Source organism: Qipengyuania gelatinilytica, from assembly GCF_019711315.1.
GTDB classification, from domain to species: Bacteria; Pseudomonadota; Alphaproteobacteria; order Sphingomonadales; family Sphingomonadaceae; genus Qipengyuania; species Qipengyuania gelatinilytica.
This window is the reverse complement of sequence record NZ_CP081294.1, coordinates 901,968-1,128,062: the sequence shown is the minus strand read 5'-3', so window position 1 is coordinate 1,128,062 and position 226,095 is coordinate 901,968. Positions and strand designations below refer to the sequence as shown.

Annotated in this window: 210 protein-coding genes, 7 tRNA genes and 3 rRNA genes (2 of these 220 running past the window's edge); 103 read left to right on the top strand and 117 right to left on the bottom strand. The window is 62.6% G+C overall.

Annotation, left to right across the window (positions count from 1 at the left end):
• The 3 genes in view from hslU to K3136_RS05580 are tightly spaced (at most 2 nt apart) and all read left to right on the top strand, a layout consistent with a single transcriptional unit that may run on beyond the window.
• Positions 1-363: the 3' end of an ATP-dependent protease ATPase subunit HslU gene (gene hslU / locus K3136_RS05590; RefSeq protein WP_221431889.1), read on the top strand. The gene continues 936 nt to the left of window position 1, outside the view; the window shows 363 of its 1,299 coding nt (coding positions 937-1,299); its start codon lies beyond the left edge, outside the window; its stop codon occupies positions 361-363.
• Positions 364-768, top strand: coding sequence for an ACT domain-containing protein (locus tag K3136_RS05585; RefSeq protein WP_221431888.1), 405 nt, complete (start codon positions 364-366; stop codon positions 766-768).
• Between the two features lie 2 nt (positions 769-770).
• Positions 771-1,109 carry a hypothetical protein gene (locus tag K3136_RS05580; protein WP_221431887.1) on the top strand — a complete coding sequence of 113 codons (339 nt, stop codon included), beginning with the start codon at positions 771-773 and terminating at the stop codon, positions 1,107-1,109.
• Here the strand turns inward: K3136_RS05580 and K3136_RS05575 are convergent, their stop codons facing one another.
• From K3136_RS05575 to K3136_RS05565, 3 genes are all read right to left on the bottom strand, one after another.
• Complete coding sequence (locus K3136_RS05575; RefSeq protein WP_221431886.1) at positions 1,110-2,615, bottom strand: SulP family inorganic anion transporter; 1,506 nt, start codon at positions 2,613-2,615, stop codon at positions 1,110-1,112.
• 103 nt (positions 2,616-2,718) lie between these two features.
• A complete protein-coding gene (locus K3136_RS05570) occupies positions 2,719-4,539 on the bottom strand; it encodes an ABCB family ABC transporter ATP-binding protein/permease (protein ID WP_221431885.1) in 1,821 nt (606 codons plus the stop codon).
• A gap of 38 nt (positions 4,540-4,577) precedes the next feature.
• Positions 4,578-5,570, bottom strand: coding sequence for an aspartyl protease family protein (locus K3136_RS05565; protein ID WP_221431884.1), 993 nt, complete (start codon positions 5,568-5,570; stop codon positions 4,578-4,580).
• A 768-nt stretch (positions 5,571-6,338) separates the two neighbouring features.
• On the opposite strand from K3136_RS05565, the gene K3136_RS05560 reads away from it, so the two are divergent.
• The 8 genes from K3136_RS05560 (at position 6,339) to K3136_RS05525 (ending at position 16,651) form a co-directional block, all read left to right on the top strand.
• A 16S ribosomal RNA gene (locus K3136_RS05560) occupies positions 6,339-7,827 on the top strand.
• 183 nt (positions 7,828-8,010) lie between these two features.
• Positions 8,011-8,087: transfer RNA gene (locus K3136_RS05555), tRNA-Ile, on the top strand.
• A gap of 15 nt (positions 8,088-8,102) precedes the next feature.
• Positions 8,103-8,178 (top strand) — tRNA-Ala (locus K3136_RS05550).
• 272 nt (positions 8,179-8,450) lie between these two features.
• Positions 8,451-11,242: ribosomal RNA gene (locus K3136_RS05545) — 23S ribosomal RNA — on the top strand.
• Between the two features lie 114 nt (positions 11,243-11,356).
• A 5S ribosomal RNA gene (rrf, locus tag K3136_RS05540) occupies positions 11,357-11,471 on the top strand.
• The 16S, 23S and 5S rRNA genes sit together here with 3 tRNA genes alongside, the layout of an rRNA operon.
• Positions 11,472-11,591: 120 nt before the next feature.
• A tRNA-Met gene (locus tag K3136_RS05535) sits at positions 11,592-11,668 on the top strand.
• A 1,039-nt stretch (positions 11,669-12,707) separates the two neighbouring features.
• A complete protein-coding gene (locus K3136_RS05530) occupies positions 12,708-14,669 on the top strand; it encodes a TIR domain-containing protein (RefSeq protein WP_221431883.1) in 1,962 nt (653 codons plus the stop codon).
• On the top strand, positions 14,669-16,651 hold the full coding sequence (locus K3136_RS05525) for a TIR domain-containing protein (protein WP_221431882.1): 1,983 nt from the start codon (positions 14,669-14,671) through the stop codon (positions 16,649-16,651). The genes K3136_RS05530 and K3136_RS05525 overlap by 1 nt, the downstream gene beginning before the upstream one ends.
• Before the next feature lie 137 nt (positions 16,652-16,788).
• Here K3136_RS05525 and fdhD read toward each other — a convergent pair whose 3' ends face one another.
• Positions 16,789-18,123 carry a formate dehydrogenase accessory sulfurtransferase FdhD gene (gene fdhD / locus K3136_RS14160; RefSeq protein WP_345725182.1) on the bottom strand — a complete coding sequence of 445 codons (1,335 nt, stop codon included), beginning with the start codon at positions 18,121-18,123 and terminating at the stop codon, positions 16,789-16,791.
• Positions 18,124-18,341: 218 nt separating this feature from the next.
• Here fdhD and K3136_RS05510 point away from each other — a divergent pair, with 218 nt between their 5' ends.
• The gene (locus tag K3136_RS05510; RefSeq protein ID WP_221431881.1) at positions 18,342-20,645 is read left to right on the top strand and encodes an FdhF/YdeP family oxidoreductase; all 2,304 of its coding nucleotides are present in this window, start codon (positions 18,342-18,344) and stop codon (positions 20,643-20,645) included.
• 17 nt (positions 20,646-20,662) lie between these two features.
• Positions 20,663-21,349 carry a DUF4396 domain-containing protein gene (locus tag K3136_RS05505; protein ID WP_221431880.1) on the top strand — a complete coding sequence of 229 codons (687 nt, stop codon included), beginning with the start codon at positions 20,663-20,665 and terminating at the stop codon, positions 21,347-21,349.
• A gap of 45 nt (positions 21,350-21,394) precedes the next feature.
• Here the strand turns inward: K3136_RS05505 and K3136_RS05500 are convergent, their stop codons facing one another.
• From K3136_RS05500 to K3136_RS05450, 11 genes are all read right to left on the bottom strand, one after another.
• On the bottom strand, positions 21,395-21,787 hold the full coding sequence (locus K3136_RS05500; RefSeq protein ID WP_221431879.1) for a tautomerase family protein: 393 nt from the start codon (positions 21,785-21,787) through the stop codon (positions 21,395-21,397).
• Positions 21,788-21,868: 81 nt separating this feature from the next.
• A complete protein-coding gene (locus tag K3136_RS05495; protein WP_221431878.1) occupies positions 21,869-22,558 on the bottom strand; it encodes a YoaK family protein in 690 nt (229 codons plus the stop codon).
• 13 nt (positions 22,559-22,571) lie between these two features.
• Positions 22,572-22,949: a cytochrome o ubiquinol oxidase subunit IV gene (locus K3136_RS05490; RefSeq protein ID WP_221431877.1), complete on the bottom strand. Its 378-nt coding sequence runs from the start codon at positions 22,947-22,949 to the stop codon at positions 22,572-22,574.
• Positions 22,946-23,572: a cytochrome c oxidase subunit 3 gene (locus tag K3136_RS05485; RefSeq protein ID WP_221431876.1), complete on the bottom strand. Its 627-nt coding sequence runs from the start codon at positions 23,570-23,572 to the stop codon at positions 22,946-22,948. The genes K3136_RS05490 and K3136_RS05485 overlap by 4 nt, the downstream gene beginning before the upstream one ends.
• Positions 23,569-25,674, bottom strand: coding sequence for a cbb3-type cytochrome c oxidase subunit I (locus K3136_RS05480; protein ID WP_221431875.1), 2,106 nt, complete (start codon positions 25,672-25,674; stop codon positions 23,569-23,571). Before K3136_RS05480 ends, K3136_RS05485 begins: the two co-directional genes overlap by 4 nt.
• Positions 25,671-26,588 carry a cytochrome c oxidase subunit II gene (locus tag K3136_RS05475; RefSeq protein WP_221431874.1) on the bottom strand — a complete coding sequence of 306 codons (918 nt, stop codon included), beginning with the start codon at positions 26,586-26,588 and terminating at the stop codon, positions 25,671-25,673. The genes K3136_RS05480 and K3136_RS05475 overlap by 4 nt, the downstream gene beginning before the upstream one ends.
• Before the next feature lie 95 nt (positions 26,589-26,683).
• Positions 26,684-27,208 (bottom strand): cytochrome b, encoded by a 525-nt coding sequence (locus K3136_RS05470; RefSeq protein WP_221431873.1) that lies wholly within the window; start codon positions 27,206-27,208, stop codon positions 26,684-26,686.
• A gap of 86 nt (positions 27,209-27,294) precedes the next feature.
• The gene (locus K3136_RS05465) at positions 27,295-27,714 is read right to left on the bottom strand and encodes a hypothetical protein (protein ID WP_221431872.1); all 420 of its coding nucleotides are present in this window, start codon (positions 27,712-27,714) and stop codon (positions 27,295-27,297) included.
• A 69-nt stretch (positions 27,715-27,783) separates the two neighbouring features.
• Positions 27,784-29,499, bottom strand: coding sequence for a thiamine pyrophosphate-dependent enzyme (locus K3136_RS05460; protein ID WP_221431871.1), 1,716 nt, complete (start codon positions 29,497-29,499; stop codon positions 27,784-27,786).
• 34 nt (positions 29,500-29,533) lie between these two features.
• Positions 29,534-30,847: an APC family permease gene (locus tag K3136_RS05455; protein WP_221431870.1), complete on the bottom strand. Its 1,314-nt coding sequence runs from the start codon at positions 30,845-30,847 to the stop codon at positions 29,534-29,536.
• 44 nt (positions 30,848-30,891) lie between these two features.
• A complete protein-coding gene (locus K3136_RS05450; RefSeq protein ID WP_221431869.1) occupies positions 30,892-31,698 on the bottom strand; it encodes a class II glutamine amidotransferase in 807 nt (268 codons plus the stop codon).
• Positions 31,699-31,880: 182 nt separating this feature from the next.
• Here K3136_RS05450 and K3136_RS05445 point away from each other — a divergent pair, with 182 nt between their 5' ends.
• Positions 31,881-33,728 (top strand): M61 family metallopeptidase, encoded by a 1,848-nt coding sequence (locus K3136_RS05445; RefSeq protein ID WP_221431868.1) that lies wholly within the window; start codon positions 31,881-31,883, stop codon positions 33,726-33,728.
• On the opposite strand, the gene K3136_RS05440 is transcribed toward K3136_RS05445, so the two are convergent.
• The 4 genes from K3136_RS05440 to K3136_RS05425 all read right to left on the bottom strand — a co-directional run bounded on the left by K3136_RS05440 (position 33,725) and on the right by K3136_RS05425 (position 37,806).
• On the bottom strand, positions 33,725-34,651 hold the full coding sequence (locus K3136_RS05440) for a mechanosensitive ion channel family protein (RefSeq protein ID WP_221432230.1): 927 nt from the start codon (positions 34,649-34,651) through the stop codon (positions 33,725-33,727). The genes K3136_RS05445 and K3136_RS05440 overlap by 4 nt on opposite strands.
• Positions 34,651-36,276, bottom strand: a complete 1,626-nt coding sequence (locus K3136_RS05435) for an FMN-binding glutamate synthase family protein (protein ID WP_221431867.1) — start codon at positions 36,274-36,276, stop codon at positions 34,651-34,653. Before K3136_RS05435 ends, K3136_RS05440 begins: the two co-directional genes overlap by 1 nt.
• Before the next feature lie 174 nt (positions 36,277-36,450).
• Entirely contained in the window at positions 36,451-37,002 is a 552-nt protein-coding gene (locus tag K3136_RS05430; protein WP_221431866.1) for a DedA family protein, read from the bottom strand.
• Positions 37,003-37,074: 72 nt separating this feature from the next.
• Positions 37,075-37,806 (bottom strand): VIT1/CCC1 transporter family protein, encoded by a 732-nt coding sequence (locus K3136_RS05425; RefSeq protein ID WP_345725181.1) that lies wholly within the window; start codon positions 37,804-37,806, stop codon positions 37,075-37,077.
• A gap of 271 nt (positions 37,807-38,077) precedes the next feature.
• Between K3136_RS05425 and K3136_RS05420 the strand changes: the two genes are divergently transcribed.
• Positions 38,078-38,437 carry a DUF2147 domain-containing protein gene (locus K3136_RS05420; RefSeq protein WP_221431865.1) on the top strand — a complete coding sequence of 120 codons (360 nt, stop codon included), beginning with the start codon at positions 38,078-38,080 and terminating at the stop codon, positions 38,435-38,437.
• A gap of 64 nt (positions 38,438-38,501) precedes the next feature.
• On the opposite strand, the gene K3136_RS05415 is transcribed toward K3136_RS05420, so the two are convergent.
• The 7 genes from K3136_RS05415 to K3136_RS05385 all read right to left on the bottom strand — a co-directional run bounded on the left by K3136_RS05415 (position 38,502) and on the right by K3136_RS05385 (position 48,117).
• Entirely contained in the window at positions 38,502-40,118 is a 1,617-nt protein-coding gene (locus K3136_RS05415; RefSeq protein ID WP_282100034.1) for an NAD-dependent malic enzyme, read from the bottom strand.
• 100 nt (positions 40,119-40,218) lie between these two features.
• Positions 40,219-41,724, bottom strand: coding sequence for a TRAP transporter large permease (locus tag K3136_RS05410; RefSeq protein WP_221431863.1), 1,506 nt, complete (start codon positions 41,722-41,724; stop codon positions 40,219-40,221).
• Entirely contained in the window at positions 41,717-42,379 is a 663-nt protein-coding gene (locus K3136_RS05405; protein WP_221431862.1) for a TRAP transporter small permease, read from the bottom strand. The genes K3136_RS05410 and K3136_RS05405 overlap by 8 nt, the downstream gene beginning before the upstream one ends.
• Before the next feature lie 87 nt (positions 42,380-42,466).
• On the bottom strand, positions 42,467-43,522 hold the full coding sequence (locus tag K3136_RS05400; protein WP_221431861.1) for a DctP family TRAP transporter solute-binding subunit: 1,056 nt from the start codon (positions 43,520-43,522) through the stop codon (positions 42,467-42,469).
• A 206-nt stretch (positions 43,523-43,728) separates the two neighbouring features.
• The gene (locus tag K3136_RS05395; RefSeq protein ID WP_221431860.1) at positions 43,729-45,087 is read right to left on the bottom strand and encodes a sigma-54-dependent transcriptional regulator; all 1,359 of its coding nucleotides are present in this window, start codon (positions 45,085-45,087) and stop codon (positions 43,729-43,731) included.
• Positions 45,084-46,829: a sensor histidine kinase gene (locus tag K3136_RS05390; RefSeq protein WP_221431859.1), complete on the bottom strand. Its 1,746-nt coding sequence runs from the start codon at positions 46,827-46,829 to the stop codon at positions 45,084-45,086. The genes K3136_RS05395 and K3136_RS05390 overlap by 4 nt, the downstream gene beginning before the upstream one ends.
• Before the next feature lie 175 nt (positions 46,830-47,004).
• The gene (locus tag K3136_RS05385; RefSeq protein ID WP_221431858.1) at positions 47,005-48,117 is read right to left on the bottom strand and encodes a porin; all 1,113 of its coding nucleotides are present in this window, start codon (positions 48,115-48,117) and stop codon (positions 47,005-47,007) included.
• A 610-nt stretch (positions 48,118-48,727) separates the two neighbouring features.
• Here K3136_RS05385 and K3136_RS05380 point away from each other — a divergent pair.
• Positions 48,728-49,198 (top strand): hypothetical protein, encoded by a 471-nt coding sequence (locus K3136_RS05380; protein ID WP_221431857.1) that lies wholly within the window; start codon positions 48,728-48,730, stop codon positions 49,196-49,198.
• 482 nt (positions 49,199-49,680) lie between these two features.
• On the top strand, positions 49,681-53,841 hold the full coding sequence (locus K3136_RS05375; RefSeq protein ID WP_221431856.1) for an endonuclease/exonuclease/phosphatase family protein: 4,161 nt from the start codon (positions 49,681-49,683) through the stop codon (positions 53,839-53,841).
• 58 nt (positions 53,842-53,899) lie between these two features.
• Here the strand turns inward: K3136_RS05375 and acs are convergent, their stop codons facing one another.
• Both acs and K3136_RS05365 read right to left on the bottom strand, forming a co-directional pair.
• Positions 53,900-55,786 carry an acetate--CoA ligase gene (gene acs / locus K3136_RS05370; protein ID WP_221431855.1) on the bottom strand — a complete coding sequence of 629 codons (1,887 nt, stop codon included), beginning with the start codon at positions 55,784-55,786 and terminating at the stop codon, positions 53,900-53,902.
• 67 nt (positions 55,787-55,853) lie between these two features.
• Complete coding sequence (locus K3136_RS05365; RefSeq protein ID WP_221431854.1) at positions 55,854-57,884, bottom strand: TonB-dependent receptor plug domain-containing protein; 2,031 nt, start codon at positions 57,882-57,884, stop codon at positions 55,854-55,856.
• Positions 57,885-58,003: 119 nt separating this feature from the next.
• On the opposite strand from K3136_RS05365, the gene K3136_RS05360 reads away from it, so the two are divergent.
• Positions 58,004-58,897, top strand: a complete 894-nt coding sequence (locus K3136_RS05360; RefSeq protein ID WP_282100032.1) for an HpcH/HpaI aldolase/citrate lyase family protein — start codon at positions 58,004-58,006, stop codon at positions 58,895-58,897.
• Here the strand turns inward: K3136_RS05360 and K3136_RS05355 are convergent.
• The 6 genes from K3136_RS05355 to K3136_RS05330 all read right to left on the bottom strand — a co-directional run bounded on the left by K3136_RS05355 (position 58,894) and on the right by K3136_RS05330 (position 69,262).
• Entirely contained in the window at positions 58,894-59,628 is a 735-nt protein-coding gene (locus K3136_RS05355) for a 3'(2'),5'-bisphosphate nucleotidase CysQ (RefSeq protein ID WP_221431853.1), read from the bottom strand. The genes K3136_RS05360 and K3136_RS05355 overlap by 4 nt on opposite strands.
• Before the next feature lie 91 nt (positions 59,629-59,719).
• Positions 59,720-61,141: a sugar MFS transporter gene (locus tag K3136_RS05350; protein ID WP_221431852.1), complete on the bottom strand. Its 1,422-nt coding sequence runs from the start codon at positions 61,139-61,141 to the stop codon at positions 59,720-59,722.
• A gap of 106 nt (positions 61,142-61,247) precedes the next feature.
• Positions 61,248-63,623: a glycoside hydrolase family 3 protein gene (locus tag K3136_RS05345; protein ID WP_221431851.1), complete on the bottom strand. Its 2,376-nt coding sequence runs from the start codon at positions 63,621-63,623 to the stop codon at positions 61,248-61,250.
• An 83-nt stretch (positions 63,624-63,706) separates the two neighbouring features.
• Entirely contained in the window at positions 63,707-64,906 is a 1,200-nt protein-coding gene (locus tag K3136_RS05340; RefSeq protein ID WP_221431850.1) for an MFS transporter, read from the bottom strand.
• Entirely contained in the window at positions 64,893-65,954 is a 1,062-nt protein-coding gene (locus tag K3136_RS05335; RefSeq protein WP_221431849.1) for a LacI family DNA-binding transcriptional regulator, read from the bottom strand. Before K3136_RS05335 ends, K3136_RS05340 begins: the two co-directional genes overlap by 14 nt.
• A gap of 152 nt (positions 65,955-66,106) precedes the next feature.
• On the bottom strand, positions 66,107-69,262 hold the full coding sequence (locus K3136_RS05330) for a TonB-dependent receptor (protein WP_221431848.1): 3,156 nt from the start codon (positions 69,260-69,262) through the stop codon (positions 66,107-66,109).
• Positions 69,263-69,417: 155 nt separating this feature from the next.
• Between K3136_RS05330 and K3136_RS05325 the strand changes: the two genes are divergently transcribed.
• From K3136_RS05325 to K3136_RS05295, 7 genes are all read left to right on the top strand, one after another.
• Positions 69,418-70,926, top strand: coding sequence for a tryptophan halogenase family protein (locus tag K3136_RS05325; protein WP_221431847.1), 1,509 nt, complete (start codon positions 69,418-69,420; stop codon positions 70,924-70,926).
• 41 nt (positions 70,927-70,967) lie between these two features.
• A complete protein-coding gene (locus K3136_RS05320; RefSeq protein WP_221431846.1) occupies positions 70,968-71,558 on the top strand; it encodes a flavin reductase family protein in 591 nt (196 codons plus the stop codon).
• Positions 71,559-71,618: 60 nt separating this feature from the next.
• Positions 71,619-72,596 (top strand): NAD(P)H-dependent flavin oxidoreductase, encoded by a 978-nt coding sequence (locus K3136_RS05315; RefSeq protein ID WP_221431845.1) that lies wholly within the window; start codon positions 71,619-71,621, stop codon positions 72,594-72,596.
• A gap of 13 nt (positions 72,597-72,609) precedes the next feature.
• The gene (locus K3136_RS05310) at positions 72,610-73,752 is read left to right on the top strand and encodes an acyl-CoA dehydrogenase family protein (protein WP_221431844.1); all 1,143 of its coding nucleotides are present in this window, start codon (positions 72,610-72,612) and stop codon (positions 73,750-73,752) included.
• 10 nt (positions 73,753-73,762) lie between these two features.
• Complete coding sequence (locus K3136_RS05305; protein ID WP_221431843.1) at positions 73,763-74,494, top strand: SDR family NAD(P)-dependent oxidoreductase; 732 nt, start codon at positions 73,763-73,765, stop codon at positions 74,492-74,494.
• Positions 74,495-74,680: 186 nt separating this feature from the next.
• Positions 74,681-75,703, top strand: coding sequence for an aldo/keto reductase (locus tag K3136_RS05300; protein ID WP_221431842.1), 1,023 nt, complete (start codon positions 74,681-74,683; stop codon positions 75,701-75,703).
• Positions 75,704-75,796: 93 nt separating this feature from the next.
• Positions 75,797-76,471, top strand: a complete 675-nt coding sequence (locus K3136_RS05295; RefSeq protein ID WP_247711444.1) for a response regulator transcription factor — start codon at positions 75,797-75,799, stop codon at positions 76,469-76,471.
• 76 nt (positions 76,472-76,547) lie between these two features.
• On the opposite strand, the gene K3136_RS05290 is transcribed toward K3136_RS05295, so the two are convergent.
• Positions 76,548-79,304, bottom strand: coding sequence for a TonB-dependent receptor domain-containing protein (locus K3136_RS05290; RefSeq protein ID WP_221431841.1), 2,757 nt, complete (start codon positions 79,302-79,304; stop codon positions 76,548-76,550).
• 95 nt (positions 79,305-79,399) lie between these two features.
• Positions 79,400-80,977 carry a hypothetical protein gene (locus K3136_RS05285; RefSeq protein ID WP_221431840.1) on the bottom strand — a complete coding sequence of 526 codons (1,578 nt, stop codon included), beginning with the start codon at positions 80,975-80,977 and terminating at the stop codon, positions 79,400-79,402.
• Positions 80,978-81,216: 239 nt separating this feature from the next.
• Here K3136_RS05285 and K3136_RS05280 point away from each other — a divergent pair, with 239 nt between their 5' ends.
• From K3136_RS05280 to K3136_RS05235, 10 genes are all read left to right on the top strand, one after another.
• A complete protein-coding gene (locus K3136_RS05280) occupies positions 81,217-81,600 on the top strand; it encodes a hypothetical protein (RefSeq protein ID WP_221431839.1) in 384 nt (127 codons plus the stop codon).
• A 160-nt stretch (positions 81,601-81,760) separates the two neighbouring features.
• Positions 81,761-82,393, top strand: a complete 633-nt coding sequence (locus K3136_RS05275) for a lytic transglycosylase domain-containing protein (protein ID WP_247711443.1) — start codon at positions 81,761-81,763, stop codon at positions 82,391-82,393.
• Positions 82,394-82,397: 4 nt separating this feature from the next.
• Positions 82,398-82,703, top strand: coding sequence for a TrbC/VirB2 family protein (locus K3136_RS05270; RefSeq protein WP_425594362.1), 306 nt, complete (start codon positions 82,398-82,400; stop codon positions 82,701-82,703).
• 1 nt (position 82,704) lies between these two features.
• Complete coding sequence (locus K3136_RS05265; protein WP_221429147.1) at positions 82,705-82,989, top strand: VirB3 family type IV secretion system protein; 285 nt, start codon at positions 82,705-82,707, stop codon at positions 82,987-82,989.
• Positions 82,979-85,408, top strand: coding sequence for a VirB4 family type IV secretion/conjugal transfer ATPase (locus K3136_RS05260; RefSeq protein WP_221431837.1), 2,430 nt, complete (start codon positions 82,979-82,981; stop codon positions 85,406-85,408). Before K3136_RS05265 ends, K3136_RS05260 begins: the two co-directional genes overlap by 11 nt.
• Positions 85,405-86,580, top strand: a complete 1,176-nt coding sequence (locus K3136_RS05255) for a TrbL/VirB6 family protein (protein WP_221431836.1) — start codon at positions 85,405-85,407, stop codon at positions 86,578-86,580. Before K3136_RS05260 ends, K3136_RS05255 begins: the two co-directional genes overlap by 4 nt.
• Entirely contained in the window at positions 86,577-87,341 is a 765-nt protein-coding gene (locus K3136_RS05250; RefSeq protein ID WP_221431835.1) for a TrbG/VirB9 family P-type conjugative transfer protein, read from the top strand. The genes K3136_RS05255 and K3136_RS05250 overlap by 4 nt, the downstream gene beginning before the upstream one ends.
• A complete protein-coding gene (locus tag K3136_RS05245; RefSeq protein WP_247711442.1) occupies positions 87,341-88,459 on the top strand; it encodes a TrbI/VirB10 family protein in 1,119 nt (372 codons plus the stop codon). The genes K3136_RS05250 and K3136_RS05245 overlap by 1 nt, the downstream gene beginning before the upstream one ends.
• A 16-nt stretch (positions 88,460-88,475) precedes the next feature.
• Positions 88,476-89,501: a P-type DNA transfer ATPase VirB11 gene (gene virB11 / locus K3136_RS05240; RefSeq protein WP_221431834.1), complete on the top strand. Its 1,026-nt coding sequence runs from the start codon at positions 88,476-88,478 to the stop codon at positions 89,499-89,501.
• A gap of 211 nt (positions 89,502-89,712) precedes the next feature.
• On the top strand, positions 89,713-92,637 hold the full coding sequence (locus tag K3136_RS05235; RefSeq protein WP_247711441.1) for a TonB-dependent receptor: 2,925 nt from the start codon (positions 89,713-89,715) through the stop codon (positions 92,635-92,637).
• A 57-nt stretch (positions 92,638-92,694) separates the two neighbouring features.
• Here the strand turns inward: K3136_RS05235 and K3136_RS05230 are convergent, their stop codons facing one another.
• The gene (locus K3136_RS05230; RefSeq protein WP_221431833.1) at positions 92,695-93,432 is read right to left on the bottom strand and encodes a queuosine precursor transporter; all 738 of its coding nucleotides are present in this window, start codon (positions 93,430-93,432) and stop codon (positions 92,695-92,697) included.
• 60 nt (positions 93,433-93,492) lie between these two features.
• On the opposite strand from K3136_RS05230, the gene K3136_RS05225 reads away from it, so the two are divergent.
• A tRNA-Arg gene (locus tag K3136_RS05225) sits at positions 93,493-93,569 on the top strand.
• 195 nt (positions 93,570-93,764) lie between these two features.
• Here the strand turns inward: K3136_RS05225 and K3136_RS05220 are convergent.
• The 8 genes from K3136_RS05220 to leuC form a co-directional block, all read right to left on the bottom strand.
• On the bottom strand, positions 93,765-94,547 hold the full coding sequence (locus K3136_RS05220) for an NUDIX hydrolase (protein WP_221431832.1): 783 nt from the start codon (positions 94,545-94,547) through the stop codon (positions 93,765-93,767).
• Between the two features lie 288 nt (positions 94,548-94,835).
• Positions 94,836-95,168, bottom strand: coding sequence for a Grx4 family monothiol glutaredoxin (gene grxD / locus K3136_RS05215; protein ID WP_221431831.1), 333 nt, complete (start codon positions 95,166-95,168; stop codon positions 94,836-94,838).
• 38 nt (positions 95,169-95,206) lie between these two features.
• Positions 95,207-95,440, bottom strand: a complete 234-nt coding sequence (locus tag K3136_RS05210; protein WP_221431830.1) for a BolA/IbaG family iron-sulfur metabolism protein — start codon at positions 95,438-95,440, stop codon at positions 95,207-95,209.
• A gap of 4 nt (positions 95,441-95,444) precedes the next feature.
• A complete protein-coding gene (locus K3136_RS05205; RefSeq protein WP_221431829.1) occupies positions 95,445-95,771 on the bottom strand; it encodes a DUF1476 domain-containing protein in 327 nt (108 codons plus the stop codon).
• Between the two features lie 74 nt (positions 95,772-95,845).
• On the bottom strand, positions 95,846-96,844 hold the full coding sequence (locus tag K3136_RS05200; RefSeq protein WP_221431828.1) for an NADPH:quinone oxidoreductase family protein: 999 nt from the start codon (positions 96,842-96,844) through the stop codon (positions 95,846-95,848).
• Positions 96,841-97,452, bottom strand: a complete 612-nt coding sequence (gene leuD / locus K3136_RS05195; protein WP_221431827.1) for a 3-isopropylmalate dehydratase small subunit — start codon at positions 97,450-97,452, stop codon at positions 96,841-96,843. Before leuD ends, K3136_RS05200 begins: the two co-directional genes overlap by 4 nt.
• Positions 97,452-97,610, bottom strand: a complete 159-nt coding sequence (locus K3136_RS05190) for an isopropylmalate isomerase (RefSeq protein ID WP_221431826.1) — start codon at positions 97,608-97,610, stop codon at positions 97,452-97,454. The genes leuD and K3136_RS05190 overlap by 1 nt, the downstream gene beginning before the upstream one ends.
• A 39-nt stretch (positions 97,611-97,649) precedes the next feature.
• Positions 97,650-99,086, bottom strand: coding sequence for a 3-isopropylmalate dehydratase large subunit (gene leuC, locus K3136_RS05185; RefSeq protein WP_221431825.1), 1,437 nt, complete (start codon positions 99,084-99,086; stop codon positions 97,650-97,652).
• A gap of 89 nt (positions 99,087-99,175) precedes the next feature.
• On the opposite strand from leuC, the gene K3136_RS05180 reads away from it, so the two are divergent.
• Together K3136_RS05180 and K3136_RS05175 are read left to right on the top strand one after the other, a co-directional pair.
• The gene (locus K3136_RS05180) at positions 99,176-99,598 is read left to right on the top strand and encodes an acyl-CoA thioesterase (protein ID WP_221431824.1); all 423 of its coding nucleotides are present in this window, start codon (positions 99,176-99,178) and stop codon (positions 99,596-99,598) included.
• A 42-nt stretch (positions 99,599-99,640) separates the two neighbouring features.
• Complete coding sequence (locus K3136_RS05175) at positions 99,641-100,159, top strand: sterol desaturase family protein (RefSeq protein WP_221431823.1); 519 nt, start codon at positions 99,641-99,643, stop codon at positions 100,157-100,159.
• A gap of 36 nt (positions 100,160-100,195) precedes the next feature.
• On the opposite strand, the gene K3136_RS05170 is transcribed toward K3136_RS05175, so the two are convergent.
• Positions 100,196-100,354: a YqaE/Pmp3 family membrane protein gene (locus tag K3136_RS05170; protein WP_221431822.1), complete on the bottom strand. Its 159-nt coding sequence runs from the start codon at positions 100,352-100,354 to the stop codon at positions 100,196-100,198.
• Positions 100,355-100,504: 150 nt separating this feature from the next.
• Between K3136_RS05170 and K3136_RS05165 the strand changes: the two genes are divergently transcribed.
• A complete protein-coding gene (locus K3136_RS05165; RefSeq protein WP_221431821.1) occupies positions 100,505-102,463 on the top strand; it encodes a TIR domain-containing protein in 1,959 nt (652 codons plus the stop codon).
• Between the two features lie 3 nt (positions 102,464-102,466).
• On the opposite strand, the gene K3136_RS05160 is transcribed toward K3136_RS05165, so the two are convergent.
• From K3136_RS05160 to K3136_RS05105, 12 genes are all read right to left on the bottom strand, one after another.
• Positions 102,467-102,814, bottom strand: coding sequence for a YbaN family protein (locus K3136_RS05160; RefSeq protein WP_221431820.1), 348 nt, complete (start codon positions 102,812-102,814; stop codon positions 102,467-102,469).
• 1 nt (position 102,815) lies between these two features.
• The gene (locus tag K3136_RS05155; protein WP_221431819.1) at positions 102,816-103,223 is read right to left on the bottom strand and encodes a SufE family protein; all 408 of its coding nucleotides are present in this window, start codon (positions 103,221-103,223) and stop codon (positions 102,816-102,818) included.
• 42 nt (positions 103,224-103,265) lie between these two features.
• Positions 103,266-103,442, bottom strand: coding sequence for a hypothetical protein (locus K3136_RS05150; protein ID WP_221431818.1), 177 nt, complete (start codon positions 103,440-103,442; stop codon positions 103,266-103,268).
• Positions 103,439-103,675, bottom strand: coding sequence for a hypothetical protein (locus tag K3136_RS05145; RefSeq protein WP_221431817.1), 237 nt, complete (start codon positions 103,673-103,675; stop codon positions 103,439-103,441). The genes K3136_RS05150 and K3136_RS05145 overlap by 4 nt, the downstream gene beginning before the upstream one ends.
• Before the next feature lie 33 nt (positions 103,676-103,708).
• On the bottom strand, positions 103,709-104,005 hold the full coding sequence (locus tag K3136_RS05140) for a hypothetical protein (RefSeq protein WP_221431816.1): 297 nt from the start codon (positions 104,003-104,005) through the stop codon (positions 103,709-103,711).
• Entirely contained in the window at positions 104,002-104,307 is a 306-nt protein-coding gene (locus K3136_RS05135; protein WP_221431815.1) for a hypothetical protein, read from the bottom strand. Before K3136_RS05135 ends, K3136_RS05140 begins: the two co-directional genes overlap by 4 nt.
• A complete protein-coding gene (locus K3136_RS05130; RefSeq protein WP_221432223.1) occupies positions 104,307-104,615 on the bottom strand; it encodes a hypothetical protein in 309 nt (102 codons plus the stop codon). The genes K3136_RS05135 and K3136_RS05130 overlap by 1 nt, the downstream gene beginning before the upstream one ends.
• A complete protein-coding gene (locus K3136_RS05125) occupies positions 104,615-104,929 on the bottom strand; it encodes a hypothetical protein (RefSeq protein ID WP_247711440.1) in 315 nt (104 codons plus the stop codon). Before K3136_RS05125 ends, K3136_RS05130 begins: the two co-directional genes overlap by 1 nt.
• Positions 104,930-104,953: 24 nt before the next feature.
• Positions 104,954-105,331: an envelope stress response membrane protein PspC gene (gene pspC / locus K3136_RS05120; RefSeq protein ID WP_221431814.1), complete on the bottom strand. Its 378-nt coding sequence runs from the start codon at positions 105,329-105,331 to the stop codon at positions 104,954-104,956.
• Positions 105,328-105,624, bottom strand: coding sequence for an envelope stress response membrane protein PspB (pspB, locus tag K3136_RS05115; protein WP_221431813.1), 297 nt, complete (start codon positions 105,622-105,624; stop codon positions 105,328-105,330). Before pspB ends, pspC begins: the two co-directional genes overlap by 4 nt.
• A gap of 3 nt (positions 105,625-105,627) precedes the next feature.
• Complete coding sequence (gene pspA, locus K3136_RS05110; RefSeq protein ID WP_221431812.1) at positions 105,628-106,422, bottom strand: phage shock protein PspA; 795 nt, start codon at positions 106,420-106,422, stop codon at positions 105,628-105,630.
• 98 nt (positions 106,423-106,520) lie between these two features.
• On the bottom strand, positions 106,521-106,673 hold the full coding sequence (locus K3136_RS05105; protein WP_221431811.1) for a hypothetical protein: 153 nt from the start codon (positions 106,671-106,673) through the stop codon (positions 106,521-106,523).
• Positions 106,674-106,829: 156 nt separating this feature from the next.
• Between K3136_RS05105 and pspF the strand changes: the two genes are divergently transcribed.
• From pspF to rbfA, 7 genes are all read left to right on the top strand, one after another.
• A complete protein-coding gene (pspF, locus tag K3136_RS05100) occupies positions 106,830-107,855 on the top strand; it encodes a phage shock protein operon transcriptional activator (RefSeq protein WP_221431810.1) in 1,026 nt (341 codons plus the stop codon).
• 137 nt (positions 107,856-107,992) lie between these two features.
• Positions 107,993-108,550, top strand: coding sequence for a ribosome maturation protein RimP (gene rimP / locus K3136_RS05095; RefSeq protein ID WP_221431809.1), 558 nt, complete (start codon positions 107,993-107,995; stop codon positions 108,548-108,550).
• On the top strand, positions 108,550-110,190 hold the full coding sequence (gene nusA / locus K3136_RS05090; RefSeq protein WP_221431808.1) for a transcription termination factor NusA: 1,641 nt from the start codon (positions 108,550-108,552) through the stop codon (positions 110,188-110,190). The genes rimP and nusA overlap by 1 nt, the downstream gene beginning before the upstream one ends.
• The gene (locus tag K3136_RS05085) at positions 110,171-110,899 is read left to right on the top strand and encodes a DUF448 domain-containing protein (RefSeq protein ID WP_221431807.1); all 729 of its coding nucleotides are present in this window, start codon (positions 110,171-110,173) and stop codon (positions 110,897-110,899) included. Before nusA ends, K3136_RS05085 begins: the two co-directional genes overlap by 20 nt.
• A 20-nt stretch (positions 110,900-110,919) precedes the next feature.
• Positions 110,920-113,436 carry a translation initiation factor IF-2 gene (gene infB, locus K3136_RS05080; RefSeq protein ID WP_221431806.1) on the top strand — a complete coding sequence of 839 codons (2,517 nt, stop codon included), beginning with the start codon at positions 110,920-110,922 and terminating at the stop codon, positions 113,434-113,436.
• A complete protein-coding gene (locus tag K3136_RS05075; protein ID WP_345725180.1) occupies positions 113,433-113,852 on the top strand; it encodes a PaaI family thioesterase in 420 nt (139 codons plus the stop codon). Before infB ends, K3136_RS05075 begins: the two co-directional genes overlap by 4 nt.
• The gene (gene rbfA, locus K3136_RS05070; protein ID WP_221431805.1) at positions 113,852-114,253 is read left to right on the top strand and encodes a 30S ribosome-binding factor RbfA; all 402 of its coding nucleotides are present in this window, start codon (positions 113,852-113,854) and stop codon (positions 114,251-114,253) included. Before K3136_RS05075 ends, rbfA begins: the two co-directional genes overlap by 1 nt.
• 3 nt (positions 114,254-114,256) lie before the next feature.
• Here rbfA and K3136_RS05065 read toward each other — a convergent pair whose 3' ends face one another.
• Positions 114,257-115,885: an AbgT family transporter gene (locus K3136_RS05065; protein WP_221431804.1), complete on the bottom strand. Its 1,629-nt coding sequence runs from the start codon at positions 115,883-115,885 to the stop codon at positions 114,257-114,259.
• Between the two features lie 102 nt (positions 115,886-115,987).
• On the opposite strand from K3136_RS05065, the gene K3136_RS05060 reads away from it, so the two are divergent.
• The 7 genes from K3136_RS05060 (at position 115,988) to K3136_RS05030 (ending at position 122,935) form a co-directional block, all read left to right on the top strand.
• Positions 115,988-116,566 (top strand): thymidine kinase, encoded by a 579-nt coding sequence (locus K3136_RS05060; protein WP_221431803.1) that lies wholly within the window; start codon positions 115,988-115,990, stop codon positions 116,564-116,566.
• Positions 116,567-116,604: 38 nt separating this feature from the next.
• Positions 116,605-117,294, top strand: coding sequence for a site-2 protease family protein (locus K3136_RS05055; protein ID WP_221431802.1), 690 nt, complete (start codon positions 116,605-116,607; stop codon positions 117,292-117,294).
• Positions 117,291-118,211 carry a tRNA pseudouridine(55) synthase TruB gene (gene truB / locus K3136_RS05050; RefSeq protein ID WP_221431801.1) on the top strand — a complete coding sequence of 307 codons (921 nt, stop codon included), beginning with the start codon at positions 117,291-117,293 and terminating at the stop codon, positions 118,209-118,211. Before K3136_RS05055 ends, truB begins: the two co-directional genes overlap by 4 nt.
• A 5-nt stretch (positions 118,212-118,216) precedes the next feature.
• Positions 118,217-118,486 (top strand): 30S ribosomal protein S15, encoded by a 270-nt coding sequence (gene rpsO / locus K3136_RS05045; RefSeq protein WP_221431800.1) that lies wholly within the window; start codon positions 118,217-118,219, stop codon positions 118,484-118,486.
• A gap of 176 nt (positions 118,487-118,662) precedes the next feature.
• The gene (pnp, locus tag K3136_RS05040; RefSeq protein ID WP_221431799.1) at positions 118,663-120,945 is read left to right on the top strand and encodes a polyribonucleotide nucleotidyltransferase; all 2,283 of its coding nucleotides are present in this window, start codon (positions 118,663-118,665) and stop codon (positions 120,943-120,945) included.
• A gap of 196 nt (positions 120,946-121,141) precedes the next feature.
• A complete protein-coding gene (locus K3136_RS05035) occupies positions 121,142-122,185 on the top strand; it encodes a class I SAM-dependent methyltransferase (RefSeq protein ID WP_247711438.1) in 1,044 nt (347 codons plus the stop codon).
• A gap of 69 nt (positions 122,186-122,254) precedes the next feature.
• On the top strand, positions 122,255-122,935 hold the full coding sequence (locus tag K3136_RS05030; protein WP_221431797.1) for a spermidine synthase family protein: 681 nt from the start codon (positions 122,255-122,257) through the stop codon (positions 122,933-122,935).
• 3 nt (positions 122,936-122,938) lie between these two features.
• Here the strand turns inward: K3136_RS05030 and K3136_RS05025 are convergent, their stop codons facing one another.
• Positions 122,939-124,120 (bottom strand): GGDEF domain-containing protein, encoded by a 1,182-nt coding sequence (locus K3136_RS05025; protein WP_221431796.1) that lies wholly within the window; start codon positions 124,118-124,120, stop codon positions 122,939-122,941.
• A 261-nt stretch (positions 124,121-124,381) separates the two neighbouring features.
• Complete coding sequence (locus tag K3136_RS05020; RefSeq protein WP_221431795.1) at positions 124,382-125,059, bottom strand: GcrA family cell cycle regulator; 678 nt, start codon at positions 125,057-125,059, stop codon at positions 124,382-124,384.
• 72 nt (positions 125,060-125,131) lie between these two features.
• Here K3136_RS05020 and K3136_RS05015 point away from each other — a divergent pair, with 72 nt between their 5' ends.
• On the top strand, positions 125,132-126,037 hold the full coding sequence (locus K3136_RS05015) for an ABC transporter permease (protein WP_425594361.1): 906 nt from the start codon (positions 125,132-125,134) through the stop codon (positions 126,035-126,037).
• 39 nt (positions 126,038-126,076) lie between these two features.
• Positions 126,077-126,532: a potassium channel family protein gene (locus K3136_RS05010; protein WP_221431794.1), complete on the top strand. Its 456-nt coding sequence runs from the start codon at positions 126,077-126,079 to the stop codon at positions 126,530-126,532.
• Between the two features lie 7 nt (positions 126,533-126,539).
• Here K3136_RS05010 and K3136_RS05005 read toward each other — a convergent pair whose 3' ends face one another.
• The 3 genes from K3136_RS05005 to queF form a co-directional block, all read right to left on the bottom strand.
• Positions 126,540-128,342, bottom strand: a complete 1,803-nt coding sequence (locus K3136_RS05005; RefSeq protein ID WP_221431793.1) for a hypothetical protein — start codon at positions 128,340-128,342, stop codon at positions 126,540-126,542.
• Between the two features lie 144 nt (positions 128,343-128,486).
• The gene (locus tag K3136_RS05000) at positions 128,487-129,356 is read right to left on the bottom strand and encodes a DUF1499 domain-containing protein (protein WP_221431792.1); all 870 of its coding nucleotides are present in this window, start codon (positions 129,354-129,356) and stop codon (positions 128,487-128,489) included.
• A gap of 1 nt (position 129,357) precedes the next feature.
• On the bottom strand, positions 129,358-129,825 hold the full coding sequence (queF, locus tag K3136_RS04995) for a preQ(1) synthase (RefSeq protein WP_425594360.1): 468 nt from the start codon (positions 129,823-129,825) through the stop codon (positions 129,358-129,360).
• Positions 129,826-129,921: 96 nt separating this feature from the next.
• Here queF and K3136_RS14120 point away from each other — a divergent pair, with 96 nt between their 5' ends.
• The 9 genes from K3136_RS14120 (at position 129,922) to K3136_RS04950 (ending at position 138,154) form a co-directional block, all read left to right on the top strand.
• On the top strand, positions 129,922-131,037 hold the full coding sequence (locus K3136_RS14120) for a hypothetical protein (RefSeq protein ID WP_221431790.1): 1,116 nt from the start codon (positions 129,922-129,924) through the stop codon (positions 131,035-131,037).
• Between the two features lie 40 nt (positions 131,038-131,077).
• On the top strand, positions 131,078-131,911 hold the full coding sequence (locus K3136_RS04985) for a sulfurtransferase (RefSeq protein WP_221431789.1): 834 nt from the start codon (positions 131,078-131,080) through the stop codon (positions 131,909-131,911).
• A 2-nt stretch (positions 131,912-131,913) separates the two neighbouring features.
• Entirely contained in the window at positions 131,914-133,125 is a 1,212-nt protein-coding gene (metC, locus tag K3136_RS04980; RefSeq protein WP_221431788.1) for a cystathionine beta-lyase, read from the top strand.
• A gap of 2 nt (positions 133,126-133,127) precedes the next feature.
• Complete coding sequence (locus K3136_RS04975; RefSeq protein ID WP_221431787.1) at positions 133,128-134,183, top strand: mechanosensitive ion channel family protein; 1,056 nt, start codon at positions 133,128-133,130, stop codon at positions 134,181-134,183.
• A gap of 97 nt (positions 134,184-134,280) precedes the next feature.
• Complete coding sequence (gene cobA, locus K3136_RS04970; protein WP_221431786.1) at positions 134,281-135,036, top strand: uroporphyrinogen-III C-methyltransferase; 756 nt, start codon at positions 134,281-134,283, stop codon at positions 135,034-135,036.
• Entirely contained in the window at positions 135,033-135,329 is a 297-nt protein-coding gene (locus K3136_RS04965; RefSeq protein ID WP_221431785.1) for a DUF2849 domain-containing protein, read from the top strand. The genes cobA and K3136_RS04965 overlap by 4 nt, the downstream gene beginning before the upstream one ends.
• Positions 135,329-136,963, top strand: coding sequence for a nitrite/sulfite reductase (locus tag K3136_RS04960; protein ID WP_221431784.1), 1,635 nt, complete (start codon positions 135,329-135,331; stop codon positions 136,961-136,963). Before K3136_RS04965 ends, K3136_RS04960 begins: the two co-directional genes overlap by 1 nt.
• On the top strand, positions 136,956-137,402 hold the full coding sequence (locus K3136_RS04955) for a DUF934 domain-containing protein (protein WP_221431783.1): 447 nt from the start codon (positions 136,956-136,958) through the stop codon (positions 137,400-137,402). Before K3136_RS04960 ends, K3136_RS04955 begins: the two co-directional genes overlap by 8 nt.
• On the top strand, positions 137,399-138,154 hold the full coding sequence (locus tag K3136_RS04950; RefSeq protein ID WP_221431782.1) for a phosphoadenylyl-sulfate reductase: 756 nt from the start codon (positions 137,399-137,401) through the stop codon (positions 138,152-138,154). The genes K3136_RS04955 and K3136_RS04950 overlap by 4 nt, the downstream gene beginning before the upstream one ends.
• 57 nt (positions 138,155-138,211) lie before the next feature.
• On the opposite strand, the gene K3136_RS04945 is transcribed toward K3136_RS04950, so the two are convergent.
• From K3136_RS04945 to K3136_RS04900, 10 genes are all read right to left on the bottom strand, one after another.
• Positions 138,212-138,634, bottom strand: coding sequence for a hypothetical protein (locus K3136_RS04945; protein ID WP_221431781.1), 423 nt, complete (start codon positions 138,632-138,634; stop codon positions 138,212-138,214).
• A gap of 111 nt (positions 138,635-138,745) precedes the next feature.
• Complete coding sequence (locus K3136_RS04940) at positions 138,746-139,843, bottom strand: 2OG-Fe(II) oxygenase (RefSeq protein WP_221431780.1); 1,098 nt, start codon at positions 139,841-139,843, stop codon at positions 138,746-138,748.
• Between the two features lie 43 nt (positions 139,844-139,886).
• Positions 139,887-140,792 carry an NAD-dependent epimerase/dehydratase family protein gene (locus tag K3136_RS04935; protein WP_221431779.1) on the bottom strand — a complete coding sequence of 302 codons (906 nt, stop codon included), beginning with the start codon at positions 140,790-140,792 and terminating at the stop codon, positions 139,887-139,889.
• Positions 140,789-141,910 carry a glutamate 5-kinase gene (proB, locus tag K3136_RS04930; RefSeq protein ID WP_221431778.1) on the bottom strand — a complete coding sequence of 374 codons (1,122 nt, stop codon included), beginning with the start codon at positions 141,908-141,910 and terminating at the stop codon, positions 140,789-140,791. The genes K3136_RS04935 and proB overlap by 4 nt, the downstream gene beginning before the upstream one ends.
• Before the next feature lie 5 nt (positions 141,911-141,915).
• Positions 141,916-142,977 carry a GTPase ObgE gene (gene obgE / locus K3136_RS04925; RefSeq protein ID WP_221431777.1) on the bottom strand — a complete coding sequence of 354 codons (1,062 nt, stop codon included), beginning with the start codon at positions 142,975-142,977 and terminating at the stop codon, positions 141,916-141,918.
• Positions 142,978-143,015: 38 nt separating this feature from the next.
• Positions 143,016-144,242 carry an MFS transporter gene (locus tag K3136_RS04920; RefSeq protein ID WP_221431776.1) on the bottom strand — a complete coding sequence of 409 codons (1,227 nt, stop codon included), beginning with the start codon at positions 144,240-144,242 and terminating at the stop codon, positions 143,016-143,018.
• Positions 144,243-144,309: 67 nt separating this feature from the next.
• Positions 144,310-146,277, bottom strand: a complete 1,968-nt coding sequence (locus K3136_RS04915) for a tetratricopeptide repeat-containing sulfotransferase family protein (protein WP_221431775.1) — start codon at positions 146,275-146,277, stop codon at positions 144,310-144,312.
• An 84-nt stretch (positions 146,278-146,361) separates the two neighbouring features.
• The gene (locus K3136_RS04910) at positions 146,362-149,016 is read right to left on the bottom strand and encodes a TonB-dependent receptor (RefSeq protein WP_221431774.1); all 2,655 of its coding nucleotides are present in this window, start codon (positions 149,014-149,016) and stop codon (positions 146,362-146,364) included.
• A gap of 371 nt (positions 149,017-149,387) precedes the next feature.
• On the bottom strand, positions 149,388-151,070 hold the full coding sequence (locus K3136_RS04905; RefSeq protein WP_221431773.1) for a BCCT family transporter: 1,683 nt from the start codon (positions 151,068-151,070) through the stop codon (positions 149,388-149,390).
• A 61-nt stretch (positions 151,071-151,131) separates the two neighbouring features.
• A tRNA-Thr gene (locus K3136_RS04900) sits at positions 151,132-151,207 on the bottom strand.
• Positions 151,208-151,300: 93 nt separating this feature from the next.
• Here K3136_RS04900 and K3136_RS04895 point away from each other — a divergent pair.
• Together K3136_RS04895 and K3136_RS04890 are read left to right on the top strand one after the other, a co-directional pair.
• Positions 151,301-152,242 carry a glutaminase gene (locus K3136_RS04895; protein ID WP_221431772.1) on the top strand — a complete coding sequence of 314 codons (942 nt, stop codon included), beginning with the start codon at positions 151,301-151,303 and terminating at the stop codon, positions 152,240-152,242.
• Positions 152,243-152,309: 67 nt separating this feature from the next.
• Entirely contained in the window at positions 152,310-152,609 is a 300-nt protein-coding gene (locus K3136_RS04890; RefSeq protein WP_247711437.1) for a TM2 domain-containing protein, read from the top strand.
• On the opposite strand, the gene K3136_RS04885 is transcribed toward K3136_RS04890, so the two are convergent.
• Both K3136_RS04885 and K3136_RS04880 read right to left on the bottom strand, forming a co-directional pair.
• Positions 152,606-153,487, bottom strand: coding sequence for a hypothetical protein (locus tag K3136_RS04885; RefSeq protein ID WP_221431770.1), 882 nt, complete (start codon positions 153,485-153,487; stop codon positions 152,606-152,608). The two genes, K3136_RS04890 and K3136_RS04885, sit on opposite strands and share 4 nt — an antisense overlap.
• Positions 153,480-154,796, bottom strand: coding sequence for a replication-associated recombination protein A (locus K3136_RS04880; RefSeq protein WP_221431769.1), 1,317 nt, complete (start codon positions 154,794-154,796; stop codon positions 153,480-153,482). The genes K3136_RS04885 and K3136_RS04880 overlap by 8 nt, the downstream gene beginning before the upstream one ends.
• A gap of 105 nt (positions 154,797-154,901) precedes the next feature.
• Between K3136_RS04880 and K3136_RS04875 the strand changes: the two genes are divergently transcribed.
• Together K3136_RS04875 and K3136_RS04870 are read left to right on the top strand one after the other, a co-directional pair.
• Complete coding sequence (locus K3136_RS04875; RefSeq protein ID WP_247711436.1) at positions 154,902-155,543, top strand: PadR family transcriptional regulator; 642 nt, start codon at positions 154,902-154,904, stop codon at positions 155,541-155,543.
• 72 nt (positions 155,544-155,615) lie between these two features.
• Positions 155,616-156,053, top strand: coding sequence for a hypothetical protein (locus tag K3136_RS04870; RefSeq protein ID WP_221431768.1), 438 nt, complete (start codon positions 155,616-155,618; stop codon positions 156,051-156,053).
• Between the two features lie 3 nt (positions 156,054-156,056).
• On the opposite strand, the gene K3136_RS04865 is transcribed toward K3136_RS04870, so the two are convergent.
• Positions 156,057-157,229, bottom strand: a complete 1,173-nt coding sequence (locus K3136_RS04865; RefSeq protein ID WP_221431767.1) for a glycosyltransferase family 4 protein — start codon at positions 157,227-157,229, stop codon at positions 156,057-156,059.
• A 255-nt stretch (positions 157,230-157,484) separates the two neighbouring features.
• Between K3136_RS04865 and K3136_RS04860 the strand changes: the two genes are divergently transcribed.
• The 3 genes from K3136_RS04860 to K3136_RS04850 all read left to right on the top strand — a co-directional run bounded on the left by K3136_RS04860 (position 157,485) and on the right by K3136_RS04850 (position 161,451).
• On the top strand, positions 157,485-158,639 hold the full coding sequence (locus tag K3136_RS04860) for a phosphoserine transaminase (RefSeq protein WP_221431766.1): 1,155 nt from the start codon (positions 157,485-157,487) through the stop codon (positions 158,637-158,639).
• A gap of 87 nt (positions 158,640-158,726) precedes the next feature.
• Positions 158,727-160,310 carry a phosphoglycerate dehydrogenase gene (gene serA, locus K3136_RS04855; RefSeq protein WP_221431765.1) on the top strand — a complete coding sequence of 528 codons (1,584 nt, stop codon included), beginning with the start codon at positions 158,727-158,729 and terminating at the stop codon, positions 160,308-160,310.
• A gap of 28 nt (positions 160,311-160,338) precedes the next feature.
• Positions 160,339-161,451, top strand: coding sequence for an ATP phosphoribosyltransferase regulatory subunit (locus K3136_RS04850; RefSeq protein ID WP_221431764.1), 1,113 nt, complete (start codon positions 160,339-160,341; stop codon positions 161,449-161,451).
• Here K3136_RS04850 and K3136_RS04845 read toward each other — a convergent pair.
• From K3136_RS04845 to K3136_RS04835, 3 genes are read right to left on the bottom strand one after another with little or no spacing between them, the layout of a single operon-like run.
• Positions 161,448-162,053 (bottom strand): glutathione S-transferase, encoded by a 606-nt coding sequence (locus K3136_RS04845; RefSeq protein ID WP_221431763.1) that lies wholly within the window; start codon positions 162,051-162,053, stop codon positions 161,448-161,450. The genes K3136_RS04850 and K3136_RS04845 overlap by 4 nt on opposite strands.
• Positions 162,046-162,987, bottom strand: a complete 942-nt coding sequence (trhO, locus tag K3136_RS04840; RefSeq protein ID WP_221431762.1) for an oxygen-dependent tRNA uridine(34) hydroxylase TrhO — start codon at positions 162,985-162,987, stop codon at positions 162,046-162,048. The genes K3136_RS04845 and trhO overlap by 8 nt, the downstream gene beginning before the upstream one ends.
• Positions 162,988-163,033: 46 nt before the next feature.
• Positions 163,034-163,852 (bottom strand): aldo/keto reductase, encoded by an 819-nt coding sequence (locus K3136_RS04835; protein WP_221431761.1) that lies wholly within the window; start codon positions 163,850-163,852, stop codon positions 163,034-163,036.
• Between the two features lie 125 nt (positions 163,853-163,977).
• On the opposite strand from K3136_RS04835, the gene K3136_RS04830 reads away from it, so the two are divergent.
• The gene (locus K3136_RS04830; protein ID WP_221431760.1) at positions 163,978-165,267 is read left to right on the top strand and encodes an adenylosuccinate synthase; all 1,290 of its coding nucleotides are present in this window, start codon (positions 163,978-163,980) and stop codon (positions 165,265-165,267) included.
• 7 nt (positions 165,268-165,274) lie between these two features.
• Here K3136_RS04830 and K3136_RS04825 read toward each other — a convergent pair whose 3' ends face one another.
• Both K3136_RS04825 and K3136_RS04820 read right to left on the bottom strand, forming a co-directional pair.
• Positions 165,275-165,643 carry a DUF6768 family protein gene (locus K3136_RS04825; protein ID WP_221431759.1) on the bottom strand — a complete coding sequence of 123 codons (369 nt, stop codon included), beginning with the start codon at positions 165,641-165,643 and terminating at the stop codon, positions 165,275-165,277.
• The gene (locus K3136_RS04820; protein ID WP_221431758.1) at positions 165,640-166,194 is read right to left on the bottom strand and encodes an RNA polymerase sigma factor; all 555 of its coding nucleotides are present in this window, start codon (positions 166,192-166,194) and stop codon (positions 165,640-165,642) included. The genes K3136_RS04825 and K3136_RS04820 overlap by 4 nt, the downstream gene beginning before the upstream one ends.
• Positions 166,195-166,317: 123 nt before the next feature.
• On the opposite strand from K3136_RS04820, the gene K3136_RS04815 reads away from it, so the two are divergent.
• Positions 166,318-167,298, top strand: coding sequence for a helix-turn-helix domain-containing protein (locus tag K3136_RS04815; RefSeq protein WP_221431757.1), 981 nt, complete (start codon positions 166,318-166,320; stop codon positions 167,296-167,298).
• Here K3136_RS04815 and K3136_RS04810 read toward each other — a convergent pair.
• The 4 genes from K3136_RS04810 to argH form a co-directional block, all read right to left on the bottom strand.
• Positions 167,295-168,068 carry a precorrin-2 dehydrogenase/sirohydrochlorin ferrochelatase family protein gene (locus tag K3136_RS04810; RefSeq protein ID WP_221431756.1) on the bottom strand — a complete coding sequence of 258 codons (774 nt, stop codon included), beginning with the start codon at positions 168,066-168,068 and terminating at the stop codon, positions 167,295-167,297. The genes K3136_RS04815 and K3136_RS04810 overlap by 4 nt on opposite strands.
• Complete coding sequence (gene lysA / locus K3136_RS04805) at positions 168,068-169,330, bottom strand: diaminopimelate decarboxylase (protein WP_221431755.1); 1,263 nt, start codon at positions 169,328-169,330, stop codon at positions 168,068-168,070. Before lysA ends, K3136_RS04810 begins: the two co-directional genes overlap by 1 nt.
• A 63-nt stretch (positions 169,331-169,393) precedes the next feature.
• Entirely contained in the window at positions 169,394-169,630 is a 237-nt protein-coding gene (locus K3136_RS04800) for a lipoprotein (protein ID WP_221431754.1), read from the bottom strand.
• 3 nt (positions 169,631-169,633) lie between these two features.
• On the bottom strand, positions 169,634-171,007 hold the full coding sequence (gene argH, locus K3136_RS04795) for an argininosuccinate lyase (protein ID WP_221431753.1): 1,374 nt from the start codon (positions 171,005-171,007) through the stop codon (positions 169,634-169,636).
• 16 nt (positions 171,008-171,023) lie between these two features.
• Here argH and K3136_RS04790 point away from each other — a divergent pair, with 16 nt between their 5' ends.
• The 3 genes from K3136_RS04790 to K3136_RS04780 all read left to right on the top strand — a co-directional run bounded on the left by K3136_RS04790 (position 171,024) and on the right by K3136_RS04780 (position 173,648).
• Positions 171,024-171,581, top strand: coding sequence for a TlpA family protein disulfide reductase (locus tag K3136_RS04790; RefSeq protein ID WP_247711435.1), 558 nt, complete (start codon positions 171,024-171,026; stop codon positions 171,579-171,581).
• Positions 171,582-171,648: 67 nt separating this feature from the next.
• Positions 171,649-172,875 (top strand): NAD(P)/FAD-dependent oxidoreductase, encoded by a 1,227-nt coding sequence (locus K3136_RS04785; protein ID WP_221431751.1) that lies wholly within the window; start codon positions 171,649-171,651, stop codon positions 172,873-172,875.
• Positions 172,875-173,648 (top strand): sulfite exporter TauE/SafE family protein, encoded by a 774-nt coding sequence (locus tag K3136_RS04780; protein ID WP_221432218.1) that lies wholly within the window; start codon positions 172,875-172,877, stop codon positions 173,646-173,648. The genes K3136_RS04785 and K3136_RS04780 overlap by 1 nt, the downstream gene beginning before the upstream one ends.
• A gap of 74 nt (positions 173,649-173,722) precedes the next feature.
• On the opposite strand, the gene K3136_RS04775 is transcribed toward K3136_RS04780, so the two are convergent.
• Positions 173,723-173,798: transfer RNA gene (locus K3136_RS04775), tRNA-Val, on the bottom strand.
• A gap of 135 nt (positions 173,799-173,933) precedes the next feature.
• Between K3136_RS04775 and K3136_RS04770 the strand changes: the two genes are divergently transcribed.
• Positions 173,934-175,007, top strand: coding sequence for an acyltransferase family protein (locus K3136_RS04770; protein ID WP_221431750.1), 1,074 nt, complete (start codon positions 173,934-173,936; stop codon positions 175,005-175,007).
• 61 nt (positions 175,008-175,068) lie between these two features.
• On the top strand, positions 175,069-176,046 hold the full coding sequence (locus K3136_RS04765) for an asparaginase (protein ID WP_221431749.1): 978 nt from the start codon (positions 175,069-175,071) through the stop codon (positions 176,044-176,046).
• 2 nt (positions 176,047-176,048) lie between these two features.
• Here the strand turns inward: K3136_RS04765 and K3136_RS04760 are convergent, their stop codons facing one another.
• The 3 genes from K3136_RS04760 to fmt form a co-directional block, all read right to left on the bottom strand.
• Positions 176,049-177,158, bottom strand: a complete 1,110-nt coding sequence (locus tag K3136_RS04760; RefSeq protein WP_221431748.1) for a zinc-binding dehydrogenase — start codon at positions 177,156-177,158, stop codon at positions 176,049-176,051.
• An 83-nt stretch (positions 177,159-177,241) separates the two neighbouring features.
• Entirely contained in the window at positions 177,242-177,991 is a 750-nt protein-coding gene (gene truA / locus K3136_RS04755; protein WP_221431747.1) for a tRNA pseudouridine(38-40) synthase TruA, read from the bottom strand.
• A complete protein-coding gene (gene fmt / locus K3136_RS04750; protein WP_221431746.1) occupies positions 177,988-178,896 on the bottom strand; it encodes a methionyl-tRNA formyltransferase in 909 nt (302 codons plus the stop codon). The genes truA and fmt overlap by 4 nt, the downstream gene beginning before the upstream one ends.
• Positions 178,897-178,948: 52 nt before the next feature.
• Between fmt and recR the strand changes: the two genes are divergently transcribed.
• The 4 genes from recR (at position 178,949) to rmuC (ending at position 182,089) form a co-directional block, all read left to right on the top strand.
• Positions 178,949-179,545 (top strand): recombination mediator RecR, encoded by a 597-nt coding sequence (recR, locus tag K3136_RS04745; RefSeq protein WP_221431745.1) that lies wholly within the window; start codon positions 178,949-178,951, stop codon positions 179,543-179,545.
• A 63-nt stretch (positions 179,546-179,608) separates the two neighbouring features.
• Positions 179,609-180,175, top strand: a complete 567-nt coding sequence (locus K3136_RS04740) for a peptide deformylase (RefSeq protein WP_221431744.1) — start codon at positions 179,609-179,611, stop codon at positions 180,173-180,175.
• A 305-nt stretch (positions 180,176-180,480) separates the two neighbouring features.
• Positions 180,481-180,636, top strand: a complete 156-nt coding sequence (locus tag K3136_RS04735) for a hypothetical protein (RefSeq protein ID WP_221431743.1) — start codon at positions 180,481-180,483, stop codon at positions 180,634-180,636.
• 61 nt (positions 180,637-180,697) lie between these two features.
• Entirely contained in the window at positions 180,698-182,089 is a 1,392-nt protein-coding gene (gene rmuC / locus K3136_RS04730; RefSeq protein WP_221431742.1) for a DNA recombination protein RmuC, read from the top strand.
• A gap of 62 nt (positions 182,090-182,151) precedes the next feature.
• Here the strand turns inward: rmuC and K3136_RS04725 are convergent, their stop codons facing one another.
• Positions 182,152-182,772 carry a hypothetical protein gene (locus K3136_RS04725; RefSeq protein ID WP_221431741.1) on the bottom strand — a complete coding sequence of 207 codons (621 nt, stop codon included), beginning with the start codon at positions 182,770-182,772 and terminating at the stop codon, positions 182,152-182,154.
• A 67-nt stretch (positions 182,773-182,839) separates the two neighbouring features.
• Here K3136_RS04725 and K3136_RS04720 point away from each other — a divergent pair, with 67 nt between their 5' ends.
• The gene (locus K3136_RS04720; protein ID WP_221431740.1) at positions 182,840-183,346 is read left to right on the top strand and encodes an RrF2 family transcriptional regulator; all 507 of its coding nucleotides are present in this window, start codon (positions 182,840-182,842) and stop codon (positions 183,344-183,346) included.
• Between the two features lie 169 nt (positions 183,347-183,515).
• Here the strand turns inward: K3136_RS04720 and K3136_RS04715 are convergent, their stop codons facing one another.
• From K3136_RS04715 to K3136_RS04685, 7 genes are all read right to left on the bottom strand, one after another.
• A complete protein-coding gene (locus K3136_RS04715; protein ID WP_221431739.1) occupies positions 183,516-184,325 on the bottom strand; it encodes a TrmH family RNA methyltransferase in 810 nt (269 codons plus the stop codon).
• A gap of 1 nt (position 184,326) precedes the next feature.
• The gene (locus tag K3136_RS04710) at positions 184,327-184,605 is read right to left on the bottom strand and encodes an HPr family phosphocarrier protein (protein ID WP_221431738.1); all 279 of its coding nucleotides are present in this window, start codon (positions 184,603-184,605) and stop codon (positions 184,327-184,329) included.
• Positions 184,602-185,027 (bottom strand): PTS sugar transporter subunit IIA, encoded by a 426-nt coding sequence (locus tag K3136_RS04705; RefSeq protein WP_221431737.1) that lies wholly within the window; start codon positions 185,025-185,027, stop codon positions 184,602-184,604. Before K3136_RS04705 ends, K3136_RS04710 begins: the two co-directional genes overlap by 4 nt.
• A 73-nt stretch (positions 185,028-185,100) precedes the next feature.
• Complete coding sequence (gene rapZ / locus K3136_RS04700; protein WP_221431736.1) at positions 185,101-185,997, bottom strand: RNase adapter RapZ; 897 nt, start codon at positions 185,995-185,997, stop codon at positions 185,101-185,103.
• A complete protein-coding gene (locus K3136_RS04695) occupies positions 185,994-186,425 on the bottom strand; it encodes an HPr kinase/phosphorylase (RefSeq protein WP_221431735.1) in 432 nt (143 codons plus the stop codon). Before K3136_RS04695 ends, rapZ begins: the two co-directional genes overlap by 4 nt.
• Positions 186,422-187,987 carry a sensor histidine kinase gene (locus tag K3136_RS04690; protein ID WP_221431734.1) on the bottom strand — a complete coding sequence of 522 codons (1,566 nt, stop codon included), beginning with the start codon at positions 187,985-187,987 and terminating at the stop codon, positions 186,422-186,424. Before K3136_RS04690 ends, K3136_RS04695 begins: the two co-directional genes overlap by 4 nt.
• Positions 187,980-188,726: a response regulator transcription factor gene (locus tag K3136_RS04685; RefSeq protein ID WP_221431733.1), complete on the bottom strand. Its 747-nt coding sequence runs from the start codon at positions 188,724-188,726 to the stop codon at positions 187,980-187,982. The genes K3136_RS04690 and K3136_RS04685 overlap by 8 nt, the downstream gene beginning before the upstream one ends.
• 187 nt (positions 188,727-188,913) lie before the next feature.
• Between K3136_RS04685 and K3136_RS04680 the strand changes: the two genes are divergently transcribed.
• Together K3136_RS04680 and K3136_RS04675 are read left to right on the top strand one after the other, a co-directional pair.
• Positions 188,914-190,503, top strand: coding sequence for a phosphoenolpyruvate carboxykinase (locus K3136_RS04680; protein ID WP_221431732.1), 1,590 nt, complete (start codon positions 188,914-188,916; stop codon positions 190,501-190,503).
• 187 nt (positions 190,504-190,690) lie between these two features.
• Positions 190,691-191,611 (top strand): glycoside hydrolase family 16 protein, encoded by a 921-nt coding sequence (locus K3136_RS04675; RefSeq protein ID WP_247711434.1) that lies wholly within the window; start codon positions 190,691-190,693, stop codon positions 191,609-191,611.
• Between the two features lie 18 nt (positions 191,612-191,629).
• Here the strand turns inward: K3136_RS04675 and K3136_RS04670 are convergent, their stop codons facing one another.
• Together K3136_RS04670 and K3136_RS04665 are read right to left on the bottom strand one after the other, a co-directional pair.
• Positions 191,630-193,483: a DUF885 domain-containing protein gene (locus K3136_RS04670; protein WP_221431731.1), complete on the bottom strand. Its 1,854-nt coding sequence runs from the start codon at positions 193,481-193,483 to the stop codon at positions 191,630-191,632.
• 37 nt (positions 193,484-193,520) lie between these two features.
• Positions 193,521-193,898, bottom strand: a complete 378-nt coding sequence (locus K3136_RS04665; RefSeq protein WP_221431730.1) for a DUF3597 domain-containing protein — start codon at positions 193,896-193,898, stop codon at positions 193,521-193,523.
• A 119-nt stretch (positions 193,899-194,017) separates the two neighbouring features.
• Between K3136_RS04665 and K3136_RS04660 the strand changes: the two genes are divergently transcribed.
• Complete coding sequence (locus tag K3136_RS04660) at positions 194,018-194,227, top strand: hypothetical protein (RefSeq protein ID WP_221431729.1); 210 nt, start codon at positions 194,018-194,020, stop codon at positions 194,225-194,227.
• Positions 194,228-194,245: 18 nt separating this feature from the next.
• On the opposite strand, the gene K3136_RS04655 is transcribed toward K3136_RS04660, so the two are convergent.
• The gene (locus K3136_RS04655) at positions 194,246-194,914 is read right to left on the bottom strand and encodes an energy transducer TonB (protein WP_221431728.1); all 669 of its coding nucleotides are present in this window, start codon (positions 194,912-194,914) and stop codon (positions 194,246-194,248) included.
• A gap of 159 nt (positions 194,915-195,073) precedes the next feature.
• Complete coding sequence (locus tag K3136_RS04650) at positions 195,074-195,730, bottom strand: alpha/beta hydrolase (RefSeq protein WP_221431727.1); 657 nt, start codon at positions 195,728-195,730, stop codon at positions 195,074-195,076.
• A 127-nt stretch (positions 195,731-195,857) separates the two neighbouring features.
• Between K3136_RS04650 and K3136_RS04645 the strand changes: the two genes are divergently transcribed.
• From K3136_RS04645 to K3136_RS04635, 3 genes are all read left to right on the top strand, one after another.
• Entirely contained in the window at positions 195,858-196,904 is a 1,047-nt protein-coding gene (locus K3136_RS04645) for a cysteine desulfurase family protein (RefSeq protein WP_221432216.1), read from the top strand.
• Between the two features lie 250 nt (positions 196,905-197,154).
• Positions 197,155-198,249 carry a cysteine desulfurase family protein gene (locus tag K3136_RS04640; RefSeq protein ID WP_221431726.1) on the top strand — a complete coding sequence of 365 codons (1,095 nt, stop codon included), beginning with the start codon at positions 197,155-197,157 and terminating at the stop codon, positions 198,247-198,249.
• The gene (locus K3136_RS04635; protein ID WP_221431725.1) at positions 198,246-198,572 is read left to right on the top strand and encodes a 2Fe-2S iron-sulfur cluster-binding protein; all 327 of its coding nucleotides are present in this window, start codon (positions 198,246-198,248) and stop codon (positions 198,570-198,572) included. The genes K3136_RS04640 and K3136_RS04635 overlap by 4 nt, the downstream gene beginning before the upstream one ends.
• Before the next feature lie 55 nt (positions 198,573-198,627).
• Here K3136_RS04635 and K3136_RS04630 read toward each other — a convergent pair whose 3' ends face one another.
• The 4 genes from K3136_RS04630 to K3136_RS04615 all read right to left on the bottom strand — a co-directional run bounded on the left by K3136_RS04630 (position 198,628) and on the right by K3136_RS04615 (position 202,801).
• The gene (locus tag K3136_RS04630; protein WP_221431724.1) at positions 198,628-199,209 is read right to left on the bottom strand and encodes a DUF4274 domain-containing protein; all 582 of its coding nucleotides are present in this window, start codon (positions 199,207-199,209) and stop codon (positions 198,628-198,630) included.
• Positions 199,210-199,281: 72 nt separating this feature from the next.
• Positions 199,282-200,313, bottom strand: a complete 1,032-nt coding sequence (locus tag K3136_RS04625) for a DUF4349 domain-containing protein (RefSeq protein WP_221431723.1) — start codon at positions 200,311-200,313, stop codon at positions 199,282-199,284.
• A gap of 123 nt (positions 200,314-200,436) precedes the next feature.
• On the bottom strand, positions 200,437-202,149 hold the full coding sequence (locus K3136_RS04620) for a mechanosensitive ion channel family protein (protein ID WP_221431722.1): 1,713 nt from the start codon (positions 202,147-202,149) through the stop codon (positions 200,437-200,439).
• 94 nt (positions 202,150-202,243) lie between these two features.
• Positions 202,244-202,801, bottom strand: a complete 558-nt coding sequence (locus K3136_RS04615) for a type 1 glutamine amidotransferase domain-containing protein (RefSeq protein ID WP_221431721.1) — start codon at positions 202,799-202,801, stop codon at positions 202,244-202,246.
• Between the two features lie 99 nt (positions 202,802-202,900).
• Between K3136_RS04615 and parC the strand changes: the two genes are divergently transcribed.
• The gene (gene parC / locus K3136_RS04610) at positions 202,901-205,198 is read left to right on the top strand and encodes a DNA topoisomerase IV subunit A (RefSeq protein ID WP_221431720.1); all 2,298 of its coding nucleotides are present in this window, start codon (positions 202,901-202,903) and stop codon (positions 205,196-205,198) included.
• A gap of 73 nt (positions 205,199-205,271) precedes the next feature.
• Here the strand turns inward: parC and K3136_RS04605 are convergent, their stop codons facing one another.
• The 6 genes from K3136_RS04605 to K3136_RS04580 form a co-directional block, all read right to left on the bottom strand.
• Positions 205,272-205,853, bottom strand: coding sequence for a hypothetical protein (locus tag K3136_RS04605; protein ID WP_221431719.1), 582 nt, complete (start codon positions 205,851-205,853; stop codon positions 205,272-205,274).
• A 254-nt stretch (positions 205,854-206,107) separates the two neighbouring features.
• Positions 206,108-207,277, bottom strand: coding sequence for a CCA tRNA nucleotidyltransferase (locus tag K3136_RS04600; RefSeq protein WP_221431718.1), 1,170 nt, complete (start codon positions 207,275-207,277; stop codon positions 206,108-206,110).
• 22 nt (positions 207,278-207,299) lie between these two features.
• Positions 207,300-207,893 carry a CoA pyrophosphatase gene (locus K3136_RS04595; RefSeq protein ID WP_221431717.1) on the bottom strand — a complete coding sequence of 198 codons (594 nt, stop codon included), beginning with the start codon at positions 207,891-207,893 and terminating at the stop codon, positions 207,300-207,302.
• Positions 207,890-208,438, bottom strand: a complete 549-nt coding sequence (locus K3136_RS04590) for a DUF1285 domain-containing protein (protein WP_221431716.1) — start codon at positions 208,436-208,438, stop codon at positions 207,890-207,892. Before K3136_RS04590 ends, K3136_RS04595 begins: the two co-directional genes overlap by 4 nt.
• Positions 208,439-208,474: 36 nt before the next feature.
• A complete protein-coding gene (locus K3136_RS04585) occupies positions 208,475-209,020 on the bottom strand; it encodes a GNAT family N-acetyltransferase (RefSeq protein WP_221431715.1) in 546 nt (181 codons plus the stop codon).
• Between the two features lie 50 nt (positions 209,021-209,070).
• On the bottom strand, positions 209,071-210,237 hold the full coding sequence (locus K3136_RS04580) for a PQQ-dependent sugar dehydrogenase (RefSeq protein ID WP_221431714.1): 1,167 nt from the start codon (positions 210,235-210,237) through the stop codon (positions 209,071-209,073).
• Here K3136_RS04580 and K3136_RS04575 point away from each other — a divergent pair.
• From K3136_RS04575 to K3136_RS04565, 3 genes are all read left to right on the top strand, one after another.
• Positions 210,236-210,859: a ribonuclease HII gene (locus K3136_RS04575; protein ID WP_221431713.1), complete on the top strand. Its 624-nt coding sequence runs from the start codon at positions 210,236-210,238 to the stop codon at positions 210,857-210,859. The genes K3136_RS04580 and K3136_RS04575 overlap by 2 nt on opposite strands.
• A 112-nt stretch (positions 210,860-210,971) precedes the next feature.
• Positions 210,972-212,090 carry a sensor histidine kinase gene (locus K3136_RS04570; protein ID WP_221431712.1) on the top strand — a complete coding sequence of 373 codons (1,119 nt, stop codon included), beginning with the start codon at positions 210,972-210,974 and terminating at the stop codon, positions 212,088-212,090.
• Between the two features lie 175 nt (positions 212,091-212,265).
• Entirely contained in the window at positions 212,266-213,420 is a 1,155-nt protein-coding gene (locus tag K3136_RS04565) for a site-specific DNA-methyltransferase (RefSeq protein ID WP_282100025.1), read from the top strand.
• 119 nt (positions 213,421-213,539) lie between these two features.
• On the opposite strand, the gene K3136_RS04560 is transcribed toward K3136_RS04565, so the two are convergent.
• Positions 213,540-213,656, bottom strand: a tRNA-OTHER gene (locus tag K3136_RS04560).
• A gap of 747 nt (positions 213,657-214,403) precedes the next feature.
• On the opposite strand from K3136_RS04560, the gene folP reads away from it, so the two are divergent.
• Positions 214,404-215,516: a dihydropteroate synthase gene (gene folP, locus K3136_RS04555; RefSeq protein WP_221431711.1), complete on the top strand. Its 1,113-nt coding sequence runs from the start codon at positions 214,404-214,406 to the stop codon at positions 215,514-215,516.
• Between the two features lie 12 nt (positions 215,517-215,528).
• Here folP and K3136_RS04550 read toward each other — a convergent pair whose 3' ends face one another.
• From K3136_RS04550 to K3136_RS04535, 4 genes are all read right to left on the bottom strand, one after another.
• Complete coding sequence (locus K3136_RS04550) at positions 215,529-216,044, bottom strand: hemerythrin domain-containing protein (RefSeq protein WP_221431710.1); 516 nt, start codon at positions 216,042-216,044, stop codon at positions 215,529-215,531.
• A gap of 54 nt (positions 216,045-216,098) precedes the next feature.
• Positions 216,099-216,878 carry an SDR family oxidoreductase gene (locus K3136_RS04545; RefSeq protein ID WP_221431709.1) on the bottom strand — a complete coding sequence of 260 codons (780 nt, stop codon included), beginning with the start codon at positions 216,876-216,878 and terminating at the stop codon, positions 216,099-216,101.
• Positions 216,879-217,035: 157 nt separating this feature from the next.
• Positions 217,036-217,437, bottom strand: a complete 402-nt coding sequence (locus K3136_RS04540; protein ID WP_221431708.1) for a hypothetical protein — start codon at positions 217,435-217,437, stop codon at positions 217,036-217,038.
• Between the two features lie 4 nt (positions 217,438-217,441).
• Complete coding sequence (locus K3136_RS04535; RefSeq protein WP_221432214.1) at positions 217,442-218,857, bottom strand: sigma-54-dependent transcriptional regulator; 1,416 nt, start codon at positions 218,855-218,857, stop codon at positions 217,442-217,444.
• A 191-nt stretch (positions 218,858-219,048) separates the two neighbouring features.
• On the opposite strand from K3136_RS04535, the gene K3136_RS04530 reads away from it, so the two are divergent.
• From K3136_RS04530 to K3136_RS04490, 9 genes are all read left to right on the top strand, one after another.
• Complete coding sequence (locus K3136_RS04530; protein WP_221431707.1) at positions 219,049-219,174, top strand: aa3-type cytochrome c oxidase subunit IV; 126 nt, start codon at positions 219,049-219,051, stop codon at positions 219,172-219,174.
• 11 nt (positions 219,175-219,185) lie between these two features.
• Entirely contained in the window at positions 219,186-220,307 is a 1,122-nt protein-coding gene (locus K3136_RS04525) for an NAD(P) transhydrogenase subunit alpha (RefSeq protein WP_221431706.1), read from the top strand.
• 74 nt (positions 220,308-220,381) lie between these two features.
• Entirely contained in the window at positions 220,382-220,687 is a 306-nt protein-coding gene (locus K3136_RS04520) for a hypothetical protein (protein ID WP_221431705.1), read from the top strand.
• A 1-nt stretch (position 220,688) separates the two neighbouring features.
• A complete protein-coding gene (locus K3136_RS04515; RefSeq protein WP_221431704.1) occupies positions 220,689-220,973 on the top strand; it encodes a proton-translocating transhydrogenase family protein in 285 nt (94 codons plus the stop codon).
• 143 nt (positions 220,974-221,116) lie between these two features.
• On the top strand, positions 221,117-222,631 hold the full coding sequence (locus K3136_RS04510; protein WP_221432213.1) for an NAD(P)(+) transhydrogenase (Re/Si-specific) subunit beta: 1,515 nt from the start codon (positions 221,117-221,119) through the stop codon (positions 222,629-222,631).
• A 4-nt stretch (positions 222,632-222,635) separates the two neighbouring features.
• Positions 222,636-222,977: a hypothetical protein gene (locus K3136_RS04505; RefSeq protein WP_221431703.1), complete on the top strand. Its 342-nt coding sequence runs from the start codon at positions 222,636-222,638 to the stop codon at positions 222,975-222,977.
• 58 nt (positions 222,978-223,035) lie between these two features.
• Positions 223,036-224,226 (top strand): parallel beta-helix domain-containing protein, encoded by a 1,191-nt coding sequence (locus K3136_RS04500; RefSeq protein ID WP_221431702.1) that lies wholly within the window; start codon positions 223,036-223,038, stop codon positions 224,224-224,226.
• The gene (locus K3136_RS04495; RefSeq protein ID WP_221431701.1) at positions 224,223-225,245 is read left to right on the top strand and encodes an SO2930 family diheme c-type cytochrome; all 1,023 of its coding nucleotides are present in this window, start codon (positions 224,223-224,225) and stop codon (positions 225,243-225,245) included. The genes K3136_RS04500 and K3136_RS04495 overlap by 4 nt, the downstream gene beginning before the upstream one ends.
• Positions 225,246-225,415: 170 nt before the next feature.
• On the top strand, positions 225,416-226,095 hold the 5' portion of the coding sequence (locus K3136_RS04490; protein ID WP_221431700.1) for an alpha/beta fold hydrolase. The gene runs 322 nt beyond the window's last position; 680 of the gene's 1,002 nt are visible here — the first part of the coding sequence; its start codon is at positions 225,416-225,418; its stop codon lies beyond the right edge, outside the window.

The following is a 226,095-nucleotide window of genomic DNA, read 5'->3' as shown; positions in this document are numbered from 1 at the left end:
GGCCGCCTTCCGATCCGTGTCGAGCTGCGTGCGCTGACCGAGGAAGACTTCGTGCGCATCCTCACCGAAACCCGCGCCAACCTCGTCCAGCAGTACAAGGCGCTGATCGGGACCGAGGAAGTCACGCTCGACATTACCGATGATGCGATCGCCGAAGTTGCGAAGATCGCCGCGCGGGTGAACGAGAGCGTCGAGAACATCGGCGCCCGCCGCCTGCAGACGGTGATGGAGCGCCTGCTCGAAGACATCAGTTTCGAGGCCGAGGAGCACAAGGGCGAGACCATCACGGTCGACGCCGCCTATGTGCGCGAGCGGCTCGACGATCTGTCGGGCGACACCGACCTCAGCAAGTACATCCTCTAGATGAGCGAGCCGGTGCGCGACCGTGAGGCGATGATAGCCGCCATGGAGCCCCGGCTCGATACGCAAGCGTGGCGCTTCGTCCTCGTCAGTCCCGACAATGCGCCGCAGCTATTGGGTGCAGCCATCGGGACTTTTCGCGAGGACGAGGGCGTCACGGCGATCGTCCCTTCGGACCTCGCCGATGAACTCGGCATAGTGGGGCCGGACTTCGCACGCATCACGCTGATGGTTCTCTCGGACCTCGAAGGCGCGGGCTTGACGGCCGCCGTCGCGAGCGCGCTCGCCGAGGCGGGGATCGCCTGCAACATGGTCGCGGCCTTTCATCACGACCATGCCTTCGTGCCAGCGGCGAAGTGCGACGAGGCTCTCCGGATCCTGCAAGAACTGCAGTCATCGCATCGCTGAGGATGGCAGGCGACTTTCAGAAGCTGCGGAAAAGGGTCGATCGCGACCTCACGAACAACAATCGTCCCTGGTCGATTTTCATTCCATTCCTGGCTGGAATTTTCACCGCGCTGATCTTGGGCTCGAACTCGGACGAGCGGATCTGGGCGATAGCAATCATCCAGCTCATGCTTTCGCCATGGTACCTTTTCGTCGGTTGGCGTGGCTATCGCCTGATGAAGGCTGCCAGCCTGCTGTCCGCAAGACAATACGAGCAGAAGTGGCGGCACAAGCTCCCGCCGGAGTATTCCGACAGCGAGAGTGCCGCCACCGCCAAATGGCGCAGGCGCAGGAAACGCTGATCAGGGGTGCGGTGCCAGTCCGATCTCCACGCCGGTCTTGTCGGTCAGCGCGAACTTGTCGACGAGGTCAGAGCTTGCCCGGTTCAATCCGCGCACCTGCACGCTGCGGCCGTTGCGGCGCATGCGTTCGACGACCTTGTCGAGTGCTCCGATCGCGCTGATGTCCCAGAAATGGGCCTTGCGCACGTCGATGATCACGTGGTCTGCCGGATCGGGCATGGTGCTTTCAGGGCCTAGTGCAGCCTCGAAACGCTCGACGCTGGCGTAGAAGATCTGGCCCTTGGCGCGGTAGATGGCGGTGTCGCCCTCTCGCTCGCGCACGACCTCGAACATGGTCATCACCTTGTGGGTGAAGAACACGCCCGACAGGATCACGCCTGCCAGCACGCCGAGTGCAAGGTTATGCGTCGCGACCACGACCACGACGGTGGTGACCATGACGACGGAGGACTGCCACGGGTGCTTGCCGATGTTGGGGATCGAGTTCCACGAGAAGGTCCCGATCGACACCATGATCATGATCGCCACCAGCGCCGGCATCGGCACCTGGCCGACGAGGTTGCCGAGAACCGCCAGAAGGATCAGGAGCGAGAGGCCTGCGGTAAAGGTCGAGAGCCTTCCGCGTCCGCCGCTGGTCACGTTGATGACCGACTGGCCGATCATTGCGCAGCCGCCCATGCCGCCGAACATGGCAGCGACGACATTCGCCACGCCCTGGCCCGCGCTTTCGCGGCGCTTGTTCGAGCCGGTGTGCGTCATGTCGTCGACGATCTGCGCGGTGAGCAGGGATTCCAGGAGGCCGACTGCCGCCATGGTCGCCGAATAGGGGGCGATGATGGCGAGCGTCTCCCACGTCAGCGGCACGTCGGGGAGCATGAAATAGGGCAGGCCCTCGGGCAGTTCGCCCATGTCGGACACGGTGTTCACCGGCGCATCGAGCCAGATGGTCAGCGCGGTGAGCACAATGATTGCGATCAGCGGGCTGGGCACGGCGGTGGTGAATTTCGGGATGATGTAGATCATCGCCAGCGCGGCAGCGACCATCGCATAAGTCATCCAGCCGATGCCTGCGGCAGTCGGGTCGAGCTGCGGCAGCTGCGCCATGAAGATGAGGATCGCGAGCGCGTTGACGAAGCCGGTGATGACCGAGCGTGACACGAACTGCATTAGCAGGTCGAGACGCAGCAGGGCGGCGATGCCCTGGAAGATACCCATCAGGATCGTTGCGGCGAAAAGGTATTCCACCCCGTGGTCGCGGACCAGTGGCACGACCACCACGGCCACCGCTGCGGTCGCAGCGCTGATCATGCCCGGACGCCCGCCCGTGAACGCGATGACCATGGCGATGGCGACCGAGGCATAGAGGCCTACACGCGGGTCAACGCCTGCGATGATCGAGAAGCCTATGGCCTCCGGGATCAGGGCGAGGGCGACGACGATCCCGGCAAGGATGTCTGCACGGATGTTGGAGAACCAGTCGCGTTTGATCGCGCCGAGGTTGGGCATGATATCTGTCCAGCTATATGATGAGGGCGCGCGTTAGCACCCGGAAGGTCTGGGCGCTACTTAACGATTGTGCAGTGCAACACAACCCGCAAGGGTGGAATTGCTACGCCCCGGCTTTCTCTGTCTCGCTGTCTTCCGACTGCTGCCGGGCCCACATCTCGGCATAGAGTTCGCCCTTGCGCAGCAATTCGGCATGCGTTCCGCTTTCCGCCAGCCGGCCGTGGTCAAGCACGAGGATGCGGTCGGCATCTGCGATGGTCGAAAGCCGGTGCGCGATAGCCAGCGTGGTCCGGTCCTCGCTCACCTTCTTCAGCGTGCGCAGGATGTCTTGCTCGGTCCGGCTGTCGAGCGCGCTGGTTGCCTCGTCGAGTACGAGGATCGGCGGGTCCTTCACCAGCGTGCGCGCGATGGCGACGCGCTGCTTCTCTCCACCCGAAAGCTTCAGGCCGCGTTCGCCGACCTCCGTCGCAAAGCCATCGGGCAGGCGTTCGATGAAGGGCATGATCGCGGCATCGTTTGCGGCCTTGGCGATGACCTCGTCGCTCGCATTCTCGCGGCCATAGGCGATGTTGTAGCCAATGGTGTCGTTGAACAGCACGCTGTCCTGCGGGACGATGCCGATATGTGCGCGCAGGCTCTCCTGCCGGACCTGGGCAATGTCCTGCCCGTCGATCAGTATGCGGCCAGATTGCGGATCGTAGAAACGGAATATCAGGCGCGCGATGGTGCTCTTGCCCGCGCCCGAGGGGCCGACGATGGCGACATGGCTGCCGGCGGGCACTTCGAAGGATAGATCGTGCAGGATCGTCCGCTCCGGTTCGTAGCCGAAAACGACATTCTCGAAAGAGAGCGACGGGCGCTTCACCACCAGTGCAGGGGCTCCGGGCATATCCTGCACTTCGACTTCCGTATCGATCAGCCGGAACATCTCGGCCATGTCGATCAGGCCTTGTCGCACCGTGCGATAGACCATCCCCAGCATGTCGAGCGGGCGGAAGAGCTGGGTGAGATAGGTGTTCACCAGCACCAGGTCGCCTGTGGTGAATTCGCCGCGGCTCCAGCCCCATACGGTGAAGGCCATAGCGCCGCCCATCAGCAGGTTCATGATTAGCGCCTGCGCGATATTGAGGAGACCGAGCGAGTTCTCGGACTTGATCGCCGCTTCGGCCCAGGCCCGCGCGGCTTCGCCATAGCGTTCCCGCTCACGCTCTTCGGCGCCGAAATATTTCACGGTCTCGTAATTGAGCAGGCTGTCGACGGAGCGGGAGAGTGTCTGCCCGTCCAATTCGTTCATCTTGCGCCGCAGATCGTTGCGCCATTCCGTGATGCGGCGCGTCACGACTATATAGGCGATGACGGTAAGGGCAGTGGCGGCAACCAGCTCCCAGCCGAAGTTCAGGTAGAAGATGACCCCCACGGCAATCAGCTCGATCGCGGTGGGGGCAATGTTGAACAGCAGGAAGTAGAGCATGACGTCGATGCTCTTGGTTCCGCGCTCGATCGTCTTCGTCATCTCGCCCGTGCGCCGCGACAGGTGGAAGCGCAGCGAGAGCTGGTGAAGGCGTGAGAACGTATCTTCGGCCAGCTGGCGTGTCGCATCCTGCCCGACGCGCTCGAAGGTGATGTTGCGCAGATTGTTGAAGATGACGCTGGCAAAGCGGCCTGCGGCGTATGCGACAACCAGCGCCAAAGCGACCATGACGCCCTCGTTGGCCGGCGTCGTCATGCTGTCGACCGCCTTCTTATAGGCAAAGGGCAGGGCGAGGATGGTCGCCTTTGCCATCAGCACGAATGCCATCGAACCGATGATGCGGCGTTTCAGCCGCGGATTGTCGCGCGGCCACATATAGGGAAGGAAGCGCCGGAGGGTGGCCCAGCCTTCGGGGTCGTGCTGGGCCTCAGCAGAAGATGTGTCAGGCGGCATGGGCCGCTATCTGGGGCGCGGGACCCGGCTAGGCAAGGTCAGGACTTTGTCCGCGTGGCCATGAAACCCGGTGCAACCAGGTCCTGGCGCCTCACCGTTCCAGGAAGGTCGAACAGGACTCGCCGCGAGGCGAAGTCGATCGCGACCCGTTCGAACATCCTCAGATTGCCCATGCCGAGGATTAGGGCAGGTCGGTCCGACAGGCCGAGCGCTTCGATGGCGGGACTGTCGGCAAATCCGATCGGGACATTGGTCAGTTCCATGTCCCCGATGACCAGCCTTCGCGCCATGGCAAGTTCGCTTTCGACAATGGCTCCATTTACGTCCGTTGCGGTGAGCGTCTCGCGCGCGCGCGCGCGCAGGCGATTGAGAAGGGCCAGGTTGCCGAGCGAATTCTGCGCTCCGGTATCGATAATGACTGCGGTGCGGACGCCATTGAGCCGGGCATCGGTGATGATCATCTGTCCGAGCCGTTGGCGCGCCCGCACCACGATCTCGTATCCCGTGCTCCCGCGAGAGCTGCGGGCATCGGCGATCGACATGCTGTCTTCGCGGAAATCGATCAGCACGCGCAGGTCCTGGAGGCTGTCGAGACCAAGGATGCCGTCTGCGCCTATATTCTTGCGTTCGAGCAGCGGGGCAGTGATTCCGCTGAAGCTGCGATCTGCGAATTCGAGCTGGTCGATGTCGATCGTGTCGACGATCTCGCTCGACCCCATTGCAACGAGGCGTGCCCGGCCGGTCGGCACGAGTTCGAGCTCATCGGTCACCTTGCGCGTCACCACGGTCGCCTGCGCGCCCGTGTCTATGAAGAAGCGATAGGGACCCTTGCCGGAAATCGTGACCGGGACCGTCATGCGCTCGTAGCGGTCCTGATCGAACCCTACGTCGATGATGTCGCTGTCGGTGCCCGCCTCGTCCTGTGATGCGATAGCCTGTTCCGCTTCGCCTTTATCCTGGACGGTGGGCGGGACCGGCGTGTTGCCGCACAACAGCAAACCCGCTGCAACGAGAAGGGAGCGCTCGATCATATTGTCTCTCCGCTGGGCCAGCTCGCAAAGGCCGGCCTCTATAGGGAGCCATACCACAAGGCCGCGCGCCTCCCGAATCCACCCGCAGAGTCGTCTCGGGCACTCATCAGACCCGAATCCTTGAGTCGGATTCGGCCCTGAATCGGTGAATCGGAGTGAATCGCGACCCCCCCGACCCGCGATTCATCTTTTTTTTCGAGTCACGAGGGGGCTGAATCGGCATTTTTGGGGCCTTCAAAGCCCGATTTGCCCCCCGAGGCTTGAAACCGCCCGGGATGGCCCCATCTAGAGGTCACCGGAAAATGGCGGTGAAACGGCGGAATTCTGCGGTTTTCGAAAAAAGTTCAAAAAACTTTCGAAAAGTGTGTTGACCGAATCCAACATCACCCCTAGATGGCCCTCACCGACGCGGCGCTGGCGGCTTCCACCGCCCACCGCAACGGTCGCCAACATAGAGAGACAGCCGGTCCCCCCGGTATCAATCGGGGGAACAAAAGCTGTCCCCTCTAACATTGTTGAGCGGTTCTTTGACATTGTTAGTTTTTGATGAAGGGACATGTGGGCGACGGCGCCCGGTCCGGGGACCTCAAGGCTCCGAGTACCGGTTATTTCAAGCCGATTGCCACATCCTTCCAGGCTCCACAGTCTGGTTGTGATGATGCATGTTCATTCGTATCCATTACGTTTGACAGTGCAGGTATCGGCTCCTTGAAGCTCATGCCTAGCGGGTCGGCGATCTTCGGATCGTGCCTGCTTAGTATGTGACACAAACTTGAGAGTTTGATCCTGGCTCAGAACGAACGCTGGCGGCATGCCTAACACATGCAAGTCGAACGAACCCTTCGGGGTTAGTGGCGCACGGGTGCGTAACGCGTGGGAACCTGCCTTTAGGTTCGGAATAACTCAGAGAAATTTGAGCTAATACCGGATAATGTCTTCGGACCAAAGATTTATCGCCTTTAGATGGGCCCGCGTTAGATTAGATAGTTGGTGGGGTAATGGCCTACCAAGTCGACGATCTATAGCTGGTCTGAGAGGATGATCAGCCACACTGGGACTGAGACACGGCCCAGACTCCTACGGGAGGCAGCAGTGGGGAATATTGGACAATGGGCGAAAGCCTGATCCAGCAATGCCGCGTGAGTGATGAAGGCCTTAGGGTTGTAAAGCTCTTTTACCAGGGATGATAATGACAGTACCTGGAGAATAAGCTCCGGCTAACTCCGTGCCAGCAGCCGCGGTAATACGGAGGGAGCTAGCGTTGTTCGGAATTACTGGGCGTAAAGCGCGCGTAGGCGGCGATCCAAGTCAGGGGTGAAATCCCGGGGCTCAACCCCGGAACTGCCCTTGAAACTAGGTTGCTAGAATACTGGAGAGGTGAGTGGAATTCCGAGTGTAGAGGTGAAATTCGTAGATATTCGGAAGAACACCAGTGGCGAAGGCGACTCACTGGACAGTTATTGACGCTGAGGTGCGAAAGCGTGGGGAGCAAACAGGATTAGATACCCTGGTAGTCCACGCCGTAAACGATGATAACTAGCTGTCCGGGCTCATAGAGCTTGGGTGGCGCAGCTAACGCATTAAGTTATCCGCCTGGGGAGTACGGTCGCAAGATTAAAACTCAAAGGAATTGACGGGGGCCTGCACAAGCGGTGGAGCATGTGGTTTAATTCGAAGCAACGCGCAGAACCTTACCAGCCTTTGACATCCTAGGACGGTTTCTGGAGACAGATTCCTTCCCTTCGGGGACCTAGTGACAGGTGCTGCATGGCTGTCGTCAGCTCGTGTCGTGAGATGTTGGGTTAAGTCCCGCAACGAGCGCAACCCTCATCCTTAGTTGCCATCATTTAGTTGGGCACTTTAAGGAAACTGCCGGTGATAAGCCGGAGGAAGGTGGGGATGACGTCAAGTCCTCATGGCCCTTACAGGCTGGGCTACACACGTGCTACAATGGTATCTACAGTGAGCAGCGATCCCGCGAGGGTTAGCTAATCTCCAAAAGATATCTCAGTTCGGATTGTTCTCTGCAACTCGAGAGCATGAAGGCGGAATCGCTAGTAATCGCGGATCAGCATGCCGCGGTGAATACGTTCCCAGGCCTTGTACACACCGCCCGTCACACCATGGGAGTTGGATTCACCCGAAGGTGGTGCGCTAACCAGTTTACTGGAGGCAGCCAACCACGGTGGGTTCAGCGACTGGGGTGAAGTCGTAACAAGGTAGCCGTAGGGGAACCTGCGGCTGGATCACCTCCTTTCTAAGGATTGTCACGAAAGCGTCCGGCCTCGCGCTGGAAAGTGCTTCGTGATTTCCAAAGAACACTGCCGTCGTCCTCATGTCCTTTCATCAATCGGATACAGCCTAACGGGCTTGCTCGTTAGATGCTGTTAGCCTGAGCTGGCTTCTGCCGCCTGCGGCCTTAGGGCCTGCGCTGGCGCATAGGCCCGTAGCTCAGTTGGTTAGAGCGCACCCCTGATAAGGGTGAGGTCGGTGGTTCAAATCCACTCGGGCCTACCATATACCTGGTCTTACGGGGCCTTAGCTCAGCTGGGAGAGCACCTGCTTTGCAAGCAGGGGGTCATCGGTTCGATCCCGATAGGCTCCACCAGGTAACTGGATGCGACATCAAATCCGATTGAATGAAACGAAAACAGATACCGCATTTGGCGGTTAGGTGGTTTCGACCACCGCTCTTTGACATTGTGAATGGGTTTTTAAATCGATGCCGTGGCGCATGGATTGTACGGTTTGCCTTCGGGCAGATCTTGCGAGCTATGCATCACAACAAGATCAATCAAAATGATTATCTGGCTGAGATATTCCTCCGCACCTATCCCAACGCAGCTTTTATGCAGGCTTGTCGTTGATGGTGTGGATTCTCAAGCGTGAGGTAAGAGCATTTGGTGGATGCCTTGGCATGTGCAGGCGATGAAGGACGTGGCACGCTGCGATAAGCGTCGGGGAGATGTGAGCAATCTTTGATCCGACGATTTCCGAATGGGGAAACCCACCCTCACCATTTCCTTTCGATCGACCCTCGGGTCGGCCGGAAAGAGGTGGATAGGGTATCACCGAACTGAATATATAGGTTTGGTGAAGCGAACCCGGGGAACTGAAACATCTCAGTACCCGGAGGAAAAGACATCAACAGAGATTCCCGTAGTAGTGGCGAGCGAACCGGGACCAGGCCAGTGCTTCTTCGTTAATTAGCAGAACACTTTGGAAAGAGTGGCCATAGCGGGTGACAGCCCCGTATGCGAAAATGATCGAAGAAGACTCGAGTAGGGCGGGACACGTGAAATCCTGTCTGAACATGGGGGGACCACCCTCCAAGCCTAAATACTCGCACATGACCGATAGCGAACACAGTACCGTGAGGGAAAGGTGAAAAGCACCCCGATTAGGGGAGTGAAACAGTACCTGAAACCGGATGCTTACAAGCAGTTGGAGCCCCATAGGGGGTGACAGCGTACCTCTTGCATAATGGGTCAGTGACTTAATCTACCATGCAAGCTTAAGCCGTTAGGTGTAGGCGCAGCGAAAGCGAGTCTGAATAGGGCGACTGAGTATGATGGATTAGACCCGAACCCCGGCGATCTAGGCATGGCCAGGTTGAAGGTGCGGTAACACGCACTGGAGGACCGAACCGGTGAATGTTGAAAAATTCTCGGATGAGCTGTGTTTAGGGGTGAAAGGCCAATCAAGCCGGGAAATAGCTGGTTCTCCGCGAAATCTATTGAGGTAGAGCGTTGGATGTATGCCGATGGGGGTAGAGCACTGGATGGGCTAGGGCTGCGCGAGCGGTACCAAACCTAACCAAACTCCGAATACCATCGAGTCTTGTCCAGCAGACAGACGGCGGGTGCTAAGGTCCGTCGTCAAAAGGGAAACAGCCCTAACCTACAGCTAAGGTCCCCAAGTCATATCTAAGTGGGAAAGCATGTGGGAATCCCAAAACAACCAGGAGGTTGGCTTAGAAGCAGCCATCCTTTAAAGAAAGCGTAACAGCTCACTGGTCTAAATAAGGGTTCCTGCGGCGAAGATGTAACGGGGCTAAAGATATGCACCGAAGCTTAGGGTTGCAGTTTACTGCAGCGGTAGCGGAGCGTTCCGTAAGCGAGTGAAGGAGAAGGGTAACCGACTCTGGACGTATCGGAAGTGCGAATGCTGACATGAGTAGCGACAAACAGGGTGAGATGCCCTGTCGCCGAAAGACCAAGGGTTCCTGCGCAACGCTAATCGGCGCAGGGTTAGCCGGCCCCTAAGACGAGCCCGAAGGGGGTAGTCGATGGGAACCACGTAAATATTCGTGGGCCTGAAGATGTGTGACGGATGGCGGAAGTTGTTCTCTCTTATTGGATTGAGAGGGCAGCCAAGTTGTTCCAGGAAATAGCCTCTTCACTATAGACCGTACCCGAAACCGACACAGGTGGTCAGGTAGAGTATACCAAGGCGCTTGAGAGAAGTATCCTGAAGGAACTCGGCAAATTGCCTCCGTACCTTCGGAAGAAGGAGGCCCTGGATCGAGGCAACTCTTTTCAGGGGGCACAGGCCAGGGGGTAGCGACTGTTTAGCAAAAACACAGCACTCTGCTAAGTCGGCTTCAAGACGACGTATAGGGTGTGACGCCTGCCCGGTGCTCGAAGGTTAAGAGGAGGAGTGCAAGCTCCGAATTGAAGCCCGAGTAAACGGCGGCCGTAACTATAACGGTCCTAAGGTAGCGAAATTCCTTGTCGGGTAAGTTCCGACCTGCACGAATGGCGTAACGACTTCCCCACTGTCTCCAGGATATGCTCAGCGAAATTGAATTCTCCGTGAAGATGCGGAGTACCCGCGGTTAGACGGAAAGACCCCGTGCACCTTTACTGCAGCTTTAGAGTGGCATTAGGAAAGAATTGTGTAGAATAGGTGGGAGGCTTTGAAACTTGGGCGCCAGTCCGAGTGGAGCCAACCTGTGAAATACCACCCTGTTGTTTTCTGATGTCTAACCTAGATCCGTTATCCGGATCAGGGACCCTCTATGGCGGGTAGTTTGACTGGGGCGGTCGCCTCCTAAAGAGTAACGGAGGCGCGCGATGGTAGGCTCAGGACGGTTGGAAACCGTCTGCAAGAGTGCAATGGCATAAGCCTGCCTGACTGCGAGACTGACGAGTCGAGCAGAGACGAAAGTCGGTCATAGTGATCCGGTGGTCCCTCGTGGAAGGGCCATCGCTCAACGGATAAAAGGTACGCCGGGGATAACAGGCTGATGATTCCCAAGAGCTCATATCGACGGAATCGTTTGGCACCTCGATGTCGGCTCATCACATCCTGGGGCTGGAGCAGGTCCCAAGGGTTTGGCTGTTCGCCAATTAAAGTGGTACGTGAGCTGGGTTCAGAACGTCGCGAGACAGTTTGGTCCCTATCTGCCGTGGGCGTCGATACTTGAAAGGAGTTGCCCCTAGTACGAGAGGACCGGGGTGAACGTACCTCTGGTGTACCTGTCATCCTGCCAAGGGTGCCGCAGGGTAGCTATGTACGGACGGGATAACCGCTGAAAGCATCTAAGCGGGAAGCCTCCCTTAAGATAAGGTATCTTCGAACCGTCGTAGACCACGACGTTGATAGGCCGGGTGTGGAAGCGCAGTAATGCGTGTAGCTAACCGGTCCTAATAGTTCTTTTCGCGCTTGTAGGATCCCACCATCAACGACAGCCCTGTGCTGTCTTGGTCGGAGGAAACTTCGAAGCCGGATAAGCCCAGAAAGCTCGAAGCATCGATTTAAACCCATGTCCGCCAGCTCTATTGCTTGGTGACCTTAGCGTCTGTGACCCACCCGATCCCATCTCGAACTCGGCCGTGAAACCGGACAGCGCCGATGGTACTAGTGCTCAAGCACTGGAAGAGTAGGTCGTCGCCAGGCATTAAAGCCGGCGGGCATGTGGTATAAACCCATTCACAGTTTCAAAAGCCGCTGCCGGTGCGAACCGAGCGGCGGCTTTTTCGTCTCTGGGCTAAATGTCCATGGCGAAACATACGGTGCCGCGGGGTGGAGCAGTCCGGTAGCTCGTCAGGCTCATAACCTGAAGGTCGTTGGTTCAAATCCAACCCCCGCAACCAAACACAAAAAAGCCCGCCAAAACGGCGGGCTTTTTTGTGCCTGCGATAAATCAACCACCCACCCGATGATCGAGGAGGCCGCACTTGTGGCGTGTCCTTGCTGTGTCCGTGCCAGAAACCCTTTTTCTGGCAATACAAGGCCGAGCATGCCGCTAGCGATACGCAAGCAACCGTCTCGCGTGCGCTTTCCATCGTGAGATTCGACGAAAAGGGAGGGTTCCGCCGCAAGGGGAAGCCCTCAAGTTCGTGAGCCTTGACCGATGCCGCAGCCCTTCGGGTCGCAATGCACGCACTAGCATTCGCAAATGACAGGCCCGTGAAACCCTGCTCAGCGGCTGACTTAGGGCCGTCGTTCCCCAAGAGCCTCTTCATTGCGCAGGATGGTCAGAATCCGGGAGCTGCACAGAACTTCAAATTCGTCAGACTGGACGAGATCGAGGCCTCGCTGGCGGACTGACCCAGCGGTGTTTGACGCTCGAGTGACTCTGACATGACAGCCGCGGTTTGCGACTTGAAATTCGGCCGATCAGCTTGTGAATAGCGCCGCATGTCTACAGTTCGAACCAGTCGTGACGAGATTGTTGCCGCCTTGCGAAGCGCATTGGACGGGACCAAAGCGTTACCCTGCGATCGATCACTAGACACAATTGATTGGCTAGCCGTCGACAAGGATGAGGAGAGCGCGTTGCTGCAAGTTCACAACTGGCAACAGGACGAGCCTTTGCGACGTGCGTTTCCGCGGCATGCGGAATATTCGCACAGGCGGTTGGAGCATCTGATCAGCATACTCGGCTGAGTTCACCGCGCACCGTTTTTTGCGCACTTGGTGCCTCTTCCGACCAGTTCGTAGCTTAGCTGCGGAGCGCGGATCATCCGGAACGGACGGGCATCTAACGACCCGATTGCGGACCTCCGGTTTCTGTTATGACGACTATGGTATTCGCTACCCGCCTGTAATATTCTCCCAAATTATTGCTAATTCCTATTTTTGATGCGCCTCGTGGGCAATTTGATAGCAATTTAGTGGGGGCTTCTTTCATTGGCCGATATTTTCCTCTCCTACGCCCGTGCCGACCAGCAGCGCGTCGAGAGGCTCGCAGCAGCGCTGGAGGAGGCCGGATATTCGGTCTGGTGGGACAAGCACCTGCGCAGCGGTCACCAGTTCAGCAAGGACATCGAAGCAGCCCTCACCCGCTCGAAAGCCGTACTGGTTGTCTGGTCTTCAGACGCAATCGAATCCGAGTGGGTGCGCGATGAAGCGGCGATCGGCCGCGACTTAAACAAGCTGGTGGCGGCACGACTTGGCGACATTCTTCCCCCAATCGGTTTTCGCCAGCGGCATGCGATCGACCTTGGCGAGCCCGATGCCATGGCCTCCCTAACAGGCGCTCTAGACGCACTCGTCGGTAGTTCGCACGATGCCGTCACTCTGCCGCCCGAAAACAGCCGAAAGAAGTCGAGCAAAACTCTCATTCTCGGTGCGGCGGCCGCTTTCGCGATAATATTGGCCGGTGGGACCTACCTGACCCGGGACTCCACCGACACGTTAGCGGAGAATGCTGAGGAGCTGGGCGACCGCAAGTCGATCGCAATCCTCCCTTTTCGCGACCTTTCGGGCGAGAACCAGTCTTGGTTCTCCGATGGTCTCGCACAGGAAATCAGCGCCGCACTGTCGCGTACTCCGGACCTTGAGGTCGCGCCCACCAGCGAAAGCTTCCGCTATCGCGATCGGCAAAAGTCCCTGGAGGTCATCGGCGCCGAGCTGGGGGTCGCTCATATCCTCGATGGCTCCGTACGCCGCAGCGATGACCGGATCGTTGTCGATATCGAATTGATCGAATCTGCTTCGGGAACGCGTCTTTACAGCCAACGATATGACCGCCCGATCGCGGACTCGATCACGGTCCAGGAAGATATCGCCACCCGGATCGCTACCGCGCTCGACACCGCGCTAGATCCTGAGGCGCTGGCAGCTCTGATCGATAGCGGCACCAACAACGTCGATGCTTGGGAAAACGTCCTGCGCGCGGCCGACCTGTCGCTGCAGGAGTACGAAGATTACGGATTGCGTCGTCTGAATTTCCAGCGACAGGCGATTAAGCTCGACCCTAATTGGTACCGGCCGTATTCGGCCGCCAGCCAAGGCATCGCCAATATGCTGTCCGTGGCCAGAACATCCTACGATCCGACCGCCGATCGCGCCGCACTCAGCGCCGAAGCCGACCGATATCTTGATCTGGCCGCAGAGCTCGCCAACAGCGACAAAGCGCGCTTGTCGGCCGATACGTCTCGCTACTTCTTCCGCGGCGAATTTCGCAAAATGGAAAGAGCAAGCAGGGAGTTCACGAGACAGCACCCGGACGACGAAATCGGATGGCGTTACCTGTATCAGGCCCAGATCCAACTGCTGGAAAAACGCAGCGCGCTGACAAGTCTCAAGAGGGGCCTGGCGCTATCGGAGCATGCAGCCGACATACCGCCGGAACGACTGACCTATTTTTACCGCCACGCCGGTGCGGATAAAGAAGCGCTCGAAATCTTCGAAACCGCGCTGAAGGAGAATCGCACCAATTCCGAGCTTTTGCTTGAAGGGCACACCCTGTTGCTCGCAAACGACCGCACGGACGATGCCAGAGCGATACTTCGCCAACTGGAGACGCTCGGGGTGAGCGATGAACGCCTTGCCGCACCCCGGTTCGTTCAGGCCTGTGCGGACGGTAATCGTGCAATGGCGGAACAACTGCTGCCCCTTCGCAAAAGACTCGTCTCGCGATGGAACGCATTGATGTATCTGGGTCGGACGAAAGAAGCTGAGGATTTGCTCAAACCCTATGATTTCGCCGAGCCGCCATTCGCCCTGCTCGATATGCTCATCTTTCCACAATTCGATCCTCGACCCTATCCCAATCTGATGAAGATCGTCGAGCGCGAGCGTATCCCAATCGATTACCCGCGGAAATTCCGCACGCCGGCGTGTCCTGCGGCGAACCGAGGAGCGTAATGGCCGACATCTTCCTTTCCTACGCCCGCGCCGACCAGCCGCGCATCGAGAGGCTTGCGGCAGCGCTGCAGGAGGCCGGCTTCACCTTGTGGTGGGACAGCCACCTGCGCTCGGGCGCAGAATTTGCCGACGATATCGAAGCTGCGCTGAATGAAGCAGGCCGCGTTATAGTGGCCTGGTCGGCCCACGCCGTGAAATCGCGTTGGGTGCGCGACGAGGCGTCGGAAGCCGCCGAGCAGAACAAGCTGGTCTCGCTCAGCCTCGACGGCACCGCACCGCCGATGGGCTTCCGCCAGTTTCACGCCACCGACATGACGAACTGGAACGGCGGCCCGCTACCGGCCGCATTGCTTGACGCATTGGGAGGCGGCGTGATCACGAAGCCCGCGCCCCGCTCTGCTGCCAAGCCGAAAAAGCCGCTTGTGCTGGCCGGTGCGGCGATCGCGCTTGTGCTGGCCGGTGGCGCCTATGTCGCCACGCAGGGTCTACCGGGCAGCGAGGCGGCCGTGCAGGAGCCAGTTAGCCTTGCAGTGCTCCCACTAACCAGCAGCGACGAGGAACTGGCTGCGAAGGGGTCGGGCCTGTCGAGCGCGCTCAGCAACGGTCTCGCCAGCGCCAGCGGCATGACAATGATTGCCAGCACTTCCACCGCTGCGGCGGCAGCACGCAATCTCTCGGCGCGCGAAATCGGAGTTGAACTGGGTGCCACCCACCTTCTCGAAGGCCAGATTCTTCCAGTGGGCGATGACGAAGTGCAGGTCATCCTCTCGCTTGTCGACACTGGCACGGGCCGACAGATCTGGAGCGACCGCATCGATGGCGATCGCCGCATCACCCCGCGCCTTACGCGCGAGCTTGTCTCCGCCGCGGGCCTCGCCATGAAGGCCCGCCTCGGCACGGGGACTGCCCAGCGCCTTGCCGGCAGCGACATTTCTTCCGAGGCTTACGAGGCCTACCTGAGCGCGCTGGAGAAAATCTCCCTGCGCTTTAACGACGACGACCGGATCGACGCGTACCGGCTGCTGCGTCGCGTCACCGAACTGGCCCCCGATTTCGCACCGGGCCACGCTGCCCTTGCCTACATCATCGCCAACAGTTCGCGTTCGATGCTGGGCGAGGAAGACACTGTCCGCCGCCAGTATCATTTGGCGATCGAACGGGCGCTATCGCTCGATCCCGGGAACGTCGAAGCGCGTGCGGCGCAGGCGATAGGAGCTTACCCCTGGGACGGGGACATCGAGGCTGCGATGGAACTTTCCACCGCGTTGATCAAGGATCATCCAGACGATCCATTGGCGCAGGAGGCCATGGCCCGTTCGCTCGACAACGTCGGCAGGCACTCCGAAGCGCATGATTACTATGAACGCGCTCTCGCGGCGGATCCGCTCAGCGAACAGAAGCGGGTCAACATGTATAAGAACTACTTCAAGTTCGGCACTTTCGACGGCCTTGAACGCTTACTCGCTCGCTGCGCGGACTGTGCGACCACGCCCGAGTGGCTTTTGTTCGGCTTCATCGCGCTGGACGGCGACATCGACGATTTCGAGCGGCTATGGCCCGACCTCGTGAAACGGCTGGAGGGGGGCAGCCTGCCACAGGAACAGATAGATGTGCTGGATGCCTATCTTCCGGCCTATATCAAGGGCAGCCCGGCGCCGGTGCCGCAGCTCTGGCTGGATGCCGCCAATCCCTTTACCGTCATCGCTGCCTACCGGACCGTCGGCGAGGATGAAGCGCTACGCCAGTTGAAACGACTTCTCGAACGCGACTGGCCGGCAGTAGGAGAGGATTTCCTGACCGACAAGCGCGGCCGCTTGTCCCCAAGGCTACGGGCGACACCGACCTATCATGCCTTGTTCGAAGGCTTCTACCAGCAGCAACTCGTCGACTATCGCCGCAAGCATGGAGTCATGGCCGGCCTGCCGCTCGATCCCGATGAAGTTGCTGCAGAAGAGCGCCGCCTTGCAAAGCTGGATCGCTGATCGCCTTCGATTAGACGGCCTTTGGTGCTTTCAGTCCGTCCGCTCTCCACCCATAATCCGACATCTATCGCCCACAATTGGGGGCTCGGAAGCGGTCGTAATGCTCGTTTCGCCCGCCCGTTTTTTTGCGAGCCCTCCTAGAAAAGGCGGTGCGGGTCGTTGACGATCAGCGCACTGTCGCTGCGCGCCAGTGCCAGCAGCGTAAGCTTTCCTTCGCGTGCCCGCGCTATGGCGAGGCTGGACGGTGCGCTGATGGTGACCAGCATCGGGATGCCTGCGCGCACCGTTTTCTCCACCAGTTCCTGGCTGCAGCGTGCCGACAGCAGCACAAAACCGTTCTGGCGGTCGATACCTTCCCTTCCCAGCGCCCCGACCAGCTTGTCGAGCGCGTTGTGCCGACCGACATCCTCGCGCAAGCGCACGATCTCTCCATCATGGGAACAGAAGGCGGCTGCATGGACCGCGCCGGTTGCGGATCCGACCTGCTGGTGGTCGCGCATCGCCGACAGCGCCTTGTGGATTGCGGCGGGATCGACCTGCGGCGGGACGGCGTCCACCGGATCGAGCGGCGCCAGCGCTGCCGCGACCGAGTCGATCCCGCAAATGCCGCAGCTGCTTTCCGACACCCGCGTCCGCGCCCGCTCGAGAATGCGCGGCATGCTGCGGGCAGGCAGGTTCGCCCGCGCTACCCAGCCGCCGCCTGCTTGGTGCAGCTGGACGCCCTCGATTTCGTCCGGCTGCGCCAGTCCTTCGGCCAGCGCAAAACCCGCTACGAAATCGTCGAGGTCGGTAGGGGTGGCCATCATCACGGCATAGCCGATCCCGTTGAATTCGATGGCTACCGGGGTTTCCAGCGGCACGATCCGCGCCTTGTCGGACGCCGTGCCGGTCGCGAAATCGAGCTCGCGCACGGCGTGGACTTCGACCGCATCCCCAAGCGCCGAAGCGCGGTCGAGAGCGGCAAGCATGTCCGGGGTATTGATGTTCAGGGGTGGAGGTCCCGCAAGGGCGACTTGCCGCGCGCTGCATGCCTCCACCCACGACATGACCGAGCGGTTTCCGCCAAGCAGGTGCGCTTCAAGCGCCGCGGCGAGATCGCTCGGCCAAAGGCCGAAAAGCCAATGACCGGCGAGGACGGCGGGCCCATCGCCAGACAGCGTATCAACCAGATTGGCTGGGACTGGCTGCGCGTCGACGGGTGCGGTCAGCACGAAATCGAATCCCGCCTCGCGCGCATGGAAAAGCGCGGCGCATAATCCGCCCAGCGGTCCGAGATCCGGCTCTGGGCAATCCGCAAGCACCGGCAGCGATGTCGCTATCGCCGCGTTTTCGCCCCCGCAGACGACGACCTCCCGGCATTGCGCAGCCAGCGCCTCGCGCGTGTGATCGAGCAGGCTGCGCCCCTGCCACAAGGCCATTCCCTTGTCCGAGCCGAACCGTCGGCTCTGCCCGCCGGCGAGGATCGCCCCCATTACCCTTTGCCCTTGTGTGTCCAACGATGATGTCCCGATTTCCAGCGATCCCACTCTCACACAGGCCATCGCTCTGAAGGCCGGCGATTGCAATGCTCGCCATGGCGCGAAGCTTCGATCTTGCCAATTGCAGCGCGGCGACGCATGTCTTTCGCGACGAAGGGAAATATTTGCGTGAATGCGCATTGAGAACGAGAAAAGCAGGGAAGGATTGCGCCATGGCTGATGAGACTGAAACCCGGAACGACGATCTTCCCCATGCGCCCGGCCCTGCCGGTGGCTGGGGCTCCATGAAGGGGATCGCCAGCATTTACGGCGAGACATGGGCCTCGCCCGGCGCGCTCGACAGCCTGCGCCGCCTCAACAAGCCCAAGGGCGTGATGTGCATGTCCTGCGCCTGGCCGAAGCCGGAAAACTACTCGGCTTTCGAATTTTGCGAGAACGGTGCCAAGGCCACGCTTTGGGAGCTCACCAAGGATCGCTGCACTCCGGCGTTTTTTCAGGCCGAAGACCACACGGTCACCAAGCTGCGCGAATGGAGCGACCACGAGCTGGAGAAGTCCGGCCGTTTGACCCATCCGATGAAATACGATGCCGCATCCGATCGATATGTCGCGATCGACTGGGACGATGCCTTTGCCGAGATCGGCGCGACCTTGCGCGACCTGCCGCGCGAGGATGTGGTCTTCTACGCGTCGGGCCACGCGGGGCTGGAGGCGAGCTATCTCTACGCGCTGCTGGCCCGCGCCTATGGCAACAACAACCTGCCGCAAAGCTCGAACATGTGCCACGAAACGACCTCGGTCGGCCTGACCAAGGTGATCGGATCGCCGGTCGGCACGGTGACGTTCGACGATCTGGCAGAGACCGAATGCTATTTCTATTTCGGGCAGAACCCCGGCACCAACAGCCCGCGCTTCCTGCATAACCTCAAGGACTGCAAGGATCGCGGCGGCAAGATCGTTACCTTCAATCCGGTGATTGAGCAGGGATTGGTGTCCTTCGTCGACCCGCAGAACCCGCTGGAAATGATGACGGGCAAGGAGACGATCATCTCCGACCAGTATCACCAGGTCCAGTCCGGCGGCGACGTGGCGGCGATCCTGGGGCTGTGCAAGGTCGTGGTGGAAGCCGACGACAAGGCACAGGCAGAAGGCACGCGCGAGGTCATCGACCATGCCTTCATCAAGGAGCACACGACCGGTTTCGACGAGTTCATCGCCTGCTGCCGCGATGCGAAATGGTCCGACATCGAAAAGGCCAGCGGGCTGACCGAGGCCGCTCTGCGCAAAGCGGCGCAGGTCTATATCGAGGCCGAAAAGGTCATCGGCGTCTACGGCATGGGCTTCACCCAGCACACGCATGGCGCGCTCAATATCGCGATGCTCGTCAACCTGTTGCTGCTCAAAGGGAATATCGGGCGGCCCGGTACGGGCTGTTGTCCGGTGCGCGGCCATTCCAACGTGCAGGGCCAGCGCACGGTCGGCATTGCCGAAAAGGCGCATCTGGTCCCGCTCGACAAGCTGAAGAAGCTGTTCGATTTCGATCCGCCGACCAAGGACGGCATGCATGTGGTGGACGCGGTACAAGGCCTGATCGAAGGCAAGGTTCGCGGGTTCATCTCGCTCGGCGGCAATCTGGTGCGCGCCGTGCCCGACCAGAAGCGAATGGAAGAGGGCTGGGCGGCGCAGGACCTCGTCGTGATGGTCTCGACCAAGCTCAACCGCAGCCATCTCTATCCGGGCAAGGCGAGCTATATCCTGCCGTGCCTCGGCCGTTCCGAAGTAGACGCTCAGGCTACCGGCAACCAGGCCGTGACCAGCGAAGACAGCTTTTCGATGATTAATGGATCGATCGGGCACCGCCCGCCGGCGTCCGAGCATTTGAAGAGCGAGCTGGCCATCGTGACCGGCATCGCCAAGGCGGCGCTCGACCCCAATCCCAAGCTGAAATGGGACGAATGGACGGGCGATTATTCGCTGGTGCGCGACCTGATCGAAGCGACCTATCCGGACGACTTCCACGATTTCAACAAGCGGATGTTTCAGGCCGGCGGCTTCTGGCGCGGCAATCCTGCAGCAGAGCGCGTCTGGAAGACCGATAGCGGCAAGGCCGTAATTACCACGCCGCCGCAGCTGACCTCGCTTGGCTTTGCGGACAAGCCGGGGCGCTACCGCCTGCTGACGATGCGGTCCAACGACCAGTTCAACACCACCATCTACGGCTATTCCGACCGCTTCCGCGGGATCGAGGGCACGCGCGATGTGGTGCTGATGAATCCCGACGATATCGCCGAGGCAGGCCTCAGCGATGGGGACACGGTTCGTCTCGTCACCGATTACGACGGCGACGATGTGGAGCGCGCGCTCGGCGGGCTGAAGCTCGTCGCTTACAAGCTGCCGCGCGGCACGATCGCGAGCTACTATCCGGAATGCAACGTCCTCGTCCCGATCACGCATCATGACGAGATTTCGAAGACGCCGGCGTCCAAATCGGTGCCGGTCAGGGTCGAGGCGGCCTGACCAAGCCGGGTCACCCTATGGTGATCCCGAACTGGGTGCAGCTGACCTACATCGGCCTGCTCCTGCTTGGTCTTGGCTCTGCGCTGTACATGGCGTGGCAGATGAAGCGAAACCCGCCGAAAATGGCGGTGATGCGCTTCGTCTGGCCGCTATGCGCGCTGTTTGCCGGGCCCCTGCTGATCTGGTTCTACAAGCGATACGCCGGACCGGACGCGGGCGATGTGCCGTTCGCTGCCAGCGTGGCCAAGGGGACCCTGCATTGCGGCGCGGGCTGTTCGCTGGCCGACCTCATATGCGAAAACGCGGCCCATTATATGCCGGGTGTGCTCGCCTTCTTCGGCTTGGGCAGGATTTTCCAGACGGAGATCTTCGCGCAATGGACGATGGATTACGTCTTTGCGCTGCTGATCGGCATCGTCTTCCAGTATTTCGCCATCGCACCCATGCGCGATCTGTCCGTCGGTGAAGGCGTCAAGGCTGCGACCAAGGCGGATGTGCTCTCGCTTACCAGCTGGCAGGTCGGCATGTATGGCTTCATGGGCCTTGCGCATTTCGTACTGTTTCCCGCATTCTTCGGCGGGAAAGTGGATGCGGGCAGCCCCGTTTTCTGGGCCGCGATGCAGATTGCCATGCTGGCCGGTTTCGCCACGGCCTATTTCCCGAACTGGTGGCTTATCCGGTCCGGGCTCAAGGAAGAAATGTAGGCCAGCGCCCCAGGCGGGGTGCGCTGGCCCACGTCGTTCAATTCCTCAGGGCAGCTTGCCGGTGACATACTGCGCCTCGCCGTCGGCGAAGCTCCAGTCTTCGTCGCGATTGGTGAAGACGGAGATGAAGAGGTCCTTCGGGTCCAGACCGCACTTCTCGCCGAGCTTGTCCGACAGCAATTTGAAGACTTCCATCTTCTCGACATGCGTGCGGGGACTGGTGAAGAACTGGATGGCGACCACGCCGTCGCTGCGTTCAAAGCCCATTCCGGTGTCGAGGAAGACCATCCGGCCCTTCTTGTGCTCGTGCACGATCTGGTAGCGGTCACGTTCCGGAACGCCGAAGGCTTCGACCACGCAGTCCTGAATGGTGTCGAGCATCAGCTTGAGTTCGTCGTCGGTCCGACCTTCAAGCATGTCGATGCGAATGAGGGGCATAAGTGTCTCCAGAAAATTCGATGTATATTTGCGTACCCGAACCTTCTGAACGACGCCGATAGAGGCGGGTTCCGGATGCGTTTAGCTTTGCATCTCGATCGACGTAGGATGCCCGTCATGCGGATCTGCAGCGGGTTGCAGCCAGCCAAACCCATTGGCGAGGGCAAGCCCCGTTACCGCGAGTGCCGGCACGAAAAGCGCTCCGACCAGGCCGAAATTGATCACCACCAGCGAACCGGCAGCTGCACCCGCGAGGACCGCGCCCCAGATGCTCAGCGGCAGGAGGACCTGGCTCCACGGACCTCGCCCGGAAATCGCGTCCGCAATGTCGGATCCGATCGCTACGACAGCACCACTAAGGAAGGTGTGCACCGTATAGCCGTTTCGCCCCTGCAAGGACCGGTTGATCATGCCCATGGTGAAGGCGAGGGCCAGCAGCAGCTTATCCTTGCTCCAACCGGCGCCTGCTCCTGCCGAAGCTATCCAGATACCAATGGCTACCGCCAGCAGCGCCGCCGTTTCGCGCCGCTTCGATCCATCGTTCAGCAGGCGAGCGACGATTGCGCCGAGGATGAAGGCCAGCACCACGCCTCCGATCGCGGCGGCCAGCCCGAACTTGCCCGAAACCGCATCCGTCACGATCTTGGTGGAATTGCCGCTCATGTAGGATGGAAAGGCCTGCACCGTGCCGACGAGGGCAAGGAAGCCGACCCCATCGATCCAGCCGGCTATGAGATTCAGAACAAAGACCGCTTGCCTGCGTGTGATCATTTGAAGAGGCGGGTCATGAGGCCGGCATGGAGTGCGACGCGTCGCCACCTGCCCCCTCATGCATGCGCCCGCCCAGGTCGGACATGATATACCACGTGCCGCCTGCCATGATGGCCAGCAGGCAGACGGAGAAAAGCACCAGCAGCAGGTCTTCGCGCGATTGTTCGCCCGAGAAGCTGAGATGCAGGAAATTGCGCAAGTGCACGATCACCTGCACCAGTGCGGCGACGCAGATCAGCACGATTTTCCATGTCGACGACAAATCCGAGAGCGCCGCTGCGAAAGCGCCGCCGGTCAGTAGCAAGCTGGCAATGAAGCCGACCGCGTAGCTGCGGATTTCCTCGCGCGCGGCGGCCTGGGGCTCGAGCTCTCCGGTGTTGGCTTTGGTCATGCAAGGGGTACCAGGAATACGAAGGAAAAGATGCCGACCCAGATCAGGTCGAGGAAGTGCCAGAACACGCCCAGCATGGACAGGCGGACCTTCACCACGTCATCCGTGCCGCGCACGATGAGCTGCCCGACCATGGTCAAGATCCACAGGATGCCGCAGAAAACATGGAAGCCATGCAGTCCGACGAGCGTCCAGTAGGAACTGAGCCAGCCGCTGGCCTGCGGGAAGCCACCCTTGCCGGCCTGCGTGATGAAATCCTTCACCTCGAAGATCAGGAAGCCGGCGCCCAGCGCGGCGCATAACAGCAACCAGACGATGACCTTGCCGCGCCCGTGTTCGTATTTCATCGCCAGCGACACGCCGCCATAAGCCACGCCGCCAACCAGCAGGAAGGCGGTCTGGATCGCCACGCTCTTCATATCGAACAGGTCCTGCGGACCGGGTCCCCCGGCCATGCCGATGGGGTCGAGATAGGAAGCGTAGGAGGCGAAGAGGATCCCGAAGATGATGAGATCGCTCATCAGGAACACCCAGAAACCGAAGACGGTCCGCTCTGCCCGTTCATGGGCATCGCCGTGCCCGCTTCCCAGGTTCAGGCCGGGGTAGAGATTGGTCTCGCTCATCCGGCAAACTCCGAACAGTCGGGAACGCCGCGGTTGCGCTCCGTTTCCTCATCGGCGCGCTTGGCGGGCGTGAGGCCGGCGACCAGCTTGCGGAACCGCTGGTCGGCCTCCTCGACCTCGGCGGCCTTGATTATTTTGGGTTCAACCACCCTGATTCCCCGTAAGACAAGTATCGCCGGTATGGCCAGCAGGCCGAGAATGGCCATCCACCAGATATGCCAGACCATACCGAAGCCGATGCCGAAAGCGGCCACGGCAATCATCAGGCCGTGCGCGGTGTTGGCAGGCATTTCGATGTCGCAATATTCGTCAGGCGCTTTCCACGCATCGCCAGAGCGTTTGCATTCGCCCCAGGCGTCGCGAGCCTGCACTTGCGGAATGCGCGGGAAAGTCCATTCGGGCACCGGCGCGGGCGAGGACCACTCGAGCGTCGAACCATTCCACGGGTCGCCGCCCGGGACCGCCAGCGCCAGCCGGTTGCGATAGCTGGTCCAGAAGGTCCAGAACAGCGCCGTCAAAGCGCACATCATCAGCACCGCGCCGAAGGCCGCAAGATACATCCACGGCATGAAATCGGGGTTCTGGAAGGTGGGCGAGCGGCGCGGCAGGCCCATCAGCCCCAGCACATACAGCGGCATGAAGGTGAAGATGAAGCCGCCGACGAACAGCAGCGCCGTGCGCCGTCCCCATGTCTCGTCCAGCCGGAAGCCGAAGGCCTTGGGGAACCAGTAATGGATGCCTGCCAGCATGCCGTAGAGCACGCCGGGGATGATCACGTTGTGGAAATGCGCCACCAGGAAGGTGGAATTGTGCACCTGGTAATCGATCGAGGGGTTGGCGAGGATGATGCCGGAAAGCCCGCCGATCACGAACAGCAGGAAGAACCCGGTCAGGTAGACGACCGGCGCGGTGATCCGCACGCGGCCCCGCCACATGGTCGCCATCCAGTCATAGATCTTCACGCCGGTCGGGATGCCGATGATCATCGTGGCGATGCCGAAGGCGATGTTGACGCCGGCGCTCTGCCCCATGGTGAAGAAGTGGTGCAGCCAGACCATGAAGCTGATCACCGCAATGCTCATGCTGGCGATGACCAGCGAGGTGTAGCCATAGAGCCGCTTGCCCGAATAGGTGGAGCTGATCTCGGAGAACACGCCGAAGGCGGGCAGGATCAGGATGTAGACTTCCGGGTGGCCGAACATCCAGAAGATGTTGGCGTAGTTCATCATGTTGCCGCCGGAATCGTTGGTGAAGAAGTGGAAGTCGAGATAGCGGTCCAGCGCCAGCATGGCGCTCGATACCGTCAGTGCCGGCATGGCGTAGATCAGCATGATGGCGACGCACAGGCTGGTCCAGCAGAACAGCGGCATGCGCATGAAATGCATTCCCGGCGCGCGTTCCTTGAAGATGGTCACGGCGAAATTCATGCCCGTCAGCGTCGAGCCGATACCCGATATGAGGATCGCCCAGAGCCAGTAGTCGACGCCCTCTCCGGGGCTGAAGTCGAGCCCCGTGTAGGGCGGATACATCGTCCAGCCGCCGGTTCCGAACTGGCCGACCAGCAGCGAAATCATCACCAGCGCCGCACCGACGGCCGTGAGGCCCAGGCTCACCTGGTTGAGCACCGGGAAGGCCATGTCGCGGGCGCCCAGCTGCTGTGGTAGGACGAAGTTTATCAGGCCGATCAGCAGCGGCATGGCGACGAAGAAAATCATGATCGTGCCATGCGTGCTGAACAGCTGGGAGAAGTGATCGGGCGCGACGAGGCCGCTTTCCTGCTGCGCCAGCGTGCCGAGGGCGGTTGCCTGGTGGGCGCGCATCACGAAGCCTTCGATGATCCCGCGCGCCAGCATGACCAGCGCGAGCGCGATATACATGATGCCGATCTTCTTGGCGTCGGGCGAGGTCAGCCAGCTGCGGTAGAGCGGTCCCCACCAGCGCATATAGGTCAGCAGCGCGACGCCTGCGATTGTGCCGAGAACGAGGACGCTCGCCGCACCGGCACCGATAATCGTGCTGCTATCCACGTGCTGGAGCAGGTCGGTGTAGGGCGTGACGTTCCAGTCGAGATTGCCGAAGATGGGGCTGGTTTCCTGTGTCATTTGCCGTCCCCCGTTTGATTGCCCGGCCTACCCGTTCCGCCCCAGTTTTGCTCGCGCGCGGGGTTGCCGTCGTCATCGCGATATTTGGCCACGATCTGGTCGAACGTATCCGGCTGGGCCAGCGTCATGACCAGGGGTTGCGCCGTCTTCTCCAAACCCAGATCCTTGCGCGCATCGGCGAGAACGGTCTGGCGGCGCAGGATTGCGTAGGTTGGTTCGTCCAGCGTCAGTCCGCCCGAACCGCTTGCTACCCAGTCCGCATAATCGGCTGGCTCGAGTGCGCGCACGATGAACTTCTGGCGTCCGAAGCCATCGCCGTTGAACTGGGTGTTCTCGCCTTCCGCCTCGCCTGTGCGCGTGGCGGAGAAATTGAGCTTCGTCGTCATGCCCGGCATGGCGTAGATCTGGCCGGTAAGCGACGAGATGAGCAGGCTCTGCATCACGGTGTCGGTCGTCAGTGTGAGTTCCACCGGCCGATCGACGGGAATGGCCAGTTCGTTGACCGTCGCGATGCCTTCTTCGGGATATATGAACACCCATTTCCAATCGAGCCCGATCGCCTGCACTTGCAAGGGCTCGGGACCCAAGGGCTGGTAGGGATCCAGTTTTTCGGTGGAATACCAGAGCCAGCTGGCCAGCACGATCACGACCAGAACCGGCACACCCCAAAGCGCCCACTCCAGCTTCTTCGAAAATTCCCATTCCGGCGTGTAGTCGCCTTTCGGCTTCGCATAGCGGTAACGCCAGAGAATATAGGGGACGCCAATCAGGACCGGCAGGATCACGATCATCGTGATCCCGATCACCCGCAGCAGGTGATTGAGCTGCTCGTCAGCCACCGGCCCCATCGGTTGGAGGAAGCTCTGCTCGAGCCCTGAATTGGCGTAGGCCACCGCGGGGAGGCCCAAGGCCACCGACGCGATCAAAGCGCACGCCGTTACTCTGGCAAAGCGGATACCGTTCCGTGTCAAAATGCTCGTCCCCCTGGTCGCTTACCGCAACAAAGACCTTATCGTCCTCGCCCCGGCATCATGTTGCGAAGCGCGTCGGTCTTGAACCAGAAGTGGTTCGCCAGTGCGCCAAGCACATGGAGCGCGATAACGTAAATCAGGACTTCCGCCGCAGTATGATGGGCCTCGGCGAAAAACTCGCTGTTCAGGAACCATCCAAGCAGGCCTCCGATCGGCATCGCGATAAGGAAGGTGTAAAGCAGGACGTGCGTAATCTTGGCAAGGAGATGAGCCCAGTTCGGCGCGCCGTCGGGATGCGGCGGCCGACCGTGAGCGAACCGGTCCCACAGACGAATAATGGCAGCGATGAGGACCAAGGAACCCACGGCAATATGGGCGTTGCCGAGAGTGAAGAGCCCGCCAGACCCGTTCGAGCCGGACTTCGCAGCGTCCCACATTTTTTCCATGCCCCCGGCAGTCACAAGGTACTGTACCGCGATCAACACGACGATAGTCCAGTGCAGCCAGATATTGAGGCTGGTCCAGCGGTCGTGCTGCCCTTCCTCGGAATACGCTTTACTCATCCTCATTTCCTCTCAGATCGTTGTTTTCGTTGTCATGATGTCGCACCGGCCTGAGCCTTGAGCGCAAGCCGGTACGACCGGTCTGTTTAATTGGTTTGCGGGTTCGTGTTTGCGGCCGATATCGTCTTCTCGATAGACACTGCTGCCTCCTGCAGACCTTGCATGTCCTCCGCCTTCAAAGCCGATCGAGCGGAAGTGATGTCTTCGGTCAATTTCGGGCGGATGGCTTCGGGAAATTCGACGATGTTGTCGTTCACCAACCGGTCGAGATCTTCGAGTGCGACCGCCGTCTCACCGCGGTCCATCTCGCCGGAAGTAAGGTGCGCGGCCAGGGTGCGTGCCTCGAACATGGCCTCTCCCGGTGTCACGGCGGTGCCGTCCACGCCAGGTCCTTCGGTCATGGCCCTTTCGGCATCGCCGTCCTGTTCGGCCTGCGGGCTTCCGCAAGCAGCGACGGCAAGGCTAAGCGCGAGCGACAGGGTGGCAGTGGCAAGTTTCGTTTTCATCTGAAGGGTCCTTGAGTTCGCGGCAGAGACCGCATCATCGGGATTTCGGGTTGGATAATCGCGGCGTCATCACCGCAGGAAATTGTTGCGCAGAAGGTCCACCACCTCGCGGGTGCGCCCGTCGAGCACGGCCCTTATGCCGAACAGGGCGGTGGCCGCAACTTGCGACGCCTCGACCTTGGGCGGCATGACCAGTTCCATCTGGTTGACCTTCACATCCAGCAGCGCCGGCCCGTCATGCCTCAGCCATGCGTCCATTGCCGGCTCCAGCGTATCGGCGTTTTCGACATGCCATCCCTCGATGCCGCATGCTTCGGCGAGTTTGGCGAAATCGGGATTGTGGAGCCCGGTGAAGTGATCGACCAGCCCTTCGACACGCTGTTCCATCTCGACGAAACCCAGCGTGTTGTTGTGAAATACCACGACCTTGAGCGGGATTTTTTCCTGCACCAGCGTCAGCAGGTCGCCCATCAGCATGGTCAGGCCACCATCGCCGCACATGGCGATGACCTGGCGTTCGGGATAGGCCAGCTTCGCGCCCATCGCGGAGGAAAACCCGTTTGCCATGGTGCCGTGCAGAAGGCTGTTGAGGAAGCGGCGCTTCCCGTTGGCTTTGAGGTGGCGGAGCATCCAGACCATCGACGTGCCAACATCCGAGATGAAGATCGCGTCGTCGTCGGCTTTCTTGTCCAGCATGTTGGCGACATACTGCGGATGGATCAGGTCCGGATCGCTTTCCTTGCCTTCGTCGATGTAACCCTGAAGATCCTTCTGCCACTGCTTCTGGTGCGCTTCGAGATGCGCATCGCTCGATTTGGCGGCGACCAGCGGCAGCAGCGCGGCCATGGTGGTCTTGGCATCGCCGACCAGACCCAGGTGAATGGCCGAACGCCGGCCCAAGTGGGTGGGGTCGATGTCGATCTGGGCGATCTTTTTCCCGTCGGGGTAAAACTGCGTGTAGGCGAAGTCGCAGCCCAGCGTGATGACGAGGTCGGCATCTTCGAGCGCCTCCACCCCGGCCTTGTTGCCGAGGATGCCGTTCACGCCGACATTATAGGGGTTGTCCGGTTCGAGGAATTCCTTGGCCCGCGTGGTGTGCACCATCGGCGCCTTCACCTTTTCGCAGAACGCCATGATTTCCTCGCGCGCGTCGCGGGCGCCGATCCCGGCATAGACCGAGACCTTGCCCGCCGCATCGACCAGCGCGGCAAGTTCCGCCATTTCCGCGTCGTTCGGGCGGCAGACCGGCTCTGGGCGATAGACCTGCCAGTCCATCTCATCGTCGTCCTTCTCGGTGAACATGTCGCCGTTCACGATGACGACCGCCACACCCTTCTTGGTGAGCGCGGTCTGTGCCGCCTTGGTCACGATGCGGCGCGCCTGCGAAGGGTGCGAGATGTATTCGCAGAAGTGCGAATGCTGCTCGTAGATCTTTTTCTGGTCGACTTCCTGCGGGAAGTTGAAGCCGCTTTCCGTGCGCGCCACGTCCGATGCGATCAGCAGCACCGGCGCGCCGTTGCGGTGGCTTTCATAGATGCCATTCACGAAGTGGAGGCTGCCGGGGCCGCAGGTTCCGGCGCACACGGACAGTTCGCCCGTCATGTAGGATTCCCCTCCCGCCGCAAAGGCGCCGGCCTCTTCGTGGCGCACGCCCACCCAGCGCAGATCGCTCTTCGCAACCGCGTTGGTGAAATGGTTGATCGTGTCGCCGGGGATCCCGTAGACGCGCTTCGCGCCTGCTTTTTCCAGCGCATCGACAACGATTTCAGCAACGGTCTTCGACATATAAATTCCTCAGTTAGTGGGGCGGCAGGGGGTATTACTTCTGGCTTGCGACCGGCTCGATTTCGGGAACGCCCAAAACCGCCCTGCTGATCCCGGTAAAAAGCACCGCGAAGGCAATTACTCCGGCGAACACATAGATCTCGGTCATGTCCTGCCCCTTCAGGTGCCAGAGGAAGAACAGCAGCAGCGCCCCATTGGCCAGCGTGGCCAGGCCCAGAAGGAAGCTGCGCAATCCGCCTTTGCGCTTCACGTAAAGCAGGGCGCCAAGCGGGATGAAGGTATGGACGAGGAGGAAGGTTGCGCTGGCAACATCGCCGATCTGCGAAAGGTCGAGGGTGACGATCATCAGGATGACGATGCCGACGGTCGCGAGCATGGCAATATTGCCCTGGCGCAGGAACAGCGGCTTGGCCAGGACCTGGCTGACCTGATTGTGGCGCGCCATGAAACCGACCGTGTTCGAACCGGAAAAGATGTTCGCGTTGATGTTGGTCATGGTGGAGACCATCGCTGTGATGCCGATAATTAGGAACCCGGCAGTCCCAAGCACCGGCTTGGCGGCTGCCGCCAGGGCATAATCCTTCGCGCTCTCTATGGTCGAAAGATCGATGCTGCCGAACACGGCCACGTCGAGGGCAACGTAAACTGCGCCCACAAGCAGGATCGCAATGAAGATCGCCCGCGCAATCGTCGCGTTACTCTGCACACTACCGCCGGCATTGGCGATCACTGCGAAGCCAGCGAAAGACAGGTTGGCCAGCGCGACCGCGTTGACGAAATTGCCGAAACCGAAGGAGACCGAACTGTCGTTGGCGGCGTAGGTGGCGCTGTCGAACTGGGAAAAGGCCAAGGCGGTGAAACCCACCAGCACCACCAGCTTGGCGATCACGAGGACCTTCTCGGCTACACCCATCAGCTTGATGCCGGCTGCGTTGATGACGAGGAAACACAGCATCACGCCGATGGCGAAATAGTCCACCAGCCCGGTTCCCATGGACAGGACCTTGGCGGTGTAATGGCCGAAGCTCTCTGCGACGAGGCCAAGGACGATGGCGATAGAGAGGAAATAGCAAAAGGCGATCGTGCTGCCCACGAGACTGCCGTTCCAGCCCCGGGTCAGATATTCGGCAACGCCGCCATTGGTGTTGGAGATCTTGGACAGGTCGTAATAGGCATAGCCTGCCAGCGCGGATACGATACCCGACACGAGGAAGGCGGCCCAGGCGAACCCGCCCGCGAGGGTGGAAATCTGGCCGAACAGCGCGAAGATGCCCGCGCCGATCATCGTGCCGACACCCAGGGATGTCACTTCGAGCAGCGACAGCCTGACCTTTCCGTTATTCCCCATCGCTCTCTCTCCCCGAGCTTAGATCAAAAACTTGCCACGCTGCGTCAGCCCTGCCGACGCGCCTCGATTGCGCCATCCTTGAGCACCAGTGCCTCCCCACGGGGCAACGGCTCCCACCCGTCCGGGTCGAGCGGAACGGAGGCGAACAGGTGCAAGGGGCCGGAAATTTCCGGAATGCTTGCGCCCGAGGACTGCCAGTGATGACCCTTGTGGCTTTCATCGAAGCTGCGGATATTCAGGCCCGGTTCGCGTCGTTCGGACAGCCCTTCCTCTGTCTCGAAGCGCCTGCGGTCGGCGTGGACGAACAGCCGCTGTCCGTCGAAAAACAGGAAATTGGCGCTGCCCAGTTCGCGCATTTCGTCTGCGAAGCGGCTGAACACTTCGAAGCGCGTTTCCGCATCGCTCGACCCGGACTTGCGCAGCCGGTCGAGCAGGAGGAGGAAGGCCAGCTCGGAATCGGTCTCTCCGACGCGGCTCGAAATCAGGTCTTGCGTATCGCCGCGATCTTCGATGCCCGGCAGCTCGCCATTGTGGGCAAAGGCGTGACGCCGGCCGTCCTCGACGCGGTCGAAAGGATGGGTGTTGGCCAGTTCTGGACCGCCTGCCGTGGCGCGGCGCACATGGGCCATGACATATTTGCAGGCGCGCTCGTTTCGCACCACCATGCTTGCCAGCTCGCTCGATGCGGCAGGATCGGGTTCGCGAAAGAGATAGGCGTCGCGCTCCTGCGCGAACAATATGCCCCAGCCATCCCTGTTGCGATGTTTCTCTCCGCCCTCCTTGGCGAAAAGATCGAGCTCATATCGCACGCGCTGCGGCTGCGATGCGCTCATCGCGAAAAGTTCACACATTTGCTTTTGCCCCGGGGTTTTCCGGCAGCGACCCGCGGCCTTTACTAACTTTCTCTTTCAATTTCGCAAGCTTGTTTGTCGAGCTTGGGGTCGACGGCACTTTGGAACTGCGCGCAAGGCCTATGTGTTTGGCAATCGGCTGCGGCAGTTTGCAGCCGGTTTGGAAAAGGTGGGAAGGCCGAATGGCGCAAGCGAACACGAAGGAAGTTACGCCGATCAAGCTGACCGTGGATGCGAGCGACACCGGGCGCGCCATCTTCTGGGCCAGCCAGACCTTTCCTGTCGATGGTCATGACGGACAGATCGCGCTGACCCTGGCGAAATGGCTCCCCGCCTACCACGCACCGCGCGGCGCCATCGACCGGCTCGCCGGCCTTGATTTCAGGGTCGCGGGCCAATCCTGCCGCTGGCGGCGCGATCCCGACAATCCCTATCGCATCCTGGTCGATCTGCCGGAAGGCGCCGTGCTGCTGGAGGCGGCCCACCAGTCGCTTTCCCCGACCCAGTCGAACCAGGGGCGGATCATGGTCAGCGACGAGATCCTGCGCTTCCACTGGGAGGAATGCCTGCTCTACCCGTCCGACCAGCCCATCGATAATATCCTCATCGAACCTGCCCTTCGACTGCCGGAAGGATGGAACTGGGCCTGCGCACTGGGCGAGGCGAACGAGCAGCAGGCTGCGGCGGAGACATCCCTGCTCCATTTCGCGCCGGTGGACGTGCGCACGCTGATCGATTGTCCGGTCTTGGCCGGCATCCATGCCCACCGCGAAACGCTGGACAAGGACGTCGGACTGCTGATCGTCGCCGATCGGGAAGACCAGCTTCCGCAAGGCACCGAGGAACTGGAATGCCACAGGCGGCTGATCGCGGAAGCCGATGCGCTGTTCGGCCATCGGCCCTTCGGCAAATATCATTTCCTCATGGCCTGTTCGGACCAGGTCGGCAGGATGGGGCTGGAGCACGAAAGTTGCAGCGAGGAAGGTGTCCGCGCGACCTATTTCAGCAACTGGCAAAGCTCCACGACCGAGCGCGACCTGCTGCCGCACGAATATGTCCATGCCTGGGTGGGCAAGTTTCGCGTGCCTTCGGGAAATTACCAGTCCGACTTCAGCCGCATGACGAACGAGCTCATGTGGGTCTATGAAGGGCTGACCCAGTATTACGGACATGTGCTGGCGGCACGCTGCGGCCTAATTTCACCCAAGCTGACGCGCGAAGCCTTCGCCCTGATTTTCGCGACTTACGATAATCGCCCGGGACGCAAATGGCGTCCGCTTGCCGACACGGACAACGATCCGATCTTCACGGCGCGCGAGGTGCAGCCGTGGCAAAGCTGGCAGCGATCGGAAGACTATTATTCCGAAGGCCTGCTGATCTGGCTCGAAGCGGACACGATCATCCGCCGCGGCACCGATGGCAAGCGGTCGCTCGACGACCTGATGCGTTCATTCTTCGCACCAGAAGCCTCGGGGGGAGACGAACGCCGGCGCAGGCCCGAGCCTTATGGACGCGAACAACTTATCGAAGCGCTCGAAACGCTATACGACCATGACTGGACCGGCTTCTTCGCCTCCCGCGTGGACGGCGTCGCCCCGCACGCACCCTATGCCGGGATCGAGAATTCCGGCTACCGCCTCATCTGGCAGGGCTCGCCGTCGGGCTGGCAGGCCGATGACCAGACCCATCATTCCTATTTCGACTTTTCCTATTCGCTCGGATTGAAGATGGGGCTGGGCGCAAAGGTCCTCGATGTCCTGTGGGATGGACCTGCCTTCAAGGCCGGCATGGTCAAGGGCATGGAGGTGCTGTCCGTCGGCGGTGTCAGCTATTCGCACGCAGCGATGCAGGATGCGCTCGACCTGCTGCCCGATGAAGGCGGCCAGGTCGAACTGGTGGTGAAGCGGCTCGACAGCGTGAAGACGCTGTCGCTCGAATGTCCCTGTGGCCAGCGCTACCCCGCGCTGGAAGAGCAGGGTGACGGACCGCGCCTCTTGGATGACATCCTGCGTTCGCGCGCCGGGACCTAGTCTTTCCCTGCGTCCAGCGCGCCGCTCAGCACGACGTTCTGATAGGCATAGGGAATCTCGATCCCCGCTTCGTCGAAGTGTTTCTTCACCTGCTCCAGCAAGTCGTGTTCCACGCCCTTGGCCGTTGCCGCATCGCTGCACCATGCGCGCAGCGACAAATCCACGCTCGACCCGCCCAGATTGACCACGGGACAGCCCACCACCTCGATCACGTCGGAGTGAGCCTTGGCAAGGTCGAGGACGATCGCCCGCGCCTTGTCGATATCGCTATCGTAGCCGATGGAAATCGTCGGCGAGATCATCACGCGAAGGTCGACCGACGAAAGGTTGATCATGATCTGGTTCGCAATCGTCCCGTTCGAGAGAACGATGCGCCGGTTATCAAAGGTCCTCAGCACGGTGTAGCCGAGCGAGAGGTCCTCGACGATGCCGGTTTCCAGCCCCGTCGGCGTGGACAATTGCAGGCGGTCGCCCCGGCGGAAGGGTTTGTAGATCACCAGGCTGATGCCGGACACGAGATTGCCCAGCGTCGATTGCGCGGCAAAGCCGATAACCACCGACATGATGCTGACTCCTGCCAGGAGCGAAGTCGTCAGCTTGTTGAGCGACGGGACGAGGTGGGAGAACAGCAGGGCCAGCACGATCCACATGATGAAAGTGCCGAGGTGCTGCATGAAGCTGATTGTCATCCGGTCGATCCGTTCGGACGGGTCGTGATCGACCAGCGTTTTTATGACGCGGCGGATCACCCAGCTCAGCATGAACCCGATGAGGATGAACACGACGCCCAGCCCCACCGCGCCCCAGAAGTGATTCGGGTCGAGATAGTTCGTCAGCCCGTCCAGCCAGGCGGGATTATGCGTGCCCGTCGAAGCGCCAGCCGTTGGTGAGGGCGATGGCGTGGCCGCGGCGGGGAGCAGCATCACTGGGCGGGTTTAAACGTGTCGGGATCGGCCATTCGCCAGTATTCGGCGAAGGCGGTGCCTTCCGGTTCGTGCAGCAGCTTGCCGGGTTCGACCTCATGGACGATCTTCGACCAGGGGATCATCTCGGCATTGTTCTTCCACTGGCGCAGATGTTGCGGAGTGAAATCGTCGGGCGTTTCGAGCCCGCAGGCAACGACGATATCGTGCAGGCTGTCGAGCGTCTTGGACTGGAAATTGGCCACCCGCTCCGCCTTTTCGGGGATCACAAGGCCGCGCTGGCGGGCTGGCGAACTGGTCGCAACGCCTGTCGGGCAGGTGCCGGTATGGCAAAGAAGGGACTGCACGCAGCCGAGCGAGAACATGAAACCGCGCGCCGCGTTGCACCAGTTGGCGCCCAGTGCGGCGTTCATGGCGATGGAGGAGCCGGAGAACACCTTTTCCGACGCGGCCAGCTTGATCTTGTCCTTGAGGCCGGTGCCGATCAGCGCGTTGTTGACGTAATAAAGCCCGATACGAAGCGGCAGGCCGACATGGTCCGACAGCTCCAGCGGCGCCGCACCGGTACCGCCGCCGCCGCCGTCGACCACGATGAAGTCGAGCGTGATCCCGCTGTCGAGCATCGCCTTGCAGATGGCGAACACCTCATGCGGCATGCCGACGCACAGTTTGATGCCGACCGGCTTTCCGCCCGAAAGATCGCGCATCTTGGCTGCAAATTCGAGCATCTCGCGCGGCGTGGAAAAGGCGGAGTGGCCCGGAGGCGAGAGGCAATCCTCATTAGCGGGCACTTGCCTTGTCTTGGCGATTTCCTCGGTCACCTTGGCGGCTGGCAGCAATCCGCCATGGCCGGGTTTGGCGCCCTGGCTCAGCTTGATCTCGGTCATCTTGACCTGTTCGTGCTGCGCCTTGTCGCGGAAGCTTTCGGGATCGAAATTGCCGTCCTTGTCGCGCGCGCCAAAATAGCCCGAACCGATTTCCCAGACGATATCGCCGCCATGCTTGAGGTGATAGGGCGACAGGCCGCCTTCGCCGGTGTCGTGATAGAAATCGCCCATCTTCGCGCCCATGTTGAGCGCCTCGATCGCGTGGTTGCCAAGGGCGCCAAAGCTCATTGCGCTGATGTTGAGGCGGGCCGCGTCATAGGGCTTGGTGCACTGGTCCGTCCCGACGTGCACGCGGGTGCGCTTGGGCGCCTTGGGGTTGGGATTGGTGGAGTGGCACAGCGCTTCGTATTCCTCGGAATAGACATCCAGTTCCGTTCCGAAGGGATGCGCGTCTTCCTGTTTCTTCGCCCGCGCATAAACCAGCGAGCGGGAGACGCGGTCGTAGGGCCGGCCTTCCAGCGGCCCCTCCACGATGTAGCTGCGCAAGAAGGGGCGCAGGTCTTCGAAAAACCAGCGGAAACGCGCGGTCAGCGGGTAATTACGCCTCAGCGAATGGGTCGACTGCACCATATCCCAGATGGCAGCCAGCAGGAGAGGCGCTGTAACGACGAGGCCCCAAAGAAAACCGGTGGACACGAGAATGCCGAGGGCGATGAGCAGGATCGAGAGGAAGAGCGGGACCCAAAAACCGATATTTCGTTGCAAGCCACCGTCCGCAAAAAGCGCGCGTCCAATCATCCTCATTCACTCCCACACCTGTTAGCAGCGGGGGCACTAACCACAAATTCTCAGGAATTGAAGCCCGTTTCATTTCTCAAGGAAGGGGCGGTCACTTTCAGAGAGATGCTCTGCCAATCGCGCTCGCACCTGCAAGGGACCGCGGTTCTTGGGACCGGTTGATCCCAGAACACACTAGCGCCGCACCAGCAGGGGCCGGACAAAATACGCAGCGACGAAAACAATCGCCAAGGTGCCGATGATCATTTCGATTAAACGCGCCTTGCCAAACACGACTTCGATCGCCTGCCCGAAGAAGTAACCAAGCGAAATGAAGATCACGGCCCATAGAAGAGCGGCAACTGCGTTGATGAGCATGAAACGGATTGCTGGAAAATCGGTGGTGCCTATTGCAATCGGGCTGACCGTTCGCAGCCCGTAAAGAAATCGGAACGCGAAAACAAAGCTGAGCGGATGACGATCGAAGAAGGCCCGCGCCCGTTTGAAGGTCGGCCTTTGCCGAAGTTTCCGGACCTGAGCGGTATCGCGAAAGCGACGCCCGAGGCCGAAGATAATCTGGTCGGCAAGAAACGAACCCAGCGCTGCCGCAAGAACCGCCGGCACGAAGGATAGCAGCCCGCGATGCACAAACACTCCGCCAAGCACGGCGACCGTTTCACCTTCGAGGCCGGTACCTATGCCAATACCCCAAAGGCCGTATTGCGAGAGAAACTGTTCCAACTGCATGAGCGCGCGTCATGCCCTAAACCGGGCGCTGGGCATAAGGCCATTTCGCGTGGAATTGCCCGAGACCGTTTTTCATCCAGTTGTTTGGGTAAAACCGCTGACCAGGTGCCCTGCCAGCCAGGTGACGCCCATCGCTATCACACCCCAGAGCACCACGCGGGCTATTCCGCGAAGCGTAACCTGCGAACCTGCCTTTCCGGCGAGGTATCCAAGCAAGATGAGGCCGAGGAGGGAGCTGGCCAGGATGGCCGGCTCGACCGCACCGGCGGGTGAAAGATATGTCGCTGCCAAGGGCAGGATTGCCCCGACGGTGAAGCTCGTGGCGGAAGCCAGGGCGGCGGAGAGCGGCCTTGCTTTGAGCTGCTCCGTAATGCCAAGTTCGTCGCGCGCATGGGCACCCAGTGGATCGGTTGCCGTCAATTGTCCGGCCACTTGCGCCGCGAGATCTTTCGATACTCCCCTTGCTTCATAGATCCGGGCCAGCTCCGCTTCCTCCGCCACGGGATCTTCAGCAAGTTCGCGCCGTTCGATGCCCAGTTCGGCCTGCTCGAGGTCTCGTTGCGCGCTCACCGAAATATATTCGCCCGCGGCCATCGACATCGCACCGCCGACCAGCGCCGCAATGCCGCCGATAAGGATATGCGTCCGATCGCCCGATGCCGCCGCGATCCCAAGCAACAGGCTGGATACCGAGACGATGCCATCATTCGCGCCCAGAGCCGCCGCTCTCAGCGATCCTCCGATCGCCAGTCTGTGTTGCTCTTTGTGGGATTGCCTGCTGCTCATTGGGTGATCATCAAGCAATCATTCCGCGTGTCGTCAACGTCCTTGGTCCGGCAAGCGAGATTGGAGCGAAGAAGGCTCCGGGCCGAACGATCAAACTTGTGAAAAGGCGCGCAATTGCTTTGTGTCACAATTTGACGCTAGGGCCTGGGGCAGGGACGCGTCGCCCTACTGACCCAGCAGGAACCGAGAGAAAAAGAAGACTATGAGAGCAAGCAATCTACGGCAGTTTCGCGTTCTTGCGCTGGCCTTTTGGGCAAGCGCGTTTGTGGCGCATGCATCCACCCCGGCCATGGCTCAGGCTAGCGGCGACGATAATCCAGTTCTGGGTATCTGGCAGAACCCGGATGGAACAGTCTCTGTCCGGACGGAATACTGCGGGAAGAACCTGTGCGGGGTTGTTGTAAGTGCTTCGGCCAAGGCACAGGCGGATGCCCGGCGTGCCGGCGTCGATAATCTGGTGGGGGAACACCTCCTGCAGAACTTCGTGCGCGTTGATACAACGGCCTGGTCCGGCACAGCTTTTGTGCCTGACATGAACACTCACGTCTCTGCCCATCTCACCTTGATCGATCCGGACCATCTCAAGATCTCGGGCTGCGAACTGGGCGGCCTGGTGTGCAAGTCGCAAGTCTGGACCAAAGCGAAATAGGCAGAGCGAGGCCCGGCACACAAGCGCCTGCCGCCTATCCGTTCAGCCCTTGGATAACTCGGTCTCAATCGGCGTAATTGCGGTAGACTGGAGACCAGCGGTACCTTTCGATGGCAGCCTGCCATCCGTCGGGCGGTGCGGGAATTCCGAGATCGCGTTCGGCGATGCGGCAAACGGCCAAAGCCACCACGCCGGCGATCTGCGGCAGGGTTTCTTCCCCGGGGAAGAGGGCCGCTGCATCCTGCTCGATGCCCAGCGAAGCGAGCGCATTTGCCGCTTCGATAAACATCTCGTCGGTAATTTGGCTCGTTCCCGACACGAGAGCGCCAAGGCCGATTCCGGGGAAGATGTAGACGTTGTTGACCTGCGTCGCAGCCCCGAGCGAGGGGCTTCCGGTTCCCACGACCGCGCGCCCGTCCGACCATTCCAGAATATCGGCCGCAGTCGCTTCGGAGCGGCTGACAGGATTGGATAGCGGTAGGATGATCGGCTGGCCCTGCTGCCGGGCCATGCTTCTCACAACCTGCTCGTCGAAAGCCCCGAACTGTCCGGAAGTGCCGATGAGTACGGCTGGCCCCACCTGTTCGACTGCTTCCAGCAATCCCGGTGCCTTGCCCGATGCACACCATCGCTGTTTCTCGCACGCTGGCCGCGCGACCAGCGCCTGCCCGGCTGTTTCGACGTTATGGTCTTCGATGAGGAGGCCATCGCGATCGATGGCATAGATGTTTCCGGCAGCCTGTTCGCGCGACACGCCGCGCTGCTCCAGCGCCTCGATCAGCAGGGCGGCGATACCGCACCCTGCCGCGCCGGCCCCGAACAGCATGATGGCGCTTTCGGCAAGGTCGATGCCGGCCTGCTTCTCAGCAGAGAGAATGGCTGCCAGCGCGGTTGCGGCGGTTCCCTGAATATCGTCGTTGAAAGAGGGGAGCCGGTTGCGATAGCGCTCCAGCAAGGCCACCGCATTTGGTCCGGCAAAGTCTTCCCATTGTAGAATCGCCTCTGGCCAGCGCTCGCGGATCGCCTCGACGAATTCGTCGACAAATGCATCATATTGTGCGCCGCGGACCCGTTCGTGCCGCCACCCGACATAAAGCGGATCATGCCGCAGCTCACTATTGTCGGTTCCCGTGTCGAGCAGGATCGGCAGGGTAGTGGCCGGGTCGATACCGGCGCAATCGGTATAGAGCGAAAGCTTGCCGATCGGGATGCCCATGCCTCCTGCGCCCTGATCGCCGAGGCCAAGGATCCGCTCGCCATCGGTGGCGCACACGACGCGAATGCCATCCGGCATCCCTGCGAGAATTTCGCGCAAGCGGCCTTTCATCGGATAGGACAGGAACAGGCCACGCGGCCTGCGGTAGATCTCGCTGAACCGCACGCAGGCTTCGCCAACGGTCGGCGTATAGATGAGGGGCAGCAGCTCTTTGCGGTGCTTGGCCAGGACCGCGTAGAAAAGCGTTTCGTTGGTTTCCTGCAGGTCGCGCAGGAAAGCGTATTTTTCGAACGGCGTCTTCAGCGACCTGAGGACTGCGATGCGCCGCACCGTCTGGTCCTCGATGGTTGAAACATGGTGCGGCAGGATACCGTGAAGGCCCAGCGCATCGCGCTCTTTTTCGGTGAAGGCGGTGCCTTTGTTCAGCAATGGGTCGGCCAGTATTGATCGGGCATTGCCTGGCATTCGTGGGCATCCTTGAAGGAATGTCGTCGCTTGGAAACGCAAGCGGAAAGGTTGGCCGGGAACGTAGAGAGAGGAGCGTTCCCGGCCCGATGGGACCCGATTACCGGATGACGGTTTCCGGCCCCATCATGAGAGTTGGCAGGAAGGTCGAAAGGATCGGGATGTAGGTCACCATGATCAGGAAGATCACGAGGATCCCGAGCCACGGCAGGGCTGCCTTGACCACCGCCAGCATCGACATGTTGGCGACCCCGGAGGTGACGAAGAGATTGAGCCCGACCGGCGGTGTGATCATTCCGATCTCCATGTTCACGACCATGATGATGCCGAGGTGGATCGGATCGATCCCCAGCTCCATCGCGATCGGGAAAACCAGCGGCGCCACGATCACGATCAGACCCGATGGCTCCATGAACTGGCCGCCGACGAGCAGGATCAGGTTCACCACGATGAGGAAGGTCACCGGGCCAAGGCCCCATCCGAGCATCGCCTGCGTGATATGCTGCGGCAGCTGCTCTTCGGTGAGGACGTGCTTGAGGATCAGCGCGTTGGCGATGATGAACATCAAGGTGATGGTGATCTTGCCGGCATCGTAGAGGACTTCTTGCGTGTCCTTGTGGAACCACGCGGTCAGCAGGGCCTGCGGCTTGCGCAGCAGGGAGATCGGCCGGGTGCGCGGATCGATGTCCTGGCTTGCCGCTGCCACCGGACCGGGGCCGCCGAGCACGGCAGTGCCGCCGTTCATGGCCAGCACGCCGGTGTCCGTCGTCTGTTCGGTGATCATCACCGGACTGCCTTCGGCCGCGGGTGCCTTGAGCGGACCCATGTCGCGATAGATGAAGTTCGCAACCACGAAGGCATAGACGGCGGCCATCGCTGCAGCTTCGGTCGGCGTGAAGACACCGCCCCAGATGCCGCCCAGGACCACCACGACCAGCATCAGGCCCCAGAACGCGTCTGCGCCCGACCGCCCGATCTCGCGCCAGCCAGCCCACTGACCGCGCGCCAGCTTCTTCCAGCGTGCGTAGCCGTAGATGGCGACCATCAGCATGCCGCCTGCGATCAGGCCGGGGATGACCCCTGCAAGGAACATGCGGCCGACCGAAACATCGACGGTCGCGGCGTAAACCACCATGACGATGGACGGCGGCAGGAGGATGCCGAGCGTACCGGCGTTACAAACCACGCCGGCGCCGAATTCCTTGGGGTAGCCGACCTGCGTCATGCCCGCGATCACGATCGATCCCACGGCAACCACGGTGGCGGGCGACGATCCCGAAAGGGCGGCGAACAGCATGCAGGCAAAGACGCCGGCAATGGCCAGTCCGCCGGGCAGATGGCCGACGCAGGCGATGGCGAAGCGGATGATCCGCTGCGCGACTCCGCCCGTCGACATGAAAGCCGCAGCCAGGATGAAGAAGGGAATGGCGAGCAGGGTGTAATGCCCCTGGAACGCATCGAAGAGCGTGTTCGCGACCGAAACCAGCGAGCCGTTGGCGTAAATCAGCAGGAAGATGATCGAGCTGAGACCGAGGGACACACCGACCGGTGCGCCGATCATCAGCAGGCCGATGACCATCAGGAAAAGTATTGTGACTTCAAACATCACGGGCCTCCTTGGCCGGATCGGACGGGGTGGACGCGGCGGCGGCATTCACATGCGCATCGCGATCCTCGATTTCGTCGACCACCTCATGGCTTGCGACGACGAGATCGCGTTTGCCGCGCAGGATTTCGACCGCGGAGATTGCGAAGCGGATAGTGAGCATCACCATCGACAGCGGCAGCACGAAATAGGGGATGAAGCGCGGCAGGTTCTCGTAGGGCTCGCCGCCGTTCATGAAGGCGAGGCCGTCCACGAAGGGGATCATCGGGATGTCTTCGGTCTCGAGGAACGAGAGGTCGGTGACAAAGGGATACCAGTACTGCCACGATCCGATCAGCAGCAGGATGGTATAGGCGAGGCAGGCCGTCACCGCGAAAAGCGCCGCGATCCGCTTGCCCGTGCGTCCCAGCAAGTTGACCGCAGCGTCAACGCCGAGATGGGCCGTGATGGCCACGCAATGCGCCGATCCGATCAGGACCAGCCAGGCGAACAGGTAGACCGTGCCTTCGACGGCCCACAGGACGTTGGAATTGAAAACATATCGGGCAACGACGTTCACGAAGGTGATGATGGTCATCAGCCCGAGTGTGATGGCAATGAAATGACGCTCCACGCGCCCTATCAGGCCGGGCTTTTCGCCCATCTCATAGAACATCGCTTATCCTCTCTCAGGGAATGTGCAGGCGCGGCAGAAGAACTCAGGTCAGCCGCGCCTGCGTTGTGCAGTTAATCGAGCGGTCGATTACTGCTTGTTGGCGTCCTGTGCGGCCTTGACCGTAGCAGCGCCTACGTCAGGCGTGAAACGCTCCCACACCGGGCGCAGGGCAGTAACCCACTGCTCGCGCTGTTCGGGGGTAAGCTCACGCACGACCGTGCCGGTTGCTTCGATCGCTGCACGCGCTTCGGCTTCCAGGTCGTTCACCGCCGCGTTCCGTTCCTGCGAGACTTCCTTCAGGATGCGGGTAAGGTCGGCACGATCCTGTTCATCGAGGCCGTCCCACCAACGCGAGCTGGTCACGACCATGTAGTCGAGCACGCCGTGATCGGTGTTGGTGATCCCGTCCTGCACCTCGAAGAACTTCTGGCCATAGATGTTCGACCAGCTGTTCTCCTGACCGTCGACGACGCCGGTCTGGAGCGCGCCGTAGACTTCCTTGAACGACATCTTCTGCGGGTTGGCGCCGAGCTGGTCGAACACGGCCACCAGCACGTCGGAGTTCTCGACACGGAATTTCAGGCCGCGCGCATCGGCGGGGACCAGCAACGGCTTGTCAGCCGAAAGCTGCTTCATGCCCGAATGCCAGAACGAAAGCCCCTTCAGGCCCTTGTCGCTCATCGAATTCAGGAGATCCTGACCGGCCGGCGAGGCCTGGAAACGATCGACCGCGTCGATGTTGTCGAACAGGAACGGGAAGTTGAAGATGCGCAGCTTCGTGGTGTAATTTTCGAACTTCGACAGCGAAGGGGCGGCCATCTGGACATCGCCCAGCAGCATGGCTTCAAGCACCTTGTCGTCATCGTAGAGCATGGAGTTGGGGTAGACCTCCATGCACATGCGGCCGTTCATTTCCTCGTTCACGCGTTCCTGGAGGAGGTTGGCCGCGATCCCCTTGGGGTGCTTGTCGGTATTGGTGACGTGGCTGAACTTGATGACCTGTTCGCCGGCATCGCAGCCGCTGTTTGCAGCAACATCGCCGCTGGTGCCTTCGCTGCCAGCCGCCGCATCGTCATTGCCTGCGCTGCATCCGGCAAGTGCCAGTGCGGCGATAGCCGTGGTGTAGGTGAAAACCTTCAACATCCTAATTCTCCCATATTCTCTTTGTCAGGCACCTTTGCAGTGCTCGCGATCCGGGGAAGAGGATTTGCAGGCTCCGGACAATCGCTGAACCAGCGCGTAGCGAAAGAAAACGTCCTCGTGTTTGCACTTCGTCTCGCTTCCGACACATTCGCCTCGTGGAAGGTATAACGGAAAGGTAACATCAACCCGATGACTTCGATCAACGCCTATTCGCCGGACGCAAAATCGACCCGGTTCAGTTCGTGGCGAATCATCTTTTCGTAGAGCGTCTTTCGCGAAATCCCGAGCTCTTCGTAGGTCGCTTTAAGATTGCCTTCGTGCCGGATCAGCGCATCGACAAGCGTCTCGCGCTCGGCTGTCTCCATGATCTGGTGCAGTGTCGGTCGTTCGGACCCGCCGGGCGTCGCGCCAGCGTCCTGCTCGTCATCTATCCCCATGAGGAAACGTTCGGCGAGATTGCGCAACTCCCGCACATTGCCCGGCCATTGCCGCTGCGAAAGCGAGGACAGGAACTGCGCCGAGGGGCGACGGTAATCGAAGACATTGTGGCGCGTTGCCGTCGCTGCCAGCAAATGCTGGAACAGCGCGGGCAAGTCCTCGAGCCGATCGCCCAGCGAAGGCATTGCGACAGTCGCGACCGCAAACCGATAGAGCAGGTCCTGACGAAAATCGCCATTCGCAACCATGTCTTCAAGCGAGCGGTTGGTTGATGTGATGATGCGCGCGTCGAGGTCGATCTGGTCGTATCCTCCGACCCGTTCGAAGGTCCGCGTTTCCACAAGCCGCAGCAATTTGGTCTGGAGCGAGGGAGGCAGCGAACCCACCTCGTCGAGGTACAGCGTTCCGCCGCGCGCGTGTTCCAGCCTGCCATAGCGCGCCCGGCTTGCCCCCGGGAAGGCATCGGCTTCGTGACCGAACAAGAGGTGTTCGATATTGTCCTGCGGCAGGACGGCGAGGTTGATCGCCACGAAGGGTTTTCCGGCGCGCGGCGAAAGATCGTGCAGCAGGCGTGCGGCCAGATCCTTGCCCGTGCCGGTTTCGCCGGTGATCAGCACGTCGAGATCGGTGGGCGCGAGCGAGCGCAGCCGCTCGCGGGTCCTTGTCATCACCGTCGAAGACCCGACCATCAACCGGTCCAGCGCATCTCCCGCCCCTTCGATATTGGCGCGCAGTTCCCGGTTCTCGAGCGAGAGTTTGCGAAACTGGAGCGCGCGGTCGACGCGCTCGCGAAGCGACTGGTTCGAGAACGGCTTTTCCAGGAAGTCGAAGGCGCCTTTTTGCATCGCATCGACGGCCAGCGGGACATCGCCATGCCCGGTAATCAGGATCACCGGCAGCGCTTCGTCGATTTCCTGCGCGGCAGCCAAGAATTTCAGCCCGTCCATGCCCGGCATGCGGATATCGGAGACGACGATGCCGGAAAAATCGCGAGACAAGCGTTCAAGCGCGCGTTCGGCCTTGGCGAAAGCCATGACCTGCCAGCCGGCGACGGTGAGGCTTTCCACGGTCGTATCCCGCACATCCTGATCGTCATCGATGAAGATGACATCGGTTTTCTCGCTCATGCTGCCTCGTCCCTTCTGGCAAGGAGGGGAAGCGCGACAACGAAGACCGCGCCTCCGTTTTCGCCGCGCCGGTATTGCAAGCTGCCGCCGAATTCCTCGATGATCTTCATCGACACGGACAGGCCGAGGCCCAGTCCCTCGCCGCGCTCCTTGGTCGAATAGAAGGCGTCGAAGATCCGTGCCATCCTGTCATCGGGTACGCCCGGACCATTGTCGGAGAAGGATATCTCGATCTGGCCATCCTTTTCGAACGACGCGATGTTTATCGCGCACGGGTCCGCGCCGGCCGAACAGGCGTCGAGCGCGTTGGCGATCAGGTTGATGAAGACCTGCGACAAGCGATTGCGTCCGGCGTTGACGAAAAGGTCCGGGAGCAAGTCCACTTCCACCACCGCCTCCTGCTTGACGATCCGCGGCTCCAGGATGCCGAGTGCATCGTCGAGCGGCAGGGCGAGGGCCACCGGGTAAACATCGCTACGCGGCTGGCGCGAGAAGTTGAGCAGGCGCTTGGTCAGCTTGGCAATGCGATCGGTCATGTCCAGGATCGCGCCGATCTTAGCGTTTGCCTGCTCGGTTGCCGATCGATCGAGATATTCGCGCGCGAGTTCCGCGTTGGACCGGATCGCGGTGAGCGGCTGGTTCAGTTCGTGGCTCACCACCGCCGACATCTGCCCCACCGATGCGAGCTTGGCGGCCTGGGTCAGTTCCAGATGGGTTTCGCGCAGGTCCTTTTCGATTACGTGCCGGCGGGCAATCTCGGCCTGGAGGTCGCGGTTCGCCTCGGTGAGCTCGGAGGTGCGACACTTTACCGTCTCTTCCAGCTCTCTTCGCATCGTGCGCTGCAGGTCCAATCGCTCCTGCAAGGCCGAGCGCCGTGACAGTACGAGCAAGCCGAGCAGGGCCACAGCCAACGTCGATATCGCTGCCAGCCATCCCACCAGCCTGACATATTCGAGCGCTTCCGCCCGCGATTTGGCGACGATCACGTGCCAGCTGCTGCGGGTATCCGTAACTTCGCGCACTTCGGCGCCGCGCGGATAGAGAGCCGCGAAACGATCATCCGCAAGCGCTTCTGCCACGGTTCTTCCCGTCGCTCCGCGCTGGTTCGCGACCGCAATCCCGCCCCTGCCATCGGTCACGAAAATCGTATCGACCTGCAGCTGCACGTATTTCTGCAATTCATAGAGCGACGCGATGACGACGACGATCAGCGGATCGTCACCGGCGTTGCGCGAGACCTCGTAAGCGAAGGCGTACCCGCGATAGCCGTTCGGCCAGACCACGAAGCCGCGCCCCAATCCGCCATCCGAAGCGGTCTTGAGGACTTGTCTCGGGATGATCGACGTATCGCCGTCGGGAAAGATCGAGGCATAGGCGCCGGCCACCAGCGATCCATCCGACCGGACCACCAGTGTCGCCTGGGTGCCGGTTGCCGCGTTCCAGCGGTTGAGCCTGTTTTGCAGCCCAGTGGTTTCGATGTTTGGCGCCGAATTGATGCGCGCGAAGGATGGGTCCTCGGCGTATATGGCGGCGAGGGCCCAGTATTGCTGCTGCCATCCCTCGATCGCGGCGACGTAACTCTGGGCGGAACGGTTCATCTGTTCGTCGAGGTCGCTTTGGGCGTTTTGCCGCGCCATGTGCAACGCGCCAAGCGTCACGGCTCCGACCAGCATGGCAAGGCCGACCAGCCGGATGCCCACCTTGCGCCACAAGGCGCCGCCCGACGTTTCGAAAAACTGCATCCCTCCACTCCCCGGAGACGCTTTTGCGTCTGCGGCAAGCCATAATACGTCCGAAGGCACGATGTCGATGACCTGTCTTGGGGTGGCGGAAACAAAGACGCGCCGTGCCGACGGGGAAGTGTCGATACGGCGCGTCTTCATTTTGGCCGGCTCACATCAGCCGGCCGCGATGCAATCAGAAATCGTAGCGAGCGCCGACCTGGAACTGGGAAAGGCTCTCGCCGCTGCTCGAGGAAGGTGCGCGAAGCACATCGTTATCGAGCGTCTCGAAAGCGACCCAAAGCCGGGCGTCCTTCGACAAATGGTGCGCATATTCCACCTTGTAGGAATTTACATCGCCAGAGATGTCGCAGGAATCCACTGCATAGCGTCCAAGCAATTCGTTACCGCCGAAACGATAGCTGCCGAATACGCCCGTGACGCTGCGGGATTCGCCGCTGCAGTTCGGAATGCCATCCACGCGGCCTTCGGTTGCCGCATCGCGCAGGCGTACGGTCCCGGTCGAGCCGCCATAAAGGTCGAAATCGTCGGTCTGCTGGTGGTGATAGGCCGACAGCTTCAAGCCGTCTGCCGGGAAGACCCAGCCGCGCACGCCCCACAGCGTTCCGTTGTTTCCGCCGCGATTGTCCTTGATGCCAGCGACCTGGATCTTGGCAATGTCGAAATCGTACTCGGCCCCGATCTGGAACTGGTCGAAACTGTCGCCGTCCTGGTTTTCCGTCTGGGTCGCGAGACCGACGGTCAATCCGCCGGTCGAATAGTAATATTGCAGCATGTCGTCATCGCGGATCGAACCCAGGCGCGTGGAGTCCAGCCCGTCGCTGAAATAGGAACTGCGTACGAAGCGGTGGAAGACGATCGTCTGCGAACCGTAATAGAGGCTGCCGTAATCGTCGGACTGGACGCCGACATAGGCAAGGCGCAGGGTGGGATCGGCATTTTGCTGGAAGTCGACCAGATTATCCGACCGCAGGCCGTATTCGATCGTGCCAACCAGCGCCACGCCGTCGGCGACGCGCTTCTTCGCATTTACGGAAATCCGGCTGAGATAATCGCGGCCGTTGAGCGAGTCGTCATCGGTACCGGCATCGATATAGTCGAAGCCGAGGCGCAGCGATCCCTTGAAATTGACCTGGAATTTGTCGTCGAGCGGAATTTCAGGCTCGGCCACATCATCGAGGGTCTCGGTCGTCCCGGTAGGCTTCAGCTCGGTTGTGGTCGTTTGCGCCAGAGCGGGTGTGGCAAGTGCAGTGGAGGCAGCAAGGATCGCTGCGGCAAGCTTTTTCACGATAACTCTCCCATCAGTTTTTTATTTGGGTGGCGACGGGAGAGGGCCTGTTGCGGCTGGATGCAATCGCTTGCGGCATGGCAGCCGCCCGGGCCTGCAGGATTTTTTCGCTGCCGTTCCGAAACGGTTACATCGACGGGCAAGGCCGCATTCCGGAACGGTAACATCCGGCCTTCAGGCCGAGGCTCGTCGCGCCTGGCCAGCTGGCCGACCGATCCGAATGAGGACGTCCGCGAATCAGTCAAAGCGCCGTTTTGAAAATGCTGAGGCCACGCGCCGGGCGATCTTTCAGGGGGCGTGGCGCTCGCTACCTGCCTGTCGGATGGCAACAGGAGGGGGATCGCACCTTGGTGCCTATGCATGACATCATCGAGTTCAGATTACATCGGCTTTTCCCGGGCTCTCGAGCGGGCCGTTGAATATCTTCGAGACAGATTTGCGAGCCGGTGTCGAAGGTCCACCTTGCGCAATCATCCCGGACGCGCGGGCCTTTCGAGAGCATGCCCTAAGCGGACCGGCAGCGTCTCACCGAGAATGTGCACCGCTGACGTCTCTTTGTGGGTGGAAGGCGGTCGTTGCCATCTTGTAGTCGTTGGCCCACACGAAACGCATGGAATGGCAGTTAATAGCAAAAGACTTTGCGAACTGTGATGGTGCGCTTTGTGACATCTACGTGCAAGACGCGAGCGTCGATGACTGGCAGGCTGTCATCGATAGCCTCAGGCAATCCAAGTTTAGGCTCGAACTTCAGATAAACGGTCAAGTGACCGAGTTGCCTAGGGACGTTTCGAAACTCTTATTCAGGGATCCAAGCGTTTCCTGTCCGAGCATGTATGTCCACATAGGCAGCACCACGCTGAACTGTCATTTCTTCACCGCCGAAGAGATCGAGTTCGACCTCAATCCGCGCGATATGCAGCCTGAATTGCTGCCCGATGTCCTCTCTTTCCTGAAGTTACTCGGCAGAGCGACAAGCAAACCAGTGATACTTACGGTCGAGAATACGCCAGAGGCCGCAATCATGCGATTTGAACCGACCAATTCAGAGGTAGAGTATGTTGGGCCTGCCTACAGCTCGTGAACGTCCGCAATCGGGTCGTAAGCGGAATGACCGCTTATGGATAAGTCATGCCGTAATAGGCGGTAGGCTAGCGGCGCCTCAGTTGATGTCATCCCAGACCAGGCTGAACCGAGCGAGGTACTTGCGTAGTCGATCAGCGTCATTGGTCGATTTGCGCCGCAGCCTCACTGCCGTCGTCCTTGTTTGAGCTCCACAAGCCTTGCAGCCGTGCGATCTCGGCTTCGATTGTGGCTGTATCGATCCGTCCGTCCGGGCTGAGAGTCGCCATACGGGTCGTACTGGCGGACAAATCGCGAAAACTTCCGTTTCACGAGGCGCGCTGCGACTGGATTTCGGATGAGTCCCGATATGGGACAGTTCGATATTTGGCGGGAAAACTCGGGCCGAGTCATTCTTTTGTCTTAAGAAAACCTTAAAAAGCCCTTCTGATTGCGGCCCGAATCCCTTGCGGCCGCTCTTTCCAGTTTCTGAGGGGTCAGATCATGGTTGCCGATACGAGCACGCGCGTATTCATCAATGAGTTCCATTACGACAATGCAAGCACCGACACGGGCGAATTCATCGAGATCGCAAATCTCGACCTGATCGACCTGACCGGTTGGACGCTGGTCCTCTACAACGGCTCGAACGGCACCGATTATGGCACCATCGCGCTCTCGGGCAGCGAACAGTTCACCACCGTCAACCTGCCGACCAACGGTTTGCAGAACGGCGCGCCCGACGGCTTCGCGCTCGTCGATGCAGGCGGCAATGTGGTCATGTTCCTTTCGTACGAAGGCAGCTTCACCGCGACTACTGGCCCCGCAGCGGGCCTGACCAGCACCGATATCGGCGTGGCGGAAACGAGCAGCACTCCGATCGGAGACTCGCTCCAGCTCACCGGAACGGGATCGACCTATGGCGACTTCACCTGGGCGGATGCCTCGGCGAACACGTCGGGCGCGGCAAACACCGGCCAGGTCATCGAAAGCCTGACCCCGGTCGTCTTCATCAACGAATTCCACTATGACAATGCCAGCAGCGACGTCGGCGAATTCATCGAGGTTGCCGGTACTGCCGGGCTCGACCTGACGGGCTATTCGCTCGTGCTTTACAACGGGTCAAACGGCGCGGTGTACAACACCATCGCGCTCGACGGTTCGGTAATCGACGACGAGGGCACGGGCTTTGGCGCAGTCGCTTTCGACCTGCCGAGCAATGGCCTGCAGAACGGTGCACCCGACGGGATCGCGCTGGTGGCTCCCGACGGCAGCGTGCTCCAGTTCCTTTCCTATGAAGGCACCTTCGTCGCCGTCGACGGTCCTGCCGCCGGCATCGAAAGTACCGATGTCGGTGTAGCCGAGACGGGCACCACCAATGTGGGCGACTCGCTCCAGCTTACCGGCACGGGCAACGATGCAATCGACTTCACCTGGACCGGCCCGTTGGCCGAAAGCCGCGGCACGCTGAACGCCGGGCAGAGCTTCGGCGACGGTCCTCCTCCGCCGCCACCGCCGCCCCCGGCAACCGGTGGCGACGTGTTCTTCAACGAATTCCATTACGACAATTCGGGTGGCGATGTCGGCGAGGCGATCGAACTCGCCGGTGCTGCCGGCACCGACCTCACCGGCTGGAGCATAGTGCTCTACAACGGTAACGGTGGCGGCGTTTACCGCACCGTCAGCCTCTCGGGAATCATTCCCGACCAGGATGACGGCTTCGGCACGATCAGCTTCGATGTGTCGGGCATTCAGAACGGCGCGCCCGACGGTTTTGCGCTTGTCGATGCCGATGGTAACGTTGTCCAGTTCCTGTCCTACGAAGGAACGATGACCGCGACCGACGGTCCCGCCGCTGGCCTGACCAGCATCGATGTCGACGTCGAGGAAGCAGGCAGCCCCGAAGGCTTCTCGCTCCAGCTGACCGGCACCGGTTCGAACTACGAAGATTTCAGCTGGACCGGCCCGGTCGATGACAGCTTCGGTTCGGTGAACACCGGCCAGGACTTCGTCGCGCCGAACCCCAATGGCAGCTTCTATGTCGACGATGCCTCGGTGACCGAGGGCGACAGCGGCACGAGCGCGCTGGTCTTCACGGTGCGCCGCACCGGCGGCACCGATGGCGAAGTCTCGGTCGACTATTCGGTTGTGCTCGGCAACGGCCCGCAGTCGGCGAACGCTGCCGACCTCGCTGGTGCGCTGTCAGGAACCGTGACTTTCGCGCCCGGCCAGACCGTCGCCGAAATCACCATCCAGGTGGTGGGCGATACGCTGCCCGAACCGACCGAGTTCCTCGGCCTCGAACTGTCGAATGCAGTGGGCGGCGCGGACATCCGCGACGGCGAGGCCACCGGCGCCATCATCAACGATGAAGCGCTCAACCTCCAGATCGGAGAGATCCAAGGCGAAGGCCACCGGTCGATCTATGTCGACAACCTCGTCACCACCACCGGCATCGTCACCGCTGTCGCCTCGAACGGCTTCTACATGCAGGACCCCGATGGCGACGGAAACTACGCGACGTCGGACGCTATCTTCGTCTTCACCCGTTCGGCGCCTGCCGTCGTCGCGGGCGATGCCGTGACCGTGAGTGGAACGGTCGGCGAATTCACGCCGGGCAATGACGAAAGCAATCTTTCGACCACCCAGATCACCGACGCGACCATCACCGTCGAGAGCAGCGGCAACGCGCTGCCACAGGCGGTAGTGATCGGCCCCAACGGTATCACGCCCCCGACCGAACTGGTCGATGACGACATGCTGACCGATTACGATCCGGCAACCGACGGCATCGATTTCTGGGAAAGCCTCGAGGGCATGCTCGTCACGATCGAGAACCCGGTCGCAATCGACAGCACCAACAATTTCGGCGAGCTGTGGACCGTGGCAAGCGACGGCAACGGCAACCTTTCGGCCACCAATGTGTCCGAAACCGGCCTGGTCGTGATCGAAGGCGGCGCAGGCGGCCTTGGCGAATTCGACAGCGGGGCAGGTTCGGACTTCAACCCCGAACGTATCCAGATCGACGGCGGTTCGACCCTCAACGGTGTCGTCTTCGATACGCCCAATGTGACACCCGGCGCGGTCCTCGAGAATGTGACCGGCGTCATCAGCTATGGCTTCGGCAATTACGAACTGCTGCCGACCGAGATGGTCACCGTCGCTGCGCCCAGCAATGCGCTGGCCGAATTCTCGATGCTCGAGGGTGCGGTCAACCAGCTGACGATCGCGACCTACAATGTGCTCAACCTCGACATCAACGATGCGGACGGCGACGCCGACGTGGCCAATGGCCGCTTCGAGGCGATCGCATACGACATCGGTGTGGCGATGAACGCGCCCGATATCGTGGTGCTGGAGGAAATCCAGGACGACAGCGGTTCGTGGAACGACGGCACCGTGTCCGCCGAGATGACGCTGCAGGCGCTGGCCGATGCGATCTTCGAACAGACGGGCGTGCGCTACAACGTGCTCGACAATCCCTTCGTGGAAGACGGGCAGACCGGCGGCCAGCCGGGCGGCAATATCCGCGTGGCCTTCCTCTACCGTGCCGACCGCGTCGATCTGGACCCGGATTCGGTATTCACGATCGATGACGATGCCTTCGCACGCACGCCGCTGGTGGCGACGTTCGAATTCAATGGCGAAGACGTCACCGTGATCGGCAACCACTTCACCTCGCTGATCGGCTCGGACAACATCTTCTCGGCCAACCAGCTTCCGGAGATGGCAGGCGCACTGCAGCGAGCCGAGCAGGCTGCTGCGCTCAACGCCTATGTCAGCGCATTGCTGGCTGCCGACGCAGGTGCCAACATTGTCGTCGCCGGCGACTTCAACGACTTCCAGTTCGAAGAGACGCTGGAAATTGTCACGGGCGATCTCGACTATGCCGGTGGCATGGTGATGGACGGCACCGATGTCGAGCTGGGGAACCTTGCCTACCTGCTCGACGCGAGCGAGCGCTACAGCACGCTGTTCCAGGGCAATGCCCAGATGATCGACCACATCCTTGCCAGTGAAAGCCTGCTCGATGGCGCGGCGATCGATATCGTCCATCGCAACATCCACACCGCCTCGGGCGTGTCGGACCACGATCCGGTTCTCGCACGCTTCAACATCGGTGTGCAGGTGATCGATGCGGGCAACGGCGCCGACGACGTGAGCGGCAATGACGGCAACGACCTGATCTTTGCCGGCAATGGATCGGACAGCGTGTTCGGCCTCGGCGGCGATGACGAATTGTTCGGCGGCAACGGCTGGGACGAGCTGTTCGGCGGGGACGGCAACGACCTGCTGAGCGGCGGCAATGGCAAGGACCTGCTTGTCGGCGGCGCCGGAAACGACCTGCTGATCGGCGGGCTGGGCGCAGACACCTTCGTCATCGCCACCACCGGCGGCACGGATATCATCGCCGACTTCGGCACCGGTCCCGACACCATCCTGCTGAGCGACACCGACGGTTCGGACGTCGGCTTCGTGCAGAACGGTGCGGATACCGAGATTTATGTCGCGGGCGCACTCGTTGCCGTGGTTCTCGCCAGCCAGGCCGCCGACGTCGAAGCTGCCAGCGAATTCTCGGAACCCGCTGTGGCAGTGATGCCCGACATCGTCGCCGTGGAATATCTCGACGTGCTCTACGCACCGTCGGACTTCGCGGTACTCTGATAGGCCAGGAAAAGACGCTCTCCGGCGGTGATCGCCGTCGGGGAGCCCGTCTTCCGGCCTAGGCCGACCTCGCGCCTTCGATCAGCGCGTCAACCACTGCGGGATCCGCAAGCGTTGATGTGTCGCCGACCTTGTCCGGCTCGCCCTCGGCAATCTTGCGCAGGATACGGCGCATGATCTTGCCGCTGCGGGTCTTGGGCAGCGCGGGAGCGAACTGGATCACGTCGGGCGAGGCGATCGGGCCGATTTCCTGACGCACGAACTGGCGCAGTTCCTTGCGCAATTCCTCGCTCTCCGGCTCGCCCGCATTGAGCGTGACATAGGCGTAAATGCCCTGGCCTTTCACATCATGCGGCATGCCGACCACCGCGGCTTCCGCCACCTTGGGATGGGCGACCAGCGCGCTTTCGACCTCGGCCGTGCCCATGCGGTGACCGGATACGTTGATCACGTCATCGACGCGGCCGGTGATCCAGTAATAGCCATCGTCGTCGCGCCGACAGCCGTCGCCGGTGAAGTAGCGCCCCGGATAGGTCGTGAAATAGGTCTGGAAGAAGCGGTCTTCATCGCCCCAGACCCCGCGCATCTGGCCGGGCCAGCTCTGCGTGATGACGAGATTGCCCGAAGTCGCCCCTTCCAGCAGCTTGCCCTCATTGTCGACCAGCGCCGGATAGACGCCGGGCAGGGGCTTGGTTGCACTGCCCGGCTTGGTCTCCACCGCCCCGGGCACCGGCGCGATCAGCGCGCCGCCGGTCTCGGTCTGCCACCAGGTGTCGACGATCTCGCAGCGGCCATCGCCGACGACCTCGTGATACCAGTTCCACGCCTCGGGATTGATCGGTTCTCCCACGGTGCCGAGCAGCCGGATCTGCGAACGATCGTGCCGCTTCACCCAGTCGTCTCCCTCGCGCATGAGGGCGCGGATCGCAGTGGGGGCGGTATAGAAGATGGTCACGCCGAGCCGGTTCGAGGTTTCCCAGAACCGCCCGAAGTCGGGATAGTTCGGCACGCCGTCGAACATCACCGTCGTCGCGCCATTGGCGAGCGGGCCGTAAACGACATAGCTGTGGCCGGTGACCCAGCCGACGTCGGCCGTGCACCAGAAAACATCGTTATCCTTCGCGCCGAACAGCATGTCGAAGGTGGCGGTCACCCAGTAGAGATAGCCACCGGTAGTGTGCATCACGCCCTTTGGCTTGCCGGTCGAGCCCGAGGTGTAGAGGATGAACAGCGGGTCCTCCGCGCTCATCTTCTCGGGCGGGCAATCGGCGGAAACTTTCTCGCGCAGGACATGCCACCAGTGGTCGCGGCCTTCGACGAAGGCGACATCGCCGCCGGTGCGCTTGACCATGATGACCGCCTCGACGGGCGATTTCTCGAGCGCCTTGTCGGCATTGGCCTTCAAGGGAATGCGCTTGCCGCCGCGCGATCCTTCGTCCGCCGTGATGAGCATTTTCGCGCCGCAATCCTGGATGCGGTCGGCAAGGCTGTCCGGCGAAAAGCCGCCGAAAACCACCGAATGGATCGCCCCGATCCTTGCGCAGGCGAGCATGGCGAAAGCCGCCTCGGGGATCATCGGCATGTAGATCGCCACGCGGTCACCCTTGCCGACGCCGCAATCCTTCAGCGCATTGGCGAAACGGCAGACTTCCTCGTGAACTTGCGCGTAGGTGAGGCTGTAGCCTTCGCCCGGCTCGTCGCCTTCGAAGACGATCGCAGTCTTGTCGCCACGCTCCGCCAGGTGACGGTCGAGGCAATTGACCGTGACATTGAGCTCGCCATCCTCGAACCAGCGGATGCCGAAATCCGCCTCGTCGAAGGAGCTGCGATTGGCCTTGGTGGGGAACGTGTCCCAGTCGAGCCGCCTTGCTTCCTCCAGCCAGTAGCTTTCCGGATCGCGATCGACAGCTTCGTGACGGGCGGCGAGGTCTTGCTGGGCATTCATGGAAATGGCGTCTCCTCTCAAGGGGCCGGATCATATCTGCCCAGCGCAGCGACGCAATGTCCGATATCTAGCCGCCGATCCTGATGCCGATCCAGACGGTCCGCGGCGTGCCGTAGTCGATCGATCCGCCCTGGTTGCGGGTGACGATATCCTCGTCGGTCAGGTTCTCGCCGCGCAGGACGATGGAGGCTTCGTCAGTCACAGGAAGCTGTGCGAACAGGCCGAGCGTTGTGACCGCAGGCAGGACGTCGCTTTCCAGATCGTCCTCGAACTGGCGCCCGACATGGCGAAGGTTTGCTGCGATGAGGCCGCTATCGCCGAACCGATAGCTAACGGTCGCACCCCCGACCCAGGCAGGGGTTTGCGAAGGCCGGTTGCCGTCGAATGCCGCGCCATCCTGCTGCGCTTCGGCATCGGTATAGGCGAGCGAGCCATCGAAACGCAGGCTGCCCAGCGCGACGCCAAGGCTGGCTTCGATACCGCGCGCTTCGATGGCATCGATATTGCGCCGCTGGCGGGTCAATGGGTCGAGCGTGACATTGGCAATCGCGCCCTCGACGCGGTTCTGGAATGCGGTAAGCGACAGGTCGAAAATATCGCCGGACGCGAAGTCTACACCCGCCTCGAAGCCTTCGAGCCGCTCGTTTTCCAGTGCGGCATTGGCATTGGTGGTGACCGGGAAAACCACGAAGGGCCGGTAGAGTTCATTCAGCGTGGGAAGGCGCAGGCCGGTATAGGCCGCCGCGCGAAGGCTCAGTCCGCCACCTGCATCGAAGACCGCGCCGCCACGGAAGGACTCTTCCCAGCCGGAGCGGTCCGCAAAGCGTTCCTCCAGCAGGACGGCACCATCGTCCGACCGCGCGACGTAGAAGCCGTCGCGGATAGTGTAGCGGTCTAGCCTTGCCCCCGCCGTGAGAGTGAGCGGGCCGAGCAAGAGGTCGTCCTCGATGAAGAAGCCGAGGTCGGTATTGGTGCCGCCCGCATTGCGCCGTTCGCGCACGGCACCGGTGAAGGCGCTGATCGCGGTTTCGAACAGCTCGCCCTCGCTGCGCCGATAATCCATGCCCAGCCGCAGGACATTGCTGTCCCCCACCGGCGGTCGGATCTCGAACTTGCCGCCCAGACCGGTCGAAGGCGTGTTGCGCTGGTCGAGGACCGGAACGAAGCGCGTCGAACTGATAACGATATTGGTGAAGTTGCGCGCCTGCACATAAGCGAGCGCGTCGAATTGCCAGTCGCCCCTGCCGACGAGACGCAGGCTCGCATCCTGTCCGGTGCTCGAACTGTCCGCGCCGTCGAAGCGCAGGGTACGGCGGTCGTCATAGACCAGCCCGCGCGCCTGCAACTCCATTGAGTCGCCGATTGGCGTGACACCGCGTGCCTGGACCGACCAGCTGTCGTAGGCAGCGCGCGCGCTGGCATCGACGCGGTCGGCTGGCGGCGTCGTGAAGAAGCCCTTGTCGCGGTCCCAGCGCCCGGAAATCACTCCGAAACCGTCGCCAAGGTCGCCCGCAACATGGGCCGCGCTTTCGGTGCCGCCGCGGTCGTTGACGTAAACATGCCCGCCGAAGCTGCCGAGCGTTGCGGCGTCGGCGCTTTCGAGTTCGATGGTGCCCGCTAAAGCACCTGCGCCGAAGGGGCCCGAACCGCCGCCGCGCGTCACCCTGACTTCGGCGAGCCGTTCGGGCGCGATTGCGGTGAAGGGAATGAAGCCGAAAAACGGGTCGGCCATGGGCACGCCGTCAAGCAGCACCAGCGCACGGCTGGTGGCATTGCCGCCCAGCGAACGCAGCGTCGCGCCCTGCGCGCTCGGATTCGAGGAGCGGCTGTCGGAGCGGCGGAATTGCTGGAAACCCGCAACGCCGGCGAGCGCGTCCTCGATCCGGCCGGACGAGGTCGAGACAAGCTGCTCGCGCTCGATCAACTGCGTGTCATAGGCAGGGCTCGCCGGGGTCTGGTCCAATCCTTCGCCGGTTACGATGATCAGCGCGTCATTGTCGCCAGCCGCATCGGCTTGCTGGGCCAGTGCATTGGGCGCCCAGATGGCGGAAAGGCCTGCAACGGTGAGGAAAAGCGAGCTGCGCAAAGAGTGTCTCATCGCCTTGCGTCTACAAGACATGCGGCGCGGCACAACCCGCCGCGCGCATTGGCGTTCGGCTTGACTTAAAGTGGCAAGAACGGCTCAAGGCGCGCAGGACTGAGCAGAGAGGATCATACGTGTCTCAACCAAGGGCCCTTCCGGCGCGCCACCGCAGCTGGCTGTTCGCACCGGGCGACAGCGAAAAGAAGATGACGAAGGCCACCGAAGGCGAGGCCGACATCGTGATTTTCGATCTCGAGGATGCGGTTGCAGACGACGCCAAGCCCGCCGTACGCGAAGCGATCTGCGCTTTCCTCAAGACGCGCGATAATGGCGAGCACGACCGGCTGTGGGTGCGGGTCAATCCGCTCGACGGGCCGCACACCGCCGATGATTTGGCCGCGATCATGCCCGCACGACCCGGCGGCATCATGCTGCCCAAGTCGCGCGGTCGGCATGATGTCGAGGCGCTGGACCAGATGCTCACGCCGCTGGAAATGGAGCTGGGGATCGAACCCGGCTCGACGCCCGTCATCGCGCTGGTGACCGAAGTCGCCGCAGCTATGTTCACCACGGGTGACTATGCGGGTGCACCGCGCCTCGTGGCGATGACCTGGGGGGCAGAGGACCTCGCCGATTCCATCGGGGCGATGTCGAACCGCGGCGAGGACGGCGAATACAGCTTCACCTACGAGCTTGCCCGCAGCCTGACCCTGCTCGGCGCTGCAGCGGCTGGCGTACCGGCCATCGAGACGATCGACGGCGATTTCCGCAATCTGGAAGGGCTGGAAAAGCGCGCCGGCAAGGTCCGCCGCGACGGTTATCGCGGCATGCTCGCGATCCATCCGGCGCAGGTGCCAGTGATCAACGCAGCCTTCAGCCCGAGCGAGGAGGAAATTGCCGAGGCGCGCGAGATCGTCGCTCTGTTCGAAGCCAACCCCGGTGCCGGTACCATCGGCCACAAGGGCAAGATGCTGGACCGGCCGCACCTCAGCAGGGCGCGGCAATTGCTCGCACAGGTCGAGGCCTAGTCCGCGAGCTTAGCCACTTCGGCAAGCACCCGTTCGGCCCATTCGGGACGGCAGATGAGCAAGTCGGGCATGTAGGTGTCTGCCTGGTTGTAGGTCAGCGGGCTGCCGTCGATGCGGCTGGCATGCATGCCATGCGCGAGAGCGACCGCTGCAGGTGCTGCGCTGTCCCATTCGTACTGGCCACCGGTGTGGAGGTAAATTTCCGCCTCGCCGCGAACCACGGCCATGGCCTTGGCGCCTGCCGATCCCATGCCGACGAGTTCTGCGCCGATCGTCTCGGCGACTGCCACGGCTTCCTTGGCAGGACGTGTACGGCTCACGACCATGCGCGGCTTTTCCGCCGCCGCAGGCACGTCGATCGGCGCGTCGGTCCGCAGCACTGTATCGAGACCGGGCAGGGCGACCGCACCGGTTTCCGGCTTGCCGTTCACGCATAGCGCCACGTGCACAGCCCAGTCGCTGCGGGCCTCGCCATATTCGCGGGTGCCGTCGACCGGATCGACAATCCAGACACGTTCCTTGTCGAGACGCGCGCTGTTGTCCTTTTCTTCTTCGGACAGCAGGCCATCCTCGGGGCGCTGCTGGCGAAGCGCGTGGCACAGGAACTGGTTGGCGGTTTCATCGCCAGCCTTGCCGAGCGACTTGCCTTCGAACATCCCGCTTTCCCGCACCTCAATCAGGATCCTGCCCGCCACTTCGGCGAGGTGGGCGGCGAGTTCGGCGTCGGTCATGGATTGTCCCTGCAGTACTTCAAAATGAATTCGGGGGCCGCATGGCAGACCGAAGCCTCCTTGCGAACCCCCGAAAAAGGATGATGTCCGATCAGCTTGCGGCAGGGCGCCTTGCGTAGATCCCAAACAGCGCGATGATCGCATAGCAGGCGATGGGCAGGATCATGGCCGTGCCCAGGCTGCCGCTCACATCGGCCAGCATGCCGGTCAGCAGCGGGATCACCGCACCGCCGAAGATGGCGATGTTGATGATGCCCGAACCGTCGGCAGCCTTGAGGCCCAGCTTTTCGCAGGCGAGCGAGAAGATCGTGGGGAACATGATCGAATTCATCAGGCCGACTGCCAGCAGGCTGTAACCCGAGACGGAGCCGGTCGTGTTGGTGGAGATCAGCACCAGGCTGATCGCGCCGATCGCCACGCCCATCAGGACGAGACCCGGGCTGACGAAACGCAGCACGGCCGAGCCGATGATACGTCCGACAAGGGCACCGCCCCAGTACATGAAGATCATGTCTCCGGCAGCACGCTCGGTCAGGCCAAGAACGCTTTCCTGCATCAGGTAGTTCACGATCAGCGAACCGATGGCGACTTCGGCACCCACGTAAAGGAAGATGCACAGCGCACCGAAAGAGAAGCGTGTGCGGCTGAGCAGGCTGTTGCCCCACAGCCAGATAGCGGGTGCAGCGAGAAGCAGCAGGATGCCGGGAATCTCGTTGCCGCGGATCACCAGCCAGCCGCCGATTGCGATCAGCACGATCCCTGCGACATAGCGCGCGGGGGTGGTGAGGGCGTCGCCTTTCATCGCGGCTGCGTCATGCGGCAGCTTGTTGCGGTTGATCCACACGACGAGCGCGATCACGGCGAGTGCCACGGCAAGGCCGATGTAGGTCGAAACGATCGCGGCGCTTTCTGCGGTGCGATACTGCTGGAGCTCCGCGCCCGAAAGTTCGGCTGCGCTCACCCCGGCAAGGCTGCCGAGGATGAGAGCCGAACCCACAATCGGGAAGATCGTGGTGCCGAGGCTGTTGAATGCCTGCGCGAAGGTCAGGCGGCTGTGGACGGTCTTTGCCGGGCCAAGCAGGCTGATCAGCGGATTGGTCACCACCTGCACGATGACGACACCGCTTGCGAGGATGAAAAGCGCGCCGAGGAACAGGCCATAGGTCGCGGTCTGGCTGGCGGGAATGAACAGCAGGCAGCCCGCCATCATGATGAGGAGGCCGGCAACCGCGCCGCGCATGTAGCCGATCCGCTTCACCAGCTGCGCGCCGGGAATACCGATCAGCAAGTAGGCGGTGAAGAAGCAGAACTGCACCAGCATTGCCTGCGTGTAATTGAGCGTGAAGAGCTCTTTCAGCTTGGGCAGGATCACGTCGTTGAGCGAAGTGATGCCGCCGAAAATGAAGAACAGTGCGAAGACGAAATACTGGAGGCCAGGCGCATTGACGTGCGCGCCTTCGGCCTCAACCGGATTCGGATCGGTGCTCGACGAAACGTCGGGTGCCAGTGCCATTTCAGTTATCCTCCCAAGTGCCGGTGCGACCCCACGGCGCCCGGTTTGTTTCTATGCCCTGTTTGCCAGCCTTTTTCCGGCGCACAAAGCGAATACGAATACGCCGTCAGAACGAGCAGTCGGTGCCGTCAGCGAATTCCTCGCGCACGACGCTGCCGATGTTGATCTTGAACGGCCCCTGCGACGTGAAGGTCAGCGAGGGTCCGAGATCGGCGACGCAGGCATCGGTAATGATCATCTCGCGATAGCCCTTGCCTTCCGCGACGGAGAGCTGCTGCGTGATGTCCAGCGGCTCGCCTGCGCCGACCTTCAAGTGGACGGCTGCGGAAGGCCGGGTCTGGACTTCGTAGATGACGCGATAGCCATATCCGTCGTCGCCGCCGCCCTGCGCCAGCTCGAGATAGGCGCCGGGGCCGAAGCTGATCGCGCGGGCATCTTCCTGTGCGTTGCGATCGAGGCCGATGGAGAAAATGCCGCCTGCTTCGCCGCGCAGATTGTCGAGCTTGCCGGTCGCTGTATTGGCGAGCACGCCGTCTGCAAGGCGACCGTTGACATACCAGTCCTTCGCCGCGCCCTGCTGGAGCGGGGCGCAATTCTCGTCCAGCGTCGGCAGCGGGCTGAGATCGTTGAACGAGCGGCCGTAGCCTACGGTGAAGAGCGCGCCTTCAGGGCCGTTGAGCGGGCCGTAATCGCAGGTTGCAGGCCAGCTGAAACCCAGCTTGCCGGTCGCGGGCATGGCACCCGTCAGGACGTCTGCAATGCCGGCACCTTCGCCGCCCGGCAGCCAGCTGGCCACGAAAGCATCGGCCGCGTTCAGTTCGCGGTTCACCCACATCGGGCGGCCCGAGAGGAAGACGGCCACGGTCGGCACGCCTTCCGATTTGAACTTGCGAAGGAGTTCGAGGCCTTCCTCGTCGGTGAAGCCGAGATGCTTCCGGTCACCGGCGAATTCAGCATAGGGCTCCTCGCCAAAGACGACGATGGCGACATCGGGCTTGTCCGAATAGCTGCCATCGGCCGACAGGGTGGCGCTGCCGCCGCTTTCCTCGACAGCGGTCTTGAGGCCGCTCCAGATCGAGGTTGCGCCGGGGAAATAGCTGTTGTCGAGGTCGCCACCACCCTGCCAAGTCAGCGTCCAGCCGCCCGCGGCCTGTGCGATATCATCGGCCGCGCCGCCTGCCACGAGCACGCTTGCGCCTTCCTTCAGCGGCAGGACGCCGTTGTTCTTCAGGAGAACCTGCGACTTGGCGACTGCCTCGCGCGCGATGGCGCGGTGTTCTGGCGAACCGATCAGGTCGTAATTGCCGGCATTGGGGCGATCGGAAGGCTTCACGAATTCATCGAGCAATCCTGCACGCATTTTCAGGCGCAGCACGCGGCTCACCGCCTCGTCGAGCTTGGCCATCGGGATGGTGCCGTCCTCGACCTGCGAAACCAGCGTTTCAAGCAGGCCCTTCCAGTCGTCGGGGACCATGTAGATGTCGAGACCTGCCAGCAGCGACTGCGGGCAATCGGTGTTGGTGCAGCCCTTGACCTGGCCATGGCCGTTCCAGTCTCCGACGACGAGACCTTCAAAACCAAGTTCACCGCGCAGCACGTCGGTCAGCATGTCCTTGTTGCCATGCATCTTGCGACCGTTGATCGAGTTGAAGCTGGCCATGATGGTTTCCACCCCGGCCGCGATGGTCGCGGGGTAGGGCGCGGCGTGCACCGCCTTCAGCGCCTCGATGTCGCCGTTCACATCGCCCTGGTCGACACCCTGGTCCGTACCGCCATCGCCGAAGAAGTGCTTGGCCGTGGCAATCACATGGCCTGCGCCGAGACGGTTTGCATCGCCCTTGCGGCCCTGCAGGCCTTCGACGAGCGCTGCGCCGAGCGGGGCGACGATGGCGGGGTCTTCCGAATAGCTTTCGTAGGTGCGGCCCCAACGGTCGTCGCGTGCGACGGCCACGGTGGGCGAGAAGTTCCAGTCGATGCCGGTCACTTCGATCTCGACCGCGGTTGCTGCACCGATACGGCGGATGAGATCGGCGTCGCGCGTTGCGCCCAGTCCGATGTTGTGCGGGAAGATCGTCGCGCGGATGATGTTGGTGTGGCCGTGGACCGCGTCGGTGCCCCACATGGTCGGAATGACGGGCTCGTCGCCTTCCATGGGCTCGACCGAGGCGAGATACATCTCGTCGGCATAGCGCAGCCATTCGCTGGCTTCGGCGTACTCATCGCCATAGGGACCGCCGTTGCCGCCGTTGAGGTAGCTGCCGAAACGATAGCGGCGCATGTCTTCGGGCGTGAAGCTGTTGATCTGCGGCTGGATCAGCTGTGCGACCTTGCGTTCAAGGCTCATGCGCGAGACCAGATCGGCAACGCGCGCATCTTCGCTTGTGCTGGCGCTTGCTACCGGTGTGCTTTCGACTTCTGCCGGAACGGTGTTGCAACCTGCCAGGGCCACTGCTGCAGCCGACACCAACCAAAACGCTTTCATGTTTCTCATCCCTCCGCGTCCTCTCCCGATTGAGAACGTTATCAAGGTGAAAACTGCCATGCGTTCGGCCCAAAAGCAAGCGGCTAGTTGAGGCGGGGCATGGTCGCCAGAAGGAGTGTTGCGAGGACCGTCAAAGCAGCGAGGACGATGAACAGGCCGCTGAAGCCGAATACGGGGACCAGCGCGAGCGTGAGCCAGGGCATGATGAGGCTGGGAACCGTGTTGGTCAGGTTGAAAATGCCAAGGTCGCGGCCCCTTGTCGAAGGCTTGGGCAGGACGCGCAGGGTCTGGCTCGAATGCAGGGCGAGGAAGACGCTGGTCGACAGGCCGAAGACGAGATAGCCGACGATCGCTTCCCCGATACCTTCGGCCGATGCCATGACGAGCAGGCCGGCTGCGCCCAACGCGGCGCCCAGCACGAGCGGCAGTATCGGACGGTCTTTCAGATCCGACCAGCGCCCGGCGAGCATGGCCAGCGGGACCGAGAGCGCGAGCACCAAAGCGAAGATGCGCGCGGTATCATTGTCGGTGAAGCTCGGATCGACCGAAAGGAACCAGATCAGCAGGTAGGCGAAGAGGGCCGCCTCGGCGATCTGCACCAGCAGGCGCGCAAGCCACATCCGCGCAACCGCTCCACGCGCTGCGTGCCGCGCCTCGGGAGCTTTCTCGGCCTTGTCCCCGGCGAGGTGGGGCATGGGGCGCGGCCTGCCGAACAGCAGCACCGGCAGGACCATGATCGCCACGATGCAGGCGACAATCGCCAGTCTCGCGTCCGGCCCTGCCAGGTCCGGAATTGTTACGAGCGCGCCCGAAGCGGCACCCAGCGCTGGAGCGAAGGCCAGCAAGCCGCCCAGCATGCCTTTCTGTTCGTCTGGAACGACGTCCCCGGCCCAGGCAGCAAGCGGGCCCAGCATCATGTTCAGCCCGATCTGCCAAAGCACGATGAGCCCCACCAGTTGCACTGGATTAACGGCGACGGGAACCGAGACGAGCAGGGCGCATGACCACACAAGCCCACCGACTATCCATGGCTTGCGGCTGCCCGTCCGGTCGCTCGCCCAGCCAAAGCCGATATTGGCGAGGCTGGCCGCGCTCGCACCGGCAAATGCGCAATAGGCGAGCAGGTCTATAGCGCCCAACCCGGCCATGCTTTCGGCGCGAACCGGCAACAGCAGTGTCAGGAAAGGGACGTAGGAAACCGCGCCGCCGGCAGCGGCAAGCGCATAGAGCCAGAGAAACCGGAGCGACTGGCGCTGCTCTGGACGAGCGTCAGCTTCCTGCATCAACCCTGGCCGAAGCCGTCGAGCCGCGCACGACCAGTTCGCCCTGGATTTGTACGGGCTCGGCCGGAGCGGGTTTCTTGCGGGCATCGATGAGCAACTCAACCGCACGCGCCGCAGTGGCGGCGATCGGCTGGTCGATCGCGGTCAGCGCAGGCTGGGTGAAGCGCACGATGGGCGAATTGTCGAAGCTGACCAGCGACAGGTCCTTCGGCACGTTCAGCCCACGCCGCCGCGCGACTTCCAGCACGGCAAGTGCCATCTGGTCGCTGCTGGCGATAATGGCCGTGGGGGCCTCGGTGAGGCCGAGCAGGCGCTCGGCCGCCCTGGCGCCACTTTCGAAACCGAAATCGCCGCGTTCGCACAGGCCCTCGGAGGAGAAGCCCGCATCCTCTAGCGCCGATGCCCAGCCTTCCATACGCCAGCCCGACAGGCTGAAATCTTCCGGGCCGGCGATGAAGCCGATGCGCTCATGTCCGAGCTCGATCAAATGGTCGGTGGCCAGCCGCGCATTGTGGCTGTCGCCCATGGTCATCGCGATGCCCGGGCCCTCCTGCTTCGACCCGATGCGCGCGAAAGGGATGCCCTTTTCGGCAAGCAGGCCGGTGATGAGCGAGTTTTCCGAGTGCGGCGGGGTCAGGATGACACCGTCCGGCTGCAGTGCAGCGATCGCTGCACCAAGTTCGCGTTCCACGTGGTCGCTATGCGTGTCGACCAGTTCGATCAGCATGCGGTAGCCATGTTCGGCACAGGTCAGCATACCGCCGAGCAGCATCTGGTCGACCCAGTCGCGGCCCTCGCGTGCCTTCCAGTCGGCGATGGTAAGGTCGCGGTCGTTGATGGCGAGGATCAGGTAGGAACGCGATCCGCTCATGCGTTGGGCGGCGATCGAGGGTACATAGCCCAGCTTGTCGATGCTTGCCTGGACCCGCTCTTTCATGGCGGGGCGTACGTTGGGTTCGTTGTTGATGACGCGGCTCACGGTCTGGAGCGAAACCCCAGCATCGGCTGCCACGTGCTTGATCGTCACCGACTGTCGCCGCCGACCCATAATCACATCCCCCATCCCATGCGAAAATGGCGTGCGCATGATCCCGTAACATCACGCAGGCACCCGCCAGCAGGGCATCTTGGTGTTTTACAATAAAGAACGGGCCCCGGTCTTGCAACCGAGGCCCGCTCTCAATTCAACCTGATGCTACCTCAGAAATCGAAGCGGGCAAGGAAGGTGAAGCGGCGATCGTTGCGGAAAGCCGAGCGCGTGACGCGGTTGCCGTCGAAGTCGATAACCTGAGAGGTCCGGGTTACTTCGTCTAGCAGGTTCACGCCCTGGACGCCGAGCTTGATGTCCTCGGTGACCGAGAAGAACAGCGAAGCGTCGAGCTGACCGGTTGCCTCACCGTAAATCGGCGAGAATGGGAAGATCACGTCGCGAGGCGTCTGGAGGTACTCGGACCGCCAGTTGTATGCCGTACGAGCCGAGATCGGGCCCTTTTCGTAGAACAGCGTCGCGTTGACCGTGTGCTTGGAAACGCCCGGCTGGGGCAGGTCGCCGAACACGTCGCCACCGCTCGAGAAGTCCTTCGAGTCGATGTAGGTGTAGGTCAGAGCCGTGCCGAGGCCGTCAAGCGGTCCGGGCAGGAACTCGAACACGTCCTGATAGGCCAGTTCGACACCGCGCAGCTGCGCTTCGCCGAAGTTGATCGGACCATTGACCTGGACATCCGCAGTGGCGCCGCTCGGGCTGGTGATAGTCCGGAAGGACGGACCGAAGCCGAACAGTTCGCTGAAGTCCTTCTGGAACAGCGCTGCGGTGATCGAGCCGACATCGTCGAAGTAGTATTCGATCGAGAAGTCGTAGTTCCAGCTCTCGATCGGACGAAGGTTGCGGTTGCCGGTGAAGATGGCGAACAGCGGGCCTTCTTCGAGCGAGTTTGCGAGCTGCAGGGCGCGGGTGTTGTCGAAGATGGCGCCGCCGGTGCGGAACTCGGCGAGATCCGGACGCGAAATGCCCTTCGAAACTGCCACGCGGAACAGCAGGCCACCGCCCACATCCAGCTTGACGTTGGCTGCGGGCAGCCAGTTGTCGAAATTGATGTTGGCGCTGTCGTCGATGGTTTCGCCGGTAAATGCCGAAGCGAACTCGGCCTTGCGAGCGTCGCTCAGGTCGCAGTAGGCAGGTGCCTGCTGGCCGGGCTGTACGTTCGCACAGGCGTCGTTGATTTCAGCGACAGTTACCTGACCATCGTTGTCGAAGTCGAAGAAGTCCGGGAACGGGAAGTTCAGTTCGCCTTCGCTGCGGACGGTCGTGGTGACGTAACGCACACCGGCATTACCCGAGAGTTCCCAGCCATTGCCGAAGACGGTGCCGAAGTCGGCACGCAGGTAATAGGCATCGGTCGATTCCTCGACATCGCTGATTTCACCCGGGAGCCACGGGCCGCCCGGAACTGTACCACCGCGCGCGCTGATCGGGAACCAGGCGTTCGGGGTCAGGGTGAAGGCGGTAATTTCATTCGCCTGCTGCGTGATGTCACCGCTCAGGTAATCCGCAACGAGGTTGTCGCCACCGAAGAAGTAGGCAGAACCATCGCCAAACGGAATAGGCGCATTGCCGCGCTGGAAGTTGTCACCGAACGGATTGTACAGGTTCGAGGACTCAGGGAAGTCGAAGACATAGGCGCCGCCGCAGCCAAAGGCCTGGAAGTCGCCGCAGTTCCAGTTGCCGCCACGACCGGTCCAGGGCGCACCGAGGTTGCCCCAGTTCGAGAAGTTGGCGTTACGGGTCGTGCGTTCACGGTCGCCCCAGCGTGCACCGAACTTGACGTCACGCAGGAAGCCGTCGTCGCTGACGTTATAGTCGGCGTCGAAGCGCATGCTGGTAAGGTTGCCGTCGTTCTTGACCTGGTTGTCGAGCAGGAACCAGTAGAAGGTCCGTGCCGGATCGTTGAAGTAAGAAGTAGGCGAGGTGCCCGTGCCAGGCTCGAGGAAGGTGACCTGCGGCGTGTCGCCCGTGTTGTCGATCGACACGTTGGTATAGGTCTGCATCGCGCCGATGAAGCCGTTCTCGGTGCGGTCCGAATTGGTATGCTGGACCTCGATGTTCAGCGCAAGGCGATCGGTCGGAAAGAGGTCGATATCGATCGAGAAGTCTTCCGTGGCTGCATCATCTTCGCGCTGGAAGCGCAGCAGTTCGGTCGGGATACCCTGTCCGCCGGTGAACGGCTGGAGCTGGGTAAGCGTACCCGACTGGAAGATGCCGTTGTCGAAGGTCCAGGTGTCGACCGGGACAGGGAACAGGCCATCGTCGTTGACCAGCGCGAGAGCGGAAAACTCGTTGATGTTGGCCTGCGTTTCGGCGCGCAGGTATTCCAGCGTGATCAGCGCACTGCCGTCCGAAGCTTCCCACTGGGCAACGCCCGAGTATGCCTGGCGATCACGTTCGAGCGTGGTCGTACGCACGCCCGCGCCCTTGGGCACGACGACGCTGCCGGCCGGCGGGAAGTTGGTTTCGTCGAAGTTCGGGTCACCGAAATAGCCGCCAGAACCAACATTCACGATACGGAAGCAGGGGCCGTCCAGCGTGTCGGCGCGGTAGCAGGGGTCGGTAACCTGCGAAGCGTCGGTACGCGACACGAGTTCCTGCTGGGCATAGCCGAACTGCAGGCCGAAGGTGCCGATGTTGCTGTCCCACGTGTTCGAGATCAGGCCGGAGAAACCGGGCGACCATTCTTCCGCGAGATCGCCGACGTTCGCTTCGACCGTGCCGGCAACGCGCAGGCCCGGCGTGTCGAGCGGCTTGCGGGTCACGAGGTTCACGAGACCCGAGATGTTGCCGTCAATCATGTCGGCGCTGACATTCTTGTAAACTTCAACGCGACCGAGAAGCTCGGGGGAGATGTCGTTGAACTGAAGGACACGGCCGCCATTGGCCGAGAAGACTTCACGACCGTTGAGGTTGGAGAGCGTGTAGGGAAGGCCGCGAATGATCACGTTCGAACCTTCGACCGAGAAACGGTCGGGGTCGTCGCGCTGTTCGAAGCGGCTGATGTTTACGCCGGGAACGCGCTGGAGGGCTTCTGCGACCGAGCGATCGGGAAGCGCCCCGATGTCTTCTGCCGTGATGACGTCGACGACGGTATCGGCGTTTTCCTTGAAATCCTGCGCACTTTCGAGCGACTGACGGAAGCCCGAAACGATAATGACATTATCATCTTCGACAACCGTTTCAGCGTCTTCGTCTTCTTGGACATCCTGCGCGAAGGCCGGCTGTGCGGCCACCAGAGCAAGACCCGAAGCGGTCGTAAGCGCTGCGATTCGGCGCGCATAGTGCGCAACCGTATTGGATTTACGAGACATATTTCCTCCCTAGTCCCAAGACAGACGACGGCTCGAGCCATCATTCACCGATGTGTCATATTGCAGGTTGTGAGCGTTCACAATAGTCAATATACCGTTCGGCGCATTGCGTTGCCCTCTGGCAACAGATGCTATGTTTTGGCATGGGAGGGCGCATGGCTATCGAGCGTATCGTGATCGTTGGCGGCGGAACCGCCGGTTGGATGGCAGCGGCGGCCCTTTCGCGATTGCGTGCCGGGCGCGACGTCAGCATCACTCTGGTGGAATCCGAAGCGATCGGAACTGTCGGCGTGGGAGAGGCGACTATCCCGCCATTCGTCGATTTCAACCGCCTGCTCGAGATCGACGAGCGGGAGATGCTGGCTGCGGTGCAGGGCAGCTTCAAGCTGGGCATCCAGTTCGTGAACTGGGGCAAACAGGGCGACAGCTACATCCACCCATTCGGCAACTACGGCTACGAGATCGATGGCGTATCCTTCCACCATGTGTGGCACCGGATGCGGGAAAACGGTGATCAACGCCCGATTCAGGTCTTCAACCTCGAAACCATGGCTGCATTCTTCGGCAAGTTCGCTCGCAGCGAAGATTACCAGAAGCGCGGCGACCTGCCGCCGATGAACTATGCCTATCACCTCGACGCGGGCCGCTACGCCGCATTTCTGCGCAGCTACGCCGAGAAGCGCGGCGTGGTCCGTCAGGAAGGTCGGATTGCGGATGTCGCGCTCGACGGAGAGAGCGGCTATGTGACCAGCGTCTCGCTGGAAAACGGGGACCAGATCGAAGGCGACCTCTTCGTCGATTGCTCGGGCTTCCGCGGCCTTCTTATCGAGCAGGCGCTGGAGACAGGCTACGAGGAATGGACCAATTTCCTGCCGTGCGATCGTGCGGTGGCGCTGCCCTGCAAGCGTGACGACGGGAGCGGACCGCCCCCGTTCACGCGCGCAACGGCCCACAGCGCTGGCTGGCAGTGGCAGGTCCCGCTCCAGCATCGAAATGGCAATGGCCATGTCTACTGCAGCACCTATATGGAAGACGACGAGGCGCATGACATCCTCGTCAGGAATCTTGCCGGCAAGCCGCAGGCAGAACCGAACTTCTTGCGCTTCACAACCGGTCGCCGGAAGAAATTCTGGAACAAGAACGTCGTCGCGCTCGGACTGTCCGCGGGATTCATGGAGCCATTGGAATCGACGTCGATCCACTTGATCAACACCGGCGTGACCAAACTGATTTCCTGCCTGTCGCTGGATGGCATCACGCAGGCTCAGGAGAATGCGTTCAACCGCCTTACGGGGCGTGAATACGCGCGCATCCGCGACTTTCTCATCCTGCATTATAACGCGACAACGCGCGACGATTCCGAGTTCTGGAACTACTGCCGCACGATGGAAGTGCCCGATACGCTCAAAGAGAAGGTCGAGCTTTTCAAACACACGGGGCAGATCTTCCGCGAGGAAGACGAGCTGTTTACCGAGACGAGTTGGGCGGCGGTCATGCTGGGTCAGGGCATTCAGTTGGGCGGACGCAATCCGATGGCGGACGTCATCTCGACCGACACCCTCTCCAAGGAAGTCACCGGGATCGAACAGTCGATCCGCTGGCTGGTCGGGCAGATTCCCCAGCACGGCGATTACCTGAAGCAATATTGTCCCGCACCTGCGTGAGGCTTGCCCTCGGAGGGGCGCCGCTCTAGCGGTCGCTGCGCATGTTCGATCCCCTCGCTTTCCGCAGCGCTCTCGGCTCCTTCGCTACCGGCGTGACCATCGTCACGGCGCGCGATGCGTCGGGCGCGCCGGTGGGCCTGACCGCCAACAGCTTCAACTCGGTCAGCCTCGACCCGCCGATGGTGCTGTGGAGCCTGTCGCTTCATTCGGGCAGCCTGCCGGTCTTCCGCGACGCGGAGAACTGGGCGGTCCATGTGCTTGCTGCCGACCAGCAGCCCATGTCCGACCGCTTCGCAACGCCCGGCGTCGACAAGTTCGACGGGCTGGCGCTGGCCGACGGTCCCGAGGGTGCTCCGCTTATCGAGGGATGTGCCGCGCGCTTCGGCTGCCGCGCGCGTTTCGAATACGAAGGTGGCGATCACGCCATCTTCCTTGGCGAAGTACTCGATTTCGACCGGCGCGAGGCGGAGCCGCTGATCTATCATGGCGGCCAGTACGGACGCATCATGCGCGCGCCGACGGGAGCCGATCTCGAGCGCGAAGGCTTAGCAGAAGACACGGGCGAAAAGCTTTCCCTTACGGAACGGGGGGAGCAATTGCTCGAGGCGCTGGAGCGGGTGGCGAAGCGCTAGACTCTCCTTCCTCCCCCCGATACCGGTTGCAAAACGCAATCAGACTTGAGGAGAGGCCCCATGAAAACCCGCATCACCGAAATGTTCGGCATCAAGCACCCCATCATCCAGGGTGGCATGCATTATGTCGGCTTTGCGGAAATGGCGGCAGCGGTTTCCAATGCGGGCGGTCTGGGCATCATTACCGGCCTCACGCAAGGCACGCCTGAAAAGCTCGCCAACGAGATCGCGCGCTGCAAGGACATGACCGACAAGCCCTTCGGCGTGAACCTGACCTTCCTGCCCACGGTCAACGCGCCGGATTATCCGGGGCTGGTGCGCACCATCATCGAAGGCGGCGTGAAGATCGTCGAGACGGCGGGTAACAACCCGGCGCAGGTCATGCCTTTCTTCAAGGATGCGGGCGTCAAGGTAATCCACAAGTGCACCAGCGTGCGCCACTCCCTGAAGGCACAGTCGATCGGCTGCGATGCGGTTTCGGTCGACGGCTTCGAATGCGGCGGCCATCCGGGCGAGGACGATATTCCGAACATGATCCTGCTGCCGCGCGCAGCGGACGAGCTTGAAATTCCCTTCGTCGCCAGCGGCGGCATGGCCGATGGCCGCAGCCTCGTCGCCGCACTCGCCATGGGCGCGGACGGCATGAACATGGGCACGCGCTTCATCGCGACCAAGGAAGCGCCGGTCCACGAGAACGTGAAGCAGGCGATCGTCGCGGCCAGCGAGCTCGACACCCGCCTCGTCATGCGCCCGCTGCGCAACACCGAGCGCGTGATGACCAATGACGCGGTCGAGGAATTGCTCAAGATCGAGCAGGAAAAGGGTGACGACCTCAAGTTCGAGGACATCATCGAACAGGTCGCAGGCGTCTATCCGCGCATCATGACCGAAGGCGACATGGATGCAGGCGCATGGTCCTGCGGCATGGTGGCAGGCCTGATCAACGATATCCCGACCTGCCAGGAACTGATCGACAACATCATGAGCCAGGCCGAGGACATCATCACCCAGCGCCTCGCCGGTTTCCAGAACGCCTGAGGGAGCCGCAAGGATGCTCGATACTGCCAGGCGCTTTGCCTATAATGATGACCACGAAGCCTTCCGCGACACGGTGCGCAAGGTTTTTGCCGAACACATGGTCCCTTTCCTCGACAAGCACGAGGAAGAGGGCATCGTCGGACGCGAGGCATGGAAAGCGCTGGGCGAAGCGGGCATGCTCTGCCCGACCGTGGCCGAGGAGAACGGGGGGCTCGGCCTCGACTTCGGCTTCAACTGCGTGATTGCAGAGGAACTCAGCTACATGGGGTCGTCTGCCGGCTTCACCCTGCAGAACGACATCACGGTGAACTACTTCGAACGCCTCGGCACCGAGGAGCAGAAGAAGAAATACCTGCCGGGCATGGTGTCGGGCGACATCATCACCGCCATCGCCATGACCGAACCGGGTGCTGGCTCCGACCTGCAGGGCGTGCGCACCACCGCCAAGCTCGATGGCGACGAATGGGTCATCAACGGCTCGAAGACCTATATCACCAACGGGCAGAATGCCGATTGCGTGATCGTGGTCTGCAAGACCGACCCTTCGCAGGGCGCCAAGGGGACCTCGCTGATCCTCGTCGATGCAGGAACGCCGGGCTTCGAACGCGGGCGCAACCTGGACAAGATCGGCCAGCATGCCGCCGATACGTCGGAGCTGTTCTTCAACGATTGCCGCGTGCCGAAAGAGAACCTGCTCGGCGGGGAAGGGCGGGGTTTCGTCCACCTTATGGAGGAGCTGCCTCAGGAACGCCTTTCGATTGCCGTCGGCGCGCAGGCAGGTGCCCAGCGCGCCTTCGACGAGGCGGTGAAGTTCACCAAGGACCGCAAGGCGTTCGGCAAGACCGTGTTCGAGTTTCAGAACACCAAGTTCACGCTTGCCGATCTCGCCGCCAAGCTGCAGGTCGGCTGGGCCCATCTCGACTGGGCGATCGTCCGCCATCTCAAGGGCGAACTCACAACCGATGAAGCCAGCGCGGCCAAGCTGTGGCACACCGATCTGCAGTGGGAATGCTGCGATGCCGCGCTCCAGCTGCATGGCGGGGCGGGCTACATGAACGAATATCCCATCGCGCGGCTTTGGCGTGATGCCCGCGTCCAGCGCATTTACGGCGGAACGAACGAGATCATGAAAGAAGTCGTCAGCCGCGCAATCTGAGGAGAGTATTATGACCGATCCGCTCGATTATTCCGGCAAGACCGTCCTCGTGGTGGGGGGAACGAGCGGGATCGGTAACGGCATCGCGCAAGCCTTCCGCGCTGCGGGTGCGACGGTCCATGTCACCGGCACACGCGGCTCTGAGCAGGACTATCCCGATAGCGATATGGAAGGCCTTTCCTTCCACTCACTCGATGTCTCGGACCGCGACGCGGTCGATGCTTTCGACTGGCCCGATACGCTCGACGTGGTTGTGCTGTGCCAGGGCATTGCGCGCTATGGACGCGAGGAATTCACCCGCGAGGGCTGGGATGCTGTGATGGAGGTCAATCTCGACAGCCTGCTCGACTGCGCGAATGCCACGCGCCAGAAGCTCGCCGACACCGGCGGTTCGCTGATTATCGTGAGCTCGATCGGCGGGTATCGTGGCCTCGTCGGCAACCCGGCTTATGGGGCTAGCAAGGCGGGTGCGATCAGCATGGTGAAGTCGCTTGGGGTCGCCTTCGGGGCGGAGGGCATCCGCGTAAACGGCATTGCTCCGGGCTATGTCCACACGAAGATCAACGACGTGTTCCTGAAAGACGAGAAGTTCCAGAAGCAGACCATCGCCGCCACGCCCCGCGGCCGGCTGGGCCTGCCCGAGGATATGGCGGGTGCTGCGCTTTTCCTTGCCTCGCCGCTCGCCGATTTCATTGTCGGCCAGACGATCAGCGTCGATGGCGGCCTGAGCGTGGCTGGTTGACACGGCATTTTCCTACAGCTGCAAGGAATGGCATGGCCAAGCGATGGGGCACCAGAGAGATTTCGCTCAGGTGTCAACTTTGCATGGACTACAAAACGCTACGAAAATCAGGTATTTGTAGAGGAATAGGTGGGTTGGCATGGTGTCAATTCTGTCAACTTCGTAGTCAACAGGAGCAGGTCTCACATGGAATACACCAACCTCGGCCCCAGCGGCCTCAAGGTATCGCGCCTGTGCCTCGGCTGCATGAGCTATGGCGACACGACCAAGGGCTGGCACGGCGACTGGGTGCTCGGCGAGGACGAAAGCCGACCCTTCATCAGAGAGGCGGTGGAGGCGGGGATCAACTTCTTCGACACGGCCAACATGTATTCGAAGGGTGCGTCCGAAGAGGTGATCGGCAAGCTGCTGCCCGAATTCACGCACCGTGACGAAATCGTTCTCGCTACCAAGGCATTCCTGCCGTGGCGCAACACGCCCAATGCGGGCGGCAATTCGAGGAAGAGCCTGTTCCAGGCGATCGACGACAGCCTCGGCCGTCTCAAGATGGATTATGTCGACCTGTTCCAGATCCACCGGTGGGATCACTCGACCCCGATCGAGGAAACGATGGAGGCGCTCCACGACATCGTGAAGTCCGGCAAGGCGCGTTACATCGGCGCATCTTCCATGGCGGCGTGGCAGTTCGCCAAGGCGCAGGAAGTGGCGCGCAGCATGGGATGGACCAGCTTCATCTCGATGCAGAACCACGTGAACCTGCTCTACCGCGAAGAAGAGCGCGAGATGATCCCGCTGTGCGAAGACCAGGGCGTCGCGATCATTCCTTGGTCGCCGCTGGCGCGCGGGAAGCTCGCCCGGGCATGGGACGAAAGCACGGTCCGCAGCGAGACGGATGGCTTCGGCAAGACGCTCTACACGCAGAATGTCGATGCCGACCGCGATGTGATCGAGGCGGTCGGCGCGATTGCGGATGCGCGCGGCACCTCGCGTGCAACCGTTGCGCTGGCATGGCATTTCGCCAAGGGCATCACGGCCCCGATCATCGGCGCGACCAAGCCCGGTCACATCGGTGCGGCGGTCGATGCCATGTCGCTCGACCTGACCGAAGAAGAGGTCGAACGGCTGGAAAACCCCTACCTCCCGAAGGTGCCTGTGGGCGTGGTCTCGACCGCTCCGTCGTTCGGCAAGGTGACGCTGAAAAACGGCTGAACTTCGGAGTGTTACAAAGCCCGCAAGAGGGTCACAAACCAGTCACATGAATAGGCCACCGCTGCTCCTGTAACAGGGGACAAGGACACAGGCGTGGCCGTGATCAATATTCTGATGACTGCCGAAGAGGTCAACGCATTCGACGACTTCGACAATGGCGAAGTGCGCTATATTTTCGGCCACCTCACTTCAGCCGGACCGCAGCGTCTGATCGAAGGTTCTGTCTGCGCATTCGTGGACTGGGTCCTCGACGACCTGTCCGGCCTCGAGATGTGCCGACGCCTGCGGGCCGATCCGCGAACGACCGACGCACATATCACCATGGTCCTCGAGATCTGCGATGCCGAAGACAAGCGGCGCGCACTGGCTGCTGGTGTGGACGATTATGTTGTCGGCCCGGTCGATCGCACCGTGATTCTCGACCGCGTCCTTGCGCTCGGCACGGGCCGTATTGCTCAAGTCGGGTCGAGGCCGTTCAGACTGGGCAATCTCGAGATCGACTTGCCGGCCCTTCAGGCGCGCTGGGACGACAAGCCCATTACGCTGCGGCCCAATGAATTCCGCTTGCTGCGCTTCTTCGCCGAGAATGCCGACCGCGTGCTCAGTCGCACCGAACTGATCGTCGGGTTGGGCAAGCAGGATCCCCCGATCGACGAACGGACTGTCGATGTGTGGATCGGACGCCTGCGCCGCGCGCTGCGCAGTGTCGGTGCCGGCGAACCGATCCGGACCGTGCGCTCGCTCGGCTACGTCTACGACAGCCACTGACTTTCCCGAAAGGGCGCATAAAAAGAGGGCCGCTTCACGGTGAAGCGGCCCCTTTTAGTCGTTCGAGGAGGGTTTCTCAGAACTTGATCGATGCGCCCAGGCTGATGCTGCGGCCGACATCGTAGCTGTTGATGTCGATCCGGTTGGTGCCGTTGGTCTGGAATTCCTCGTGGTCGCGGCCGGTCAGGTTGCGCGCCTCGAATTTCAGTTCCAGTTCCTTGTCACCGAACACCTCGAAGCCCTGGCGGACCACGAAGTCGAGCGTGAGGCCGGGTTCCTCGATGATGTCGGGCAGGGGGCCTGCGCCTCGGCTGGTCACACGCTCGCTGGCGTATTTGAGCAGCACGGTGAACTGGCTCAGGCGGTCGAGATCTTCGAGGCCGAGCTGGAGGTTCACGAGGTGGTCCGACTGTCCGGTAAGCGGAACGCCGTTATCGAAGAAGTTGGTTGCCGGCTGGTCGGCAAAGGGGAAGACGCTGGCGATGTCGTCAGGTCCGACTTTGATTTCCGACTGGGTATAGGTGTAGTTCGCGATCAGCACGAGCTGCTGGCTGTCGAACCAGCCGCCAAGGTCCATGAGATCGAAATTGTACTGCAGCTCTGCCTCGCCGCCGTACAGCTCTGCGCTCGGGGCATTGGCGAAGCCGCTGATAATCTCGTTGTCCGAGAAGCTGGTGAAGACCTCGATCGGGTTTTCGATTTCCTTGTAGAAACCGGCCACGCTCGCACGGCTGCCGCCGCCGATGTAGTATTCGAGGCGCGCTTCGTAGTTCGTCAGCTCGCTGTCGACGAGACGCGGGTTGCCATTGAACTGACGGTTGGTCTCCGGATCGAAATAGGTCTGGAAGATCAGCTCGCGGAACTGCGGGCGAGCGATGGTCTTTGAGGCGCTGGCGCGGAACTGGAGGCTGTCGGTCAGCTCCCAGGTCAGCGTGCCGCCCGGCAGCCAGTAATCGTTCTCGAGCAGCGTGCCGCTGGTCGAGCCGAGGGGTTCTGCGAAGACCTCGACAGCCTCGACCGACTGGACCGCATCTTCGTAACGCACGCCGACATCGATGGAGAGCGTGTCGAAGGGGCGGATGTTGACCTTGCCGTAAGCGGCATGGATTTCCAGCGCCGCGGCAAAAGCGGGGTCCGACTGCGTGGTTTCGAAGATGGTCAGGTTGTAGGGACCGATGCCGCCTTCCGCTTGCGCGTCGGGATCGAATGCGAAGTCGATCAGCGCATCGCCGAGAAGGTTGTCCGGACGGAACGCGCCGAAGGCATCGGGGAAGCCCGATGAAGCGCGAATGTCGAATTCGCGGCGGGTCGAGAAGCGGTCCGTGTCGGTATAGGCATAGCCGACGGTGGCATTGAGCCCGTCGGTGACGAAATAGCCAACGTCGATCCCGCCGTACCACAGATCTTCCTTGAGGTCCGAGAAGGAGACGATCGCGCCGCCACGCTGCGGGTCGAGCGTGTTGAGGTAGACATCGCCGAACGGATCGTTGGCGTTGTTGGTGCGGACGTATTCGAAGGTCCATTCGAACGGTGCTTCGCGCTTGGTCTGCGCATAGCCACCGCGAAGGTCCACCGACAGATCGCCGGATTCGAGCTCGCCGACGAACTGGCTGTTGAACAGCTGGCGTTCGAACCAGGAGGTATCCTGGATCAGTTCCTCATCGTCATCCTGGAAGTCGATGCCCTGTTCGAGCGACGCGCGCTTGAGCGTGTCGTGGATGTAGAGGTTGGTGAAGCGGAACTTGTGTTCGCCAAGTTTGAGACCGAAGCCGAGCAGGCTGTTGACCAGCACGCGGTTGTCGGTGACGAATTCGTTGAAATCGGTGTCGAGATCGAGGTCGGCGTTCACGGCGGTCTGCTTCGTGATGAAGCGGTTGCGCCACTTGTTGCTGATCGATCCGGTGGCGATGATGCCAAGCAGCCCGTCGGAGCCCACGTCGAACGAGGTTCCTGCGGTCACGCCGGCGCTAAAGTTCGCCGGAATGTCGCCGATCTTCTGCACGAGGTAGAGGTTCGGGTCGTTCAGGTCCTGCAGGATGGCGCGCGTGTCGACGCCATCGTCATTGATGCGCGCGCCGCTGTCGAAGAAGCCCTGCAGCGCACCGTAATTGCCGACGTCGCGGCGGCCCTGGTCGAAACCGGTCCAGTCCCAGTTGCCGCCGAAATAGGTATAGCCCGGGCCGAAGGTGGTCTCGCTGTCGCCCGAGAGCGAGCCGCTGACGGTCAGGAAACTTTCGGTCGGGATCGCACGGGTGGTGAGGTTGATAACACCACCGCCGAATTCGCCCGGGAAGTTGGCCGAATAGGTTTTCTGCACGAGGCTCGATGCGACCACGCTGGTCGGGAAGATGTCGAGCGGCACGACGCGGCTGAGCGGCTGCGGCGAGGGAAGCGGCAGGCCGTTGAGGAGCGCCAGCGAATAGCGATCGCCGAGGCCGCGGACATAGACGAGGCCGTTGCCCTGCTGCGAAAGGCCGGTGACGCGGCCAAGCGCGCCGGCAATGTCGCCTTCGCCCGTACGGGCGATGCTGGCCGTGTCGAGCACCGTGACGACCTGCGGCGAGGCGCGCGTCACATCTCGAGTGCGGCGTCCGGTGACGACGATGGTGCCGCCGGGGATCGAGATATCCGGTTCGGCCTGCTCTTCTTCCACGACATCGCCGGGAACGGTTTCGTTGGCCGTTTCGACGTCATCGGTCAGTTCCTGATCGGGAACTTCCTCTTCGGTCGGCGGCGGCCCCTCTGCCCCGGTGCTCTGCGCAATGGCGGCAGCGGGAAAGGTCAGGGCGGTGGAGAGCAGGAGCAGCCCTGCAAGCTGCTTGCCAGTGGACATCGTGTTGACCCCCTCAGTTCAGGTCGAAATTCGGTACAATTCGAAAAGAGGCGGGAGGGCGCGATACTGCGCTCCCCCGCCTCCGATACGGTCGATCAGTTGTAGACCGGCAGGCTGGTGCAATCGCTGACGTTGCTGTCGAACGTCACCGTGCTCGAGTTGCAGGTCCAGCCGTTCACCCAGTCTGCATTCTCGGTGAAGACGGCGCCGATGCGGGCCGGCAGCTCGAAGAAGCTGGCCCATGCGGTCACGTCGAACACCGGTACTGCGTCTTCGTTGCTTCCGTTGAGGAACAGCGAGGTCAGCGTGTTGGTGAATGCCGAATTGGTGTTGGTGCCGGCGTTGAAGCGGGTTTCGATTTCCGCTGCGGTCACGCCCGAGCTGTCGCGGAAGGGCGACGATGCACAGTCGAGAACCACCGAGTCGAAGGCGACCGGGCCGCTTTCGTCGATGCTGGCGTCGGCAGCGCGGTTCAGTTCTTCCGGACCGTCGATGCGCAGGCAGGGCGTGCCCTGGGTCGATACGATGACCGAGTTGGCGATCGAGTAGTCGGCGAAACCGCGGATACGAACGACCTGGTCGTCAGCCTTCTGGTGGACGAAGGTTGCGTTCGAGATGCGCGTGTCCTGGCGCGGCGTGCTTTCGTTGAAGGCGTTGTCGCTGTCAGCCTCGATGATCGTGTCACCGGCGCCGGGGCGCTGGATCGCGATGAGGTACTGGATGTTGGCCTTCACGCCGGTATCGGTGTCGATGCTGTCGTCTTCCGCGCCGACCACGATCATGTTCCTCACATTCACACGGCCGCCGAAGAATTCGACGCCGTCATCCGAGCTGTTGTAGCTCATGATGTTGTTGAGGACGGTGCCCGAACCAGTGCCGCCGGTGGTCAGCGACTGGAGTTCGCTGTCGCCCGAGAGGACGAAGCCCGAGTAGCGGATCTGGACGTAGCTCATCGTGCCCGAGCTGTCGCCCGGCGTCGCGCCGCCGAAGATGGCCGGCTGAGCAGCGCCTTCGACCTGGCGTTCGCAGTTCACCGTGCCCGGGGTTGCGCCCGATGCGATGCAGTCGGTGACAGGAGCGCGGCCCGACAGGACGACGCCGCCCCACTGGCCCGACGAGCTGTCGTTGTTGAGGCCGAGAACGTTGTCGCGGCTGGTGAAGATGATCGGGCGGTCGGCGGTGCCAACGGCGTCGATCGTGTTGCCACGGTTGACGTTGAGGAAGCTCGAACCCGAAGCGTAGATGATGACGCCCGGTTCGATGGTCAGCTCGACATCGGTATCGTCGAGACCGTCCGAATTGGTCGGCGACGGACCGCCGTCGGTGCCGACATCGACGCGGCCGTTCATGCGGTAGAGCAGGCCTTCGATGTAAGGCAGCGTGGCGCTGGCGTTGAAGCGCGCGGGCATGGTGCAGACACGGTATTCGCCGGTCGGACCTGCAATCGTGCCATCATCGGTGAGGCCTTGCGGGTCGCTGATGGTGGGGCAGCCGGCTGCCGGCGTCACCATGGTGCCAGCAGTCGGGGTAGGGGTAGGCGTGCTGCCTCCGCCGCCGCCGTTGTTGATGGTGATGTTGCCGCCGGTGCCGGGCGAGACGATTTCGTCTGCGCCGCAGCCGGCCAGGGCAATGGCGGAAGCGCCGAGAATAAGCGAACGGTGAAAATTGGTCACGGATACGGTCCCCTCAAAAACCGGGAAAGAATCGGAATTTCGAATGCGAATTCGTTGATCGCGACTCGCCCGCTACGGACGCCGTGTGACAGTTTGTGTTGGTTCGTGACCGTTGTGTTGCAGTTTCAACAGCTTTCGTGCGCCAAACCCAACATTTCAGAAATATGACAATGTTACGGTTTTGTTGCAGCCGCCGTGGCTCAGCGATATCCAGACTCCATAAGAATGGGAGAATAAGGATGTCACTGATCGCAGCTGCCACCCTTCTGGTGTTCGCAACCGAAGGCACCCTCGTGGTGACCGCACCCGACACCGAGTACGATATCGGGTACGAGGAACTCGTCGCCGGCCATGACCGTGAAGCGCTCAAGGCTATCGAGGAATGCGAGAAACTTTCGGACCACGACCCTGCTCGCCAGATCAATCACGCAGTCGCTCTTGCGCGCGTGGGTGAATATGACGAGGCCCGTGCGCGCTTCGCTGCCGCTGCCCGTAATGCGGACAGGTACGAACTCGAGACTGCTACCGGAGACTGGGTGGATTCCCGCGTGCTGGCGCGCCGCGGTCTCGCGATGATCGATCGCGGTGAGTTCAGCCAGTATGTGGCGCTTGCCAACCGGTAAGCGTGTCACACATTAAGGGGACACCCCCAGGTAGAGCCCGTTTCCTTTCGTGAAATGGGCTCTTTTTTTGCTCGCTTAGGCGCAATTTAACCATATTCATGATTACGTCACCCTTCTGTCATGTATGAGGGTCATTGGGGCCGCACGGAGGGTGTACGACATGATTCGCACACACCCGGCGTTGGTGACGGGATTGATTTGCACCGCGCTGGCCGCCTTCCCGGCGAAGGCGGATGTAATGGAGATCGATGGTGACGGTGCACGCTGGAAAGCCGGCGGGGGCACTGCCTTACCTGCTGCGCAAAGCGTGAACGCCGCATTTGCCGCGCCTGTCGAAGAGGTGCCGGCAGAGATTTTCGTGCCGGATATCGTCGTTGCCGACCCTGTCGCCCATGCCAGCGGGGTCCCGGAAATTTACCGCGCCAAGGTGGCCGAGCTGTCGGCCAAGTACGACCTCAGCGAATCGCTGATCGAAGCGATGGTCTGGCAGGAAAGCCGCTGGCGGCACGATGCCGTGTCGCCCGTCGGCGCGCAGGGCCTTGCGCAATTGATGCCCGGCACCGCGCGCGATCTCGGTGTCGATCCCAAGGATCCCTTCGCAAACCTCGAAGGCGGCGCACGCTATCTTCGCGAGCAGCTTGACCGGTTCGACGGCGATTTGGAGAAAGCCCTTGCCGCTTATAATGCCGGGCCGGGACGGGTCGAACGTGCCGACGGCATTCCGCGCATTCGCGAAACCCAGAATTATGTCGCCTCGATCATGGGGCGGCTTGCAGATCACTCACGGGAGTAGAAGTTTGAAATCGTTTCTCGCCAAGCTGGCCGCACTGGTGGCCCTTGCAAGTCCTTCTGCCGCCTTCGCGCAGCAGGTCCAGGCAGATCCGGCCGGTTCGGGTCCGATCGTCAATGCCCTTGGCTGGCTGCAGGGCACGCTGCTCGGCAATGTCGCGACTGCCGTGGCGGTCATGGCCGTGGCCGCTGTCGGCTTCATGATGCTTACCGGCCGCCTCAACTGGCGTTTCGGTGCGACCGTGATCATCGGCGTTTTCATCCTCTTCGGCGCGGCCTCGATCGTTGCCGGTATCCAGGGCGTGGCGGCATAAGATGACCGCTCTCGTTCGCCACCCCGTCCACAGAGCGCTCACGCGTCCGCAGATGTTTGCGGGCGTGACGTTCAACTATTTCATCATCAACGGGGTGGTGACGACCGAGATATTCCTGATCACCGGCAGCTTCTGGGCGCTGTTCGCAGCGCTCGTGATGCACGGCGTCGGTTACTTCGCCTGCCTGCGCGAACCGCGCATTTTCGACCTGTGGATCACCAAGGTTTCGAAGTGCCCGCGGGTGAAGAACTACAAGCACTGGGGGTGCAACAGCTATGCCGCGTAAAGGCAAATGGATCGGCCCTGCCTCGTGGAGCGCCAAGGAAGCCCGTGCCGGCGACCGCCTCCCTTACGCGCGGCTGGTCGACGAAAGCACCGTCCTGCTGCGCGACGGTAGCGTGATGACGGCGATCCAGGTCCCCGGACTGCTGTTCGAGACCGAGGATAGCGACGCGCTCAACGCCCATGCGGCCACGCGCGAAGTGATGCTGCGTTCGACGCTCGATGCGCGCTTCGTGCTCTATCACCACGTCATCCGCCGCCGTGTCTCGGTGGAATTGGATGCCGAATTCCCCGATCCGATCAGCCGCCATATCGATGCGCGCTGGAAAGAACGGCTCGGCTCGGGCCAGCTGTTCGTGAACGACCAGTTCATCACGCTTATCCGCCGCCCCGCACGCGGCAAGGCCGGCCTGGTCGAACGCGTCGGCAAGAAGATGCGCGGCCGCAAGGACCGGCTCGAGGCCGATCCCAAAGACCTGCGCTCGCTGCGTGCTGCAGCGCAGGGCCTTGTCGCCTCGCTGCAGTCCTACGGCGCCACCGTTCTGGGCGAATACACCGGCCCGCAGGGCAATGTGAATTCGGAAATGCTCGAGCTGCTCTCGGCGCTCTACAATGGCGAGATGCGCCCCGTGCGCAAGCCGAGCGAAGACGTCGATCTCGGCATGATGCTGCCCTATCGCCGCGTCAGCTTCGGTCTCGATGCGATCGAGCAGCGCGGTTCGGGCTCGCCCGACTTCGCCTCGATCCTCGGCCTCAAGGATTATCCGGAGGCAACCAGCCCCGGTCTGCTCGACGGCCTGCTGCGCCTGCCGTTCGAGATGGTCGTATCGGAAAGCTATGCGCCGACCGAGCGCCAGACCGCGCGTGAACGCATGGACCTCGCCATCCGCCGCCTGAAGAGTGCGGACGAGGAAGCCGCCGCAGAACGTGCAGACATGATGGCCGCGCGTGACGAGCTGGGGGCGGGCGCTGTCGGTTTCGGCGATCATCACCTCACCGTCATGGTCAAGGAACGTGATCTCGGCCGTCTCGACGATGCGACTGCCGCCTGTGCTGCCGCTCTTGCCGACACCGGCGCGATCGCCGTGCGCGAAGACACCAATCTAGAGCCTGCTTTCTGGGGGCAGTTCCCCGGCAATGAGGGCTATCTCGTGCGCCGTGCGCTGATCTCCAGCGCCAATATGGCGAGCTTCGGGTCCTTGCACGGCTTCGCGCTCGGCCAGCCGCATGACAACCATTGGGGCGATGCGGTCACGCTGCTGGAAACCACCAGCGCAACGCCCTTCTTCTTCAATTTCCATCACGGCGACCTCGGCAATTTCTCGGTCATCGGGCCCTCGGGTTCGGGTAAGACCGTGGTGATGAACTTCCTCGCCGCGCAGGCGCAGAAGTTCGCGCCCCGCACGATCCTGTTCGACAAGGATCGCGGTGCCGAGCTGTTCGTGCGCGGTATTGGCGGGCGCTACGACAGCATCCGTGCAGGCCATCCGACCGGCTTCAACCCGATGTCGCTCGAAGACACGCCGACCAACCGTGCCTTCCTGCGCGACTGGCTGGGCGTGCTGCTGAAGGCGGAAGGTCCCGAGGAAGAAGCGACAATCGCGGCTGCGGTCGATGCCGCCTATGCCAACGATGCTTCGCTGCGCCGTTTGCGCCATTTCAAGGAATTGCTTTCGGGCAGCCGCCGTCCGCTTCCGGGCGACCTTGCAGACAGGCTGGCTGCGTGGATCGGCGAGGGCGAGCATGCCTGGCTGTTCGACAATGCCGAAGACCGTCTCGACATGTCGGCTCGCGTGCTCGGCTTCGACATGACCGCGCTGCTGGAAAATCCCAAGCTGCGCACCGCAACGATGATGTATCTCTTCCACCGCATCGAGGAGCGTCTGGACGGCAAGCCGACCATGATCCTCATCGACGAAGGGTGGAAGGCGCTGGATGACGATGTCTTCGCTGCGCGTATCCGCGACTGGCTCAAGACGCTGCGTAAGCGCAACGCACTGGTGGGCTTTGCCACCCAGTCGGCACGCGACGCCCTCGAAAGCCGTATTTCGACCGCGCTGGTCGAGCAGACCGCGACGATGGTTTTCATGCCCAACAGCCGCGCACGGCCCGAGGATTACTGCGACGGCTTCGGCCTTACCACGCACGAACTCGCGCTGATCCGCACGCTGCCTGCGCACAGCCGCTGTTTCCTCGTGCGCCAGCCCGATGCGAGCGTCGTGGTGCGCCTCGACCTCTCGGGCGCGCCCGAAGTCCTGACGCTGCTGTCCGGCCGTGAAAGCTCGGTGCGCCGTCTCGACAGCCTGCGCGAAGCGATGGGCGATGCGCCTGCAGACTGGTTCCCCGCGCTCACGGGCTCGGCATGGCCGGGCGGTGCCAACGACACCAACGACAATATCGAGATCGGACAGGCTGCCGAATGACCAGCGCAGCGTGCCAGGAAGTCGCCGGACAGGTAGGTAACGGCGTCGCAGCAGCACTGCGCGGCGTCGATTGCGTTGCCGGTGAAGCGAGTGCGGCAGCTTTCGGCAAGCTGTTCGCGCCCGGCGGCGCGCTTGGCACGACGCTGACCATCGTACTGACGATCTATGTGGCGATTTTCGGCTACCTGCTGCTGACCGGCCGCACCAATATCGGTGTACGTGCGCTGATCCCGCGCATGATGACGCTGGGCCTGGTCCTCACCTTCGCCACCAGCTGGGTCGCTTACCAGAGCGTGGTGTGGAACCTGTTCGTCGGCACGCCTGACTATCTCGCGGGCGTCCTCACCGGCACGCAAGGCTCTGCCACCGATGTCTTCGCGCAGAAGATCGATGTCGTTTTCATCGCGATCCAGGAAGCCAGCGGAAATAACCAGGATTTCTCGGCCTTCAGCCCGCACGGCATGATGTGGCTCGGCGCCATGCTGTTCATGCTCGGCACCGTCGGCTTGTTGGTCACGACCAAGATCGCTCTCGGTATCCTGGTGGCGCTGGGACCGATTTTCGTCGTCCTGGCACTCTTCAACGGCACACGCGGGCTCTTCACCGGCTGGCTCAAGGGCCTCGTCATGTGCGCGCTCGCGCCGCTCTTCGCGGTGCTGGGCGGGTCGATCATGCTCGAGCTTTCGGTGCCGATCCTTTCGGCCCTGACCGAACAGCCGGGCGTTGTCCCCGCGCAGGCAGGCATGGCTTTCTTCATGATCGGTGCGGTTCACGTCGCGCTGATGGTCATGGTCTTCAAGGTCGCGGCCGCAATGGTATCGGGCTGGACCGTTTTCGGCCTCGTGCCCTCGAAGGAAGATGGCGGCACCGATACCAAGAGCGCGCCGGCTCCTGCGCCCGTCGTGACGCAGCCGCTGGCGCAGGCCCAGGCCGCCACGCAGGCGAGCGACCAGGCGCGCCGCATCGACGTGTCCGCCATTTCCACCGGCGCCGCCGCAAACGACAGCAGCGCGGGCGGCTCCTCGCGCACGACCAAGGTTTACGCCACCGCTTCAGGTGGCGCTCAGGTCTCTCCCACTACGGCGGGACCAAGTCGCACATCGGGCATCGGCAGCCGGTTCAAGTCCGCACCGCCGCGCAGCCTCGACAGTTCTACGGAGAAAAAGTCATGAATCGCGCGCTTATTCCGGCGCTCGCGCTCGCAGTCCTTGCAACGCCCGCAGTGGCGGATTCGCGCCTGCAGGAAGTCATGTATGACGAGTTCTCCGTCGTCACCCTCCCGGGCCGCGTCAACGTGCAGGCCAGCATCGTCTTCGGCGATGACGAGGTGATCGAGAATGTCGCCATCGGCAATTCGCAGACGTGGCAGGTGACGCCCAACAAGCGGGCGAACATCCTCTTCGTCAAACCGCTCGAGCCGCGTGCGGCAACCAATCTGACGGTCGTCACCAGCAAGCGCACCTACCTGTTCGACCTCGTCGCCAGCCCGAATGCAAAGCCGGTCTACGTGCTGCGCTTCGACTATCCGGTCGACCTGGAGGAGGAAGCGCGCAAGGCAGAAATGGCGCAGGCTGCTGCCGCTGAGGCCCAGCCGGAAGATCCGTTCTCTTCGGTCGATCCTGCCGATCTCAACTTTGCCTGGAGCGGCGAGGGCGATGCCAGCCTGCTGCCCGACCGCGCCTTTGACGATGGCGAAGCCACTTTCCTGACCTGGCCTTCGGGACGCGATGTCCCGGCCATCCTCGTGGCCAATGCCAAGGGTACCGAGGGTCCCGTCAACTACACCGTTCGCGGCGATACGATCGTCATCGACGGCGTCCCGCGCGCGCTCATCCTGCGTTCGGGCGATGACAGCGCGACGCTGGTGAACACCGGTCCGCAGCGCAGCACGAATACGGCCGAGACCGCACTTGCCCAGAAGGGGAACAACTGATGCGCAACACGCTGAAGATGCCGACCAAGGCTGGCGGCGCGAACATCGCCAACGATATCGATCCGCGCGACGAGAGCGATGCGGAAGTCATCGACCTTGCCCAGCGCAATGCGTTCCCCGCAGTGGCACGCCAGGGCGGGAAGAGCGATGCCATGGGCATGGTGGCGGGTATCGCCATCGTTGCGGGCCTCGGGGCGATTACGCTGTGGAGCATGAATGCTGCTCGTACGCCCGAACCGCAGGGCGTTGGTAATCCGCAAGTGGCCGCTCCTGCACCTGCACAGGTCGTAGCGCCGGCCACTGTGCCCGCTGCCGTGCCTCCCGCGCAGGGCAATGCGGGCGCGGTGCCTGCACCCGCTCCGGTCCTGTCCGCGCCGCCCCAAACCGTTCCGGCGGGCAATCCCTTCAACAACCCGACTGTCGTATTCGACGGCACTGCCCCGATGAGCCTTGCGGCGAATCCGGCGGCAGAGGGGGCGGCTTTTTCCGGCGCGCCTGCCGAGGGCAATTCCGCTTCCGATTTCGCGAGCCGCGTGGGCGGCGTTGGTGGCGCTCCGGCGCAGGCCAAGGCCATGACCAACCCAGCGACCACGGTCACGCAGGGTACGCTGATCCCCGCAATCCTCGAGACGGCGATCGACACGAACGTGCCGGGCTATGTCCGCGCGGTGGTGAGCCAAGACGTGCGCAGCTTCGATGGCAGCCGCGTGCTCGTCCCGCGTTCGAGCCGCCTGATCGGCCAGTACCAGTCGGGCATGCAGAACGGCCAGAAGCGTGCCTATGTGATCTGGACGCGCCTCATTCGTCCCGATGGCGCATCGGTCAGCCTCGCATCGCCGGCGATCGGTTTCGACGGCACCACGGGCCTCGAAGGCAAGGTCTCTGGCAACGGCTTCTTCAACCGCTTCGGTTCGGCCATGCTGCTCTCCGTCGTCGGCGGCCTCGGTACGCTGGCCACGGGCGGAGCGGGCGGTATCGTCCTGGGCGGAGCCAGCCAGTCCGCAGCGGCAACCGCTGCCGAACAGGACGGCTCGCGCAGCCCGACCGTGCGCGTGAAGATCGGCGAACCGATCCGTATCTTCACTGCCCGCGACCTCGATTTCTCGCGCGTCAACTGATCGGGAGCGTGACGAGGTGAGCGCCGACATCCATCCTTTCCTGCCGGACGACCATCCGGAAGAGGATGCGCCCAATGTCGACCTGCAGGGCGAGCGCAGCGTCTACCTCGAAGCCTATCTGAAGCCCTTCGCCGAATGGCTCGGCCGTGACACCGTCACGGAAATCTTGGTCAACCGGCCGGGCGAGATATGGGTCGAAGATGCGGCTGCGGGCGGAATGCAGAAGGTGCTGCGCCCGGAAATCGACGATCGCCTGATCCAGCGCCTTGCCGAGCAGGTCGCCCGGGTCAGCCACCAGGGGATCAATCGTGAGCACCCCTTGCTCGGCGCGACGCTTCCCGATGGTGCCCGTATCCAGTTTTGCGGCCCGCCGGCCGCGCGCAAGCACTGGGCCATGGCGATCCGCCGTCACCGCCGCCTCGACCTGCCGCTCGATGCGTATGACTCCGGCCCGCTATCGAAGGCGGAGCAGGGCGCCATGCCCGATCCGCAGGCCGAACCTGTGGCCTTCCTGCGCGAAGCCATCAGGCAGCGCAAAACGATCCTCGTCTCCGGCGGCACCAGCACCGGCAAGACGACGTTCCTCAACGCCATGCTCGGCGAGATCCCGCGTCACGAACGCGTGGTGCTGGTCGAGGATACGCCCGAGTTGAAACTGCCGGGCGAAAACGGCGTCGGCCTGGTGGCGGTGAAGGGTGAGCTGGGCGAAGCCAAGGTCACTGCCAACGAATTGCTGCAGGCGGCGCTGCGCCTGCGTCCCGACCGCATCGTCCTGGGCGAACTGCGCGGCGCGGAGAGCGTGTCCTTCCTGCGCGCGATCAACACCGGTCATCCGGGCAGCTTCTCCACCATCCACGCCAACTCGCTGAGTGGCGCTCTCGAGCAGCTTTCGCTCATGGTCATGCAGACCGGCATCGGACTGACGCGCAGCGATACGATCGCTTACGCCGCCAGCGTGATCGACGTGGTGGTGCAATTGAACCGCGATTCGAGCGGCAAACGCGGCATTTCGCAAATCGCCCAGAGTTCCGACCTCCTCTGAGGCTTTCCCTCTCGCCGTAACGTCACCCTCCGGCTGGTCCGCCATGCCGTAGCGTCAATTGCATTTCATGAAATTGCTGCGCTGCAACAAGAAAACCCAAATCCACTACTTCACGCAAGAATACTGCGCAAAAACTTGCGTGCATACGATTGTATGATAGCCTGCACGGCAGGTCTCCTGAGAGAAGACCAAAGGGATGAGGAGAGGGTTTATGAGGATCAGGGCTACCCTGATGGCCGGAATCTGTGCCAGCGCATTCGCAGTTCCCGCATATGCACAAGATGTCACCGGCGATAACGAAGAGACCGTTATCGTCGAAGAAGAGACAATTGTCGGCGACGAAGTCGTCGACGAACGCATCATTATCGTGACCGCACAGCGCCAGGCGCAGAGCCTGCAGGAAGTGCCGATCGCGGTGAGCGCTTTCGATAGCGAAGCGCTGGAAGCGCAGCAGATCGAAAACGCCAGCGATCTTCAGCTGACGTTGCCCAACGTCTCCTTCACCAAGTCTAACTTCACTTCGTCGAGCTTCACCATCCGAGGCATCGGCGACCTTTGCGTGGGCGTCTCGTGCGACAGTGCGACGGCAATCCACCTCAATTCTGCACCCTTGTTCAACACCCGCCTGTTCGAAACCGAGTATTTCGATCTCGAACGCGTGGAGGTCCTGCGTGGCCCGCAAGGCACTCTGTTCGGGCGCAACGCGACCTCGGGCGTGGTGAACGTCGTTACCGCGAAGCCCGATCTTTCGGGCTTTAGCGCTTCGGCCGATTTCGAATACGGCAATTACAATTCGCTCAAGGCGAAGGCCATGGTCAACCTGCCGATCGGTGAATCGATCGGCCTGCGCGTGGCTGGCTTCTGGCTGGACCGTGACGGCTATACCGACAACCTGTACGACGGGAACGACCTCGACGACCGCGAAATGTACGCGGTGCGCGGTTCGCTCCGCTTCGAGCCGGGTCCGGATACCACGATCGACCTCATGGGGTATTACTTCGAGGAAGACGACAACCGCATGCGTATCCAGAAGCAGCTGTGTCAGCGCGACCCCACGGGCGTGCTCGGCTGCCTCAACAACCGCCTCGATTTCGACAAGACCAATTCGAACTCGACCTTCACCGGTACGCTGGGTTCATCCGAATTCCTGGCCATCAACGGCATTCCGGCGACCTTCGGCCTGAACAGCCTTTACGGCCCGGATGCCTACGCCAATTTCGTCGAGCCGGCCGACTTCCGGACGGTGAATACCCAGTTCACCCCGGAATACTACGCCGACGAACTGCAGTTGCAGGCCCATATCGAGCATAGCTTCGGCGATATCCAGCTGGGCATCACCGGCACCTATCAGGAAACCAGTGTCGACTCGCGCCAGGACTACAACAACGGCGTGGGTGAGATCCCGAATGCTGCAGTGGCCTTCGGCACGCTGAACACCTTCGCCAACCCGCTCGCGGTCGGACCGGTGGTTGCATCCTACTTCCAGCCGATCGTCGATGCCCTGTTCGACGGCAACAACCTCTGCGTATCGGACACCAGCCTCGACAATACCGGTGCATACGAAGGGGCACGCGTCTGTACGCCGAACGGCACGCAGTTCGACCGCTCGAACCAGGATAATAGGAGCTACTCGGTCGAAGCGATTATTTCTTCCGACTTCGACGGTCCGGTCAACTTCCTCGTCGGCGGTATCTACGCCAACTCGGAGGTGATGGAGAACAGCTACTACGTGAACGCCTTCGCGATCGATTACATCGCCGGTGTGCTGGGCTCGTTCACCTCGCTGGGTGCGGGTCTCGAGCCGTCCTATCTCGCGACGTCGTTCTTCCGCAACAACACGCGTGATTTCGAGCTGGAGAGCTATGGCATCTTCGGTGAAGTCTATTTCGACATTACCGATCGCCTGAAGTTCACCGGCGGCCTGCGCTACAATGACGACAGCAAGTCGATCACCGCGCGTTCGACGCTGGCAAGCTTCCTCAATCCTTACAGCAACAATGGCGATCCCTTCGACTCGCCGTTTGTCGGAAGCTTCGATGCCGACCCGGGCACTGCTGGCAACCAGCTTGTCCAGGAACGTGCGGTAAGCTTCAACGAGATCACGGGCCGTGCGGTCATCGATTACGAGATCTCTCCCGACAACCATGTCTACGTGTCCTATTCGCGCGGCTACAAGTCGGGCGGTATCAACCCGCCGCTGCAGCCCATCTTCGAGGTTTCGGACAGCTTCGGTTCGGAAAGCATCGATGCTTTCGAAATCGGTTCGAAGAACTCGTTCCTCGACGGGAACCTGCAGTTCAACGCGACAGCGTTCTACTACAAGTACAAGGACCTGCAGCTCAGCCGCATCATCGCACGTACCTCGGTCAACGACACGATCGATGCGAACATCTGGGGCCTGGAATTCGAGACGATCATCCGTCCCGACTACAACTGGCTGGTCAACATGAACCTGTCGTTCCTCAATGCAGAGGTTGCCGGCGACCAGTTCTTCTCGAACCCGCGTGACCCCGGTGGCGGCGATCCCGATGCCGTGATCATCAAGGACATCACGAACGGTGCCCTTTGTGCCGTGACCGGGGCCGGGGCCAATGCCTTCGTGGCTGCAGTCAACGGTGGGCTCGGCCTTCAGGGCCCCTCGGCCTTCCCGAGCGACGGCGGTATCGCCTCGAACGGCGCCTTCAGCATCTGTAGCGTCCTCGACGCTCAGGCTACTGCGATCGGCGGCCTCTTCGGCGGCGTCGAGGTCCTCAGCCCCGGTGTCGAGGTCAACCTGAAGGGCAACAAGCTGCCTCAGGCACCGGAAATGAAGGCATCGGCAGGTGTCCAGTACACGGCTGAATTCGATAACGGCATGACGCTGGTTCCGCGTTTCGACATCGCGTTCACCGGCGAACAGTACGGTAACGTGTTCAACGGCCGGGTGAACCGGATCGCACCCTTCGTGCAGGCGAATGCCCAGATCCAGCTGAACGGTTCCGAACAGAACTGGTATGTTCGTGCCTTCGTGCAGAACATCTTCAATTCCGACTCGGTAACCGGTCTCTACGTGACCGACGCCAGCTCGGGCCTGTTCACCAACGTCTTCACGCTCGATCCGCGCCGCTACGGTGTGGCCATCGGCGCGAAATTCTAAACCCCTCGGTCTTCAACAAGGGGAAATTGGGGCGGCCCTTCGCGGGTCGCCCCTTTTTTATGTCCTGCTCGTGGACGATGCGAAGGGCGAGAAGTCGGTCTGCGTGTCGAAGATATCGACACCTTCCGCCTGCTTGAGCTTGTTGACAACGAGATAGGTGAAGGGCGTCAGCAGCGCTTCCCACGCGGTCTTGATGAGCCACTGCGACAGCACCACCTGCCAGAGCAGTTCGACCGGCCAGCCCGCAAGGCCCCAGAAGGCGAGCGGGTAGAAGATCAGGCTGTCGAGACCCTGGCCGACGACGGTAGACCCGATGGTGCGCATCCAGAGGTGCCGCCCCTCGGTCCAGACCTTCATCTTGGCAAGGACATAGCTGTTGGCAAATTCGCCTGCCCAGAAGGCGACCATCGAGGCTAGGACGATACGCCAGCTGTTCCCGAACACGAACTCGTAGGATTCCTGCCCCGGCCAGCCTTCTGCCGGTGGCAGTTGCACGACCACCCAGGCCATGAAGGCCATGAACAGGAGCGCGGCAAAACCGGTCCAGATGACCCGTCTCGCGCGGGCATAGCCATAAACCTCGGTCAGGATGTCGCCGATGATGTAGCTCACCGGGAAGAACAGGACGCCCGCACCGAATGACCACTGCCCGATCATCGGGAGGTTCACATAGCTGGGCTTCGACGCACCGATCAGGTTGGACAGCAGCAGGATCGTGACGAAGGCCGCCATCACCAGATCGTAATAGCGAAAGCGCGGTGCAGTCTCGGGCGTTGCGAGCTCGGTCTTTTCCATAGCGCGCTGCCTATTGCCGATTGGCGCATTGGCAAAGCCACGTTATGGCGTCCACGGCGCGCGCCCGTAGCTCATCTGGATAGAGCGCGAGACTTCTAATCTTGAGGCAGCAGGTTCGAGTCCTGCCGGGCGCGCCAGCCCGTCCCAAGGCGGGGTGGCGGGCGCCGATGGCTCGAACCTAGTTCGGAATCGGAGCAGCGCAGCTGCGGAGATGACGTAGCCGCATAGCGGCGGAGTAGTCCTGCCGGGCGCGCCAGTTTTCACGCCCTATCGCTCCGCTACTTGAGGGTGGTTTTCGTCCTGCCGCTTCGCTGCTTTAGGGCGGGTTGGGCCTAGCCGCGCGCGACCGTATCGAGCGGTTCGCCGGTCACAGGGTAGCCAAGGTCCTCGCCGATCTCGAGCCAGCTCTTGCCTTCGCGTTCGCCCATGTAAGGGGTGATCGTGCGCACGGGGATGCGGTCGGCCTGTTCCTTTGCCGCATTGAAATCCTCGAAGAGTGCAAGCCGTTCGAGGTTGCGGCGCGTGGGGAAAATGACCTTGATCTCGCCGCGCTCGGCCGCATCCAGCGCGCCTTGCGCGGTCGTCCAGAACAGGTGTGTGTTCTCCGACAGGTCTGCCTCGATCTCGACGGCACCCGTCCCGAGGTCGGCGATGTAGAAGCGCGTATCGTAGACGCGCGGAATGCGCTCGTTCTTCGGATACCAGCGAGCGAAAGGTGTCAGCTGGTCAAGGTCGAGCGTCCAGTCGAAATGGTCGAGCACGCTGGCGAGATCGCCCGTCTCGAGAAGATAGGCCCGGGCAGCGCGTGCGCGATCGGCATCGATATCGCCCGAGAGGCCGATGACGAGGCCAGTTTCCTCAAGCGTCTCCCTGACTACGGCAATCTGGTGGGCTGCCTCGTCCGGTTCGAGCGGTCCGCCCATCATGGCACCAAGCTCGAAATCGGCGGGATCGACCCGTCCCCCGGGGAAAACGGCCATTCCGCCGGCGAAGACCATTTCGCGCGAACGGATGGTCATAAGAATCTCGGGCGGACCGTCTTCCGCCCCCTTGCGAAAGATGACTACGGTTGCTGCGGGGATGCCTTCGGGAGAGGCGTCAGGGTTGATGCTCATGCCTGACTGTGTGCCGATGTCTGGCGGGATTGCCAAGCCGCGAAGGTTAATACGACCCGTCGGAAATTTTGACACTCGGGCGATACCGCAATTCGGCGTTAACTATCGTTCTGCCTGAAAGTCTTCGGGAAAAGGTTTTTGGCACGCACCATGCATAGAATGCCGTGTCCCAATGGTCTTCGAGAGGCGGACCGTCCCGGTCTCCTGTGTCCGCCTCCCCGAACGAACAAAAAGGCCCGCCCGGCAGTCCCCCGGGCGGGCCTTTCCCGTTTCTGGTCAGGTGAGGCTTCAGCCTTCGGCCTTGGCAACCTGCTTTTCTTCCATGAGCTGCTGCAGTTCGCCGGCCTCGAACATCTCCATCATGATGTCGCTGCCGCCGAGGAATTCGCCCTTTACGTAAAGCTGGGGAATCGTCGGCCAGTCGGAATAGGCCTTGATTCCCTGGCGGATTTCCATGTCCTGCAGCACGTCGACGCTGTCGTAGGCGACGCCGCAATGGTCGAGAATGGCCACCGCACGGCTGGAGAAGCCGCACTGCGGGAAGAGCGGGGTGCCCTTCATGAAGAGAACGACGTCGTTGTCTTTGACGATGTCGGAGATGCGCGAGTTTACGTCGGACATGGGAGCCCTGCCTTTGAATTAGCGAAAATGTCTGGCTGTCAGTTGGGTGCTTGGGTCGTCAGTTGCAAGGCGTGGAGTTCGCCGCCCATGCGCTCACCCAGCGCATCATATACCAGCTTGTGCTGGGCGACGCGGGTCTTGCCCGCGAATTGCGGAGCAGTGACCTTGGCCGCCCAGTGATCGTTATCGCCTGCAAGATCGCGCATTTCGACGACCGCGCCCGGAAGCGCGGCCTCGATCAGAGCGACGATGTCTTCGGCTGGCATCGGCATGGGATTACTTCTGGTCGCTCATGAACTGGCGGCGCGCTTCGACCGAGCATTCTTCCAGCTTGGCGCGAATGTCTGCTTCGCTGACATCGCATTCGGCCGCGGTCAGGTCGCCCAGAAGCTTGCGGATGACGTCTTCATCACCGGCTTCCTCGAAATCGGCCTGCACGACCGCTTTCTTGTATGCGTCGGTTTCCTCTTCGGTCAGGCCCATGAGGCCTGCAGCCCATTCGCCAAGCAGGCGATTGCGGCGGGCCGCAATCTTGAATTCGGTTTCCTGGTCGAAAGCGAACTTGGTTTCTTCGCCGCGTTCACGATCCTTGAAGTCGGTCATGTCTTTCCCCTTGGGTATGTCTTGCCTTGCCGAATAGGCATCGCATCACAAGGCGGCAAGGGTGTGACGGTCGATTAATCCATCGTCACGACGAGTTTTCCGATCGCCCCGCGGTTTTCCAGCTTGGCAATCGCTTCATGTGCCCGTTCGATCGGATAGGTCTCGCTGACCAGCGGGTTGATCTTGCCCGCCTTCCAGAGGTCGAAGAGTTCGGCGATATTGGCGTTGTTGCGCTCCGGCTCGCGCGCGGTGAATGCGCCCCAGAAGACGCCGCGAATGTCGCAGCTCTTCAGCAGCGTCAGGTTGAGCGGCATCTTGGCGATCCCGGCCGGGAAGCCGATCACGAGAAAGCGGCCTTCCCACGCAATCGAGCGCAGCGCAGGCTCGGAATAGTCACCACCCACGATATCGTAGACGATGTCGGCACCGTTCGGCCCGACGGCATCCTTGAATGCCTGCGCCAGCGCCTTGGACTGGTCCTTGTCGAAAGGCGCGCGGGGGTAGATCACCACCTCGTCGGCACCGGCCTTCCTCGCGACCTCGCCCTTTTCTTCCGTCGAGACTGCGGCAACCACGCGGCAGCCATAGGCCTTGGCGAGTTCGACGGCCGAGAGGCCAACGCCGCCAGCAGCGCCCAGCACGAGGACGGTCTCGCCCTCCTTGATGTCGCCTCGGTCCTTCAGCCCGTGGATGGTGGTGCCATAGGTCATGAGCAACGCCGATGCCTGCACCAGGTCGATGCCGTCCGGCACCTTGAACAGGCGCGCGGCGGCCACGGCCACCTTCTCCTGAAGCCCGCCATTGCCGACACCGCAGATGACCTTGTCGCCCACAGCAAACCCTTCGACGCCTTCGCCCAAGGCTTCGATCGTGCCGGAAATTTCACCACCCGGCGCAAAGGGGCGCGGGGGCTTGAACTGGTACATGTCCCGGATGATCAGCGTGTCGGGAAAGTTGATCGCGCAGGCTGCAACGTCGATCAGCACCTCGCCCTTGCCGGGGGTAGGGGCATCGATGTCCTCGACGACGAGGGTTTCGGGGCCGCCGGTCTCTTTCGACAGGACTGCTTTCATGCGGGCTCTCTCCGTTTATTGTGTGGCGCGTCGAGCCAGGGGAGGCTCGCGGCGCGGGTCTTTTCGTGTTGTGCAATCGAGGCATCGCGCTCCAGCGTCAGGCCGATTTCATCGAGGCCGTTGAGGAGGCAATGCTTGCGGAAGGGATCGACTTCGAAAGCGAAGCGATCCTGGAAGGGGGTGGTGACGACCTGGTTTTCAAGATCGATGGTGATCGGGTGATCCTTCGCTACCTCCAGCAGGCGGTCGACCTGTTCCTGCGGCAGTTCCACGGCAAGAATGCCGTTCTTGAAGGCGTTGCCCGAAAAGATGTCCGAGAAGCTGGGCGCAATCACCGCATCAAGGCCCATGTCCAGCATGGCCCACGCAGCATGCTCGCGGCTCGAACCGCAGCCGAAATTATCGCCCGCGATCAGGATCGGGGCGCCGGCGAAGTCTTCGACATCGAAGGGATTGCCGGGCGCCTGCCGGATCGTTTCGAATGCGCCTTTGCCAAGCCCTTCGCGGCTGACCGTCTTCAGCCAGTGCGCGGGGATGATGACGTCGGTGTCGATATTCTTGAGGCCCAGCGGAATCGCACGGCCCGAAATGGTCGACACCTGTTTCATCAATCGGTCTCCGGATTCTCGCCCGAGGGGATCGGCCCCGGCTGCTTGGGCTTGTTCTTCTTGTCACGGCGCTTGTTCGCATAGAGCAGCGCGGCGGCGATGGCGGCGGATCCGATCGCACCTGCGATGGCGGCCTTGCCTTTGGGGAGCTTTGTCATGCTCCCCTCATGGTATTTGCGGATGCGAAGGGCAAGGGTTCACTCGCCCATAAGCTTGCGTACGTCGGTGAGCCGACCCGTGACAGCGGCGGCGGCGGCCATCGCGGGACTGAGGAGATGGGTGCGCGATCCGGGGCCTTGCCGGCCGACAAAGTTGCGGTTGCTGGTCGAGGCGCAGCGTTCGCCGGGAGGGACCTTGTCGGGGTTCATCGCGAGACACGCCGAACAACCCGGCTCGCGCCATTCGAAGCCTGCCTCGGTAAAGATGCGGTCGAGCCCCTCTTCCTCGGCCTGTCGCTTGACGAGGCCCGAGCCGGGCACCGCGATGGCCCAGCGCACGTTCGCAGCTTTCTTGCGCCCCTGGAGTACGGCGGCGGCAGCGCGCAGATCCTCGATCCGGCTGTTGGTGCACGAACCGATGAAGATGTTCTCGACCTCGACGTCCTCCAGCGGCGTTCCCGGGGCGAGGCCCATGTAGTCGAGGCTCTTGCGGGCAGCTTCCTGCTTGGACGGATCGGAAAAGCTGTCGGGCGAGGGGACCACGCCCCCGATGGCGACGACATCTTCGGGGCTTGTGCCCCAGCTGACCGTCGGTTCGACATCCGCGGCGTCGATGACGACAGACTTGTCGAAGCTTGCGCCATCGTCGGTGGCGAGCGAGCGCCACCATTCGACCGCGTCGTCCCACGCCTGGCCTGTCGGCGCGTAGGGGCGGCCCTTGAGATATTCGAATACCGTGTCGTCCGGAGCGATGAGCCCGGCACGTGCGCCACCTTCGATGCTCATGTTGCAAACGGTCAGGCGGCCTTCGACGCTCATCTTTTTGAACACGGGTCCGCGGTATTCGATGACGTAGCCTGTGCCGCCGGCAGTACCGATGACACCGATGATGTGGAGGATGAGGTCCTTGGGCGTCACGCCGGGGCCGAGTTCGCCCTCGACGCGGACTTCCATGGTCTTGCTCGGCCTCAGCAGCAGCGTTTGGGTGGCGAGGACGTGTTCGACCTCGCTCGTGCCGATCCCGAAAGCCAGCGCGCCCACGCCGCCATGGGCCGCAGTGTGGCTGTCGCCGCAGACGATGGTCGTGCCGGGAAGCGAGAAGCCCTGTTCAGGCCCGACTACGTGGACGATGCCCTGCTCGGCTGCGAAAGCATCGATATAGTCGATCCCGAAGGCCGGCGCGTTCGCTTCGAGCGCGGCCAGCTGCGCGGCGCTCTGCTTGTCCGCGATCGGGAGGCGCGTGCCATCGGGCGCGGTGCGAGGCGTGGTCGGCAGGTTGTGATCGGGAACTGCCAGCGTCAGGTCGGGCCGGCGGACCGTCCGGCCGGCGAGGCGCAGGGCCTCGAATGCCTGAGGGCTGGTGACTTCGTGAACCAGGTGCCGGTCGATATAGATCAGGCAGGTGCCATCGTCCTGCCGCTCGACCACATGGGCGTCCCAGATCTTTTCGTAGAGTGTGCGCGGTTTGCTCGCCATGTGCGTGGTTTGGCCTCACTTTGGGACGGGCGCAAAAAGGCAAATCCAGAGTCTTCCAAACTTCATCTTTCTATGCTTTACTTACACTCATGTCAGCAAAGCCATTCTCCTTTCCGATCAAAGTCATCCCCGCAGATATCGATTTCATGGGGCACGTGAACAATGCGCGCTACCTGAACTGGGTGCAGGATACGGTGCTGGCGCACTGGCAGAAACTTGCGCCGGCAGAGGAAGTGGCGAGCAAGGCGTGGGTCGCGCTGAAGCACGAGATTACCTATCGCAAGCCCGCATTTCTGCATGACGATGTCATTGCCGAGACCGTGCTCGAAAGGATCAAGGGCGCGCGCAGCTTCTACAATACGGTGATTCGCCGCGGCGAGGATGTGCTGGCCGAAGTAAAGAGCATGTGGTGCTGCCTCGATGCAAAAAGCCATATGCCCGCGCGGATCAGCCGCGAGGTGGCACGCGATTACTTCGGGATCGATACGCGCAAGCCATCGCCCGACGCCTGATCAGGCTTTGCGCACCGGCTGCGCAGCGCCTATATTGTGACCATGGAAATCATCGCACCGATCCTGATTGTCCTTGCGACCGTCGCTGCCATGGAATGGGTGGCGTGGGCGAGCCACAAGTACATCATGCACGGTTTCGGCTGGGCGTGGCACCGCGATCACCACGAGCCGCATGACAATGTGCTGGAGAAAAACGATCTCTACGCGATCGTAGGTGCGGCGATGAGCATTTCGATGTTCGCGCTAGGCAGCGAATGGGTGCTCGGCGCGAATGCCTGGTGGCCTGCGACTTGGATCGGGCTCGGCATCCTGTTCTACGGCATCATCTACACGCTGGTGCACGACGGGCTGGTCCACCAGCGCTATTTCAAATGGGTGCCCAAGAAGGGCTATGCCAAGCGACTGGTGCAAGCTCACAAGCTCCACCACGCCACCATCGGCAAGGAAGGCGGCGTCAGCTTCGGCTTCGTTATCGCGCAGGATCCGGCGAGGCTGAAGGCCGAACTCAGGCGCCAGCGCGAAGCGGGCGAGGCCGTGGTACGCGAAAGCGCCGGAGCGTAGTCCGCCCCGGCGCTTCGATAATTCAGGCTGTAGATCCTACCTTGCGTAGTTCACGTAGAGACCATGGATCAGGCCGGGAATAAATCCGAGCAGGGTCAGGACGACATTCAGCAGGAAGGTGCCGCCCAAACCGTGCTTTGCGGCAACGCCGAGCGGGGGCAGCAGGATAGTGGCGATAAGAATGAGAATGGCCATTGGGTATTCCTTGTGTCTACCCTCCCGCCATCTGGAAAAGTAACGTGTTGGGATTATTGCGGTTCCTGAAATCCCGCAGATTTCCCGAATTTCTCGCGTCGAAACGAATGAAAGTGGACATGCGTCGAAATACTGGCAGAATTGCCGGTCATGGGGGACATCTTCCTTTCCTATGCCCGAGCCGACCGTGAAAGTGCGGAGCGGCTGGCTGCCGAGCTCGAGGCTTCGGGATATTCGGTCTGGTGGGACCGCCACATCGATGGCGGCTCGGAATTTGCTGCCGAGATCGAGCACCGGCTGGAAGAAGCGCAGGTCGTCCTCGTTCTCTGGTCGAAAGATGGTGTCACGTCCCGCTGGGTGCGCGACGAGGCCGTAATAGGCCTCGAAGCAGGAAAGCTGGTGGCGACCAGTATCGACGGCACACCTCCGCCTATCGGTTTCAAGCAGATCCACGCCATCGACATGACCGACCAGAATGGCCATGGCGATCTCTTGCGTGCGCTGGGACATCGGCTGGGCAGTCTTCCTGCCGCGTCGAGTGCAGATCAGGCCGCGCCTTCGCGCAGTCTCGTCGGTATCTTCGCTGCATTCGGCGCAGTCCTCCTTCTCGCAGGCCTCGGAGCGTGGTGGTTCGCCGGCGGTTCCTCCGATTCTGCCGAAGAAGTGACGGAAGACGAACTCACTTCGGTCGCCGTCCTGCCATTCCGGTCGCTCTCGCAGGACGAAGAAGACCGATACTTCGCCGAAGGCGTAGCCAAGGAAATTCTCAACCGGCTGGGGGCTCTTTCGGAACTACGTGTGACGGCCCGTACGGCCAGCTTCCGCTTTGCCGACACCGATCAGCCGGCCAATTCGGTCGGCGAGACACTCGGGGTGGAATATTTCGTCGAGGGGACGGTGCGGCGAAGCGGAGAGGATTGGCGGGTAACCGCGCAGCTCGTCCGCGCCGAAGATGGCAGCCAGCTCTGGAGCGACACATACGACGTCACCGGCTCCGACATCCTTCGCGTCCAGTCGGAAATCGCCGAGCGCGCGGCCGAGGCGCTTGGGGTGCTGCTCGACGACGAAAAACGCGAGCGCATGGGCGAGGCGGGCATCGACAATCCCGAAGCCTATGCGCTGTTCGCGCGTGGCCTCGAATTGTTCGGCACAGAACACAATCGCGGCGCGACTTACGAGAATTTGGCAGAGGCCAATTCCTATTTCGACCGTGCCTTCGAACTCGAACCGCGTTTCTGGAACGCGCAGCTTGCGGCCATCGACCGCTACAGCCACCTCCTGACCGATCACAGCATCGGCTTCCCCGTCGGCGGCCCCGAAGTGGCCGAGGAGGCGCGCCTCGAGATACAGCGCCGCCTGTCGGAAGCGCGACAGCATGCGCCGCGCTCGGCCTACCCGACGATCGACCAGCAGGCGATCCAGTATTCCAATGATTGGTCCAATGCGCGGGAGGTCGTGAAGCGCATGCTGACGGAGGACCAGAGCTGTGCCGTATCGACCAGCTATAACGACTGGCTGGTCATAAGGCTGGGGCTGATGGAAGAGTATATCGACTACTCCAGGCGCCTCCAGCGCTGCGACCCCTTTTCGAGCAAGACCCCGTTGGCGGCTATCCTTCTCTACATGGACCGCGCGGACGAAGCGCTGGAAGTCATAGAGGCTTCGGGTGACCGGTCGGAGGCAATGCTGCGCATCCATGTCCTCGCGCTGATCGCGGCTGACCGGATCGAGGAGGCGCGCGAGGTTCTCGGCCGGATGGATCCACAGGCCTATTATCACGGCCAGGCCCTGACCTGGATCTTGGCGGCGGAAGGGGACCGCGAGGGTTTGCAGGCGCAGCTGGACAGCTACGAGCGGCTGGGCGCTCCGGATGTGGCGAAACTCCACGTTGCGACGTTGATGGGCAATCGCGAACTGGCCAACAGCTATGCCGCGAAGATCGATGCGCGGCCCGCCGGGCCGATCTGGTTCGCCAATAGCGGGATTGTCACCTGCCATTGCGGCAACGGCTTCGATCTCGATGTCACGCCAAGGTTCAAGGCTCGCCTTGTCGAAGCAGGCGCTTCGCTCGACCTGCCGTCACCTGTCGACTGGCCTCTGCAGAAATAGGCGCTACTCGTTGCGCGTCGCAATCCAGCTGCCCGCGATGACAAGGATTGCCAGCGACACCCAGTACCACGGGTGTCCCAGCGTGAAATAGGTCACCACCGCGCCCGTTGCCATGGCGCCGATCGCCATCGTCTTTGCCCTGCGGCTGATCGCTCGCCGTTCGCGCCAGTCGAGGACTTGCGGCCCCCAGTGCGGGTGGTCGAGGATCTTCTGTTCCAGCTCGGGGCTCGACCGGGCGAAGAAATAGACCGCGAGCAACAGGAAGGGGACCGTCGGCATGATCGGCAGGAATGCCCCGATCGCTCCGAGAGCTACCGCAATATAGCCAAGGATGCGGTAGATCGTGCGCATGTCAGCCCGCCGCGATCCGCGCAGCGTGCTCCTGTACCAGCGCGATCATGTTGGGCACGCCCTGTGTGCGGTTGCTCGACAGCTGGTTCTTCAGGTCGAAGGGGGCGAGGGCGGCGTGAATGTCCATATCGGCGACCTCGCTAGCAGGACGATCCTGAACGGCGGAAATCACGAGCGCCACGATGCCCTTGGTGATCGCTGCATTGCTGTCGGCGAGGAAGTGAAGCTTGCCCGCATCGCCGGTGGGATAGACCCACACGCTCGCCGAACAGCCGCGCACCAGAGTGGCATCGGTTTTCAACGCGTCCGGCATCTCGTCCAGCTCGCGCCCGAGTTCGATAAGGAGGCGATAACGCTCGTCACCTTCGAGGAACTCGTACTCTTCTTCGATATCGGAAAGGGATCGCATGGCGGCAGCCTCTAGCCTGCAAGCGCGCATGCGTCCATCATCTCAGCCCATCAGGCCGCCCGGGCGGGTAAAGGCATAGTAGATCACGTATATCCAGCTGATGAAGCCGTGAAAGATGGCCCACAGGATCGACTGGTTCTGGGTCCAGGAGATCGCGATCGCAAGCGCGCTGCCGATCCCGATGCCAACCTTGGCGACTTCGCCGCCCCGCTGGATCACAGGTCCACTCCGCTGGCGATAGCCTCGAGCTTCTTGATGCGCTCTTTCAGGTCGGCGAGTTCGATACGGGCCGCGCCCATCGACGAACCTTCTTCTGCCCGCGGGCCGTGATGCCCTTCGAGCTCGCTACGCTTGAGTTCCAGCCAGCCCTGCCAGCCGCGCAGCATCGCCGCTGCGACAATGACGAGACCGGTCAGGCCGGCTGCCGCGATAATCAATGTAGGTTCGAACATTTCCCCATGTCCTCCTTGAACCAGTGCCTCTTCCTATTCGCCTTGGCCGGGCTGCTTGTCGCGCAGCGCTTCGATCTCGGCGGAAATTCTCTTCGTTTCCTGCGCATCGAGCGAATTGCCATCGGTGGCGATCCTCTCGAGCACCTTGATGCGTTCGCGCAGGTCCTCGATTTCTTGCTCGGTCTCGCCATCGCGCGGGGCATTGGCGAAACTCTCGTTGCCGCGCTCATCCATTATGATGCCGCGCTCTGCCCGGTGGCGGGCCTTGAACATCTGGACCATGCCCCACACCACGATGGCGACGACTGCGACGATGGCCCATCCGCTCATGAAGCAGTCTCCCGCTTGTCTTCGACCGCATCCAGCGCGCGCAATTCGTCGATCTGCGCAGCGAGTGCATGGTTGCTGTCGGTGGCGATGCGTTCGAGCACGCGGACGCGCTCCTCCATCTTGCTATAGTCGCCATTGCCGAAGCGGGCCTGGTCAGCCTTTGCCTGCTCGACCTGCGCCTCGAGTTCGAGCTTGCGCTCGTCGGTGCGGATCTGGCTGCGGTGGATCAGGATACCCGTCATCATGGCAAGGCTCACGATGGTGAGGATAAACCCGAAGATCAGGGTCAGGTCGGGGTCCATCAGTTTGCCTCCGACTTGTCACGCAGGCGATCGATCTCGCTGGTGAGGTGGTAGCCGCTGTCGGTCACGATGCGCTCGACATTGCCCATGCGATCCTTCAGCGAACCGAGTTCGGCGCGAAGTTCGGCGTTTTCCTGGGTGAGTAGCTTGACCCGTTCGACCGCTTGGTCGTTCTTCGGATAAATCGCCTTGCCCCAGCTGTTCTCCAGCGGATAGCCATTCTTCATCTTCATCCAGTTCGAGAGAAGATAGCCGCCCGTCATAATCGCCACGCCGGCGATGATCGCTGTTTCGGTAACGAATTCCATCATGCTCTCTCCGAATTCTTGATGTCGAGCGGGACGCCCGCTCCCTGTTCCTCCACCCGGCGCTCGTCGCGCAGGGCCTCGATCTGGGTGGCCACGTCGTAGCCCTTGTCGGTGACGATGCGCTCGAGCACGCGGACGCGGTCTTCGAGCTTCGAGACATTGCTGGCGTATTGCGCTGCCTTTTCGGCGGTCACATCGGCCTGCTTGTCCATCATCTTCGCCTGGTGCTTCGTCCAGATCGAGAACATGCCCGTTCCGAAAACCATCACGATGGCGACGATCGGGATCATTGCTCCAATTGCACCGGAATCCATGGTCTTTCCTCCCCTGTCCCTGGCTTACCGAAGCCGTTCGATTTCGGCGGTCAGGCGCGGGTTGTTGCTGACGTAGAAGGTCTCGACGTCGGCGAGGCGGCGGTCGATATCCTTCATCCGGCTACGGATCTCGCGAGCCGTGCGCTTCGGGTTCTGGCGCACGCCCTGCCAGTACTTCTGCTCGGCAGGCTCGGAATAGAGATGCGCGGGCTTCTTGTTCAGCAAGATGCCGGCCAGGAAGTAGAAGGGGATCGTCGATCCGCCGGTCATGAAGGTCAGGCCGAGGAAGCCGAGGCGAACCCAGAAGGCATCGACGCCGGTATAGTCCGCGATGCCCGAGCACACGCCCATCAGCTTCGCATTGGTCTTGTCGCGATAGAGGGTTGTACGGGGGGAGTTCACTTTGCTGCTCCTTTTTTCTCGGCGATCAGCTGTTCGAGTTCGCGCAGCTGCTGGTTGTCCTCTTCGCTGTCATGGACGAGGCGGGCGGGACGGAAATCGGGGTTGTCGGAAGCCACCAGGCGTTCAACGGTGTCCATGCGGTCATCGAGGCGCTTGGCGAGGTTGTAGAGCTCTTCGAGCAGGGCCTCGTCATCGGTGGTAATGGTGGCGGAAGTCTTCCACTTGGTGATGTAGTGGAGGATGATCCACGGCAGGGCGATGAAGATCGCTACGATTCCAAAAACGTCGTCCATGGGTCAGTCCTCCTTCTTGGCGCTGTCCTTGCCGAGCGCCTTTTTCATCTGTTCAAGTTCATCATCGATTGCGTCTGCGCCTTCGAGCGCGGCAATCTCGTCGGACAGGCTGGGCTGGCCCTTGCCTTCGATCGACAGCGCATCGGCGCGGCCTTCGGCGTAGTCGACGCGGCGTTCGAGCTGGTCGAAGCGGCTGAGTGCATCGTCGACGCGATCTTCGGTCATCAGGCTGCGCAGCTTGACGCGGTTCTCGGCGCTTTCGAGACGCGCCGCGATGGCGGTCTGGCGGCTGCGAGCTTCGCGCAGGCGGTTCTGCAGCTTGGCGATGTCCTTTTCGTATGCGCGCAGGGCATCGTCGAGCACCGTGATTTCCTGCTTGAGCTGGTCGGCCATGTCGCCGGCCTTCTTCTTCTCGACCAGGGCTGCACGGGCGAGGTCTTCACGGTCCTTCGACAGTGCGAGCGCTGCCTTTTCGCCCCAGTCGGTCTGGAGCCGTTCGAGCTTGACCGAGTGGCGGTGCATTTCCTTCTGGTCGGCAATGGTCCGTGCGGCGCTTGCGCGGACCTCGACCAGCGTTTCCTCCATTTCGAGGATGATCATGCGGATCATCTTCTGCGGATCGTCCGCCTGGTCGAGCATATCGTTGAAGTTGGCCGCGATAATGTCGCGGGTACGGCTGAAGATTCCCATCAAAGGTGCTCCACTGGAAAAAAACTGGGCAGTGCTGCGCTTGCCGTTGTCCTGCGTCGGAGTCGGTGAACGACGGAGCCGTTCTACCTCACTGTCGAGCCGGGACAAGCGTACGGTATTGGGGCGGGCCGAAGCGTTCTTGTGCGCAGTTTTGCGCGGGGGACTACCGGGGGTAGAACGCTCCGGCCCAAGAGGATCGAAATTGCTCACGCGATTTCCACATGCTGGATCGACGCCACCAGCGGCATCGGGGTGGTGACCGTGATCTGCGAGCTCAGGGCGACGAATGCCGTCATCATGGCGATGCTGGCGATTGCGGCCTTGCCGAGCTGGGTGCTGAAGAACTTGCGGTCGTACATGGTGTCCTCCCTGGACAAAAACTGTTGTTGTCCCATGTTCAGCAAGGGGTGTGCCAAACGCGAAAAGCGGGAGAAATCTGCGCCCCTGGAGTAAGCCGGTAAAAATCGATATGGCGGGGATTGCCAAGCCTTGGTGAAAATCCCTATATATTGGCCATGGAGCGGGAAAATCAGTATATCGGCCAGTCCGGCGCCTTTCTCGATGCGGTCGAGCGGACCAGTCGTGCGGCCCCCATGCGCAGGCCCGTCCTGGTCATCGGAGAGCGTGGTACCGGCAAGGAACTTATCGCCGAACGCCTCCACCGCCTGTCCACCCGGTGGGACGAGCCGTTGGTCACGATGAACTGCGCGGCGCTGCCCGAAACCCTGATCGAAGCCGAATTGTTCGGCCATGAGGCAGGGGCTTTCACCGGTGCTACCAAACAACGCGCCGGAAGGTTCGAGGAAGCCGACAAGGGCACTCTATTCCTCGACGAACTGGGTACTTTGTCGATGGGCGCACAAGAACGCCTGTTGCGTGCCGTCGAATATGGCGAGGTCACCCGCATCGGTTCCTCGCGCCCGATCAGGGTCGATGTGCGGATCGTGGCGGCTACGAATGAAGACCTGCCGGCCAAGGCGGCTCGCGGGGAGTTCAGGGCCGACCTTCTAGACCGGCTGAGCTTCGAGGTCATCACGCTTCCTCCCCTGCGCGTGCGCGAGGGTGACATCGAGGTGCTGGCCGACTATTTCGGACGCCGGATGGGCGCCGAACTTGGCTGGGAAGCCTGGCCCGGTTTTGCCAATCACGTCGCCGAAGAGCTCGAGAACCATCCCTGGCCGGGCAATGTGCGCGAGCTGCGCAATGTGGTCGAACGCGCGGTCTATCGCTGGGATGACTGGGAAAGGCCGATCGGCCATGTCCAGTTCGATCCCTTCGACAGCCCCTGGAAGCCGATCTCGCCCGCTCCGGCGAAACCTGCTACCAGCGAGGCGGGGCCACCTGCAGCGTCTGCTCCTGCGGCTGATCTCGACAATATCGACGATCTCAAAGCCGCCGTCGACGAACACGAGCGCACGATTATCGAGCATGCTCTGGGCAAGCACCGCTGGAACCAGCGCCAGACTGCCAAGGCTCTGGGCCTGAGCTACGACCAGCTACGCCACGCGATCAAGAAACACGGTTTGACCGACGACGACTGATCAGCGCTTGCTTTTCGCGGGACTCGCGCCTATCTCGCCACCCATCCCGACATTGTCGCGACACTGAAGGGGCTGGCGCCGCAAGGGGCCGGCACAAAACCCCGTTGTCGCGATCCATGTCCTGAAATGGAGTATGAATGGCTGATCTTGCACGCTTGAACGAAGTGATCGAACCCGAAGCAAAGGCGCTGGGTTTCGAGCTCGTGCGCGTGAAGATGGTGCCGTCGGAAGCCGGCGACGGCGGCGAAGCGCTCCAGATCATGGCTGAAGACCCGGCAACGGGCCAGCTGGTGATCGAACAGTGCGCCGCGCTCTCGCGCCGCGTGTCCGACCGGATCGACGAGCTGGAAGAGCAGGGCGAAGTCCTGATCGAAGGCGCCTATCACCTCGAAGTCAGCTCGCCGGGCATCGACCGTCCGCTTACCCGTGCCAAGGATTTCGAGAACTGGGCCGGCCACGAATCGAAGGTTTCGATGGCCAAGGGCTATGACGGCCAGCGCAATTACAAGGGCGAATTGAAGGGCCTCGAGGGTGACCTCGTGGTGATCGAAGACGCCAAGGCGGGCGAGGCGAAACTTCCCCGCGACCAGATTCACTCGGCAAAGCTCGTCTTGACCGACGCGCTTATTGCCGCCACCCAGCCGCTCGACACGAGCGGTGCCGACGACATCGAAGAAGAAAAGGCAGACGACTGATGGCCAGCGCCATTTCCGCCAACAAGGCTGAACTCCTCGCGATTGCTAACGCGGTCGCATCGGAAAAGATGATCGACAAGTCCATCGTGATCGAAGCGATGGAAGAGGCGATCCAGAAGTCCGCCCGCAACCGTTACGGCGCGGAGAACGACATCCGTGCAAAGCTCGACCCGCAGACCGGCGACCTTCGCCTGTGGCGTGTGGTCGAGGTGGTCGAGGAAGTCGAAGACTACTTCAAGCAGGTCGATCTCAAGCAGGCCCAGAAGCTGCAGGACGATGCGAAGATCGGCGACTTCATCGTCGACCCGCTGCCCCCTGTCGATCTCGGCCGTATCGACGCACAGTCGGCCAAGCAGGTCATCTTCCAGAAGGTCCGCGACGCCGAGCGTGAGCGCCAGTACGAAGAATTCAAGGACCGCGCAGGCGAAGTCATCACCGGCGTGATCAAGTCGGTCGAATTCGGCCACGTGATCGTGAACCTCGGCCGTGCCGAAGGCGTCATCCGCCGCGACCAGCAGATCCCGCGTGAAGCCGCCCGTGTCGGCGAGCGTGTCCGCGCGCTCATCACCAAGGTGGAGCGCAACAACCGCGGCCCGCAAATCTTCCTCAGCCGCGCACACCCCGATTTCATGCGCAAGCTGTTCGCGCAGGAAGTGCCCGAAATCTACGACGGCATCATCGAGATCAAGGCCGCCGCCCGCGACCCGGGCAGCCGCGCCAAGATCGGCGTTATCAGCCACGACAGCAGCATCGATCCCGTCGGTGCCTGCGTCGGCATGAAGGGCAGCCGCGTCCAGGCCGTCGTGCAGGAACTGCAGGGCGAGAAGATCGACATCATCCCCTGGTCGGATGACGGCGCGACCTTCATCGTGAACGCGCTCCAGCCGGCAACCGTCAGCCGCGTCGTTCTCGACGAGGAAGACGGCCGCATCGAAGTCGTCGTTCCCGACGACCAGCTGTCGCTCGCCATTGGTCGCCGCGGCCAGAACGTGCGTCTCGCCAGCCAGCTGACCGGCAACCAGATCGACATCATGACCGAGGAAGAAGCCTCGGAGAAGCGCCAGAAGGAATTCGCCGAGCGCTCGAAGATGTTCGAAGAGGAACTGGACGTCGACGAAACGCTCTCGCAGCTGCTCGTGGCCGAAGGCTTCGCCGATCTCGAGGAAGTCGCCTATGTCGAGCTGGAAGAGCTCGCCGGCATCGAAGGCTTCGACGAGGAATTGGGTGAAGAGCTCCAGAACCGCGCCAAGGAAGCGCTTGACCGCCAGGAAGCCGCGCATCGCGATGCACGCCGCGAACTGGGCGTCGAAGACGATCTGGCCGAACTGCCGCACCTGACCGAAGCGATGCTCGTCACGCTCGGCAAGGCCGGTCTCAAGACGCTCGACGACGTGGCCGATCTCGCCACCGACGAACTCATCGCCAAGCGCCGTGAGGCACCGCGCCGCCGCAACAACAATGCCGACGGCCCGCCGATGCGCCGCGATCGTCCGATGCGCGAGCAGGACAAGGGCGGCGTTCTTGGCGAATACGGGTTGAGCGAAGAGCAGGGCAACGAGATCATCATGGCTGCCCGCGCGCACTGGTTCGAAGACGAGCCTGACACTCAGGAGGCCGCCGATGCGGACTCCACACAATGAGCGCCTGAGCCCCGACATCGCTGAAGCCCCCAAGGCACGGAAAGCTTCCGAGCCCGAGAGGCGCTGCATCCTTACCGGGAAGACGGACTCGCGCGATGCGCTGGTCCGTCTTGCCGCGTCTCCTTCCGGACTGGTCCTGCCCGATGCGCAGGAAAAGGCACCGGGAAGGGGCGCATGGGTGTGTTCCTCGCGCACGGCCATCGAAGAGGCGCTTGCCAACGGTAAGCTGAAGGCCGGCCTATCGCGCGCCTTCAAGACGGGCGAGCTGGAGATTCCGGAAAATCTCCCCGAAAAGATCGAGGGCGCGCTGACCCGTGTATTTCTTGACCGGCTGGGTCTCGAAATGCGCGTCGGAGCCCTTATCTTGGGCACGCAGCGCATTGCCGAAACGGCACGGGCCGGCGGTGTAGCGCTGCTTCTCCACGCGAGCGACGCCAGCGAGGACGGGCGCAAGAAGCTCGACCAGGCCTGGCGCGTAGGGCGCGATGCGGAGGGTAGCGGCCAACGTGGCTGGACACTGCCACTGGACCGCGACGCTTTGTCTGTGGCATTGGGCCGCGACAATGTCGTCCACCTCGGTCTGACACACGATGCTTCGGCTGCGCGGGTTCTCAAACCCTTGATGCGGCTGGAGCATTACCTGGGACGCGATATCCCTGAGGAATTCGGGCGAGCCACTGCGCGCGCCGGTGACGATACGAACGATTGAACGAAGAGAAACGAGCTAGAATGAGCGACGACGACAAGAAACCTGCCCGCAAACCGCTTTCCCTGAAAGGCGCGCAGTCGGGTGAGGTCAAGCAGACCTTCAGCCACGGCCGCACCAACAAGGTCGAGGTCGAGGTGAAGCGCCGCCGCAAGCTCGTGAAGCCGGGCGAGGCGCCGCCGCCTCCCCCGCCGCCTGCGCCCGAACCCAAGGCTGCTCCGGCACCGGCACCTGCGCCCGCAGCCAAGAAGCCTGCGCCCAAGAAGCCTGCTGCCGATGCGGAAACCCCGCAGGAACGCGTTGCGCGCCTCCAGCGCGAGGCCGAGGAAGAGCGCCTGAGGCTGGCCGAAGAAGCGCGCAAGCGTGACGAGGAAAGCGCCAAGAAGGCTGCCGCGGACGAGAAGAAGCGCGCGGAAGATAACAAGAAGGCCGAAGCCGAAGCTGCCAAGAAGGCCGAGGAAGAAGCCAAGAAGCCGAAGAAGGCCGAAGCCGTCGAGGAAGCTCCTGCAGAGGAAGCTCCGGCCGAAAAGGCCACGCCCTCGCCTGCCGCGCGCAAGTTCACGCCGGTCAAGCGTCCGGAAATCAAGAAGCCGGAACGCAAGAAGAAGGACGACAAGCCCGCTCGCGGCACGGAAACCCCGGACAAGCGCCGTTCGGGCAAGCTTTCGGTCAAGAAGGCTCTCAACGAGGACGAAGGCCGCCGTGCACGCAGCCTCGCCGCGCTCAAGCGTGCGCGTGAGAAGGAGCGCCGCCTGCAGGGTGGTGGCTCGAGCAAGCCGCGCGAAAAGCAGGTCCGCGACGTTATCGTCCCCGAGGCGATCACCGTTGGCGAACTCGCCAAGCGTATGGGCGAGAAGGGTGCCGACCTCGTGAAGGAACTCTTCAATCTCGACATGATGGTCACCGTCAACCAGACGATCGACCAGGATACCGCCGAACTGCTCGTCGAACAGTTCGGTCACAACATCCAGAAGGTCTCGGAAGCCGATGTCGACATCCAGGCCGAAGAGGACGTCGATCCGGAAGAGACGCTCAAGTCGCGTCCGCCGGTCGTCACCATCATGGGCCATGTCGACCACGGCAAGACCTCGCTGCTGGACGCACTTCGCGGTGCCAATGTGGTGAAGGGCGAAGCTGGCGGCATCACCCAGCATATCGGCAGCTACCAGGTGAAAACGAAGGGTGGCGATGCCATCACCTTCCTCGATACGCCGGGCCACGCCGCCTTCACGCAGATGCGCCAGCGCGGTGCCAACATCACCGATATCGTGGTGCTGGTGGTTGCGGCGGATGACGGCATCATGCCGCAGACGATCGAGGCCATCAATCACACCAAGGCTGCGGGCGTTCCGATGATCGTCGCGATCAACAAGATGGACAAGCCCGAGGCCAATCCGGACAATATCCGTACGCGCCTGCTCGAACATGAAGTGATCGTGGAATCGATGTCGGGCGATGTGCAGGACGTCGAAATCTCCGCCAAGGCGAAGACCGGTCTGGACGAACTGCTCGAGAAGATCGCGCTGCAGGCCGAACTGCTCGAACTCAAGGCGAACCCCGACCGCATGGCCGAGGCGACCGTCATCGAGGCGCAGCTCGACAAGGGCCGTGGCCCGGTGGCTACCGTGCTCGTCACGCGCGGTACGCTGGAACGTGGCAACACCTTCGTCGTCGGTACCGAAAGCGGCCGTGTCCGCGCGATCGTCAACGACCAGGGCAAGCAGATCAAGAAGGCTGGTCCTTCGATGCCGGTCGAGGTCCTTGGCCTCGGCGGTGTGCCCAGTGCTGGTGACGTGCTCACTGTGGTCGAGAACGAACAGCGCGCCCGTGAAGTGGCTGAATATCGTCAGGAAAAGGCGACCGAGAAGCGTACTGCGCTCGCGCCGACCAGCTTCGACACGATGTTCAACAACCTCGCGGCCAATGTCATCGAGTTCCCCGTGCTGGTGAAGGCCGACGTGCAGGGCTCGGTCGAGGCGATCACGACCGCGCTCCACAATCTCTCGAACGACGAGATCAAGGTCCGCGTCCTGCATGCAGGCGTTGGCGCCATCACCGAAAGCGACGTTTCGCTGGCTTCGGCTTCGAACGCGCCGATCATCGGCTTCAACGTTCGCCCGAATGCCAAGGCACGCGAACTGGTGAAGCGCGACGGCGTGGAGATGAAGTATTACGACGTCATCTACCACCTGACCGAGGAAATCGCGAAGGAGATGGCAGGGGAACTGGGTCCGGAGCGGATCGAGAACGTCGTCGGTCGTGCCGCGGTCAAGGAAGTGTTCCGTTCGGGCAAGAAGGACAAGGCCGCCGGCCTGCTGGTCGAGGAAGGCGTCATCCGCAAGGGCCTCCACGCCCGTCTCACGCGCGAAGACGTCATCGTCTCGGCCACGACCATCGCCTCGCTGCGCCGCTTCAAGGACGATGTGGACGAAGTCCGCGCGGGCCTCGAATGCGGTGTGGTCCTTGCCGACACCAACGACATCCAGCCGGGCGACCAGCTCGAGGTGTTCGAGGTCGAGGAGCGTGAACGCACGCTGTGAGCGGTGATCCGACCAAGCACGCATTGGGCGCCGCGCACGCGGACCTGATGGGTGTCGAATTCGACAGTTTCGATGCGGAGCGTGAGGAAATCACGCTCCGCTTCAACGCTCCTGCCAGCTTCATCACCCCGCGCGGCAGCGTGCAGGGCGGTCTTGTCGCAGGCTTTCTCGACGAGGTGATGGGCTGGGCGCATGTCTGGGCAACCGACCACGCCGAAGCGCCGCTCAATCTCGAAATTTCAATGACCTTGCTCCGTCCGGTCATGGCCGGACCACTGGTGGGCAAGGGCCGTGTGATCCGGCGCGGGAAGCGGGTGATCTTCCTCGAGGGAGAATTGTTCGACGAGGCGGGTAACATGCTCGCGCGTTCGACCAGTACGGCGATACCAACACCACGACCGACAGGAAAAGACTGATGGCCAAGCACCAGCATTCGACCCCCGAACAGCAATCCGTTCGTGTCCTCAAGGTCGGCGAGCGGGTCCGGCACATCCTGTCCGAACTTCTCGCGCGTGGCGAAGCGCATGACGATGTCCTGCGCGCGTCGAATATCTCCGTGACCGAGGTTCGCATGACGCCCGACCTTCGCAATGCGAAAGCCTATGTGAAGCCCCTGCTGGGCCAGGACGAGGCGGCAGTGCTCAAGGCGCTACGGACGAATACCGCTTTCTTCCAGAAGGAAGTTGCCAAGCGCCTGGGCCTGAAGTTCGCGCCCAAGCTTGCCTTCCAGCCCGACGAAAGTTTCGACGAGGCAGGCCGGATCGAACAGCTGCTCTCCGATCCCAAGGTCATACGCGACCTCGACGACGAAGAGTAACGCTTAGCCCGCGCCGCCCGGCAGGGTGTAGGCCACAGGTGCGTCCGGTCCCAGCGGGATGCCGAGGTAGAACCAGCCCACGATCAGCAGGACGCCCGAGACGAGCAGCCATACCGAGTAGGGCAGCATCATCGCGGTCAGGCTGCCGAGGCCGAAGTCTTTCACCCAGCGTTGCGCGAAGACCAGGATCAGTGGGAAGTAGACCATCAGCGGCGTAATGATGTTCGTCGCGCTGTCACCGACACGATAGGCGGCAGTCGCACCTTCGGGGCTGATGCCGAGCAGCATGAGCATCGGCACAAGGATCGGGGCAAGCAATGCCCACTTTGCCGAGGCCGAACCCACGAAAAGGTTCAACAGACCTGTAAAGATGACCATCAGTCCGAGCACCAGCGGCAGAGGCAGGCCCGTGCTCTCGATCCCTGCAGCGCCATGGACGGCGGTGATGAGCCCGAGGTTGGACCAGCCGAACATTGCCACGAAGTGCGCAGCGGCGAAGGCGAGGACGAGGTAATAGCCCATGTCCTTCATGCTCTCGGCCATCATGTTCACGAGGTCGCGGTGGTTCTTGATCGTGCCGGTGGCGCGGCCATAGGCCCAGCCGGTCAGCAGGAAGAGCAGGAAGAAAGCGGCCACCAGCGACTGGTAGAGCGGACGCAGCTGTGCGTGGATCGAGCAGTCGGCAGCCGGCACCGCGTCGCAGGCCGCTTCGTCGATCAGCGGGGTGCCGGGCGCAAAGACCATCAGCGTCCACAGGCCGACAACGAACAGCGCGGCAAGACCTGCATGGCGCAGGCCCTTGGAGGCGAGCGCTTCGTCAGTGGCACCAGGATCGGCAGGCGTGTCACCGGCTTCGATGCCGGCTGTCGCGCCGCCTGTCCATGCACCGAGGCGCGGCTCGATGACCTTGTCGGTCACGTACCAGATAATCGGCAGGTAGAGGAACGTCATCGCCGCGATGAAATACCAGTTACCGGCAATGTTCGCGGTCCAGCTCGGATCGAGCGCACTGGCGCCAACGGCTTCCTCGGTAATGCCGAAGAGCAGCGCGTCGAGCTGGCCGGGCGAGATATTGGCCGAAAAACCGCCCGATACGCCGGCGAATGCGGCCGCGATACCGGCAAGCGGATGGCGCCCGGCAGCGGCGAACAGGATGCCTGCGAGCGGGATGAGCACCACGTAACCTGCGTCGGCTGCATGATTGCCGATCATGGCGACGAGTGCGACGACAGGGGTCAGCAGGGCGGTCGGCGCGCTCTTCACGGCCTTGGACATGCCGGCTGCAAAGAAGCCGGAGCGTTCCGCGACACCGGCACCCAGCATCACGACCAGCACGTAACCCAGCGGGTGGAAGTGAGTGAAGGTCTTGGGCATCTCTACCCAGAGGCGCTGGATATTTTCCGGAGATAGCAGGCTTACCGCATCGATGCGCAGCGCAGCGCCGGTGCTTTCGTCCAGCGCGGTGGGATGAAACGCGGAAACGCCGGTCATGGCAGCGATGACCGAAACGATTACCAGTGCGATGATCAGGTAGAAGAAAATGAAGACGGGATCGGGCAGCTTGTTACCCGTCCGCTCTACCCAACCAAGAATCCCGGTCTGCGCGTCAGGTGCCGTGCTTGCCTCTGCCATGGATCGTCCCTGTCTTTTCGTATTGCTTTGGTCGGGGCGTCATCCCCAATCCTGTCTGACAGTCTCCTTAACAGGCCCTGCGGCACAGGCTAGGTCTTGCCCATGGCCAAGCTATATTTCTACTACGCCAGCATGAATGCGGGGAAGAGTTCGACGCTCTTGCAGACCGCCTTCAACTATGGCGAGCGCGGGATGAAGGTCTCGCTCTGGACGGCGGCGCTTGACGATCGGCCCGGCTTCGGGGCGATCTCGAGCCGCATCGGTCTTGCCAGCGATGCGCACCGCTATGAGCAGGATACCGATATCGAGGCGCATGTGCTGGCTGAGCATGCAGAGAGCGAACTGGCCTGCGTTCTGGTGGACGAAGCGCAGTTCCTCACCCAGGAGCAGGTCTGGCAACTGGCCCGTCTTGCCGACAAGGCGGGCATCCCTGTCCTGTGTTATGGCCTTCGGACCGATTTCCAGGGCGAGCTTTTCCCCGGCTCTGCCGCGCTGCTGGGCATTGCCGATGCGCTGGTAGAGATGAAGGCCGTGTGCGACTGCGGCCGCAAGGCGACGATGAACTTGCGCGTCGATGCCAACGGCAAGGCGGTAAGCGAGGGCGCACAGACCGAAATCGGCGGCAACGACCGCTATGTCGCCATGTGCCGCAGGCATTTCTGCGAGGCGCTGGAGGGTTAGGGGATGCGCCGGGGCAATGCCCACCCTACATAGCAGCCATGTTCGACACTCTCACGCTGGCACTGATACTCGTGCCATGCCTCATCATCGCCATCGTTTTCCATGAGGTCGCGCATGGCTGGGTTGCTCTCGCGCTCGGCGATACGACCGCGCGCGACATGGGGCGCCTGACGCTCAATCCGATCAAGCATGTCGACCCCGTCGGCACGCTGCTGGTGCCCGGCGCGCTGGCACTGTTCGGCGGGCCGATTTTCGGTTGGGCCAAGCCTGTGCCGGTCAATGCCCACAGGCTCGACAACCCGCGCTATGGCATGATGGCGGTTGCCGCGGCGGGGCCGGGGACGAATATCCTGCTCGCGCTGATCGCGGCGGTTGTATTCGGCATCATCGCCGGCTTCACTATCAACTGGGGCGGCACGATACCCGAGTGGATGATGAATTCCTTCGGCTTCTTCATCCTCATCAACACCTTCCTCGCCCTCTTCAACATGCTCCCGATTCCGCCCTTCGACGGCTCGCATATCGTGGGCGGATTGCTCCCACGCAGCTGGGCGAAGCATTGGCAAAAGCTGCAGGCGATGGGGATGCTGCTCATCCTGGTGCTGATTGCAGCGACATGGGCCTTTCCCGATGCGCGCTGGGTAGAGCGCATTTTCTTCGGCCCGGTCACGTGGGTCGTGGAGCAGTTCTATGGCGTATCCGAAGCCGTCTCGCGGCTGATTGCATGACCGAGCGGACCAAACCTGCGCCGCAGGGCTGGCTGCTGCTCGACAAGCCGCGCGGGCTGGGCTCGACGCAGGCGGTCGGTATGGTCAAGCGCGTGCTGCGGCAGGGTGGCTACAAGAAGACCAAAGTGGGTCATGGTGGAACGCTGGACCCGCTGGCCGAGGGGGTCCTGCCGATCGCACTCGGCGAGGCGACCAAGCTTGCCGGACGCATGCTCGATGCGAGCAAGATCTACGCCTTCACGATCAAGTTCGGTGAGGAAACCGACACGCTCGATACCGAGGGCGAGATCGTCGAGCGGTCGGACCACCTGCCGACCCGCGATCAGCTGGACGCCGTCCTGCCGCAATTCACCGGGCCCATACAGCAGGCGCCACCTGCCTACTCCGCGATAAAGATCGACGGCAAGCGCGCTTACGATCGTGCCCGCGCGGGCGAGCAGGTCGAAATGAAACTGCGCGCCACGACCATTCACTCGCTCGAAATCGAGAAGGCGGAGGAGGGCAGCGCAACCCTTGTCGCCCATGTATCCAAAGGCACATACATCCGCTCGCTTGCACGAGATATCGCACGCGCGCTTGGAAGTGTCGGCCACGTTACCTATCTCAGGCGCATCAAGGCCGGTCCCTTCCTCAAAAGTCAGGCGATTTCGCTGGACAAGTGCGAGGAAATCGCTAAGGGCGCGGCCATCGAAAACCTTCTCCTGCCGCTAGAGGCCGGACTGGACGACATCCCGGTCCTAAACCTCGAACCCGACAGCGCGCAGGCGGTCCGCCAGGGCCGGGTATTGTCGGACCTGCCCCAAACCGATGGGCTTCATCTGGCCAAGCTGGGAAATACCCCGGTGGCATTGATGGAACTCGAAGGTGGGACGGCCAAGGTCGTCAGGGGTTTCAACCTACCGGATGTCGCGGAGTAGAATGAATGTCGGTTACCACCGAGCGTAAAGCTGAAATCATGAAGGACCACGCACAGGGCAAGGGCGACACCGGTTCGCCGGAAGTCCAGGTCGCGATCCTGACCGAGCGTATTCGCAACCTCACCGATCACTTCAAGGCCAATCACAAGGACAACCACTCGCGTCGTGGTCTCCTCATGATGGTCAACAAGCGCCGTAACCTGCTCGCCTATCTCAAGAAGAAAGATGTCGAGCGTTACAACGCCCTGATCGCGAAGCTGGGTCTTCGTAAGTAAGAGTTTCTCGGAGGGGCGGCCAAACGGTCGCCCCTCTTGCTATTTGGCACCTCGCGCAATCCGGCGCGGGAGTATCAAGGGGGCTGATGGAATGCCCCGAACCGGACCGGGACGGTACACCCGGCACTGTAGGCCCCGCACCGCAATGAGGCCGTGCGGGTCATCAAGGAAAATACATGTTCGACAAGAAAACCGTATCGATTGAATGGGGCGGAAAAACCCTCACTCTCGAAACCGGTCAGATCGCCCGTCAGGCTGACGGCGCCGTTCTGGCCACCTATGGCGAAACCGTGGTGCTGTGCGCCGTGACCGCCGCCAAGAGCGTCAAGGAAGGCCAGGACTTCTTCCCGCTGACCGTTCACTACCAGGAAAAATTCTCCGCCGCGGGCCGTATCCCTGGTGGCTTCTTCAAGCGCGAAGGCCGCGCCACGGAGAAGGAAACGCTGACTTCGCGCCTGATCGACCGCCCCGTGCGTCCGCTCTTCCCCGAAGGCTTCTACAACGAAATCAACGTCATCTGCCAGGTTCTCTCGTTCGACGGTGAGACCGAACCCGATATCGTCGCGATGATTGCCGCGTCTGCGGCTCTCACGATCTCGGGCGTGCCCTTCATGGGCCCGATCGGCGCTGCACGCGTCGGCTTCCGCAATGGCGAATTCGAACTGAACCCGAGCCTCGCGACCGCGCTCGACGAAGAAGGTCGCCTCGACCTCGTCGTCGCCGCCACGCAGGACGCGGTGATGATGGTCGAATCCGAAGCCAAGGAACTGACCGAAGAGGAAATGCTCGGCGCCGTCATGTTCGCGCATGAGGAAAGCCGCAAGGTCATCGGTGCGATCATCGATCTCGCTGAACAGGCCGCCAAGGATCCGTGGGAAATGGATACCTCGGACGACACTTCGGCGATCAAGGAAAAGCTTCGCGGCATCATCGGCGACGATATCGCCGCTGCCTACAAGCTGACCGACAAGTCGGCCCGCTCGGACGCGCTCAACGCAGCACGTGCCAAGGGCAAGGAAGCCTTCGCAGACGAAGAAGCGCAGACGCAGCTCGTCGCCAGCAAGGCGGTAAAGAAGCTCGAAGCGGAAATCGTTCGCGGCGCCATCATCAAGGACGGCACCCGCATCGACGGCCGCAAACTCGACCAGGTTCGCCCGATCGAAGCCATGGTCGGCCTGCTTCCGCGTACGCATGGTTCGGCGCTGTTCACCCGCGGTGAAACGCAGGCGATCTGCACCACCACGCTGGGCACCAAGGATGCAGAGCAGATGATCGACGGCCTCGAAGGCCTGTCGTACAATCACTTCATGCTGCACTATAACTTCCCGCCCTATTCGGTCGGCGAAGTTGGCCGCTTCGGTTTCACCGGTCGCCGCGAAACGGGTCACGGCAAGCTCGCATGGCGCGCCCTGCACCCCGTGCTGCCCGACCATGAAGACTTCCCCTACACCATCCGCGTCCTGTCGGACATCACCGAGTCCAACGGCTCGAGCTCGATGGCGACCGTGTGCGGCGGCTGTCTTTCGATGATGGATGCAGGCGTTCCGATCGAACGTCCGGTTTCCGGCATCGCCATGGGCCTGATCCTCGAAGGCGACGAATTTGCGGTCCTGTCGGACATCCTGGGTGACGAAGATCACCTCGGCGACATGGACTTCAAGGTTGCCGGTTCGGAAAGCGGTATCACCACCATGCAGATGGACATCAAGGTTGCCGGCATCACGCAGGAAATCATGGCCAAGGCGCTGGAACAGGCGAAAGCCGGTCGCCAGCACATTCTCGGCGAGATGGCCAAGGCGCTTGGCTCGGCACGTACGGGCGTTTCCAAGCACGCTCCGCGCATCGAGACCATGCAGATCGACAAGTCGAAGATCCGCGACGTCATCGGTACGGGCGGCAAGGTGATCCGCGAGATCGTTGCCGAAACCGGTGCCAAGGTCGACATCGACGACGAAGGCGTGATCAAGATCAGCTCGTCGAACGCCGATGAAATCGAAGCCGCGAAGAAGTGGATCGAAGGCATCGTCGAAGAGGCGGAAGTCGGCAAGATCTACACCGGCAAGGTCGTCAACATCGTCGACTTCGGTGCATTCGTGAACTTCATGGGCGGCAAGGACGGTCTCGTCCACGTCAGCGAAATGAAGAACGAGCGCGTCGAAAAGCCGACCGACGTCGTGTCGGAAGGCCAGGAAGTGAAGGTCAAGGTCCTCGAGATCGACCAGCGCGGCAAGGTTCGCCTGTCGATGCGCGTGGTCGACCAGGAAACCGGCGAAGAGCTGGAAGACACCCGCCCGCCGCGCGAACCGCGCGGTGACCGTGGCCCGCGTGGCGGCGGTGGACGTGGTGGCGACCGTCGTGGCGGTGGCCGTGGCCCGCGTGGCGGCGGTCGCGACCGTGACGGTGGCGGCAACAAGGACGGGGGCGGTGAAGCCCACGTGCCTGACTTCCTGAAGGACTAAGTCCTCCGGACTGAAAATCGAAGAGGGGCCGCGGGTTCGCCTGCGGCCCCTTTTTTGTAATCCGGACGAAGTGTGTTATATATGTGGCACACTGGCGATTCGCTGCAAGAAAGCGTGCGCCAAATAAACCAAGAACGGATCGCAAGGGGTCGCTTGTCCAGAGCATTGGAGAGCGAAAATGGTCCAGCAGATCGACATGAACAAAGTTGAAGAACTCGCCGGAAAAGTCATCGGCGACGTGGCAGGTGCGATGAGCCTGTTCATGGCATTCCTTGGCGACAAAGCCGGGGTTTTCGACAAACTCGACGGCCAGGGTCGCGTCAGTCTCGAAAAGGCGGCCGAACTCACCGGCCTAAATCCGAAATACCTCCACCAGTGGCTCGGCTCGGTTTGTGCTGCCGGGTACATTACCTTCCACGCGCAAGACGAGACTTTCGAAGTGACGCCTGAGCAGGCGCTTATCATGGGCCGCGAAGGACAGCCTGCGTGTATGCAGGGCTTCATCGAATTGGTCGTCGCCCAATATGCCGCGCATGAGAAGGCTGCCGAAACCTTCAAATCGGGCGAAGGCCGTGGCTGGGACCAGCATCTGCCGTGCTGCTTCAGCGGGATCGACCGTTTCTTCCGCCCCGGCTACGAGGCAAACCTTGTGGCTGAGTGGATTCCGGCGCTCCAGGGCGTAGAGCAGAAGCTCAAGGACGGCGCCAGTATTGTCGATATCGGCTGCGGGCATGGATCTTCAAGCATCCTCATGGCCAAGTCCTACCCCAACAGCACGGTCTACGGGATCGACTTCCACGAACCTTCGATCGAGGTCGCTCGTCAGAAAGCGAAGGATGCAGGCGTCGACAATGTCAGGTTCGATGTTGCGCGGGCGCAGGACTATGCGGGTGAAGGCTATGACTTCGCGTGTATCTTCGACGCGCTGCACGACATGGGCGATCCGGTCGGCGCGGCCTCCCATATCCGCAAGACGCTGAAGGACGATGGCACGCTGATGCTGGTCGAACCGATGGCTGGTGACAGCATGGCGGAGAACATGCATCCGCTGGGCCAGATATTCTACGCGGGCTCTACGCTCATGTGCACTCCGGCGAGCCTCGCGCAGGAAGTTGGGCTTGGACTCGGCGCGCAGGCAGGCCAGGCGCGGCTAACCGAAGTTTTGGGCGAGGCGGGCTTCGGCAACGTCAAACGGTCTGCGGAAACCGCTACCAATATGGTGCTCGAAGTCACCGCCTGACTTTCACGCGGGGGCAGGGCGCGCTATCGGGGCTCCAGCTCCGAACAACGCCAACCGAGAAAGCCGTCCATGCTCCCGCGCGAAGAAATTGCCACCGCCCAGATACCCGGAGGCGAAACGCTGACACTGGTCAGCCACGGCCGCGATTTCATCATCATGCTCGGTCGCAACGAGCTGATGGGCACGCGCATGCAGTTTAGCGAGGAGCAGCTGGCCGAGCTGACGCTGGCCGAATTACGCACCTCTGCACCGCGCGTCCTCATCGGCGGCTATGGGATGGGTTTCACTTTCCGCAAGGCCTTGGAGAAGGGCGGCGTGAAGGCCGACATCGTGGTTGCCGAAGTGGTCCCCGAAATCCTCGAATGGGCGGAGGGGCCGCTGGCACACCTCACCGGCGATACGCTGAACGATCCGCGCGGCAATGTCGTTTTGTGCGATGTCGCGGCACTGATCGACGATGCGAACGATGGCACCTGCGCGAAATGGGACGCAATCCTGCTCGATGTCGACAATGGCCCGGACGGCATCGTGCGTGATGGCAACGAAAGGCTCTATTCGCGCACGGGACTTGGCAAGGCGCGCGACGCCCTGAATTCGGGCGGGGTCCTGGCCGTATGGTCGGCCGCGCCCGACCACCGCTTCCGTATCCGCCTCAAGGAAGCGGGTTTCGATGTCGAAGAGCGCATCGTTCGCGCGCGGCCCAACAACAAGGGGCCGCGCCACACGATCTGGTTCGCACGCAAGCCCTGAAGATCAGGCGACTTCGCTGATCTCCGAAGGCGGGCGGAACTCGGTGAGCGAAAGGCTGCGATTGCGCCCGCTTTCCTTGGCGGCATAGAGCGCCTTGTCTGCGCGCTTCATTGCGCCCGTCAGCGTATCGGTCTCGCTGATCGAGGTAAGGCCCGCGCTCGCGGTGACGGGATAGGGCAGGTCCGGCACATAGGCCCGCACCGCAAGGGTTATGCAGCGACGCGCCTGTTCGGCCCGTTCCTGCCAATCGTCCCCGTAGATCAGGACGACGAATTCTTCCCCGCCCAGCCGCGCGACGAAGGTGTTGTCGAGCTTCAGGCCCTGCGCGATGCCGACAAGGACCCTGTCGCCGGTCTCGTGACCGAACCGGTCGTTGATCCGCTTGAAATGGTCGCAGTCGATCAGTGCAAGGCCCGAGAGGCGTGACCGGTCCGCGTCTGCAAAATGCTGGTCGAGCCCGCGACGATTGGCGATTTCGGTCAGCGGATCGGTCACGGTCATGAGCTCTGCAGCCTTCATGTCCGCCATCGCGCGATCGCGTTCCTTCTGGATGATGACGAAACCGTCGACGATACCTGTCGCCGAGACCACGAAATCGATCACCAGGCCCGCCAGCAGGAGGTATGGCCAGTAGGGCAGGTCGCCCTGTGTCACCAGCTCATAGCTGAAAGCGATCAGGCCGATCAGGATCAGGGGCGCCCAGCCGATCAACTGGAAGCGTGCAGCCCTGCTACCGGCCTTGATGGCAGTATAAAGGCCGATGGCCAGCAGGACAGTGCAGGCCAGAAGGGCAAGGTCGTGTAATTGGTCGTAGAGCGGCACTGCCGGGCCGATTGCGCTCGCCGCGGCGGCGAACAGGCCGAGGGGAAGCATCCAGTAGAGCAGGCGCCGTGCCCGCCCAAGGTCGATGTGCGGCTCGACATAGTTGGCAAGGAACGGGCCGGTCATGGCTACGCCAAGTGCAAGAGCACCTTCCGCGAGCGACAAATGGATGCCGGCGACGGGTTCCCCATTGGAGAGTTCGATCGGGAAGAGTGCGATGACCATGCAGGTGAAGAAGATCGCCCGCGCCATACCCCAGAGCAGGTAGCTGCGGCGGACGAGCGGGTAGATCGCTGCGGCCGTAAGACCGAAGATGCCTGCAATCCCCAAAAATGCGCCGAAGGTGACGCTCTCCAAGTCCATGACAGTCTCCAGCTCTCTCTCACTTTGCTGTTCGCCTTGAGGGCATTTCAGCAGCCTCTCTTATCGCCGCAAGGCATGACAGCTTGGTCAACCGAATTGGTAACCAACGGGAAAAGATTTCGTCCAATCTCGACCTATTTCAGGTGGTTGCGCGAGTTAAGGCCTGGCTCGGGAAAAGTAAACGTGCGTCCCGCACAGGCAAAAACAAAGGCCCCCGGGAGTTTCCCGAGGGCCTCTGGTTTTTCGTTGCCTGCGCTAAGGTCAGCGTACGCGAGGACCGCCGAACGGCAGGGGCGGAGGGGGACGGCGCGCACCACGCGGGAGCTGTGCCTGATACGCCCTGCCGCAATGTTCGACGCAATAGGGGAAGCCGGGGTTCACGGACTCACCGCAGAAATGGAAATCGGGTTCGCCGGGGTGGCCCATCGGCCAGCGGCAGACCTTGTCCGAAAGGTCGAGCAGGCTGGTCTTGTCCGCGATCTCGGGGCTGGGCTTTGCCGGCACGAGGCGGCGCGGCGGTGCCGGGGGGATCGGTGCCTGCTGGTCGCCGGGACCCTGGCGCTGGAAACCGCCCGGTCCGATCGAGACGATCTTGGGCAGGTCGGCGGTCTTGTTGGGCAGCGGCTGCGAAGGAATGGCGGCGTCTGCCTTCGGTGCCGGCTTGGTCTCTGCTGCTGCCGGAGCAGGCGCGGGCTTGGGCACGGGGCGAGGTGCCGCCTTCTTGGCCGCGGGCTTGGGAGCCGGCTTGGGCTTGGGCGCAGCCTTCTTCTTTTCGGCGGCCTTCACCGGCGATGGGCGCGATTTCAGGCCGAGCCTGTGAGCCTTGCCGATGACTGCGTTACGGCTGACGCCGCCCAGTTCGTCGGCGATCTGGCTGGCGGTCGAGCCGCCTTCCCACATCTTTTTCAGCGTCGCGATCCGTTCGTCGGTCCAGCTCATGCGAATTCCGTATCCTTCGTGTCTCCACCGGCCATCTTGCCAGAGGAAGTGCTTGGCCCTAGGCGCACGCCTATGGCCGATCAAGTCAAACCCGCTCCTGCCGCCGGTCCTGGCGTCGAAGATGCCTCTTTTACCGATAATACGGGCAAGGGGATGGGCAGTTTCCCGAAACGCGGAGAGCCGGTGATTACCGGGATCAACCGCGTGGGACTATGGAGCCTCTATATTAAGGAGGTTCGCCGGTTTCTCAAGGTCCAGACGCAGACGATCTGGGCGCCGGCGGTCACAACCTTGCTCTTTTTGGTGATCTTCACCGTCGCTCTGGGCCGCGAGGGTCGCGAAGTGCTGGGCGTGAACTTCGCTACCTTCGTCGCACCGGGCCTGATCGTGATGGGCATGATGCAGAACGCCTTTGCCAATTCCAGCTTCTCTCTCCTAGCCGGCAAGATCCAGGGTACGATCATCGACTTGCTGATGCCGCCGCTGTCGACCGGCGAACTGATGACAGGGATCGTCGCTGCGGCGGTCACCCGTGCGATCGCCGTGGGCGGCGCGGTCGCGCTCGCCATGCTCTTCTATCCCGGCGTCAACCTTTCGATGGCCCATCCGTGGGCGGTGGCCTGGTTCGGCCTAATGGGGGCGACAATGCTCGCCCTGATGGGCCTGCTCGCCTCGATCTGGGCGGAGAAGTTCGACCATAATGCGGCCGTCTCCAATTTCCTGATCGCCCCGCTCAGCCTGCTGTCGGGCACATTCTACGTGATCGACAACCTCGCGCCGGCCTTCCAGGCGATCAGCAGGGCCAACCCGTTTTTCTACGTGATCAGCGGCTTCCGCTTCGGATTTTTGGGCGAAAGCGACATCGGTGACACCAATGCGGCGCTTTTCCAGAGCGCTGTCGGGCTTGCCGTCTTCAACTTGCTTCTTGCTTTCGTGGTCTACCGTATCCTCGCCTCGGGCTGGAAGATTCGCAGCTAGGCACTTGCCGTAGGCGGGCGCGCTTGCGATGCTCGCACCATGCAGACGGCCCTCATCTCGCTGTTCCTCGTCGCCGCGACTATCGCGATCCATTACGAGGTCTTGCGGTATACCTCGCGGCGCCTGACGCATGTGCATGTGCCGCCGCGCATGCGCATCATCCTGATGCTGGTCGCAGCGCTCGTCTCGCACGTGACCCATGTGATGCTTTACGCAGGCGCATTCATACTGCTGGAGGATGCAGGCGGGTTCGGATCGATAGGGGGCGAACGCGGGCATTCGGTGGAGGATGCCTTCTACTTCTCGATCACCAGCTACACCACGCTGGGCATCGGCGATCTCTATCCCACGGGTGCCCTGCGCATCATCAGCGGGATCGAGGCGCTCAACGGGCTCGTCATGGTCGGCTGGACCGCATCGATGACCTATCTCTACATGGAGAAGTTCTGGCACCTGCAGGGGCAGGCAGGACGTCAACCGAACAAGCGCAAGTAACGCAGGTCTAGCCCGGCAGGCTCATCGGGCGGGTTTCGAAGTGCAACTGCCACTGCTGCACATCCACCAGCAGGATTTCGCTGAGGCGGCGAGACCGTTCGACCAGCCTGTCATAGCGCAGCGGGTCCGCCTCGAGCGCGACCTTCAAACCCTCGAGCATGCGCGCAATCAGCGCCGAGCGTTCGCTGGTGGCGGCAAAATCGCCCTGCATCCGGATGCCGTAGAGCGCAGCTGCAAGCGCGGGGAACAGCGCGGTCAGCAACGTCACGATTTCAGCCATGCCGAACCCCAGCAGGCCCGCATCCTTGCCCAGGGTAAACGATACGATGAGGTAAGTGAGGCAGGCTGCGATCGTGCCCGCAAAGAAGCAATCGCCGATGATGTGCAACCGGTGGTTGGCGCGGTGCATCGCATGCTGGTTGGAGCGGTGATATCCAGCCTGGTCGTCGATCAGGTCGAGCATCGTCTGTCGCAGGCGGGAGAGATAGGCCTGGTCCATCTTGGCTCCCACCAGCCCCAGCTCGCGTGCGCTGGCGCGGGCATACCAGCTAGCCCAGCCCGGTTCGTGCGTACCGTCCTCCACCTCGCGGAGACCCAGCCGCCCGAGGATCGAGGTGATCATCAATTGCCTCAACCGTTCGGCAAGATGCCTTCGGTCGATCCAGCGCCGATGGAAATCGATCCGCGAGGCGCGGCGCGTATTCAGGATGATGATGAGGATCACGAGCAGCTCTGCCGTGATCAGGATCTTCTTGAATTCCGGAAACAGCAGCCCCGAAAGAGCGAGGAGGACCGCGAGGCCCGACAGCGCGAAATTGACAACGAAGCTCGACCTGAAGCGCAGCGCGAAGAGGCTCGCCTGCGCATCGGCACGCGCATAGCGATCGAGCAGGTCCGTATTGAGGAACTTGCCGAAATGGCCGACTTCAGCGAACGGCCGGACCAGCCCCCCGGCCTGCTGCGCGGAATCTTCGGCCAGCTGCGACGACAGGCTCAGCTTGGAAAGCTTCTTTGCGCCGGTCACCCACAGCAGCAGCGGCCAGGCGATGGCATGGCTGCGGCGTTTCACACGGGGATGCAGGAAATGCAGCAGGGCATCGCGCTGGCCTTCCCTGGGCGGCGCACACAATGCCTCGACAAGCGCGGGCAGGGCCTCGCTTGCGATGGCGCGTTCCACACCGTCTATGGTCGGGCGGTCGGGAATGGCGGCGTGCAGGCCGCTCCAGAGCAATTGCGGCGGTTTCTTTCCGTTTGCGTCGATATGGATCACCGGTTGGTGACGGGCGACCGCCTCCGCGATCACATTGGTCGTCCCCCCGCGGCCGCCGGCTGCCTCGCCATCCCATATGGCGAAGAGAATATCGCATTGGCTCAGGACGATCTGCCCTGCCATTTCGTAAGCTGCCTCCGACCCGCTGGGGTAATCGGCCAGTACCATGGTGGACGTCGCGCGCTCGATCAGTCCGGCGCTGCGTTCCCAATCGGCGGGCTTGAAATCCTTGGCATATACGTCGGGAGGGAAGGGCAGGCATGCCGACAGGCTCGCCCCGCTTTCCAGCGCTGCTTCCGCGGCGATGACATCGGCACCCTCGGCGAGCGAGGAAAGCAGTTTCACCGTCGGGGTGTCTGCGCTGAAACAGTCGGAATGGGTGCGCTGCAAGTCATTCAGGCGCTCGCCCGCAATGCGCAGGAGGCCCGAGATTTCCTCGCGGATACGGCTTTCGTGGCGGGTATCGAGACGAGGGGGGCGGTGTCCGGTTACCCCGAACCGGAGGGCGAGACGCGGTTCAAAGACCCGGCTTTCCGTCAAACCCCTATTCCTCCCCACCATCGATCAGATTGCAGACCACCATATTCCGGCGGCCTTGCCAAGCATGTATTCGCCGGCGCGAATCTGTTCGATGGTCCAGCATCGAAGCGGGACGTTACTTGTCCCGCCTCGATAAGGGGGGCTTTACTTGTTGAGGCGGTCTTCGATTGCCTCGGCGAGTTCTTCCAGGCGGGACGCATTGTAGCCAAGGTCGGATACGCCGACACGGCTGACCGAGCGAAGGTCGATCTGGCCATCCTCCACCCTTGCAACAACATCGTCCTTGAAGCCGAAGGCAAAGGTCTCTGCGACACCTTCGACCGTATTCGAACCCTCAACGCGGTGGACGTCCTGCAGGCCGATTTCTCCCATGGCGGCCACGATGGCGTCGAATGCCTGGTCGTCGGTTGCGCCGCCGATGATGATCGGCTGCAGGTTCTCATAATCCTCGGCGATGATGTCGGCGTGGTTCTTGGCCTTCAGGTCGGCATCTTCCGAACCTGCCCACATCTCGAGCTGGCCCAGCGGAATGCCGTAGTCGTTGATCGGATTGGCACCCAGTTCCTCGCGGATCGCCATGGTTTGGGCGGAGAAGGTCGGAGGATTGCGCAGGTCGGTCGATACGTCGTGGATCGGCGGGACGGCGTCTGCCTGGGCGCGCATGGTGAGGAGCCCCAGGAAAAGGATTGCCGGGATGGCGAGGGCCAGGGCGGCCTTCCACCACGGTCCGCGCGGGGTCTTGAGGAAGGCGAAGAGCAGTGCGACGAGCGCGAAAACGGCAGCAATGCCGATCAGGATCAGGCCCGACTGCATGATCATGAAGCCGAGGCCCGTGCGCCAGCCGATCAGCCCGATCTTGGGGCCGAAGACGGCAAGAGCGAACCAGGCGAGCACTGCGAGCGACACCCAGAGCGACCACTTGGGCAGGCTCTTGCGCCACACGAGGGGCTTCCTGTCGGTTTCGGCATTTGCCGGTTCCGCTGGAATCTCCTGCTGGTTGTCCATATCGGTCATCTTACCCTCTCCCTCTGTATGACGAGACACCCTGGTCGGGCACCCAAAGTCCTTCGGGTACCGCGCCGCTCTGCCAGAATACGTCGATCGGAATACCTCCGCGCGGATACCAGTATCCTCCGATGCGCAGCCATTGCGGCTTCATTTCGTCGAACAGGCGCTGGCCGATGCCGACGGTAACGTCCTCGTGGAAACCGCAGTGGTTGCGGAAGCTGCCCAAAAAGAGCTTGAGGCTCTTGGATTCCACGATCGTGTCGCCGGGGGCGTAATCGATCACGAGATGCGCGAAATCGGGCTGTCCGGTCACCGGGCAAAGCGAGGTGAACTCGGGCGCTGCGAATCGCACCATGTAGAGTTGTCCGGCACGCGGGTTGGGCACGTAATCGAGTTCGGCCTCTTCCGGAGACGCGGGCAGCGGGCTGTTTTCGCCCAGAAACTTGGGTGTCACTGTGTCGCTCATGCCGCGCATCTGCCGTGAATGTGGCCCGTGCGCAAGGCGAGGCTTGGAACGAGGCGCTTCAGTGCCTATTCAGCGCGCCTTCTCCAGTGAGCTGATCCTTACCCAATGCCCAAGCGTATTCGCCTACCCCTTGCCGCGCTGCTCCTTGCCGCGCCGACCGCTCTTTCCGCGCAAAGCACGCGCGATTTCCAGCTGCCGCCAGCGCCGACGCCGACGGCAAGCCCGCAGGTGCAGGGACCGGTCGATAGCGAGGGCTCGACGGTGCCGGCCCGTCCGCGCGTCATCCCGACTGCGACGCCGACCCCGACCCCCGTTCCGACGGCGACTGCCAATCCTGCCGCCACGGTCCAGCCGCTGCCGACACCTACGCCGACACCGTCTGCCAGCGTTCCCGCAGCAACCACGCCGCGCACTGCAACGCCAACCGCCGCGCCGACAAGCCGTCCAACTACCGTCCCCGTCCAGCCACCGGCATCCATGCCGGAAAGCGACGCGGTTCTTCCCGATACCGGGCTGGAGCAGGCGCCCCCGCAACGCGACCTGCCTGCACAGGCGGCTGATGCGGCTCCGCAGGCACAAGCGGAAACGGGAGCATCCGAGCAGCCGGAATGGCTGTGGCCCGCCGTGGGTGGGGGCATTCTGGCCCTGCTCGGCCTTGGCTATCTCGTTTCGCGCCGCCGGAAGAACGCGGAACCTCCGCAGATCGAGCGCCCAGTCGTGGCTGCGTCCGGTGCGGGCACGGTCGGCGCGGCGGATCTCCAGCTGCGCGCCGAGGCGATCAAGCTGACGCGCTCGGTGATGAACGCGACGCTGCATTATCGCGTTACGCTCCTCAACCGGTCCGGCAATGCGCTGTCGAACGTTGCGCTGGGGGCAGACGTCGTATCGGCGCATGGCGGCGTACCGGTCGAGCAGCAGGTCGCAAGCTCCTCGCAGCTCCTCGAGAAACGCCATACATTCGACCGTATCGCGCCCGGGCAGAGCGTTCGATACGAGGGCACGGTCATGATCCCGCTGTCGCAGGCACGCATCATCCGGCAGGGCAATGCGGCGCTGTTCGTCCCGCTCCTGCGCGTGCGTATCGATGGTGCGGACGAAGAGGTGCTGGTGAAGACCTTTGTCATCGGCCAGGGCGTCCCTGATGGCGGGCGGGTCAGCCCCTTCCGTCTCGACGATGGTCCGCGCAGCTACGAACCCATCGCGGCGCGCGCACTCGACTGATTGTCGACAGCACCTTCCCGGCAAGCTAGCACGTCGGGAGATGGAAAAGCTCGTTTCGACCGAATGGCTTGCCGCGCGTCTCGACGCGGAGGATCTCGTTATCCTCGATGCGACGATGCATTTGCCCGACAGCCCCCGCAATGCGCGAAGGGAATTCGAGGCCGGGCACATACCCGGCGCACGGTTTCTCGACCTCGCCAGTTTTATCGACACCGAATCCGATGTGCCCAAGGCCGTGCCGAGCGCGGACCAGTTTGCGCAGCGGATGGGCCGGCTCGGCATCGCGCCCGGCAGCCGTATCGTCCTTTACGACGACAGCGATATCGCCTCGGCGGCGCGCGCCTGGTTCATCCTCTCGCGTTATGGCGAGACGAAGGTGGCGATCCTCGACGGTGGGATCGCGAAATGGCGCATGGAAGGACGCGGGCTTTCCGACCGTGTCGTCGGCCACGCCCCTCGCGACAGGGTAGGTCATGACCCGGTCCGCACGGTCCGCAGCAAGGACGAGGTTGCGGCGAATGTCGACAGCAAGGAATGGCAGGTCGTCGATGCCCGCGATGCGGCGCGGTTCGAGGGCCGCGCGGGCAGCGGATCGCAGGGCCATATTCCCGGCGCGCACAACCTTCATTTCAAGCGGCTCCTTCGCGAAGACGGGACTTATCGCTCGCCCGATGCGATCAGGACGGAGTTCGAGGACGCGGGCGTCGATCTCGCCCGTCCGATCGTGACCAGTTGCAACAGCGGCATGACCGCAAGTGTGCTGCTGTTCGGCCTTGCGCTGATCGGGAAACTGGATGCCGACCTTTACGACGGGAGCTGGCTGGAATGGGGTGCGGATCCTGCCACCCCCAAGGAAAGCGGGGCGGCGCGCTGATCATGGCCGGAGGCAATAAGGACAAGCTCGGCAAAGGCACCCGCCTCGTGACAGGAGGGCGCTCCGGCGATTTCGCCGGACATGTCGTCAATCCGCCGGTCTGGCGGGCGAGCACCCATCTTTACGAGAATTGTGCGGCCCTGCGCGAGGGTGTGAAGAACAATGAGGACGGCGCGTTTTTCTACGGCCGTCGCGGCGCGCCCACCCAATGGAGCCTGTCCGAAGCGCTCACCGAACTCGAGCCGGGCGCGCATGGCACAGTCCTCTATCCCAGCGGTGTGGCGGCAATCGTCGGCGCACTGATGGCTGTCTTGCGCGCAGGCGACGTCTTGCTCGTGACCGACAACGCCTATGACCCGACCCGCAATGCAGCGATGGGCATCCTCAAGCGATACGGCGTGGAACATCGTTTCTTCGACCCGCTCGACCCTGACGGTTTTGCAGAGATATTTTGCGAGCGGACAAAGGCTGTAATGCTCGAATGTCCCGGCAGCCTGACGATGGAAGTCTGCGACATTCCGGCACTGGCGAGAATTGCGCGCGAGAAGGGCGCGGTCAGCCTGGTGGACAACACCTGGGCGACTTCGCTGGGCTTTGCCGCACTCGAGCATGGCTGCGACATCGCGATCACCGCACTGACCAAGCATGTCGGCGGTCATTCGGATCTCATGATGGGAGCCGCTACCGCAGGAGAGCGCTGGTACAGGCGCCTTCGCCAGACCTCGCAGCAACTGGGCCACGTGGTTTCGCCCGACGACGCATCGCTTGCCCTGCGCGGCCTCAGGACCATGGGGGTTCGCCTGGAGCGCGAGACCGCTACCGCGCTCGAAATCGCGATGTGGCTGGAGCAGCGGCCCGAAATCGCCCACGTCCTCTGCCCCATGCTTCCCGGCAGCACCGGCCACGATCTGTGGGAACGCGACTTTACTGGTGGGTGCGGCCTCTTCAGCTTCGTCCTCAAGGACCGCGACGATGCAGCGCGGTGCCGCTTGATCGACGCGCTCGACCTGTTCGGGATCGGATACAGTTGGGGCGGGTTCGAAAGCCTTGCCCTCCCGTTCGACGTTGCACCGGTACGATCGCGAATGGCGTGGCCAAAACAGGGCTGGGGGGTTGAGGATAGCTGCGGCATTCGCCTATCCATCGGCCTTGAAGATCCCGCGGACCTGATCGCGGACCTCGAACAGGCCATGGCCGCGATGGACGAAGGATAGACGTGCAAGGCGAAGCAGCTCCCACCGAGGCTCCCGAGGCCGCGAACGCTCCTGTCGAGCAGGCGTGGAGCATGGCCGAGGCAGCGCCTGAAGAAACGCAAGTAGCTGCCTCCGAAGGCCTGAAGGAAGCCGTCAGCAGCAAGAGCGAAACGGTCGGTTCGATGCTGGAATCGCTGGATTCGATGGCGCTCAGCATGGGCGACATGCGCATTTCGCTGTTCGACGTGCTGGTGGTTTCGACTGTCATCATCGGCGTCATTGCCCTCGCGTGGTTCATAAGCAAGCTGTTGCGACGGGTCGTTCGTCGCTTCACCAAGCTCGACGAGACGCAGCAGCTGCTGTCGGAAAAGATCCTCACGATCATCGTCTGGGCCGCCGCCTTTTTCGTCGGCATCGACTTGCTGGGAATCGATCTCACGGCACTGGCTGTCTTCTCCGGCGCCTTCGGCCTCGCGATCGGTTTCGGTCTCCAGAAAACCTTCGGTAACTTGATCGCCGGGATCATCCTCTTGATGGACAAGTCGATCAAGCCGGGCGACGTGATCGCGGTGACCGACATGGCGGGCAACGAGAGCTTCGGCCAGATCCGCAAGATCGGCGTACGCGCCGTTTCGGTCACGACCCGTGACCAGCGTGAATATCTGATCCCGAACGAAAACCTGATGATCAACCAGGTCGAGAACTGGTCCTATTCATCGAAGAACGTGCGCATGCAGGTCTATGTCGGGGTCAGTTACGAAGCCGACATGAACCTTGCCGAAAAGCTGATGCTGGAAGCTGCCAAGAGCTGCGATCGCGTTCTCAACGCTCCGCCACCGACTGTGTGGATGAGCGAATATGGCGACAATTCGGTTAACTTCGTGATCCATTGCTGGATCAAGGATCCGGAAGATGGCGTGGGCAACGTGCGCAGCGCCGTGCTGAAGAAGTTGTGGTGGCTGTTCAAGGAAAACGGGATCGAAATTCCCTTCCCGCAGCGCGACATCCACATCCGCTCGTCCGACCAGCTGGAACGCTGGTTCGCGGCGATGGCGGAAGGCAAGGTTACAAAAGAATAGGTTCACGCGCGGACAGCGTGGATTTCAAAATTTCCGCTTCGCAGCCGCACACGCATTCTGATTGGCGGAAATCGGCCGGTCACCGCATTTTTGCGGAATGGCACATAGTGGAACCATCTATCTCGTCGGAGCAGGGCCGGGCGATCCCGATCTCCTGACGCTGCGCGCCGCGCGGCTGATCGGCAATGCGCGCGTGATCGTCCATGACGGTCTCGTCGATCCATCGATCCTCGACCTCGCGCATCCCCATGCGGAGCTGATTTCGGTTGCCAAAAGCCGTTCGAAGCACACCATGCCGCAGGAAGACATCTGCAGCCTGCTGGTGGCCTATGCGCGTTCTGGCCAGGACGTCGTCAGGCTGAAGGGCGGCGATCCCTTCATCTTCGGACGCGGCGGCGAAGAGGCAGAGGCTGCCAATGCGGCTGGCGTAAAGGTCGAGGTCGTCCCCGGCATCAGCGCCGCCAATGGCGCGGCTGCGGCTGCACAGATCGCACTGACCCACCGCGAGGCTTCCTCGATCGTCAGTTTCGTTGCCGGCCAGTGCAAGGGCCTGTCCGATCAGGACTGGGCGGGCCTCGCCGGCAAGGGACGCACGCTCGTCATCTACATGGGCGTGAAAACCGCACCGCTGATTGCCGAAAAGCTGATGGCCGACGGTCTCGCCCCAGAAATGCCGGTGGCGGTTATCGAAAACGGTGCCCGGCCCGAAATGCGCGTCCTGCGCAGCTCGCTCGCCGGACTTCCGCAGCTCGTCGAGAGCGAAAATGTCGTCAGCCCCGCGCTGATCGTGATCGGTGAAGTGACCGCACGCGACAACGCACTCGCCGAACTCGCCCGGGAGGCAGCAGCATGAGAATCCTGACCGGAAACGACTTGAAGAGCGGCAGCGTGACCTGGTGGACCGGATCGGATTGGTCGCTCCATGTCGAAGATGCCGTCGACGTTGCGGGCTCCGAAGACGAGATCGCGCGCCGCGAAGAGGCCTCGCGCCGTGTGAATGCGCCCTATGCGATCGACGCTGAAATGCACGAAGGCCGTCCGCGGCCCTCGCATATCAAGGACCGCATCCGCGCCCTCGGCCCGACCGTGCGGCCCGATCTTACCCTCAAACCGACCGATCCTGACATCGGCACCTGGGTTATCTGATGTATCTCTACGACCAATACGACCAGCAAATGGTCGATGCGCGCGTGGCGGAATTCCGCGACCAGGCGCAGCGCCGCCTCGAAGGCAAGCTGACCGAAGACCAGTTCAAGCCGCTGCGGCTGATGAACGGTCTTTACCTCCAGCTTCACGCCTACATGCTGCGCGTGGCCGTTCCTTACGGCACGCTCAACAGCAGCCAGATGCATGCGCTCGCCGATATCGCGGACAAGTACGACCGCGGATACGGGCATTTCACCACCCGGCAGAATATCCAGTACAACTGGATCAAGCTGGAAGATGCGGGCGATATCCTCGCCGATCTCGCCAAGGTCGAAATGCATGCCATCCAGACCAGCGGAAACTGCATCCGCAATATCTCTTCGGATCATTTTGCAGGCGCCGCGGCCGACGAGCTTGTCGATCCGCGTCCCTATGCGGAACTGCTGCGTCAGTGGTCGAGCTTTCACCCGGAATTCAGCTATCTGCCGCGCAAGTTCAAGATCGCGGTGATTGCCAGCGATACCGACCGTGCGGCCATGCGCCTGCACGATATCGGCATCCAGATCGTGACAAACGATGCGGGCGAGCTGGGCGCTGCCTTCTATGTGGGTGGCGGCATGGGGCGCACCCCGATGATCGCGCCCTGCATCAAGCCCTTCGTGCCGCTCGACCGGCTGGTGACCTATGCCGAGGCCTGCCTGCGCGTCTACAATCGCCATGGTCGCCGCGACAACAAGTACAAGGCGCGCATCAAGATCCTCGTCCATGAAATGGGCGCAGAGGAATACACGCGCCAGGTCGATGCCGAATTCGACCACATGCTGGCGCAAGGCATCGAACCGCCCTTTGCCGAACTCGAACGCATTCGCACATTCTTCGAAGATCCGCTGTTCGAGGAAGGCGCGAGCGCGGAGATCGACCGCTTTGATCCCGATTTCGCGCTCTGGGTCGACCGCAACACCCATGCGCACAAGGCGGATGGTTATGTTTCGGCGGTGATAAGCCTGAAGCCCGTCGGCGGAATTCCCGGCGATGCGACCTCCGAACAGATGCGCCTGATGGCCGATCTGGCGAAGGATTACAGCTTCGACGAGCTGCGCGTCATGCACACGCAGAACATCGTCCTGCCGCATGTCCGCATGGCCGACCTCCATGCCTTGTGGACCGCGCTGGAAGAGGCAGGGCTGGGTAGCCCGAACCTCGACACGATCGAGGACATCATCGCCTGCCCGGGTCTCGACTATTGCAGCCTTGCCAATGCGCGTTCGATCCCGGTTGCCCAGAAGATTTCCGAACGGTTCGCTGCAAACGGCAAGACCGAGGCGCTGGGCAAGCTGAAGCTCAAGATTTCGGGCTGCATCAACGCATGCGGACATCATCACGCCGGCCACATCGGCATCCTCGGCGTCGATAAGAAGGGCGTCGAGAACTACCAGCTGCTGCTCGGTGGCAGCGAGGCAGAAGATGTCAGCCTCGCCAAGATCACCGGTCCCGGCTTCGACGAGGCCGGCATCGTCGATGCGGTGGAAACCGCCGCCGACGTCTACCTGCGCGAACGCGAAGATGGCGAGCGCTTCCTCGATACCTACCGCCGCATCGGCATGGCCCCGTTCAAGGAGGCGCTTTATGGATAATCTCTCGTCCGAAAACGACACCCTCATCCGCTATCGTGAAGACGAGCCGGTCGATCATGCGGCTGTCACCGTGGACTCTTTCCTCGACCAGTCGTCGGCCAGTGCCGTGCGCGTCGAGCCGGGTGACGATGCGCGCGAACTGCTCCCGCATCTCGAACGCCTGGCGCTGGTAGAGGTGAACTTCCCCGCTTTCGGCGACGGTCGGGGCTACTCCTCGGCGCAAATCCTGCGCGAAGCGGGATATGAAGGCGAACTGCGCGCCGTGGGCGACGTCATTGTCGACCAGGTGGCCTATATGCGTCGCTGCGGCTTCGATGCCTTCGATCCCGATGCCCCCTTGAACGAGGCCGATCTCGAAACCGCGCTCTCGCGCTGGCCCGAAGTCTATCAGCCGGCCGCGGACAAACGCACGCCGATCTGGAGCAAGAGGCACGCGTGAACGAAGCGCGCGCCATCGACCGGCTCGATACGGGCCCGCGCTTTACGGAGCATGATGCCATCCGGCTCAACCGCATGTTCCGTGGAAGCGATACCGAGGAATGGCTGCGCGCCGTCCTCGAGGGCGATTTGGCGGGCGATCTCGCCATGGTCTCCAGTTTCGGGGCGGAAAGTGCGGTTCTCCTGCACCTCGTCTCGCAGATCGATCCCTCAGTGCCGGTGCTCTTCCTCGAAACCGGCAAGCATTTCCCCGAAACGCTCGCCTATCGCGATCTTTTGAAGGAGCGCTTCGGCCTCAACCTCGTCAACCTCTATCCCGATCTGGGCGATCTGGAGAAGCGCGACGAGACCGGCCTTCGCTGGTCATACGATCCCGACGGTTGCTGCGAACTGCGCAAGGTGCGGCCTCTGGAAAAGGCGCTCGCGCGCTATGATGCGAGCTTCACGGGCCGCAAGGCATTCCAGTCCACTACGCGGGCGACGCTTCCGCGCTTCGAACTCGATACGTCGGACGCGCAGGGGCGGCTGAAGATCAATCCGCTGATAGACTGGGATGCGGACCGCATCGCCGCCTATTTCGGAGAATACGACCTGCCGCGCCACCCGCTTGTCGACCGCGGTTTTGCGTCGATCGGCTGCTCCCCATGTACGCGAGCGGTGAAGCCGGGCGAAGACCCGCGCGCGGGCCGCTGGGCCGGTTGGGACAAGGTCGAGTGCGGCATCCACAAGCCGGGCGAGGAACCCTTCCTCTAGATACGGGAAAGGCACCGCGGCGAGATGCCGACGATGCCTTCCACTTGCCGTTTGAAATCAGCTATCGACGCGTTCGACCGTTGCGGTCTCGCCCTTTTCGTTGACCGAAGTCCAGACGCCGTCCTCACCGATTTGTTCGGTGTTGCACTTCATCGTGCCGTCGTCGTCCTCATCGATATAGGCTTCATCGACAGCAGAGCAGTACTTGTCCGGCGACGGCTGTTCCCAGCGTCCGGTCTGGTAGAGCTCGCCGTCCTTGGTGGTCACATAGGTCCCGTCGGGTTTGACCTCTTCCATATAGACGACACCTTCGCCGTCGGTGACCTTGTACATGCCCGGCGACGGCATGCCGTCTGCGGCGGTCGGACCGGCCTCTTCGACTACGGCTACTTCATCTTCCGTTTCCACCGTGTCGGTGTCGTCGGCCTGTGAACAGCCTGCCAGGGCCAGTGCGCTTGCGGCAATGATCAGTTTCCTCATGGTACTCTCCTGATGCGACCCATGAGTGAATGGCGGGGTTTCCCGCTTGTGATTCGCGACACCAGTGAAGGGGAGAGTAGGCGATGCTCGGCAGAACGCAACGAATGGCAGTCAGGCGGCGCCTTCCTGCTTGACGTCCTGGCCGCCTGCGGCTGCCAGCTTGTCAAGATTCGCCTCGCGCACGGCCCTTGCTTCCTCGTCGTAGAGAAAGGGCAGGAAGGCATAGCGCTTGCCCTTGGTGACCGGCATCGCCTCGTGGAGCAGGGAGCAGGAGAAAACCACCGCGCCGCCGGTCGGCGCGCGATAGGTGCGCCCGCCGAATTCGGGGAAGCGCAGGTCGCCGCCCTCATATTCTTCGGCATTGAGATTGATCGTGACGGCAAAGCGGCGATGTGCGGTTCCGAAGGTGGTGTTGTCGCGGTGCGGGCGGAAATGACCCTTTCCCGCTTCGTAGCAGGCAACGATATGCCGCTCGATGCGGGTCGCCTTGAAATGGGTCGCGCGCTCGATAGCGGGGGCAACGCGGCGGGCGATGCGCTGGGACAGCATCTGGATGAGCTTCGCGTCCTCGATCGAAGTGTCGCGTCTGCGTTTGAAATTGTCGTCGAGAACGTGGGTCGTCTTGCCGTCCACGTCGCGCATGAAGCCCGAGGCTGTGCCGCCGTCCTTGTTGTACAGATCGATCAGCATCCGGCAGGTTTCGGCATCGAAAACGTCGGGCACGGTGAGCACCGGGGCGACCCCGTCAGGGACCTTGGCGGTCCTTTTCCTGAGTTCGGCAATCGCCGCCTCGCCCGCATCGATCCTGTAGCGCTGGATCACCCGCAATTCGCGATCGAGCAGCACCCAGAAAGGCTCGTAGCGATGGGCGTCCTTCGCCGCACCGAACAGGCGGCTGACCGCGCGGTCGTAATCGAGAAAATACCGGATGCCGGGAAGGTCCTGCGCAATCCTGTTCTGCGCGACATCGCTGGGGTCGACGGTCACGCCGAAGAACACCGCATGCTCGTCATCGAAGACCTCGCGATGCTTCGCCACAACCTCCAGCGCAGCCTTTGCTCCCGGCTGGCTGGCAGTGCCGAAGAACAGCATCAGCACGTGCCGCCCGCCGACCGAGTGGAAGGCATAGCGATCCGATCCCGAGAGGGCTTTGGCATGGAACCAGGGAGCATAATCGCCGGCTATCGGCGGGGCAGGCGGGGTTGTCATGAGAGGGTGTCTAAACCGCTTGCACGCGGGCGACAATCACCTCTCAGAGCCAGCCTTCGCGCTTGTACCAGTCTGCGGTCGCCGCGAGGCCTTCCTCGCCGGGGATACGCGGCGTCCAGATGTCCTTTGGGACGGCGCGGTCCTCTCGGCAGACCCAGTCGTCATGGACCATGTAGCCGACGCGGTCGTGCGTGAGCTTGGCATCGTCACCGCGCAGCAGGCGGTCGGCTCGCGCGCCGATGCGGAGCAAGGCTGCGGGCAGGTGAGGGGCGAGGACCCGCTTCCCCATGGCCCGACCGATCAGCCGTGCGAGCTCGCCGTGTTCGTAGCCTCGCGGCTGCGCGTCATCGGGCTCGAGCGTCGCCCCCGGTGCAGTTCGGGCAGGGGACAGCGCCAGCAGGCATTCGGCGAGGTCGTCGACATGAATGATCGAGGTACGCCCTTTCGGGGGAACCGGCACCACGCCGAATTTGGCGGACCGGAACAGCTCGAACATGTCCTTGTCGCGCGGGCCGTAAACGGCGGGCGGGCGCACGATGGTGAAGTCCAGCCCGCTCGTCTCGACAAAGGCCTCTGCATTGGCCTTGGACGCGCCGTAGAGCGACAGCGAAGGCTCACGCGCGGACAGCGAACTGGTGAAGACGAAGCGCTCGGCACCCGCAGACTTGGCCGCGTGCAGCAGCCTGCGTGTACCGATGACATTGGCCTCTTCGAATTCCGCCGGGTCGGGCGTGTTCGTAAGGCCCGCGACATGGACCACGCAGTCGGCGCCTTCACAGAGGGCTGCGAGCGATTTCGGATCAGAGAGGCTGCCCTCGACCCAGGTGACGCCATCGCGCGGTGCTTGCGTCCGGCGGGTAAGAGCGCGGACGGCGATGCCTTGCCTTGCAGCCGCGTCTAGAACGGCTTGCCCGACAAATCCCGTGGCTCCCGTAAGCGCAAGGGTCATGCACGCACCATGTGATCGCGGTGAACGACTGCGGCGCGCGGCGCATAGCCGAGCTTTTCCGCCTGCATATCTTCGCGCAGGCCGAGGATCGCGCGGCATTCTTCGCTCGTGTACTCGACCAGGCCCTGGCCGAGCCGCTCGCCTTTCGCGCCGTGGATCGCAACGAGGTCGCCGCGCCTGAAATCACCTGCGATCTCGGTCAGTCCTGCTGCCAGCAGGCTGGCACCATTGGCGAGCGCTTCGGTGCAGCCTGCATCGACGGTGAGGACCCCGGCAGGCGCAAGCCGACCGGAAAGCCATGCCTTTCGGGCGCTTTCTTCACCCTGCGGCAGGAATAGCGTGCCACGAGCGGCATCGAGCGCACGCGAAATGGGCGCTTCATGTGTTCCGTTGATGATGGCGAGTGCGATCCCCGCACGCTCAGCAATGCGGGCGGCCTGCAGCTTGGCCAACATGCCGCCGGAGCCGAGACCCGATTTGGACCCGCCTGTCGCCATTGCGATGATCTCGGGCGTCACCCCTTCGACCGTTTCGATCAGCTCGGCGCCGTCCTGCGCGGGGTCGCGATCATAGAAACCGTCGACATCGGACAGCAGCAAGACGCCTTCAGCCTGCGCGGCCTGTGCCACGCGCGCGGCGAGGCGGTCGTTGTCGCCGAAGCGGATTTCTTCAGTGGCGACGCTGTCGTTCTCGTTGACCACGGGAATGGCACCTGCGTCGAGCAGGCGCTCGAGCGTGGCCGACGCATTGAGATAGCGGCGGCGGTCTTCGAGATCATCGATCGTCACCAGCATTTGCGCAGCGACGAGACCGTGCGCCTCGAATGCATCCGACCACAGCCGCGCCAGTTCCACCTGTCCGACCGATGCGGCGGCCTGCGCGTCGGCAAGGCTGCCACGCCCGCCCCTGGGCAGGCCGAGCTTCGCGGCACCAAGTGCGATGGCGCCCGAAGAGACCACGATGACTGCCGTCCCGCGCTTCCTGAGCGCGGCAAGTTCGCGTGCCAGCGTTGCCAGCCAGTTTGCGCGGGCCTTGCCCTGCTCTATCAGCAGGGCCGAGCCGACCTTCACGACGAGCCGGTTTGCCTCACCCAGTCCTGAAAGCGTCGTGATCGCCATGGGCGTCAGATGGGCGACCACTCGCCGGTGCCGTCTTCCTCGGTGCTTTCCACCTCGGCGGCCTTGGTTTCGGTCGATGTGCGGTCGGGCAGGTAGCCGAGCACTGCGTCCAGCAATTCCTCGATGCCTTCGCCCGTCGCGCCCGAGATCGAAAAGACCTTGTCTGCGCCCGCTTCGAGCAATTCCTTGGCAAAGGCTTCGCCCAATTCCTCGTCGGCAAGGTCGAGCTTGTTGAGCGCGACAAGCTGCGGCTTGTCTGACAGGCCCTCGCCATAGGCCTCAAGTTCGCCATTCACCGTGCGATAGGCGTCCGCCGGATCCTGACCAGCGATATCGATGAGGTGGATCAGCACGCGGCAGCGCTCGATATGGCCGAGGAAGCGGTCGCCGATCCCGGCGCCTTCTGCTGCGCCCGCGATCAGGCCGGGAATGTCGGCGATGACGAACTCGCGCGCCTTGTGTCGGACGACGCCCAGCTTCGGCACCAGCGTGGTGAAGGCATAATGACCCACCTTCGCATTGGCGTTGGTGACCTGGTTGATGAAGGTGCTCTTGCCCGCATTGGGCAGGCCGAGCAGGCCGACGTCGGCCAGCAACTTGAGGCGCAGCCAGACCCACATCTCTTCGCCCGGCATGCCCGGCTGGTGCTGGCGCGGCGCGCGGTTGGTGCTGGACTTGTAGCTGGCATTGCCGCGGCCACCCATGCCGCCTTCGAGGAAGACGACTTCCTGTCCGACCTCGGTGAAGTCGGCGAGGACCTCTTCCTTGTCCTCGGACAGCACCTGCGTGCCGACGGGCACGTCGATGATCAGGTCGGGCGCGCCTGCACCGGTCTTGTCCTTGCCTTGTCCGTGGTTGCCGCGCTTCGCCTTGAAGTGCTGGGCGTAGCGGAAGTCGATGAGCGTATTGAGGCCCTGCACGGCGCGGAAGATGATGTCGCCACCCTTGCCGCCATTGCCGCCGTCGGGACCGCCATACTCAATGTATTTTTCGCGCCGGAAACTGACCGCGCCGGGACCACCCGCGCCGGATTTCAGATAGATCTTGGCCTGATCGAGGAAATGCATTGCGCGCCCCTAGACGGTTTTGAGGGGCATGGCGAGTGTCAGTCGGGCAGGTCTTCGCTTTCGAGAACGGCGGCCATGGGCGTGGTGCGCGGCAGGCTCTGGAAGGCCTGCTGCTCTTCTGCAGGGACAGAGGCACGCGCCAGGGTCCGCCACAGGCCGAACATGGCGCCCATAATAGCCATGGTGCCGATCACGCCGAACAGGCCAGCGGGGCCCAGCAACCCCATCCCGAGCGAGCCGATCATCGGACCGGCGACGGCCCCTAGCGAATATGTCAGGACGAGCCCGCTGCTTGCCCCGATGCGTTCCTCTTCGGAAAGGTGGTCGTTCGAATGGGCGACGCACAGCGGATAGAGCGCGAAGGCGAAGCCTCCGAACAGGCTGCCGAGCACGATCGTCCCGAATGACGGCATCGGGACCGGCGCCATGACCGCGCAGATTGCTCCGACGATGAGGAAGCAGGCATTGACCACCTGACGGCGGTCGAACCGGTCCGACAGGATGCCGAGCGGATATTGCAAGACCACACCGCCCGCGATCACGCAAAAGGTGAACAGGGCAACCTGCGAAAGAGGCATTCCGATCCGCTGCACGTAGACCGCACCCAATGCGTAGAACGCGCCGAGCATGGCACCGGTCGCCAGCGTGCCGACGATCCCCAGTGGGGAGGCTTTGTAGAGTTTCTTCAACGAGAACGGGACCGTCTTCTCGATCACGGGTTGCTGCATCTTCGTGAGCAGGATCGGGAGGAGGGCGATCGACAGCAGGATCGCCGACACCATGAAGGGCAGGTCGGGCGCATTGTCGCCAAGGTTAAGCAGGAACTGCCCTCCTGCCTGACCGCAATAGAGCGCAATCATGTACGCCGCGAGGATCGAACTGCGGTTGGCCGGGCTCGCCTGCTGGTTGAGCCAGCTTTCCAGACACACGAATACGCCTGCCATCGCGAAACCGTCGATCAGGCGCAGTACTACCCAGACGGCGGGCAGGTCGATGATCGCATAGGTCAGGCTGCTGGCCGAATAGACGGTCACGAAGGCGGCAAAGGCGCGGATATGGCCGATATTGGCGATCAGCCGTTCGACCCGCATCGATCCGATCATGAGGCCCGCGAAGTAACTGGTGGCGACCAGGCCGATGATGGCCGCCGACTGCCCGTCTTGCTCCAGCCGTATGGCGATGAGGGTCGACAGGAAGCCGCTGCCCGCCATGAGGACGAAGATCGCTGCCAGGATGGCGCGTACTGGGAGGGCGGATGTCAGCATTCCGGCGCTGCGTATCACTCATTGTGCGCACTTCAAGCCATGACGGCCCGACAATGCCCCGCGCGGCCTATGGTGCGAGCGGTCCGAGAGCCTCTTTCAGCGGATCGAGCCATGGTTCGAACGGCTTCCATGCGTCCTGTCCGCTGCGGTTGATCGGGCGTCGGACCTGTTCGCTGCTGGCGGTACGCACCGCGCGGTCGGATTTGTGGAAGTCGAGGCAGGCTTCCTCGAACGGCAGGCCGCAATATTCGAGCATGCGGCGGGTCTGGCCTTCGAGATCGTCGAGCACGTCCTCGTGATCCACTCTCAGGACCTTGCCCGGCAGCACGCGGTCCCAATGATCCATCAGCGCGACGTAGTCGGAATAATAGCGGCCCACTTCCTCCAGCCCGTAAGTGAACTCCTGACCTTCGGCAAAGAGCTGTTTGAAGCCGGAAAAACAGCAGTCCATCGGCGCGCGGCGGGCATCGATGATCTTTGCATTGGGCAGGATCAGGTGGATGAGGCCGATGTGCCGGAAATTGTTCGGCATCTTGTCGATGAAGAAGGGCGCACCCTGACGGTGGACGCGCGTGTCCTCGATGAACTTCTCGCCGAACTGCGACAGCTGTTCGCGCGTGAGGTCATGGAGGATCTGCGGATAACGAGACTGGCCGGCCTTCCGGCCGCGCAGCCGGTGCGCCAGCGCAAGGATATTGGGCAGTTCAAGCGTCCCGTCGACCTGGCTGTGGCTGGCAAGGATCTGTTCGAGCAGGGTCGAGCCTGCGCGTGGCAGGCCGAGGATGAAGATCGGGTCGGGCGCGGAATGGCCAGAGCCTGCATGCGTATCGAACAATTCGGGCGTGCAGAACTCGGCCTGCTTCGCCAGTTCCTCGCTCATCGCGTCGGCGCTGTAGCGGGTTTGCGCGCGCTTGAGGGCGTTGCCTTCCTCGTAATGCCGGAAGGATTCCTTGTATTCGCCGCGGTCCTCATGCGCCTTGCCCAGCGCGAAGGAGAGGTGGACGCGGTCCATGAAGGCAAGGCCGGGCCGGGCGACCTGTTCGCGCATCGCAGCGATTTCGCTGTCGGTGAAGCTGTAGGTCTTGAGATTGGCGAGCGCATAATAGGCGTCGCCGTGGTCGGGCTTGGCGGCGAAGGCGGCGCGATAACTCTCGACCGCATCTTCCTGCCTGCCGGTTGTCTTCAAGGCATGGCCGCGGCTGGTCAGCGTGGCAGGATCATTGGGGAGCCTGGCAAGCACGGCATCGAACAATTCGAACGCCTTGTCATAGTCACCCGTCTGCATGCTCTCGATCGCCAGGCGCGACTGGAACAGCGGATTTTCGGGGTCCTGCCGGTAAAGCGCCTCGGCTTCCTCGCGTGCCTTTTCGAACTTCTGGCGGCGGCGCAGCGCGTCGATATAGTCGAGCCGGACCTGTATGTTGTGCGGCTCGAAGGCGGCAGCGCTGTCGAGCAGGAATTCTGCGTCTTCGAGTACGCCCAGCTGCATGCCGATCTTGGCGAGCAGGCGCATGCCCTCGACGTCCTTCGGATGGCTGCGCAGGTAATGGCGGCAGATCTCCTCGGCGCGAAGCAGGCGGCCTTCATGGAAATGGTGCGTGACCGCGACGAGCTCCTTAGGCAGGCCCGCGATCCGGTCGGCCTGCGCGATGGCACTCTGTGCCTCGGCCATGCGGCCCGCCTCTGTGAGAAGCGGAGCCATGGCGCGCCAGCTTGCTTCCAGTGCGGGGTTGAAGCGGGTGGCGCTGGCATAGGCGGAGATAGCTTCGGCCGACTGGCCGCGCGCCTTCGCAAGATGCCCGGCTTCCTGCCACGCGCGCCCATATTCCGGCATGACGCCGTGAAGCGAGGCAAGATAGCGTTCGGCATCGTCATACTGCTTCAGATAACGCGCGGCGACTGCGGCCATGTACAGTGCTTCGCCGTCCTTGCCGTCTTCGGCCAGTACGTCGTCGGCAAGCTGCCGTCCGCGCGCGAAGTCGCCAGCCTGCAGGGCCTGTTGTGCTGCCGAGAGAGTGTCTTCGCGGTTGGTCATGCTTGCCGCCTAACAAACAGAAGCGGCGGAAGCGATGGCCTTTGCCCGCTCCCGCCGCCTTGGTCCCGTTGAAGGGTGTCTGACTTAGTAGTCGAAGCCGACGCGCAGGCCGACCGTCAGCGGACGGTTGGTCGCAATACGCGCACGGTCGTTGACATAGTTGCCCGAGATCTGGGCGCGTTCGTCGAACAGGTTGTCGCCGAACAGTTCGACGCTCCACTGTTCGCCCTTAACGCCCGCTGCCAGGTCGAAGACCGTGTAGCTGTCGAGCTCGAGCTTGTTGATCTCGATCACGTCGGTGAACTTCGAAGCCGAATGCGTCACCTGCGGCTGGATGAAGGCTTCCCAGTCGTTCGACAGCGACCATTCGTACCGGGCGCGCAGATTGCCCTGGAAGGACGGTGCGAAGGCAAGTTCGTTACCCACGATCACATCGCTCGTCGGGATGAGCACTTCGGTGATCTCGGTGTCGAGGATCGAGAAGGCACCCGTCACAGTCAGCCCCGGCATCGAATAGGGCGCCACGGTAAAGTCTGCTTCCACTCCCCGAATTTCTGCGTTCGCAGCATTCGCCGAGAAGAAGAGGTTCGTGATCGACGGGTCGAAGATCGTCGTCTGGAGGCGGCTGATGTCGACGTAGAACGCGCTGCCGTTGAAGCGCATCTGGCCGTCTAGCAGCTCGGTCTTCCAGCCGAATTCGTAGTTCTTCACTTCGTCGGTATCGAGTTCGAAGGGAACCACGAAGCCCGCGCCATTGGTGGCACCGCCCGGACGGTTTAGCAGTCCGGGGCGGAAGCCTTCCGAATAGGTCGCGTAGAACAGCAGGTCCGGCGTCGGCGTGAGCGTCAGCGTGCCCTTGTAGATCACGCCTTCGGCCTTCGCTTCGTCCGGGGCGCGAACGGCGTTGAACACCGCGCGGGCCTGCGAAACGCTGAGACCCGCTGCGCGAATGTCGGCAAAGCTGTCGTTGATCGTGAAGGTCTGGCGCAGGGCCGCACTGCACGAGCCGATGAAGGTGAACGAACCGTCGCCGTCATACAGGTCGTTGAGGTCGGTGCCGAAGGCGTTGGCGTCCTCGGCGGCACCGCTGTTGCAGAAGCTACCGTTGGCGCTGCCTTCGAAGTCGACGCGGATGTTGTAGTAACGGATGCCGCCGGTGATGGTCAGCAGGTCCGGAATGATGTCGATGCTGGTTTCACCGAAGATGCCGAACTGCTTGTCGGTACGGCGGATGTCGTTCCGGAAGATCGTCTCTGCCGGGAACGGGCCGTCGAGCGAGGTATAGCCCGCCTGCGGGAAGTTCGGTGCGAAAGCGCCGAAGGGCTGCGCGATGACGTTGCCGGGATAGGCGAAGTCGTTGCGTTCCTTCAGTTCCAGGTCGGAGAAGAACACACCGCCCGTGGTGCGGATCCAGTTGTCGTCCGGCGTGCTGAAGCGGAATTCGTTGGTGAAGACTTCCGTTTCGCTGAACGAGGTGACGTAGAGGTTGGGTGCCTGACAGGTCCCGCTGGGGGCCGCTGCGCCGGGATAGGTCACCGAGCCGTCACAGATGTAATACGGCAGGTACTGACCGACGAACAGGTAATCGGTGTAGTCGACGCGCTGGTCGGTCGTACGGTCGGTGAACGCGCCGGTATAGACCAGGTCGAGCATGCCGAGGCGGCCCTCGAGGGTCCAGGCGGTGTTCGAGAATTCGTCTTCCAGCTTGTCTTCTTCGAAGCGCTGGATTTCCAGATCGTCCAGGCCGTCGAGTTCTGGATCGGCGAAGAAGACGCCATCGCTTTCGACTTCCTGGCGGCTGTGGGCCACGGTCACGGTCCAGTCGGGGGTGACTTCCCACAGCGCGGTGGCGCGGAAACCGGCATAGCTGGTGTCGTTGAAATCATCTTCGACCAGTGCCGCATTGTCGGCTTCGAGGAAGGTCACGTTCGACAGGTCGGCACCGGCCTGGAAGCCGCCGCGCAGTGCGTTCACGGGAACGCCGTTCGAACGGACCGTACCGGCCGGACGGAAGCGGGCGCTTTCGCTGAGGTCGCGCGTACCGGCGATATTGTCGATATAGCCGCCCTGGTGATCGTAATAGGCAACGCCGCGCAGTGCGATCGTGTTGGTCACCGGCAGGTTGACCATGACCTCGCCCTTGTAGCTCATCTCGCCACCCTTGGTGAACGAGAGGCCGGCATCGGCGCTCATGTCGAAGCCCGACAGGTCGGGCTTGGCGGTGATGAGGCGGACGACACCTGCCTGCGAGCTTGCACCGAAGAGCGTGCCCTGCGGACCCGAGAGAACTTCGATACGCTCCATGTCGGCGGCGTAGACGTCGAGGTTACGACCCGGCTGTGCGAGCGGCTGTTCGTCGAGATAGAGCGCCACGTTGGGTGCGAGGCCGGCAACACCGGCAGTCGTCAGGTTCGGCGTCGTCGAGGCGAGGCCTCGAATGTAGATCGTGCTCTGGCCCGGGCCGCTGCCGCCTGCGGTGACGGTGGGCAGCTGGTCGAGATAATCCTCGAAAGTGTCGACTGCGAGCTCGTCCAGTTCCTCGGCGCCGATGGCGGCGACGGAAACGGGCACATCCTGCAGGTCTTCGCTGCGCTTCTGCGCGGTCACGACGATGGTCTGGACCCCGCCTGTGCGCGGCTGTGCTTCAGGTTGTGCTCCCGTGGTTTCCTGCGCGAGCGCAGGCGATGCGACTGCGATGGCGAGCGCGCTAACGGACGCGCCGCTTATGATTTTCTTCATGGCTGGAAGTTTCCCCCGTGTGGATCGATATCTGTCGTCCTGCATCCGGCTGCCCGGACGGACCAATATTCGCGAGCCTGTGAAATTCACAATCCCGCTCGACGAGACCAATAAGGAAGGGTTGGGGCCGCGACCACCGGCGCGAGATAAAATTAGCGAATGAATTGAGTCCTGTTGTAATGAGACAACACGGCAAAGAACTCGGAGAAATATTTCAAGTAAGGAAACCGATATCGTAATACGAACGTAATCAGGACTTTTGCGGGGAATAATTTACTATTACTGAACCATCTATTTGAGTAAGTAGTTTCAAATAGAAATCGAGATATACTGAAAAATCTCGCCAAGCACTGTAACCTATTGTGAGCTAACTACTTCGTGGCGGCAAGGTCGGCGCAGCCGGCCGCAGTAGTCGGCACGCCGTGCTTCTTGCGCCGCAGGTCGTAGACAATCGCCTTCACGATCGAAATCGCCATCAGGGCGACGACAACGGAGAAGGGAAGCGCGCCGATGATCATGGTGATCCGGATCGCATCGATCCCGCCAAGGATCAGCATCGAGCCCACGACGAAGGCGAGGGCGGCACCCCAGAAGACGATGTGTCGGCGACGCTGGCCGCTAGTGTCGCCCGCTCCGTTGATCGTGTTCACGATCAGGATGGCGCTGTCGGCCGAGGTGATCAGGTAGGTCATCAGCAGCAGCACCACGAGGCCCGAGACTACCGAAGCCACGCCGGGCGACAGGAGTACCGCGAGCGTGGCGAAGAGCTGGTCCGAAATCCCGGCGCCGACGATGCTTCCGCCAGCCACGCCGCTCAGTTCGAGGTCGATCGCGGTCCCGCCGACGATGGTCATCCAGGTGAAGCACATCAGCGATGGCACGAGGATCACTCCCAGCACATATTCGCGAATGCTGCGGCCGCGTGAAATGCGGGCAATGAACATGCCCACGAAGGGGGCGAAGGCGATCCACCATGCCCAATAGAAAACCGACCAGTCGAGCTGCCACTGGACGAGTGCCGGTCCATTCGGGCCTGCTCCGTCGAACAGGGTCAGCGAATTGGGCACGATCGTGCGCGTGTAATCCCACAGGCCGACGCCGAGGAGTTCGAAGCCGAGCAGGCCCGATCCCACGACGATAAACAGGGCGAGCAGGGCGAAGGAAAGCCCCATGTTGAGGTTGGACAGCCACTTGATCCCGCGTCCGACACCCGAAAGCGCGCTGATGGTCGAGGCGCCGACCAGCACGACCAGCGAAACGATGACCGCGGCGGCCGAGGACGACCCATCCGGATCGAGCAACCAGTCGCCAAGGCCGAGGCGGGCGAGGCCGGCCACGAACTGCTCGACCCCGAAGCCCATGGTGACTGCCACGCCCAAGATCGTCGCGACCACCGCCACGATGTCGATGACGTGACCCCAGATACCGGACATTTTCAGGCCGAACAGCGGCGCCAGGCCGGAACGGATCGTCAGCGGCAGGCCGCGGCGGTAGGCGACGTAGCCGATGGCAAGCCCGACGAGCGCATAGGTCGCCCATGCGGCGAGGCCCCAGTGCAGGAAGGTATAGGAATAGGCAGGACGTATGGCTTCGGCAGAGAGCGGTTCGATGGTTCCGCGAATGATGTCAGGGTTATTGGCGAAATGCGCCAGCGGCTCGCCCGTCGAATAGGTCAGCATGCCGATGCCGATGCCTGCTCCAAACAGCATGGCGAACCAGCTGAACCGGCCGAATTCGGGCTCGTCGCCGTCGGCGCCGATCTTGAGGCGACCGGACGAAGGCCATAGTGCGAGCAGGAAACATACGACCACCAGCACGGCCACGAGGTAGACATACCAACCCGCGAAACTCGAGATGATCGTCGAATTCGCCGCGCTCAGCGTTTCGCTTGCGCTGACGGGAAAGAAGATCGCCCACATGATCAGCAGTGACACGATGATCTTGGACGGGATCGTCACTGCGCGGCTGAAGCCGTCGTAGAAACCGCGATCGTGTGTGTTGATCGGAAGCTCCACCAGAGGCGGGGCGATGGGTGCATCACTTTCGGAAGACATGGTTCCCAGTCATAGGGAAGCGTCGGTAAGATGCAAATGCTGGGGGCCGATTAGGCGGTAGTGGTGCCGGCTAGAGGAGTCGAACCCCTGACCTGATGATTACAAATCAACTGCTCTACCAACTGAGCTAAGCCGGCACACCGAGCGAGAGCGCGAGCGCCTCTGGCGCAATTTACGCGCCGCGTCCAGTATCATTGCGCCTCCTTGCCATCACGCCTATCGGCTCTGCGATGGATCTCGACGCAATCGTTTCCGAGACTTACGCCGAACTGGCCGATGAACGCGGCAGCGGGACCCCTGCAAGCTACATCCCGGCACTGGCGCTGGTCGATCCGAACAAGTTCGGCATAGCGCTCGCCACGCGTGACGGGGAGGTGGTGTGCGCAGGTGATGCGGACGAGCGATTCTCGATCCAGTCGATCTCGAAGGTATTCGCGCTCGCGCTTGCACTGGAGAGGGAAGGGGCGTCCCTGTGGGATGCCGTGGGGCGCGAGCCTTCTGGCAATGCCTTCAACTCGATCGTCCAGCTGGAGCGCGAGAAGGGCATCCCGCGCAATCCCTTCATCAATTCCGGCGCGATCGTCACGACCGATCGCTTCATCGGCGACCGGTCGCCCGACCAGGCGGTGGAAGACTTGCTCGTCCGCCTGCGCCGGATGGGGCGCGACGAGAGCATTACTTTCGATGAGGAAGTGGCGCGAAGTGAAAGCGAAACGGGCTCGCGCAATCGCAGCCTCGCCTGGTTCCTGGCCGATTTCGGACGCCTGCTGAACCCGGTAGAAGACGTGTTGTCGGTCTACTTCCGGCAATGCGCGCTCGCGATGAGCTGCCGCCAGCTTGCCGAGAGCGCCCTGTTCCTTGCTTTCGACGGCACCGATCCTGTCACGGGCCAGCGCATGTGCAGCCCCAGCCGGGCGCGGCGGATCAATGCGCTAATGTTGCTGTGCGGTCATTACGACAATTCCGGCCAGTTCGCTTTCGAAGTGGGCTTTCCCGGCAAGTCGGGGGTGGGCGGCGGCATTCTGGCGTGCGTTCCGGGCAGGGCGGCGATCGCGGTGTGGTCCCCGGGCCTCAACCGCGCAGGTACAAGCCTGCTGGGGGCCAGGGCCCTGTCGCAGATCGCGCTGAAGACAGGCTGGTCGGTTTTCAGCGGACAACTTCCCGAAATCTAGTACGGCGCATCTTGTGCCGGCGTCGGGGAAGTCTATGATCCGGCCGACTATTTGGGGGAGTATTACTTTGGACGACAATCTTCGCACCCAGCTTCAGTTCGAATCGAACAAGAAGTCGACGGGCGTTTCCTACCTGCTCTGGTTTTTCCTTGGCTCATTCGGAGCGCATCGTTTCTACCTCGGTCGCACCGGTACTGCCGTGGCGCAGCTTCTGCTGCTGTTGCTGGGGTGGCTGCCCTTTTTCCTCGGCTATGTGGTGCTGGGCATCTGGGTGCTTGTCGACGCGTTTCTCATTCCCGGCATGATCCGCGAAGAGAACCAGAAGCTGATCAACCAGCTCGACGGTGGCGGGCGACTGACGGCCTAAATCGCGCCGAAGGTCCAGCCTTCGGTTCGCGCAACTTCCGACGTAAGATCGCGTGGCGACCACCTCGATCGGTCGCCCGCGACCTTGCGCAACCATGCCGCTGTGAGCAGCGCGTCGGTGGCATGATCATCGATCTTGCCGGTTCCCGCTACCGGAGGTGAGGCGAGAGTCCCGAGCGCCTCGTTAAGCGCTTCGAACGTGCGCATCTTTGCCCTGGGAGCGCTTCGACCCGCATCGAGAGCGGCAAGGCTGGTGTAGATCTCGACGACCACTGAACCGCTTTGCGCCATCCGGTCGACCGGCCAGACCGGCAAGTGACCGCGCAACTGGTGTAGCATGCGCATACCCGTCAGGCTGGACTTGCCGACCTGTGCCGCCCCGACGAGGTTGAAGTTCGAATAGGGTTTGCACCCCATCGCCGCCTGTACCCGCTCGGTTACCCTGAAGCGGCCGCGCCCGTGGTTCGCGCCATCGCAGCCGAAGTGTTCACCGGTATCGATGCCGTCGCGGAAATAGGCGCGATAGTCCGGATGCGCCACGAAGCTGTTCGCTCCCAGATTGGGTTCGTCCCGGCAGAGGTCATCAATCAGCGCCCATAGTGAAGGCGCATCGGGAAGCAGGACGCGATTGTTGGGGAAGTAGGCTCCGCAATCGGCATGGGGCAGGGCGATGCCGAGGTCGAGGCCCACGAGCGTATTGTCGGGGAGGTCCTCGCGCAGCAGCGCCAGCACGTCCTGCCGCGACCAGCCCCTGCCTGCATCGACCAGAACCGGCGGGCCTCCGTCGGCATCGGCGATCGCCAGCGCGATCCCCTTTTGCCTCGGCCCCTTGGCGCCGGACCAGTCGATCGCGAGGAAATGGGCAAAGCGGTCAGCCACGCTCGCGCCTGAGCTTGTCCCAATAGTCGAGCCGCTTCTTCACTTCGCGCTCGAAGCCCCGTTCGACCGGCTCGTAATAGCTCTGCGGCTCCATCTCCTCCGGCCAGTAATTGTCGCCCGAGAACCCGTCCTCGGCGTTATGGTCATAGCTGTATCCCGATCCGTAACCGATATCCTTCATCAGCTTGGTCGGTGCGTTGAGGATGTTCTGCGGCGGCATCAGGCTGCCGGTCTCTCTCGCGCTTTTGAACGAGGATTTCTGCGCCTTGTAGACCGCGTTCGATTTTGGCGCGGTGGCAAGGTAGGTACAGGCTTGCACCAGCGCGAGTTCGCCCTCCGGACTTCCAAGAAACTCGTAAGCGTCCTTGGCGGCCATGCACTGCACCAGCGCCTGCGGGTCGGCCATGCCGATATCCTCGACCGCCATGCGCACAAGGCGGCGGGCGAGGAAGCGCGGCTCTTCCCCGGCGGTCAGCATGCGCGCAAGGTAATAGAGGCTGGCCTGCACATCGCTGCCGCGCACGGCTTTGTGCAGGGCGGAGATGAGGTTGTAATGCCCCTCGCGATCCTTGTCGTAGACCGCAACGCGCCGCTGGAGGAACTTGCCGAGCGCTGCCGGGTCTAGCGGATCGTCGATCTTGGCATTGTAGAGCGTTTCGGCCTGGTTAAGCAGGAAGCGGCCGTCGCCATCGGCGCTCGCGACGAGCGCATCGCGGGCCTCTGCGGTCAGGGGGAGCGGGCCTTCGAGCTTCTCCGCCCGGTCGAGCAGCTCGCCAAGAGCATCGTGGTCGAGGCGCTGGAGGATCAGCACCTGCGCGCGGCTGAGCAGTGCGGCGTTGAGCGCGAAGCTGGGATTTTCCGTGGTTGCGCCCACCAGCGTCACCGTCCCGCGTTCGACGAAGGGCAGGAAGCCGTCCTGCTGCGCGCGGTTGAAGCGGTGGATCTCGTCCACGAACAGCAGGGTGCGCTGGCCTGCTTCTGCGGCCTTGTCTGCTGCGGCGAAAGCCTTCTTGAGGTCGGCCACCCCGCTGAACACCGCGCTCACGCTCTCGAACCGCATGCCCACGCTATCGGCAAGCAGGCGGGCGATCGTGGTCTTTCCCGTTCCCGGCGGACCCCACAGGATCATGCTGGACAGGCGCCCGGCGGCGACCATGCGTCCGATCGCCCCTTCGGGCCCGGTCAAATGGTCCTGCCCGATGACCTCGGCGAGGGTTTCCGGGCGCAGGCGATCGGCAAGCGGTGCATCCTCGCGCATGGGTTCGCGCCTGGGCTCCTGGGGGAGTTGGTCTGGAAAGAGATCGGACATTGGTCGGTTCACATAGGACGTTCGCCGAGGATTTGCAGTGCCCGCTTGCACATCCTTCGTTAAGATATATCTTAGAGCTATCGAAGATTGATTGAGGAGCGAGCGATGCATAAGGCTCGGAAAATTCGCAAACTGCGCAAATTGCGCAAGATGGGCATGATGGGTGCCTGGCCCCGCATGGAAATGATGGGCGGCTGGGACGATGCCTTCGGGCCCGATGGACCGTTTGGTCCCAGCGGGCCGTTCGGACCGGGCGGTCCTTTCGGCAAGCGGGGTGGCGGACGCCGTCGCCGGATGTTCGGCTCCGGTGAACTCCGACTGGTCCTGCTGAAGCTTCTCGGCGACGAACCGCGCCACGGCTACGAGCTGATCAAGGCGGTCGAGGACCTGACCGGCGGCAGCTATGCGCCCAGTCCCGGCACGGTATACCCAACACTTTCCCTCCTCGAGGACGAGGGGGCGATCGCCCCGGCCAAGGGCGACGAGACGCGCAAGGCCTACGAAATTACCGATGCGGGCCGCGCCGAGCTTGAAGAGCGTGCAGACGAGGTCGACCGGTTGATGGAGCGGCTGGCCGGCCATGGCGAACGTCGCCGCGCCTATGCCACTCCGGAGATGTTCCGCGCGGCTGGCAACCTTGCCGGCGTTCTCAAGAACAAGGCGCGTAGCGGGCAGCTCGACCAGAAGACGATGGAAGAGATCGTCGACCTGATCGACGAGCTGGCGAAGAAGGTCGAACGTCTCTGAACCGTCCCCCGCTTGCGTCCCCCTGTGCGCGCGCTAGTCTGCGGGTCGGGGACGCGAGAGGGGAGGTTTCAAATGGATACAGCAACCAAGACGCCATGGCACCTTTGGGTGATCGGGGTGGTTTCGCTGCTCTGGAACTCGATCGGAGCAGCCGATTACATATTCTCCAGCCTGCGCAGCGAAGCGTGGTTCAAGATGATGCAATATCCTGAAGCGGGTATCGCCTATCTGGATCAGTTTCCGGCCTGGGCACATGGCGGATGGGCACTGGGCACACTTGGTGCATTCCTGGGGTCGATCCTGCTCTTGGCACGCAGTCGCCACGCCTTCGCGGCCTTTGCGATTTCGCTTTTGGGAATCGCCCTCACCACAGTTTACGAAGCGGGTGCGAATATGCCGCCGGAGCTCGCCGAAGTGCAGCCGGCCTGGTTCCCGATCGTGTTGTGGGCCATCGCCATCCTCCTGTTCGTGTACAGCTGGATGATGAAGAAGCGCGGCGTGTTGAAGTAGGGTCTACTCCGCGGCTGCGCGCTGGTCGTGCAGCCGCAGGTAGGTATCGACAACCGCCTGGTTGATCGCGTCCCACGAATAGGCGCGGGCAGCTTTCTCGCCCGCTGCACCGTGGGCAAGGCGCAGGTCGTCATCCGTGCAATAGCGCGCGAGAGCCTCGGCGCAGCCTTTCGAGAAGGCATCCGTCTTGCTCGGTGGGACCAGCTTGCCGGTCTCGCCATCATGGACGAGGCTTGCCGCGCCGGTCGCACCTGCTGCCACTACGGGTAGCCCGCAGGCCATCGCTTCCAGCGTCACATTGCCGAAAGTCTCGGTAATCGAAGGGTTGAAGAAGATGTCCCCGCTTGCCAGCGCACGGCCCAAATCCTTGCCGGTCTGGAAGCCGACGAAAGTGCCGCCCGGCAGGGCTTTCTCGAACCATTCGCGCGCCGGACCGTCACCGATGACCAGCACCTTGTGCGGCACCTGCCGTTTGCGCAGTTCGACAATGGTGTCGGAAAAGACGTCGAGCCCTTTCTCCATGACCAACCGCCCCAGAAAAACAATGGCGACATCATCGTCAGCGAGGCCGTTTGCCCGGCGCCATTCCATATCGCGCTTCGATGGGTCGAACACTTCGCGGTCGACCCCGCGCGACCAGATGCTGATATCTTCATGCATCCCTTGCGCCTTCAGCTCGTCTATCTGGCTTTGCGAGGGCGCGACGAGGGCATCCGTCCGGTGGTAGAAGCGCCGCAGCAGGCTTTCCACCGCAGGTTCGAGGAAGCTGAGGCCGTAATACCGCGGGTATGTCTCGAAACGCGTATGCACGCTGGCGAGGATAGGGATGTCACGCTCGCGCGCCCATTTGACGGCGGCATGGCCGGTCGGATCGGGAGCAGATACATGGACGAGGTTCGGCTGGAACGCCTCAAGGTCGCGTCTCTGTTCCTTGCCGAGGCCGAGCGTCAGGCGGTATTCGCCGCGGTTCTTCACCGGCATCCGCATGTTCGGCACATCGACCAGGTCGCCTGTCGGCGGGAAGTCGGGATTGTCGACCACAGGCGCATAGACGCGCAGCGCCGCGCCCTGCCGCAGGATGTAGTCGGCGAGGCGATTCAGCGCCTGGTTGCAGCCGTCGCGGGTGTAATTGTAATTCCCGCTGAAGAGCGCGATGCGGAGGTCTTTTGCTTCCATTGCCGTGCGCCATAGGAAAAGCGAAGGCCTTTGGCGAGAGGGCAGCGCCCACACGAGGTGTCGATAGTTCGCACCGTCTCGCCGAACTGCGGAAGCGCTGGTGGAACGAGTTGGCGGGTTCGCGCCTTGATTGGGCGAGCCGGAGCTTCGCGAAAGCATACCTATTTCGCATTGACTCCCTGACAAGCAACTTTATTGCCGCCGGCGGGCCACGCGGTCCCAACGCCGCGCGAGCTCTCTGCAAGGAGAGAATACATGACTGAACCTACGCTCAAGCCTGAGCGCCCCTTCTTCTCGTCGGGGCCGACCGCCAAACACAAGGGCTGGTCTGCCGCCCATCTGAAAACCGAATCGCTCGGACGCTCGCATCGCAGCGCCCTTGGCAAGTCGCGGCTGAAATATGCCATCGACCTGTCGAAGGAGATGCTCGGCGTGCCTGAGGATTACCTTGTCGGCATCATGCCGGCGTCGGACACCGGCGCGCTGGAATGCGCGATGTGGACGATGCTGCGCCCTGACCGACCGGCGACTGTCGCGGCCTGGGAAAGCTTCGGTAACGTCTGGATCCAAGACGCGGTCAAGCAGCTCAAGCTGCCCAAACTGACCACGCTGGACGCCGATTACGGCGAAATTCCCGATCTCGCGTCGATCCCCCAGGAAAACGACGTCGTCTTCACCTGGAACGGCACGACCTCCGGCGCGAAAATCCCCAACACCGACTGGCTCGCCGAAGACCGTGAAGGTCTGGCGATCAACGACGCGACCAGCGCCGTCTTCGCGATGGAGATGGACTGGGCCAAGCTCGATGCCACGACCTACAGCTGGCAGAAGGTGATGGGCAGCGAAGCCCAGCACGGCATGCTGATCCTCAGCCCCAAGGCGGTGCAGCGCATCGTGGAATACGATCCCGAATGGCCGCTGCCCAAGCTCTTCCGCCTCAAGAAGGGCGGCAAGATCAACACCGGCATCTTCGAAGGCGCGACGATCAACACGCCGTCAATGCTCGCCACCGAAGACTATATCGAAGCGCTCGAATGGGCGCAGGCGATGGGCGGGCGCAAGGCGATGTTCGAGCGCGCCGATGCCAACGCGAAGATCGTGAAAGACTGGATCGAAGCGACCCCGTGGCTGCGCAACATGGTCTCCGACCCTGCCAAGCAGACCAACACTGGCGTGTGCTTCGTCTTCCAGGGCGATTGGTACGAAAGCCTGTCCGACGAGGACAAGGCCGGCGTTCCGAAAAAGATCGTCAAACTGCTCGAAGAGCGCGACGTCGGCTATGACTTCAACGGCTATCGCGATGCCCCGCCGTCGCTGCGCATCTGGTGCGGCGGCACGGTCGAGCAGGAAGACCTGAAGCGTCTCCTGCCGTGGATCGAATGGGCCTACGAGACCGTCAAGAACGGCTGATCCGGCTGGCGGCCCGCGCATCGGGCCGCCGCCTTCCCCCTATTACTGACCGGCAACGCGCCGGGAAAACGACAGGAATATTCCGTCATGAGCAAACCCAAAGTCCTCATCAGCGACAAGATGGACCCCAACGCCGCGAAAATATTCGAAGAGCGCGGCTGCGACGTCGATGTCATCACCGGCGAAGCGCCGGAGGAACTGAAAGCCCGCATCGGCGAATACGATGGTCTTGCAATCCGTTCCTCGACCAAGGTCACGCCCGAAATCCTCGACGCGGCGACCAATCTCAAGGTCATCGGCCGCGCCGGCATCGGCGTCGACAATGTCGATATCCCCTATGCCAGCGGCAAGGGCGTGGTGGTGATGAACACCCCCTTCGGCAACTCGATCACCACGGCCGAACACGCCATCGCGATGATCATGGCGCTTGCCCGCCAGATCCCCCAAGCCGACCGCCGCACGCAGGCGGGCGAATGGCCGAAGAACGATTTCATGGGCGTCGAGGTCACCGGCAAGACCCTGGGCCTTATCGGCGCAGGCAATATCGGCTCGATCGTCGCCAGCCGCGCGCAGGGCCTGAAGATGAAGGTCATCGCCTTCGATCCCTTCCTGACCGAAGAACGCGCGCTGGAGATCGGGGTGGAGAAGGTCGACCTCGACACGCTGCTGGGCCGTGCCGACTTCATCACGCTGCACACGCCGCTGACCGACGAGACGCGCAACATCCTCTCGGCAGAGAACCTCGCCAAGACCAAGAAGGGCGTGCGCATCGTCAACTGCGCGCGCGGCGGTCTCATCGACGAGGCGGCGCTTGCCGAAGCGCTCGACAGCGGCCAGGTCGCCGGCGCGGCGCTGGACGTGTTCCAGACCGAACCGGCCAAGGATTCGCCGCTGTTCGGCAAACCCAACTTCATCTGCACCCCGCATCTGGGCGCCAGCACCACCGAGGCACAGGTGAATGTGGCGCTCCAGGTGGCCGAACAGCTGGCCGACTATCTCGTCAACGGCGGTGTTACCAATGCGCTGAACATGCCTTCGTTGAGCGCCGAGGAAGCGCCCAAGCTGCGGCCCTACATGAAGCTTGCTGAAAATCTCGGCAGCCTCGTCGGCCAGCTGGCGCATGGCAACCTCACCAAGATTTCCATCGAGCGCGAAGGCGCGGCGGCAGAGCTGTCGGGCAAGCCCATCGAAGGCGCGGTGCTGGCAGGCCTGATGCGCCAATATTCGGACACGGTGAACATGGTCAACGCGCCCTATCTCGCCAAGGAACGCGGGCTCGATATCCGTTCGATCCGCCACGAGAAGGAAGGCGCCTACAACACGCTCATCCGCGTGACGGTGGGTACGGAGCAGGGCGACCGTTCGGTGGCCGGGACGCTTTTCGGTGCCGACGCCCCGCGCCTCGTCGAAATGTTCGGCGTGCGGATCGAGGCCGAACTCGATGGCCACATGCTCTACATCGTCAACGAAGACGCGCCGGGGTTCATCGGCCGCATCGGTTCGCTGCTCGGCGAAAACGGCATCAACATCGGTACCTTCAACCTCGGCCGCCGTGCCGCAGGGGGTGAGGCGGTGCTGCTGCTGAGCGTCGACCAGCCGATCCCGCAGGATGTCGTCGACAAGGCCTGTGCGCTTGAAGGCGTGAAGACCGTCATGCCACTGGCATTCTAAACTGCGATAGGGCAGGGGACCCCGCGCTATGACCAAGCCTGACGATCTCCTGCCCATCGGCCTCGAAGACGCGCTGCCCGCGCGTGCCGCTGCGATCACCCGCGCCATGCGCCAGGTTCTCGATGCCATGGACAGCCATGGATATGACCGTGTGCGTCCGCCGCTGGTGGAATTCGAGGCTTCGCTGGCAGGCCGGATGGAAGGCGTGGCGACGCGCCGCATGGTGCGCTTTACCGATCCCGAAAGCCTGCGCACGCTCGCACTTCGCAGCGACATCACCGTGCAGGTCGGCCGCATCGCAGCGACCAGCCTTGCCGAGGCACCGCGCCCGCTGCGCCTTGCCTATGCGGGCGAGGTTACGCTGCTCAAGGCGGACCAGCTCGATCCCGCACGCCAGCGCCTGCAGATGGGCGCGGAACTTGTCGGAAGCGATAGCGTGGCGGCAGCCATCGAAGCGGTGACCGTGGCACTCGACGCTCTGGAGGCGGCGGGGCTGACCGGTCTTTCGGTCGACTTCACGCTTCCCGACCTTGTCGATACGTTGGCCGCTGAAGCGCTGCCGCTTGCCGAGGAAAGACGCGACGCGGTCCGGCGCGAACTCGACATGAAGGATGCTGGCGGGCTCAAGGCCGCCGGGGGCGAGGACTATCTCCCGCTCCTTTACGCGACCGGTCCGTTCGACGATGCGATCGGGAAACTGGCCGCGCTCGATGTCGGCGGTGTGCTCGCATCACGCATCGCGGCCTTGCGCGAAGTGGCCGCCGCAATCGGAGACCGCGCCCGTCTGACGCTCGACCCGTCCGAACGCCATGGCTTCGAATACCAGAGCTGGTTCGGTTTCACGCTTCACGCCACCGGTGCGCGCGGCGCGCTGGGCCGGGGCGGCACCTATGCCATCAAGGGCAGCGAAGAAGCTGCGACCGGCTTCTCGCTCTATATCGAGCCGCTGCTCGAGGCTCTGGGCCAGACCAATGCGGGCGCACGCGACACGCTCTTCCTACCGCTCGGACACGACACCGATGTGGCAACGCGCCTGCGCGGCGAAGGCTGGCGTACGGTTGCGGCTATCGGCGAGAAGGACGACGCGTTTGCGCTGGGCTGCACCCACGTGCTCGACGGCGGCGAGCCCAGGGCTCTCTAATCAGCCTTCCACTGGTCGTGCTTCGTCATGATACCGGTGAAAAGGTCCGAATTGACCAATTCGCCCAGCCAGCGCTGCAAATTCGGCAAATCCTGCGCATCGAACCATTCGCGGTCGGCATTGGCGAATTGCCGGACGAAGGGGAAGGTGGCGATGTCGACGAACCCGCGCTTCTCGCCACCAAGGTAACGGCTGGTCGCTAGCCGCTCTTCCAGCCTGCGCAGGTGGTCGAGCGCTTTTTGCCCATGCTCCTCAGGATCGACGTCGTCATAACGCGTCGAATATTTGTACCGGTCGAGATGGTGCTTGAACGGGCCGTCGTTCGCTGCAAGCAACTCGCTATCGTCGCGCTCGAGCCAGCCTTCGGGGTCGTTCCTGCCCAGTGCCCAGCGCATGATGTCGAGGCTTTCTTCCAGAACCGCGCCGTCTTCGGTCACCAGTACGGGCACGGTCCCCTTGGGCGAGACTTCGAGCATCTGCGGCGGTTTGTCGCGCAATACGACCTCGCGATGCTCGTAGCTGGCACCGCTGATGCTCAGCGCCATGCGAGCGCGCATGGCATAGGGGCAGCGGCGGAAACTGTAGAGGACCGGCTCAGCCATCCTTTTCCTTCCGACCGATGTGTTCGGCACCGAGTGCTGCGGCGAGCTGTTCCTGACGCTGGCGTTCGCGATATCGTGCGCGCTGTTCGTCGCTACGCTCGCCATGGCACTGGTGGCAGGAAACGCCTTCCTCGTAGTGCTCGTGCGCAAGGTCCGCCTCGCTCAAGGGACGGCGGCAGGCGCGGCACAGGCTGTGCGAGCCGACGTCGAGGCCATGTTTCACGCTGACGCGCTCGTCGAAGACGAAGCATTCGCCTTCCCAGCGGCTTTCCTCCTGCGGCACTTCCTCCAGATATTTCAGGATGCCGCCCTTGAGGTGGTAGACTTCGTCGAGCCCTTCCGACTTCACGAAGGCGGTCGACTTTTCGCAGCGGATACCGCCGGTGCAGAACATCGCGATCCTGGGCTTGCGTCCCTCGGCCTCGAATTCTTCGCGGCGCGCGCGGAACCACTCGGGAAACTCGCGGAAGCTCCTGGTCTGCGGATCGATCGCGCCTTCGAAGGTGCCGATGGCGACCTCATAGTCATTGCGCGTGTCGATCAGGATGGTGTCGGGATCGGAAATCAGCGCGTTCCAGTCCTGCGGATCGACATAGGTGCCGACACCGTCCACCGGATCGAGATCGGGCTGGCCCATGGTGACGATCTCGCGCTTCAGGCGCACCTTGGTGCGGTGGAAGGGCAATTCTTCGGCGCGCGATTCCTTCCAGTCGAGTTCGGCACATCCGGGAAGCTTGCGGATGTATTGAAGCACCGCCTCGATGCCTTCATCGCTGCCGGCAATTGTGCCGTTGATACCTTCGTTCGCAAGCAGCAGCGTGCCGCGCACGCCGTTGTCTTCGGCGCAAGCGAGCAGGCCCGGCTTGAGCGCGGCAGGATCGTCGAAGCGCGTGAAGTGATAGAGCGCTGCGATGCGGATAGGCAGGTCGGTCATGGTGGCGCGCCGATAGCAGTCCGGCGCGCCGCCCGAAAGACGATTGTCAGCCGTTGAAGTCGGCAGGGTCGGGACCCATGCGACCATCGGGATCGTCGAGATCGTCGATGCGGCCCATCTGCTCGTCCGACAGTTCGAAGGACAGGGCCTTGAAGTTCGCCTCGATATGATCGCGACTCGACGCCTTGGGGATCGGACAGAGGCCATGCTGGATATGCCAGCGCAGGATGACGGCGGTTTCCGGCTGGCCCGTCTCTTCCGCAATCGCCTGGATGACGTCGTTCGACATGCCCTTGCCCTGTCCGAGCGGCGACCAGCTCTGCGTCACGATGCCCAGTTCATCGTGCACCTTGCGCATCTCGCGCTGCTGGAAGCTGGGGTGCAGTTCGATCTGGTTGAGTGCCGGGGTCACGCCGGTTTCGTCGATGATGCGGCGCAGGTCCTCCTCGCGGAAGTTCGACACGCCGATCGACTTCGCCTTGCCTTGGTCGCGCAGTTCGATCAGCGCTTTCCACGTTTCCACGAACAGGTCGTTCGCAGGGCAGGGCCAGTGGATCAGCAGCATATCGACATGGTCGCGGCCAAGCCGTCCGAGGCACTTGCCTGCTGCAGCGAGGGTCCGCTCGTAACCCTGGCTCTCGTTCCAGATCTTGGTCTGGAGAAAGATGTCCGACCAGTCGCCCACGCCTTTGCCGACACCGCGTTCGTTGCCATAGATCGCGGCGGTATCAATCAGCCAGTAGCCAACATCGATCGCGGTCGAGACGGCCTCGGGCGCGTCTTCCTCTTCCATTTGCCAGGTGCCGAAGCCGAGCTGGGGAATCTGGCGGCCGTCATTCAGGGGTAGCGTGGGGTAATCGGTCATAAGGTCTCCTTTGCAACACCAATGGAGAACTCGGCGGATGTTTCCTCAGCTGCGCCTTGCCCCGTGCCCAATATAGGCCTAGTGCCGCGCGCGTTTGAGCATCCCACATTGCAGGACTTTAACTAATGGCCAACGTCACCGTGATCGGCGCCCAGTGGGGCGATGAGGGCAAGGGCAAGATCGTCGACTGGCTCGCCAGCCGCGCCGATGCCGTCGTGCGTTTCCAGGGCGGTCACAATGCCGGCCATACGCTGGTTATCGACGGCAATGTCTACAAGCTTTCGCTGCTGCCTTCGGGCATCGTGTCGGGCACGCTCTCGATTATCGGCAATGGCGTCGTGCTCGACCCCTGGGCCCTGAAGGCCGAGGTGGAAAAGCTTGAAGGCCAGGGCGTCACGATCAACGCCGACAACCTTGCCGTGGCGGACAATTGCCCGCTCATCCTGCCGATCCACCGCGATCTCGACGGCCTGCGCGAAACCGCGGCAGGCGCGGGCAAGATCGGGACTACGGGTCGCGGCATCGGCCCGGCTTACGAAGACAAGGTCGGCCGCCGCGCGATTCGCGTTTGCGACCTTGCGCATCTCGACAGCCTCGAACCGCAGCTCGACCGCCTGTGCGCGCACCATGATGCGCTGCGTGCCGGTTTCGACCAGCCGCCCGTCGACCGCGAAGCCCTGCTCGAGGAACTGCGCGGCATCGCCGATTTCGTGCTGCAATATGCGCAGCCCGTGTGGAAGCGCCTGAAAAAGGTCCGCAAGGCTGGCGCCAGGATCCTGTTCGAAGGCGCGCAGGGCGTGCTGCTCGATATCGACCATGGCACCTATCCCTTCGTCACCAGCTCGAACACGGTCAGCGGCACGGCAGCGTCGGGAAGCGGGCTTGGCCCCAATTCGACCGGCTATGTGCTCGGCATCGTGAAGGCTTACACCACGCGGGTCGGCAGCGGCCCGTTCCCCACCGAGCTCGAGGACGAGGTCGGCCAGCGCCTTGGTGAGCGGGGCCATGAATTCGGCACCGTCACCGGCCGCCAGCGCCGCGTGGGCTGGTTCGATGCCGTCATCGTGCGCCAGAGCTGTTCGATCAGCGGCGTCACCGGCATTGCGCTGACCAAGATCGACGTGCTCGACGGTCTCGAGGAAGTGAAGATCTGCACCGGCTATCGCCTGCGCGGGAATGTCTATGACTACTTCCCGAGCCATGCCGCCGACCAGGCCGAGGTCGAGCCGATCTACGAGACGATGGACGGCTGGAGCGAGAGCACGGCAGGCGCCCGCAGCTTCGCGGACCTTCCCGCCAATGCGGTCAAATATGTCCAGCGCATCCAGGAACTAATCGAAACGCCCGTCGCGCTGGTTTCCACCAGCCCCGAGCGCGACGATACGATCCTGATGCGCGATCCCTTCATGGACTGATCGCGCTTCAGCGCTTCTCCAGCATCGCCACCTGCAATTGCAGGCGCTTAACTTCGCGCAGCACGCTCAGCATGTTCATGCGGGCGAACATCCATTCCTTCAGGAACCCCTGCATGACCAGCAGGCCGAGCGTGGTCATGCCCCAGCCGACCATCGGCTGGAGGGTGTCGGCGGTGACCGCCCTGAAGACGGAATAGGCGAGGCCGATGCCGATCAGGATCGCGATCGCGAAACTGAACTTTGCCCACCCGCCCAAGGGTCCGTGCATGCTGTCTCCGATCTGGCGGAACATGCCGCGTTCTTCGTCGAGCGAGGCGAGGAAAGCCTTGTCGTCCTCGTCCAGCGCGGTGCTGATCTGGTTGTCGATTCCGGTCATTGATCGTCTCCGGTTAGGGCCGCCTTCAATTTCTGGCGGGCATGGAAAATCCGCGATTTCGCAGTGCCGGTCGGTATGTCCTGCACCTCCGCGATTTCGGCGAGGGTCAGGCCCTCGACAAAGAACAGTTGCGCGGCGAACCGCTGGTCGTCAGGCAAAGCGTCGAATGCCTCGCGCAGTCCGATCGCATCCTCGCTGGTCGCGGGCGTGGCCGGTGCGGCCGGCATTTCGCCGCGCCTCGATCGCCTAGCCTGCGCCAGCCTGATGCCATCGGCGCACCTGCGTCTCAGGATGCCGAAAGCCCAGGGTGCAAAGCGCGACGGATCGCGCAATGTCGCAATGCTCCGCAGGATCGAAATCCACGTTTCCTGGACAGCGGTACGCGCCATTTCCTCGTCGCGCATCAGGCGGTTTGCCGTGCGGAGCAGGCGGGGATGCCAGCGGGCTGCCAAGCGTTCACCTGCGCGGCGATCGCCTGACTGGACATGGGTCACCAGTAGTTCGTCAAACAGCTTTGCCGTATCCGGCTGACCTGTGCCCCTCTGCGTCATGGCCCTTTAGTCGCAGCAGATGGGCGAAAGGTTCAACTCAAAACGGTAACAGCTTCAAATTCTTGACACGATCTGTATTTGTTCTCACTACGTTCGCAATCTTACGGTAAGGAGAACGAGTCGATGCAAGCCGATTTCGCTTACGAACCTGTCCATGACGGCGCTGGAATCCAGCTGGCGGTCACCATTCTTGCCGATCGTGATGCCGTGCGCGCGCAGATGCGCGAAGATGCCGAGGCGGCGGGCTATCGCGTGCTCGAATGCTGCGGCCTCGATGAATATGCCAGCGGCGCATCCGGGGGCCTTGGCGATCTCGTGCTTGTCGACTGCGTGGAGCCGGATGCTGGCGCGATGGCGCTGCTCTCGCGGCTCGACATGCGGGCGGGCAAGTCGGGGGCGCAGCTGATTGTCTCTACCACGATGGATGCGCTCGATGCGGTCTTCGGCTGCTTTTCGATGTCGGGCGCGCAAATCCTCGTCGATCCGGGGCACGCGGAACGGGTGATCGCGATCGGTCGCTCTCTGGCCCATGTGCCCAACCTGCGCCTGCGCGAACTTGCGGAGGAAGACAGGCTGATGCTGCTGCGCCTGACCGAACAGGTCGCCGGCATGGCAGAGCGGCTGGAGAAACTCTCGCCCGGACAGCGCGAAGGAGGCGGGGCATTCCGGCTGGAAGCCTCGAGCAGTGCCTGGCGCGGCGCGGGTGACGAGTATGTTGTCAGAAGCGAAAACACGGCGGTGCCGCGTTTGCCCGAGGGGCCGGTAATCCGTGCGCTTATCGCCCGTCGCCAGGCGCGCGCCAAGTTCTTTGATGCGGATCTGTTCGCGGATCCGGCATGGGATATCCTGCTCGATCTCGCGGCATCGCGTTCGGAGCGGCAGCAGGTGTGCGTGACCTCGCTGTGTATTGCTGCCGGCGTTCCGGCCACCACGGCGCTGCGGTGGATTTCGCAGATGGTCGATACCGACCTGCTCGTGCGCATTCCGGACCCGCACGATCGCCGCAGGGCGCATATCGCGCTGAGCGACAATACCGCTGACATGTTGGCGCGCTATTTCAGCGAGATCGGCCTCGGCGCGAAGGAGCAGGTGCTGGTGCTCTAGTCGGCGCGGCGCAGCACTAGGACCTGACCGTCATGTCCCGCCGGATCGGCGGGCAGCGGGACACGCAAGGCATCGGCCCGTGCGCGGATCAGCACCGCTTCGGAGATGGCCTCGTCGTGGAGGACGACGTCAGCCGTACCCAAGGCGCGGGCCTGCCGAACGGTGAGATCATCGGGATCGTCACTGGCGATATCGAACTGCAGGACACGGTCACCTTCTGGCGCGGCGGTAGTGTCCAGCCACTCATCTATGCGCTCGCTGCTGGCTTGCGCGAATGGGTCGAGCGTCCCGCCCTCGCCAAGGGCTTCGTCGATTGCCCGGCGGCGCTCCGTACCGTCCGGAAACCGGTTTCTGATCCGCTCGCGCGCTGCGGCAAGCCCTTCCGCGAGCGCGCCAAGACCCTGCGGGAGCAGTTTCTCGAGCCGCAGCCTCAGGTGCTTTGCGAGGCCTGCCGACGCACCGCCGGTGCTCACCGCGATGATGACAGGGCCACGTTCGAGAATGCTGGGCAGGGTGAAATCGCACAGTTCGGGCCGGTCGGCGACATTGACCAGCAGGCCAAGCCGCTTGAGCCGCAGGGCGGCAGCTTCCGCAGCGCGCGGGTCGTCAAGCGCGACGAACCCCATCTTGGCGTGATGTGCCTCGGTCTCGGCGCAGGGAACACCACCGGCGCGTTCGACCAGCCGCGCTTTTGCCTCTGCCATCTCGCCATTGCCCACCACGACGACGCGCTGTCCCGCGATCCGGTGGAAGAGCGGGAGCGAATGCATCAGTCGTCGAGCCAGGCCGGAACGCGCTCTGCATCCATGATCGCACCGGCGGGGATGCGATCAGCCACCACGGCATACTGGTCGCCGTCGACAAGTACTTCGGCGACGAAACCGCGTGAATTATAGCTCGATGCCATGGTCGCCCCATAGGCACCGGCGGTCCGGAAGACTGCCAGATCGCCTGCGACAAGCGTGTCGCATTCGCGGTCCATCGCGAAGGTGTCGCCCGTTTCGCAAATCGGGCCGACGATATGGGAAACCGACTTCTCGCCAGTCGGTTGGACGGCTTCGAAATCGTGCCAGGCGCCGTACATGGCAGGGCGGGCAAGGTCGTTCATGGCCGCGTCGACCACCACGAAGGGACGTTCGATACCGCGCTTCACACGAATAACGCGGGTGAGCAGGACGCCTGCATTGCCCGCAATGACGCGGCCGGGTTCGAACATGAGCTGGACATCCCAGTCCTTCGTCACGCGTTCGATCATCGCGCCGTATTCGGCAGGTGCGGGCAGTTCCTCGCCGGTCTTGTAAGGCACGCCAAGTCCGCCACCCAGGTCTACATGGCTGACCTTGCAGCCCGTCTCGCGCAGCTGTGCGATCAATTCGCCAAGCTTGCCGAAAGCGGTTTCCAGAGGTTCGAGATCGCCCAGCTGGCTGCCGATGTGGACGGCGATGCCGCGCATGTCGAGCCCGTCTTCCTGGGAAAGGCTGGCATAGATTTCGGCTGCGCGGTCGAGCGGGACACCGAACTTGTTCTCGCGCTTGCCGGTAGAGATTTTCTCATGCGTGCGGGCATCGACGTCGGGATTGACACGAAGCGCGCAGGCCGCGGTCTTGCCGAAACGACGCGCGATCGAAGCGAGTTCGTAGCCCTCTTCCTCGCTTTCGATATTGAACTGGCCGATGCCTTCTTCGAGGCCTTGCTGCAATTCTGCATGCGTCTTGCCGACGCCGGAAAAGACGATGTCTTCGGGTTTCATGCCGGCTGCCAGCGCGCGGATCAGCTCGCCGCCCGATACGACATCGGCGCCATAGCCTTCCTTCGCCAGCACGCGCAGCACGGCGAGGTTGGGATTGGCTTTCACGGCAAAGGCGATGTGCGGGTTTTTCAGCCCCGACAGCGCATCGCGAAACACGCGCGCATGGCGCACCAGCGTGGCGCGAGAATAGACATAGACCGGCGTACCGACTTCTTCGGCGATGACCGGGAGGGCGACGTCTTCGGCATGGAGGATGCCGTTGCGGATCTGGAAATGGTCCATGGGGCTGCCCTGTGCCGAATGTCCCCGCGCCTGTCTAACAAACTGTGCTTTGCGGCCTGCAAATCACTCAGGCGGCAGGTCGAAGGGATCGTCCTCGCGCTCTTCCGAGCGGGTCCTGAGCTCCACCGAGCGATCGGGCGCGGCCTGCGGGTCCAGCGCGAGCAGGTCCTGCGCGTCGGGCTGCGTCTCGGCGCCGAACGGCTTGGGCGGCAGGGTCTGGCCCGCCACGGGTTCGAGATCGGCCTTCTGGCCGCAGGCGCATAGCGCAGCGGAAAGGGCGAGAACGGTGATTAAGCGCATGATTTACCTGTCCTCCAACCGCTTGCGCGCGGCTTCGACCTGCTCCCTAACACGGACCGGTGCCGTGCCGCCATAGGACGCGCGTGCAGCGACGGATGCATCGACCGAAAGAGCGTCGAACACCCGTTCGTCGATGCGGCTGTCGATCGCTTTGAGGTCTTCGATCGAGAGGCCGTCGAGCGCGACGGCCTTCTCGTCGGCCAGCTTTACCGCTGCGCCGGTGATGTGGTGCGCCTCGCGGAACGGGATATCCGCCTGCCGCACAAGCCAGTCGGCAAGGTCGGTCGCGGTCGCGTGACCGGCCTCGGCGGCCTTGCGCATCCGGGCGGTCTGGAACTGGCTGTCCGCCACCATTCCGGCCATCGCGGCAAGGCTGAGGTCGAGCAGGCCTGCTGCTTCGAATACCGGCGGTTTGTCGTCCTGCATGTCCTTGGAATAGGCGAGCGGCAGGCCCTTCATCGTGACCATCAGGCTGGTCGCGCAGCCGATCACGCGCCCGGCATGGCCGCGAACGAGCTCGGCCGCGTCGGGATTGCGCTTTTGCGGCATGATCGAACTGCCGGTCGACAGCGTGTCGGGCAGTTTGACGAAGCCGAACGGCTGGCTGGCCCAGATGATGAACTCCTCGGCGAGGCGGCTGAGGTGGAGCGAACACTGGCTCGCCGCCATCAGGTAATCGAGCGCGAAATCGCGGTCGGACACTGCATCGAGGCTGTTGCGGGTCGGGCGCGCGAAGCCGAGTGCCTCGGCCGTCATGTCGCGGTCGAGGTCGAAGCCCGTTCCCGCCAGCGCCGCCGATCCGAGCGGGCATTCATCCATCCGGTCGAGCGCATCGGCAAAGCGCGAACGGTCGCGCATCAGCATCTCGAAATAGGCGAGCAGGTGGTGGCCGAGCGTTACCGGCTGCGCTGTCTGCAGGTGGGTGAAGCCCGGCATGATGCTGTCCGCGTGCTCTTCGGCGCGGTCGACCAATGCACCCAGCACGGCGTCGATGCCTGCGATGCCACGGCACATGGCGCTGCGCACCCACATGCGGAAATCGGTCGCGACCTGGTCGTTGCGGCTGCGCGCCGTGTGGAGACGGCCCGCGGCCTGCCCCACGATCTCGGTGAGGCGCGATTCCACGGTCATGTGGATGTCTTCGAGGTCCCAGTCCTCGGGCACGCCGTCGCGCTCGTACTCGGCTGCGACCTGCTGTAGGCCTTCGTCGATTGCCTTGGCATCCGCCTCGCTGACGATGCCCTGCTTTGCCAGCATGGCGACATGCGCGCGGCTGCCGGCGATGTCTTCGCGCCAAAGAGCCTTGTCGAAGGGGATCGAGGCGTTGATTTCGCGCATGATCGCGCTAGGTCCTTCGGCGAACCTGCCGCCCCACATGCTGTTGGAGCCCGAATTGTCCCGCTTGTCGCTCACGCTCTTTACCATCCTCGGTCTTGCTGTCGCCGGCTGCGATAGTGGCGCGCCGGAGCAGGCGCAAGAAAGCGGTGCTTCAAGTGCGGCAAGCGGCGAGATCGACCGCAGCATGGCGGGCGAATTGCTGCCCGCGATGAATGTCACCGATCTGAAGGGGCGCGAGCTCAATCTCGGCGCGCTCCAGGGCACACCCGTCCTGCTCAACCTGTGGGCGACCTGGTGCGCCCCGTGTGTGAAGGAAATGCCGATGCTCGACGATCTGGCTGGCGAATATGGCGACACATTGCGCGTCGTGACCGTCAGCCAGGACATGGGCGACCCGAAACGCGTCGCGGCATTCTTCGAAGCGGGCGGATATGAGAACCTTCCGTCGTGGATGGACCGGCAGGCAGAACTCGGTTTCGCACTTGGCGGCGGGGAATTGCCCACAACCGTGCTATACGATGCGCAGGGGCAGGAGGTCTGGAGGGTCCGCGGGGACTATGACTGGTCGGGCGAAGAGGCGCGCGCGGCCATCGATGCTGCGATCCAGCCCTAGTTGCCCTTGATTCCGGCGTGCCCGCAATATATCAGGATTATCTAATATAAAGATTGCGAGGTAGCTCATGACTAACGGCACTTCCGAATTCGAAGTCGTAATCGTCGGCGGAGGTGCGGCAGGAATTGCCACTGCGGCATCCTTGCACAAGCGTGAGCCCAGTCTCCGGATCGCCATCATCGAGCCTTCCGACAAGCATTACTACCAGCCCGGCTGGACCATGGTCGGGGGCGGCGTATTCGAGGCAACACAGACCGAGCGCGACATGGCTTCGGTCATGCCAGACTATGTTTCGTGGATCCGCCAGGCCGCCACGGCATTCGAACCCGACAACAATACCGTTGTCCTCGCAGACGGTTCGCGCATCAAGTACATCTTCCTTGTTGTCGCTGCGGGCCTGAAGCTCGACTGGGACGGGGTAGAGGGTCTGTCGGATACGCTGGGGCGCAACGGGGTCACCTCCAATTATCGCTACGACCTCGCGCCTTATACCTGGGAGCTTGTGCAGGGCCTGCGTTCGGGCCGTGCATTGTTCACGCAGCCGCCCATGCCGATCAAATGTGCCGGCGCGCCGCAGAAAGCGATGTACCTCTCGTGCTCCGAATGGGACCGCCGCGGGGTGCTGTCCGATATCGACGTGCATTTCCATAATGCGGGCGGCGTCTTGTTCGGCGTGGCCGACTATGTCCCGGCACTGATGGAATATGTCGGGCGCTACGGCATCTCGCTGGACCTCAACGAGCGCCTCACGGCGGTAGACGGCAGCGCGAAGACCGCGAATTTCGAAACCGCCGATGGCAGCAAGACGGTGGATTTCGACATGCTCCACGTTTGCCCGCCGCAGACCGCGCCCGATTTCATCAAGTCGAGCCCGCTCGCCGGGGAAGGGGGCTGGATCGACGTCGACCAGCATACCTTGCGCCACAAGCAGTTCGATAACGTCTTCGGCCTTGGCGATTGTACGAATACCCCCAACGCAAAGACGGCTGCAGCTGTGCGCAAACAGGCTCCGATCGTCGCGACCAACCTGATCGCCGCGATTCTCGATAAGCCCATGCCGTCCGAATACGATGGTTATGGAAGCTGTCCGCTGACTGTCGAGCGCGGCAAGATCGTGCTCGCCGAGTTCGGATATGGCGGGAAGCTGCTGCCGAGCTTTCCCGACTGGGCGCTCGACGGCACGAAGCCGACGCGCCGCGCCTGGGTGCTCAAGGCCGACATCCTGCCCAAGCTCTATTGGGAAGGCATGCTCAAGGGCCGCGAATGGCTCGTCAAACCCGGAAAACTTGAGTGATGGACTGGGTTTACTGGCTATCCGGCGCGCTCTCGGGCGGGGCGGTTGGCTTTGTCCTCGGCCTCATCGGCGGGGGCGGGTCGATCCTCGCCGTGCCGCTGATGGTCTATGTCGTCGGGGTTTCGAACCCGCATGTTGCGATCGGCACCAGCGCGCTGGCGGTGGCGGCCAACGCGCTTGGCGGCCTGTTCAACCATGCGCGTGCAGGCACCGTGAAATGGCCCTGCGGAATGACCTTCGCCGCTGCGGGAATCCTTGGCGCCCTGGGCGGATCGACGCTGGGCAAGAATATCGACGGGCAGAAGCTGCTGTTCCTCTTCGCCCTGCTGATGCTGGTCGTCGGCGCCCTGATGCTGCGTGACAAGGGCCGCAAGAGCAACGCGGATGTGCGGCTTGGCAAGGACAATGCGCCAAGGCTGCTCGGCACGGGGCTGGGCACGGGCGCGGTTTCCGGTTTCTTCGGGATCGGCGGCGGTTTCCTGATCGTCCCGGGCCTGCTCGCAGCGACGCGGATGCCCATGATCAACGCTGTCGGCACCAGCCTGGTCGCAGTCAGCGCCTTCGGCCTCACCACCTCGGCCAATTACGCGATATCGGGACTGGTCGACTGGGCGCTGGCCGGCATTTTCGTGGCCGGTGGCATCATCGGCAGCATGTTCGGCACCCGCATGGCGCGCAAGCTCGCGAGCACCGGCGCACTGACGAAGATTTTCGCCGGAATCATCTTCATCGTTGCAGCCTACATGCTGTGGCAGAGCTGGATGGCGATGTAAGTGGGTGGCCCGTCGCTTGCGCTCGGGAGTTTCGATGCAAAACCATCCGCCGGATGCTTTCGACCGATCGAAACTGGTGGGCGCTGACGGGCTCGAACCGCCGACCCTCTCGGTGTAAACGAGATGCTCTACCAACTGAGCTAAGCGCCCCAATCTGGGAGGCCGCCGTTTAGCGCGCTTATTCGCTGGGTCAAGACGGCAGTTTGCCGTTGCGATTTGGGACATGGGTCCCGTCGCATCCTCCAACCGGTTGAATGTGCACGGCGACTTGGGAATACTGTGCGTATGGTAGCCAACACCGATCCCAAACCGGCGACCCGCTTGGAATCGGTCCAGGTGCTCCGCGGATTTGCGGCCATGCTGGTGGTACTGATCCACGCCGTCCAACGACAAGACCGGATAGGCAATCCGGCGGAATGGCTTTCGACCTTCTCCTATGTCGGTGCGATCGGCGTCGATCTCTTCTTCATCATCTCCGGCTTCGTCATGGCGCTTTCGATGCAGCGCTACGAAGGAGGTTCGGGTGCGCTGACCTTCCTTCGCCAGCGCGCATACCGGATCGTACCTTCGTTCTGGATATGGTCTGCCGTGTTCGGCGCCCTCATCGTCTGGCAGGGCTGGACGATCGTCCCCATGCAGGTGCTTAACACACTGACGTTCATTCCGATTTTCGACTTTGGCGACTATGAGGCACCGGTGCTCGGCGTGGGCTGGACGCTCGCTTTCGAAGCGGTGTTCTATGTGGTCGTCAGCGTTGTCATCATGCTGCGCCTGCCTGCGTGGTCGCTCATCCCGATCATTGCGGCACTGGTTCTGGTCCCTACGCTCGACACAGCCAATTGGGTCGGCGTGCGCTTCTTCTTCAATTCGATCCTGCTCGAATTTGCGCTTGGCGTTCTTGCCTATCTGCTCTGGTCTAAAGGCTGGCTTAGGCGGTCACTGGTTTTCGCCGGAGCGATCGGCGGGCTGGCCGTGATCGCGATGCTGTTGCCCGGCAAGGACGGCAATCTCTACCTCACCCCGCCAATCTACAATAACTCGCTCAGTGCGTTGAGAGCGCTGGTCTGGGGTGTGCCCTGCTTCTTCATATTCCTGGCCGTGCTCGAGATGAAGATCGGAGGAGGGTCAGTCACCCGGCTGATGAAGCTGGTCGGGGATGCGTCCTATTCGATCTATCTTACGCATCAGATCGTGTTCTTCGCAATCGGTTGGACGGCATTGCAGGGCGATCTGGAAGCTGTGCTGATGATCGTCGCCGCCGCCGCATTCGGAATTCTCGCCTATCGCCTCGTGGAAGCGCCATTGCTTTATCGTGCGCGGTCCCTTCGGGCGCAGCGTCACCTCGGCGCGCAAACATGAGCCGAAGCGGGCGCTGCGCGGCTGGTGACGGGAAAAACAATTGCCGCTATCGCTGCGACCAATGACGAAACGGCTCACAGTTCTCGCCACCGGCGGCACCATTGCAGGCATCGCCGGGTCGGCCATCGCCAAGGATTATCGTGCGGGCGAAATCGGCATCGACGATTATCTCGAGAAGGTCGGCGGACTGGGGCTCGAGGCGGACCTTTCCGGCAAGCAGATCGCGAATATCGATTCGGCGGATATCGGTATGGATGTCTGGCGCCCGCTCCACGAAGCGATCTGCGCCGCGATGGCGGACGACGGATGCAGCGGAGTGATTGTCACACACGGCACCGATACGCTCGAGGAAACGGCCTTCCTGCTCGACCTGACGCTGCCTGCCGACAAGCCGGTGGTCGTGGTCGGCGCAATGCGACCTGCCGATGCAGTCGGGTACGACGGCCTCAGGAATTTCGCCAATGCCGTGCGTGTCGCGAGCGACCCCAATGCCGCAGGGCGCGGTGTGCTGGTGGTCATGGGCGACCGCGTGTTTGCCGCGCGCGACGTGCGCAAGGTCCGCACCCGCGGGACCGAAGCCTTCCGCGGTTTCCCGCGAGAATCGATCGGCCTTGTGACGCCGGCGAGCCTCGAATGGTTCGGTGCGCCGTGGCGTCAGGGTGGCCGTGCCAGCTTCGACTGGTGCGAAAAGCTGCCCGAGGTCGTGATCGTCTATGCCTATGCCGGCTTGGATGCGGCAGGTGTCGAACGCCAGGTTGGCGAGAAAACGCGCGGTATCGTCGTCGCTGGCGTGGGCGAGGGCAATATGCCCGAAAGTGCGCGGCAGGCCCTCGTGGCCCTGGCGAAACGCGGCCTACCCGTGGTGCGCGCGAGCCGCGCCGATGAAGGCCTCGTCGACCGCGAGCCCGAAGACACCGAAAACAGTTTCGTCGCTGCCCGCGCGCTCAATCCGCAAAAGGCGCGCATATTGCTCCAGCTGCTGTTGGCGGGCGGGATCACCGACCCCGCCGCCATCCAGAGATCATTCGACGGCCGCTAGGCTCAGCCCTGCGGCGTGACGAGATATTTCTCGCCCGTCTTCATCTGGCGATAGTCGAGGATCGCATCCTTGGTCAGCATGCCCTCGAGATCGACCTTGGTCTTGTAGCTGCTGGCAAAAGTGGTGGTGAGGTTGTCGAGCACGCGCTTCCTCATCCGCATCACGGTTTCCATGCCCGCATTCTGCAGGAACGGCGTCAGCAGCCAGCCCGACAGCGTCCAGCCGAAGCCATAGGCCGGCGTCAGCACGGTGGGACCGAAGTCGAGACGGCCGTAGATGAACATGCGCTTCGCCTGATTCGAACCGTAGCGCGAATATTCCGTCATCTTCGACACGGCGACCTGCTCCATCGCCTTGAAGCAGCTGTCGACCATCTGCCCGCCGCCGATGGGATCGAAACCGTAGAAGGCGTCCGTCTCATCGATGGCGCTGCGCAGCTGGTCCATGAAATCGTCGTCCGAGGAATTCACGACGTGCTTTGCGCCCTGCGACTTCAGCAATTCGGCCTGGTCGTCCTTGCGCACGATGTTGACCAGATCCATGCCGTCTTCGAGGCAGATACGGTTGAGCATCTGGCCGAGGTTCGACGCGCCCACCGTGTGCAGGATCGCCTTCTGGCCATCCATCTTGGCGTTCTCGACAAAGCCGAGTGCAGTCATCGGATTGACGAAGCTCGAAGCGCCGGTCTCGCTGCTATGATCGCCCAGCGGCAGGCACATGGCGGCATCCGCAATCGCATATTGGCTGAAGGCATTGCCCGGTACGCAGGCGACACGCTGGCCCATCAGCGCCTTGGCCATGTCGCTGTCACCCGTGGCGACGACCGTGCCTGCGCCTTCGTTACCGGCGGGCAGTTTCTGGCCGTGGCGCGCCTTGCTGCCCGAGTTGAACGGTTCGGGCATCTTGGCGACGACCCTGCCGGGCGAATATTCCGCATTCTCGAAATCCGCCGCACCGGTCAGGATGGCGAGGTCGGAGGGGTTGATCGGAGCGGCTTCCATCCTGACAAGCACTTGGTTGCCGGTCGGCTCGGGGAAGGTGACATCCTCCAGTTCGAGCGTGAGGGTGCCGTCGCTGGTCAGCGTGGTGAAAAGCTGTTTGCCGGTGGTCATCCAATTCCCTTTCGTTGCTTTACGAAACCTGTTTGTGGGCCTCGCTACGCCTCGTTCAAGGGCTTGGCTAGGGTGCCGTTACGTCAGGCATCGCCCGGATAGGTCGCATCGACGAAATAGAGCCCGTGGGGCGGGGCGTTGAGGCCCAGCGCCTGCCGGTCCTTCGCCTCCAGCGCTTCGGCGAGCTGTTCCTCGCGCCAGCGCCCCATGCCGACCAGCGCGAGGCAGCCGACCATGCTGCGCACCTGGTGATGGAGGAAACTGCGCGCGGCGGCGTGGATGCGCACCTCGTCGCCTGCCCGCTCCACGTCGAGCCGGTCCAGCGTCTTCACCGGACTTTGCGACTGGCACTGGACCGAACGGAAGGTGGTGAAATCGTGTAGCCCAACCAGCGCCTTTGCTGCGCGGTCCATGGCCTTGTGGTCGAGCTCCTGCGGGACCTGCCACAGCCGATTGCGTTCCAGCGTCAGCGGCGCGCGGCGGTTCGCGATGCGGTAGACATAGCTGCGGCCGGTGCAGGAAAAGCGCGCATGCCAGTCGTCGGGCACGATCTCGCAATGCGTCACGGCGATCGGATCGGGCCGGACCTGTGCGTTCAGCGCCTCCATCAGGCGGAAGGGTTCGATGTCCTTCTCGATATCCATGTGGCTGCGCATGGCGAGCGCGTGGACGCCGGTGTCGGTGCGGCCTGCGCTGAACAGCCGCACGTCCTCACCGGTCACGCGGAAGGCTGCGTTTTCGAGCGACTGCTGGACGCTCGGCCCGTTATCCTGACGCTGGAGCCCGACGAAGGGTGTCCCGTCGAATTCAATGGTGAGCGCGAAACGGGTCACGAAAAACGCGCGCCCTGCCCCACCGCGTTCCCGCGCAGGAATTCGTCCCTATCCATCGCGGGCTTGCCGGCACGCTGGAGGCGGACTGGGCGGATGGCGCCTTCTCCGCAAGCAATCGCAAGGTCGTCGTCCAGCACCGTTCCAACTTCTCCCGAACCCTCGCTTACTTCCGCTCGCAGGAATTTCACCCGCGCTCCGTCGAGTTCCGACCATGCGCCGGGGAAGGGAGAGAGGCCGTGGATCTGCCGCACCACTTCTTCGGCGGGGCGAGACCAGTCGATGCGCGCTTCGGCCTTGTCGATCTTCTTCGCATGGGTGGCCGCCTCATGATCCTGCTCGACCGCGTGAAGGGCCTCGAGGTCGATCAGCGTGCCCACCATCAGCTGCGCGCCCAGTTCGGCCAGTTCCTCGGTCAGCTCGCCCGTGGTCTTGTCCTCGACCGGCGTGCGCACGGTGGCGAGCATGGGGCCGGTATCGAGGCCTGCCTCCATCTGCATGATGGTGACGCCCGTCACCTCGTCTCCCGCCATGATTGAGCGGTGTATCGGCGCTGCCCCGCGCCAATCGGGCAGCAGCGAGGCGTGGACGTTGAGACAGCCGAGCCTCGGCGTGTCGAGAATGGCCTGCGGCAGGATGAGGCCATAGGCTGCCACCACCGCGATATCGGCCTCGAGTGCGGCGAACTTTTCCTGCTCCTCTGCCGATTTGAGCGAGGCGGGATGCCGCACCTCGATGCCCAGCCGCTCGGCGCGCTCGTGCACTGCGGTCTTGGTCAGTTCCTTGCCGCGGCGCCCGCCGGGCCGCGGCGGCTGGGTGTAGGCGCACACCACCTCATGCGCGGCATCGACCAGCGCCTGCAGCGTCGGCACGGCGAAATCCGGGCTACCCATGAAGATTATGCGCATGACGTCTCTTGTGACCTTTCGTGTTCGGCCCCGGCCCCCTATCTGTGCCTCCATGGCATCGCAAGAGATCGAGACGCTGGCCGCCGCGCTGGCTCGCCTTCCCGGCCTCGGCCCGCGCAGCGCGCGGCGTGCCGTGCTGTGGCTGGTGAAACGCCGCGAAAGCGCGCTGCCCGCGCTGCTGGAGGCGCTCGCCACAGTGGGCGAGGCGCTGGTCGAATGCAACACTTGCGGCAATGTCGACACGACCAACCCCTGCGGCATCTGCGCCGACCCGCGCCGCGACGGCAAGGGGCTGTGCGTGGTGGAAGACGTGGCAGATCTCTGGGCGCTCGACCGGGCAAAGCTGTTCACCGGCAAGTACCACGTGCTCGGCGGCAAGCTTTCCGCGCTCGACGGTATCCGGCCCGAGGATTTGAACATCGCCAGCCTGCTTTCGCGGGTCGAGGAGGGCGGTATCGACGAGGTCGTCCTCGCCATGAACGCCACGCTCGAAGGCCAGACCACCGCGCATTACCTTGCCGAGCGGCTGGAGGGCTTCCCTGTGCGCATCACCCAGCTTGCCCATGGCCTGCCGGTCGGCGGCGAACTCGACTATCTCGACGAGGGGACTCTCGCACAGGCGCTGCGTGCCCGCAGACCGCTCGGCTAAGCGATCACTCTGACCGTCCCAATTCAATTGAAAAACGCGATTTCCGCGCCTATCTGCCCCTCCATGGCTATCCGTGAAATTCTCGAAGTGCCGGATCCCCGGCTCAAGGTCGTGTCCGAACCGGTTACCGAGTTCGACGACGAACTGCGCACCCTCGTCTCCGACATGTTCGAAACCATGTATGATGCGCCCGGCATCGGCCTCGCGGCGATCCAGGTCGGCGTGCCCAAGCGCGTGCTGGTGATCGACCTCCAGCCCGAAGACGAGGAAGCCGAGGGCGAGGTCTGCAATCACGGCGGCCACGAGCACGTCCACTATCCGGTGAAGAAGGAACCGCGGGTCTTCATCAATCCCGAGATCCTCGATCCGGCGGAAGAGCTGGCGACCTACCAGGAAGGCTGTCTCTCGGTCCCCGACATCTTTGCCGATGTCGACCGCCCGGCCACCTGCCGCGTGCGCTACCAGGACCTCGACGGTGAAACCCACGAGGAAGAGCTCGACGGGCTGATGGCGACCTGCCTCCAGCACGAGATGGACCACCTCGAAGGCATCCTCTTCATCGACCACCTCTCGCGCCTCAAGCGCAATATGGCGCTGAAGAAGCTGAAAAAGCTGCGCGAGGCGGCGTAGTCCCCACTATCCACATCCGATCTGGAGCGATCGGGTTGGCAAGTTGGATGTACTGTGGCATGTTCCATCTCTGTTCTTATGAGATGGGAGATGCCTTACGATTATCTGTTACGCCGCAGGGCGCCTAAACTTCAACCGAATCGATGATGAATGCATACGCGCGATCGAACCGACGCCAGTAAAGCCTAGCCGCATAAAGTCCGATAAGAGACGGTGGCCACGCGGGTTTGAAAACGTAGACCTTCGAATCAAAGCTTCCCTGCACATATCGATCGTTTCCAATATCGCAGACATGGAGAATGGACATGGCATGTCCTCCCCACGTGCTGCGCTGGATCAACGAACTCTGCTATTGGGTACTCCTGTCCTCGGACGGAGAGCGCTGCTTGTGCCAGTCACAGGTCGGATTCCTGACCGAAGCCGATGCAGAGGCAAATTTCCGCTGGTGGTATGCCAGCTAGAGATTCAGCTGCAGGGTGGTAGGCGCACAACCTACCACCACTTGCAGCGGAGTGAGATTTTATGGAAATGCCACTTTATGCACTTCTGATTATTTGCATGCTGATGGGTGTGGCCGCTGGTTGGTTCGTCGGCTCGAGACCAATTTCAGAATGGAAAGTAAGATTTGCCGAGCGTGATGCCGAGGCGAAGGATCTGTCCGAAAAACTGTCGCGCATGGCGCCGGAACTTGCGACGATGTCGGACCGTGCCGCTCGGGCCGATGATCTGGCGACCAAGCTCGATGCCGTGCGCGAAGAAAATACCGCGCTAAAGGCGCAAGCCGCCGGTTTCGAGGAGCAGAAGCGCTTGCTCGAGGAGAGCCGCGAGAAACTGCTCAAGGAATTCGAGAACACCGGCGCGAAAGTGCTAGGTGCCGCGCAGGAGAAATTCCTCGAGCGCGCGAACGAGCGGTTCGGTCATTCGGAAAAAACGTCCGAGGCGAAGATCAGGGAATTGCTCCAGCCGGTCGGCGACCGGTTGAAGAAATACGAAGACCAGGTGGCTGCGCTGGAAGAGAAGCGCACCAATGCTTTCTCTTCGCTCGCCGCGCAGATCGAACAGATGCGGCTCGGGCAGGAAGAGGTCCGGCGCGAGGCGCAGCGGTTGGGCAATAGCCTCACCAATGCCCCCAAGGCGCGCGGGCGCTGGGGCGAGCGGGCGCTGCAGAACGTGCTCGAACAGGCGGGGCTTGCCGAACACACCGACTTCATCCTTGAACAGTCGCTCGATACGGACGAGGGCAGGCTTCGCCCCGATGCGATCGTCAATGTGCCCGGCCAGAAGAAGCTGGTGATCGACGCCAAGGTCTCGCTCAATGCCTATCAGGCGGCGTTCGAGGCGGATGACGACGAAGTGAAACGCCAGCAGCTCGCGCTCCATGCAAAGTCGATGCGCGGGCATGTCCAGACACTCGGCACCAAGAGCTACCAGAGCCAGTTCGACGAAGCGCCCGACTATGTCGTGATGTTCGTCCCCGGCGAGCATTTCGTTGCCGCCGCGCTGGAAGCCGATCCGGACCTGTGGGATTTTGCATTCCACAACAAGGTGCTGCTCGCCACGCCCACCAACTTGGTCGCGATTGCGCGCACCGTGGCGCAGGTCTGGCGGCAGGACACGATTGCGCGCGAAGCGGTGGAGATCGGCAAGGCAGGGGCGGAGCTATATGACCGCCTCGCGGTCGCTGCCGAGCATATGAAGCGTGTCGGCGGCGGCTTGGAAACGGCAGTCAACAACTACAACAAATTCGTCGGCAGCTTTGAACGCAACGTGCTTTCGGCAGGCCGCCGCCTGCACGAAAAAGGCATCGAAATCGGCAAACGTGAAATCGAGGAAGTGCCCATGGTCGAGGGGACCCCGCGCTACAATGCGGAAGATGCCGCCCAGATCGAGGACGGGCGCGAGGCGGCGGAGTGAGAGATTGAGGACTATTCGCTAACGACCACGGCAACTCCCCTCCCGCCTTTCAAGAGGTTTTTCTACGAAGGCGCGGCACCTGGGATATAATTTTGAAAAGCACCCATATATTCGGCGGGGACGGATATATCCCTGAACCATCCGCCAAAACCCGCAATTATGAGTAGGGCGACAACAGGGCCTGCCACAAGCAATGCGCGAGCAGATTTAGCCTGCCCTGATCCATAATACAGCGCGGCCGCCAGATGCGCGAACAGGGCGCAGACGGCCAGGGTGTAGTAGGGATAGAAAAAATAGGACAACTCACTATGCGCCAGGGTGGAGGCGGGCCACCAGAAGTTCGTGTCGAGACCGTTCGCGTAGCGGGCAAACAATGCCGATAAGGCGTGCACGGTAATGAACATCGCCAGATAGGCGCCGCTAACGACTTGTATCGTCCCCCACCCTTTTTCGATGCCTGCCTTTTTGCGCTTCCTCACAAGCGCAATGCCCAGAACGACCTGCATCGCAAATGCGCCCAGAAGAACCGGCTCCACGAAGCCGATGCGATAAAGCTTCGTCGCCGCTTCCAGCGCGTCTCCATGCACCTGCGGTCCTAACAGACCGGCGAAATGCGTTCCGAAATGAAGGACGAGAAAGAAAAGGAGCAGGACCGCGTTCCAGCGGTGTAGCTTGACCGTCATAGAGATTGCCCTTCCGAATCAATTCGGATAAATAATATCCGAATATCTGGAGAAGACAATCATGCGTATGTCGCAGGGCGTCGAATGGGCGGTCCATGCTTGCACTGTGTTAGCGCCATTGGGGCCGGAAAAGGTGCTGAGCCTGGCTGCACTTGCGGACTTTCATGGCATCGGGACCACCTACATGGCCAAGCAGATGCAATTGCTCAGCCGTGCTGGACTGGTCGCCACAACCCGAGGTGCAACCGGTGGTTACACCCTGGCAAGATCCGCCAGCGAGATCAGCCTCTACGACATCGTGCGCGCGATCGAAGGCCCGGCACCTCTATTCCGCTGCACGGAAATCAGGCAACAGGGCCCTTGCGGCAAACGATCCGCCGACTGCCGCGCGCCTTGCGGTATTGCAGCTGCATTCGCCAAGGCCGAAGCTGCTTGGCGCGATTGCCTCAAGGCCGTTAGCGTCGCCGATATGGTTTCGGATGCTGCGGCGGCGTCGTCATCTGCAGAAATCTCTGCGGCGGTGGAATGGCTTGGGTTGAAGGCCACCACCCGGCCTGGAAAGCGGATGCTCTGACCCGCATCCGACATTAGCCGGGACGCGAGGGCCATTCATGTTCACCTAGATTGGCTGACTGCTTCGACGCGGCGAAGCACTGACGGTTCTCGCCGATATCAAGGCCGCGTCGTGACGGGCCCAAAATTTTCGCAAATCACCCTTGTCGGTGCTCCAGCGCGGCGGCGGTCTAGCCTTCGAGAGCGGCGAGGACCTCGTACCCCAGCACCGCCGCAGCAACCGCGGCGTTCAGACTGTCCGCCCGTCCCTTCATCGGCATGGTGACGCGCAGGTCGCAGGCCATTTCATAATCTTCGGGAAGGCCGCGGCTTTCGTTGCCGACCATGACGAAGCAGGGCGCGGCATAGGGCGCGGAGCGATAGGGCTGGGCCTTGCGCAGGCTTGCGGCGACCAGCTGGCCGTCTCCGCCGCGCAGCCATGTCTCGAATTCGCTCCATTCGGCCTGTGCGATGGACTGCGTGAACACGGCACCCATGCTGGCGCGCACGGCCTCGACGCTGAAGGGGTCGGCGCAATCGTCGATCAGGATCAGGCCGCCTGCGCCGATCGCATCCCCGGTGCGGAGCATCGTGCCGAGGTTGCCCGGATCGCGCAGCGCCTGGGCGACAAGCCAGATATCGGCTTTCGCCCTGTCGAGCGACGCAAGCGAAGTGTCGAATTCAGCGAATACGCCCGCGACCGCCTGCGGATTGTCCTTGCCGGTGATCTTGGAAAGGATGTCGGGGCTGGTCTCGATTACCTCGCCGCCGCTCTGCTCAACTGCCTCTTCAAGCGCGGTCAGCAGCGGGTGCGGGTCGCGCTTGTCGGCGAGCACCAGTACTTCGGGCACATGGCCGCATTCGCGCGCGTCGGTCAGCAGGCGCAGACCTTCGGCGAGGAACTTCTGCTCGCGCTTGCGGTGCTTTTTCTCGCGCAGGGCCCTTAGGGCCTTGACCGTGGGATTGGAAAAGCCGGTGATGACGCGGCGGTGTCCGGTCATCTCAAGGTTCTCCGAAACCGTCCTCGATCATGGCAGACAGGTCGGCCATCACGGCATCGGCATTGTCGCCGGCAACGATCAGTTCGATCGTGTCGCCCTTGGCCGCACCCAGCATCATCAGGCCGAGAATAGAGCCGCCAGCTGCTTCGTTGCTGCCCTTGGCCACGCGGACCTTGGTCGTCTCGGGCAGTTCCGCAACGGCGCCGACGAACTTCGCACTGGCCCGCGCGTGCAAGCCACGCTGGTTCACCACGGTCAGTTCTCTACGAAGCTCGCTCAACTTGCCTTCCGTGCACTGTCGAGGTCCTGGCCGAGGAATTCGCTGGCCACGGTGATGTAATTGCGTCCGGCGGTCTGCGCGGCGTGGACCGCATCGACCACATTCATGCTCTTGCGGGCACCGGCGAGGCGGATCAGCATGGGCAGGTTGATGCCAGCGATCACTTCCACGCGGCCGGTGTCGAGCAGCGAAATGGCCAGGTTCGACGGGGTGCCGCCGAACAGGTCGGTGAGGATGATGGCACCGTCGCCCGTATCGACGCTGGCGATGGCATCGGCGATATCCTTGCGCCGCTGCTCCATATCGTCGTTCGGGCCGATGCAGATGGTGGCCACGCCTTCCTGCTTGCCGACCACGTGCTCCATCGCGTCGATGAAGTGTTCGGCCAGCTTGCCGTGGGTGACGAGAATCATGCCGATCATGCGTGAAATGCGTCCGTTGCGGGTCCCGAAGGGTCTTGGCTGTGCTTGTTAGTCATAAAGCCGTGTGGGGAATTCAGCTGCGCTCGAGCGGATCGGCGGGCCGGCTTCCCAGATTGCGGTGAATGACCGTGGGCGAAAATCCGGCCTCGCGCAAGACCTCGGCGGCGCGTTCCGCACTGAATACCGAACGGTGTCTCCCGCCGGTACAGCCGAAAGCGATGTTGAGGTAGCTGCGATCCTGTGCGGCATAACGCGGCAGGAGCTCGGTCAAGGTCTCTGAAATCCGGGCAAAAGCGGGCCCGAAGGCGGGGTCGGCCTGGATATGCGCGGCCACCGGTTCGTCGAGCCCGGTCTGTTCGCGCAGTTCAGGTACCCAGTGTGGATTGTCGAGGAACCGCATGTCGAACAACAGGTCGGCGAGCGGCGGCATCCCGCGCGCAAAGCCGAAGCTGGAGATCGTCACGGTCATCTCGCGGCCGCCGCTCTTTCCGAAGCGTTCGCGCACGACCTGCTGCAGGTCTCCGGAGGTATAATCGCTGGTGTCGAGCACGATGTCCGCCCAGCTACGCAAGGTGGCGAGCAATTCGCGTTCGGCTTTGATGCCGCCTGCCACCGGGCGCTCGCGCGCCATGGGGTGCGGGCGGCGGGTCTCGTTGTAGCGGCGTTCCAGCTCGGCCGCCGAACAGTCGATGAAAAGCGTGGTGAGCTCGATATCCTTGCGCGTGGCGAGCTGTTCGCAGAGCTCGATCGTCTCGGCAGGCACGAAGCCGCGCGTGCGCGAATCGAAGCCGATGGCGAGCGGGGCAGGGTGGTCGCTTTCGCCGCCCAGCAGCGAGCCGAGCAGGCGCACCGGGAAATTATCGATCGTTTCCCAGCCGAGGTCTTCCAAGACCTGCAGTGCTGTCGACTTACCGGCGCCCGACAGGCCGGTGACGAGCAGGATGCGCTGATGGCCGGGCGCGTCCGTCATTTGTCGAAGGTCAGCCCGTGCTTTTGAAGCGCATATTCGGCCCGCAGCGCCTGCGTCATGTCGCCGGCACGGAACATCAGGACGGGAATGGAGGTCCCGCGAATGTCGGTGGTGGGGATTTCGGTCGGATAGCGCGGCGCTTTCTTCTCGGTCAGCTGCAGGGCGAGCGATACAGGCGCGCTGGTGGTCGGCAGCTTGACGAGGCCGACATTGCGCACCTCGATCAGGCCCTCGGTCGTCATCGGAGGATGCGCGACGGGATGGCCGTCTTCCTCGACGATGCGGATGCCGTCGTCACCGATCAGCGTCGCGCCGCGATCGATCAGCATGAGGGCGAGGCTCGATTTGCCGAGACCCGGTTCGCCGGCGATCAGCAGGGCGCGGCCATCAATGGCCACGGCGGTCACATTGGGAATGACGATCTTCATTTCGCTGCCGGCAGGTCTAGCACGAGACAGGCCCCTTTCTTTCCGTCTGCGCGCTCGTCTGCGTGGAGCGTGCCGTCATGCGCTTCGGCGATGGTACGTCCGATGGCAAGCCCGAGACCGGAGTGATTACCGAAATCTTCCTCTTCGGGGCGATCGGAGTGGAAACGGTGGAAGACCTTCTCGCGCTTTTCGGCCGGGATGCCGGGGCCTTCGTCGCACACGGTCATGATGATGCGGCCATCGCGGCAGCGCATGATGACCTCGATCGTGCTGCCCTCGGGCGAGAATGACACGGCATTGTCGAGCAGGTTCTCGATCACGCGTTCGAGCCGCACGGGTACGCCGGCCACGACGAGGTCTTCGCCGATGGTTTCCACCTCGACCATGCAGCCACCGTTCTCGCCGCGCTCCTCGCGGCTGGCGACGACATTGCGGACGAGTACGGCGAGGTCGACGCGTTCGAATTCCGCGCGCGACATTTCTGCATCGATCCTGCTGGCATCGCTGATCTCAGTGACGAGCCGGTCGATCCGGCGCACGTCATGCGTCGCGATATCGAGCAACTGCGCGCGCAGTTCGGGATCCTCGACCTTGCCGAGCGATTCCGTCGCGCTGCGCAAGCTGGCGAGCGGGTTCTTGATCTCGTGCGCCACGTCGGCGGCGAAGCTCTCGACCGCGTCGATCCGCTGGCGCAGTGCGCCGGTCATGTCGGATACTGCGCGGGCTAGCATGCCGATCTCGTCGCGCCGGTCGGGAAGACGTGGGACCTCGACCTGGCGGTCACGGCCCTGCCGCACACGGACGGCGGCCTGCACCAGTTCGCGCAAGGGGCGCACGATGGTCTGCGCAAGGAACCAGCTGAGCAGCGTCGAAACGAGCAGGAACAGCAGAACGATCAGCAGCACGTTGGTCCGCGCCTTGCGCACGCTCTCGGTGATGTCGACCGGGTTGCGCGTCAGCAACAGCGTATCGCCGTCGAGGCCGACCGGCGCGGCCGCGTTGATCACATGCGTGCCGTCGGGCGCATCGCGCAGGACGATCTGGGTCAGGCTTTCCTCGCGGGCGCGCACCAGCTCGGGCCATGCACTGGCATCGTCTGCCTCGGGGTCGACATAGTCGGGCAGGGCGGGCGCGTCGACGACCCGGTCGAACCAGCGGTCCATGCGCAGGGCAAAGTTGCCCTGGTCGACATCGCTTGCATCGGGGAGCGTGAAGCTGGGCGGGGCAAGCGCAAAGCTGTCCGATTCCAGCTTGCCGTCGGGGCCGTAGACCCGGATGCGCAGCCGCTGTTCCTTGCCGATCTGGATCAGCAGCGCTTCTTGCCGCTGCGGCGTTGCACCGGCGAGCGCTTCGGCGGTGATCTGCGCCTCGACGAGCGCGAGCTTGAAGCGTTCGTCGAGCAGCTGCTTGCGATAGCTGTCGAGATAGAGGACGCCGCCGCCCAGCAGGACCAGCGGCAGGATGTTCACGAAGAGGATACGGCTGGTGAGCGTCAGGCGGCGCGACCAACGCAATTTGTCCAGGCTCGGGTCGCCCCTGAGCACGCTGCCGGTGTCAGCCATCGCTGAAACTGTAACCCGCGCCGTAAAGCGTCTCGATCGCAGAGAATTCGCCATCGACCTTACGGAACTTGCGGCGCATGCGCTTGATGTGGCTGTCGACCGTGCGGTCGTCGACGAAGACATCGTCTGGATAGGCGGCATCCATCAGCTGGTTACGGCTCTTGATGACGCCCGGGTGCAGCGCCAGCGCTTCCAGCAACAGGAATTCGGTGACCGTGAGCGAGACGGGCTTGTCCTCCCATGTCACATGGTGGCGCGCAGGGTCCATGCGCAGGCGGCCTCGCTCGATCACTTCGGCGGGTTTCTCGCCCGGTTCGATCGGGATCGGGCGGCGCGCATCGCTGCGGCGCAGGATCGCCCGGATGCGAGCCAGCAGCAGGCGCAAGCTGAACGGCTTGGCGATGTAGTCGTCGGCACCCATGAGGAAGCCGGCCTCCTCGTCCTGTTCGTCGTCCTTGCTGGTGAGGAAGATGACAGGAAGCGGCGAATGTTCGCGCAGGCGGCGCAGCAGTTCCATGCCGTCCATCTTGGGCATCTTGATGTCGAAGATGGCGAGATCAGGTGGATTGTCGAGCAGGGCGTTGAGCGCCGCTTCGCCATCGGAATAGACGCGCGTGGCAAAGCCTTCTGCCTGGAGCGCGATCGAGACCGTGGTCAGGATATTCCGGTCATCGTCGACAAGCGCAATTACGGTGCGATCGTCGGCGGGCGGCAGGGCATCTCCGGCGGTGTTTTCCATCGATTACGGCGATTAACGCAAGTTTCTCAGCATGACAACGCGGCAAGCCAAAGGGGTGAGGGGAATTATCCCGAAGCGCGTTTGACGTTGCGTCGCTCGGCTTCTAAAGGCTCTAACGAAGCGCAGCGCATTCGTATGCGCCAGCGATTCCCCGAGTGACACCGCCTCTTTCGCGCTGGAGATTTCAGTGACTACCGCTCTTTCCCACTCGCTTGCCGCGCAGGGCATCGAGACTTCCGCAACCATCCACCCCAACCTGACTTCGGACGAACTGACCGCTGCCGCACTGGAACGTGGCGAAGGCCGCCGCGCCAAGCACGGCCCGCTGGTCGTCGAAACCGGCAAGCACACCGGCCGCAGCGCGAAGGACAAGTTCATCGTCCGCAATGCCGAGACCGAAGACACGGTGTGGTGGGACAACAACGCCTCGATGACGCCCGAACACTTCGCCGCGCTCAAGGCTGACTTCATGGCTGCGGTAAAGGACAAGGACGAGCTCTTCGTGGCCGACCTGTTCGGCGGCTCGCAGCCGGAATACCGCGTGAACGTGCGCGTCATCAACGAGCTCGCCTGGCACAACCAGTTCATCCGCACGATGCTGGTCCGCCCGACCGCGGAAGAGCTCGACGGGTTCGAGCCGGAATACACGATCATCGACCTGCCGACCTTCAAGGCGGATCCTGAACGTCACGGCACCCGCAGCGAGACCGTGATTGCGGTCAACCTCGAAGAAAAGCTGATCCTCATCGGCGGCACGAAATATGCCGGCGAAATGAAGAAGAGCGTTTTCGGCGTGCTCAACTACCTGCTTCCGCCCAAGGGCGTGATGCCGATGCACTGTTCGGCCAATATCGGCCCCAACGGCAAGAGCGCGGTCTTCTTCGGCCTTTCGGGCACCGGCAAGACCACGCTGTCGGCCGACGCCAGCCGCACGCTGATCGGTGATGACGAGCATGGCTGGTCGGATACGGCGGTCTTCAACTTCGAAGGCGGCTGCTACGCCAAGATGATCCGCCTCGATCCCGAGAGCGAGCCGGAAATCTACGCCACCACCAAGATGGAGGGCACGGTCCTCGAAAACGTGGTGATGGACGACAATGGCGAGATCGACCTCGACGACAACACGCTCGCGGAGAATACCCGCGGCGCTTATCCGCTGTCCTCGATCCCGAACACCAGCTCCGACAATCTCGGCCCGCCGCCGTCGAACGTGATCATGCTGACCGCCGATGCATTCGGCGTCCTGCCTCCGATCGCGCGCCTCACGCCCGAGCAGGCAATGTACCACTTCCTTTCGGGCTACACCGCCAAGGTTGCCGGTACCGAAATCGGCGTGACCGAGCCGACCGCGACGTTCTCGACCTGCTTCGGCGCACCCTTCATGCCGCGCCACCCGAGTGTTTACGGCAACCTCCTGAAGAAGCGCATCGCCGAAGGCGGCGCGCAGTGCTGGCTGGTCAACACCGGCTGGACCGGCGGCAAATACGGCACCGGCAACCGCATGCCGATCAAGGCCACCCGCGCGCTGCTTAACGCGGCGCTCGACGGCAGTCTCAATGACGCGGAATTCCGCAAGGACCCGAACTTCGGCTTCGAAGTTCCTGTCAGCGTGCCGGGTGTCGACAGCACGATCCTCGACCCGCGGGCAACCTGGACCGACAAGGACGAATACGACCGCACCGCACACAAGCTGGTGCAGCTCTTCGTCGACAATTTCGAACCCTTTGCAGCGCATGTCGACCAGGGCGTGCGCGACGCGGCTCCCGCAGCCGCCTGACCCTATAGCCTGCGCAGCGCAGGCAGAGAGTTGGAGAGGAGGCCCCCGGTCGCGAAGGAGAGAGCGCGGCCGGGGGTTTTTCGTGCGTGAGACACCTGCCCGCCATGCGTACGAATGCGCGCGGTCGGTAGATTGCGAGGTCGCCGGGCGGCTGATAGCCCTCCGTGAGGGACGATGGAGTAACTGTATGAAGGCGCGCGCATATTGGGCACTTGCGGCGGGGGCATTGGCGCTCTCCGCATGTGGAGGTGGCAGTGGCAGCGCGCCTCCAGCAACGGGCGGAACCTCGACGCCCACTCCGACGCCAACACCAACGCCGTCACCAGCGACATTCGACACGCTGGTGTTCGAAGAGCAGTTCGACAGCGGCTCGCTCGATCGTTCGGTCTGGAATGTCGAGGGGCCGGCGTTCTGGGTCAATAACGAGCAGCAGGCCTATATAGATTCCAACGAAACGATTCTCTTCGGCCCTGTCGCGGGTGCCGAGGACGGTCAGGCGCTGATCCTTAGGCCACAATGGCGTGAAGGTTTCGCAACCCCGACCGGCCGGACAACCGATTTCGTCTCCGGCCGCATAAACTCCGCCGACAAATATGATGTGACCTATGCGAAGGTCTCGGCCCGCATCCGCATGCCCGATGCGCGCGGCGCCTGGCCAGCATTCTGGATGCTCGGTTACGGCGCGTGGCCGGATGCAGGGGAAACCGACATCATGGAATATGTCGGCGAAAAGGACTGGACGAGCTCTGCGCTCCACGGGCCCGGCTATTCCGGCGATACGCCCATGGCCGAACGCCAGACCTTCCCTGCGGGAGAGGACGTGACCGGCTGGCACGTCTACTCGGTAGAAAAGCGCGACCAGGACCTGCGCTTCTTCGTCGACGACCGCGAGTTTTACCGCGTCACCAAGGCCGACGTCGAACAGTACGGCCCGTGGCGCTTCGACCGGGCACAGTACATCATCCTGAATTTCGCGCTCGGCGGGACCTATCCGCAGGGCGTGAACGGGGTGACCTCACCCTATCCCGGCCTTCCGCAAGCGACGGTCGACCGGATCAAGGCCGGCGAGATCCAGATGGAAGTCGACTGGGTCCGCGTCTGGGAATGAGGCGAGGCGCGGCCTGCCCTAGGCGCTCGCCCCCGCGATGTAGCGCGACACGTTCTTCTCCAGCACATCCATCGGCACATTCCCGCCGAGGATAACCGCGTCGTTGAACGCCTTGAGGTCGTAAGCATCGCCTAGCACTGCCTGCGCGCGCTGGCGCTGGTCGACGATACGGCTGTGGCCGAGCTTGTAACCGGTCGCCTGTCCGGGCCAGCTGCAATAGCGATCGACCTCGCTCTGCACTTCTTCCGGCTTCGATCCATTGCGCTGGATGAAGAACTGGCGGCCCTGTTCGCGGCTCCAGCCCTTGGCGTGCAGGCCGGTGTCGACGACCATGCGGCAGGCACGAAAGGCGAGGCTCTGGAGATAGCCCAGCTGCCCCACTTCGAAGCCGTCATAGGCGCCCAGTTCGTCGGCCAGCTGTTCGCCGTACAGCGCCCAGCCTTCGGAGAAGGGATTGAAGGCGAGGATCGAGCGGATCAGCGGCAGGCGGTTCGAATATTCGCCTTCCCACACGTGGCCGGGAATGGTCTCGTGATAGGTAAGATCGGCAAGATCGTATTTGCGGTGCAGTTCGGTAGTGCGCAGGTTGATCCAGAAGCGTCCCGGGATCGTGCCGTCCTTGCTGCCCGCCCCGCCATAGGCGCCCGGTGCGCCGGCTTCTTCGGCGACCGGAATGCGGACGACCTCGAGATTGGGGTCTACCAACGTATTGAAGGCGCGCGGCATCTGCGCCTTGATCCAGTCGATCCGCTCGGCGATGAAATCCATGATTTCGGCGCGGCCTGCATCGCCCTCGGCGAACTTGTAGCGCGGGTCCTGCGACAGCGCGGTCATGCGCGCGCCGACGCTGCCTTCGGTATAGCCGATCTTGCGCAGGATCGGGTCCATGCGCGCGTGCAGCGCTTCCAGTTCCTCGAGACCCTGCTTGTGCACCTCGTCCGGCGTGAGGCGGGTGGTCGTGCTGGAGCGCAGCGCCCAGTTGTAGAATTCCTCGCCATAGGGGCGGGCCGACATGCCCGGATCGTCGGTCGCGACTTCGCGTTCCGCGCGCAGTTCGGTGAGCTGGCGTTCGAGCGCCTCGGCGATCACCCCGCTTTCGAGGATCTTCGCGCGATTGGCATGGCTTTCGGGCATGCCCGCAGCGTTGAGCTTGGCGCGCAAATCGTCTGCGAACAGCTCGCCCTTGCCGGCGCTGGCGATGGTCTGTTCCATCTGCACGATAGCCTTGTCGAGCAGGAAGGACGGCGGGACCACGCCCATTCCGCGCGCTTCGCGGATACGCGCCAGTTCGCCGTCGAGCGAGGCGGGAAAGGCTTCGAGACGTTCGATATATGCGTCCGCATCGTCGCCATTCTCGACCTTCTGCGTCGATTGCATAAAGCGCGGCATGGCGAGATATTCGCCCACGTTCTGGATGACGACGTAGGGTGCGGTACGCCAGTTGCCGACCGGCGTATCGCCATAGGGGAGGGCGAAGCCGTCGAGCGCAAGTTCATAGGCGCTCTGCACCACGTCGAGGTTGGTCACGGTTTCGCTGTCGAGCCCTTCGCGCGAATAGGCGGCAACGCGTTCAAGGTCCTGCCGCAGCGTGGCGGCATAGGCATCCTGCCCGGCAGGCGACTGGTCTTCGATCTTGCCGCGCAGATAGGCATAGCGGCCCGTATCCACGCCAAGGCTGGTGGCGCGTTCGGGTTCATGCTCGAGCAAATTGTAGGCGACGGTTTCGAGCAACCGCTCCGCACCGATCCTCTGTGCTGCGGCAATGCCTTCGGGCCGCGGTGTCGGGACGCATCCGCCGAGCGTGAGGGCGGTGGTTGCGCCAAGCCCTGCGAGGACCTGACGACGGGTTGCTTCGAAAGTGTGTTGGGTCATGCGCGCCGGTGTGTATCCGGCGCGCAAGAGTGTCAAATCAATCGAGGAATTCGGCCGGGACCTTGCCGCCGTTTGCCGACAATTCGCGCATGGTGCGCTTGTGCAGCCAGATATTGTCCTCGGCGGTGCCGGAATAATCCTCGCGGCCAAGCTCCGTTGCGAGCGCCTTGCGGCTCTCGTAACTGGAATCGACCCCGATCAGTTTCATCAGGTCGACGATCGAGGTGCGCCAGTTGAGCCGGTCGGCACCCGGCATGGAATCGAGGCTGTTCTCGACATCGATGACCGGCTTGGCGACGGCTCCCGTCTTGGGGGCATCTGCCCATGCATTCCCGGTGTTCGGTTGGGCCGGTGCTTCCTGCGCCTTGGCTTCCTTGCCGAAGATTGCTTCCTTGATGCTGCTGAAAATACCCATCGCTCTCGTCCTTTCGCCGTTTGTGCGGCCTATCGCCGCTTCGCTTTTGCAATCAACGGGATGGGATGCAGTGCGTTCCGGTGCTTTCCCGATCGCGCGACCCGGGCTAGGGAGCGGGCATGCTCGATACCGTCCTTTCTATCGTCGTACTTGCCGCCGTTGCGCTTTTTGTCGGCGCATTCCTGCTGTGGAAGCGGACCGGCAATGCCAAGAACGCGCTGCTCATGGTCCTGCTGGGCCTGATCGCGTTGGGCAACGTCGCCATCTGGACGATCCCCGACGCAGACGGCGAAGCCCCGCTCGACAAGGTCGAACGGGGCTCGCGTTAGCAGCTATTGCCCGGGAGGCTATTCGGGCAGCTGCCAGAGGACCGAACCGGTATAATGACCCGACACCGGTTCGCCATTCGACCCGCGGGCCGGTTCGAATTTCGCACGCTGCTGCACCAGGCGGCAGGTCGCTTCGTCGAGCTGACTGTGGCCCGTGCTGCCGGTGATCCGGCAACCCGTGACCTTGCCGCTGGCAGCGATATCGAGGCGGAAGCTGGCCACGCCGGTCAGCTCACGCCGCGCCCAGCTTGAGCGGTAGTCACGGTCCGAAAGCCATGCACCCGGATCATTGCGCGGCTTGGCTCCGACGGGAGCGAAGGTGGCTGCCGGGCTCGGAATCTCCACGACCGGACCGCTCGGCTTTGGGATCGGCGGCATCGGGGGCAGGGGAACGGTCGTCGTCGCGATCGTCGGCTCGGACTTATCGAGCTCGAACTTCGGGGTGGGCACGTTGACCGGCGGGGTTGTCGGAGTGTCGGGGACATTCTCTGCCTGTTCAGGCGGAGGCGGGGCTGGGGGCGGCGGGTCCTTTTTTACATCGAAAGTGTCCACTCTGGGTGGATCGGCGATGATTGCCTGAGAGACGGTAAGGCCGGTGACGATCAGCGCACCGATGGCCGCTTGCACTATAACGGCGCTCGCCAAACCCGTTGGCGAGGGGCCGCTCTTCTGGTCGACATATGACATGGGTCCTCTCCTTTGCGACTCCAGTTGATTGGATGTTACAACATATCAAATCAAATGCAAGTCCGGCCGTTTGGAGGGTGGCGGTAGGCAGGTCCGCTTACGAAAAAGGGCCCGAAAATCGGACCCTTGATCGTATTCGCATCGATTGCCTGACAGCGATCAGGTGATCGGGCAGGCCGGGTCGAGACGGAAGTCGAGGTAGTTGTCGACCGACTTCATCAGATCTTCCTGCTCGTTTTCGAAGAAGTGGTTCGCGCGCGGAATTTCTTCGTGATGCACGGTGATGTGCTTCTGCGTGCGCAGCTTCTCGACGAGCTTGGTCACGGCGTTTGGTTGGACGACGGTGTCCTGCGCGCCGTGGATGAAGATGCCGCTGGCGGGGCAAGGCGCGAGGAACGAGAAGTCGTACATGCTCGCAGGCGCACCGATGCTGATCCAGCCGCGGATTTCCGGGCGGCGCATGAGCAGCTGCATACCGATGAGCGAGCCGAAGCTGACGCCGGCAACCCAAGTCACCTGCGCTTCGGGATGAACTTGCTGGACCCAGTCGAGCGCGGCAGCGGCGTCGGACAGTTCGCCGATACCGTTGTCGAAGCTGCCCTGGCTGCGGCCGACGCCGCGGAAATTGAAGCGCAAGGTGGCAAAGCCGCGGTTCACGAAGGTCTTGTAGAGACGCTGCGTGATCTGTTCGTTCATCGTGCCGCCGCCCTGCGGGTGCGGGTGGAGGATCATCGCAACAGGTGCGCGCGGACGCGGGCCGGGAGAGAAACGGCCTTCGAGGCGGCCTTCGGGGCCGGGAAAGATCACGGTCGGCATGGGAGATATACCCTGACAGAAAATTTCGGGCGCGCTGGCCCTTTGAGGGCTTGCGCGAGGTCGCGGGCTATATAGGGTTTCACCGCCAAATCGCAATAATTTAAGGCCTCGTCCCGTCTCGACACGCATCTATCTCGATCATGCTGCCACCACCCCGCTGCGCCCCGAAGCGCGTGCGGCGATGGAAGAGGGCTTCGATCGCTGGGCCAATCCCAGCAGCCCGCACGCCGAAGGCCGCAAGGCCCGCGCGATGCTGGAGGACGCGCGCGAGCGGATGAAACGCGCGCTCGGCTGGGAAGGCGAGGTCATCTTTACTTCCGGCGCGAGCGAGGCTGCGGCCCTCGCTCTGGCCCATGCGAAGGCGGGCGCCCGGCTGGTTTCCGCGGTCGAGCACGATGCGATCCTCAAGGCGGCTCCCGATGCAGAGCGCCTGCCGGTGAAAGCCGATGGCGCACTCGACCTCGAAGTGTTCGCCGAAGCCGTCCAGCGCGAGCGCCCGCTCGTCGCGGTCCAGCACATCAATTCGGAAACCGGCAACCGGCAGGACATCGCCGCCATTGCCGGGCAGGTGCATCAGGCAGGCGGCCTCCTGCTGACCGATTGTGCGCAGAGCGCGGGCAAATTCGCGATTCCGCCCTGCGACATGGCAATCGTGTCGGCGCACAAGTTCGGCGGGCCGATCGGCATAGGCGCGCTGCTGGTGAAAGATTTCGCCATGCTCGATCCGGCTGGCGGACAGGAGCGCGGCTATCGGCGCGGAACGGAAAACCTTCCCGCCGCGATGGGTATGGCTGCGGCGCTGGAGGCGGCATCCTCACCCTATATCGACCCCTTCGTGCTCGAACCGATGGACGCGATCGTCGAGCACTGCCGCGAGAGCGGTGGAACATGGATATCCGACCGACTTTCGGACCCCACGCCCTACGTCCGCGCCATCGCCATGCCCAAGATGAGCGGCAGCGCGCAGGTGATGCGCTTCGACATGGCAGGTATTTCTGTCTCGCAAGGGTCGGCCTGCTCGTCAGGCACGATGAAGACCAGCCACGTCATGCAGGCGATGCAGGTAGAACCCGAAGTTGCCGACCGCACCATCCGCGCAAGCTTCGGCTGGAACACCACGCGCGAAGAAGTGGAACGCTTCGCCGAGGTATGGCTTGAGTTGGCAAAGGTATGAGCCAGAAATCTTGGGCGAGCATTCTTCGAGGCGCCGAATTTGGCATCGTGGCGGCCGTATTTGAGTTATTGATGTTTGGATCGGCCTGGACCGTCTGGGTAGCTATACCTCTGATCTTTCTCGCGGCGAGCAAACTTCGCTGCCAGAATTGCGGCACGAAATTGAACGACTTCCAGTACGCTAACAAATTTCGAGGCTCGAAGACTTTGCGGCAATGCCCGAATTGCAATGAGCCGATGATAGAGACCAGATGATCTACCTCGACTACCAAGCCACCACCCCGCTTGCCCCCGAAGCGCGCGATGCCATGATGCGCTGGCTCGACGGCCCGGGCGGCACCGGCTTCGGCAATCCGCATTCCCCGCACAAGATGGGCCGCGAGGCCAAGGCCGCGATCGAGTTTGCGCGCGAACAGGTCGCCGCGCTGTTTCCGGCGGGCGGCAAGGTGATTTTCACCTCCGGTGCGACCGAAGCGCTCAATCTCGCCATTCGTGGAAGCGGCAAGGATGGCACGGTCTCGGTTTCGGCCATCGAACATTCCGCCGTGCTCGACACGGCCAAGGACGCGGGCAAGTGCCACGTGCTGAACGTCGCCAAGGACGGGCAGTGCAACACCAAGCAGGACCTGCCGCAGGACACGCGGCTGGTCTGCCTGATGCAGGTCAATAACGAGATCGGTGTGATCCAGCCGACGGTCGAATGGCATCGCAAGGCAAAAGAGAACAACGCGCTCTACCTGTGCGATGCGGTGCAGGCCTATGGCAAGATCGAGGTCACCGGCGCGGACATGATCGCCATCAGCGCGCACAAGTTCCACGGCCCCAAGGGCGTGGGCGCTCTCTGGGTGCGCGACGGGGTCGATCTGCACGAGGTCCAGACCGGCGGCGGGCAGGAATTCGGCCTGCGTTCGGGCACCCTCTCGCCGGCGCTTATTGCAGGCATGGGAGCGGCAGCAGCCGAGGCGAAGGACCGGATGGAGCAGGACGCGGAGCACGTCCAGAAGCTCTGGAAGCGCGCTTGCCAGATCTTCGAGAACTGGGAACTCAACGGCAGTGCCGAGGCGCGATATCACGGCAACCTCAACATCCGCCCGCGCGGCCCCAATGGCGGCGGGCTGGATGTCGGCCGGCTCATGAGCGATTGCCGCAATGTGATGTTCTCTGCAGGGTCCGCCTGCGCCAGCGGATCGGGCCGAACCAGCCACGTGCTCGAGGCGATCGGCCTGCCCAAGAAGCTAGCCAAGGCATCGATCCGCCTCGGCTTCGGGCGCTACACCACGCTCGAGGAGATCGAGGAAGCGGGCCGGACGATCAACGAGGCGGCAAAGGCGCAAGGGGCCCTATGAAGATCACGTTCATCACCTCCGAAGGCGACCGCGTCGATGCATCGGGCGAAGCTGGTGACACACTGCTCCGCGCGGCCCAGGCGGCCGGAATGCCGCTGGAAGGCGCTTGCGAGGGGCAGATGGCCTGCTCCACCTGCCACGTGGTGGTCGACAAGGACTGGTTTGACCGCCTCCCCGAAGCGAGCGAGGAAGAGGAGGACATGCTCGACCTCGCCGCCGGGGTGAGGCGCACGAGCCGGCTTTCCTGCCAGATCGTGCTCGGCGAGGAACTGGACGGATTGACCGTGAGCATTCCGGCCGAGAGCCATGATATGAGCCGGTGAGGCGAGCCGCTGTCTTGGCTTGCGGGGTTAGAAGCGTCCAAGGACGTCGAGGAGCTCAGATTTCGTAAATGAGCTCACCTGTTTCCAGGTCGATCGTCCAGGGGTAGGGCTCTGAACTTTGAAATTCGTAGGCAAACTGGTTGATGCGCCTTCCGGGCGTATGCGTGACCATGAGCTCGTTGGGGAATGACGGCGCGCCTGCCTTTTTGGCGCCATTTCGCAGTTCTTCGAACTCTCTATCCATCCCATAATCGATGTCGGACCGGTCATCACGAATGACGTAACAACGGTCGCCGGTAATCGCTTCGTGAATGTCGAATTTGATCTCTTCCCGCCGATAACCCTGATTGCGAAAGCGATCAGCGATGAATTTCAGCATGGGTTCGACACTGTAGGAGCTTTCACCCATGACTTCTTCGCTTTCCTCGAAGTCATAACCGGTCGGCTCGCCTTTCCAGAACACCGATCGCGCGGTCGCCTTGTCGCATTCGGGCTGACTGACGATCCAGTACAGGACGTCAAGTTCATCGTCCCAGTTGTGGACCTCGGCGATGAAGTGCCAGTCGTCCGGATTCATTTTCGACAGGCATGCTATCTGGGCGGCGAGCAGCTTTTTTATGCATTCGTCATCGGTCATGTGGCGCGTCATTCTCGGTCAGAATCCTAGGCGCCATCTCATGCCAAAGCCTTGTTGAGGAATGGTTATTGCCTATTCCTTCTTCTCCGCGTCCGCTTCCGGCCTCGTCCACCCATCCTCGCCGATCCCTGTCGACAGCCCGATCCGCTTGAACAGGCGGATCGCGCCCCAGATGATCAGGCCGATGGGGATGATGACGATGCCGACCACCATCAGGAAGGCGATGAGGTTGCCGAGGATCGAGGCGAGCGAGCCCCATGCATTGCGGATCGGGTCGGCGAAACCGCCCTGTGACGGGGTTCCGGCCTCGTATTCGAGCGTCATCGTCGAATAGGCGACGCGGCCGCGCATCTCGTTGAGCCAGCTTCGCGCCTGGTCGATCTCCTCGTTTACCTTGGCGACGCCGCGCTCGGCCTCGACCAGTTCGGCGACCGTGCCCTGACGGTTTCGCAGCACTTCCATCAGCCGGTCGCGCAGCACCGTACGGGCGCGCAGGCGGGCTTCGGTGTCGACGATCTTCTTGGACAGGTCCTCACCCTCGATCGAGGAGGATACGAGCTCGCCCTTCATACCCTCCGATGTGGCCGTGAGGGCTTTGCCGAAAGTGCGGGCTTCGTCGCTCGCGATGGCGATCCGCAGGCTGCCATAGGCATAGTCGCCCGCGCTCTCGCCGGAATTCATAGAGACGATCCGGCAGGTCTGCGGGCCCTTCGCCTCGCACATGTCGGCATGCTTTTCCTGCATGGGGCGGATCAAATTGGCCGCCACGCGAAAGCCGTAGGAATAGGTATAGGCCACCTGCGGCATGCTGACGGAAATAGTGGTGTCTTCTCCCGGCACGGGCTGGCCGGGAACGGTGACCGGAGCGGGAGCGGGCGGGGGCGGAGCGATGCGGTGGGGCTGCGGAGGCGGCGGCGAGCCGGAGAACATCCCCTCCTCCCGCGCCTCGTAGAAGCCGAATTCGTTCGCAGGAGCAGCGGAACCGCCGTCCTCGACATCCACTGTCGTCACGCGTTCGGTGACTGGCTGCTCCCTTTCGGACTGGCCGCAGGAAGCGAGGGCTATCGTTGAAAGACCTGCCAGGATGGCGTGACGTGCTTTCATCGAAACTCTCCCCGTTCAATCACATCACACGGAGCTGTGTGGCGTGAATGTTACAACGTATCGCAAATCAAGCCCGCGTCAAGTCACGGGAATTTTGCTGGGCTGGGGAGCTTGTGGGGCCGATCAGGTTGCTTCGTCTTCGCGGCCAAGGTCCATGCGGACCTCGCGTTCGCGGGGCAGGTAGGCAGGCATCGGCTCGTTTCCGGCCGCTGCATCGAGGCGTGACGCGGCGGCTAGCATGTGTTCGCGCAAGCGGCAATGCATGGCCCAGCCGCATTTCGGATCCTCGGCCCTCGCCATGAAACGAACCGTCATGGCCCGCGCATCCTGCGCGACGACTTCGCAAATGGCATCTTCGGGGTCGATCACGTCCTCGTCATTCTCCACGAATTCGCGGAAAGGTTCGCGTAATTTGTCGACATCGGCGCGGTTATCCAGCTCGAGTTCGACATGCATCATCAGGCTGGCGTCCTGCTTGGTCCAGTTCTCGAAACTGTCGCTGGTGAAATCGCTCACCGGGGCGATCACCCGACGTTCGTCCCAGGTACGCAGGCGCAGGTGGGTGAAGCCGATCTTTTCGACGAAGCACCATTGTCCGTCATAATGGATCGCATCGCCGATCCGCGCGGTCTGCGCAAAGGCGATCTGGACACTTGCCATGATATCGCCGAGCACCTTGCGCGCCGCAAAGACCAGTACGAGGCCGAGGACACCGGCAGAGGCGATGATCGAGAAGCCGAGCGTGTTGGACAAATTGCTCGCGACAACGACGAAGCCGATGCCCGCGAGCAGGATCACCGCGGTCAGGATGCGGCGGATCGCGCTCATCTTGGTGTAGAAGTTGCGGTCCTCGTTATTGCCGGGGGCCTCGAGTTCGTCGGTGCGCCGCGATGTCGCGAAGTCGAACAGGGCCTCGATCACGGAGAGCGCGATGCCGACGATGGCCGCGATGATGAGTATCAGCTGCAGCGGGTCGAGCAGGTCCTTCGCTGGCCCGGAGAGCCTGAAGAAGGTCGTTCGGACGAGCGCGAATGTACCCGCAAAGGCAAGCAGGGTTGCCGGCAGGTGTATCGCCTGCAGGACCCCGTAAAGCTTGGTGTCCTCGTCCTGACGATCTCGCATGCGGTTGATCGCAAGATAGGTCAGGGCTGCGGCCAGCGCGCCGGCGAGCAGGATCAGCGGCAAAGCGATCACTTCCCACCATGCCAGCGTCCAGAAGGCCTGTTTGCGCAGCGCCGGGGGCAGGCTTTTTTCGAATTTGGTCGGACCGTAGACTTCGTAGAGGGCGGGGATATTCTCGACCGTCTGGCGGCTGAACACCCAGACCGGTTCGCCGTCGGGTGCCTGCACCCGCGCCAGCCTGATCGGCACGGCGCGGTTCTCCAGGTCGAGCAAGCCGATCGTCAGCGAGCGGCGCGCAACGCCGGACATGGGGTCCTTGCTGCTGGTGGTCGTATCGACTGCATCGGGGCGGTCGGGAAGCTCGGTCCAGCCGATCGAAAGCGAGCGATTCAGCAGGTCGTAAAGCTGGGCGGCAAGCTGATCGGCATCGCGTTCGGCAGGGTCGGTATTGGCAAGATCCAGCGCGGCTGCCGCATCGCTCCAATCCCCCCTCTCGCCAGCGGACATGAAGCTTTCCATCAGCCCCATGGGCGTATCGAGATCGAGGGGAACAGAGCCGGGCGGGGTGACCGTCTCCAGCTGCTCTACCTCGTAGACGTAGGCTTGCGATCCTTCCGCTACCGAGCGGTCGGCCTGCGCCTGCGCCTGAACGGCAAAGAACGCAGCGAATACAGTGATAAGCGCGGTGACGATGCTTTTGTGAATGTTCCCCATGCCTTACCTAATGCCGCCGCGCCTTTATCGGTCCCCAAAAGCAGGAACCCCGCTGCCGGGGGCAACGGGGTTCCTTGGTTCGATGGGATCGAATTTACGCGCTTTCGAGTTCGCGCTTCTCGACACTTTCACCCAGCATTTCGATCAGCGCCTTGCTGAATGCAGGGATGTCATCGGGGTTACGGCTGGTGATGAGATTGCCGTCCTTGGCAACTTCCTGGTCGACCACATTCGCGCCGGCGTTGGCGAGGTCGGTGCGGACCGACGGCCAGCTCGTGACCGTCTTGCCCTTCACCAGGTCGGCTTCGACGAGCATCCAGGGTGCGTGACAGATGGCGGCGATGGGCTTGCCCGCCATGTCGAATTCGCGGACGATCGCGACGGCGCGCTCGTTCATGCGAAGGATATCGGGGTTCATCTGGCCGCCCGGGAGGAGCAGCGCGTCATAGCCCGAACAATCGGACACTTCGTCGACCGTCATGTCGACCTTGACGCTGTCGCCCCAGTCCTTCTGGTCCCAGCCCTTAATTACGCCCTTTTCGAGGCTGACCACGGTGGTCTCGAAACCGGCGTTTTCGAGGTTGGCCTTGGGCTTCATCAGTTCCGACTGTTCGAAGCCATTGGTGGCGAGGATCATTACGCGTTTCGTCATGGGTGGTTTCCTTTGATTTAGTGTTACCCATGCAACGTGTGGGGATGACGTGCCGTTCCGTGCTGACAGGCGAGCCGTGCCTCTGGTAGGGCAGGCTCCATGGCCACTACTGACCTTGATGATTCCGGCGCGGATCCGTTCGACGCGATTGTCGATGCGCCGTTCGATTCCGCGCTTTCCGAGCGCTATCTCGTCTATGCGCTGTCGACGATTACCGCGCGTTCGCTGCCCGACCTTCGCGACGGGTTGAAGCCGGTCCACCGGCGCCTGCTGTGGACCATGCGCCAGCTGAAGCTCGATCCGGCAAGCGGCTTCAAGAAATCGGCCCGCGTGGTGGGCGAGGTGATCGGTAAGTACCACCCGCATGGCGATACCGCGGCCTATGACGCGATGGTCCGCCTCGCGCAGGATTTCGCGCTGCGCTATCCGCTGGTCGAGGGGCAAGGCAACTTCGGCAACATCGACGGCGATAATGCCGCGGCCTACCGCTATACCGAAGCGCGGCTGACCAAGACGGCGATGCGCCTTATGGAAGGCCTCGACGCGGGCACGGTCGATTTCATCCCGACCTACAATAACGAGGAAGAAGAGCCGGAAATCATGCCGGGCCTCTTCCCGAACCTGCTCGCCAACGGGGCAAGCGGGATTGCGGTCGGCATGGCGACCAATATCCCCAGCCACAATGTCGCAGAGATCGTCGATGCGACGCTGGAAGTGATCGACAACCCGCATGTCGAACACGCGCGGCTGATGGAAATCTTCAAGGGCCCGGACTTCGCCACCGGCGGTGTCGTTCCCGAGAGCGCCGAGGTGATCAGCCACGCTTACGAAACGGGCCGCGGCTCCTTCCGTGTGCGCGGGCGCTTCCATGCGGCGGAAGCCGAGAAGGACGAGGACAAGCAGGCCGGCATCGAACGGCTGGGTGGCGGCCAGTGGCAGCTGGTCATCTCCGAAATCCCCTATCAGGTGCAGAAGGGCAAGCTGATCGAGCAGATCGCGCAGGCGATCGCCGACCGGAAGCTGCCCATCCTCGAGGACGTGCGTGACGAAAGCGACGAGCAGATCCGCATCGTGCTCGTGCCGCGCAGCCGCAATGTCGATCCGGAACTGCTGAAGGAGAGCATCTACAAGCTCACCGACATGGAAACGCGCTTCGGCCTGAACCTCAACGTGCTCGACCGCACGCGCACGCCGATGGTGATGGGGCTGAAGGAACTGCTCGACAACTGGATCGCCAGCCAGATCGACATCCTCCAGCGCCGCAGCCAGCACCGGCTCGACCAGATCGCGCGGCGGCTGGAACTGGTCGAAGGCTATATCATCGCCTTCCTCAACCTCGACCGGGTGATCGAGATCATCCGTACCGAGGATGAACCCAAGCCGGTTATGATGGCGGAATTCAAGCTCACCGACCGGCAGGCCGAAGCCATCCTCAACATGCGCCTGCGGTCCTTGCGCAAGCTGGAAGAGATGCAGCTTCGGGGCGAAAAGGACGAGCTGCTGAAGGAGCAGGACGAGCTCGAAAAACTGCTCGGCAGCCCGGCCCGCCAGCGAACGCGCCTCAAGCGTGACCTCAATGCGCTGCGCAAGGAGTATTCGGAAGAGACCGATCTCGGCCGTCGTCGCACCACCATCGAGGAGGCCGCGCCCGCGGTCGAATTCAGCATGGATGCGATGATCGAGAAGGAGCCGGTTACGGTCATCCTCTCGCAAAAGGGCTGGGTGCGCGGCGCCAGGGGGCACCTGCCGCTGGACCAGGAATTCAAGTACAAGGAAGGCGACGGTCCTGCCTTCGTCCTCCACGCGCAGACCACCGACAAGCTGCTGCTGATCGGCGATGACGGCCGTGTCTTCACGCTGGGCGCGGACAAGCTGCCCGGTGCGCGCGGCTTCGGCGAGCCGGTGCGCAACACGCTCGATATCGACGGTGCGGCGCAGATTGTGTCGGTCATCGTCCACCGCGAAGGGCAGGAAGTGCTGCTCGCCGCCAGCACGGGCAAGGGCTTTGCCGTGACGACCGACCAGATGCTCGCCGAAACCCGCAAGGGGCGGCAGGTGATGAATGTTAAGGACGGCGTGAAGCTCGTTGTCGCGCGTCCGATCGACAAAGCGCACGATCATGTCGCCGTCGTAGGCGAGAACCGCAAGCTTGTGGTCTTTAATCTGGAAGAACTGCCGCGCCTTGCGAAGGGGCAGGGCAACAAACTGCAAAACTACCGCGACGGCGGCCTGTCCGATGCCACCACCTTCACCATGGAGGAAGGCCTCAGCTGGGCAATGGGCGGCAAGGGCGACCGCACCCGCACAGAAACCGAGATGTGGCAGTGGAAGGTCGCGCGCGGCGGGGCCGGACGCCTGCCGCCGCAGGGCTTCCCGCGCGACAACAAGTTCGGATAAACAAAAGACCGGAAGCGCCGAAGCACTCCCGGTCCCTTGCGACCCTGGTTTCCCAGGGAACCGATAATCGGAATTATTCGCCGGCGTCGTCGCCAGCAGCCATTTCAGCCTGCTTCGCTCGGGCCTGTGCCGGGGTGAGGATTTCCGCACCTTCTGCAACCGGCGTCATGTTCGCTGCGAGGTCGGCGTGGTTATAGAGTACCATCAGCGCGCCTTCAGGGCTGATTGCGAAGCTGTCGCGAGCGAGGGTGACGATGCCGTCTTCGTTCTGGACGATGGCCATGCCTTCGTTGTCGACGGTGTAGATCGTGCCGAACGGGTGGCCTTCGGCGGTGACGACTGCCGCGCCTTCAACGAGGGCTGCGTCGAGCTTGGCAGCGGCTTCGGCGAGCTGCGCGTCCATCATGCCATCAAGCTGCGCCTTGGTAACGGTGATCGTCGGACCTGCTTCGCCCTGGCCGTACATTTCAACGCCCAGCGGAACCTTGTGCTTGCCAGTGTCGAGCACGGCCTGGCCGTTTTCGACCGACACGATGGTGCCGACTTCATTGCCTTCGGGGCCGGTTACGACGGCGCCTGCAGCAACCTGTTCGTTGGCGAGGGCCGGGGTGGCAGCAAGGGCAACGGCGGCAACGGCCAGCTTTGCGAACTTCATGTGACGAACTCCTAGATGTATTCAACTTATAGTTTCGCGACCCGCGGCAAGCGCGTCGCGAACGACCAAAATGGAAAGAGCGGAGACGAGAGTGGAGGTCCCGAAGTGATCCGCATGCCCCCCTCCGGGGAAAGCGGAACGCTCTATGGCAAGCGGGACGAAAAATCGCAACCGCGCTTGGGGGCCGTTATGCTGCAGTGCAGCTTAAGCAAAGCTGAAGATACTGTTTCAGCTTTGGAAACCGGACAGGAAGATCAGGGCAATTCTTCGTCCAGAAGGGCCAGAACACGGGTGCGATCGGGGAATCCCTCGTCCACCCAGCGCCGTTCCACCATCTGGAGGATTCGCGCCACCTGCGGACCCTTGCCCACTCCGCGCTCGACGATTTCGCCGCCCTTGAGGGGGAGCTGCGGCGCCTCCCAGTCTTCGAGCGCGCCGGGATCGGCGCGGGTCAGCAAGAGACGGTCGCGCGCACATTCCACGCCCTCGTAATAGGCGAGCGCCAGCGGCTGCTGGCTGTCGCTGGCGTCGCGCTCGGCCACGCAGGACAGGCGTTCACGCTGGGCGCGCGAGAGGCGCAGGCGCGCGGAGACAGCTTGCGCAAGGCTGGGCACGGGCGGGATGATCGCGGCCAGGCGGCGCATGGCATCGGGGGCAATACCGTATTCGCGTTCCTGCCGGACGAGTTCGGCCAGCTTCTCCGCCTCGCGCGTGCCGCATTCGGGCAGCACTTCCTGCATCACGCCGAGCTCGCGCATCTTGAAGACCGTCGGAGAGGGGTCGGGTAGGCCGAGCAGGTTCTGCAGTTCCCAGCCGACACGCTCGCGGCTGAGCCCCTTCAAGGTGGAGGCAAGCTCACTCGATGCGACGGTGGCCTCCTCGTCCCACGCGTCGCCGAAGCGCGTCTGGAAGCGGAAGTAGCGCAGGATCCGCAGGTGATCTTCGCGGATCCGTTCGCGCGCATCGCCAATGAAGCGCACGCGGCCGTTCTCCAAATCCTCTACGCCGCCGAAATAGTCGCTGATCTCGAGAGTTTCGGGATGGGCATAGAGTGCGTTGATCGTGAAATCGCGGCGCGATGCGTCCTCCTTCCATTCGGTGGCGAAAGAAACGGTTGCGCGGCGGCCATCGGTCGAAACGTCGCGGCGCAGCGTCGTGATCTCGACCGGGCCGTCGGGAAGGATCGCAGTCACCGTGCCGTGGTCGATACCCGTCGGCACGGTGCGGATGCCTGCTTCCTTGCAGCGGTCGATCACGTCCGCAGGCAGGAGCGAAGTCGCGATGTCGATATCGTGGATGTCCTTGCCCAGCAGCGTATCGCGAACGGCGCCGCCGACATAGCGCGCGTTGCCGGGCTCCAGCGCAGCGACAAGCTGGGCAAGGTCTGCGCGTTTCGTCCAGGATGCTTCGGGCAGTTTGGTCATCGTGGACGGCGCTTTAACGGCGTCAGTCGAACCACGCCAGACGGCGCGAGAGATTGATGCAGATTGCGGCAGTCACGCCCCAGATGCGGTAGCCTTCATGGTCCATCTCGTAATAGCGCCGCATCGCGCCTTTCCAGAACACCTCGTTCTCGTTCCACCGCTGGCGGTCCAACAGGTGGTCGAGTGGAGCCTCGAACCAGCTTTCCACCTCGCGCGGGTCGGGGCGGATCGCGAGGTCTGCGGGTACGGTGGCGAGGACGGGTGTGATGTCGAAGCCGGTGCCGGTCTGGTAGCGATCGGTTGTCCCGATCACGCGGACATGGTCGCGCTCTATGCCGAGCTCTTCCCACGCCTCGCGCAGCGCTGCCTCGACGGCATCTTCGCCCTTGTCGATCTTGCCGCCGGGAAAGGCGACCTGTCCCGGGTGGTCGCGCATGGTGCGCGGGCGCTGGGTGAGCAGGACCGTCGGATTGGCCTGTTCGGTGACTGCAATCAGCACGGCGGCATCGGCGGTGCGGTCGAGATCGGCGAAGCGGGCGTCGGACAGGAGGTCTTCGACCTCGCGTTCGTGGCCTTGCCGGAACAGCTCGGTCAGGCGTCCGAAGAGATCGCTCATTTCGGAACCAGCGAGAAAGTCTCGCCGCCGCTCGTTACCGTCCAGTCCTCGCCTTCTGCCAAAGCGATCTGCGCAAGCTGTTCGTAGGTCGAACGGTTGAGGCGGGCCTCGCAGCCGCGGCGGACGTGGAGGTAGAGTGCGGGCTGGTCGGGATCGCCTGCCGCGCGGATCGGGTTGTCGGGGCCGGCAACGACCAGTTCGTCGGTGTTGAGGCGGAACGCGAGATCGCCGTCCTTGCGGCTCACATCGGTGGCAATGAAGCAGGCGTCTTCGACCTCGATGCTGAGCTTCTGGTAGGGCACGACCAGCCAGTAGCTGCCGTCGTCCTCGCGATTGAGGAGGCCCGCAAAGGCGCGCACCATCGCGGTGCGGGTGATCGGGCTACCGTCATGCAGCCATGTCCCGTCGGCGCGGATGACCATGTGGCTGTCATCGACATTGTCGGGCGACCATTGCTCGACCGGGGGCAGGCGACGCTCCGCCACGGCTTCGGCGATTTCGGCCAGCGACATGCCGGCAAGCTCAGGGGGAGGGGTGTAGACCATCGTTGCGCAAACCGATGGCAGAGCCAAAGCCCTCGTTCAATCCTTGGCGGCTTGTGATGTCTCGCTGGTCCACGGGCCCAGCATGCCTTCGGGCGGCAGGATCGCGGGATTGCCGGTTCGGAGCAGCAGCCGCTCGCGTTCGAACGGGCCGGGGCAGTGCCAGCTGCCTGTATGCTCGGCAGTGAAGCCCCACTGCCCGTAATATTCGGGATCGCCGATAAGGATCTGCGGAAAGGGCGGTGCGCCCTCGTCGAAGGCGGCATCGATCGCGCCGAGGCTGGCGGCCATCAGCGCCTTTCCGAAACCTTCGCCCTGCCTGCCGGGCATGACCGCGACCGGTCCGACCATAATCAGCGGATGCGGGCGGCCCTGCGGGTCGGTCAGAGCGACGGGCCAAAGCTGGATCGAGCCGACGAGATATTCCTCTTCGTCGAGCGCGGCAAAGCTCAGCGCATCGAGCCACGCGGTCCCTTCACGGATGCGATAGGCCGTACGCGCATGCCGGTTTTCGCCGAACGCGGCGTCGAGCAATTGCTCGATCATGTCGGCATCGATTGCGGAAAGGGGGACGAGAGTCGCCATGGGCCGCGCCGATTAGTGGCGCGGCCTGCGGCTGTCGAACATTTTCACGTTCAACCGGGGCGAAGTTCGAGCAAGCGCCCGCCTTCACCGTCTTCGAGAACCCAAAGCGCGCCGTCGGGACCTTCGATCACCGAGCGGATGCGGTTATCCATCGAATAGCGTCCGACCTCGGTCGCATTCTCGCCATCGAAGCTAATGCGGACCAGTTCCTTGGGCTTGAGGGCGGAGATGATCGCATCGCCCTTCCAGCCTTCGAGCAGGTCGCCCGAATAGAAGATCATGTTGCCCGGCGCGATAACCGGGGTCCAGGCGATGGCGGGCTTGGTGAAGCCGTCATCGGCCGTGTGGTCGGGGATCGGCGTGCCGTTGTAATTGTCGCCATAGGACCGCGCGGGCCAGCCGTAATTGGCGCCGCGCGTGACGAGGTTGAGTTCGTCACCGCCTGCCGGACCGTGCTCGACTTCCCACAGGCGTCCTTCGCTGTCGAAATCCAGGCCGAGAATGTTGCGATGGCCCCACGACCAGATCTCGTCGCCATAGGGATTGCCGGCCGCCGCCGTGCCGTCGAGATTGAGGCGGACGATCGTGCCCAGCGTGTTCGAGCGGTCCTGTGCCGGGTCCTGCTTTTGCCGGTCGCCGCTGGCGACGAACATGTACTGTTCGTCCGGGCTGAAGGCGATCCGGTGCGAATAGTGGCCGCGGCCCGTGACCTTGGGCGCCTGGCGCCAGATCACTTCCATGCCCTCGATGCTGCATTCGTCGGCCTGTTCGCAGACCAGTTCGCCGCGCCCGACCACGGCGCCGCGCGTGTCGCCTTCACCGGCTTCGGCCCAGCTGAGATAGATGGTGCGGTTCGACGGATCGGAATCCGCCTCGCTCGGCAGGAAGGCGACTTCGCCAAGCCCGCCCTGTCCGCCGTAGTCGACCGTCGGCACGCCGGTAATCGTGCCGAGCCGCCCACTGGCGGTGTCGAGGAACTTCATCGTCCCCGGCTTCTCTGTGATGACCAGCATGTCGGTGCCGGGAATGAAGGCCGAGGCCCAGGGCTGGTTGAAGGTTCCGCGCTCGGTAATCTCGAATGCCGTCTCGGTCGGCTCGACCGGGGCAGGGGTCGAAGCGGCGTCGCCCGTGTCGCTGCCGGTGGAATACCCGCTGCCACAGCTTGCGAGCAGCACGATCGGCGATAGGGTCAAGCTAAGGATCGATAGGCGCTTCATGTTTTCTTCTACTCCCGAAAATGGTCTTGGCGACGCACCCCTTGTCATCGGGGTCGATGAGGCAGGGCGCGGACCGCTGGCCGGTCCCGTGGTGGCTGCCGCAGTGGTGCTGTGCAAGCCGTGCCCGGGCGGCCTCGACGATTCCAAAAAGCTCTCTGCCGCGAAGCGTTCCAAAATCGAGCCTCAAATCCAGCGTCGCTGCGCATGGGGGCTGGCGGTGGTGGAGCCCGAAGAGATCGACCGGCTCAATATCTTCGGTGCGACCATGCTCGCGATGACCGTCGCCACGCAGCGCTGTGTCGAGGCATTGGGCACCGAGCCGCAAGAGGTCCTGATCGACGGCAACATGACCCCGCACGGACGGCGCGAGGAATGGCGCTGGCCCGCCCGCGCGATTGTGGGCGGCGACGGCAAGGAAGCCTGCATTTCGGCTGCCTCCATCCTCGCCAAGGAATACCGCGACCGCATCATGGTCGAAGCTGCCAAGGCGCACCCGCAATACGGCTGGGAAAGCAACAAGGGTTATGGCTCCAAGGGCCACATGGAAGCACTGCGCATCCACGGCCCGACCCCGCTCCACCGCCGCAGCTTTGCGCCGGTCAGCCAGATGTTACTGATCTAATTGCACTTCTTTGAACCCGGCTTCGGGGCGAACTTGTAGAATCGGGATAGATCCCCTATGAAGCCCCCTTCGGGACGGCGCACAGTTGTTCGACGTATGGGGGGCGAATTCGGTGCCGGGACGAGACTACAAAAAACACGACGGCCCGCTGCCATTCGACGGCGACAACCTGTTCGAGTTCATCCTCGAGTACGACCCCAACCTCGTGTTCGTGAAGGACGAGGAAAGCCGGCTTGTATACGCCAATCGCGCCTTTCGCGAGATCTATTCCCCGCAAGTCCGCGATACCATTATCGGATCCACCACTGTCGAGAAGTTCACCGAGGAAGAGGCAAAGCTCTTTCTCGAGGAAGACCGGCGCGCGATGGAGCAGGGGCATACCGAAATCGTCGAGGACATCCTCGACTGGAAGGGCGAAAAAAGAACGCTCCTCACGCGCAAGTTCGCTATTCAAAAGCCCGGTGGCGACAAGCTGCTGGTCGCGATAGCCACCGATATTTCGACGCTTTCTTCGCGCGAGAAGCGGTTGGTGCGGCTCAATGCGCAGCTGAAGGTCTATTCGCATTCCATCGCGCATGATCTGAAAAACCCGATGGCAAGCCTGATGGCGGGCCTCAACATTATCAAACGCGACAAGCAAAACACGCTGAGCGAACGGTCGACAGCAGTCCTGGGCTCTATCATGGACAGCACGATGGGGCTGAGCGGATATATCAGCTCCATGTTAAAGGCGGCCGCTGCGGAAGCGCGCGAGCTCGACTTTGCCAAGCATGACATCAACCTGTTGATGGAAGAAGTACGCTTCAACCTTTCGGCCGCGATCGAGGCGGCGGACCTGACGCTCAACATCGCCCGGATGCCGGTTTCGGTGGTCGAGCCAAACCTGCTGCGCCAGCTGTTCCAGAACCTTATCGAAAACGCGATCAAGCATGCCGGTGTCGAGAAGATCCGTGTCACCATCCATTACGAAGATGACGGCGAGAATCACATCTTCTTCGTTACCGACAACGGCAAAGGCATTCCCGATGGTCGCAAGGAACAGATATTTAATCAGTTTTTCCGCGAAGGTCAGGCGGACGGCCTTGGCCTCGGGCTGACGGTTTGCCAGCGTATCGCCCATTTGCACGACGGTTTTCTGGAAGTGCGCGATACGTCGAGCGGCGGTGCATGCTTCGTGCTGCACATCCCGAAAAACCTTTCCAGCCGGGGTTTGTCGCAAGCGAGTCTTTAAAGCCACACCCCAGTATCTGGAGTCTGCGCGACGCATGCGGACTCAACATCTGGTGGGGGACTCGTTTCGTTCTCCTATGGTTAACACCATCTTTAGAACTGCGCGCTAAACAACTGTCTTGACTGGGAGTCCCTTTGGACTCACCCTGTGGATAACTACGGACAGGGGAATACAAATGGCGGTCCTGGAGACCACGAAGACGCGCGCCAAACCGGCTGCGAAGGCGAAACCGAAGCAGATGCCGAAGCAGGTGTCTCTGGAACTGCCCCTCGGGCAGATCCTCGATGGCGACTGCGTGGAAGCCATGCGTTCGATCCCCAGCGGCAGCATCGACCTCGTCTTCGCCGATCCGCCCTATAACCTCCAGCTCGGCGGCGATCTCAACCGGCCCGACGGCAGCCATGTCGATGCCGTGACCGATCACTGGGACCAGTTCGACAGCTTCAAGATCTATGACGATTTCACCCGCGACTGGCTGACCGAGGCCAAGCGCATCCTCAAGCCCGACGGCGCGCTGTGGGTGATCGGCAGCTATCACAACATCTACCGCGTCGGCGCGATCCTGCAGGACCTGGGCTTCTGGATCCTCAACGACATCGTGTGGCGCAAGTCGAACCCGATGCCCAACTTCCGCGGCACCCGCTTCACCAATGCGCATGAAACGCTGCTGTGGTGTTCGCAGGGTGAGAAGGCGAAGTACCACTTCAACTACCGCGCGATGAAGACGCTCAACGACGAGCTCCAGATGCGCAGCGACTGGGTCCTGCCGATCTGCAACGGCGCGGAACGGCTGAAAGAGGGCGGGACCAAGGTCCACCCGACGCAGAAGCCCGAAAGCCTGCTCTACCGCGTGCTGCTCTCCACCACGGAGAAGGGCGACGTCGTGCTCGATCCCTTTTTCGGCACCGGCACCACCGGCGCGGTGGCCAAGCGCTTGGGCCGCGAATGGATCGGCTGCGAGCGCGAAGGCGTTTATCGCAACGCCGCGCTGAAGCGGATCGAGAAGGAACTCCCGCTCGACGAAAGCGCGCTCACCACCATGCAGGCGGGCCGCAGCGCCCCCAAGGTGGCCTTCGGCGCACTGGTCGAAGGCGGCTTCATCAAGCCGGGCACGCAGGTCTTCGACAAGAAACGCCGCTGGATGGCGACGGTGCGCGCGGACGGCTCGCTCGCTTATGAGAAGCAGACCGGCTCGATCCACGGCCTCGGCAAGGAACTACAGGGCGCGCCCAGCTGCAACGGCTGGACCTTCTGGCACTACGAGGTCGAAGGCGAAGCAAAGCCGATCGACGCCGCGCGGCAGCTGTATCTGCTAGCGGTCGAGGATTGAGGGGCTTCCAAGTACGCGAGCAGTCACGCCCTGCGTCAGCTCTTCGGAGGTCGAACAAGGGCTACGGCTGTCCGACTTTGGGTGGGAAGCGGACCTGCGGCAATTTCGTCAAGCGAGAAACGAGACGACGGGATTCGAACCCGCGCCGGTCAACTTTGAAGGAATTCCGGGAGTGCTCCTTTGAGGCAATTAACCTCTCAGGCGGCACCCGCAATAAGCCGCTCTGCCACGTCTCTATGCTAGCACAAATGCCACGATCAGCATTTGTCACTTCTGCGCCGTTATGGGTGGCAAGCGGTCATTGCGCGCCGCAGCCGTAGATGACAGAAGTTCAGCGATGAAAATTGTCTTGCTAGCGTTAACTTTCTCACTTTTAGCTAGTTGCTCTCCGGCCAAGGAAACTTACGCTGAAAGCTGCTCCAAGCCGCTCGATCACTGGCGGACCGAACGAGACGGACTAGTACATTTATCCCCGGTCCTCGCGTTTTCCGTGGAGCAAGATGGACTGTTGAGGGAACGGGTTGGATCGTCGGAGCGCGTGATCTCAGATTCCGACCTTGCAGAGATTGCAAGTGAGGCGTCGTCCCTCAACCCAATTCCTCAACTCGTTCTCGAGGTTGAACCGAACGCACCATGCGATCGAGTGGAGGCAGTACGTACAATCATGAACAGGTCAGACATCTGCCGAGATGAGACTTCCCTTTGCAGCGAAGGAAGCAACTGGGAAAACTGGACAGAAACCGACGAACTTTAGCGCCCGCAATCGGGTCGTTAGCGGAATGACTGCTTTTCGCGCGAGATAGGTCGGAAGCTGACTCTACCTACGTCAACTTGGCCGCGTTGGGCGGTACGCAAGAGTCCCTGCATCCTCCGTTTTCCGATCGTGCACGGAAGGCCGGCTGCTGCGAGCATTTGTGAATTTAACGCCAGGACCGTGTTCCATGTGTTCCATCCTGTCGGCAATGCGCTAGGGCAGTCCAACCATGACTGATCGCGTCTATATCCGCCCTATCGGCCTCGTGCCTGGTCCGCAATCCGAACACGGCAATGCCATCCGGCTCGCCGGCGGCATGGTCTATGCCAGCCGCTTTGCCGTGATCCTGCGCCGGGAGGGCCAGGTCGCCGAACGCTGGCTCGCAGCGCCCGATACCATCGCCGAGGCGATGGGGCATCTGCCCGATACCGTGGCGGCCGATGCGGAGCAGCAGTGGTCGAACCTTACCATCGCGCATCCGCCGCTGGAGATGGGCGCGCGCACTGTCCGGCTCGACCAGCCGCAGGTGATGGGCATCCTCAACGTCACGCCCGACAGCTTCTCCGACGGCGGCGAGTTCATGGACAAGCCCGAGGTGCAGCGCGAACAGGCTGCCGGCATGGTGGAGGCAGGCGCCTCGATCATCGATATCGGCGGTGAAAGCACGCGCCCGGGTGCAAAGCCTGTCTGGGAAGGCGACGAGATCGAGCGGGTCGTACCCGCAGTTGAAATGTGTGCGGCCATGGGAGCTGCGGTCAGCATCGACACGCGCAAGGCGGCGGTGATGGAGGCCGCACTCGATGCGGGCGCTACGCTCGTCAACGACGTGTCGGGCCTGACGCATGATCCGCGCAGCCCCGAAGTGGTCGCTGCGCGCGGATGCCCCGTGGTGCTGATGCATGCGCCGGGCGCGGGCGACGATCTTCACGAGGGCGGCGACTATTCCAATGTCGTGTTCGATGTCTTCGACGAACTTCGCAACCGCCGCGACCAGGCGCTGGAGGCCGGGATCGACGCCAGCCGTATCCTGCTCGATCCGGGCATCGGTTTCGGCAAGAGCCTTGCCGACAATCTCGCGCTGGTGAACGCGCTGCCGCTGTTCCACGCGCTCGGCCACCCGCTGCTGCTCGGTATGAGCCGCAAGCGGATGATCGGTGCGCTGAGCAAGGAGGAAGGCGCGGACCAGCGCCTCGGTGGCAGCATTGCGCTGGCCATGCGGGCGATGGATGCGGGCGTGCAGCTAGTGCGCGTCCACGATGTCCGCGAAACCGTGCAGGCCCGCAATGTCTGGCGGGGCCTGCGTGATGCGGCTCTCACCGATTTCGCGGACCTGCCCGGCTGACGAAAGCGCCGTTCAGGCGGTTTCGTTTTCCTTGATATAGGTCTCGGGATCCTTGTCCTCGCGCTCGTAATGGCCCGCGTGGGCGGATTCGAAGGCGAGATATTTGATCCCCAGCGCGATGCGCTCCTCCAGCGGAACGCGGCGGCGGAAATCGCTGAGGCCCTGGCGCTCTTCCTCGCTCATGTGCTTGGAATTCTGCAGGTTCGCTTCGTCGACGCATTTCCACCACGCGTCCGAACCCACTTCTTCGCGGCCCGCCGCTTCGGCGGCATGGGCGATCTTGTTGTGATCGTCGATCGCATCGTCGGTCGTCTCTTCGGCGCTGTCGCTGTCCAGCGCGCCCGACCCGCACTGGAGCAGGCGAGGGTAGAAATAGAGTTCTTCCGCTTCGGCATGCGCTTCGAGAAAGTTGCGCAGCCGGTTGAAGATGCGGCCGAGCGATTCCGTGTCGTCACGCGCCATATCGAGCGCGGCGAACATGCGGCGCTGGCGGTCGTGATCGGCGAGGATACAGTCTACGATGTCCATGGATACTCCTGTGCAATTTGCACATAAACGGCGACAGGTCCGAGGCGTTCCTTGCTATCCCGGCGAGGCCGCGCTCCCGGCCAGCAAGCCGCCATCCAGTGTCAGCTCGGCGCCGGTCATGTAGCCGCTCTCCGGCGAGGCGAGGTAGACGCACAGCGCCGCGACCTCCTCCACCGTGCCGAACCGCTTCAGGGGCGTATCCGCGACCAGCGCGGCCATCCTGGCATCGCGGTCGGGCCCGTCACCCAGCATAGGCTCCCAGATGTCGGTCAGGATCGCGGCCGGATGGATCGAGTTGCAGCGGATCGCCCAGCCGTTCTGCGCGGCATAGAGCGCAACCGACTTCGAATGGTTGCGCATTGCCGCCTTGCTCGCCGCATAGGCTGCAGCCCCCGGAATGCCGACCAGGCCGGAACGGCTGGACATGTTGATGATCGAACCTGTCCCCTTCGCCTTCATTGCGCGCAGGGCGTAGCGGCAGCCAAGGAAGCACCCGTCTGTGTTGACTGCATGGACACGGTGCCATTCCTCGAGGCTCGCATTCTCGGGATCGTGGGGTGCAGGCCCGTCCTCGAAGCCGGTGATGCCGGCGTTGTTCACCAGCACGTCGATCGCGGGATAGGCCGAGGCGAGGGCATCCCAGTCGGCTTCGCTCGCCACGTCGAGCTGGTGGAAAGTGCAGCCGAGTTCTGCGGCGGCCTTCTTGCCCTCGTCCTCGTCGATGTCGGTCAGCACGACCTGGGCACCTTCATCGATGAAGGCCGCGCAAACGGCCTTGCCGATGCCGCGCGCACCGCCGGTTACCACGCAGAGCGTGTGTTTGAGTTTTTGCATGAGAAGTCTTTCGGAAAAATCAGGTGAGGCAGATCGGAGCGCATAACTCCGCTTGTCTAGCATATCCGCCGCAGCGGTGGCCTTAGTTCACCTGAGGTACTCCCGATTGAGAGGGTGGGCGTAGTTCGGCCCCGCCAGTTTGTCCAGCGAGGCGGGATCAGTAGCTGCTGTCACCCCACCCATCGGCGGCCATCTGCTCGCGGCGTAGCTCCTCGCGAAACTGCGCATATTCGCCGCCAGCGAGCGCGGTTTCCTTGCGCATCTCGCGATAACGGGCGTTGAGCACAGCCACATCGCGGCTCGACAGGGTCACAGGCCCGCTGTTGCTTGGAAACTGCATCGCCGCGCCCGATCCGTTCGAACCTTCGTAGTGGCCGGATTGCACGAACGACGATAGGGCGCGAGCCATGGTCCTGTCCGTCAGCGGTGCGGCTAGCCTCGGCGCAGTGTGGTTTTCGACAACCTCGGTCGGGAAATCGGGGCGGAACAGGAGGTTGCTCAGGCCCATGATCAGGAACAGGATCATGATTCCGCCAAAAGCCTTCTTGATCGCTGCCATTGACTCAGGCTGCGTTGTCGATGCCGAGATCGGACAGCTTGCGATAGAGCGTCGAGCGCCCGATGCCGAGGCGGCGGGCGACTTCGGTCATCTTGCCCTGGTAATGCCCGATGGCGAGGCGGATGATGTCGGCCTCGATCTCTTCGAGCGGGCGCAAATTGCCGTCATTCTGGTAGAGCAGAACGCCAAGCCCGCGCGCCCGGCTTTCGCCGCGATCGGCATCGCCGAGCAGTTCCGACAAGTGCGGGAAGCTGTGCGCGGTCAGCGCCTCGCGTTGTTCGTGGACGCAGGCGCGGAAGAGCACGGTCTGCAGCTGGCGGACATTGCCCGGCCAGTCGAAGGCTTCGAGCAGCGACAGGCCGCTGTCGGCAATCGAGTGATGCGAGAACCCTTCGAGCTCGCCGATCTTAGACAGGAAATAGCGGGTCAGGGCAGGGATGTCGCCGGCCCGTTCGCGCAGCGGCGGCAGGATGATGCGCGTTTCGGAAATCTGCTCGTAGAGAGCCTTGGAAAACCGGCCTTCCTCGACCTCGTTTGCGAGCGGCATGTCGCTGGCTGCAAGAACGCGAATGTCGATCTTGAAGCCGTGTGCTGCGCCGGTCGGGCGCACGATGCCGGTCTCGAGGATGTCGGCCAGCCGGTCCTGGATGACAGGATCGACCTGGTCGATCTCGTCGAGCAGGATGGTCCCGCCGTCGCATTGCTGGAAATAGCCTTCCTGCCGGTTGAAGGCACCGGCAAAGGCACCTTTCTCGTGGCCGAAGAGCAGCGATTCCAGCGTCTGCACGGCCACGCCTGCGCAGTTCACCAGCTGCACCGGCGCCTTCGAGCGCGTGGACGCGTGCTGGATCGCCCGCAGCAGCATTTCCTTGCCGGTGCCGCTTTCGCCTTCGACCAGCACGTGGCCATGCCCGCGCGCGGCGGTCGCGGCCTTCGCTAGCGCGGTGCGGAAATGGGTATCGGTGCCGACCATGGCATCGAATTCGAGGACCGACGGCAGTTTTTCGGCTAAAGGCTGGAGCTCGTCGCGTGGCGTCTGCACGCGCGAAGCGGTGCGCAGCGCGCTGAGCAGCCGTTCGGGTGCGACCGGCTTGATGAGGTAATCGAGCGCTCCGGCGCGCATCGCTTCCACTGCAAGCAGCGGCGATGTGCTGGCCGTGAGCATGAGGACGGCGATTTCCGCGCGTTCCGCCTTGATGCCGCGAATGAAGTCGCAGGCCGCATCGCCCGCCACGCGCTGGTCGAGCAGGACGGCGTCGATTTCATGGCCTTCGGGGCCAGCAAGCGCCTCGAGCGCGGCCTCGCAGCTTTCCACCGTCAGCGAGCGCCATCCCTCGCGCGCAGCCAGCGTCGAAACGATCCGGCTTTGCGCCGGTTCGTCGTCGATCAGCAGCAGGACACGAGTTTCTTCGGTCGCCATCATCGTTCTCGCCCTAGGCCGCGCTGCGAAATGCATGCGGTTCTTCGGCACCGGTGTAGCGAAAAGGGGTAAAGGGCGGATTAAGGCTGTCACCGCGTCTTGTCGGGCATCGCAAAGGCGCCGCACTTGTCGCCAAGCGAAGTGCGCGATAAACCCTGCCGCAACTACACGAACAAAGAGGGTTAGATCCGATGGAATCCGCAAACGACAAGAAAGCGCACGAGAAAACCTACGCTTCCTTCATCGACATGCTTAAGTGGGCGGTGCCCCTGCTGGCGATCATCACGGCCGTAGTCGTCGTCCTGATTTCGAACTGAGCGGCCCGCGCATGCGGATCGCGGTGCTCAAGGAGCGCGCCCCCGGGGAAACCCGGGTCGCGCTGACACCTGAAACGGCGAAGAAATTCGCCGCATTGGGTGCCACGGTCGCAGTCGAGGAAGGCGCGGGGCTGAAGGCCTCGATTCCCGACGAAGCCTATAAGGAGGCCGGTGCCGAAGTCGTCACCGGTCCCAAGGCCGTAGAAGGCGCCGATATCGTCCTCGGCGTACAGGCGCCCGACGTCATGACGCTGGCCGGTGCGAAACCGGGCGCATGGGTCGCGGCCACGTTCGATCCTTTCCGCAACAGCGATCTGATTGAAGCCTATGCCAAAGGCGGCTTCGAGGCATTGAGCATGGAATTCATGCCGCGCATCACGCGTGCGCAGAGCATGGACGTGCTTTCCAGCCAGTCGAACCTCGCGGGTTACAAGGCCGTGATCTCCAGCGCGAACGAATATGGACGCGCTTTCCCGATGATGATGACCGCTGCCGGCACCGTGCAGGCGGCCAAGTGCTTTGTCATGGGTGTGGGCGTTGCAGGTTTGCAGGCCATTGCGACGGCCAAGCGCCTTGGTGCGCAGGTGAGCGCGACCGACGTACGCTCGGCCACGAAAGAGCAGATCATGTCGCTCGGCGCGAAGCCCGTCTTCGTCGAAAGTGTCGAGGGTATCGAAGGCGAAGGTTCGGGCGGCTATGCCACCGAAATGAGCGAGGAATACCAGAAGGCGCAGGCCGAGCTGGTGAGCTCGCACATTGCCAAACAGGACATCGTCATCACCACCGCGCTGATCCCCGGTCGGCCCGCACCGCGCCTGATCTCGGACGCGCAAATCGCTACGATGAAGCCGGGCAGTGTAATCTTCGACCTCGCGGTCGCGCATGGCGGCAATGTCGAGGGCTCGAAGCCGGATGAAACCGTCGTGAAGCACGGCGTGAAGATCATCGGCTTTTCGAACACTTCGGCCCACCTCGCAGCCGACGCCTCGGCGCTGTTCGCACGCAATCTCTACAATTTCCTCTCCGCCTTCTGGGACCAGGAAGCGAAGCGGCCTGTGCTCGACGAAGAAATCGGCAACGCCGTGCGCCTGACGCAGGGCGGCAAGGTCGTGAACGAGAGGTTGGCGGGTTGAGGGGCGTCGTAGTCGTCGCAGCCGGTTTGGCCCTGTCGGCCAACACTCCCGCTCCCGAAGGAGCGCCTCATCCGATGACCGGCGAGTGGACAGTCGACTTGCGCCTTTCGCTTGACGATCCCGGCTATTCGCAACCGATGACGCTCGACATTGCAGAAGACAATTCGGTCGCCGGGACCTTCTATGGTGCGCAAATCGAGGACGGGCGCTTCGGAGCGGCACAGGGGCGCGAATGCGTCGCCTTCAGGACCAGCGATGGGTCGGGTGTTTACCAGCACTCCGCCTGCCTCCTCGGGGCAGTGCTTGTCGGCCAGAGCTGGTCCGAAGGGCGCGGGTTCGTACTGCCATGGACTGCCACCAAGACCGCAACTGGGGAATAAGATGGATTTCATTTCGATCCTGTCGATCTTCGTGCTGGCGTGCTTCGTCGGCTATTACGTGGTCTGGTCGGTCACGCCCGCGCTGCACACGCCGCTGATGGCGGTGACCAATGCGATTTCTTCCGTGATCATTGTCGGTGCGCTGATTGCGGCGGCGGCGGCTGATGTGCCTGCGGCGAAGTGGCTGGGGCTGCTCGGCATCGTGCTCGCATCCGTGAACATCTTCGGCGGCTTCGCGGTGACGGCGCGGATGCTGGCGATGTACAAGAAGAAGGAGAAGAAGTGATGTTCTCCTTCAAGGCAATTATTCCCGTTTTTATTGCAAGCACTCTATGGGCTGTTCCTGCGCGAGCTGTTCAGTGTGTCGAGGGCGAAATGACGCCCGCTGAATGCGATGCAATGATCGCGGAATGGGAGCGGACCATGGGAATGCCCGAGGTGCAAAGTGCATCCCAGGCAGCGGTCGAACACGCACCGGTGAACCCGTGGGTGGCGCTTGCCTATCTCGTGTCGGGCGTGTTCTTCATCCTCGCGCTGCGCGGCCTGTCCTCCCCCGCGACGAGCCGGACGGGCAACCGCTTCGGCATGATCGGGATGCTGATCGCGGTGGTGACGACGCTGGTGACGCATGTGCCGACCTCGGACCTGAGCAACTATCAGGTAGTCAGCGTTTTCGGGTTGGGCGAAATTTTGATCGCCATAGCCATCGGTGCGATCATCGGCATTACCATCGCCCGCCGCATCGCCATGACCGCGATGCCCGAGCTGGTCGCGGCCTTTCATTCGCTGGTAGGCTTGGCCGCAGTATTGGTGGGCTGGGCTGCTTATCTCAATCCGGGCGCGTTCGGCATTGCTGTACCTCCACCTGAATTTGGCTTCGGCTCACTACCAGTCATTGAGCCGGTAAGCCGGATCGAGATGGGTCTCGGAATCGCCATCGGTGCGATCACCTTCTCTGGCTCGGTCATCGCCTTCCTCAAGCTCTCTGGCCGTATGAAGGGTTCGCCGATCCTCCTGCCAGGGCGCCACTTCATCAATCTTGGCACACTGGTTGCGATCATCGTGCTGACCGCGCTTTTCGCCATGGCTGCGCCGGGCGACACCATGCCGCTGATCGTCGCGCTGACGGTGCTCGCCTTCGCCATCGGCTTCCTGCTCATCATCCCCATCGGCGGGGCGGATATGCCGGTCGTCGTGTCGATGCTGAACTCCTATTCGGGCTGGGCGGCAGCGGCGATGGGCTTCACGCTTGGCAATACGGCAATGATCATCACCGGCGCGCTGGTCGGCTCTTCGGGTGCGATCCTCAGCTACATCATGTGCCGCGCGATGAATCGCAGTTTCATTAGCGTGATCGCGGGCGGCTTCGGTGCGGACGATAGCGGCGCGGGCGGGGGCGAGGCGAAGGAGCAGCGCCCTTACAAACAGGGCAGCGCGGCCGATGCGGCCTTCATGCTCGAACAGGCGGAAAAGGTCATCATCATCCCGGGCTACGGTATGGCGGTGGCGCAGGCGCAGCACGCGCTGCGTGAAATGGCCGACCTGCTCGAGGAAAAGGGCGTGGAAGTGAAGTATGCCATCCACCCCGTGGCGGGCCGCATGCCGGGGCACATGAACGTCCTGCTTGCCGAGGCTAGCGTGCCTTACGAGAACGTGTTCGAACTGGAAGACATCAACAGCGAATTTGCCCAGGCCGATGTCGCCTTCATCATCGGCGCGAACGACGTCGTGAACCCGGCGGCCAAGACCGACAAGTCATCGCCCATTTACGGCATGCCCGTGTTCGACGTGGACAAGGCAAAGCAGGTCTTTTTCATCAAGCGAAGCATGGGCGGTGTCGGCTATGCCGGCGTCGACAACGATGTCTTCTACATGGACCAGACCATGATGCTGCTGTCCGACGCGAAGAAGATGGTCGAGGAAATCGTGAAGGCTCTCGACTGATCCCATGCGCAAGGTTCTGATCATTGTCGTCGTGCTGGCGCTCGTAGGCATCGGGCTGTGGGGCTATTTCGGCGGGTTCGAACGGGTCACCGCAAGCCGGATCGAGGCCGCGCTGGTCGGACGCGGTGTCCTACAGCCGGTCGCCGCCTGCATGGGCACGCGCCTTTCCGAACGCCTGACGATCGGCCAGTTGCGCGAGCTTGAGCGCATGCGCGTGCGTGAGAAGGACGCGGGCCTGCCCACCAGCACCGTCGAATTCCTCGAACGCCTCCGCACGGTCGAGGATGCGGAGATCATCGAAGTGGTCGGTTCCTCGGCTGCGATCTGCGCTTTCTCCGCGCGCTAACCCCCTCTTGCAATCGCGCCGCGCTGCGGCATCATGTCTTTCCGAGAGGGAGAGTCTCATGATCCGCATCGCTATTTCCGCCCTGCTGCTTGCCAGCGCCGCCCCGGTTTTTGCCGAAACCTATTCGATCGAACCGGGCGAGGGCGCGCAGGAACGCTTGCAGGAGGCGCTCATCCTTGCCGAGCCGGGTGACGAGATCGTGCTGGCGGCGGGTCGATACGAACTGACCGATGGGCTCAGCCTCGATGTCGATGGAGTGACGGTGCGCGGTGCAGGCATGGACGGCACGGTGCTCGATTTCACCACGCAGGCGGGCGCGGGCGAGGGGCTGCTGGTCACCTCCGACAATGTCACTTTGCGCGATTTCGCGATGGAGAACCCCAAGGGTGACGGGATCAAGTCCAAGGGCGCGGACAATATCGTCTATTACCGCATCCGCGTGACCTGGACGCGCGGGCCGCATCCGGAAAACGGGGCCTATGCGATCTATCCGGTCGAAAGCACCGGCGTGCTGGTCGACGGGGTGAAGGTCACCGGCGCGAGCGATGCAGGCATCTATGTCGGCCAGTCCGACCGCATCACCGTGCGCAATTCAATCGCCGAGGCGAATGTTGCAGGCATCGAGATCGAAAACAGCCGCAATGCGCTGGTCGAGCATAATATCGCCACCCGCAACACGGGCGGCATCCTCGTCTTCGACCTGCCCGACCTGCCCGTAATGGGCGGCGGCAATGTGATCGTCGCCAACAATCTCGTGGTCGCCAATGACACGCCCAATTTCGCGCCTCCCGGCAATATCGTCGCAGGCGTTCGCCGCGGGACGGGCATCATGGTGATGGCGAACGAGGATGTGCTGATCGAGAACAATATCCTCTCGGGAAATCCGACCGCACCGGTCATGGTGATCGCCTATGTCCAGCCCTATGACGACGAGCGCTACAACCCGCTGCCGCGCGGTGTGGTGGTGGGCGACAACACCTTCGACGGCGGCGGCTACGATCCGCAGCTGGAAGGCGGGGAACTGCTCAAGGCGGCATTTGGCGGCGAACTCCCTCCGGTCATGTGGGATGGGCTTGGCAGCCTTTATGTCACCGGCGAAGCGCCCGGCTGGTCGCTCAACCTGACCGAACAGGGCGTAGGGTTGGGCGCCGCGCAGCCTGCGCCGCTGGCCGCGCCGACACCCGAAGCTGCATTCGACCGCTCCGGTATTGGTGCACCGGCAGAGCTGGAGGCACGCCTCAGCCGATGAAGCTCGGGACCGTCTCCCTCCTGGCTGCAAGCCTCCTGCTTACCGGGACGGTGATCGCCCGTGCGACGCCGCCGCCGGAGCAATATGTGAATGATGCGGCGATCATGGATGATGGCCTGCCGAGGCTGCTGTCCGCCTATGGCTTCTTCGCCGACGCAGCGGCGCAAGAACCGGTTCCGCATGTCTATCCCTACAGGTTGAATACGCCGCTCTATTCGGATGGAGCGGAGAAGCTGCGGTTCGTCTACCGACCTGCGGGCACGCAGATTGCGGCGAGTGGGGAAGGACTGCTCGACCTTCCCGTCGGCAGCGCGCTGATCAAGACCTTCGCTTTTGGCGAGGGCGAGGACCGGCGGCTGATCGAGACGCGCGTGCTGCTGCACCGCGCGGACGGTTGGCTTGCGCTGCCCTATCTCTGGAACGAGGAGCAGACCGATGCGCGGCTGGCTGTCGCAGGCGCGCGCATAGACCTCACCACGCCGCGCGGCGAGGACATCAGCTACCGCGTGCCGAACAAGAACCAGTGCAAGGAATGCCACGGCCTCGGTGGAGAGGTGGTGCCGATCGGTCCCAAGGCGCGAAACCTGTCGGGCGACTGGCTCAAGCAAATGGTCGCGGCAGGGCACATCGACCGGATGCCACAGGGCGGTGACCAGCTGCCCTTGTGGGAGCATCGCGGAAAGGCAAGCGTGGAGGATGCGGCGCGTGCCTATCTCGACGTCAATTGCGCGCACTGCCATCGCCCCGGCGCGACCGCTTCTAACAGCGGCCTCGACCTGCGCTGGGAGCAGGAAGATCCGCGCGCGCTCGGTATCATGAAGCGACCCGTTGCCGCCGGGCGCGGGGCGGGCGACCTCTTGTTCGACATTGTGCCGGGAGACCCGGACGCGTCGATCCTGCTGCACCGCATGATGGTGAGCGAGCCTGGCGTTGCGATGCCCGAACTCGGCAAGGCGACCGTGGACGAAGACGGTGTCGAGGCGGTACGCAAGTGGATCGCGGGCATGGAGCCGCGCTGACTTTCCCAAGGCAAGACGGGCTTGCTGGCGCAGGGCCGTGACCTTTCCTGACCCTCGCAAATCGGCGGATCCGCGCGCACGTCCGGCTCAGTTTCAAGGCGTGGATTTTTCGCTTTGAACCGTGTTCCATGTGTTCCATCCTGCCGGAAACGCTTTGCGGGAGACGGGCGATGAAATGGGTCTGGCGAATTCTGGGTATTCTGGCTGCGGTGCTTGTCATCGCCTTCTTCGCGTTTCGCGTGCCCGATACCGACCCTGAAGAAATGCGCGCGAAATACGCAGGCGAGCCGTCGCAATTCCTCGAACTTGCCGACGGCCGCGAAATCCACGTCCGCGACGAGGGGCCGCGCGATGCGCCGGTCATCATGCTGCTCCACGGATCGAATGCCGACCTGCATACGTGGCAGGAATGGACCGAGCTGCTGCGCGATGATTACCGCATCGTGCGCTACGACCAGCGCGGCCACGGCCTGACCGGCCCCGCAAGCGATGACGATTATTCGCTCCAGGGCTTCACGGCCGATGTCGATGCGGTTGCCGATGCCCTCGGTATTCGCACCTTCACCCTTGCCGGCAATTCGATGGGTGGCTGGATCGCAGCCGGATACGCGATCGAAAACCCCGGACGGCTCGATGCGCTGGTGCTGGTCGATGCAGCGGGAGCCCCGATCCGGCGCGAAGGTGGCGGCAATATCGCCTTCACGCTGGCAGGATGGCCGGTGGTCGGCGACCTCATGAGCCAGCTGCTTCCGCGTTCGCTGGTCCAGAAAAGCCTATCGCAAAGCGTCAGCAACCAGGACATCGTCACCGACGAGGCCGTCGACCGCTATTGGGAAATGGCGCGCTATCC

Excerpts from the sequence above, each read along its gene's own strand:
- K3136_RS05585 (WP_221431888.1), top strand. The coding sequence starts at position 364 with ATGAGCGAGCCGGTGCGCGACCGTGAGGCGATGATAGCCGCCATGGAG.
- K3136_RS05580 (WP_221431887.1), top strand. The coding sequence starts at position 771 with ATGGCAGGCGACTTTCAGAAGCTGCGGAAAAGGGTCGATCGCGACCTC.
- K3136_RS05575 (WP_221431886.1), bottom strand. The coding sequence starts at position 2,615 with ATGCCCAACCTCGGCGCGATCAAACGCGACTGGTTCTCCAACATCCGT.
- K3136_RS05570 (WP_221431885.1), bottom strand. The coding sequence starts at position 4,539 with ATGCCGCCTGACACATCTTCTGCTGAGGCCCAGCACGACCCCGAAGGC.
- K3136_RS05565 (WP_221431884.1), bottom strand. The coding sequence starts at position 5,570 with ATGATCGAGCGCTCCCTTCTCGTTGCAGCGGGTTTGCTGTTGTGCGGC.
- K3136_RS05525 (WP_221431882.1), top strand. The coding sequence starts at position 14,669 with ATGGCCGACATCTTCCTTTCCTACGCCCGCGCCGACCAGCCGCGCATC.
- fdhD (WP_345725182.1), bottom strand. The coding sequence starts at position 18,123 with ATGGGGGCGATCCTCGCCGGCGGGCAGAGCCGACGGTTCGGCTCGGAC.
- K3136_RS05510 (WP_221431881.1), top strand. The coding sequence starts at position 18,342 with ATGGCTGATGAGACTGAAACCCGGAACGACGATCTTCCCCATGCGCCC.
- K3136_RS05505 (WP_221431880.1), top strand. The coding sequence starts at position 20,663 with ATGGTGATCCCGAACTGGGTGCAGCTGACCTACATCGGCCTGCTCCTG.
- K3136_RS05500 (WP_221431879.1), bottom strand. The coding sequence starts at position 21,787 with ATGCCCCTCATTCGCATCGACATGCTTGAAGGTCGGACCGACGACGAA.
- K3136_RS05495 (WP_221431878.1), bottom strand. The coding sequence starts at position 22,558 with ATGATCACACGCAGGCAAGCGGTCTTTGTTCTGAATCTCATAGCCGGC.
- K3136_RS05490 (WP_221431877.1), bottom strand. The coding sequence starts at position 22,949 with ATGACCAAAGCCAACACCGGAGAGCTCGAGCCCCAGGCCGCCGCGCGC.
- K3136_RS05485 (WP_221431876.1), bottom strand. The coding sequence starts at position 23,572 with ATGAGCGAGACCAATCTCTACCCCGGCCTGAACCTGGGAAGCGGGCAC.
- K3136_RS05480 (WP_221431875.1), bottom strand. The coding sequence starts at position 25,674 with ATGACACAGGAAACCAGCCCCATCTTCGGCAATCTCGACTGGAACGTC.
- K3136_RS05470 (WP_221431873.1), bottom strand. The coding sequence starts at position 27,208 with ATGAGTAAAGCGTATTCCGAGGAAGGGCAGCACGACCGCTGGACCAGC.
- K3136_RS05465 (WP_221431872.1), bottom strand. The coding sequence starts at position 27,714 with ATGAAAACGAAACTTGCCACTGCCACCCTGTCGCTCGCGCTTAGCCTT.
- K3136_RS05460 (WP_221431871.1), bottom strand. The coding sequence starts at position 29,499 with ATGTCGAAGACCGTTGCTGAAATCGTTGTCGATGCGCTGGAAAAAGCA.
- K3136_RS05455 (WP_221431870.1), bottom strand. The coding sequence starts at position 30,847 with ATGGGGAATAACGGAAAGGTCAGGCTGTCGCTGCTCGAAGTGACATCC.
- K3136_RS05450 (WP_221431869.1), bottom strand. The coding sequence starts at position 31,698 with ATGTGTGAACTTTTCGCGATGAGCGCATCGCAGCCGCAGCGCGTGCGA.
- K3136_RS05445 (WP_221431868.1), top strand. The coding sequence starts at position 31,881 with ATGGCGCAAGCGAACACGAAGGAAGTTACGCCGATCAAGCTGACCGTG.
- K3136_RS05440 (WP_221432230.1), bottom strand. The coding sequence starts at position 34,651 with ATGCTGCTCCCCGCCGCGGCCACGCCATCGCCCTCACCAACGGCTGGC.
- K3136_RS05435 (WP_221431867.1), bottom strand. The coding sequence starts at position 36,276 with ATGATTGGACGCGCGCTTTTTGCGGACGGTGGCTTGCAACGAAATATC.
- K3136_RS05430 (WP_221431866.1), bottom strand. The coding sequence starts at position 37,002 with ATGCAGTTGGAACAGTTTCTCTCGCAATACGGCCTTTGGGGTATTGGC.
- K3136_RS05420 (WP_221431865.1), top strand. The coding sequence starts at position 38,078 with ATGGCTCAGGCTAGCGGCGACGATAATCCAGTTCTGGGTATCTGGCAG.
- K3136_RS05415 (WP_282100034.1), bottom strand. The coding sequence starts at position 40,118 with ATGCCAGGCAATGCCCGATCAATACTGGCCGACCCATTGCTGAACAAA.
- K3136_RS05410 (WP_221431863.1), bottom strand. The coding sequence starts at position 41,724 with ATGTTTGAAGTCACAATACTTTTCCTGATGGTCATCGGCCTGCTGATG.
- K3136_RS05405 (WP_221431862.1), bottom strand. The coding sequence starts at position 42,379 with ATGTTCTATGAGATGGGCGAAAAGCCCGGCCTGATAGGGCGCGTGGAG.
- K3136_RS05400 (WP_221431861.1), bottom strand. The coding sequence starts at position 43,522 with ATGTTGAAGGTTTTCACCTACACCACGGCTATCGCCGCACTGGCACTT.
- K3136_RS05395 (WP_221431860.1), bottom strand. The coding sequence starts at position 45,087 with ATGAGCGAGAAAACCGATGTCATCTTCATCGATGACGATCAGGATGTG.
- K3136_RS05390 (WP_221431859.1), bottom strand. The coding sequence starts at position 46,829 with ATGCAGTTTTTCGAAACGTCGGGCGGCGCCTTGTGGCGCAAGGTGGGC.
- K3136_RS05380 (WP_221431857.1), top strand. The coding sequence starts at position 48,728 with ATGGAATGGCAGTTAATAGCAAAAGACTTTGCGAACTGTGATGGTGCG.
- K3136_RS05375 (WP_221431856.1), top strand. The coding sequence starts at position 49,681 with ATGGTTGCCGATACGAGCACGCGCGTATTCATCAATGAGTTCCATTAC.
- acs (WP_221431855.1), bottom strand. The coding sequence starts at position 55,786 with ATGAATGCCCAGCAAGACCTCGCCGCCCGTCACGAAGCTGTCGATCGC.
- K3136_RS05365 (WP_221431854.1), bottom strand. The coding sequence starts at position 57,884 with ATGAGACACTCTTTGCGCAGCTCGCTTTTCCTCACCGTTGCAGGCCTT.
- K3136_RS05355 (WP_221431853.1), bottom strand. The coding sequence starts at position 59,628 with ATGACCGACGCCGAACTCGCCGCCCACCTCGCCGAAGTGGCGGGCAGG.
- K3136_RS05350 (WP_221431852.1), bottom strand. The coding sequence starts at position 61,141 with ATGGCACTGGCACCCGACGTTTCGTCGAGCACCGATCCGAATCCGGTT.
- K3136_RS05345 (WP_221431851.1), bottom strand. The coding sequence starts at position 63,623 with ATGAAAGCGTTTTGGTTGGTGTCGGCTGCAGCAGTGGCCCTGGCAGGT.
- K3136_RS05340 (WP_221431850.1), bottom strand. The coding sequence starts at position 64,906 with ATGCAGGAAGCTGACGCTCGTCCAGAGCAGCGCCAGTCGCTCCGGTTT.
- K3136_RS05335 (WP_221431849.1), bottom strand. The coding sequence starts at position 65,954 with ATGGGTCGGCGGCGACAGTCGGTGACGATCAAGCACGTGGCAGCCGAT.
- K3136_RS05330 (WP_221431848.1), bottom strand. The coding sequence starts at position 69,262 with ATGTCTCGTAAATCCAATACGGTTGCGCACTATGCGCGCCGAATCGCA.
- K3136_RS05325 (WP_221431847.1), top strand. The coding sequence starts at position 69,418 with ATGGCTATCGAGCGTATCGTGATCGTTGGCGGCGGAACCGCCGGTTGG.
- K3136_RS05320 (WP_221431846.1), top strand. The coding sequence starts at position 70,968 with ATGTTCGATCCCCTCGCTTTCCGCAGCGCTCTCGGCTCCTTCGCTACC.
- K3136_RS05315 (WP_221431845.1), top strand. The coding sequence starts at position 71,619 with ATGAAAACCCGCATCACCGAAATGTTCGGCATCAAGCACCCCATCATC.
- K3136_RS05310 (WP_221431844.1), top strand. The coding sequence starts at position 72,610 with ATGCTCGATACTGCCAGGCGCTTTGCCTATAATGATGACCACGAAGCC.
- K3136_RS05305 (WP_221431843.1), top strand. The coding sequence starts at position 73,763 with ATGACCGATCCGCTCGATTATTCCGGCAAGACCGTCCTCGTGGTGGGG.
- K3136_RS05300 (WP_221431842.1), top strand. The coding sequence starts at position 74,681 with ATGGAATACACCAACCTCGGCCCCAGCGGCCTCAAGGTATCGCGCCTG.
- K3136_RS05290 (WP_221431841.1), bottom strand. The coding sequence starts at position 79,304 with ATGTCCACTGGCAAGCAGCTTGCAGGGCTGCTCCTGCTCTCCACCGCC.
- K3136_RS05280 (WP_221431839.1), top strand. The coding sequence starts at position 81,217 with ATGTCACTGATCGCAGCTGCCACCCTTCTGGTGTTCGCAACCGAAGGC.
- K3136_RS05275 (WP_247711443.1), top strand. The coding sequence starts at position 81,761 with ATGATTCGCACACACCCGGCGTTGGTGACGGGATTGATTTGCACCGCG.
- K3136_RS05265 (WP_221429147.1), top strand. The coding sequence starts at position 82,705 with ATGACCGCTCTCGTTCGCCACCCCGTCCACAGAGCGCTCACGCGTCCG.
- K3136_RS05260 (WP_221431837.1), top strand. The coding sequence starts at position 82,979 with ATGCCGCGTAAAGGCAAATGGATCGGCCCTGCCTCGTGGAGCGCCAAG.
- K3136_RS05255 (WP_221431836.1), top strand. The coding sequence starts at position 85,405 with ATGACCAGCGCAGCGTGCCAGGAAGTCGCCGGACAGGTAGGTAACGGC.
- K3136_RS05250 (WP_221431835.1), top strand. The coding sequence starts at position 86,577 with ATGAATCGCGCGCTTATTCCGGCGCTCGCGCTCGCAGTCCTTGCAACG.
- K3136_RS05245 (WP_247711442.1), top strand. The coding sequence starts at position 87,341 with ATGCGCAACACGCTGAAGATGCCGACCAAGGCTGGCGGCGCGAACATC.
- K3136_RS05235 (WP_247711441.1), top strand. The coding sequence starts at position 89,713 with ATGAGGATCAGGGCTACCCTGATGGCCGGAATCTGTGCCAGCGCATTC.
- K3136_RS05230 (WP_221431833.1), bottom strand. The coding sequence starts at position 93,432 with ATGGAAAAGACCGAGCTCGCAACGCCCGAGACTGCACCGCGCTTTCGC.
- K3136_RS05220 (WP_221431832.1), bottom strand. The coding sequence starts at position 94,547 with ATGAGCATCAACCCTGACGCCTCTCCCGAAGGCATCCCCGCAGCAACC.
- grxD (WP_221431831.1), bottom strand. The coding sequence starts at position 95,168 with ATGTCCGACGTAAACTCGCGCATCTCCGACATCGTCAAAGACAACGAC.
- K3136_RS05210 (WP_221431830.1), bottom strand. The coding sequence starts at position 95,440 with ATGCCGATGCCAGCCGAAGACATCGTCGCTCTGATCGAGGCCGCGCTT.
- K3136_RS05205 (WP_221431829.1), bottom strand. The coding sequence starts at position 95,771 with ATGACCGACTTCAAGGATCGTGAACGCGGCGAAGAAACCAAGTTCGCT.
- K3136_RS05200 (WP_221431828.1), bottom strand. The coding sequence starts at position 96,844 with ATGAAAGCAGTCCTGTCGAAAGAGACCGGCGGCCCCGAAACCCTCGTC.
- leuD (WP_221431827.1), bottom strand. The coding sequence starts at position 97,452 with ATGAAACAGGTGTCGACCATTTCGGGCCGTGCGATTCCGCTGGGCCTC.
- K3136_RS05190 (WP_221431826.1), bottom strand. The coding sequence starts at position 97,610 with ATGACAAAGCTCCCCAAAGGCAAGGCCGCCATCGCAGGTGCGATCGGA.
- leuC (WP_221431825.1), bottom strand. The coding sequence starts at position 99,086 with ATGGCGAGCAAACCGCGCACACTCTACGAAAAGATCTGGGACGCCCAT.
- K3136_RS05180 (WP_221431824.1), top strand. The coding sequence starts at position 99,176 with ATGTCAGCAAAGCCATTCTCCTTTCCGATCAAAGTCATCCCCGCAGAT.
- K3136_RS05175 (WP_221431823.1), top strand. The coding sequence starts at position 99,641 with ATGGAAATCATCGCACCGATCCTGATTGTCCTTGCGACCGTCGCTGCC.
- K3136_RS05170 (WP_221431822.1), bottom strand. The coding sequence starts at position 100,354 with ATGGCCATTCTCATTCTTATCGCCACTATCCTGCTGCCCCCGCTCGGC.
- K3136_RS05165 (WP_221431821.1), top strand. The coding sequence starts at position 100,505 with ATGGGGGACATCTTCCTTTCCTATGCCCGAGCCGACCGTGAAAGTGCG.
- K3136_RS05160 (WP_221431820.1), bottom strand. The coding sequence starts at position 102,814 with ATGCGCACGATCTACCGCATCCTTGGCTATATTGCGGTAGCTCTCGGA.
- K3136_RS05155 (WP_221431819.1), bottom strand. The coding sequence starts at position 103,223 with ATGCGATCCCTTTCCGATATCGAAGAAGAGTACGAGTTCCTCGAAGGT.
- K3136_RS05145 (WP_221431817.1), bottom strand. The coding sequence starts at position 103,675 with ATGTTCGAACCTACATTGATTATCGCGGCAGCCGGCCTGACCGGTCTC.
- K3136_RS05140 (WP_221431816.1), bottom strand. The coding sequence starts at position 104,005 with ATGAGCGGATGGGCCATCGTCGCAGTCGTCGCCATCGTGGTGTGGGGC.
- K3136_RS05135 (WP_221431815.1), bottom strand. The coding sequence starts at position 104,307 with ATGGACCCCGACCTGACCCTGATCTTCGGGTTTATCCTCACCATCGTG.
- K3136_RS05130 (WP_221432223.1), bottom strand. The coding sequence starts at position 104,615 with ATGGAATTCGTTACCGAAACAGCGATCATCGCCGGCGTGGCGATTATG.
- K3136_RS05125 (WP_247711440.1), bottom strand. The coding sequence starts at position 104,929 with ATGGATTCCGGTGCAATTGGAGCAATGATCCCGATCGTCGCCATCGTG.
- pspB (WP_221431813.1), bottom strand. The coding sequence starts at position 105,624 with ATGGACGACGTTTTTGGAATCGTAGCGATCTTCATCGCCCTGCCGTGG.
- K3136_RS05105 (WP_221431811.1), bottom strand. The coding sequence starts at position 106,673 with ATGTACGACCGCAAGTTCTTCAGCACCCAGCTCGGCAAGGCCGCAATC.
- pspF (WP_221431810.1), top strand. The coding sequence starts at position 106,830 with ATGGAGCGGGAAAATCAGTATATCGGCCAGTCCGGCGCCTTTCTCGAT.
- rimP (WP_221431809.1), top strand. The coding sequence starts at position 107,993 with ATGGCTGATCTTGCACGCTTGAACGAAGTGATCGAACCCGAAGCAAAG.
- nusA (WP_221431808.1), top strand. The coding sequence starts at position 108,550 with ATGGCCAGCGCCATTTCCGCCAACAAGGCTGAACTCCTCGCGATTGCT.
- K3136_RS05085 (WP_221431807.1), top strand. The coding sequence starts at position 110,171 with ATGCGGACTCCACACAATGAGCGCCTGAGCCCCGACATCGCTGAAGCC.
- infB (WP_221431806.1), top strand. The coding sequence starts at position 110,920 with ATGAGCGACGACGACAAGAAACCTGCCCGCAAACCGCTTTCCCTGAAA.
- rbfA (WP_221431805.1), top strand. The coding sequence starts at position 113,852 with ATGGCCAAGCACCAGCATTCGACCCCCGAACAGCAATCCGTTCGTGTC.
- K3136_RS05065 (WP_221431804.1), bottom strand. The coding sequence starts at position 115,885 with ATGGCAGAGGCAAGCACGGCACCTGACGCGCAGACCGGGATTCTTGGT.
- K3136_RS05060 (WP_221431803.1), top strand. The coding sequence starts at position 115,988 with ATGGCCAAGCTATATTTCTACTACGCCAGCATGAATGCGGGGAAGAGT.
- K3136_RS05055 (WP_221431802.1), top strand. The coding sequence starts at position 116,605 with ATGTTCGACACTCTCACGCTGGCACTGATACTCGTGCCATGCCTCATC.
- truB (WP_221431801.1), top strand. The coding sequence starts at position 117,291 with ATGACCGAGCGGACCAAACCTGCGCCGCAGGGCTGGCTGCTGCTCGAC.
- rpsO (WP_221431800.1), top strand. The coding sequence starts at position 118,217 with ATGTCGGTTACCACCGAGCGTAAAGCTGAAATCATGAAGGACCACGCA.
- pnp (WP_221431799.1), top strand. The coding sequence starts at position 118,663 with ATGTTCGACAAGAAAACCGTATCGATTGAATGGGGCGGAAAAACCCTC.
- K3136_RS05035 (WP_247711438.1), top strand. The coding sequence starts at position 121,142 with ATGAACAAAGTTGAAGAACTCGCCGGAAAAGTCATCGGCGACGTGGCA.
- K3136_RS05030 (WP_221431797.1), top strand. The coding sequence starts at position 122,255 with ATGCTCCCGCGCGAAGAAATTGCCACCGCCCAGATACCCGGAGGCGAA.
- K3136_RS05025 (WP_221431796.1), bottom strand. The coding sequence starts at position 124,120 with ATGGACTTGGAGAGCGTCACCTTCGGCGCATTTTTGGGGATTGCAGGC.
- K3136_RS05020 (WP_221431795.1), bottom strand. The coding sequence starts at position 125,059 with ATGAGCTGGACCGACGAACGGATCGCGACGCTGAAAAAGATGTGGGAA.
- K3136_RS05015 (WP_425594361.1), top strand. The coding sequence starts at position 125,132 with ATGGCCGATCAAGTCAAACCCGCTCCTGCCGCCGGTCCTGGCGTCGAA.
- K3136_RS05010 (WP_221431794.1), top strand. The coding sequence starts at position 126,077 with ATGCAGACGGCCCTCATCTCGCTGTTCCTCGTCGCCGCGACTATCGCG.
- K3136_RS05000 (WP_221431792.1), bottom strand. The coding sequence starts at position 129,356 with ATGACCGATATGGACAACCAGCAGGAGATTCCAGCGGAACCGGCAAAT.
- queF (WP_425594360.1), bottom strand. The coding sequence starts at position 129,825 with ATGCGCGGCATGAGCGACACAGTGACACCCAAGTTTCTGGGCGAAAAC.
- K3136_RS14120 (WP_221431790.1), top strand. The coding sequence starts at position 129,922 with ATGCCCAAGCGTATTCGCCTACCCCTTGCCGCGCTGCTCCTTGCCGCG.
- K3136_RS04985 (WP_221431789.1), top strand. The coding sequence starts at position 131,078 with ATGGAAAAGCTCGTTTCGACCGAATGGCTTGCCGCGCGTCTCGACGCG.
- metC (WP_221431788.1), top strand. The coding sequence starts at position 131,914 with ATGGCCGGAGGCAATAAGGACAAGCTCGGCAAAGGCACCCGCCTCGTG.
- cobA (WP_221431786.1), top strand. The coding sequence starts at position 134,281 with ATGGCACATAGTGGAACCATCTATCTCGTCGGAGCAGGGCCGGGCGAT.
- K3136_RS04965 (WP_221431785.1), top strand. The coding sequence starts at position 135,033 with ATGAGAATCCTGACCGGAAACGACTTGAAGAGCGGCAGCGTGACCTGG.
- K3136_RS04960 (WP_221431784.1), top strand. The coding sequence starts at position 135,329 with ATGTATCTCTACGACCAATACGACCAGCAAATGGTCGATGCGCGCGTG.
- K3136_RS04955 (WP_221431783.1), top strand. The coding sequence starts at position 136,956 with ATGGATAATCTCTCGTCCGAAAACGACACCCTCATCCGCTATCGTGAA.
- K3136_RS04945 (WP_221431781.1), bottom strand. The coding sequence starts at position 138,634 with ATGAGGAAACTGATCATTGCCGCAAGCGCACTGGCCCTGGCAGGCTGT.
- K3136_RS04940 (WP_221431780.1), bottom strand. The coding sequence starts at position 139,843 with ATGACAACCCCGCCTGCCCCGCCGATAGCCGGCGATTATGCTCCCTGG.
- K3136_RS04935 (WP_221431779.1), bottom strand. The coding sequence starts at position 140,792 with ATGACCCTTGCGCTTACGGGAGCCACGGGATTTGTCGGGCAAGCCGTT.
- proB (WP_221431778.1), bottom strand. The coding sequence starts at position 141,910 with ATGGCGATCACGACGCTTTCAGGACTGGGTGAGGCAAACCGGCTCGTC.
- obgE (WP_221431777.1), bottom strand. The coding sequence starts at position 142,977 with ATGCATTTCCTCGATCAGGCCAAGATCTATCTGAAATCCGGCGCGGGT.
- K3136_RS04920 (WP_221431776.1), bottom strand. The coding sequence starts at position 144,242 with ATGCTGACATCCGCCCTCCCAGTACGCGCCATCCTGGCAGCGATCTTC.
- K3136_RS04915 (WP_221431775.1), bottom strand. The coding sequence starts at position 146,277 with ATGACCAACCGCGAAGACACTCTCTCGGCAGCACAACAGGCCCTGCAG.
- K3136_RS04910 (WP_221431774.1), bottom strand. The coding sequence starts at position 149,016 with ATGAAGAAAATCATAAGCGGCGCGTCCGTTAGCGCGCTCGCCATCGCA.
- K3136_RS04905 (WP_221431773.1), bottom strand. The coding sequence starts at position 151,070 with ATGTCTTCCGAAAGTGATGCACCCATCGCCCCGCCTCTGGTGGAGCTT.
- K3136_RS04895 (WP_221431772.1), top strand. The coding sequence starts at position 151,301 with ATGGATCTCGACGCAATCGTTTCCGAGACTTACGCCGAACTGGCCGAT.
- K3136_RS04880 (WP_221431769.1), bottom strand. The coding sequence starts at position 154,796 with ATGTCCGATCTCTTTCCAGACCAACTCCCCCAGGAGCCCAGGCGCGAA.
- K3136_RS04875 (WP_247711436.1), top strand. The coding sequence starts at position 154,902 with ATGCATAAGGCTCGGAAAATTCGCAAACTGCGCAAATTGCGCAAGATG.
- K3136_RS04870 (WP_221431768.1), top strand. The coding sequence starts at position 155,616 with ATGGATACAGCAACCAAGACGCCATGGCACCTTTGGGTGATCGGGGTG.
- K3136_RS04865 (WP_221431767.1), bottom strand. The coding sequence starts at position 157,229 with ATGGAAGCAAAAGACCTCCGCATCGCGCTCTTCAGCGGGAATTACAAT.
- K3136_RS04860 (WP_221431766.1), top strand. The coding sequence starts at position 157,485 with ATGACTGAACCTACGCTCAAGCCTGAGCGCCCCTTCTTCTCGTCGGGG.
- serA (WP_221431765.1), top strand. The coding sequence starts at position 158,727 with ATGAGCAAACCCAAAGTCCTCATCAGCGACAAGATGGACCCCAACGCC.
- K3136_RS04850 (WP_221431764.1), top strand. The coding sequence starts at position 160,339 with ATGACCAAGCCTGACGATCTCCTGCCCATCGGCCTCGAAGACGCGCTG.
- K3136_RS04845 (WP_221431763.1), bottom strand. The coding sequence starts at position 162,053 with ATGGCTGAGCCGGTCCTCTACAGTTTCCGCCGCTGCCCCTATGCCATG.
- trhO (WP_221431762.1), bottom strand. The coding sequence starts at position 162,987 with ATGACCGACCTGCCTATCCGCATCGCAGCGCTCTATCACTTCACGCGC.
- K3136_RS04835 (WP_221431761.1), bottom strand. The coding sequence starts at position 163,852 with ATGACCGATTACCCCACGCTACCCCTGAATGACGGCCGCCAGATTCCC.
- K3136_RS04830 (WP_221431760.1), top strand. The coding sequence starts at position 163,978 with ATGGCCAACGTCACCGTGATCGGCGCCCAGTGGGGCGATGAGGGCAAG.
- K3136_RS04825 (WP_221431759.1), bottom strand. The coding sequence starts at position 165,643 with ATGACCGGAATCGACAACCAGATCAGCACCGCGCTGGACGAGGACGAC.
- K3136_RS04820 (WP_221431758.1), bottom strand. The coding sequence starts at position 166,194 with ATGACGCAGAGGGGCACAGGTCAGCCGGATACGGCAAAGCTGTTTGAC.
- K3136_RS04815 (WP_221431757.1), top strand. The coding sequence starts at position 166,318 with ATGCAAGCCGATTTCGCTTACGAACCTGTCCATGACGGCGCTGGAATC.
- K3136_RS04810 (WP_221431756.1), bottom strand. The coding sequence starts at position 168,068 with ATGCATTCGCTCCCGCTCTTCCACCGGATCGCGGGACAGCGCGTCGTC.
- lysA (WP_221431755.1), bottom strand. The coding sequence starts at position 169,330 with ATGGACCATTTCCAGATCCGCAACGGCATCCTCCATGCCGAAGACGTC.
- K3136_RS04800 (WP_221431754.1), bottom strand. The coding sequence starts at position 169,630 with ATGCGCTTAATCACCGTTCTCGCCCTTTCCGCTGCGCTATGCGCCTGC.
- argH (WP_221431753.1), bottom strand. The coding sequence starts at position 171,007 with ATGTGGGGCGGCAGGTTCGCCGAAGGACCTAGCGCGATCATGCGCGAA.
- K3136_RS04785 (WP_221431751.1), top strand. The coding sequence starts at position 171,649 with ATGACTAACGGCACTTCCGAATTCGAAGTCGTAATCGTCGGCGGAGGT.
- K3136_RS04780 (WP_221432218.1), top strand. The coding sequence starts at position 172,875 with ATGGACTGGGTTTACTGGCTATCCGGCGCGCTCTCGGGCGGGGCGGTT.
- K3136_RS04770 (WP_221431750.1), top strand. The coding sequence starts at position 173,934 with ATGGTAGCCAACACCGATCCCAAACCGGCGACCCGCTTGGAATCGGTC.
- K3136_RS04765 (WP_221431749.1), top strand. The coding sequence starts at position 175,069 with ATGACGAAACGGCTCACAGTTCTCGCCACCGGCGGCACCATTGCAGGC.
- K3136_RS04760 (WP_221431748.1), bottom strand. The coding sequence starts at position 177,158 with ATGACCACCGGCAAACAGCTTTTCACCACGCTGACCAGCGACGGCACC.
- fmt (WP_221431746.1), bottom strand. The coding sequence starts at position 178,896 with ATGCGCATAATCTTCATGGGTAGCCCGGATTTCGCCGTGCCGACGCTG.
- recR (WP_221431745.1), top strand. The coding sequence starts at position 178,949 with ATGGCATCGCAAGAGATCGAGACGCTGGCCGCCGCGCTGGCTCGCCTT.
- K3136_RS04740 (WP_221431744.1), top strand. The coding sequence starts at position 179,609 with ATGGCTATCCGTGAAATTCTCGAAGTGCCGGATCCCCGGCTCAAGGTC.
- K3136_RS04735 (WP_221431743.1), top strand. The coding sequence starts at position 180,481 with ATGGCATGTCCTCCCCACGTGCTGCGCTGGATCAACGAACTCTGCTAT.
- rmuC (WP_221431742.1), top strand. The coding sequence starts at position 180,698 with ATGGAAATGCCACTTTATGCACTTCTGATTATTTGCATGCTGATGGGT.
- K3136_RS04725 (WP_221431741.1), bottom strand. The coding sequence starts at position 182,772 with ATGACGGTCAAGCTACACCGCTGGAACGCGGTCCTGCTCCTTTTCTTT.
- K3136_RS04720 (WP_221431740.1), top strand. The coding sequence starts at position 182,840 with ATGTCGCAGGGCGTCGAATGGGCGGTCCATGCTTGCACTGTGTTAGCG.
- K3136_RS04715 (WP_221431739.1), bottom strand. The coding sequence starts at position 184,325 with ATGACCGGACACCGCCGCGTCATCACCGGCTTTTCCAATCCCACGGTC.
- K3136_RS04705 (WP_221431737.1), bottom strand. The coding sequence starts at position 185,027 with ATGATCGGCATGATTCTCGTCACCCACGGCAAGCTGGCCGAACACTTC.
- rapZ (WP_221431736.1), bottom strand. The coding sequence starts at position 185,997 with ATGACGGACGCGCCCGGCCATCAGCGCATCCTGCTCGTCACCGGCCTG.
- K3136_RS04695 (WP_221431735.1), bottom strand. The coding sequence starts at position 186,425 with ATGAAGATCGTCATTCCCAATGTGACCGCCGTGGCCATTGATGGCCGC.
- K3136_RS04690 (WP_221431734.1), bottom strand. The coding sequence starts at position 187,987 with ATGGCTGACACCGGCAGCGTGCTCAGGGGCGACCCGAGCCTGGACAAA.
- K3136_RS04685 (WP_221431733.1), bottom strand. The coding sequence starts at position 188,726 with ATGGAAAACACCGCCGGAGATGCCCTGCCGCCCGCCGACGATCGCACC.
- K3136_RS04675 (WP_247711434.1), top strand. The coding sequence starts at position 190,691 with ATGAAGGCGCGCGCATATTGGGCACTTGCGGCGGGGGCATTGGCGCTC.
- K3136_RS04670 (WP_221431731.1), bottom strand. The coding sequence starts at position 193,483 with ATGACCCAACACACTTTCGAAGCAACCCGTCGTCAGGTCCTCGCAGGG.
- K3136_RS04665 (WP_221431730.1), bottom strand. The coding sequence starts at position 193,898 with ATGGGTATTTTCAGCAGCATCAAGGAAGCAATCTTCGGCAAGGAAGCC.
- K3136_RS04660 (WP_221431729.1), top strand. The coding sequence starts at position 194,018 with ATGCTCGATACCGTCCTTTCTATCGTCGTACTTGCCGCCGTTGCGCTT.
- K3136_RS04655 (WP_221431728.1), bottom strand. The coding sequence starts at position 194,914 with ATGTCATATGTCGACCAGAAGAGCGGCCCCTCGCCAACGGGTTTGGCG.
- K3136_RS04650 (WP_221431727.1), bottom strand. The coding sequence starts at position 195,730 with ATGCCGACCGTGATCTTTCCCGGCCCCGAAGGCCGCCTCGAAGGCCGT.
- K3136_RS04640 (WP_221431726.1), top strand. The coding sequence starts at position 197,155 with ATGATCTACCTCGACTACCAAGCCACCACCCCGCTTGCCCCCGAAGCG.
- K3136_RS04635 (WP_221431725.1), top strand. The coding sequence starts at position 198,246 with ATGAAGATCACGTTCATCACCTCCGAAGGCGACCGCGTCGATGCATCG.
- K3136_RS04630 (WP_221431724.1), bottom strand. The coding sequence starts at position 199,209 with ATGACCGATGACGAATGCATAAAAAAGCTGCTCGCCGCCCAGATAGCA.
- K3136_RS04625 (WP_221431723.1), bottom strand. The coding sequence starts at position 200,313 with ATGAAAGCACGTCACGCCATCCTGGCAGGTCTTTCAACGATAGCCCTC.
- K3136_RS04620 (WP_221431722.1), bottom strand. The coding sequence starts at position 202,149 with ATGGGGAACATTCACAAAAGCATCGTCACCGCGCTTATCACTGTATTC.
- K3136_RS04615 (WP_221431721.1), bottom strand. The coding sequence starts at position 202,801 with ATGACGAAACGCGTAATGATCCTCGCCACCAATGGCTTCGAACAGTCG.
- parC (WP_221431720.1), top strand. The coding sequence starts at position 202,901 with ATGGCCACTACTGACCTTGATGATTCCGGCGCGGATCCGTTCGACGCG.
- K3136_RS04605 (WP_221431719.1), bottom strand. The coding sequence starts at position 205,853 with ATGAAGTTCGCAAAGCTGGCCGTTGCCGCCGTTGCCCTTGCTGCCACC.
- K3136_RS04600 (WP_221431718.1), bottom strand. The coding sequence starts at position 207,277 with ATGACCAAACTGCCCGAAGCATCCTGGACGAAACGCGCAGACCTTGCC.
- K3136_RS04595 (WP_221431717.1), bottom strand. The coding sequence starts at position 207,893 with ATGAGCGATCTCTTCGGACGCCTGACCGAGCTGTTCCGGCAAGGCCAC.
- K3136_RS04590 (WP_221431716.1), bottom strand. The coding sequence starts at position 208,438 with ATGGTCTACACCCCTCCCCCTGAGCTTGCCGGCATGTCGCTGGCCGAA.
- K3136_RS04585 (WP_221431715.1), bottom strand. The coding sequence starts at position 209,020 with ATGGCGACTCTCGTCCCCCTTTCCGCAATCGATGCCGACATGATCGAG.
- K3136_RS04575 (WP_221431713.1), top strand. The coding sequence starts at position 210,236 with ATGTTTTCTTCTACTCCCGAAAATGGTCTTGGCGACGCACCCCTTGTC.
- K3136_RS04580 (WP_221431714.1), bottom strand. The coding sequence starts at position 210,237 with ATGAAGCGCCTATCGATCCTTAGCTTGACCCTATCGCCGATCGTGCTG.
- K3136_RS04565 (WP_282100025.1), top strand. The coding sequence starts at position 212,266 with ATGGCGGTCCTGGAGACCACGAAGACGCGCGCCAAACCGGCTGCGAAG.
- folP (WP_221431711.1), top strand. The coding sequence starts at position 214,404 with ATGACTGATCGCGTCTATATCCGCCCTATCGGCCTCGTGCCTGGTCCG.
- K3136_RS04550 (WP_221431710.1), bottom strand. The coding sequence starts at position 216,044 with ATGGACATCGTAGACTGTATCCTCGCCGATCACGACCGCCAGCGCCGC.
- K3136_RS04545 (WP_221431709.1), bottom strand. The coding sequence starts at position 216,878 with ATGCAAAAACTCAAACACACGCTCTGCGTGGTAACCGGCGGTGCGCGC.
- K3136_RS04540 (WP_221431708.1), bottom strand. The coding sequence starts at position 217,437 with ATGGCAGCGATCAAGAAGGCTTTTGGCGGAATCATGATCCTGTTCCTG.
- K3136_RS04535 (WP_221432214.1), bottom strand. The coding sequence starts at position 218,857 with ATGGCGACCGAAGAAACTCGTGTCCTGCTGCTGATCGACGACGAACCG.
- K3136_RS04530 (WP_221431707.1), top strand. The coding sequence starts at position 219,049 with ATGGAATCCGCAAACGACAAGAAAGCGCACGAGAAAACCTACGCTTCC.
- K3136_RS04525 (WP_221431706.1), top strand. The coding sequence starts at position 219,186 with ATGCGGATCGCGGTGCTCAAGGAGCGCGCCCCCGGGGAAACCCGGGTC.
- K3136_RS04520 (WP_221431705.1), top strand. The coding sequence starts at position 220,382 with ATGACCGGCGAGTGGACAGTCGACTTGCGCCTTTCGCTTGACGATCCC.
- K3136_RS04515 (WP_221431704.1), top strand. The coding sequence starts at position 220,689 with ATGGATTTCATTTCGATCCTGTCGATCTTCGTGCTGGCGTGCTTCGTC.
- K3136_RS04510 (WP_221432213.1), top strand. The coding sequence starts at position 221,117 with ATGCCCGAGGTGCAAAGTGCATCCCAGGCAGCGGTCGAACACGCACCG.
- K3136_RS04505 (WP_221431703.1), top strand. The coding sequence starts at position 222,636 with ATGCGCAAGGTTCTGATCATTGTCGTCGTGCTGGCGCTCGTAGGCATC.
- K3136_RS04500 (WP_221431702.1), top strand. The coding sequence starts at position 223,036 with ATGATCCGCATCGCTATTTCCGCCCTGCTGCTTGCCAGCGCCGCCCCG.
- K3136_RS04495 (WP_221431701.1), top strand. The coding sequence starts at position 224,223 with ATGAAGCTCGGGACCGTCTCCCTCCTGGCTGCAAGCCTCCTGCTTACC.